Genomic DNA, 230,686 nt, shown 5'->3' on the forward strand with positions numbered 1-230,686 from the left:
GTATCTGATGAGATAATTTATCGTATCCAAAACTGGATGAACAATTATCCCAGAAAAATTCTAGATTACGAAACACCTAAATACCTGTTTCTGAAGTCACTAAAATCCGAAGGATTATTAAGTGAACCATTAAGCTACTATCTCTATTAATTTGGATGTTGTGGCTAACTTGCAATTGAAATTTTCGTATTTTTTAAAAATAATGCTTGATAAATGTAAATTCAACATGCTATAATCAATCTTGTGCTATTAATTAATGGCCCCTTGGTCAAGCGGTTAAGACACCGCCCTTTCACGGCGGTAACACGGGTTCGAATCCCGTAGGGGTCACCATTTAATTTAATACATAAGGTCCCGTGGTGTAGCGGTTAACATGCCTGCCTGTCACGCAGGAGATCGCGGGTTCGATTCCCGTCGGGACCGCTAATTAGTAAGGCAATTGCCTTACTCATTCATATTTAGAAGTTAGACTTTTGTCTAGCTTCTTTTTTTATGTGGAAGGTATAAAATGCGACCTTATAGAAAAAAGTACAAAACAGTGGTAAATTATAGAGTAGGATATTATTGAATTTTACCAGAGAAGAGGGACGCCAATGTCGAGAAAAATCGTTGTTGTAGATGATGAAAAACCGATTGCAGATATATTAGAATTTAACTTGAAAAAAGAAGGCTATGAAGTACATGTTGCTTATGATGGTGATGATGCTGTAGAGCTTATCTATGATGTGCAACCAGATATCGTATTGTTAGATATCATGTTACCTGGTCGTGATGGTATGGAAGTATGTCGTGAGGTGCGTAAGAAATATGATATGCCGATTATTATGTTAACAGCTAAAGACTCTGAAATTGATAAAGTATTAGGTTTAGAGTTAGGCGCTGACGATTATGTGACTAAACCATTCTCAACACGTGAATTGATTGCCCGTGTTAAAGCAAATTTACGTCGTCATTATACACAGGCACAAACTGAAGAAAAAGAAGAGTCGACAGATATCGTTATTAAAGATATTATCGTTTATCCTGAAGCATATTCTATTAAAAAGCGTGGTGTAGATATCGAACTTACGCATCGTGAGTTTGAGCTATTCCATTACTTAGCAAAACATATCGGTCAGGTAATGACGCGTGAACACTTACTGCAAACAGTATGGGGTTACGATTATTTTGGAGATGTGCGTACAGTGGACGTTACAATCCGTCGATTACGTGAAAAAATTGAAGATGATGCAAGCCATCCGGAATATATCGTAACACGTCGTGGTGTAGGATACTTCTTACAAACACAGGAGTAGTGCATAATGAAAACGTTATATAAAAAGCTTCAATCTTTGCACATTAAACTCGTTGTAATCTATGTATTACTTATTATTATCGGTATGCAGATTATTGGGTTATATTTTACGAATAATTTAGAAAAAGAGTTAACGAAAAACTTTGAAACAAATATTAACCAGCAAATAAAATCAATCAACTATGATATAAGAAATATATATAAAGAAAACAAAAAGACACCGAATAGAATACAACGAGAGATTCAGAAAACCGTAGATGAATACGCGTTACGTACAGAAATCGATACGATTCGCTATGTCGATGATTCAGAAGTTATTTTAGCGACAAGTAGCGATTCAAACCGTGAGAGTATTAATCAAAAGATTAATGATAGCCAAATTAAAATGTCTCTTTCTTTAGGTAAAACAAATGATCGTGTAAAATTGCGTGATGATCCAGGTGGTAAAGTACGTGTCTGGATTAAAAATTTCCCGATTAAAGATAACAATAACATTTTAGGTGTTATCCATGTCGAGGAGTCCATTGAACCGGTTTATGCACAACTTATGAAGATTAACAGTATCTTTATTATCGGTACAGGATTGTCTTTATTAATAACAATCATATTGGGATTCTTTATTGCCCGCACCATTACGAAACCAATTTCAGATATGCGTAATCAGGCATTAGAGATGTCAAAAGGTAATTATACAAATCGTGTTAAAGTTTATGGAAACGATGAAATCGGTGAACTTGCTTTAACATTTAATAACTTATCGAAACGTGTGCAGGAAGCACAAGCGAACACTGAAAGTGAGAAACGTCGTCTTGATTCTGTAATTACACACATGTCTGATGGTGTTATTGCGACGGATAGACGTGGACGTGTACGTATTGTAAATGAAATGGCATTAAAGATGCTCGACATGAATAAAGATGAAGTAGAGGGTCGTCACGTATTAGATATTTTAAATATTGAAGAGCATTATTCGTTAGACGAATTACAAGATATCGCTGGCGGTATTGTTATCGACCTTAATGAGAAAGAGCAGTTAATTGTGCGTGCCTCATTCTCTACAATTATTCAGGATACAGGATTTATTACGGGTTACATTGCCGTATTACATGATGTTACTGAACAACACCACGTTGAGAATGAACGTCGTGAATTCGTAGCCAATGTTTCACATGAATTGCGTACGCCGCTAACTTCTATGCGCAGTTATATAGAAGCTTTAGAAGAAGGTGCATGGAAAGACGATGATTTAGCACCCCAATTCTTAAGCGTTACACGAGAAGAGACTGATCGTATGATTCGTCTTGTAAATGACTTACTGCAATTGTCTAAGATGGATAACACAGATGATCATCTTAATAAAGAACTGATTGATTTCAATATGTTCATTCATAAAATTATTAATCGTTTTGAAATGTCTGAAGGTAAAAATGCTACGTTTATTCGTGATATTCCGAAGACGGGTATATTCGTTGAAATTGATCCGGATAAGATGACACAAGTATTTGATAACGTGATTACGAATGCATTGAAATATTCAAAAGGTAAAAAGAAAGTTGAATTCCACGTGAAACAAAATACTTTATTTAATCGTATGACCATTCAAATTAAAGATAATGGTATTGGAATTCCATTGAATAAAGTAGATAAAATCTTTGATCGTTTCTTCCGAGTAGATAAAGCAAGAACGAGAAAAATGGGTGGAACAGGTTTAGGACTAGCCATTAGTAAAGAAATCATTGAGGCACATAATGGACGTATTTGGGCAAATAGTAAGGAAGGTTTCGGGACATCAGTATATATTACACTTCCATGTGAAGTATTAGATGATGGTGATTGGGATGTTTAAGAGTATCTTAAAAGGGATTATTCTGTTAACACTCGTGATATCTAGTATAGTGTTGACCTATAAAATATGGAACTTTAGACCGAACCTTGCCAATATCGAAACGTCTATTACTAAAACAAATACAGCACTTAGTCCAAAAAATGTAGATGATATCAACAGTATCTTTCTACCTTATCAAGTCGTTGTATATTCAGATAATAATATATATGGGTCAACAGATAAGGATATGTTACTTGAATTTGTTAAACGCATTTCAAGTTTAAAAGTTTCAGACATTAGCGATAAAAATCAAGGTATCTCATTTATGTCTAAATCTTTAAAAGATAAATTTGTTATTTTAGATTATGCAGGTGAATTACCTGTTGCCATGTATTTAACAGATATTTTAGAGAATACAGTAAAAGGTGATAGTAACGCGCAATTTAAACGCATTATTATTGATAGTCATAAACAACAAAATATCATTCTTTACATGATGACAAATGATAATCGTATGTTAGAAATTGAAACAAATGGTTCTAGTAAAGCATTTAACACATTATTAAAATCATCTCGTAAATCGATGGAGAGTTATACAGGTGTTATTACAAATGAAAGAACAACTGATGAATTAACAAGTTTATATGTACCGGAAAAGCCGAAACAAACGCAAGCATACAGCTACCTGGCAGATAATATTAATGTAGATGACATTAACAAAGCGGTACTCGGCGATAAAAATAGTATTATTGAACGTTCGGACAACAATCGTTCTAAAACTTACAATTCAAACACAGGTATTGTAAAGATGACGAATAATGAAAACTATAAATTTAATAATTTATCAGAAGTCGATCATGGGAAACCAAATCCGATGAATAACTTGATTAATTCATTTAATTTTATTAGTGAACATCGCGGATTTACGGATGACTATCGTTATTTTGGCGTAAGGCATGCGGATAGTGCAATTAAATATCAAATGTTCTTCAAAGGATACCCGGTATTCAATCGTCGTGATTTATCTGAAATAGATATTATTTGGGGAGACGATAACATTTATGAATATAAACGTGGACTGTATACAACAAGCGTAGCAGTACCAGCAAAGCAAAAAGTTAAACAACTCCCGACAGCTGAAGAAGTACGTTTTGCATTAGCATCGAATAAACATTATCACTTTGAACGTGTATCGAACATGATGATTGGTTATAATATGGAACGCTCAGATGAAGAAACCATTCAATCAACGTTATCATTTAAACCTGCATGGTTTATTAAATATAATGATGAATGGAAAGAGTATGATAATGGGAGGCTGAAATAATGGATTGGAAGCATGCCACATCGTTATTTATCTTTGTATTCCTAATTATCAATATTGCTCTAGGCTTTATCTATCATGAAAAAGTTCAACGCGCAAATATTGTTGAAGATGCTAAATCAGAACGTATTGATTTTGATAAAGAAGGTATCAAGTTACCGGAACTACCTTCTGCGAAGCATGTGATGATGAATATTATGTCAGCAAAGAGTGCTGGATTTACAGAAAACTCAGCTGACTTTGATAAAAAAAGCGATGAATTAAAAACAGTCGTAACTAGTGAAGTAAAACCTAAAATAAAATTATCTAAAATCGAAGAAAGTGCGATAATTAGTGGCTTAAAAGAGTATATCATTACTGAAATAGATAAAGGAAAAGAATATACACTTAGTGGTATAGATAGAAAAAAACATATTCTTTACTTTGATCAAGTATATGGCAAGTACCCGATTCTAAATAATGATAAAGCACAGCTCGCATTTCGATATAATGAGAATAATGAAGTGACATCTTATAAACAAACCTATCTTAAAGATATACAAGAAGGACTAGGAAAGAATAACGAGAAGAAAAAAGTGATTCCAGCGAAAGAAGCAATTGAAGTATTGTACTATCAAACAGCATTAGAACGTGGCGATACAGTGACTTCAGTGAGACTTGGATACTATTCAATCGTGCGAGAAGTACGTGGGCAAGTGTTAAAACCAACATGGCAAATTGCAGTGTTAAAAGCAGATGGCACTTCAAATACGTATTATGTAGATGCTGTGAATCCGGAGCAACCAATTTTGTAAATTAAGTGAGTGATTTTATGATTAATATGTCAGTACTAGCAAGTGGTAGTACAGGAAATGCGATATATGTTGAAAGTGAGAAAGGATCACTTTTAGTAGATGCAGGACTTACAGGCAAGAAAATGGAAGGTTTGTTTGAACAAATCGACCGTAAAATAGAAGATTTAAACGGTATACTTGTGACGCATGAACATATCGATCATATTAAAGGATTAGGTGTGTTAGCAAGAAAGTATAAGTTACCGATATATGCGAACGAGAAAACGTGGGAACGCATTAATCGTGCGGATGGAAAAATACCTGATGATCAGAAATTCATTTTTAATCCATATGAAATTAAGACATTAGCAGGAATGGATATTGAATCATTTAATGTTTCGCATGATGCGGTAGATCCACAGTTCTATATCTTCAATAATAACTATAAAAAGTTAACGGTGATTACAGACACAGGATACGTATCAGACCGCATGAAAGGTATGATACATGGATCAGACTGTTTCGTATTTGAAAGTAACCATGATGTAGATATGCTACGCATGGGACGCTATCCATGGAGTACGAAACAACGTATATTAAGTGATATGGGACACGTATCAAATGAAGATGCAGCGTATGCGATGAGAGATGTGATTACAGGAAGTACGAAACGCATCTATCTATCGCATCTATCACAAGATAACAATATGAAAGACTTAGCGCGTATGAGTGTTGAGCAGGTGCTGAATAAACATGATATAGATACAGTGAATGAAGTGATGATACATGATACAGATAAAGCAGTACCGACGAAAATATATGAAATTTAGTGGTAATATACTAAAATAAATAAAAATATCGAGTAAATAAATTATTAACAAGTGGATAAGTCAGGTTATTCACGAAAAAATGTGTATAACTAGGGATAACTTTGTGGATAAGTACCGATTTATACACAATGTATAAAGATGTCCGGTAAAATGGGCATCTTTTTTATTTTTATACAGAGTAAAATGTTACATTTGCTATTATTAATTATGAAAATATGATTATAATAGGATTGTGAAATGTGTATATGTGAGTAACCTGTGGATAAGTAGGGTAACTTTGTAAAGGAAATGAATAAAAATGAAAATAACGATAATAACTGTGGGTAAATTGAAAGAAAAGTACTGGAAGATGGCAGTGGATGAATATGTGAAGCGACTTGGTGCGTATGCGAAAATGGAATTGATTGAAGTGGCGGATGAGAAAGATTCGGATAATATGAGTGAGAAAGATATTGAGATTGCGAAGAAGAAAGAAGCGGATAGAATACTATCTAAAGTGAAAGATGACAGCTTTGTGTATACGCTGGAGATACTCGGTAAACAACTGGATTCAGTACAACTCTCAAAAGACATCGAACAAAAGATGAATACCGGTAAAAGCCATCTGACCTTTATCATCGGAGGATCAAACGGCCTGCACCAATCCGTTATGGACCGCTCAAACTACGCCCTATCATTCAGTAAGATGACCTTCCCGCATCAGATGATGAAGGTGATACTGCTTGAGCAGGTGTATCGAGGGTTTAGGATTATTAGGGGGGAAAGTTATCATAAATGATGAGATTTTTAATAATGGAGGTCTTGTAAGTGGAAAGTAGAGTACATAAAGAATTACTAGAAACATTTAAGAAACTGACACCCATGGATTTGTCAGAAGAAAAGCTTCCCTCAATCCGAACAGCTAATAAACTGTTAATTCAGCCTTATATTGATGAAGCGATTACTCAGAAAGAATACTTTGCTAAGCATGATGAGGAGGATATACAAGTTAGGTTCAAAGTCTATGCTCCTGTGAACCAAACAGATACATTACCGGTCGTGTTATTTATCCATGGTGGTGGTTATATGTTTGGTTCAGTAGAGGGTAATGATGCTAAGTGTGCACGATATGTAAAAGACGTGAACTGTGTTGTAGTTTCGGTGGATTATCGATTAGCACCAGAGAATCCATATCCTGCAGCAATTGAAGATTGTTATCTAGCACTTCAATGGATTGTTGAAAATAAAGACCAACTTAATGCTGATGTTGATAGACTTGCAGTGGTTGGAGGAAGTACAGGTGGTGGACTAACGGCAGCTTTAACGTTATTAGCAAGAGATCGTAAAGGTCCAAAGATTAAGTTTCAAATGCCGTTATTCCCAATGATTGATGATAGCTGTACCACATATTCAAGCAATGAATTTGATGATAAAAGAGTATGGAGTAAGGAACTGAATCAGTTCGCCTGGTCAATGTATCTGAAAGGTGTTGAAGGAGATACACCGAAGTATGCAGCACCAATGCGTGAAACAGATTTTAGTGATTTACCACCTACATATACGACAGTCGGTTCACTTGATCCGTTTAGAGATGAGACGATGAACTATGTAAGAGTATTAACAGAAGCAGGCGTACTTGTTGAGTTTCATTTATATCCAGGTGGATACCATGAGTTCGAAGCAATGGTTCCTGATTCTGAAATAAGTAAAAGAGCTATATCAGATTCTATTCGAGCCCTTAATGAGGCTTTAAATACAAATTAATATGTAAGGGGGTATTTGAAATGTCGGGATATCTTTGGTTTGTTGTTTTCATACCAATATTTATTGCATTGATAGTCGCATTTAGTAATAAAGATAAAGATCAATAGTTGACTCATTTTGGTTATAACAGGAGATTGAACGATGAACAAATTACTAGAATTAATCATTGGAAGTGAAATCGATTTTGAAGCTATCCAGTTAAAACATAATGATGAATTGATAAATGAATATTCGAGTGAGAATAATCTCTACCTTATAGATAAAGGTATTTATAAGATTTACGAATATCATAAAAATGGTAAGATATCGTTAATACAATACCTTGAATCTGGAGATTTAATAGGTGAATTAGGACTATTAGGTGTGGAAAGTCAGAAGAAAGTCGTTCTATCAAATGGTGAAAGTTCAGTTATAAAAATAAAAGAATCTGACTATATCCATGTTCTTAAAGATGATCCGAATTTCTTAAAATATTTATCTATAAATTTGGCTACTAAGTTATTATCACGTACCCACCATTTCACTGAGATGCAACAATATAAACTGAAACCTCGTTTGTTAAGGCATATTCAAAGAACTCACATAGACGGAGTAGTCGATGAAAATTTTACATATTTATCGCAATACCTTGCAACATCATACAGACATTTAATGTTTACCTTAAAAGAATTAATCGACGAAGATATCATTGAAAAAGTAGATAAAACATATAGAATTAAGTCGTATGAAAAACTGAAAATAGCAATTGAAAAGCATGAAGTATGAGAAATCTCATACCTTATGCTTTTTATATTACCCTATGCTTATCTCAAAGGGGATATATGAAGAAAATAATGATTACTTTAGGAAGAGGAGAATGAGATGTATAAATATGTACTTATTGATCTAGACAATACATTACTTGATTTTAATATTGCAGAAAAAGAAGCGCTTAATAAAGTGTTTTTGAGTGAGCAAATTGAACTTAACGATGATATGATGGATCGCTATAAAAATATTAACGGTAAACTTTGGGCTGAATTAGAGAGCGGAATTATTACACGTAAAGAATTACTTGATACTAGGTTTGAGAAATTTTTTAAGAGTATAGGTATTGAGGCAGATGGTATTGAGAAAGAGATGCTATTTAGAGAAGTATTAAATAATAGCCATGAATTAATCGAGGATGCTGAAGAGCTACTACAATATCTAAAAGCTAAAGGAATCATTACTTGTTCAGCATCTAATGGTGTCTATCATACACAAATGCAGCGTATGAAAGCATCGGGAATATATAAATACTTTGATTATCATTTCATTTCAGAAAAAATCGGATATGAAAAACCAGACGTAAGATTCTTTGAGCATTGTTTTGAGGCATTACGTATTAAAGATAAAGCAGAAGTATTGATGATAGGTGATACGATTTCTTCTGATATAGAAGGATCAAAGAATGCAGGGATTGATAGTTGTTATTTTGGAGATAAAGATGTGAGTGCTACCTATACAATAAGAAATTTAAATGATATGAAAGTTATCCTTTAAAATAGAACGTATAAATATTTTGTCCCCATATTGAAGATTATTTCAATATGGGGATTTTACTATCGAAAACCTGAATTTTAGTATATTGATTAAAAAATCTATTCAATCAAAAGAGAATCATAGTTTAAATCTGGACTTTCAATAATTATAGCTACCATACCTGTATCGCTTCTTGTTTCGTGAACTTCTCCTGCATTAAAAAAGACAGCTTGATTTATAGAAATAGGTATAAAATCAGTCATATTAGTACGTACTTTTCCTTCACCATTTGTAACAATTAATAATTGATTGACTGGTGCTTTATGACTTCCAATTACGCCATTCGAATCTAAATTGGCAATGTTAATCATAACTTTGGAATTAATATTTGTTATACGATTAATATAAAAATCCAGCGAATCAAATTTATCCACTCTTATAGCATTCGCCCTTTTTATATCTAAGATCTTCATAAAATAACTCCCTTACAACATTATATTTTTTGATACGTTTTATCTAATAAAAATTTAGTAGAAATTTCTTGATTTAATTTACATAAAATTAAATTAGACATATGATATAATTGATTGAATATTTTGTCAATAACGTGTTCATCAAATTAAATTTAGAAAGGTGTTTCTATGAAAGTTTTAAATTATACACAGAACTTTGAAGACTCATGGATTCGATGTAGAACCTTATCATTTCTTTACACGCAGTACTACGATGATGTTCTTCAAACAAAACCTAAAATCGATGGTATTGAATTAATTTGTGTAGAAAACAATCAAGTGATTGGATTGCTCGATATCGAAATTAAAAATGCTTATTGTAGCTAGAATAACTATCGAGTAGGATTTATTGTAGAAACTAAAGATGTTAAAAATTGAGAAAGTCTACGTGGCGAAGAAAAAAATCGTATTCGTTCAGCCCAATCATTCTTTGAAACAATGAAAGCTGAGGGAATGGATGTAGAGTTTAAAGCTCAATTTCAGAATGATGATATCATTGAGATGATTGAACAGCTATTTGTTTAATAGTTACTTTAAGAATTTGATTTGAAAAATTTTAAAAAAATAGAAAGCTCTTTTTTATCTAAAAAATAAGATGAGGGCTTTTCTTTTATAGTTATTATCAGTTATATATTGAGGAGTGAAACCGTGAAATATAAATTGATCAGAATAGACAAGAAATTGTATACAAAAAAAAGAAATATTAAAAATGTAAACAAAGAATACATACCATCTGTTTATTTAGAAGCGATAAACAAACAAAAGAGATTTATTAATGATAGCGTTAATGTTTTAAATAATATTCACATACCAAATTTTAATGTTAGTAGAACTGTAACAATGAATTTAGAAACATTAAAATTACCTAAAATGAACTTTGTAACGCCAAACGACATTATCACTGAAACAGTTGCCGAAGTTAATAAGATATTGAATGATAGTATAAAAGTAAAAATAAATCTTATTAATAATATTACCGCAAGTGTTAATCTTGATAAGATAAGAGAAACAGTTAGACAAATAACTGAAAGCTTAAAACAATTCATTGAATATTGCGAGCAGTATAAAATGAGTATGTCTTTAGAATATTTTTCTGATTACTATGATATCTATCTTGAAAAAAATAAAATTACAGATGAAGATATTTATATAACTTTCAAAAAACATTATGTCACTATAAAAGAAAATTTAATTGAAAATGAGTTTTATCATCTTAAGAAATCATATATTAAAAGAATTTTAAGTAATTTTGAAAATAAGCGGTACACTGAAGTTGCTATGCTATCCTTGGCGGTAATTGATTATCTAACCATATATAGAGCATGCAAAGAAAAAAGAGAATCTAAATACAAAAATATACATAACATTTTGAATAAGCATGTCCGTGATAATGAATCGGGTATAGAGGAAATTATTACACAATATACCGTGCTGCTGATTAAAAGTTATTATAGCATTGATAACGACTTAGAAGATCCAAAATATATAAACAGAAATAGATTAATGCATGGCATAATGGATATTGAAACTATTAATAAATTGGATTGTATAAAATTAATATATTTACTAGATGTTTTATCTTCTATGAATATTCATTTTGTAGAATGATAAATATTCAAATTTATAATCGGTGATATTAGAATAAATAAACTGCCTTTCATTATATAGACGGTTAAAAAATTTTAATTAAATCATCTAAAAATGGGATTGTAAATAGCGCTATATAACGTCTTTCTGTTAAAACAGAAATAACGCCAATTACTTTAAATACAAGGATTACAATCATGTACTAGATTCGTTGTTTTAAGAACTCTAAGTCAACCAGTATTAAATGATTAACGATACCTAATGATAATAGTTGTTATTGTCACCATGTGTCGTTTGGTTGTCAGCTTATTGTCGCTTTACTGACGTGTAATAATTTGGGATATTTAGTATACTTTTCCTAATCAATCGGAAAGGAATGAGGTTATGAAAGAAAATAATAATTTTGCCCAATTAAGAAAAGCTAAGGGATGTACACAAGAATGTTTAGCGAAAGAAGCAAACTAAGTGTGCCAACGATTCAAAGGATTGAAAAAGGTGAGGAAAGTAGTTTAGAAAGTATGGGACTTGTTGCTAACGTATTAGGAGTTCCTATAAGCGATTTATTTAGTCAAAATAATGTAGATGATAAAAATAATACGATAATTATTCAGAGGAGCAAATTGAACAAATAAATGAACGTCGTGCAAAGAACAAGTTATTTCTGTTAGTAATTATTATATACAACTTTTTTATGTTATATATTGGAGCACAGCTAGAGAATATTAAGGATGAAAAATATGTTTTGATATTTAGTTTACTATGAGTTGTATTATTTATATATGTCTGGATATTATTGATGTATATAAGAGAATCATATTGGAAAAAGAAATTAGACAAATTAATATCCTTTAACTAAAAATATAGATAATATAGTGGCGTATAATTATTTCCTTGGAAATATAAATATATAGAAGTTCTAAACTATTTTTAGGAGTAATTATATTTAGTGAATTGTAAGGGTTGATTAAGGGATTGTAAAATAAACTGCGAAGCAGAGTCGTACGCACTCTACTTACACAGTTTATTTTACAATCCCGCCAATTATATAAAATTTCATTAGTGAATTGATATAATTGGCTTTTAAATTTTTGTAATAATTATTTTTCTATTTTATCAAGTAATTTTTTCAAATCCTTTATTTCTTCTTCGGTCAATTCTTCAGGTGTACCAAAGTTCATTACAAGATTACTAAGGGTGCCATCGTAAAGTTTATTTAAGAAGGATTTTGTAGAATGTTTTTTATAAATATCTTCATCTATAATCGGTGCATACATGTAGACATTTTGTTTTCTTTTTTTTGATAGAAAATCTTTATCAACAAGTCTTCCGATTAAAGTTCGAATTGTTTTGGGGCTCCATTCATTATCATTAAGTACCAGATCAATAATTTGTTTAGCACTCAATGCCTCATTACTTTTCCAAATAACTTGCATTATTATAAATTCACTAGAAGGTAATTCTTTTATTTTATTCATAGATTTATACATCCTTTTAATAAAAGTGATTTGTTTTGATAATTTTTTCAGAAATCTTTTTAGCTATTTCTCCATTTGCCTCATCATTTTTTTTGATTAATGTTGCAAATACATATGGTTCCTGATCTTGTTCAAAACCACCTACATACCAGCCTTTTATCTCATGTTTATTAATAATAGCAGTACCAGTTTTTCCCCACATCTTATAGTTATTTTTAGAAGTATATAGAGAATTTTTTACTAAATCAGTATATTTTGTTTTAAATAATGAATCGTTGATATAGAATCGCTTCAATATCATAGTTTGTTCTAATGGAGAAATTTTCAAGTTAGATTCTAACCAGTACGGTCTATTTAAAGAAGATTCAATATTGCTATTCCCATAATTTAATTCAGATAAATAATGTGATAAATCTTTCTTATCAGTATAATTATCTAATGTTTCGAAGTACCAATTTACCGAATATCTTAATGCTGTATCGAGGTTTTGATTTCTATTCCATACCTTAAAAGGTGTTTTCTTTCCGTTCCAAAGTAATTTATTTTGATTTATGGATATTGTTTTATTGTTAAGGTGAAAAATACTGCTAATCAGTTTATAAGTTGAATCAGGAGATGTTCTTTCTAACGCTATATTTTGGTTATAGATAAAAAATTTATCTCGTTTAATGTTGTATACAACAATACTTCCTTCATATCCGGAAAAATATTTTTGTAGGTTAACATTCTTATAATTTAATGATTTTAGATTGACATCAGAGTAACTAGAATTTGATATATTCTCATATGCCATCAATGGCTTAATTGTAATGAGTATTAGCAATGTAGAACTTAGAAAAAGAATTCGTACTTTATTAGAAACGGATATATAATCATTTCTACTTATAAAAGCTATTCGTTTTTTTAAAAATTTAGTGGGTGAACCAAAGTTCAATATAAAGTGTTCTTTTTTACTGTTTATAAGACTGATTTTCAATAATGTCATGCCATAGATTTTTCTTTCAGCTTTTGATGAACTTTTAATCACTTCCATGTCACAAGCTGTTTCTAAATCATTTACTACATTTTTCGATATGAAATGAGCAAAAGGATTAAACCAAAAAACAATTTTATTGATAATAAAAAGATAATTTTTAAAAATATCTTTTCTTCGTATATGAGTAATTTCATGTTTAATAATTGCATCAATTTCCCTGCTGTCTAATTTCTTATGTAATTTTGCAGGTATAAATATTGCGTGCTTACCAATCCAGCATGTAAAAGGTGAGGTTGTTTCTTGAGAAATGTATATATTGTAATCATATTTGCAAGAATAATTTAATGATAGCTTAGAATTGTTAACTATTTTTATAAGCTTTAATATCACCATTAAATAGTAAAGAAAGTATATAAAAATACCAATAAACCAAAAGGAATTAACTAACTCTTGAAAATTATAATTTATGTTGGATATTGAAACCGCTAAATCTTTCGTATCTATTTTCTTGATAGGAACTGGAAGTGGATTTAAATTTTTACCGATTGGTTCAATAAGTAATTCTGCATTTTTAAAGGGCGAAAAATTAAATTGTATTAAAGGTATAAATGTACTTAACAGTACAATAACCCAAGGAAATATTTTATAATCTACTCTTTTATATTTATACAGTAATAATTTATACATTTTAGCGAGAGTATAAGATAGTCCACTTATTATTATACTAACAATTATAAAGTTCATTAAACACCTCCAATATAATTATAACATATTTTGACTGATGATTACATTTGTGATATATTACATTTGTAATATATCACAAATGTAATCAAGGAGGTTGTTATGAAAAATAAAGCTTTAGCAATTTTAATTACATGTATTTTCCTTTTAATAGCATATAATTTTGTGAAAAAAGATGAAGTTGATAAAATATTTGATGCTATTGAATTAAGGGATTCGGATTATCTGAATGAGCACGCGACATTCTTATCTAAAAGTCTTTACGACAAAGATCAGAGATATAAAAGAATGGATAAGATTGATGCTTCTCTTGGTATTAAAGAAGTGAAAGTTAGTAATGTACGACTCGTGCAAAAGAAAAAAAATCAACGTCAATATAGTGCGAAATTAAATTTTAGAACTAAATTTGGTAATTTTTCTAGAGAAGGAAACTATTCTTTTGAAAAGGATGAAATAACAAAAAAATGGCTTTTGGATTGGTCACCTGAGGTTATAATACCGGGATTGACTGATAGAAATCAAATCAGTATAGAAACCTTGGAATCTTTCAGAGGAAAAATACTAGACAGAAACGGGATTGATTTAGCGAAAGACGGAATTCATTACGAAGTTGGAATAGATATTAAAAATTTAAATAAAAAAAATAAGAAAAATATTTCAAAATTGTTATCAATAAGTGAATCGACACTAAATAAAAAATTAAAACAAACATGGGTAAAAGAAGGTGTTTTTGTACCTTTAAAATCGTACATAGAATTGGATGATGAACTTAAATTGGGTATCCAAAAATATCATTTGACGGTTAATCAAACAAAAGGTAGGGTTTATCCATTAAGAGAAGCAACAGTACATCTTTTAGGGTATGTTGGAGAAATTAATGCTGAAGAATTAAAGAATAAAAAGTTTAAGGATTATGATGAACACTCAATCGTAGGAAAAAGTGGTATCGAACTACAATATGATAAACAATTGCAAAATGAAGATGGTTACAAAGTTATCATAACTAGTGATGATGCATTAAATAATGATGAAGATGTATTGTTAGAAAAGAAACCAAAAAATGGACAGGACATTATATTAACAATTGATAGCAAAGTACAAAGAAGTATATATGGTCATTTAAAAGAAGATAATGGTTCAGGAGTAGCCATGAATCCTAAAACTGGTGAATTATTAGCTTTAGTTAGTTATCCTGCATATGACCCCTATGAGTTTATGTTCGGCATTTCCGACGAAAACTACAAAAAGATAGTTAATGATAAGAAAGAGCCCCTGTTAAATAAATTTCAGACAACCTCTTCCCCAGGATCTACTCAGAAATTAATAACATCTATCATAGGATTGAATAATGGGACTATAGACGCATCAACTAGCTACAACATAGTAACTAAGGGATGGCAGAGAAATTCTTCATGGGGAGGATATGAAGTTACAAGGTTTGAGGAAGTTAATGGAGATATTGATTTAGGAAAAGCGATAGCACATTCTGATAATATATTTTTTGCAAGAGCTACCCTCGATATGGGTTCCGAAAAATTTATTAAGGGCATGAAAGCTTTAGATATTGGGAAAAATATTCCTTCTGATTATTATTTTCAAAAAGGACAAATTGCAAATCCAGAAAGTTTAAAAAATAATTTTAAAAATGAAATATTACTAGCTGATTCAGGATATGGCCAGGGAGAAATACTTATAAGTCCAGTACAAATATTATCTATTTATAGTGCTTTAATTAATGAAGGTAAAATGATGAAACCTAAATTATTTGAAACAACAAAAGAAGACATTTGGAAAAATCATATTATTTCAAAAGATGACCTAGATATATTAACAAGAAGCATGAGAAAAGTAGTTACTGGGACACATAGATTGGATACAGAAAGAAATTATGCACAGTTTGCTGGAAAAACTGGCACTGCAGAATTGAAAACTTCTAGAGAAGAGGGGTTAGGAGCTCAAATCGGTTGGTTTGTTGGATATGATCAAAATAATCCCAATATGATGTTAGGTATAAGTGTGAAGAATGTAGAGAATAAAGGTATGTCGAGTTATAATGCACAGAAATTTGCAGCCGTAATGGATGATTTATATATGGAGGGACAAATAAAGTATGATCCGAATGTTAAATAAAAAATCAAAGGGATTATGGATAAATATAGCTTGTGTAGTAGGAATAATTATAATATTTCTACTAAAGAAAAATTTAGATTGGTCGTATTTATATCATAGACATGGAAATATACTTTATATCATCTTATCACTATTTGAAAATTTGATTTATAGTATCCCTTTAATAACAGGGATATACAAAGTTTATAAAAAAAATATTCATCCTTTACGCCTAACTTTCATGTATCTTTTTATGTCTATTGGTTTTGTTGTACTCTCTAGATTTATAGCATTAATAACTTTATTAATACAAGATCCAAATTATAGCTTGATTTGGTATTTTCTTATAGTAAGTATCCTCAACTACACTACCATATTATATTTATTAGTATATTTAGTTTATTTAATCATATGTTGTGTTTTAATGATGAGTAATAAAATATTAATGAGAAAAAATCAAATCTAATTAAATGTCTGATTTTTTTAAAAGATAATCAACCAGAAGAAGAAATAAGCTACACGCACGGTGATTTATGTACGCCAAATATTTTGATTAAAGATGGTAATATTTCAGGTTATATTGATTTGGGACGAGGTGGTCTTGGTGATCCTTATCGAGATATAGCACTTTGCTATAGGAACTATTTTTATGATAATCAGAGTAGTGAAGAAGTTATCAAGAGTAAACTCGAATTGCTCTTAGGATTTCAATTAGATATGCAAAAGGTTAAATATTATATTTTAGTGGATGAGCTCTTTTAATGGAGATATAGTTATTAGCAATTAATTTTATTGTTGAAGTTGGTAGCAGTAACGAATAAAAGTAGCACTGAATCAAATCAGTCGCTACTTTTTTATTTTTAGTGAGAAACTAAATAATTTTTTATTTGTTTATAATTCTATTGTCATTTAACCATTTTTTAAAATAATTATAGGCTTCATCATATTCTAAGTTTTCTTTATTAACTTCTAAAATTTTATAACCAAGGTTTTTAATATGTTCATACTTTTTAAGTTGATCATAGTCTATGTCTTGTTCGTCATCTAAATAAAAAATAGATACATTATTTTTTTGATAAATTGTTGCTTCAATATCATAGCCATTATCATAAAATCCAACATGTAAATGATCTAAATTATCTAAACACATATCAATTCACTCCATACCATATGATATTTTTGGATTTTAGTGCAAAGATGGACTTATAAATCTTGACTTCTCATTTTACTTAACTCAGAAGTTCTTTTTTTGCTGTAGTCTTTCTGTGCACTTTCATATTCTAAATATAATAATGCATACGCAATTAATAATAATACTCCTAAAGCCCATAAAGGCCAAACTTCATTGATATATAGATAAGCCGCATATAATGTGCATAAAATAGGTACGACTAGACCTAGAAATTTATACTTTGTTCTGGATAAAAAAAATTGTGAAGCTAATATAGCTGCAAATATTAAAGCATTTATAATATGTTGTGTCATTTTATTGCTCCTTTTCACTGTTATATAGATTAATGATTTTCTTAGCCTCTTCTAAACTTATTTTTTCATCAATAGCCAAAGATTTCACATAGTTTACGAGTCCTGAGTTTTCTTCTTGTGAAGCTAATTCTATTTTTTGGATCAAAGCATTAAGTCTAATCCTTACAGTTGGATATGAAACATCATACATTTTGGCGATGCTTTTTAATGAACCTGATTCTAAAACAAAGTTCTTCATAAATTCAATATCTTCTTTATCTAATTTTAATAACCAGTCTGGTAATTCATTTCTTTCCATCTTGCTCCCCCAATCTTTAAATTCATTCTAAAGCTTATATTAATAAAAATCAATAATTAAACAACAATATTTTTAATAAAATTAAAAAATACTTTAACTTTATTAAAAATTGTTGTAAGCTAATGTCATAATACAAATTATGGAGGTAACATATGTTTAATATTGTTGAATTGATTTTCTTAATTTTAGTTTTATTTGGATTGCAACGCTATTTAGCTTCACGTGATAACAAATTGCTAGGTTTGGTTATACCAGTAATTTTTAACTTATATGTAATCTATAATTTTAAATTCGTACACCAAGATATTGAATACTTATGGTATAGAGCAATAATAGGAAATCTTATCCTACTTGCTGACTATTACTTTGGTCTTCAAAAGAGGAAAGAAAGATATAAAAATGAAATTCAAAAAATGAAGTCAAAAGATATCTAAAATCTTTTAAAAGGAGTAGTATATGAAAAATCTAGAAGTAAGTTGTATTAAGAGAGCCTTTATTATTTATGGCATTATGATGTTAGTGGCCATTGTAACTTTTATTATTTCACTAGTATTTTATCCATCAGAAGAAATATTTAAAGACATAGCCAGTAAGTTACCTTCAAATTCTGCAGAATTAAAAGGACTTGATAAAGTATGGATGTATGTGGTAAATAATGGGTTTACTGTACCGTTGCAAATGTTTATTCTATCTCTAATACCTATTCCATTTCTTTATTTTTTAAATGTAATATCTACTACAATCATTACTGGAATTATATTTGGTTTTGCCATTCATGTGGTTCCTGATTTTGGATGGATATTAGTATTATCGTCTACACCACATACATTGATAGAAATTCTAGCATTTTGTTTTGTTGCAAGCGGACTATGGACATTGAACAAATCAATCGTTAGAAAGGTAAGTAATTTTTTCAGAAAAGAAAAGAGATATGGACTATCTATTTTAGAAGCTATGTATAACTTGATCAGAGTTTATGTATTTATTGCATTACCTTTATTTATCATTGCAGCCTTTGCCGAAACATATTTAACGGATTTCATAGAACATGTACTAAAGTAGACTTAAAACCGCACTCTTAACCGATACGCTGAAAGTTATCATAAATAGAACATATGTTCGTTTATTTATATTATAATGAATTTAATAAAAAATTCATTAGGTGATGATTAATGAAAAACAAGCTAACTATCGTGGCACAAATCCAGAAGTTAAAGGACAAAGGAATATATTTCAATATTATTAACGAAGAAGATGCACAAAACATTCTACTAGATAAAACTTATCTTTTTAAACTATTCTATTTTCGGAAAAGTTTTATGAAAAATATAGATGGCAGCTATAATGTAGAATTTGCTTGCTTATCGGACTTAGCATCCATTGATATGGAAATGAGATATACATTACTACAACTAACATTAGATATAGAGCATTCTTTAAAAGTATTATTAAACAAATATTTAAGTATGATACCAAATGAAGATGGATATAATATAATTGATCAATTTATAGATAAAACAAATATTACTAAGAGAGATATTTTTAAATATAAAATGAATAAAAACGAAGTTTATCCAGAATGGGAAAAGTTTTATCAGAATACGCCATATTGGGTTGCTTTTGAAATTATGAGTTTTTATCATTTTGAAAAATTTGTAACTTTTTATTATGAAACTTCTAAAAATAGAATATTTAAGTTGGCTAGTAATCAGTTAGTGTTAGTGAGGAATATAAGAAATAGTTGTGCACATAATTCTGTAATTAATGTCCCATTATTTGATGATACGAATGTAACGGCAGAATTAAATAGTTATTTCAGTTTGCATAACATTGAGGTACATTTTAAGCAGTCTAAACCATTTATTGATATTGCAACATTGTTGATGATTCATAATAAGTATTGCAATCAATCTATAAAAAATAGAGCTTCTAGTAATCTTCAAAGACTACTACAAAGGTTATCATTAAACAGAGATTATTATGATAGTTATAATTATATAATAAAATATATTGATAGTATTAGTAAGGTAATTAATCACTATATTGAAATAAATACTTGCGAATAGGTGACTTTTCAATTATTATTGAATATAAGGAATAAGGGAAGACCTACCTTGCTGCGTCTAACCACGCGGATAGAGGCGAAAGACATGTCGATTTGACATGTCTTTTTTGTTTATATAAATAAATCTCACTATTAACCAATCTACTGAAGTTTACCATAAATGATGCGGTTAATATCTAGGAAATACCGCAGTCTTGAGAGATGCGCTAATAATTATTATAAGAAATGTTATAATCGAATTAAATAGGACTGAGATGAGGGCATATGATGAGTAGAGCAAAGATGACAATTATTACGAATATGTGCATGATAGAATGACCTGATGATTATATATTAGTTCAGGATCGACAAGGTAAAGCGTGGCCAGGTGTAACATTTCCTGGAGGGCATGTTGAAGTGGGTGAATCCTTTCATGATTCGGTCATTCGTGAAGTTCTGGAGGAAACAGGATTAACTGTTCGAAATCCTAAACTATGTGGTATAAAACAATTTATAACTGAATCAGATGAGAGATATATCGTCCTACTCTATAAAACAACTGACTTTACAGGTGAGTTGCAATCGTCACCAGAAGGAGAGGTATTCTGGATAAAAAAGGATGAATTAAAACATTATAAAGTAAGTAATGACTTTATGGAAATGTACGAAATATTTATCAATCCAGAGCTATCAGAATTTTTTTATGAGCTGAATGAGGATGGAGATCATTGGGATATTAAATTATATTAAGTCATAAAATCTCGAAATAAATAATTAATTGAATAAACTCCCTATTGTCAATTAATGTATTTAAAAGTCAGTAGGGAGTTTTTCATTGAAAGTATGATTACATGTATAACTTTTCTATTAAAACTGATGACATAATAAACTAATGAATAAGGTAAATTCGTAAAACAATATTTAGCAACTAATTTAATAGTCAAAAAAGATAATAGAATATAGAGATGCGAACTAGCAATACAAAACAGACTTTTTAGGGAGTGTGATTTATTTGGATATTTTAGAAACAGACCGTTTAATCCTACGTGAGTTAAGAGAAGATGACAAAGAAAATTTAGCTAAAGTCCTCTCTGATCCTATATCTATGCAATACTATGATCATCCGTTTAATGAGCATGAGGTTGAAGAATGGATTAAGTGGAATATCGAAAATTATGCTACATATAATTGTGGTCTATAACAAAGGTTATGCCTCAGAAGCGGCGAAAGCATGTATGGACTATGCTTTTGATTTTTTAGGATTTGAACAAATATATTCATATTCAACTATAGATAATCTACCTTCTCAAAAGGTAGCTGCAAAAATAGGTATGAAGAAACATAAAATATTTGAAAAGAACGGGTTACAACATATCGTTCAAACAGCATCCAAAGAAAAGGAGAGCATTAAAATGAGTATCGAACAAAAGTTATTTGATGAAGCTAAATCTTTTATTATTAAACGTTTCCCTAAAGGATGGGGAGGTGCTGCAGCGATGTATTCCAAGAAAGGTGAAATTTATATTTCAGTTGCTCCCGAGGTAATTAATGCTTCAACAGAACTATGTATTGAAACAGGAGCGATTTTAGAAGCTCATAAATTTGATGATATTATTACACATAGTATTTGTGTAGTAAGAGATGACGAAAATAGTGAATTTAAAGTGTTAACACCATGCGGTACATGCCAAGAAAGATTACTTTATTGGGGGAACAATGTTAAGGTGGCTGTTACTAATGACAGTGATAATTTAGAATATAAGTCATTAAGAGAGTTACAACCGTTTCACTGGACAAATGCATATCATGATATTGAATTCAAAGAGATCGTATAATAAAATAAAATTTACTGCAAGACTGTTAGAGGTGTACTCATAATGCATTCTTTTAAAATATGGAACAAAATATTCGAAGATAGAGAAATAATTGTAGAAAAAGAAGATTGGAATAAGGAGTATGAAGGTTTACATATTTCAAGTGGGAATTTTAATTTTATAAGTAGATTAGCTAAGAAAACACCTAAGAAACCGGGATATTTCGTTGCAATATGGAAGAAAGATGAAAATCATAAAAATACATCATTCAATAAAAATGATATAGGCGATTACCTCGTAGTTAATATTCTAGATAACAATAATGAGGGACAGTTTGTTTTTCCTGTCAGCGTCTTAATTGAAAAAGGTATTATTCAGTCGGAAAAATCAAAGGGAAAAATGGCTTTTAGAGTCTATCCGCCATGGGTCAAAGATTTGAATAAAACTGCAATGGTTAGTCAGAAATGGCAGACTGAACATTTTTATAAGATGGGTGAATATAAGTTTGATATGTAATATATAGAACAGTAGCGATTTAAAATTTTAATCGCTACTGTTTATTTTAATAGTTTTTAGAAACATTATTCATTAACTTCTCAAAATCCTCTTCATTAATATTCGATTCCGTTAATGTTATTTGATAACCTTCTGGATCTACAATTGTCATTTCCACTGCATTCCACGGCATTTGTTCTAAAGGTGTAATTACATACTTCTCAGATATCGAATTAGCAATTGTTTCGATATCATCAACAAGAACATTAATGAAACAACCATTTCCAATAGTAAAGTCATTAGACAAAATCAGCATGATGTCCTGATATTTTTCTTTTCTTAAATGATTCATTATCACTTCATTATCTTCATTGCGAAACTTGAAAACACTTCTAAATCCTAAAGTATGTTTATACCACTTCTCAGCTTTTTCAATATCTCTCACCAATAATTTATTAAACAATGGCATTTGATAAAATTTCATGTCATCACCTCCATGATTCTATCGTAAGGTATGACGTGACGTTAGAGTAAAGAAGAATTATTTATATACAGATAGCTAGTTAGTCATTATATTTCCTAGGAAATAATGACTATAAAACATTTTATAGCCCTTATTCTGTTGTATTATAAAGATATTAGATAGCACGAAATCTTTAATCAAGTTATGGTTAGTGGGAAGAAGGAGCTGTTGAACATGGATGTAGGCAATCAAATTAGATATTACAGAAAAGAGAACGATTTATCTCAAGCAGAATTAGCAGAAAAGATATTTGTTTCAAGTCAGACCATATCGAATTGGGAGAATGAAAGAAGTTATCCGGATTTACATAATTTGATTGAGCTTGCTTCTTTGTTTAACGTTTCTTTAGACCAACTTGTTAAAGGAGATGTTAAGATGATGAGAAATGCAGTGGATCACAGTAATATGGGTAGGTATGGAAATTTAATGATGCTTTTTACATTATTAAGTGCTGTATCTTTTGGTGCTGCTTTTAAATTTAGTGATGGGTGGTTTGGTTTTCTTGTTCCGCTACTTTTGTGGATGATTTCATTTTATTTTGCCAATAAGATTGAGCGATTGAAGAAGAAGTATGATGTTCAAACATATAAAGAGATATTAGATTATATGGAAAACGGTGAAGTAATACGACATACACCAAGAGATGAGAAGAAATTTAAAAGGGAAAAAATAATAATCGTGACATGTTTTACAGCAGCATTTGGTATTCTAGTGCTTATCAGTATATTTCTATTTCAGTTACTATAATAGATATTTGAATAAACCTCATGATCTTTTCACAATTGAAAAGATTATGAGGTTTTTAATTTTCAAGGATAGGTTATTCATCTAATTTTGTCGTGAGCGATCAAGAGGGTAAATAAATAAATTTTGTAACTTTAATCACTTTACTAACATAACAATGTTATGTTACACTGTTTTCGAGGTGATGATATGGAGGATTTAATATCTAAAAAAGAGTTGCTACAAGTATGTGATATTAGCTACGGTCAGTTATATCGTTGGAAAAGAAAAAAGTTGATTCCTGAAGATTGGTTTATAAGAAAGTCTACTTATACAGGTCAAGAAGCATTTTTTCCTAGAAATAAGATGATTGAGCGTATAGAAATGATAAAAACATTAAAAGATGATCATTCTTTAGATGATTTGTATAGAATGTTTGAAGAGGATTATGAACTAATTGACCAAGAAGACTATAGTAGTAGTTTGTTTGCAGAGCCTTATTGGGAAATTGCAGAATCAATCTTTAACAAACGTAACAATGTTTCGCATAATGAAGTTATGACACTGATGTTTATAGAACTTACCTTAAATTCAGGATATTTTTCCAAAGAAGAAGTATTAGAAAGTGCACAAACATATCACCACAGTGAAGTGAAAGATGTAAATTATTATTTTGTGCGAGCAATGGGAGTGTTCATTCTTGTTTGCGCAAAAGAGATAGTAAATATAAGTGAAAATGCAAAGATTATTTATGAATTAGATGATACAAAAATTCAATTAGCTGTAAAACAAAAATTGAAAAGAGGTAATCATAATGACAACGAATTTAAATATTAATGCAATGACAACGATAACTGCTGGAGAGTATGGCGAAATTAAAGTTACAGGTTTGGGATCAGTAACTGGTGATATTAAAGCTGATTTAATTAAAGTAAGTGGAAAAATGGATGCTGAGGGTGATATTTCAGTTAGAGATTTCAAAGTATCAGGAATGACTAGCATCGAAGGTTCATTAAAAGCTGATACTATGAAAACAAGCGGTAAGGCTAATGTTGAGGGAAGTATAGAAGGTAAAGACGTCCATGTATCTGGTATGTTAGATGTTGAAGGAAATATTACGGGTGAACGATTAAAAGTATCTGGTTATTTAACAGTTGAAGGTGATATCGAAGTTGATCATTTTGAATGTAGTGGAAAAATTGAAAGTGATGGTTTGATAAATGCTGAAACGATTAATATTACGCTTGGGAATAATTGTTCAGCACAAGAAATTGGTGGAAAAGAAATCACTATACTAGATGGAAAGACAACTGATAATAAAGGTTTATTTGCATCATTGTTTACAGAAAATAAAAGTGGAAAGCTGTCTTGTAATTTAATAGAAGGCGATGAAATTCGTTTAGAAAATGTGTTATGCGATGTAGTGAGAGGAAAGAATATTATCATTGGTAAAGGTTGTGTAATAGAAAAAGTTGAATATACAAATACAATAGAAGTCATTGATGATGCAATTATTGATGAACAGATAAAAATATAAATAAAGACAATCACTTCTCAAAATTTGAGAAGTGATTATTATTATAATCTAATAGATTATAGATTAATTTATTTAGTAATAAAATAATTTATGAATAATACCAGTTCGAGATAAAGGAAGATATGAATGAGTGAGTTATTAAATGTTTATTATAAAAATAGAAAATTAAAAGGTGTAGATAGTAGACAGAAAATACATCAACAAGGGGAATGGCACGAAACGTTTCAATGTATATTTACACAAGATGACAATATATTTCTTCAAAAAAGAAGTTCTAATGTTAAAGATTATAAAGGCATGATTGATGTAACAGTTGGAGGACACTTATTAAATAATGAAACAGTCGATAATGGAACGCGTGAGATTGAAGAAGAGATGGGGCTTCAAGTAGGCTTTGAAAGTTTAAGCTTTTTATGTACGCTTCCTGAGGAGATGACTTCAGGTGATATGATCGATAGAGAGTTTATAAATATATATACTCTAGAAGTGTCAGAAGAAGATGTAAGTAGTATTCAGCATGATACAGAAGTAGAATATTTATTAAAGATAAACTTGGAAGATTTCTATAATTTTTGTATAAACAACGCCGAGAATTGCAAAGGATATAAAGTTATTAGCGAGGAAGAGATTACTTTTACAAAAAGTGATTTTCTACCTTACAGCAATGCATACTTTATGTGTATCGGTGCGTTACTATACTATAGGAAGTAAGGAATAAAAAAGGGGTAATTTTATGAAAATTTTAGATTATTCATCAAAATATGAAGATTCATGGATTCGATGTAGAACCTTATCATTTCTTTACACGCAGTATTTTGATGATGTTCTTCAAACAAAACCTAAAATCGATGGTATTGAATTAATTTGTGTAGGAAACAATCAAGTGATTGGATTGCTCGATATCGAAATTAAAAATGCTTATTGTAGCTATGATAAGCATCAAAAAGGTGCAATGATAGAGACAATCGCAGTTCATCCTGATCATCAATCAAAAGGTATTGGCCAAAAATTATTAGAGGTTGCTGAAGAAAGATTGAAATTAGAAGGTATAGATTATTTAGAAGCATGGACTAGAGAAGACGATTCAAGCAATCAATGGTATATAAAAAATGGATTTTCTCAATTCAACTCATATTTTCATGTATTTACAAGTGGAGATATAAAGACTAGCAATCCTCATTTTCACCCGATTTTTACATTTGGACATGTAACAGATAGAAAGCAAATTGATGAAACGGTAGTAGACAGAATTTATGAGTGTAGAGGTTATGTGAAAAAATTATGTATACAGAACTAATAATAAATCTAAGAAAGAGTGTTATATGAAGATACTAATTGCACAACCAAGACAAGAAGAAGAAATAACCCAATTGAGAGATGCTATTACTACTCATCCTGAAGTAGATATTTTTTATTTCCAGAAGGATATATTTCAAATAGCGATAAATTAATGGATGTACAAAAACTAGCTAATGAAAATAATAAAATTATTATAAGTTCCTATAGGAAAAACAATAAAGATGTTGCAGTAGTTATTGATGAGTTTGGGAAAGTAGTATATTCGCGTGATAAGACAGGATCTTCTCCTATCGAAAAGTTAGTCCATCCCTTGCATTTCAAGTTAGGAAAATATAATGTGGGTTATATTTTATGTATGGAAATTCTAAAAGGATATCGCGATTTTAATACTGACATACAACTAGATGAATCGCCTACTTTCTTAATTTAACAATACATCCCCTCAGGGGAGTTGTCCAATTAAGTGTAGACGATTCAAGAATAATAAAGCTAAAGTCTACATATATGAAACGGATACAAGTGGAACTGCATTACTTTTTCCGGATTTGATATTTCAGCATCTGTTGTTTGCAAACTTTTAATATTTTTTATACGAAATTGTCGATTGTTCTTCTTTAACCACAACTTATATTGATTGTGAGTACTTGTAATCTGTACGGGATTTCCTACAATTTCTTCTCCATGATATTTGAATTTGATTGTGTTCTGTTGGTGTATTGCTTCTTGTAAAATAGATAACACTGTCAGAGTGTTTTTTTCTTCGTCTACTACGTGAAACATGTTTATCTGTTCTAAAAGATGCTTTGTATCATGACTATAGAACTTGTAAATAATTGATTTTAATAGTTCGTACATATCACGACTTATTACAGAAGAATGGTTTTTGAGATGCATAATGAGTATTGATAAGATATTACTATCCAGTAATGTATTATGCCTTATTAATCGGTACTCATTTGTCTTATGTTGATACGTAACTTCCATTCTCTGCTGATATTCATCATTATCAAATAGGTAGTTTCTAATATCGTCAATATCGCGTTGTATTGTCCTTTCATCGACTTCTAACTCGTCGGCTAGGTTCATTTTGTTAACTCCTTGATTGTTAAGGAGGCGAGTATATATTGTTAGAAGACGTTGTGCTTTGTTCATGAATCCACCCCTTATCGCTGTACCTTTATTTTATAAAATCGATTAGACACCGTTTGTCATGGATGGAAAAATTCTGTATTGTTTTTACAGATATGGGACGATGAATATTTCGGTTGTTTCTATGCGAAGGTGACAAATCGTTAATAAAAAAATAAAGGTCAGACACATAATATCTAACCTTTAGAGATGACCACTTTCTTTTAGTGAAATGAATGAATCATCTGTAAAGATATATGATCGAGGACATCTATTCCAATCAATTTACCCACTTCATAAAGACGCTTCTTAGCTTCGATATCTTCATATGATGGTTGAGGATCTTATCAAGAGCAAATTATGAAAAAAATGGTTTAAATCAATGTTCTTACTTTAAGTACATGTGTTTAACGTAAATGATAATTAGTTAAATATAAAAAGGTTATCCCAATCAATAGGATAACCTCTTTATACTTTACTTTATGGTTTGGATTCGCCACTTCAAAGAAGAAATGAAATCAGAGCATTGAATGTTCCATTTTCAAACAATATATAAATACCTAGCCCAATGAATACAATTGGTACAATCCAACGTTCATATTTCTCAATTGTTTCCGATATAAAATCGAAGGAAGCTAGACTGTAACTGACATAGCACAAAACTCCAACCATAATTAGAAAGACAATAGTGACAATAAAGATTTCAGACATACTTAAGGTCGTGAAGTACGGTATATAAATGGAAAAGTCATCCGCACTGGAAGCCAATACGATGAAAGTCATCGTCAAAAATAACTGATTAAATTTTCCAGAGGAGAATAAGGATAAAATGCTACTTTCATCTTCATCCTCTTCTCCTTTAATCCATATTTTCACGCCTAGGTAAAGTGGTAAAAGTCCAAGTAGTCCGATAACCCATTGCTGAGGAATTAAATTTACAACCCCCTGTGCAATTAAAAGACTTGCTCCTATCACAATTGCAGTCCCTATATATTGTCCTATCCAAATATGTTTTACCTGACCTTTTTTTATTTGCGAAAACAAAAGAATTAATATGACGAGATAATCAATTCCTGTTGCTACATATACCGCAGTAGCCGTCAGTATCGTCGCGATCATTTTATCATCTCCAATATTTTAGGGATAGGACTTTTCTTCAAAATGAAAAGTCCTTCCGTAAATTGCACACATATAGTACCTATTTATCCTTCACTCTCATCAGTCGCAAACTATTTAATGCTACCAAAATAGTGGCTCCCATATCGGAAAGAATCGCAATCCAAAGGGTTAGCCAGCCTGGAATAACCAATAGTAAGGCAATTATCTTAATTCCGATGGCAAACGTGATGTTCGCTTTGATGATATTTAGCGTTTTCCTGCTAAGTCTTACTGCAAATGGAAGCTTACTTAAATCATCTCCCATTAATGCAATATCAGCTGTCTCGATGGCAGTATCTGTTCCAGCACCGCCCATTGCAATGCCAACAGTGGATGCAGCAAGTGCAGGAGCATCATTGACGCCATCGCCAATCATAGCTACATTACCATGCTCGGCTTTCATTTTTTTAATATAGTCCAACTTATCCTGTGGCATCAATTCGGACTGAATATCAGAAACGCCTACATGAGCACCGATTGCTTCTGCGGTACCTTGATTATCACCTGTCAGCATAATTGTTTGCTTGATTCCTAACTGATGAAGTTTTTGAATCACATTTTTACTTGTTTCGCGGACCTCATCTGCTACAGCAATCACGCCGAGGATTGTTTGGTCCGTTCCAATAATCATGGCCGTTTTCCCTTGGTTTTGTAAAACTTTCACTTTATTTTCAAACTCAAGGCTAAAATCGGAAACATTTAATTCTTTAAAAAGTCTTGGACTGCCAATGTAATAGGTTGTTCCATCTATATTCCCTTGAATGCCCCGACCTGTAATAGAAGTGAAGTCCTCCACTCTAACATCGGAATAAGTAATATTATCTTGCTCTGCTTTCTTCATTATTGCTGAAGCAAGTGGATGTTGTGATCGATATTCTAAAGCTGTAATAATGGAAAACAGCTCTTTTTCTTCCATTTGATCATTTAACACTTTAAAATCTGTTACCACTGGTACACCTTTTGTCAGTGTTCCTGTTTTATCAAATGCGATTGCCTTAATGGCTCCTAATTCCTCTAGATAGACACCGCCTTTAATCAACACACCTTTTTTAGCTGCATTTCCAATTGCCGAGACAATCGAGATTGGAGTAGAAATAACTAATGCACACGGACATCCAACTACAAGTACCGCTAATCCTTGATAAACCCAAGTATCCCAACTTCCACCAAAGAATAAAGGTGGAACGACTGCAACGAGCGCCGCAATAACCATAATGATCGGCGTATAATATTTCGCAAATTTATCTACGAATGCTTGCGCTGGAGCGCGCTCCCCTTGTGCTTCCTCAACCAGATGAATAATCTTGGAGATGGTTGTATCCTCTACGTATTTGGTGATTTTTACTTCAAGTAGTCCCTCTTCGTTAAGCGTACCTGCAAATACTTCATCATCTACCGTTTTGGCAACAGGGACAGATTCTCCTGTTATAGCAGCCTGGTTGACAGCCGACACCCCATTTATAATGATCCCATCCATGGCAATTTTCTCCCCTGGTTTGACGATCATAATATCACCCACGGCGATATCGTCCACATGGATCATTATTTCCTGACCATTCCGCCTAACAAGTGCTTCTTTTGGGGAAATATCCATCAATGAACGAATGGACTGTCTTGCTCTATCCATAGAAAAACGTTCAAGTGCTTCACTGATTGCAAAGAGAATGACAACAATGGATGCCTCTGCCCATTCACCAATGATGGCAGCTCCAATAACTGCAACGGTCATCAGGGTTTTCATGTCGAAATCAAAGCGTATCAAATTTTGAAAACCAACTTTAAATAGTGAATATCCGCCAATTACAATTGAACTTACAAATAACATGGAAGTTACAAGGTTATCTTCTCCATTTACAAATTGAGAAAGGTAACCAAAAGCAATCAGTAATGTGGCAAACAGCAATGTACTGTGTTTTTTATAAAACGGTATTTTCTCTGCTTTAGGAGCCTTAGTGTCTTCTTTGACCGCTTGTATCGATGGATTCGCCAGTTTTTCAGGAATTACCTTAAGATTCTCGAAAGCACCTGCTTTTTCAAGCTCTTCAACCGATGCATTTCCATATACATCAATTTTGGAAGCGCCAAAGTTCACTTTTGCATCCTGAACTCCAGCTAGTTGTTTTACATTTTTTTCAAACTTCCCAGCACAGTTTGCGCAAGAAAATCCCTCCACACGGTAAACATTTTTATCTTCTGTTACCACTGGTTCGACCCGTCTTCTAGCCTTCTCAGGTGCCACTTTAAGATTCTCGAAGGCACCAGCCTTTTCCAGATCTTCAACGGTTGCACTGCCAAAGACATCAATTTTGGAAGCTCCGAAATTGACTTTAGCATCATGCACCCCTGGTAGTTCTTTTACATTTTTTTCAAACTTCCCAGCACAATTCGCACACGAGAAACCCTCCACACGGTAAACCTGTTTATCTTCTGTTAATGTTTTTGTTGAACTATCCAATACTAGCAACCTCCCTTTGATGCAAGAAAGCTTTTTCTACAAGCTGTTTAACATGCTCATCATCTAGTGAATAATAGACTAATTTTCCTTCTTTACGGTATTTTGCTATACCTAAATTTTTCAATAATCTTAAATGATGGGATGCCGTAGCCGTTGAAGATTCAATGATATTAGCTACATCACAAACACATAACTCTCCCTCTAAAGACAAAACATAAGCAATTTTAACTCTTGTATCATCTGATAGAGCCTTAAAAACTTTCACTACATCCATAGGATTCTGTTTAGCAAGGTCTTTTTTAGCCCTGTTTACCTTATCTTCGTGAATACAGGTAACTTCACACATATCTTTTGTCATAATTATCCTCCTTATTCAAATGACTGTTTGTTTGATGATTATAATATATCCCACCATAAACAAATAGTCAAATGATTGTTTGAATGATATATGATTAATATTAAAAAGGATTGGTTTCTAATGTTAGAAACCAATCCTTTCGGAGATTTTCAAGGCTTCTAATTATGAATACATTAAATAACTTGTTTATATAACTTTCATAGAAATGACATATTATTATAAAATTTGTTTAAAAATTATTGTTAAAATTAAATATCAAGGAGGAATCTGAATGAAAAAATATTTAATGCCAGTTTTGATGGGCGTAATCTTTATTTTAACAGGTTGTAGTGATGACTCAGCATCGAACGAATCAAATATTAAAAAAATGGTTTCGGAATTAAGCGCTAGTAATAAAGTAGAATCAGCATCTATAAATGATAAAACACTTATTGTTAAAGATAATGGAGATGAGAATGTCTATAATTTGCCAGACGATGAATTTTTTGTATCTATTGCACCATACATCTCAGATACACATCCTTGTGAATTTCATAGCTTAACAGGTTGTCAGGGAGAGCTGATGAATGAAGAGATGGATGTAAAAATTACAGATGAAGATGGAGAAGTTCACGTTGATGAGAAGTTGACTACCCTTAAGAATGGTTTTTTGGATTTTTGGCTGCCAAGAGATAAAAATTACTCTTTAGAAATTAATTATGATGGAAAAAAAGTTGAATCTAATTTTTCAACTTTTGAGAATGACAGCACCTGTCTGACAGATTTACAGCTTAAATAATATTATTGAATGCAGATTACCCAATGCTATTAAGTGTTGTGGAATCTGCATTTTTAATTCAATGTTAAATCTCAGAGTAGCAGTTAATTTATTTTTACTTAGTTTTTAAATACATGTAGTGGATAGTTTCTGCACATATATTTTTTATAATAAACTTAGTAAATTAACAGCTTGACAAAAAACGATTACAGATGTAAACTTAAGTTAATAAATCGATTACAGTTGTAGTCTTATTATGATATAGGAGGGAAAAAATGAATAAAGAAAGTAATCATAATCATGCTGAGCACGAAGAAAATCATCATAACCATGAGGAGAGCCACGAATCCCATAATCATAGCGGACACGATCATCATGCGCATATGGTGACAGATTTTCGTAATAAATTCTTCATTATCCTGATATTCACAATTCCAATTGTACTTCTATCTCCGATGATTCAAAATTTCATAGGTGTGGATTGGCAATTTACTGAAGATAGTTATATTGTGGCAGCGTTGGCCACGTTCGTTTATTTCTACGGGGGTTGGCCATTCATTAAGGGCGCTTACGATGAATTGAAAAACAAAGAACCAGGCATGATGACATTAATAGCAATGGCGATTTCTGTCGCTTACCTCTATAGTATGGCAGTTGTTTTTGGATTCAATGGGGAAGAAATGTTCTGGGAGTTGGCAACTCTTGTATTAATCATGCTTCTGGGACATTGGATTGAAATGCGATCTATTAACAATGCTTCCAAGGCCCTGGAATCCCTCGCATCATTAATGCCTGATACGGCAAACCGTATCACTGAAAATGGTGAAACAGAAGAAGTTCAGATTGATGATATTAAAGCGGGTGATTTACTATTGGTAAAACCCGGAGAAAAAATGCCGCTGGATGGTAAAATCGTTAAAGGAAAGTCGCAAGTTGATGAATCAATGTTAACGGGTGAATCTGTTCCAGTTGAAAAATCCGTTGATGACGAGGTCATTGGAGGTTCAATAAACAGAGAAGGTTCTCTCACTATTGAAGTAGAGAAACTGATGAATGAATCTTATCTGACACAAGTTATAGATATGGTTAGAGAATCACAACGTACTAAATCGAAAACTCAGGATGTAACTAATAAAGCAGCTAAATGGTTATTCTATATCGCTTTAGCTGCCGGTATTATCACATTTATCGCTTGGATAAGTATTGGAGCAACTATAGATGCTGCTATCATAAGATTGGTAACAGTTTTGGTTATTGCTTGTCCTCATGCTTTAGGTCTGGCAGCACCGTTGGTTATTTCAGTATCTACATCACTTGCTGCAAAGCACGGTTTGTTAATTCGAAAACGTCCACAGTTTGAAAAGGCTCGTAAAATTAACGCTGTGATCTTCGATAAGACGGGTACTTTGACTGAGGGTAAATTTGGTGTTACAGATATACAGACTTTCAATAATATTGACGAAAATATCCTTTTAAGTTATGCAGCAACAATAGAAAATGAATCGGAACACCCTATTGCGAGAGGTATACTCAATGAAGCCAAGTTAAAAGAACTTGAATTGCTTGAAATGTCAAATTTCAATTCAATTACTGGTGTAGGAATTGAAGGGACGATTGATGATAAACAAGTCAAAGTAGTGAGTCCGGGATATGTACGTAAACAAAAAATAGATTTTGACGATAAGAACTTTAATAAATGGTCAGAACAAGGTAAGACGGTAGTTTTTCTTTTGGTAAACGAAGAATTAGCAGGTGCCATTGCACTGGCAGATAAGATTAAGGAAAGTTCTAAGCTGACAATAGAACAGCTGCATAAGAGAAATATTAAAGCTATAATGTTGACCGGAGATAACCAAAAAGTCGCAAATTATGTCGCAGAACAAATTGGGATTGATGAAGTCTATGCTGAAGTAATGCCCAATGAGAAAGCAGATAAAGTGACAGAAATCCAAGAACGTGGTTTGGTTGTTGCAATGACAGGTGACGGAATCAATGACGCACCGGCATTGACTAAAGCAGATGTTGGTATCGCAGTGGGTGCAGGCACAGACATCGCGATGGATAGTGCAGACATCGTTCTCATTGACAGTAATCCGAAAGATATTCTTGCAATTTTCAGCCTGTCCAAAAAAACATATAATAAATTGGTACAGAATCTGATCTGGGCAACCGGATATAACGTGATTGCCCTCCCATTGGCAGCAGGGGTGCTGGCGCCTTGGGGGATAATACTCAGTCCGGCTGTAGGTGCGATTTTGATGAGTCTCAGTACAATCATCGTTGCAATCAATGCACAGTTACTTCATAGATTTGAAGTAGAATAAAATAAATGCCGGCAAATCCTTACTTAAGGATAGTCGGTATTTTAATTCTTTACTGTATGAAATATGAAAGACATCTTAAAAATACTTGAAAAATTTAGAGGTGAAAATATGACCAAAGCAATTGATTCAAATATCACAGATTCCGAATGGGAAGTGATGCGGGTCGTTTGGGCACAAAACAAAACTACGAGTAAAGATATTAGAGATATTATAGAAAATAAAAAGAATTGGAAACCGGCCACGACCAAAACACTTATTGGCAGACTTGTTGATAAAGGTGTATTAAACACAGAAAAGGACGGCAATAAATACATTTATTCAACTGATTTAAAGGAAAGTGATTTTCTTAAAAGTAGGCTTGAACAAACTTTCAATAATATATGTAGTAAAGACGTTGGAAAAATAATTGCAGATTTAATTTCAAAATCAACATTAAGTTTTAGAGACATAGAAGAATTAGAAGAAGTATTAGAAATGAAAAAAAAGAATGCAGTTGACGAAGTGCAATGTAATTGTGTTCCAGGTCAATGTAATTGTGTTCCAGGTCAATGTAACTGTTAATCAGCAGTAGATACAATGAATTAAGTAAGATAATTGATTGGTTAAATAAAAAAATAGAGAAAATATAAAATACCTGACTGGGGTATGATGAAATTATTGTATAGCGTAATCTAATTAAATTTTAAGGAGGAATTTATATGTCAAAAGTAACACTTAATGTAGAAGGAATGTCATGTAGGGCTTGCGTTAATAAAGTTGAGGGAAGTGTCAGTCAATTAAATGGCGTTGAATCAGTCAAAGCTCAAATTCCTGAAGGTAAAGTAGATGTAACATTTAATGACAGTACAATTAATTTGGCAGACATCAAAGGTGCTATTCAAAATACCGGCTACGAAATTAAAGAGGATATTGATAAAGAAGATGGTTCTGCGTGTTCATGCTGCAGCTAGGTAATGACAAAAGATTTTAAGAATTTAGAGTATCATCTTTTTATGTCATATTGATTCTATATAATAATTGTAGAAAGAGACCAAGATAAAAAATCCGGCAAATCTTAATTCAAGATTTGCCGGATTTTTTCTTTGTAATCAGGAATCCATGCTTTTATCCTATATTACTATTCACTAATTTATTCCACAGGTGCCAGTTCACTTTCTGTAACCCACTTATGATTCTGCACTTCTTCTTCAGTATCTGTTGTAACAAAATCTACCATATAGACAGTCGTTTCTTCAGCTGAGTCAATCGTGGCTGTTGCACCATCCATGCCTTTCATGTGATCCGCATCCAAGGTCACTTCAGTGCCGGGCTCCAGTGGTGCTTCTCCTGGACCTTCCAATTCTTCATGGATGACCCATTTATGATCTTCGACAGGGTCTCCACCATTCGTAGGTGTGTATGAGACAGTATAGACAGTCGTGTCAAAAGCACCGGAAATTGTTGCTTCAGCACCATCCATACCTTGCATGTGCTCTGCTTCAATAATTGTCCGACTTCCGACTTCATAAGTTGGATTTTCTGCTTCTTTCAAATCTTCAGGCACTTCACCCGAACTGGACATCTCATCGGCTGAATGTTCCATATGACCTCCGGAATCTGATTCCATGTCCATTTCCTCCTCAGATTTAGACTCTGTTTCAGTGCTTTGGCTTTCTTCATTAGGCTGAGTTTCCCCATTACCACAGGCAGCCATTAAAAATACAGCGAATATGGAAAGAAGTCCTAATAATATTTTGTTTTTTACCATGTATATACCCTCCATTTTATTAGTTATACTGAGAACTTTACCAATAAATTTTGCAGTTTACGTGCAGATTCAATGAAAAATAAATGTATTTAATCAAGAATAATATTACCGACTCGACATATTGGATTTCAATTTAATGGTTTATTAACCGTGGATGATATCTCAGCGCTTCCTTCAAATCTGCATGAAAAATCGATATTTAAATAATAAAATCTATAAAGAGAGTAGCGAATATAATCATGATACCAAGAAAATTAATAATATAATATTATCATCTATATTTTTAGCAGGATGTGGTAAAATCACTCATGTAACTTCGAGTCACCCTTTAAATTTAAAAAATCTTGACGGTCAGGTGTTATACTTAGTCATACATTTTTCAGACTAAAACTTCGTTGCAGCTGCTACTTCTGCTAGATTATTTTATCGAAAGATAGTGGAGATGAAATATGATGGTATTTTGTATGTTGCAATCAATCCGCAGAATGAAGATGAGTTAGCAATCTAGACTATAAATAGAAATAGTTATGTGTCTAATGACGGCTCATAAGAATAGTGGAAGAAAATTTTAGTTGTGGGCAAAGTAAAATAAGCTGAATTATTCATAATAAAAATACTACTTTTCTATATAATATGACTAATGAACAAAATGATAAGATGATATATTACGATTTATACTGTTGCAGAAAACTGAGGAGGCTTTTATGTTCAATAAATTAGCTTTAAAAATCGGACTTTTGTTTTTTCTGGTGATTCTTATTATTGAAATCATGTTATTCTATATCCTATATACAAATCTGGTCGCTGATCGTGTGGAGGAAGTGATGGGGGATTTATTAGCCCGGGGGAATACACACAGAGATGTATTGGAAGAAAACTATACAACCGCGACATTGGAACATGTTGCGATTATGGAGTCAGAATCAGATTTTATTGTGGTGATAACAGATCAGAATGGAGAGATAATCACCAATTCTGATCCGGTTGAACCAGAAATGATAACTGTTATTGAACATACTGATTATGGTGAGATACCACGAGAAGGAGCTATCCTGAAATCAAATTGGTCAGAAGAAAAATATGTCTCTACAGACAGCCCCCTAACTTTTAACGAAACTCATAGCGGGCATGTTTTTATGTTTGCTGAAAGTGATAGCATTGAACGGATTATTGATCATCTCAGCCATAAGTTTTTGCTTGTGGGTCTATTGACTTTACTTCTGACTGTTATAACGGTGTTTATTCTTTCCAGAGTTATTACCCAACCGGTATTGAGGATGAAAAAAGCGACAGAACAATTAAGTAGAGGCAATCATAACGTGGAATTGTATACACATCGAAAAGATGAGCTTGGAGATTTGGCGACTTCGATTACTTTGCTGTCGCAAGATCTGGAACGTTTAAAAAACGAGAGAAATGAATTTTTAGGGAGTATATCGCATGAGCTACGAACACCTTTAACCTATATGAAAGGGTATACGGATATTATTAGCAGAAAAGAAATATCCACGACGGACAGGAATAGATACATTAAAATCATTCAGGAAGAAACAGAGCATTTAGAAGACCTGATAAAAAATCTGTTTGAATTAGCTAAAATCGATCATAATGAATTTGCTATCACAAAAGAGAGGGTAGTATTTAGCGCTTTGATTGAGACGGTTTTAGCACGAATCCGTCCAGCGCTCAATGAAAAAAAGATAGAGCTTTTCTTTCATTGTCCGGACAACTTGGTTATTATGGCAGATCCCGAAAGAATTCAACAAGTTATATTGAATATATTAGATAATGCAATAAAGTATACTCCCGAGAAAGGTCATATCACAATGGAAGTTATTCAAAATAAAAATGAAATTTTAACAACTATTTCAGATACAGGAGAAGGAATCCCAGAAAAAGATATACCCTTTATATTCGATCGACTGTATCGTTCTGAAAAGTCTAGATCTCGGGTAAGCGGAGGGTCTGGTCTCGGGCTGACAATCGCTAAAGAAATTGTGGAGTTGCATGGTGGCGAGATTGGACTAGAAAGTACACTTGGCAAGGGGACTGTTTTCGTCATATCTTTAAAGAAGGAGAATGTAAATGAATAAAGTGCTGTTAATCGATGATGAAGAGAGAATGCTCGAACTGTTGACATTATACTTGAAACCTTACCCTTATTTTTGTCAAAAAGCAGTAGGTGCAAAAGCAGGGCTTAAGTTTGTTAAAGAAGAGAAGTTTGATCTTATTCTACTGGATATCATGATGCCTGAAATGGATGGATGGGAAGTATGCAGAGAAATACGGCAATACTCAGATGTACCTATTATCATGGTGACTGCACGTGAGCAGAAAGAAGATATTGTAAAAGGACTCAAGCTGGGTGCAGATGACTATATAACAAAACCTTTTAATGAAGAAGAATTGGTTGCAAGAATGGATGCATTACTAAGAAGAACAAGACCTGTCAACCGGATTGAAGTCGACAGACTGTTATGGGACGAAGATCAATTTGAACTATCCTATAAAAAACAGCTTGTAAAATTAACACCAAAAGAATTTGCAATCATTGGATTACTCATGAAAAATCCAGGAAGGATATTTTCTAGAGATCAATTGATTGATTTAGTGTGGGGCATGCATTCTGAAACGGAAGGACGTACTGTGGATTCCCATGTTAGAAATATGCGGAAAAAAATTCGGGAAGTCGGCTTTCCTATCGATGATTACTTTCACACGGTGTGGGGCGTGGGCTACAAGTGGATTAGAAAGTAGCTTTCTCATATTATCGACTGCTTAAAAATGTAGATTTTGAGCACATTGCTAAAATTAATTTGAAATATTTTAAAAACTGCACACTAACTGCACAAACCATAGGCATATGTTTTAGAGACTATTATTTCTGAGGTGATGCTAATGAGCGAATATAAAAAAGACAGCTTATCTTTACTGGATTATCTATCTCAAATGGATAATCTGTATGGATAAGCTCTTTTTATTATATGAATTAACAGATACATTAATGACTGTTTTGAAGGGAATTCGGTTTACTCCTCCTTGCAACGATGGTTCTAAGCGAACTCAACTGTTTTTTATAACCTTGTCTAAACTAAGGCGTCTCTTATAAGTATTGTCAAAATCAAGGGCGCTCTTAATTAATAATGCAAATACACCTTAATGTATATTTTCGTTAAAATGCTGGGTACAATCTTAACCGGAAATAAAAGAAGTGGTATGTCCAGAATAAGTTCCGACATACCACTTCTTTCTAAGTGTTGTGCTTAGGCGATTTCTTTACAAGCCTCTGCACATTTGAAGCACGCATCTGCACATTTCTGGCAGTGATCGTGGTCATGTTTTTGACACTCGTTGCCGCATGCTTCGCAGACCTTGGCACATACTGCCGCCAGATCAGAAGAAAATGGTGAATTTCTTGTCAGAGCCTGTTCTAAAAATGCACAGATATCTGCACATTCACGATCCAATCGGATACACTCCGCCATCATTTTTACGTCTTCTTCCCTCAGACAGGCATCGTAACAGTGGTTACAGGCTTCCATACATTCATGTAACGTCTGAATCAGTTGTTGATGTTGTTCATGAGCCATTATAAATCCCTCCTATAGAATTGAATGCACTTACATTAATTGAATACCCATCCATTTCGCATATAAACCGATATGGTAAAACTCCATAGAAACTGCACATAATTTTAATGATGATTGTCCTTCTCCAACTTACTCAATATTGTAATTCGTCTAGAAAAAATCAAGAAATAGTTCCTTTTTTGTTATTAGATTGAAGCTTTGGAGCTTACTCTACTTTAACCTGTCCCATCATCCCATTGTCCTCATGTTCAAGTATGTGACAGTGGAACATATATATGCCTTTATTTTTAAACTGAATGGCAATTTTTACAGTCTCATCCGGGGCAACGGAAAAACTATCTTTCCAGCCTCTTTCGTTCTCAGGTGGTGCTTCTCCATTCCTGGAAAGGATCTTAAATTGAGCACCATGGATGTGGAACGGATGAATCATGCCGCCCATCATGTCAGGTTTATTATAGATTTCCCATACTTCTGTAACACCTTGTTCCTGCGTAAAATCAATTCTTTCAGGATCAAATTTTTTTCCGTTTATCGTTACCATATCCATCATGCCAAAAAGTTCAATTTCTTTTGTTACTGGTAAATTCTTTTCTTCTTCCATAACTGATAAGTCATTCATTTCATCAGGTATATCCATGTTCTTACCTGTTTGATCTGTGATTTCAAAAGGTAAGAGCGTGGCACCATCTTCATTCATTAACGCTATATTTTCATTACCATCGACTTTAGAAAAATCAATGATTATTTCAGCCCGCTCTGAAGGCGTGAGTGTGATTTCTTCCATTGAGACCGGTTCATTTAAAAACCCGCCGTCCGTTGCGACTTGTACAAAAGAATCACCTGTATTTAGTTTAAAGGTGTAATTTCTTGCATTTGATCCATTTAAAAGTCGAAGCCTTACTTTTTCTTTATCTACAGTTAATTTTGGATTCAATGTGCCGTTAATTAATGATGTATCCCCGACTGTGCCATCTTCATTTGCTGTTGCTTTATAATTCAACTGTTTTTCGTCATCAAAGACTCTGTCCTGGAAAATGAGAGGAATATCATTTTCTCCATATTCGCTTGGTAATTCAAGATTTTTTGAATTTTGGTCCTCGATATAAATTAACCCAGCAAGTCCGTTGTACACTTGTTCAGAGGTTTTTCCTTCCGGGTGGGGATGGAACCACAATGTGGCAGCTTCCTGCGTCACTTCAAATTCAATAGTACTCTCTTCGCCTGGCTCTAATACATTATGTGGACCGCCATCGTCATTCCCCGGAACTTCCAATCCATGCCAGTGAAAAGTGGTGTTTTCATCGAGTTCATTGATTAAGTTTATCTTCACAGTATCTCCTTTTTCAAATTGAAGCATGGGACCTAGAAACGAGCCATTATAACCATATGTTTTTGTTTGAACGCCATCAAATATTTCTGTTTCTCCTTTTTGCGCGCGTATTGTATACTCAGTTCCTTTGTTGCTGTCGCTTTTGAGTACAGGGGGGATACTCAGTTCGTTCTCTCCTGTCGAATCAATTAGACTTACCACATCATCATGATCCATATGACCATTACCCATGGAACCATTATTCATTTCTCCTTCACTGGAGGAGCCATTCATATTTTCTTCCATAGAACCTTCATTGTCCTCATTCATGTTCATCTCTTCATTTGAATGCTTTCCATGGTTAGTATCTTCTACAGATGCTTCTTCGTCATTGCTTGTACAAGCTGATAAAACAATGACCATCATCAGAGAAAACAAGCTTATCAATAGTTTCTTTTTTCTCATACTTTACAATCCCTTCTTTCTCCTTTTAATAAAGAACTTGTCATTCCTTTATGTATTAGACTAGATTATAATTTTCGAGAATCCGTGCATAAAATGAGTATTTAATGTGACAAAAACTACATGTAAAATTAAGTTTAAAAAACGATGGATTATTTGACAAAAAACCATATAGATTATCGAGAAAAGTGTAATCATATATTTTTTGATTATAAGTTAGATGATAATATCATTAGGGAATTAATGAACTGTACTAGTCATGATGGTAATTATAATGTTCAGGGTGTGTATTTTTTAGATGAAAATTTAGATTTAGACACAGTTCATTTTGAAAAGTATAGAAAAAGATTTGTGATTGAGATTAAGAATGAACGAGCATTTTATATCAGTATTGGAAGCGATGATTCATATGCATTTAACTTAAATACTAGATAAATGTTATTAAAGGTATTCTCTAAAATATTGATGAGATAATAAGTAATTCGTAAAAAACTTGTTAATTATATTTTATTCGGAATGCTTTACTTGTTATAAAATTTGATATTAAAAATTATAGTAATAAATGAAAAGCACTTGAAAGGTGGTCAATTGATGTGAATCCGAAAGGTATTTATTTTTATAAATTAACCTCACTTTTAACCGATACGCTGAAAGTTATCATAAATGATGAGGTTTTCCTGATGAGACCAACAAAATAAAGAAATTAATAGAAACTGCATATACATAAAAAAGGATCTAAGCAGATGTATGCTTAGATCTTTCTTGTTATTCTTCGATATGTTGTCTAATGAAAATCTCTTTAGTATCGACAGCAAAACTAATACGTGCGCAATAACTAGATGAAGCAATTTCAACACGATTATTTGTAAAGATAAATAATGCGACAACATCATTCTCTTTATCAATAATTGTTAATGCATCGTCACTAGTTAAGACACGATAGTCTCCAGTGATGTCTAAATTTAATTTCCATTCTTTAAAGCTAATTGAATTGTTCATTACAATTCCTCCGTATAAAAATTATTTTCCAAAAACAAAGTGTTAGAGAAATAAATTTTTATAACGTTCATTACACACCTTACCGTCTATTTGAGTATATCCAAATAAATGGTAATACTCAACACTAAATGTAAATTTATAGTTATTTCATTGGTTGATTATACGAGTAATAATAAAATAATAATTGTAGAAGTTAAGAATTGGAGGATTATCAATGCAATCTTATAAAACATATAGTATATGGAATAATTTTTTTAAAGATAGTGATGTTATTATAGAGCAAGACGAATGGAATGAAGATTATGAAGGTATGATTATTTCATGTGAAACATTTAATTTCAAAAGTAGGTTAGCTAAGAAAACGCCTAAAAAACCGGGATACTTCGTTGCAATATGGAAGAAGGATGGACTTAATAAAAATATACCATTAAATGAAAATGATTTAGGAGATTATCTAGTTGTTAATATTTTAGATGATAATCTTGAGGGACAGTTTGTCTTTCCAGTAGGGGTTTTAACTAAAAAAGGTATTATTCAATCTGAAAAATCAAAAGGGAAAATGGCTTTTAGAATCTATCCACCATGGGTCAAAGATTTGAATAAAACTGCGATAGTTACGCAGACATGGCAGAAAGAATACTTTTTTGATATGAATGAATATCATTTCAATAGTAAATAATGTGATGCCCAAAGCAAATTTTGCTTTGGGCATCACATTATATTAATAAATCTTTATTATAAATTTCTTTTTTCAACTCATTTATAAAGTCTACGATATCTTTTGATACATTCTCTGAATCACCATATTTTCTTATAGATAATGAATTATTATTTTGTTCCTCATCACCCACAACAATTGTGTAAGGAATTTTATTTATTTGGCTCTCTCTAATTTTCTTACCTAGCTTTTCGTCTCTGTTATCAAAATTTACTCTGATGTTTTCCTGGGCAAATACTTTTTGAATTTGTTTTACATAGTTAATATTATTTTCAGATACTCCAATAAGATTCACTTGAATTGGTGCCATCCATAATGGAAATGCCCCTTTAAAGTGTTCGATTAATATTCCGAAGAAACGATCAAGTGAACCAAATATTGCTCGATGAATAACTACTGGTCGTTCTTTTTCATTGTTTTCATTTACGTATGTTAAATCGAATTTTTCAGGCATTTGGAAATCAAGTTGCACAGTAGCACATTGATGACTTCTATTTAATGCATCTTTAATATGAATATCAATCTTAGGACCGTAGAAAGCACCGTCACCTTCATTAATACTATAAGTTAGGTTTAAGTTATCTAAAACATATGATAATGATTTTTCAGCTTCTTCCCATAGACTTAATTCTCCTAGATATTTTTCTGGACGAGTCGAAAGTTCTATTGAATATTCAAATCCAAAAATGTTATACAGGTAATCAATGAGCTCTAATACATTTTTAACTTCCTCTTGAATTTGAGATTTCATTACAAAAATATGTGCATCATCTTGACAGAACGTTCTTACTCGAAGTAATCCATTTAAAGCTCCGCTAAACTCATGACGATGTACTTGTCCAAATTCAGCTATTCTAAGTGGTAAATCTTTATAAGATTTTAATTCATTTTTAAATATCAACATATGACCAGGACAATTCATAGGTTTTAATGCAAAATCATTGTCATCAACCTTTGTAAAATACATATTTTCATGATAATGATCCCAATGTCCAGAAGCTTCCCAAAGTCTTTGATTCATCATTAAAGGTGTTTTAACTTCTAGGTATCCTCTTTCTAATTGAATCTCTCTTAAAAACTCTTCCATTTTATTTTTAATGAACTGACCATTTGGTAGATAGAAGGGCATCCCTGGAGCTTCTTCGGAAAACATGAATAGTTTCAGTTGCTTTCCTAGTTTTCTGTGATTTCTTTCATCCGCTTCTTTTAAGAAGTCAAAATAATTATCTAGTTCTTCTTTGGATGCAAACGCTACACCATATATTCGTTGAAGCATCTTATTATTACTATCACCTTTCCAGTAAGCACCTGCAACTTTTGTTAATTTAAAGTGATTTACATATTTAGTACTTGGTACGTGTGGACCTGTACATAAGTCTGTAAATTCACCTTGTTGATATATTGAAAGTTGTTCATCTTTATGGCTTTCTATGATATTCACTTTATAAGAATTATCTTTAAATACATTCTTAGCTTCTTCATAAGATATCTCAGAACGAATGAATGTAAGGTTTTCTTTCTGAATTTTTTTCATTTCTTTTTCTATTTTACTTAAGTCACTCTCGCTGATAGATTGATCTAAGTCTATATCATAATAAAAACCATTTTCAATAACTGGTCCAATAGATAATAGTGCATTTGGATAAATTCTTTTAATTGCTTGGGCTAAAACGTGTGCTGCAGAGTGTCTCATAACTTCAATACCTTCAACTGTATTAATGTTATAGAAACTAAGTTCTGAATCTTGATGGATGGGATAGGTCAAATCAACTAAGGTTCCATTGACGTGGCAAACAATGGCTTCCTTGAATAAAGAATTACTAATCGATTTTGCAACTTCACTTGCTAGAATTCCTTTTGGATATTCCTTTTTACTTCCGTCTGGAAATTTGATACTAATTTGTTGATTTGACATTTAAATCTCTCCCTAAATTTATTTTTTTATAATAAAAAGACTCGTCCCTCAAAAAAAGGGACGAGTCTTCTATTACCCGTGGTTCCACCCAAAATTCCATCATTAATGATGACACTCTAGCATGTTTAACGCACATGAACGTGACATGTTTCCATATCATTTATTGTTAAGGTAGTAATTTTATTATCTAATTTAGGAATCTCTCAGCAATTATTCCCTCTCTGTTAATCGACCAAATAAAATCGTGTCCTTGTATGTAATATTAAATTAAACATATGATATAATTGATTGAATATTTTGTCAACAAATTATTTTTAACTGAAAGTTTTAAAAGGAATTTTTTTTTATTATCTTAGATTGTATAAAGAGTTTTGAAGACACATGGATGCGATGTAGAACCTTATTATTTCTATACACGCAGTATGATGATGTTGTTCAAACAAAATCTAAAATCGATGGAATTGAAGTAATTTGTGTGGAAGATGCAAATAAGGTTTATAAGAATATGATAGAGAAAAATTAGAAGAATAATAGAAGGAAAGAGCTAGAATTAATGAGTTTGAAGAAGCGCTAAAAAGAAATATAAATGATATTACATTTTAAAGAATAGGAGGAGCTTATTAATGTCTTTGACAGGTTATAAAGATAAAATAAGTCGTCGTACAGCATTTAGTTGCTGTTTTTCTTATGATATATTTATACGCTAAAATAATTGTAATATTGTACCATGTTAGAGATATTAAAATTAGAAATAAATGGTTTTAATATGTATAAATAGTTACGGACAAAAAAAGCACCACATTTTGAGAGTTATATTATTAGTTTAATGATTTGAAGAGAGTTCGTAGAGGTATATAAAATCTCAATACATGAATCGTCTAATTTCTTAAATTAACAACACATTTCTTAATGAGAATTGTCCAATTGATTATAGATGATTTATTCTATAAGATATAGACGCAATTATTAAGGTATAATATTTAAAATTTTGTATAGATTATACATCTATAAATAATTAGGAGCTGTTCATATGGTGAAAAAAGTGTTTGTGTCTTATTCATGGACTAGTGAGGAACATGTAAATCGTATTGTAAAAATAGCTGAAAGTCTAAGACAGGATCATGGAATTGATATTATATTGGACTTATGGGACTGTTTGCCGGGACAAGATCTCAATGTATTTATGGAGTCTATGGTACTGGATGAGTCTGTTGATTTCGTTCTTATCATGAGTGATGAAAGATATAAAATTAAAGCGAATAGTAGAGAAGGTGGAGTAGGTACAGAATCAACCATTATCTCTTCTGAAGTCTACAAAGACGCAAAAAGTACTAAATTTATTCCGGTGTATATGGAAAAATTAGATAATGATATTTCTTTACCACAATTTTGTAAAACACGTCGAGCTATTAATATGACAAACGAAGAAGATGATTTTGAAAGCATTGAAGAGATAGCACGTTGGATCAATGGCCAGCCAGTTTATATAAAACCTGCTCTAGGAAATGTTCCAGAATATGATGCTGTTACTACTTCGATTAAGAAGTATGAGCAAAAACTATACGCATCAAAGAGTTATAATTTAGAAGACAACTTAATATCTTATTTTGACATATTAAAAAGTGAACTTTTGAGCTTGGAAGCCAGTGATAATAATGACGTGAATGAAGAAATTATACTTTCGATTAAACCTTATTTAGAAAGTATAAGAAAAGTTTATGATTTTATTTCAGAGAAAAATTTAGATATAAGTTCTTTTCTGATTCCTTTCTATAATGAAATATTAGTACACACTAGTAATGAGAACGAACGTCCTTTATTAAGGTTGTTTCTATATTTCTCATTTTTAGAGGTAGTTCTAGCAACTATTACTAAAGATGATACTTACACATTAAAAAATTTAATTTTAAGTGACTACATATTTCTTGGAAGGAAGAATCATTTTACAGTAATGAGCAACTTTCCTAGAAAATATGCAGAGCATTCATTCTTTGTTAAAGGTAGTAGACAAATAAATGTAAGAAAGTTTTGCGCACAGTTAATTTATGAGGAAAAGAAAAGAGTCAAAATAGAGGATATTGATTTAATATTGAATACGGTATGTGAGGTAAATTCTAGATTCGCTGATGTTTTGCCAAATTGGCATGGAATCTTATTGCTTTTTGATTTTGAAGATTTTTATTCGTGGGATAATAAGGCTCATTATATTGTTGAAAAATTTAAATATAAAGATTTTTATGAGAAGTACAAGTTTTTATTCAACTGTGAAAAAAGTGAACTCATCTCTAAACTTGATAATTGTTTAGAGAGAAGCAGAGGCTCATTTGAATTACCTTTAATAAACAAGGTTTTACCTATTAATGAAATTGCACAATATTAAAGAAGATTCATCTCCAAAAGATTTACTAGCAGGATTGATTGGTATAAGACAAAAAGCTATCAATTGAAAAATACTTATCTAATATTAAAAAAGATTAAATCATACACTCAACATTATTTATGTAAATTCAAAAGTAAAATTTGCACATGATTTAGATATATGTATTACATGAAAAGAAACATGACATCGACCAACTACAATGATATTATGACACCTGAAGAATCAGTAAAATTTTATGAAATGATTTGGGACAAAAGATTTGTTGAATTTATAGATTAAAGAAGAGGTAACCTCATTTTTGTGGTTACCTTTTTGATGTATGATGTTTAATCTTCAGCAGTAAGTTTTAATATCGATCCAAAATGCTGTTGAGCTGTAGTGAATAAAGTAAAAGTAATTAATTCAATAATTTCTTCATTTGTCATTGAATCTTTTAATAACTGAATAGTAGATTCAGGTACATTTTCTTTCATTTTTAAGTACACTTCTATAAAACCAATACAAAGTATAGATTTTTCGTCTTGAAATTTATTAGTAGGTCTACCCTTTGCTTTGCAGTAAAGGCATCCATTTTCTTGCGCAAGTATTCTTCTTAACTCTTCTTTTAATTCTTTGCTCAATGCGCCGTCTTCACTTAATGTGTCTGCTAAGTTATTCCATGGTTCAAGTATAATTTCATTGTGTCCTAATAATTTTTGAAAAGGTGTATCGCCTATCTTACTATAATTTATTAATGCCATATTATCATCTCCTTGAGTTAATAATATACGTGATATAATAAAGAATGAATAAATTAAATAAGGATTTAAAGTATATGGACTTTAATAAAAGAGGTAAATTAAATGAAAGACTTAATAAATGAGAAAATATTAAACATATTAGAAATGAACAGTCGAATTACGATTAATGAGTTAAGTAAACAGGTTAATTTATCTGCTCCTGCAGTAAGAGAGAGGATAAATAAAATGGAGGAGCAAGGAATAATAAAAGATTATACGATTAATATTGATTATAAGAAGTTAGGATATGATGTTGAGATTCTAATTGAAATTATCATTAAAAACAATAGATATAAAGATTTCAAGGAGTTCATATCTGAACAGGATAATGTTGAATTTTGTTATCGTGTATCTGGAGAAGCATGTTTTGTTTTTAAAGTTAGATTAGAAAATATGGAAGCAGTCGAATCATTTATTGATCTCTTACAGCCATATGGACATACCAAAAGCCAGTTTATATTTTCGTCAGTTATATAATATAAATGAATAGAGAAAGGTATAGAATATTGATAAATTAATCGCACTTTAAAACGATACGCTGAAAGTTATCATAAATGATGGGGTTTATTTTTTAATAGATAAATGAGTTATAAAATAGAGTAATATTAATGAAAACATATAAAAGTGATTGAAAATTTAAAAAAGGGGATTTAAAAAATAAGAATAAGGTGAAATAATGAGTAAAGAAGTTTTTCTAAAAATATATCTAGATAAATATCGAAGAAATAAATATACAAATGTAATCAAAGCATTGGCTGAAAAACATAATGAATTGAATGAAAAGATTTTTTTTAATCTTGAGGAAAAATCCAAAGCTTATTTTTCTAAATTAGAGGGAATATATGGTAGTAAATATAATTACGAAGATGTGGATCCAGGTGACGTTTATGAGCAAATGATGGACGAAACATTTGAATATTATGAAATGGAAGTTTTAATGGAACATAATTTAATACTATCTTTAATTAGTACGTTATTCCAAGTGTTTGAGCAGCAGCTTAGGAGTCTACTGTATCAAGAGTTAAATCACACACACAGCGTGGTCAAAACAAAATATAAGTTAAATAAATTTGGTACTAATATGGGAGAGATTCAAGAAATTTTTAAATTACTGGATTATGATCTGAAAGATAGTCCTTATTGGAATGATATTAATGAGTTGAATAAATTAAACAATGCATTTAAGCATGGTCAAGGAAATTCATTTGATAAATTAATTAAACTGAATCCAAAATTAATTAATACTAATAAGTTAGAAGGTGTTTATACTACTAATAATGAAGTAATATTTGATTTAAATGAAGTTAAATTTGATAAATATTCTAATGCTATTATTAATTTTTGGAACGATTTTCCTGAACATTTAACTAATCATGTAAAGATAGATTAGTGGAATAAAGATTCATCCAATTATTTTTGTATATTAATCGGATGAATCTTTACAATTTTCCTTATTGAAAATAAGTTCAATATGGTGGCTTTTCTATTATACATTTTTTAATATTTATCAATAAAATCTTCTGTAGATAATATATCGGAGAAATTGGCTAATGCAGCAATAAATGAATTTTGAACAGCATCTGCTGAAACTTGTTTATTGTCATAGGCAAGATTTTTAGTTGCAGTTGCATCATGTATTAATACTGGATCAAAGCCAAGTTCTTTTGCTGCTCTAGTTGTCGAATCAACACACATGTGTGTCATCATTCCACAAATCACTAATTGATTAATTTTTTTTTAGTAAGTATATCCTGTAAATTAGTTTCATAGAAACTGTTAGGAAATTGTTTTTCGATTGTAGTACTATTTTTAGGTACAGATAAATGTGGATGTATCTCAGCACCATATGTATTTACTTCAAAGAAATCAGCATTCTTTTGATGTTTAATATGTTTAATATAAATAACTTCTTGGTTATTTGATAAGAAATGATTTTCGAGCTTAACTATATTATTGAGCGCTTCATCTGCATTGTTTAAAGGTAATTTCCCGTCTTTAAAATAGTCATTTTGTACATCGATGATAAGTAATGCTTTGTTCATTGTACTCACTCCCTTTTATTTGATAAACATATTATAATTAAATTAATTATATGTAGACATAACTCTGTGAAAGAACTTCTATAAGATTCTTTTCATACTGAAAGGATTTTGCTAATGGATTATACTGATTTAAAAATTTTGAAGATATTAAGAGAAAATAGTAGATTAACTAATAAAGAAATTGGAGAAAAAATTCATATGATCAGTCAAGCTGTAGGTAATAGAATTAATCAATTGATCGAACGAGGTGAAATTTCTAAATTTACAATTATGTAGAGTTATAGGGACACACAATATATTAGAGTTTTTTTAAATGGTAGTTTTTACTCTCAAATAGAATCATTGGTGAAACAGTATGATGAAATAGAAGAATTTCAAAAGGTAAGTGGTCAAGCATGTTACATTTTAAAGAGTGATTTTGATAATGATGAATTAAAAAGATTTATTCAATTTTTATCAAAATATGCAAGGTACACTGTAGAGGTTGTTGTTTGAACTTAAAATATTGAATAGTAAGAAAACAATATAATACTTTTAAGTGACAGTGAAGCAAAGGAGAATTTCTTGATTATAAGCTATATAGCGACAAAACTTATAAAAGGAGACTATGATGGATTTTATAAATAATCATTTTGGTATTACATTGTTGTTAGTCTGTATAGTTTTTGGTGTAATGGTTTTTGGGTTTTGGTGGAAAAGTAAAGGTGACTTAGATAATTTTAAAAAGAACTTAGAAATTTTAAGTATTATATTTGCTTTTATATCTTTTTTATTCACAATATACTTTACTCAAATTTCATATAAAGAAACAAAGGAAAGCAACGAACAAACAAAGAGAGAGTTCGAACATACATTGGATAATGAAAGAGAGGAAAAGTCTAATAATATTAAGATTATAAATTTAAAATTAAGTAATGAAATTGATAGATTATCTGAACAAGTTAATACTCTGACCGAAATAAAAGATATAAATGGTTATTACGATTTAAATAAATTAAATAATCAACATAACGAAATACTTAAAACAATAAGAGACATAAAGAGCCTAGAAATAAAAGAATATTCAAAGACGTACTTTGAAACTTTAAAAGAGATAAAACAAATTGAAAATACTATACAAATTTTTAATGAAAGTATAAATTTGCATAATTATAATCAAGGAATACCTAAAGCAAAATTGATGAAAGGATTAACCCCTTCTACGGACTATCGAATAGACTTAAAAAATAAAATTGATGAGATTAAAGGTCTAGAAGAAAATGTTTATATTTCTGATACCGTCGTAACAAAAGATCATTTTATCTATTTTAGAGATGCAAAAATAGACAATGATAATTTAGAAGTTAAACTAGACGTCAAAGTTAATGATGATGAAACAAAATTTATCAACAGAGAATTTCATAGAGAGTTCTTTGTACTAATAGATGATTTTGATAGAAAGTATAATAATACAGACGATTTAAAAGCAATTGATGTGAATAATCAAGAATACAAACATATAACTTTAAAATTCAAAATAGATGATGATATTAATGACTATAAGTTAATATACTCCGACCAATTAAATCCAGAAAATATGAAGATTAAAGAATATACTTTTATTATAGATAACTAATAATATAATTGAATAATATAGAACTAAAACTGAATTTATTAACTGATATACTGAAAGTTATGACAAAGATGCGATTCTTTTGCTTGAAAATAAAAAATCTCAATCAATCGAAAATATATGAAAAGTATAAAAAAATTAAATATTAAGAAGAATGACGTGATATAATTAAATGAATATTCAATTTATAAGAAACAGTTTAAAATCAAAGGGGTAACATTTATGGATTGAAAAGAGAATCGTATTTTAGCCGCTAAAAATGGAAAAAATCCAATGGTAATAAAAGAATTAAAAGGAAGCTATGTTGTGTTTGGTGATGTACAATTTCTGGAAGGTTATTGTGTATTGCTTCCTAAAAGAGAAGTAAGGTTATTAACTGATCTTACAATAGAAGAACGACAAGATTATTTATTGGATATGAGCTTAGTAGGTGATGCCATGATGAAAGCATTGAATCCTACAAGAGTAAATTATGAGATATTAGGCAATAAAGATCACTTCTTGCATGTACATTTATTTCCTAGATATGAATGGGAAGATGAGTCGGTGAAATATATGCCAGTGTGGGCGTATGATGCTTCCAATTGGTCGAGTGAAGAAACGGCTTACGATCCTGATAAACATGATGAAATTAGAAATAAGATAAAGACCGAACTTGAACAGTTGTATAAAATATAAAACCATAGTCGATATCATCATTTGATATCGACTTTAATTATAATAAACCGCACTCTTAAGAGATACGCTGAGTCGTATCATAAGTGATGCGGTTTTAAAAACGCGACATGAAATAAAGGTATACCTACCTTGTTCTGTCTGATTATAATGATTAATCGAAAGACATGTCATTTTTTGACATGTCTTTTTTAATTTTATAGAGAAATTTTAATTAGAGTTATAACCGAACTGTCGACTTTGCAATGCTTCCTTCCAGTAAGACTCTCTCTGTAGAACCAACTTATCATCAACCTTACCATTGTAGTTCTCAAGTATCGTATACTGAAAATTTTCCTTAACGTAGTCAAAGCCTTTTTCTTCTACCAATGCTACCAACTCTTTATTACCACCATGACCATTAGCTACATAGTTAGACCATCTGGTAAGCAACATCTTACTCATACTCGTTGCTGATCCAACGTACAACTTGCCATTACTTTTATCTGTAATGAGATAAACTGCATTTTGATTTTCAAGGGCAGCAATCCAGTCACGTTTACCACGATGAATAATTGTAGCGAGTTGTTGATAGGATAACTTAACCTTGTCATAACCCGGGAAATCATCACCGTCATATATAGTGGGTAATATCTGTTGAACAACTAATTCTTGGTGTAAGTCTTTGTAAAAGCGCCCTTGAGCCATGAAAGATTTCTTAAATTTGATGATAACTCGTCCATAATATTGTTCGTATTGTGGGAGTTCAACACCTTCATAATTGATACCTTCTAAAACATCTAGCTCTTTAGTCACTTTCTTAATCGTCGTAAGTAACCACGTATCGTATGAAAGTTTGAGTAAACATACGGCTGTTTGACCTACATTAAAATACCTCGATTTGTTTCTCCAAAATAGCCATTGTGTATTCACTTCTTCTGGATTTTGCTTAAATACTTCCATAGGATCAACAAAACCATTTGATTGGTTGAATTTGATTTTCACATGATTTATTTCTTCTTCTGTAAAGCCAAGTAAATCATTGAGTTTTATATGTGACATAATCACTGCTCCTTGCATAATTTAATATTTTTATCATATCAAATGACTATGCATATGAGATAATATTATTGAAAAATTACATTTACTTTAAGGAGCAAATAATTATGGTCAAACGAGGAAAGAATATCAATCTGTATTTAATAGATGGGGATGTTAATGGACGTATCAAATGTACACTTGCTAATTGGACTGGAGTAATATATAAGATTCCACAAACAAAAGTTGAACGTATTTCTAATCGGGAAGAGCTAAAGCAATCAGGCATATATTTTCTTTTTGGATCAAGGGATGATAATGAAAAAGACAGTGTATATATTGGACAAGCAAGCATTAGATCGAATGGTGAAGGACTTTTATATCGAATCAATGAACATAAAAACGATACGACAAAAGATTACTGGACTGAGGCTGTAGCAGTAACAACGTCTAATAATTCATTTGGACCTACAGAAATAAGCTATTTAGAACACAGAATGGTTAATATAGCAAAAGAGAGTAACAGATATGAAGTTAAGAACGGTAATATGCCTAACATAGGTAATGTTACGGAGGAAAAGCAATCTGAACTCGAAGATTTTTTGGATAATGCAAAAATTGTTATGGGCGCATTAGGATATAAAGTGTTTGAGAAAATTATGAATGATGAAGAACGAGATGTTTTAGAGCCTAGTTTTGTATATGAAGTAAAAGGTGTGAGAGCTATGGGGCGTCGTACTTCAGAAGGTTTTGTATTGTTAAAAGGAAGCCGACTATCACCTAGTATTAGTGAGGTTGGTGGTGATAAAGTCAGGATACAACGAGAAAAATATACTGATGATATAGATATGAATAACTATGTGATAAATGATATCTTGTTTAAGAGTCCATCGGGTGCGGCTAAATTTGTTAGTGGTAATAGTGTCAATGGAAATATTAGTTGGAGAACATCTGATGGAAGAACATTAGGTGAAATAATTAAATTTATATAATGAGAAAAAATATTAATGGTAGACTTAGAGCAAAAATATGGGAAAGAGCCGCTGTAAACCATTATTTTCGAAAGGGGAAATTAGAGATGAAAGCCGGTGTACATAAAATACCTAAACCACGTGGATATAAAAGGAGGTAAATATGAAAAAAAAATTTAGCATTGGTGATGTATTGGTTGAAGAATTACCAAGAAACAAATATGGTTGTATGGTTATTTTAGACTATAATGATGGTATCTATAAAGTATTGATATCTGAGTTTATAGATGAAGAAATTCCGGATTTAAGTGATAAAAGAATTATAACCCCCGCAATAGATAGTTCAGGGACATGTGACTTACCTTATATAAAAAAAGGAGATAAATTTAGTCAAAAACTTGAGAAATATAAATTAATCGGTAATATACGAAATTTGAATAATATACCTGATAGAACTAATTATCCCTTTGGTGAAATAAGCACTTTACCCGTATATTATAACTGGTTGTCTAAAGAATCACCTAAAGAATATCATACAATATTGGAAAGAAATAAATTTGAATTGTTGACTTTTAAAAACTATGAATATAAATATATGAGTGAACATCTATTTTGGAGTTTAATTGAAACAAATTTGGTTGATAAAGAGTCTTACCAGATGTTAGTATCAAAATTGAGTAAATTAAGTAAAACAGAGATTATTGAATTTCATAATACTCTTGCTAACATGATTGAAAATCTATCTGTTTTAAAAGTGTATGATCCCGTAGTAGAAAATGATGATTACTTATCTGAAGATGCAATTTTATATACTAAGTGTTATGTTGTCTCAAGAGGAGAATTATATTATAAAAAGGTTCTAGAATCAGGAATTCTAGATTTAAGTGATGATAATCATGATTTTGAGGAATTACTTTATGTAGCAGAAGAAGCTCTAGAACTTCGAGGAGTTCAGATTGATTATGATAAAATGAAAGATATAGAATAAAATACAAAATGCCAATTCTCATCATCTGAGAATTGGCATAATTTAATTTTTAAAAATAACCTCAATCTTAACCGATACGCTGAGTCGTACCATAAATAATTAATCTTTGATTTGATGCTATTGATTGTAGTCTAATATTGCCATTAATGTTGAAAATAAGCAAAAGGACAGTGGCTGAATCGATTACTGCTTTAAGGAAGGGACTTATGGAGTTATAGCTAAAAATCATTATGGCGATAAGGAGAAAACACTATGAACTTGAATCAGTTACCGTTGAAGAATAAAAATATATTTATAACGGGTGTGAGTACAACACGTGGTATTGGATATGTTGTTGCTTTAGAATGTGCTAAACAAGGAGCATCAATTTTTATCCAATATTTTAAGAGTAGTGAAGCACCAGAGGATTTTCAGAAAGTTTGTACTGGGATTAAGCAAAACATTATTGAAGGAGCAAAGTTCAATTATATTCATGTCAATTTTGAAAATGATTCGTTCGTGGATGAAATTGAATTATTTATGCGACAAAATGGGACAATGGATTATATTATTTGTAATCATGCGCTTTCAGGTTATGACGGTTATTTACTAGAAACTACATCTGAGAATTTAGATAAGCATTGGCAAATTAATACGAAATCTAGTATCTTACTGTCCAAGTTATTTGTTGAACAGCATGATCAAAAAAATAGAGGTAAAATTATTTTCATGACTTCTGGTCAAGCCCTAGGTCCTATGCCTAATGAAATAAGCTATGCATTATCCAAAGGAGCTTTAAAAGAAATAGTTAAATCTTTAGCACATGATTTAGCGAATAAAAATATTACTGTGAATGCGATTAATCCAGGTGTAACTAATACCGGATATTTAGATGAATATGACTTAAGCGAATGGGTTGAGAATAATTTTCCATTTGGAAGATTAAGTGACCCTCAAGATACAGCTAATTTGATTACGTTCTTATTATCTGATAAAGGTTCATGGATAACCGGCCAAATTATAAATAGTGAGGGTGGATTTGTAAGATAAGTAGCAATGAACTTGAGCAGTTGTATAATATTTAAAAGCAAAGTCGGTATCATCATTTTGATATCGACTTTATTTATTATTAACCGCACTCTTAACCGATACGCTGAAGCGTACCACAAGTGATGCGTTTTTTTATTATTACATACACATGATAAGAGACCTCTCTATAATTATAGGGAGGTCTCTTTGTCTATTTTCTGAATCTTATTATTCTAAATTCGCATGATTATTCTGCATAGTTTCTTCGTCAACATTTAGTGCTTCTTGAATCGTTAACACGACACTGTCTAAATAGATTTGACTGCTCTGCTCAAAGAGACTGCCTAAAGGTTGTTTTGAACCTTCTGCATCGTATTTTGTACCAGCAGGTAATACGATGGTTAAGTCTGCAATATCAGCAATGGGTGATTCATTTTTTGTTGATAATAATAATACATATGCTTCATTATCTTTCGCTGTTTGTGCGAGCAATTTTAAATGAGCTGTAGATCCTGAACCTGATGCTATAACAAAGACATCATTTTTCTGGATTGATGGTGTAGTTGTTTCACCTACGACATATGCCTTTTTGCCTAATTGGTTTAGTCTCATGGCAAAGCTCTTAATGACGAGACCTGAACGGCCTTTACCAGCTACAAATATTGATGATGCATTCATAAGCTTTTTTGAAAATTTTTCTGAATTTGTTTCATCAACATGTGATAATGTCTGCTTTATTTCATTTAAAATTAATTCAAAATGATTAAGCATGTGCATCAACGATTTCACGACATTTTTTAGCAGCAGCTTTTGGATCATCAGCATTTGCGATACCGCCACCTACGATGATTAGGTCAGGTTTTTCGGCTGCTACTGTTTCGATTGTATCAGGTTTAATACCTCCAGCTACAGCTACTTTAGAATTTGAAATCACTGATTTCACAGTACGTAAACTTTCTAAAGGTGATACTCCTTCAGCTTGTAAATCATAGCCAGTGTGAACTGCGATATAATCAGCACCCATTTTGTCTAATTCAGCTGCACGCTGTTCTAAATTTTGAACTGCGATCATATCAACTAATAGTTCTTTACCGTGTTTGTGTGCTTCTTCAATAGCGCTTTTAATTGAAGCATCTTCAGCCACTCCTAAGATTGTTACGATATCAGCACCAAACTTTATAGCTTGGCTGACTTCATATCCAGCAGCATCCATAATTTTTAAGTCTGCTAATACTTGTGTGTTATTAACTGATTTACTCATATGTTCAACGGCAGACAGCCCTTCGTTTATAACGATAGGTGTTCCAATTTCTACGATATCAATATATTCTTCTACTTCTTGAGCTAACTTTGCTGCCTCTACTTGATCTAATAAATCGATTGCTAATTGTAATTTCATAATAATTTCTCCTATCTATCTTTTATGTTCCCATTATGGTATTATTTAAACAAAAAAACAATACTGACATTTTAGTCACTATAAATAAGTGGAGGGTTTAAATTGTTAATTGAATATAATAATAAAGAATTTTATACATCGAAAGATTTGGCGCTATCTGTAATTGGTGGTAGGTGGAAAATCGCAATCATCTATCATCTTTTACATGATGATAGATTAAGATTAAGTGAATTACAAAACAAATTGCCGGACATCAATCAACGTATGTTAATCAGACAACTTCGCGAGCTGGAACAAGACAAAATCATTGAAAGAACAGTGTACCCAGTAGTGCCACCTAAGGTAGATTACAAATTGACAGAAATAGGATTAAAACTTGATAATGTTGTTTCTTCAATTTGCAATTGGGGTGATGAGTTTTTAGAAATAATTAATAGTGATAATGGCGATAATTCAAATGAAAAATAAGAAAGGTTAAATCAATAAGAATTACAAATTACTCAACCGCTATATGGATATTTATTTTAAAGGGACTTCAAGGTTAAGAGGTTTTTATAACGCTAAGTAAGGGTATAAATTACATGCAAGTATCATACAAGTATCATATAAAGGGGAGTATTGTATATGAAGGCAGTGACATTTCAAGGCAAGAAGAAAATGAAAATGAAAAAAGTTCCAGATCCAAAGATAATTGAGCCAACTGATGCAATTATTAAGATTACCGCTTCAGGTATATGTGGATCGGATTTACATTTATATCATCAAGGCGATATGTTTATGGATAAAGATTTTGTTATTGGGCATGAACCGATGGGAATTGTTGAAGAAGTCGGTAAAGACGTTAAAAAACTAAAAAAAGGTGATCGTGTAGTAATTCCGTTTAATATAGGTTGTGGTGACTGTTTCTACTGTAATAATCAAATGGAATCGCAATGTGATCATTCTAATGAAGAACCTGCCAACTGGAAGATGGATAACGGTGCATTATTTGGTTTTGGGAAGATGCACGGAAATTTCTGGGGTGGACAAGCTGAATATTTAAGAGTTCCTCATGCTGATTTTTCTTCATTTGTTGTGCCCGATAGTGATTTAAAAGATGAACAAGTATTATTTTTATCTGATGTAGTGCCTACTGCTTACTGGAGTGTCGAACATGCAGGTGTAAAAGCAGGGGATACTGTTATCGTTTTAGGATGCGGTCCTATTGGATTAATGGCACAAAAATTTGCAAAGTTAAAAGGTGCCGCTCGTGTTATAGCAATAGATAATGTCGAACATCGACTAGAGCATGCCAAAAAATATAATGGTGCGGAAGTTTATAATTTCGATAAAGAAAAAGAAATAGGTAAACTATTAAAAGAACAAACAAGTGGCGGTGCCGATGTGGTTATCGATTGTGTTGGATTTGATGGATCGCAATCAAGCCCAGAACCAAAACTTTCAAAAAAATCTCAACAGAGAGGAACAATTAGTCCAATTATTACTGCTGCTGAATCAGTTCGTAAATTTGGTACGATTCAACTTACAGGAATTTATGGTACCCCGGCTGATAATTTCCCGATTGACTTAATATTTAATCGCAATGTTCGTGTAACTACCGGTCAAGCACCAGTCATTCATTTAATGCCTAAATTATATGAAATGATTAAAGATGAAGTATTTGATCCGACTGAAATCATCACGCATACTTTCCCGCTAGAAAAAGCGAATGAAGCTTATAAAGTTTTTGATAAAAAGCGTGATAATAATATTAAGGTTGTATTTAAGCCGGAATAATTATTTAGAAGGTTTTTTCAAATTAAGTGTGTAAGTTATTCAAGATATTTTATAACGCTATCCTTAATTTGATTATGTAAAGAAAGCTGATGCAAGACCATAGACCAGTTTGGAATGAAACCAGTTAATCAATTTTTCAAGTTCTTTTGTTCTTATGAATCGAAGTTTTAAGAGCGCATTCTCATTTGGGAATACGCCTTTTTGTTACCTTTACTTCTAACTTACTGGGAGCAGAAACAATAGAGGAATTAGAGCAACTTGAGAAAGTTGCTTTTTATATTGCAGAAGGCTTACTAGAAGAAGAAGGATTTGAGTTTTTATTTCCTTTAACTATAAAATCAATAAAATTACTTCATAAAAAGTTGTTTGGCAGAATATACAGTTTTGCCGGCGATAAAGTCAATCAACAAAGTAATTCTTGTAACATTGATACAAGAATGGGCTTAGGAAATAAGTTATCAGGTATAATTATTGAAGATGATAAGATTATTGAAATTATCAGTTGAAATTTTATAAAACAGTAGAGGAGATATGTTATGCACTGGAAAGAAAATAGAATTCTATCAGCGAAGAATGGTACGAATCCGATGGTAATAAAAGAATTAAAAGGTAGTTACGTAGTTTTTGGAGATGTTCAGTTTCTTCCAGGATATTGTGTATTACTTCCTAAAAGAGAGGTAAGATTATTAAATGATCTTACTTTAGATGAACGACAAGATTACTTATTAGACATGAGCTTAGTTGGTGATGCTATGATAAAAGCACTTAACCCGACAAGAGTTAATTATGAAATATTAGGTAACAAAGATCATTTTCTTCATGCACATTTGTTTCCGAGATATGAATGGGAAGATGAATCTGTTAGGTATATGCCAGTGTGGGCGTATGATGCATCTAATTGGTCGAATGATGAAACGGCTTACGATCCTGATAAACATGATGAAATTAGAAAACAGATAGAGGTTGAATTAAAGAAAATATATAGTGATGAATAGATAAATAAATTGAACTATTCGAAAAAAACGGATAGTTCGATTTTATTTATAAACATCTTTCCTATGCCCAACATGTAGATTAGTGATAACAAAGACATCATTATCCACATATGAAATAATGCGATAATCTCCAACTCTAAAGCGGACATAGTTTCTTAGTTCCCCTTTTAAAGATTTTCCAGGTGAGGTTGGAAAGTCTACATCCATTAAATGCTTTTGTATCCAATTTAATATTTGTTTTTGAACGGCTTTATCTAATTTTTTAAAATCTTTTTCAAATGATGAAGCAAATACAACTTTATATTTAGCCATATAATTTCAACATTTCTTCTAAAGTTTTCACTTTCTTTGCATCTTGTTCCCATAACTCAAAGTTACGATCAGCCATCATAATATCATAGTCATCTTCAAGTTTCTCCATAATTGCTGAGCGAATAAATTCCGCTTTAGAAATACCTTTTTTTGTGACATATGCTTCCAGCGCTTCGTTAATCTGATCATCTAATCTAAATGAAAGGGGTGCTGACATTTCTTACGCCTCCTTGTAGTGATAATTAACTACAATTTATCATGTATTAAATATAGACTCAATAAATTTGTATCTAATTATTTTTACTCACAGTATAAAATAAATATTTGAGAATAGAGGCGAAAGACATGTCATTTCGGCATGTCTTTTTGTTTATTATGAATTAACCGCACTCTCTACCGATACACTGAAGCATACCGCACGGAACGTACGTTCTATTTATGGTATAATAGTGCAAAGATTAAATTGGAGTGATTCGATGAAACCGATAAAGATTATTGGAGCGAAGCAGAATAATTTAAAAGATATATCGCTCGAGATTCCAAAACATCAACTGACGGTATTCACTGGTCGTTCGGGTTCTGGTAAGTCGTCTTTAGTATTCAACACGATTGCTGCTGAGAGCGAACGTCTATTGAATGAAACATATAGTACTTATATACAGAATCAACTCAGTCATTATGATAAACCACATGTGGATCGCATTGAAAATCTACCGGTCTCTATGGTAATAGGGCAGGATAGAATTGGTGGGAATTCAAGGTCAACTGTAGGAACAATTTCAGATATTTATTCTGGGGTAAGATTATTATGGTCGCGCATTGGTAAACCATTTGTAGGATATTCTATGGACTTTTCTTTTAATAATACGAATGGTATGTGCAAAACGTGTGATGGCCTAGGTTATGTAGAGGATATTGATTTAAATGAGTTATTACATTTCGATCGTTCATTAAATGAGGATGCAATCAACTTTCCTTCATTTTCTCCTGATTCGTGGCGAGGTAAAAGATATTTATACTCTGGTTTATTCGATAATGATAAGAAACTGAAAGATTATTCTAAAGAAGAAATGAACACATTTCTTTACCAGGAGCCGATTAAAATAAAAAACCCGCCATCAAACTGGCCGAAGACTGCTAAATTTGAAGGTTTAATTTATCGATTCAGAAGATCATTTCTAATCAACGATACATATGAAAAGAAGAAATTTATTAAAGATGTGAATCGTATTGTGACGGAACAAAAATGTCCGGTTTGCCACGGTAAGCGTCTGAATGACAAGATATTAAGTTGTAAAATAGAGGGCTTAAATATTGCTGAGTTTTGCGAACTAACGGTAGATGATGAGATTAAGTTTTTGAATAACATTGATGATGATAAAGCACAGTATATTATTGAACCTTTAGTTAAACAATTAGAAGCTTTAAAGCGTATTGGTTTAGGCTATTTAACATTAAGTCGGGAAACGACTACTTTATCAGGGGGAGAGTCTCAAAGAATTAAGTTAATTCGTCATTTAAATAGTCCACTTACAGATTTAGTTTATATTATTGATGAACCGAGTGTTGGCCTACATCCTGAAGATATTGAAAATATTAATCAAATTATGCTTTCCATTCGTGATAAAGGTAATACGATACTTGTTGTTGAGCATGATCCTGATGTCATTAAGATTGCAGATTATTGCGTTGATATCGGACCAGGAAGCGGCAAGCATGGAGGAGAGATTATATTTACCGGGAAATATAATGAATTGCTTAAAGTTAATAGTGCAACAGGTAAGGCGCTATCCCAACCACATACCTTTAAAGAGAAGGTAAGGGTATCAAACGAAATCTTAGAATTAAAACATATTACGAAGAACAACTTGAAAGATGTATCAGTCAATATTCCTAAGCATGTGTTAACTGCAGTCACAGGTGTTGCAGGTTCAGGTAAAAGTACGTTAATACAAACAGGACTTCGCGCAAGAGAAGATGTCATTTATATCGATCAGAAACCAGTACATGCGACAAATCGTTCCAATTTACTTACCTACCTCAATGTCTTTGATGATATTAGAGCATACTATAGCAAAGAGACAGGACTCAAAAAAGGGATGTTCAGTTATAACTCTGAAGGAGCATGTCCAAACTGTAATGGTAAAGGTGTTATAAAGACAGAGCTTGCATTCATGTCAGACTTTGTTCAACAATGCGAAGTATGCCATGGTAAACGCTATCGTCCAGAAGTACTTGAGGCAAAAGTTAAAGGATATTCTATCGCAGACATGTTGGAGCTTTCTGTAGAAGAGGCAATCGATTTCTTTCCAATAGAAAGCGTTAATCAAGTGTTGAAAAGTGTTAAGCGTACAGGACTTGACTATATGACTTTAGGACAGTCATTAGATACCCTGTCAGGTGGGGAAAGTCAACGTGTGAAACTTAGTCGATATATTAATGAGGGTGTAAAAGATAAGATATTTATTTTTGATGAACCTACAACAGGTTTACATGAAGCGGATATTGATAACTTAAAAAGTATCTTTGATTATTTAATTGATGAAAATAATACGGTGATTGTAATAGAACATAATTTAACAATGATGACTTATGCAGATTGGATGATTGACATTGGACCTCGTGCAGGACTAGATGGAGGTAAAATACTTTATAGTGGGATACCTAAAGAAATTATCTATGAAGAAAAATCATTAACAGGTAAGCATTTAAAGAGATATATAGCGATGAATAAATAATAAATCGAACTATCCGGAAAAACCGAATAGTTCGATTTCTTTATAAATATCTTTTCTGTGTCCAAATAGAAGAAATACAAGCCATAATGTATGTATTATTTGTTTGGATATTATTCGATAATTAATACAAAAGTGCCTAAATTTAGGGTAATTAATAACTAAAGGAGAGGATTTTATGAAAGATAAAGCACTTTATATCATCCAGACCATCGAAAGATTAGCAAAAACTTCAAAAGGTGGTAAGCGTGCGCATACGAAAGGGTTCAATTATTCTGGAGAAGTTAAACTGAATGTTGAAGGACTAAAGCTTTTTGGTCAGTATCACAAAGCGCATGTTAGATTATCGGATGCTTTAACAAATAAAAATCATATAACAAAGTTAGTACCGTTAAAAGGTATGGCGATTCGTTTCGAAGGGTCTAATCCTATCGATTTAGTATTAGTGACATTTCCTTATTTTCCGTGGACTAAGGCCGACTCAATATATAAACTTGCACAGTATAGCAATGCAATTCATGATGCAGATAACGTAGGTGTTAAGCTTAATTTATTCAGATATTTAATGAAGATTGAAGGATTTCATAAAGATTTGAAGAAATTTATTTTCAACCAACCTATCCTACCAACATTTAAACAGAAGGCGTATTACAATCTACATTACTTTAAAACTATTGATAATCAGTTTATTAGATTTAGAACAACGTTAAAAGATGAAACGATTATTTTACAAGCAGAGATTCATCAACAACCCCATCCTATCTCTGAATTACCGAACGATTATCAATTGATTGATATAGGAACGATTCAACTTAAAGAAGCCACTAAAGAAAATATAGAAGTGTTTGATTTATATCAAACAGGTTCAAATTTAACTCCGTTAGCTGATGATGAGATTATTCAATTAAGATCAGAAATGTATACAATTTCACATCAGAGAAGAATTGCAGAAGGTATTGATTATGATAATGTTATACCTTTGGATAAGCTGGATTAAGAAACAGATGATTTGAATTTGAATGTGTTATTTATTGAAAGAAGCGAAATACGATATATAATCGTATTTCGCTTCTTTTAAATGAGAGAATAAATAGTCATAAAATTAAGTAAGTGAAAAACATTAATACTTACAAATCACACCACGTACTGTGTGTTTACCAGAAGATAGACGTTTCTTTCCCTGAATACCGAAATACTCTTCTATTGTTACGTTATTATACTTGATACGCGCTGCATGTGTACGTCCTACATATCTAATATGCCAAGGTTCATACATAAATCCTGTGATTTGTTCTTTACCTTTTAGATATCGGATAATAAATCCGTATTTATGAGCATTTTTCTGAAGATATTTTGAGGCAGCAGTATATTCAAACGTAGTTGTTAGCGTCGCATAATTTGTGCCATCTTTAATATCCATGGCAAGTCCTAATTGATGTTCACTCGTACCAGGTCTTGCTGAAATACGGTTTGCATACGTTTGTCCGTAAGATGCAACATAACTATTGTAAAGATATTGCTGTGTTGCATACGATCTATAGCCATATGCTCCGGTTTGACCGACGATTTCAAGATTGATACCTTGTTTTCTAGCATCTGCTTTCATCTTGTTGTACCACTTAATCATCGTTTTATTGGCACCTGGATTATATTTTCGTGACATATAGTATTGTTTATTCGCTATAGGTATACCATTGATTTTAGATATTGTCTTATTACTGACATGAATAGTACAACTTTTATTGTTAGCGGCATGTGTCTCATGTAATGGGAATGTTGTAGCGACGATTAAACCAGCCAAGCTCAATTTAGCAAATGCATTCATTTGAAGTCTCCTTGTATAATGTCCTTGTTATATTATACTATGCTTTTTATGTCCCGCAATACGTCTGATACACTCTGTCAGTCGGAGGAGCTGGACTTAAATACTGTGCCTCATGATAATCATCAAAAGGATGACTCAATGCGTCAAGTAATTGATGTAACTTCGTATAATCCTGAGCAAGTGTAGCATCACTCAGTGCTTCTTCTACAAGGTGATTTCTTGGAATTACTGAAGGATTGACGGATTGCATTAAACTAAATGCATCGGTTGTAGTATCTTGCTGAATAATATCTTCCCATCGTTTATACCAGGCTTGAACATCATCGTGTTTAAAGCATACTTCTTCTTTAAATGTGTGAGTCGCTAAACTTCTGAAAGTCTTCGTAAAGTCGAGTTCATATTTCTCTAATAATGCCAGTAAATCAATCACGAGTTGGAAGTCTTGTTGTTGAATGTTCTCAATGCCAATCTTTTGACCAAAGCGTTTCATATAATGAGAAACATATAAATCCTGAAACGTACCAAGTGCAGTTTCTGCATATTGTATTGCTTGTGTTTCATCATCATCAATTAATGGAATAAGCGTTTCAGCAAAGCGTGTTAAGTTCCAAAGTGCGATACTAGGCTGATTATCGTAAGCATACCTACCATATTGATCGATTGAGCTAAATACAGTAGATGGATGATATGTGTCCATAAAAGCACAAGGACCATAATCTATTGTTTCACCACTAATCGTCATATTATCCGTGTTCATTACACCATGGATAAATGCAATTGATTGCCATTTTGCGATAAGAGAAGCTTGCCTTTCAATCACTTTATTAAGTAAAGAAAGATATGGATTATAATCATTCTGTATTTCCGGATAATGACGTGATATCGCGTAATCTGCTAATTGTTTAATATTATCTTTATTCTCAGTGCGCACTGCATATTCAAATGTGCCGACGCGTAAATTACTTTGAGCTATACGAACAAGTACAGCACCTGGTAAAGATGTTTCACGGTAAACATTGTCTCCGGTAAGGGATACTGCAAGACTTCTTGTAGTAGGAATATTTAATTGATACATCGCTTCACTAATAATATATTCTCTAAGCATCGGACCAATAGCAGCACGCCCATCGCCTGAACGAGAAAAGATTGTACGACCAGAACCTTTTAACTGTATATCATAACGCTTATTATCTTCTGTCAAATGTTCACCAAGTACATGTGCACGCCCATCTCCAAGCATTGTGAAATGACCAAATTGATGTCCGGCATATGCATGTGCAGCAGGTAGACTTCCAGGCAGTATCTCTTTTCCTGATAAGTATTCAGGATGATCCTGAATGGATACATCTATATTAAGTTGTTCTGCTAATTTTGTATTAAATATAACAACTTTAGGCTGAGCAGGTTTGTCGGGCTGACCAATTTCATAAAAGTCATCACATAACTTTAAATATGAGTTGTCGAAACGAAGATTAAACATGTGAACCTCCTTGAAAGGATATTGTAGTTTCATCTTAACATTAAGATGGATGAGATATAGCAAGTTTGCTTGTTAGAATGCCAATATATTTAAAATATTAGATTGATTTGCAAGATTGTAATTTATATAATGAAAAAGAAAATTACATAAATTTACTGGAGGATCAAAAAATGAAAAAAACTTTAGTAGTTACCTTAACAGGTGCAATATTATTAAGTACAGCATTTAGTTTGGAAAATGCAGAAGCTGCAACAACGAAGAAACTTGATGAGAAATCAAAAATTGCACTGGCTTATTTTACAAAAGATATTGGGACATATTCATTTACAAGAAAAGAAGTTGTTACAGGAAAATTCGTTACATATGGTCCAACTGGGATTTCTAAACATTACAGCAAAAATTTCGATGTATTTAATAGTGGAAAGATAGAAGGCGCACCAAAGAATATGCGTTTTTATAGCACCAAGATTTCAAAAGGAAACTTTGCAACAATTATTGGTGTCAGTGATAGTACAATTGTTATAGGTGGTACACAATCACTTATTGATTATAAAACATTAGTTAAAGGCGGAAAAAAATATAGTATGAAAAATTATTTGAAATATCAATCTTCTAAAGATTTTAAAACGATTGTTAAAAAAATGAGAATTGTGAAGTCACCATACTAAAAAAAAGAATTAAAATCATTGAATAAAATTTCTAATGATTTATTTTACCATTGAGAGGAACATTATGAATGTTGCTCTTTTTTTATTATTAAAATTTATAATAAATATTTTTTCTTGAAAAACGTTGCTATAATAAATAGTGAAATAAAGTGTTTAATGTATAGTATACAAATATAGAAAAAATTAAAAATAAAAAAATGAAAACCTTTACAAAATAAAAAAATAGAATTATAATTTAATTGGTTATAACCAGTAGGGGAGTTTGCTATGAAATCACAAGTACAATTATATTTACAGATTGCAGAGAAAATAAGAAATAATATTGATAATGGTGAATTACAGGTAGGTGATAAACTTCCATCAGAAAGAAAGCTTTGTGAATTATATGATGTGAGTCGAATTACAATTAGACAAGCTCTTGATTTACTTGAAGATGAACGTATTATTCAACGTAAACAAGGCATTGGTACTTATGTGTTACCGTCTCAATATAATCAAATTTTAAACAATTTATATAGTTTCAGTGACGAAATTATAAAAAAAGGCGACAAGCCTTCTACAAAAATGCTGGATATACAGTTAGTAAGGGTAAACGACTATATTCATAAAAGAACAGGGTTAATGCTCAATGCCCATGTCTTCAAACTAACACGTTTAAGGCTTGCAAATGATAAGCCGTTAGTACTTGAATATAGCTATATTCCACAATCTTTAGCGCCAGATCTGGATAAGTTTAACTTTAATAAGGTATCTTTATACAAAACATTATCCAATGAATATCAAATACAAATTGATAGTGCGCATGAAACGTTAGAAGCAACGATTTTAACGAAAGAAGAAGCGGAATTACTCAATAAGAAACCAAAGCATATTGCAATGTACATACAGCGTTACGCATATTCAAAAGGACAAATTGTTGAATATACACGTAGTTTAGTTGTAGGTGATGAGTATAAATATACTGTAGAGCTCTTATAAGCTCTATATTTTTTAAACCAAGTGGTTATAACATTATTACCTATGGAGGAGAAAGCAATGAATTTACATGATACACATACGTACAAAGAAATTAAACAACAACCTTTGGTGTGGCAAAAAACAGTCGAATTGGTAGATGAGAAAAAGGATAGCTTTAATGACTTCATTGAAGGTATTAAAGCTCAGGGCAAAGCGGTTAAGATTTTATTTACGGGTGCAGGATCATCTGCTTATGTTGGTGATACATTGAGAACGTTGTATCTGTCAGATAGATTTCATGATTTTGAAGTTGAATCAGTAGCAACAACTGATTTTGTTACCAATCCTGAGAATTATTTAAATCCTGATAAATCAATTATAGTAGTCTCATTTGCACGTTCTGGTAATAGTCCGGAAACGAAAGGTTCGGTAGAACTTGCTGATCAATTATCTGACAATGTTTATCACGTATTTATTACAAATAACAAGGATGGTTATTTAGCGAAATATACAGGTGAGAAGGCATTTAAAGTAATTCTTCCAGAAGAAACGAATGATAAATCATTAGCAATGACTTCTAGTTTCTCAACAATGTTGCTTACTGCGTATCTACTCTTTATCGGTGATGTTTCATCTACTTTTACATCGAATGCAGAAGAGAAGTTTGCTGACATTGAAGCATTTGCAAAACATGTTAGTGAAAAAGAATTTAAAAAGGTATTTTATGTTGGTAGTAAAGAAAATGGAGCAATCACGAGAGAAACAAGTTTAAAATTAAATGAACTTTCAGCAGGAAAAATTGAGATTGCGCGTGAAACGACGCTAGGTTTCAGACATGGTCCAAAAGCTGGATTAAAGGATGGTTCTTTATTTATTCTGCTTGCTCATAATGAACCTTATATTAAGCAATACGAAGTGGATTTAGTAAAAGAAGTGAGTAACAGTGAAAAGAATTATGAAGTATTGGTATTAGATGAAGATCATAATGATATCGGTCAAGTTATCAGTCAGTTTAAAGGTATAGAACGCGCTTTAATCTATTTAACTTTCGGTCAACTATTTGCAACTTATACATCAGTGAAAAATGGTTTGAATCCAGATAATCCTTCACCGGATGGTTTTATTAACAGAGTGGTTAAAGGTGTAGAAATTTATCCGTATGAGCAAGGTAAATAATGATTCTTGTACATTCATTTAATAGTTCTATAGACATTACGTATCAAATTGACCACTTAAATATAGGACAAGTGCATAGACCGAATACAGTTATTAAAAATGCTGGTGGTAAAGGAATTAACGTTGCAAAAGTACTTAATCAGCTTAAAGAAAATGTATTACTTATGGGTTATATCGCTGGTAATAATGGTAAGACAATAAAAACTAAATTAGAAGATATTACATTATCTAATGAATTTATTGAAACTGACGGAGAATCAAGAATTTGTATTGCGATAAATGATGGTCTACATCAGACAGAGATTTTAGAATCTGGACCGTTAATAAAAAAAGTTTACCAGAAAGAATATATCCACAAACTAAAACGAAAGCAACATTGCAATGTACAAGTTATAAGCGGTAGTACTCCGATTCTAGAAGATGCTACGCCTTTAGAGCATACGCATACAATTCTTAATAGCATTGAGTCAAATTACAATATTGTTGATGTAAGAGCATCAGAATTACAACAGTTATTGCAATACGATGAAGTGCACTGTATAAAGCCTAATGAAACAGAGTTTGATGAGTTAATTGGCTTTACATGCGAACATTTGGAACAAAGAATTGACGTGTTAAAGCATGATCCTTTATTTCAAAACAAGGATGTATTTTTAACGCTCGGTGGAAACGGTGCATTGATTAAAAGAAATAATCATTTATATCGCGCGCATATACCTAATATGCAAATAGTTAATCCTGTAGGTTCAGGAGATAGTACAGTAGCAGGTATAGCATATGGGATAGAAAATTTATTTGCTGACGAAATGATGATTAAATTTGCTATGGCATGTGGTATTTCCAACGCGATGAATGAGCAGACAGGTTATATCAGTTTATCTCAAATCAATGAATTAATAGATAAGATAAAGGTGGAGAAAATATAATGACAAAAGATTTAAGTAAATTATTAGATGATAAAGGCATCTTTGCAGCAGTTGCTGTGGATCAACGTGGCGCATTAAGAAAATTATTAGGAGAAAAAGGTACAGATGAGAATTTAGCAATCTATAAAGAATTGGTAGCTGAAACATTATCACCGCATGGTTCAGCAATCTTACTTGATCCTGAATACGGCTTTACAGCAGCAGGTAAGAAATCAAGCCAAGCTGGTTTAATCATGGCATACGAACAAACAGGTTATGAAAAGCTTGGACCAGGAAGATTTCCGAGACTTGTACAGGATTGCTCAGTAAAAAATCTTGTTGAACGTGGTGCAGACGCTATTAAATTATTGATATACGTAGATGTAGACGAATCAGATGATATCAATAAAGTAAAGGAAGCATTTGTTGAACGTGTAGGTAGTGAGTGTGTTGCAGAGAATGTTCCTTTATTGCTTGAGATTTTAGTCTATGATGATCAAATCGGCGATGAAAAAGGAAAAGATTTTGCGAAAGTACGTCCACGTAAAGTGATCGAAGCAATGAAGAAATATAGTGATAGCAGATTTAATGTAGATGTATTAAAAGTAGAAGTTCCTGTAAACATGAATTATGTTGAAGGTTATGGTGATGATTTTGTTTATACAAAAGAAGAAGCAGCAGCGTTCTTTAAGGAACAAACAGCAGCAACACATCTTCCATTTGTGTATTTAAGTGGAGGTGTTTCACCAGAGTTATTCAATGAAACGCTTATCTTTGCAAATGAAAGTGGTTCTAAATTTAACGGTATTCTTTGTGGAAGAGCAACATGGAAAGCTGGTACAGAGGTATTTTTAAATGAAGGACAAGATGCTGCAAAATCTTGGCTATTAAGCAAAGGATTAGAGAATTTAAATAATTTAAATGAAGTCAATCTTAAAAATGCCACACCATTAGTATAAAAGGATGTGAAATCATGAGTAGGTTTAAAGTTGAAGAAACATTCAAGCTTGATGGGCAGCCGTTTCATCTATTGTCAGGAGCAATCCATTACTTTAGAAGTGTCAGAGAAGATTGGGAACATAAACTATATAATTTAAAGGCGCTTGGCTTTAATACAGTTGAAACATATGTCCCATGGAATTGGCATGAATTAAGAGAAGGACAATTTGATTTCTCGGGCAATAAAGATTTAAAACATTTTATTGAACTCGCGCAGTCGATTGGTCTATATGTGATTGTACGCCCTTCTCCATTCATTTGTGCAGAATGGGAATTTGGCGGATTGCCTGCCTGGCTTTTGAAAGATAAAAATATGAAAATACGTACTTCAGATCCTGTTTATCTGGAAAAAGTGAATAATTATTATAAGGCTTTATTTAAAATTTTAACGCCATTACAAGTGGATAATGGTGGGCCGATACTTATGTTTCAAATTGAAAATGAATATGGTTCTTTTTATGAAGATAAAAAATATTTAAAAGCATTGAAAGATATGATGATTGCCAATGGTGTAACTGTACCTTTATTTACTTCGGACGGGGCATGGAAGCAGTGTCTAGATGCTGGGCATTTAGTTGAAGAAGGTGTACTACCTACTGGTAATTTTGGTTCGAGAACAGATCAGCACTTTGATAATTTAGAAGCATTTATGAAAAAGCATAATAAACAATGGCCAATCGTATGCATGGAATTCTGGGATGGATGGTTCAATCGTTGGGGAGATAAAATTATTAAACGTGATAAAACTGACTTAGCTGAACAAGTTAAGATTGCGGTTGAACGTGGTCATGTCAATTTATATATGTTCCATGGCGGTACAAACTTCGGATTCTTTAATGGCTGTTCAGCACGTGGTACGGTAGATCTACCTCAAATTACTTCGTATGACTATGATGCGCCGTTAGATGAAGCAGGTAATCCTACAGCTAAATATTTTGAACTTCAGAAAATGCTGAAAGAAACTTTAACGAATATAGAACAACAAGACCCAATTACACATCCATCTATTGCAGTAACTGATATTCGTCTTAAGGATAAAGTAAGTCTGCATAATGTACTAGATGATATTTCAACGATTACTGAAAGTTTATATCCACAATCATTTGAAGCATTAGATCATCCATATGGATATGTATTATATCGAACAGAAGTAAAACGCTCGATAGATGAGGAGAAATTTAAAATAATTGATGCACGTGATAGGGTCCAGTTATTTTTAAATCATCAACTGAAATATACAGCTTATCAACAAGAAATTGGTGAAGAATTCACGTTGCCGTTAGAGGAACATAATCAAATTGATGTATTAGTAGAAAATATGGGCCGTGTCAATTATGGCTATAAATTATTTGCAAGTACACAGTATAAAGGATTAGGCCAGGGATTGATGATGGATTTACACTTTGTCAACCATTGGAAACAATATGCGATTGATTTTGATCGTATACAAAAGATTGATTATACTCGTGGTTTTGTTGATAACACACCAGCATTTTATCGCTATGAATTTAATTTAGATGAAATTGCTGATACGTATCTGGATATGAGTGATTTCGGAAAAGGTATTGCATTTATCAACGGTTTTAATCTAGGACGTTACTGGGAAAAAGGACCGATTGTATCTTTATATATTTCTAAATCGTTATTAAAACATGGTAAAAATGAAATTGTTGTGTTCGATACAGAAGGAAAATATGCAGAAATATTAAGCACAAGAACAGCACATAAAAATATATTACTAGAAAAGGAATGATTTAAATGACAATTATTGCAAATCGTATTGATGGACGACTCATACATGGACAAGTAGCAAACTTATGGAGTACTAAGTTAAATATTACACGTTTCATGGTAATTGATGATGAAGTAGCACAAAGTGATATCGATAAAAGCGGCTTAAAGTTAGCAACGCCTGCAGGTATTAAATTATCAGTACTTCCTGTAGAAAAAGCTGCAAATAATATTTTAGCTGGAAAATATGATTCACAACGATTAATGATTATCGCTAAAAAACCTGATCGTTTCTTAAGATTAATTGAATATGGTGTACCGATTGACATACTGAATGTTGGTAATATGTCACAAACATCAGAAACGAAATCAATTACAAAGTCAATTAACGTTACCGATGAGGATGTTGAAGTATTTAAACAGTTAAATGAAAAAGGTGTAAAAATAGTGAATCAAATGGTTCCTAATGATAGCGTCAATGATTTTATGGCATTATTAAAAAACTGATTAAGTAATAAGAAAAAATAAAAAATATAAACAGAGGTGAAATATTATGGAGATTTTATGGTGGCAAATAGCATTATTATCTTTATACGCTGGTTATCAAATTCTAGATGAGTTACAAATTTATTCATCATTAAGCCAACCTGTTTTTGCAGGATTAATTTCAGGATTAATTATGGGAGATATCAAGACAGGTTTAATTATTGGTGGTAGTATGCAACTTACAATTTTAGGGGTTGGAACATTTGGTGGAGCAAGCCGTATCGATGCAAACTCAGGTACAATTCTTGCAGTAGCCTTCTCATCAGCATTAGGGATGAGTCCTCAACAAGCACTTGCAACATTAGCAGTGCCAGTAGCAAGTTTAATGATTCAAACAGATATTTTAGCACGTTTTGCCAACACGTTCTTTGCACACCGAGTAGATGCTAAAATTGAACAAATGGATTATAAAGGTATCGAACGTAACTTCTTACTTGGTATGGTACCTTGGTCTTTATCACGTATGATTCCGGTTTTCTTAGCACTTGCATTTGGAGGTAAGCTAGTAAAAGCTGTGGTTAATTATTTGAATACAGATTTAAAATGGCTTGGAGATGGTTTAACAGTGGCGGGTGCTGTATTACCAGCAGTCGGATTTGCGATCCTGTTACGTTATTTACCTGTAAGAAAGCACTTACCACATTTTATTATCGGATTTGTACTTGCAGCAATCTTTGTAACAATCTTTGATGGTATTAGTGGACTTAGTGGTGCCGTAAGCGGATTAGACAAAAACTTTGTTAATGCCTCAACAAACTTACCAATGCTTGCTATTGCATTAATAGGTCTTGCATTTGCAATCATGGAATATAAAAAATCAATTGAAGTTAAACCGAAACTTGCAGGAACAACAACTTCTGCGAATGTAATTGAGGAAGGAGAGATTGAAGATGACGAACTCTAATGAAAAAGCAACACCAGTAGTGCATAAACCTTATGAATTAACTAAAAAAGACTTTAATCAAATTAACCGTCGTTCATTATTAACATTTCAATTAGGATGGAACTATGAAAGAATGCAGGGTTCAGGTTATCTTTATACAATTCTTCCTCAACTAAGAAAAATGTATGGTGATGATACACCTGAATTGAAAGAAATGATGAAAACACATGCACAGTTCTTTAATACGAGTAACTTCTTCAATACAACAATTACTGGTATCGATCTAGCTATTGAAAGTAAAGAAGGGTATCAATCTAAAGACTCAGTTGCAGGTTTAAAAACTGGATTAATGGGACCATTTGCCGCTGTCGGTGACTCAATCTTCGGTTCTTTAGTGCCAACAATCTTTGGGGCTTTAGCAGCAAATATGGCAGTAAACGGAAATCCGATTGGTGCATTCATTTGGCTATTTGCTCAAATTTTAATCATGGTCTTCCGTTGGAAACAGTTAGAATATGCATATAAAGAAGGTATTTCATTAGTAACAACAATGCAACATAGATTAGAAGCATTAACCAATGCAGCAACGATGCTCGGAGTATTCATGGTAGGGGCACTTGTCGCAACGATGGTAAGAGTGAAGTTCGTATGGGCTCCTAAAATAGGTGATTTAACAATCAACGTTCAAAATAATATTGATATGATTTTACCACGTTTAGTACCATTACTTATTGTATTAGGTGTGTACTGGTTATTAGGCCGTAAAAATATGAACTCAACGCGTGCTATCTTTATAGTATTAATTGTTTCAGTTATATTATCAGCATTAGGTGTATTAGGCAAAATGTAAGGAAGTGAACAGAATGGAGAAATTAATTTTAGTAAGTCATGGTGGCTTTTCAAAAGGATTAAAAGAAAGCACTGAAATGATACTCGGGCCACAGGATTATCTCTATGCAGTATCATTAAATCCAGAATATGGTGAAGAAGAATTTATCAGTAAGTTTGATGAAGCACGTAAAGAAGCAGATTCAGTTGTTGTCTTTGCGGATCTTCTAGGTGGCACACCTTGTAATGCAGTCTCAAAACTTATCATGCAAGGTGAGGATATTGAATTATACGCAGGAATGAGTCTTCCTATGGTGATTACTTATATTAATGGTAGAATGATAGGAGAAAAAGCAAATATTATCGAGAAATCAAAAGAATATGTCGTTCATGTAAATGAAATGCTTGCTTCTTTTGATGAAGATGAATAGGAAAGAGATGATTTCATGCGTTATGTCATTAGAAGTAAAAATATCTTTACTGAAGACGGAATAATAAATGGATATGTTGTAATTAATGATGAAAAAATTGAAGACATTCAACATGGAGACTATACTGGTGAACTATTATTGCACGATTATATGAATGCATTTGTATTGCCTGGATTTATTGATATCCATATTCATGGTGGTTACGGTGAAGACGCGATGGATGCATCATATGAAGGATTATTGCACTTATCGAAATCGTTGCTTAGTGAAGGAACAACGTCGTTCCTTCCTACAACGATGACACAGTCAAATGAAAATATTATGCAAGCGCTCGCGAATATCAGTCGTGTTTATGAAGAAGATTATGAAGGAGCAGAAATTTTAGGTATACACTTAGAAGGACCGTTTATTTCTGAAAAAAAAATAGGTGCACAAAATCCTGAATATGTTCAAAAACCTGATAGTTCGCAACTTAAAATATTTCAGACGCACGCAAATAACCTTATAAAAATTGTGACCTTTGCACCTGAAAAAGAAGGAGCAGAATCACTGGTAGAAAGCTTTCCTGAAATTATATTTTCGATCGGTCATTCAGCAGCAACATATGAACAAGCAGAACATGCAGTAAAGATAGGTGCAAAGCATATTACACATCTATACAATGGCAGCTCAGGATTTATGCACCGTGAACCAGGTGTTGTGGGTATGGCGTTAACCAATGATCAAATCCATACAGAAATGATTGTTGATGGATTACATGCACATCCAGCAAGTGCCAAGCTTGCGATAACAGCAAAAGGTAATGATAAATTTTATTTAATTACAGATGCAATGAGAGCTAAAGGGAAGCCTGATGGTATTTATGACTTAGGTGGACAGCAAGTTACTGTAAAAGACGGTGTTGCAAGAATCGATACTGGATCTTTAGCGGGTAGCGTGTTGAAAATGAACCAAGGTTTAAAAAATTTGATTCACTTTAGTGGTAAGGATTTAGAAGCGCTTTGGCGAGTAACGAGTTTGAATCAGGCAATCGCTTTGAAAGTAGATGACAAAAAAGGTTCCATTAAGATTGGAAAAGATGCAGACATTGCTATTTTAAATAATGATTTTGATGTGATATCTACGATTAAATCAGGTAAACGATATGAATTTTAATGTAGGTTGGTTATCCAGCCTACAATTTTTAAACTAATAATTATCTGAAAATTCAAACTTTGGAGGTGCAATATGAAAAAGTTATTATATTTTTTATTGCTTAGTATGATATTGATGGGATGTAGTAACTCAAAAGAGGTGGATAGTGATGCCTTAAGGTTACAATCAGGAAGTGATTTGGCAACGCTAGATTCAGGACTTGCTGTTGACGCATTTGCTTTTGAAATATTGAATGCAACACAAGAAGGATTATATAGATTAAACAAGAATGAAAAGGCGGAGCCTGCAATGGCACTAGAAGATCCTAAAGTTTCAAAAGATGGTAAAGTCTATACAATTAAATTAAGAAAAAATAATAAATGGAGTAATGGAAAACCTGTGACAGCAAATGACTTTGTATATGCATGGCAACGCGTAGTTAATCCTGAAACAGCTTCAGAATATGCATATATTATGTACGATGTGAAGAATGCAAAAGCGATAAATGAAGGTAAGATGAAACCGGACAGTTTGGGCATTCAAGCAGTGGACGATTATACATTAAAAATAGAATTAGAACAGGCAGTACCTTATTTTAAAGAATTATTGACATTTGGAACATTTCTACCTGTGTCTAAAGAATTTGTAGAAAAACAGGGTGAAAAATATGGAACGACAGTAAAAAATGCATTATTTAGCGGACCATTTATATTGAAAGAATGGAAAATTGAAAACAAATTAAAGTTAGTTAAGAATAAAAATTATTGGGATCACAAAAAAGTTAAATTAAAAGAGATTAATTATAAAGTCATTAAAGACGAACAGACAGCATTAAATTTATTTGAAACAAATAAATTAGATGCAGTAACGATTAGTTCAGAAAAAGTTGATAAGTATAAAACAGATAAGGCTTTCAGTACAAGATTAGACTCAGCATTATTCTACATGCAGTTTAATTTAAAAAATAGATACCTAAGCAATCAAAACTTAAGGATAGCATTGTCCCAAGCTATGGATAAAGAGAAGTACGTTAAAACTTTATTAAATAATGGCTCTGTTCCTGCTGATAAACTTACACCGAATAAAGTGTTTACGGATAGCAATAATAAAGATTTCAATGACGGAGTAGAGGCACCATATTCATTTAATTTAAAAGCAGCACAATCATCTTTAAGTAAAGCGAAGAAAGAGCTTAATACTGATAATATTCAATTGACTTTGTTAACTTTTGATCAGGAAAATGCAAAAACAGATGCGGAATATTTTAAAGAACAAATTGAAAAGAATTTACCAGGTGTAACAATTAAAATTAAACAACAGCCATCTAAGCAGAAAATAGCGTTAACTAAAAAAGGAGAATACGACATCGCATATACCGGATGGGGTCCAGATTATCCAGATCCAATGACATTTCTAGATTTATTTGTTTCGGATACAACTGCTAAAGAAACGGGCTATAATAATCCACAGTTTGATGAATATATTTTGCAAAGTAAAACGGATTTAGTTACACAACCGGATGTGAGATGGACAACGATGCAAAAAGCCGAAAATCTCTTCTTAAGAGACGCTGTAATTCTACCACTTTATCAAAGAGGGACAGCTAGACTTACAAATCCTCAATTAAAAAATAGAATCATCCACTTCGTAGGAACTACAGAATATAAAGAAGCATATATTAAGAAATAGGTGATAATTAATGTTAAAGGCAATATTGATTGGTGCGGGTGACAGAGGTTATATTTATGCGAAAGAGTTGTTAAAGTATCCTCATAAAGTAAAGATTGTTGCAGTTGCAGAGCCGAATGAATTGAGAGCAGATAAAATTAAAGTACTATGTCCAGATGTGCTTCACTATGAAAATTGGGTGACATTACTGGAAGATAATATTGATGCAGATATCGCACTAATTTGTACACAAGATAAAGAACATTTTCAGCCTGTAATTCAAGCATTACAACGCTATCATGTACTGCTTGAAAAACCGATGAGTCCAAATGCTGCAGAATGCCTTGAAATGGTAGAACAAGCAAAGACAAACAATAAAGTCTTGTCAGTTTGTCATGTACTCAGATATACCCCTTTCTGGACAAATATTAAACAACTAATTGATCAGGATAAAATTGGTGATATCATCTCGATTCAACTGAATGAAAATGTTGAAATTATGCATATGTCACATAGCTTTGTGAGAGGAAACTGGAATAACGACAAAACTTCCAGTCCTATGATATTAGCTAAATCGTGTCATGATATGGATATCATTAATTATATCCTGCAGTCAGAAGTAGAACGTATTTCTTCTTTCGGTAATCTGATGTACTTTAAAGAAAATTATAAACCTGAAGGTGCTCCAATAAGATGTTTAGAAGGCTGTCCATACGAACAAACCTGTATATTCCATGCGGGGAATTATTATTTAGGAAAAGGGCGTGGCTGGGCGAGAAAGTTTACTGACGTAGATACTGATGAAGCGATAATTGAAAAGCTGAATACTACCGATTATGGTAAATGTGTTTTCCAAAGTGATAATAATGTTGTTGATCATCAAGTCGTTAATATGCAATGTGAGAATGGAGCGACTGTGACATTCAGTATGTGTGGATTTACGAGAGAACAAACTAGAATCGTTCAAATTATGGGTACAAAAGGTGAAATTAGAGGTAATATGGATGAGAATAAAATAAGTACTTATACGTATTTGAATGAACAGGAAGAAGTTATTTTATTACCCGAGGCATATGGACATAGCGGAGGCGATAGTGGCATTATTCGTGACTTTTTACATACTATTGATTCCAATACAGAGTCGAAGTCCTCTGCTGAAAAATCGATGAAAAGTCACATGATGGCATTTGCTGCAGAAGCTTCTAGAAAAAGAGGTGGCGAGCCGATTGTTTTATCCAGCTTTATTAGTAATTTAGCATAAAAAAGTGATGGCTGTGCCATCACTTTTTTGTGTATTAAAGTTGTAACAGGAATCTTTTAAATTCATCTAAATGTTTAAAGACACCTGCATCCTGAAGTATCTCAGCAAATTTATGGCCTAATGCTCTGTCAACATATTGATCGATGTCTTCATCACTTATATCGAAAGTTGATACCCACTCTTGATGAATAGGATTATAAGGTAATGCATTGTTCTTCAAGTGTGCTTTAATATCCTGAATATCTTGTTTTAAACGTGCAGGTAATACTGCTAAACCCATTACTTCTATCAGCCCGATATTTTCTTTTTTAATATGGTGATGTTTCTGATGTGGATGGAAGATACCTAATGGATATTGTTCTGTTGTACGATTGTTTCTTAATACAAGATCGAGTTCATAATTTCCATCCTTAAATCTGGCAATAGGTGTAATTGTATTATGAGGTTGATCAGTTTCGGCAATCAACCCAATACTCTCATCTGTATACTGTTGCCACTGTGTAAGGATATGCGTTGCAGCTGCAATGATTTCCTCTTTATTATTACTCGTTAGTCTGATGACAGATAGCGGCCATTTAAGAATATCAAATGATACATCTGCAAATTGTGGTAGATGGAAGTCATAAATAGATGGTGCATCATCCATCGCAAATTTATAGCGTCCTGCCTGATAATGGTCATGTGTCAGCATGGATCCTCCCACAATCGGTAAATCGGCATTTGAGCCTATAAAATAATGAGGGAATTGTTCAACAAATTCAATTAATCGTATAAAAGTGTTCTTATTTATAATCATTGGCGAGTGTTCTTTATTTAAAATGATGGCATGTTCGTTATAATATGCGTACGGTGAATATTGAAAATACCATGGTTCTTGATTAAGATTTAGTTCAACAATGCGATGATTACTTCTAGCCGGATAGTTGATACGTCCGGCATATCCTTCGTTTTCAACGCATAACATACATTTTGGGTAATGTTTTGAGTGTTGTGCAGCCTCTAGTTTTTTTAACTTTTTGATTTCTTCTGGATCTTTTTCGGGTTTTGATAAGTTAATGGTAATATCTAAGTCACCATATGCTGTCGGTGTCTTATAGTGAATATTATTTTTAATACGTTCACTTTGTATATAGTTACTGACTGTACTTAAATTAAAGAAGTAATCTGTTGCGGCTATAGGACTTCGGTTATATTGTTGATAGAATTGCGTCTCGATGACAGAAGGAACGGAGATAAATGTATCCATAATTTGTGCAGATAATATTTCTTTAAAATCAAAAATATCTTCAATTTTTTGTTCTGCAACGAGTAAAGTAATAATATCATCCAATAGTTCAGGTATACTTTTAGATAACTCAGTTGTATTGTTATCAGCTGGTTCTAATCCACATAGATATGAGACTTTATTTTTATAGTAAATAAAATCTCTTTCATTTAATGATAACTTTGTCATAACTTCATGAATTAAAGTATTAATCTTTATTTCAAGTGACATTATTCTTCCCATCCTTTCGGATTATTAGAATGCCATTTCCATGCATCTTGTATGATAGTTTCGATATTTGTACGTTGTGGTAGCCAACCTAAGACTTCTTTTGCTTTCTCTGAAGCGGCAATCAATGTACTAGGATCTCCTTCTCTTCGTGGTCCTATAACTCGTTTAATCGATCTTTGTGTTACTTTTTCTGCGGTATCAATAATTTCATTAACTGAAAATCCATTGTTACTGCCAAGATTAAATACCTCGTTGTCTCCACCATCTAATAAATATTGGAGTGCTTTAATATGAGCATCTACTAAATCTTCAACATGGACATAATCTCTAATACATGTGCCATCTTTAGTAGGATAATCATCACCAAAAATAGTGATGTAATCACGTTGTCCTAATGCTGTTTGTAATACAATTGGAATAAGATGTGTTTCAGGTGAATGATCTTCTCCGATGAGACCTTCTCTATGAGCACCAGCAACATTAAAATATCTTAATGCGACATATTTTAAATCCGTTGCATTTGCATTCCAGCGAATCATCTTTTCCATGATTAACTTAGATTCACCATATGGATTTGTTGGTAAAGTATCATCGTCTTCAGAGATAGGGATGCGTTTAGGTTCACCATAAGTAGCAGCAGTTGAACTAAAGATAAGATAGTTTACTTGAAATTGATTCATCGTTTCTAATAAGATTTGCGCACCATATACATTGTTATTAAAATATTTCATGGGGTCTGTTACAGATTCACCTACAAGTGAAAATGCTGCAAAATGCATAACGGCATCAATGTGTTCCTTTTCGAAGACGTGTGATAAAAATGCTTTATCTCTTATATCTCCTTCATAAAAATGTGCTTGAGCATGAATTGCCTGTTTATGTCCGGTCACTAAATTATCGACAACTGTCACATCATATCCTTGCGTGATTAATTGATGTACAGCATGTGAACCAATATACCCAGCACCACCTAATACTAAAATTCTCATTGCAACTCTCCTCCTATTAATTGTTTTGGACCGTCACCAATCTCGACAGGATAGAATGATGGCTCATAGCCGATGATATTTTTATAATGTGTGGCAAGTACAGACTTAAATGTTTCGACTTCTTGTTTATCTACTAGAGCAATTGCACAACCTCCGAATCCAGCACCAGTCATTCTTACCCCGCATACATATGGGAGTTTATTAGCCTCATTGTATATTGTATCTAGCTCTTGACCAGTCACCTCATAGTCATCTCTTAAAGATAGATGAGAATCATTCATTAACTTTCCGAAGGTTTCAATATCGTCGTGTATTAGCGCATCATAAGCTGACTTTGTACGACTATTTTCATAAACAACATGTCTTGCACGTCGTAAGAGTGTTGTATCAGTAATATGGTGTGCAATCTTATCGAAAGTTTCTGGCGATAAATCTGTTAATTGTTCGATATCGATATGTTCCTGTAGCTGTTTTAGAGCAGTTTCGCATTCTTTGCGACGTTCATTATATTTTGAATCTGAAAGTTCTCTACGTTTATTACTATTGATAATAACAAGTTGATATTTTTTTAAGTCTAATGGGGTATGATGATATTTTAAATCATCTGTGTTTAATAATATTGCGTGATTTGATTTCCCCATACCAATTGCAAATTGATCCATAATACCGCTATTTAAACCTATAAATTGATTCTCAACTTGCTGTCCAATTTTTATTAAATCCAGCATGTTTAAATTTAGATTATAATAATCATTTAATATTTTTCCGATGAGAAGCTCCAGTGAAGCCGATGAAGATAAACCTGCGCCATTAGGGATATTACCAGAAACTAATATATCTAATCCTTGTGAGAATGGAATATGATAAGCTTCTTTTATAATATGCATTACGCCCTTCACATAGTTCGACCATCCATTGTTTTTGTTATAGAATAATGTTGAATCATTAAAGGTGTAGACACCTTCGCTTTCGAAATTTAAAGAATATAGATTGAAGTCTGCCGTATTGTTTTTACGGACTAATCCATAAGTGCCAAGTGAGATTGCAGCTGGTAGCACATAGCCGCCATTATAATCAAGGTGTTCTCCGATGAGATTAATTCTTCCTGGAGAAAAATAGGTAGCTTCACTAGGTTGATGAAAAATGTCTTCAAAGCGTTTCTCTAATGTAGTCATATAAAATCCATCCTTTCAATGCATTTAAAAATCATGTATATTTAAAGTATAAAACTTAGTTAATTAATTTAATTAAGTATATCATTTTTTATATTATTTGCATAGCAGGAGGATTCATATGAAATGTAATAAATTATATTTTGATGCTTATCAAGGTAAAGAAGTACATCGATATATCATAACGACAAATGATCTCGTGTTCGAGTTTCTCGATTTTGGAGCACGAATTCATAAAATCTATCAGAAGTTATCTCCTCAATCAAATATTGTGTTGTCCTTTAATTCAATTCAGAGCTATTTAGAAAGTGCAACGTATGCCGGTGCCACTACAGGACGAGTTGCAGGAAGAATCAAGAATGGAACGTTTAATTTGAACGACAAACAATATCATCTAGATATTAATAACCCACCTCACCATTTACATGGAGGAGAAAAAGGGATGGATAAAATGATATACAAAACAGACATTATAAATAATGAAAATAGTGTTGCACTTAATTTCACTGCGACATTGTATGAAGAAGATGATTATTATCCGGGTAATATTGATGTAACTATTCGCCATACTGTAGATATCAACAATACCTGGACCATCGAATATTTTGCTAAGTCATCAGAAGATACGATATTTAATCCAACAAATCACGTGTATTTTAATTTAAATCAAAATTTTGAACAGAAGATTTATAATCATGAACTGAAAATTTCTGGTTCAAAGTATTGTGAAATTGATAGCAATGGACTGCCGACGGGCAATATTTTAAAAAAAGAAACTTTCAATTTTAATAAAAAGAAGGATTTAATAAAAGGATTTATGTGTGAAGGTAATGGTAGTAAAATAGTAGGTGGCTATGACCATCCCTTTCTATTGGATGGTGGGAAAAAACTAGAGTTAAGCGTTCCGTCACAAAATCTAGCAATCGAAGCGGATACAGATAGGGATTGTGTGATTATCTATACTGCAAATGGATTGGATTATCAAACTGAATCTTTTCATTATCAACCACATTGTGCAGTTGCAATAGAATTTCAGCAAATTCCTGATGCGATTAATAATCAATTGAGTAATATTGTATTAAAGAAAGATGAGCCATTTTATAGCAAGTCTCGTTATACCATTAAAAGGAGGGAATGAATTGGATAAAACTGGATTTAAAAATATGAAAGAAAAAAATCGGATACTCGTATTAAATAGTATACGTAATAAAAATAATCATTCTCGGGCAAGTATTGCTAAACAAACAAAACTAACACCTCCGACAGTCAGTACGATTGTAAAAAATTTAATAGAAGAAGGTCTAGTGTATGAAGAGGATGAATTGGGTGATTCATCAGGTGGAAGAAAACCTAAAATATTGAGCATCAATTGGGAACGATATAATATTGTTGGAATTGATGTATCATTTAAAGCGATTAAAGGGATATTGAGTAATATGAATGGTGATGTACTTCATCATTATGAAGTGAAATATACAGTAGAAAATAATGACCAGTTCTTAGAGATGTTGTTACATGTTACTAAACACTTGATGCAAAAAAGTGAAAAAACGGTGTATGGTATCGGTGTGGCAATGCATGGAGTGGTCGATAGAACAAAAGGGAATGCCGTTTACGCACCAAATTTAAAGTTAACAGATATTCCGATAAAGTCATTTCTTGAGCAGCACTTTGATGTTGGAGTGATAGTAGATAATGATGTGAGATGTATGTTATTAAACGAAGTTTGGTTTAATAAAATGGAAGATAAAAACATCGTACTCATTAACTTAGGACATGGTGTAGGTGGAGCTATCATGCTTGATGGTAAGATATTACAAGGTATCAATGGGTTCGCTGGTGAAGTTGGCCATATGATATTAGAACCTCATGGTCAGTTGTGTCGATGTGGTAATTCAGGTTGTTTAGAAACATTAATCTCGGGAGAGGCAATAAAGAGTTCGGGCATCAATCATGGTATCATAAATAATGAACATACTGCCCTTGATGTATACAACCTTGCATTGGGAGATAATGAAACTGCAATCGCTATACTTCAACAAATTGGATTTTATATAGGACAAGCTATTGTTAATATATTTCATATTATAAATCCCGAACGTGTGATATTAACTGGCGGCGTTTCAAATGCATATCACTTTTTTGAGAATAATATGAAAGAAGTAATGTCTAAGAGCATCATGTTAAATATGTCTCAATTAAAAATAGATACTACAAATAATAAAGATGGTGCTGCAAGAGGCGCCTGTGCTTTAGTAATTGAAACATTATTTAAAGTTGAATAAAATATGTGAAGATAGTAGAAAGAGGCTGGCAACTGCTGTGCCGCCGTTTAAGCTGTTAAACAGAAGAGGGCTAAGACTTATGTCTCCCCTTCTTTTTGTTTTATATGATATACACTGAATAACATACTATATCATTGATTTAATATAGAGACCGTCTATTGCACTCCATTCAGCATAAATAATATTTTTAACATCTTTATGCCCCTTTTCTTCTAACAATTGGAGTAACCATGCTTCGTTTTTATTGAGCTTATCTAATTCTTTTTTTAGAATGACACCATTATTGATCAATAAATAATCGATAGATGATTCTTTTGGTGAAATTGATAAATCAGAATTGTTTGGTGTTTCATATTGATTGTATTTCTGAACGCTTACTTGCCCGCCAGGCTCGAGAATCATATATTTAACTTCTTTTAAAGTGAATATGTTTTGTATTCTTAACAAAGATCTTAACTGTTACATTTCTATTTTATTTCTTTTCATCTCTTTCACATTGATAACGCCATCAGTGATTAAATAAGCAGGAGTTCCTTTAAAAAATGTACGGATATGTTGTGATTTAGACGTAAGTAAATCGACAATATAAATAATTGCGCCCCAACAACAAATCGCAAATAATATTTGAAGTATTGTAATCTTTCTGTCATATAAGCTCTCTTCAAGAATACCGCCAAATACAACGCTATAAATAATATCAAAAGGTGTAACCTGTGATAATTCTTTCTTACCAAAAAAACAATTGATTTTTCAAAGGACGAAATACATCAATTTATTGACTTTGAAATCACTTTAAAAGAAGAAAAGAAAAATAATATCCCTCACAAATTACTTCAAGATAAAAATATCGCGCTTATCTTTGAAAAACCTTCTACGAGAACGAGAGCTGCTTTTAGTGTTGCAGCAAGTGATTTAGGTGCACACATTGACTACTATGGAAAGAACGAATTACATTTAGACAAGAAAGAGACAATACAGGATACTGTGAAAGTTCTGGGACGCATGTATGATGGAATAGAATTTAGAGGACATCAACACGATGATGTAGAATTGTTAGCTGAATATGCAAGTGTACCTGTATGGAATGGACTAACTAATCAATGGCATCCAACACAAATGATCGCGGACTTTATGACAATGAAGGAAAACTTCGGAAAGATTGAAGGAAAAACTTTAACTTATATTGGTGATGGACGTAATAATGCAATTGTCTTTGAACAAGCAGAGAATAGATTACATTCTATTAAGTCGATTATGGCATTAACGTTAGGTGATTTACAGGTTTCATAGGATGATTAGTCTATAATATCAAACATAATATAATAAATAATGATGTACCCTTAAAAGTATACATTTAAATTTAAAAGTATATATGGTATACTTTTTATATCTAAGAGAGAAAGTAAGATAAATTAAGGGGAGATTTTGATGAAAAATATTATATTTGTTTGTGGCAGTTTAAGAAAAGGATCTTATAATCGCATTTATATGGAGACAATGATGCAACATGTGCCAGAAGACTGGAATATAAAAGAAGTTTCTTTTAAAGATGTGCCGGTTTATAACTTTGATCTTGAAGGGGATAATGAGCCGCAAGCTGTTACAACATTTAGAGATGCACTAAGTGAAGCGGATGGCATAATTATTGTTACACCAGAATATAATACCGGTGTACCTGGTCCACTTAAAAATGCAATAGACTGGGCTTCGCGTGTGAAAAATAAAGGTGACAGATCACCACTTGTTAATCGTCCATTTGCAGTGGCAGGATGTTCACCTGGCGCAACAGGTTCAGCCTTATCACAGGCACAATTAAGACAGACATTAACAGCAATGAACGCGCATATTATGCCAGGACCAAAATTAATCATTGGCAAAGTTCATGAACTAATTACACCTGAAGGAAAGATAGAAGATCAGCGTTCAATTAGTTATATGGAACGTTTCTTGAATGCATTTGATGAATATATTGAAAAAGTAAATCCATAAAAACATGATCAGATTGTATAAGACTCCCATAATGGTGAATCTTTTTTCATGTGAAACAATGATAATTACACAGTTAAGAATTATTTAAGAATTTATTAATTTTTACTTAATGGTACTTTTAACCAATACCTTTTAAGATGAGAGATGTAAAGAAAATACATTAAAGGAGAGGTTATTATGAGTAAAAAAGTAAATCATGTTATAGCAAGTGTAGCATTATTAGGTGTATTAGTGAGTGGACAAGGTGTAGCACAAGCTGCGACATCTACTAGTGAGCAACAACCAGCAATGAATGAAATGTCTAAGTCTTTGGACAAAGATATGATGCAGGATGACATGAAGAAAGACGACATGATGCAGGATGACATGAAAAAAGACGGCATGATGCAGGATGACATGAAGAAAGACGGCATGAAGAAAGACGACATGATGCAGGATGACATGAAGAAAGACGGTATGATGCAGGATGACATGAAGAAAGACGGCATGATGCAGGACGACATGAAGAAAGACGACATGATGCAGGATGACATGAAGAAAGACGGCATGATGCAAAATGGCATGATGAAAGATGACATGAAGAAAGACGGCATGATGAAAAGTGAAATGAAGATGCTTCCGGATACTGGTGAAGAAAATCATACAAATATTATTTTAACAGCTGGCATGCTTATTTTAGGTGCAGCATTAAGTATATTAGGTTTCAAAAGAAAAAATGCCTAAAGAACATTAACAAATAAGATATATGACATTTCAACAAAAAAGAGAATGGGACAATTCCCATTCTCATTATTTTTTTATTGCATTGAAGCTAAACGTTGATATTCTGCTTGGGTAAGTCCAGATGATTGAGTAGTTTGTGGTTGGTTATATTCATAAAAAAAAGCTAATCTTTGGTATGAAGATTGCGTTAATGAAGATGCTTCAGATTCATTCGCAAATAAACCACTAGATCCCAATAAAATCGAACTTGCAACTAAAATTTTACCGATCTTTTTCATTTGGATAACCCCTCATATTAGTATAATTATTATATAACAATATACTTTTTATACTAAACATGTTTATTAATTTTTTGTTTTAATTATTAAAAGATGTTGGCTAAAATAGTAATATATTGGAAAACTGAGATTTAAATAAGTTGAAATTTAAATGAAAGGAGGGGAAGCATATGGTGAAAATCCTTGTTGTAGATGATGAAAAAGAAATCAGAGATATATGTAAAACTTATTTTGAATTTGAAGGATATGAAGTTGTAACGGCAATCGATGGAGCGGAAGCCCTAATATTGCTGGATCATTCAATCGATGTAATGATTTTAGACATTATGATGCCAGGTATGGATGGTTATGAGTTTGTACATCAAGCTAAGATGCGCGGATTTAATATGCCTTATCTTTATTTAACTGCTAAAGTTAACGAAAATGATACGATATATGGTTTGACTTTAGGGGCTGAAGATTATATTAAGAAGCCGTTCAGTCCGCGAGAACTTGTTTTACGTACGAAAAAGATAATTAATCGTAATACAAAAGTGTCTGATGTAGCATCTATTTTGACTTTCGGCAACTTAGTGTTAAACGATAAACATAAAGCAGCTTATGTCGATGGTGAAGACTTATTGTTGCGTCAAAAAGAGTATGAATTACTGCATTATCTTGCTTTAAATGTAGATGCTGCAATCGCTAAAAGTGAGTTGTTAAATCATGTCTGGGGTTATGAATATTATGAAGATATGAATACTTTAAATGTACATATTCATAGAATTCGAGAGAAATTAGACCAACATGGTTATAAAGCATATTGTATTCAAACTGTGTGGGGGCTAGGTTATAAATTTGAAAGGGGTGATGTCATTGACAATTAAACAACAACTATTAATTGCTTCTATCGGAGCGATTAGTTTAACATCACTCCTATTATTCATCAGCTACAAATTCATGTGGTTTGATGGTCCGACGATTATTTTATTAACGATTTGTTCCGTTTTATCTAGTATCGTGACGATGCTATTTGCAATTTTATTTTCTGTCCCAACGATTAATAAAATCAATATATTAAATAATAAAACAAAGAAAATTGCTGCAGGTGAGTATCATATTGTCGGTCCACAGATTAATTCTCCGAAAGAGTTAAAGTCTTTAAATGATTCTTTCGATTTAATGGCTGTAGAAATCAGACAGCAAATGGAACAGATTCAAATGGAAGAGCGAGAAAAAGTAATGATGATTGAGAACTTTGCGCATGATTTGAAGACGCCACTTGCAAGTATTAAATCATATTCAGAAGGCTTAAAAGATGGTGTTATTTATAGAGATGGTGAAAAAGATAAGGCGTACGATGTACTTATCATGCAATCAGATCGATTATCGCAAATGTTCGATGAATTAAATCAAGTAATGTCTTTAAATGTGAGTAAGGTAGAAAACGTGACGATTAAAATTGATCAGCTACTTATGTTGCTGTTGGATAATTATACACCTAAAATGAAAAAAGAGAATCGAGCATTTCATGTCCACCTTGATAATGTTCAACCATTCCAGCAAAATCAAATCGCACTTGAGAGAATTCTATCTAATTTTATTAGCAATGCGATAAAATTTTCTAATGATGATATTTGGATAGAAGTATTGAATGACGGCGATCAAGTAATAATTGCTGTTAAAGATAAAGGTATTGGTATATCCTCAGATCATTTAGAACGTATATTTGAAAGGACATATCGCGTAGAACAATCGCGAAATAAATTGACGGGTGGTTCGGGATTAGGTTTATATATTGCGAAGACACTGGCAAAACAAATTCATTGTAGGATTGAAGTTGAGAGCAATGTAGGTTCGGGCACAGCATTTAAATTAATCATCAGTAAGCAATAATGTTTAGCAAAAGTAGATTATTAATAATGACTAACTAAATAATAATAAAAAGACTCATAAAAATAAATCCAATGCATCAGTGAATGCATTGGATTATTTTTATAATTATAAACGGAGTTAGTTAATAGGTGATGGTTACTCTATTTTGAACTGATAATGATAGAATCGATTGCCGGGCCGTCTAATACGTTACCATATCGATCAAAGCGTGAACCATCATGTGGACAATCCCATGATTGCTCAGCATCGTTGTATGATAGAAGATGACCTGAATAGCTACATGTAGCTTTTAGGCGATATTCTTTACCATTTTCTTTATAGATTGAAATGAGTTGTCCATCTTCCCTTGTAATCGTTGTTTGTTCATTAGGATTTGAAAATGCTGTAATATCTTTTAATGACATCGTTTCTGACTTTGCTGTATTTATTATTTCAGTGAGTTTACCTTTAATATTTTCTTTCAGTGATAATTTGCGGTGTGGATCTAGTAGATCCTGATATGGATTGTCTTTACCTGCGATGAGATCAGGTAACACTAAACTTGTTAGGGCAGAGAATAACATACCAAATTTATTAAATCCTGTAGCAATATAAATATTATCTGTATATCGACCAATATAAGGTACTAAATCTTCTGTGTTAACATCTTGAGCTGACCAGCGACCAGTTACATCTGTAGTATGGAACATATCTTTAGCGATATTCTCAAGTGCTTCATATGATTCCTTAGGATGTGCTTTTCCTCCGGCCAGATGATTTGCACCAGCTAAGATAACTTCTACGCCATCCTCTTTATGGAAATGTCTGATGGATACCATAGGCTCATCGACATACTGGAACATTCCGAATGGCAATTCCTGAGTATTCTTTATCGATATGATATATGCACGTTCAACTTGCAATTGTTTGAAATGTTCGCCGTGAATGATAGCTGGATAAAGCGTTGTCACCACAGCTTTATCAAAGGAAACTTTAACATTTGTGTCCGTAAGCAGATGATTTTCCTCAATATTTTTTACAGGCGATTGTTCATAGAACTCAACACCTAAATTACGACATACTTCAATCATTTTACTTAAGAATTTCAAAGGATTGTACTGTGCCTGATCAGTGATTTCCAAAGCACCCGTCGTTTTAAATGGCATACCTTGATCCCCTTCAAGATATTGACTCGGAATACCGATTTGACGATGCGCCTCGAGTTCGTCCTTCAGAAATTCTTCCATTTCGCCAGCAGTAAGTAAGAAATTAGACATATCCTCAAAGTCAGCTTCAATTTGATATTCTTCTTTCAAAGCACGCATCAATGATAATGCATCTTTTTGAGATTGATAATATTTTTTCGTCTTCTCAAGACCGTGTTCTTTAATCAACTGTTGATATGGTGCAAAGTGTTGCACCGTGAGTTTAGCCGTTGTATGTGCTGTAGTGCCTTCTAATACTTTACGTGCCTCTATAACTGTGACTTTCTTACCTTGTTTAGCAAGTTGATAAGCGGTAAGTATACCTGCCATTCCTGCCCCGACAATTGCAACTTCTGTCGTTAAATCATTAGTTAATACCGGAAAATCTAGTAGTGTTACTGAATTACGCCAATATGGTTGGTTTTCATTTTTCATTTTTTAATCCCCCTTAGGTTTACAAGATTTCATATAATCCTTATACCCACATATTTTTAAAATAAATTGAGATACAGTAAATTGTAATGCTTTACATTTAAATTTATATCTGATATATTATTTATATCGAATATAAATAATATATCAAAAACTATTATATACTTATTTTAAGGAGTGAATTTCATGAATATTAAAGGTATACATCACATCACTGCAATTGTTGGTCATCCACAGGAAAATGTTGACTTCTATGAAGGCATATTAGGTTTACGTCTCGTTAAGAAGACAGTTAACTTTGATGATCCGGGTACTTATCATCTATATTTTGGAACAGAAGGTGGTATTCCAGGATCAATCATTACTTTCTTCCCATGGCCAGGTGCTCAAAAAGGAAAAATTGGCAGTGGCCAAGTAGGTGTAACAAGCTACGCTATACCTAAAGGAGCTTATGATTTCTGGAAAGAACGTTTAACTTCATTTGATATTGAAGTAAAAGAAGAAGAACGTTTCGGGGAAAAATATTTAACATTTGAAGATGTTCATGGATTAAAACTTGAAATCGTTGAACGTGAAAAAGGGGAAAATAATCCATTTCAACATGATCAAATTAAACCGGAATATGCTATTAAAGGGTTTGCTGGTGCGGTATTATATTCTTCTCAAGTGGCAGCAACAGAGAAAGTATTATTAGATGAATTTGGACTTGTAAAAATTGACGAAGATGATACTTACTTCAGATATGAAGCTGAAGGAGATATCGGTAACATTATTGATATTAAAAAAGTATCTGAAGCACGCGGTTCTATGGGTGTTGGTACGGTACATCATATCGCATGGCGTACAAAAGATGATGCTGAACAGTTAGAATGGCGTCAGCAACTAACGGATCATGGCTATTTTGTAACGGATGTTAAGGATAGAAATTATTTCAATGCAATCTACTTCCGTGAGCCTGGTGAAATACTATTTGAAATTGCAACAGATCCTCCAGGATTTGCACATGACGAAACATACGAAACGATGGGTGAAGCGCTTAAATTACCTGAGCAATATGAACCGTATAGAAGTAAAATTGAAGAAGCATTAATACCTATCCAATCTACTTTGAAAAAATAAAGTGAATGAAAAAATGAGTGAAATAAGAAGTATTAGAAAGAAATATAGAAGTAAAGTTCAATAGAAATAATATATCTTAATTATAAGAACTACATTATCTTAATAGATATATTGAAAAGAGGCGAGACAATGCATATCAATCCAGAAAAACAGAAAGAAAGAGATAACTATAAATTGATGATTGGCTCGATTATACCTAGACCAATCGCCTTCATTACATCAAAGTCAGAAGAAGGTATAGTGAACGCTGCACCGTTCAGTTATTTCAATATTGTAACGAGTAATCCTCCGATGATTTCAGTATCTATTCAGAGAAAAGACGGTGTATCAAAAGATACAGCACGTAATATTCTAAATGATAAACAGTTTGTCGTTCATATTGTATCGAAATCGATTGTTGAAGAGATGAATAAGACGGCTGCAAATCTTGCTTATAATGAGTCTGAATTAGATATGACAAGCCTTACACTTGAAGATAGTCAAGTCGTTGATGTGCCAACAATTAAAGAAGCTAAAATTGCAATGGAATGTACTTTGGAACATCATGTAACTTTAGGTAAGGATGATAGTGCGGTTGATCATATTATCGGCAAGATTGTTAACTTCAATATAGAAGACGAATTAGTTGATAACTTTAGAATAAACGCAGAAAAGTTAGAGCCTATCAGTCGATTAGCTGGACAAAACTATAGCGAACTTGGACGAATCTTTGAACTGGAAAGACCACAATAAGAATAAAATATCAATTAGAAACTTTATAATATTTATTAAAAAGCTGAACATTCAGGAGAATGTTCAGCTTTCTTTAATTATAGCTCTATAGATTTATTGATTGAAGTATCGCTACCAGTATCGTTAGAAACTAATGATTTAATACCTTCTACAACAGTTTTAACTTTATCATCTGTTGCCCAGTATTCAGCTGAATCTGGTACAACTTTAATAAGCACTACATTTGGATCATCATGTGATGTACTTAAGAATAGTTCGATTCCTTTACTCCAATATTCTTTTTTCTTTGCATCATCATTTATAATTTCAGCATGTCCTGCGATGGAAACATAACCTTTTTTCGTAAATGCTAAATTCACACGATTATCTTTTTTTATTTCTTCAGTTTTCTCCGTAAGTGTTGTTAAGAACCAGATGTTACCTTGATCATCTACATCCTGATAACTCATCGGTCTAGATACTAATTTATCCTGGTGGATTGTTGTTAACATTGCAATATCGTTCTTTTCGATTAATTCAAATAACTTATCATAAGATTGCTTGTTGCTCATACTTAATCCCTCCATATCATTGATAGTATTATAATACCCTGTTGATGGGAGATTATGCATTTTTATGATTGATGAGCATATATTATGAATGTATTTTAAATAGATTCATATTGTAAATAGATATTATTGCGAAGTATTAATATTTTGAATTAACATCTTTACTTGCTCATTAATGACATCATCTTGAAACCATCCATCTTCACGCTGAAGACGTTTATTGTAACTAATAAGTAATTGCCATTCATCCTTTAGCTCTGCCCCCATAATACTTAAGTGTCTATTGAGTGCTTCAACAGCATGCTTCCCAATAGGTGAATGAATAACAAATGCGACTGGTTTTTGCATGAGTGTAGATTCTGATAACATCCATTCTAAAGCATTTTTAAGAATAGCAGGAACGCCACCCATATATTCAGGACTGACAATGATCAAAAAATCAGCTGCTTTAATTTTATTTCTCATTTGATTGACGATTTCATAGTGCTCCTGATACTCAGTTTGAGGGTTAAATAATGGTAATTCTTTTACTTCATGAATGACATCAAATGTATGACCTGAGCTAGTAAGCTCACTACCAATTTTCTCGAGTACATTCAAATTTGTTGAATTTGGATAAGGATTTCCGCTAATGCCAACAATTTTCATGGGTTTATCTCCTATATTTTTTATTTATTGTATTGAAATAGTATTGTAAAACAACCTTTTTATCAAGCAATCAATACTTTTAATATTACAATCGATACTTTACTGATATAATCAACAAAGTTGAAACGGACACTGCTCTCATATATAATTTGCTCATATTATATTATTAGAAATTAAGGAGAAAAACATGGCTGTATTACCAACACATAAAGAAGCTTTATCAAATAAACAAGTAGAAAAGATAGATAACTATATAAAATTTCAAGACGAAAAAGAAATTAAACATTTAACGATAGATTATCTGAATGAATTAATAGCGCACTATATGTTAAAAGTTCCTTTTGAGAATATTAACGTTCAAAATAAAGAGGAAATCAATTTAACACTCGATGGACTTTACGATAAAATCATCGCAAATCATCGTGGTGGTTACTGTTATGAAATGAATACATTTTTCAGACATTATTTGCAGAAAAAAGGTTTTGTTGCCTTTAATACATCAGCAACGATTGTTACACCAAAAGGAAGAAGTCGCGAAGGTTCCCATATGACAACTATCGTAGAAATCGATCATTTAAGCTATATTGCTGATGTTGGCTTCGGAGATTTACCGATGAAAGCTATTCCAATTGGTACTCACGAACATTTTGAAACTGTTACGGATATTAATGGAACATTCCGTGCCATTCAGATGAACAATCAAATTTTCGTACAAAAGCTTGTTGACGGGGAATACAAAACGAAATATGAAGCAAGTATTCATGCACAGGAATTACAGGATTTTAAAGACAATATAGAATATAATCAATACAATCCGGAATCTATTTTTGTTAAGCAGTTGTTAATTACAATGCCAAATCCTGATGGACGTAAAACCATGACGCATCGTCAAATGACAATAACAGATCACGGAGAAAAAACAACAACTCCCGTGAATAAAGATAATTATCGTAAGCTTTTGGAAGAAAACTTTGGGTTAAATATAGATATTAAACGAATTGATGAACAGTAAAAAATGCCTCGGTTGCGATTGCAACCGAGGCGTTATTTCATTATTAATCTAAATCTCTCGTATTTAAGCGTATATTTTTAAGATTTAATCGACTTAAGTAAGCGAAGTATAGCAAGCAACCGGCAACGATTCCAATTATAGCAATAATTGTGATAGCTGTATTAATCGGAATATTGCCTTCAAAATCGAATATTGATTCTCTTAATGCTTTAATAACATAAGTCATCGGTGAATATGTGTGTAATGTCTGGAAGAATTTATTAGTTAACTGTATCGGGAAAGTCCCTTCACTTGAACCAAGCTGTAAGATTAATAAAATAATCGCCAGGAATTTTCCGATGTTGCCGAATGCTGCTACCAAAAATGATACGATCAGTACTGCAGCAATAGACCAAACGATTAAAGTAAGTGTGAAGTATCCACGATTGGCAATTTCAATATCTATTACGTACTGTGTAAATAAAGATAAGAATAAACCTTGTAACAAGCCGTGTGTAACCATTAAGCCAAGTTTGTTTAGCCACCAGTTAACAGCGCTCTTTGATTCCCCTACGCGTTTATCGACTGGATAAATTGTAACAAATGCTATGGCCCCTATATATAGACTTAAACTTAGTACATAAGGTGCGAAACTTTGTCCATAGTTTTCTACCTTTGTGACATTGTGTTCAACTGTAGTGACTGGATCACTAATCGTCATCGCATTTTCTTTACTAAAAGACAAATTGTCAGTTTGCTTTAATGATTTATCGATATTTTGAGTGATTTGATTTGTATTTTCAGCGAGTTTATTTAATCCACCGGTGATTTGATTCGAACCTGTGATCAATTGATTAAACTGTTCATTTTGTAATGGTGGTAATGCGGCTTGTGTTTTAGCAAGACCACTATCAACTTGTTTAGAACTATTTGCTAAATCAAGCTCAGCTTTTTCCATCTTTTTTAAACCAGTAGCAAGCTCTTGAGATTGACCACGCATATCTTTGATTGAACCGAATATTTTCTTTAAATAAAGTTCACGCAAAGATAATGAAATATTATCTTTAACTGCTTGAATACTCTTATCACCAATACTTTGTCCCGAATAACTATAACCCGGGTTTGTTTGAACGTGCATTTCCATATGTTTAGGATTTGGATTGAGCATTGTAGAAGCATCATCTGAAAAGTTTTTAGGGAACTCGATGACTGCAAAGTAATCTCCTTTTTCAATACCATTTTTAGCTTTTTTTGAATCGATGAATTCCCATTTGAAATCATCATTTTCTTTGAGTTTATCGATTACTCGATTCCCAAGATTCTCTTCTTTGCCTTGAATCTTAGCGCCTTCATCATTGTTAACGATGGCAATGGGAAGATCCTGTGTTTGACCGTAAGGATCCCACATAGAGTAGATGAATACGGCACTATAAATGATTGGTAAGAATAAAATAACAATAAGCGATAGAAATAAGACAGGGTGTTTCCTTAAAGCATGAAAGTCTTTAAACACGTTTGTTTTCTCCTTTTAATTATATTAGTAAAGTAAAAATATTATTTTATAACAGTAATAATAGCATAAATATTTAAATACATTTTACTAGTATAATATATGTAAAATTACAATACAAGTGATTTGTTCTAAAGAATTTAAAAAAATTATCTATTATTCAACACAAAAAATAATAAAATTAGACAACGCTAAAACTTTAGATTATACAAAAATGAAATGGGTATGATGAAAATAATATTAAATTTAAGAAGCGGGGGGTTTGTTATGCATAACGGGAAATTATATTGGCCGGAAACTTATGTAAAGAAAAACTATCTGGATGAAACCGAATCGCATTATGATGTGGTGATTATTGGTGGTGGAATGAGCGGGGCATTGACAGCATTTAAAGTTGCACAGGCAGGACATCATACATTACTCATTGATAAAGGTGAAATAGGGAGCGCGAGTAGTGCAGCCAACACTGGGTTAATGCAATATATGAGTGATAAATTGTTGCATGAATGTGTAAAAGACTTTGGAGCGCTTGAAGCCTATCACTTTTATAAAGCAAGTAAAGAAGGTCTGGAGGATATCGAAGCGATTTCGAAATTATTAGACGCGCGCGTAAATTTTATTAAACGTGACAGTCTATTTATCGCTTCTACTAAACGTGATAAGAAAGTCATTAAAGATGAATATGAGGCATTGAAACACTTTGATTTCCCGGTAGATTACGTTAATCCTGAGCAACTTGAAGAAACATATGGAATTAAGAAATACAATGCACTTATTACGCATGAAGATGCAGAAATCAATCCTTATGTATTTGTGAATGAAGTCGTGAAATACGCACATAGTAACTTCCATTTAGATGTTCTTGAAAATACTGAGTTAGTGAAATATGAGAAGAAGGAAGAACAACTACTATGTCAGTTAAATGATAGAGTAATTACGGCTAATAAACTAATTATGACAACAGGATATGCGAAAAATAAAATAACGAAACGTTATATTCATCGTGAAGAATTTGTCGCAAGTTATGCAGTTGTGACGCAACCGATTGATGAAAATCATTTCTGGAAAGATAAAGTGATGATCTGGGAATCTGCAAGGCCCTATTTATACATAAGACATGTCCCGGGAAATAGAGTGTTAATTGGTGGATTGGATGAGAAGACAGATAAGATACCTAATGAAAAACATATTCAAAAACAAGGTCAACGATTAATTAAAGCGTTTAATAAACTGTATCCGGACATTGAATTAGCAGTAGAGTATGCATATGGTGCAAGATTTGGTGAAACAAAGGATGGGAAACCATTTATCGGTAAGATAGAAGAAGATGCTGAAGTATATGGATTATACGGATATGGTGGCAATGGAACAGTTTACTCCTCATTTGGTAGCAAACTACTGCTGGATATGATCGAAGGGAAGTACAATCCGTTATCTGAGATTTTTAAGCTGAAGCGATAGTCAAGAGTGAATTGAATAAAGTGAGACAAAATGATAGGGATCTATCAATATAAAAACATTAATTCCAGCAAATCTTTATTGCTTTATTTTTCGGGTATATAGTAAGTATTAAATTTTCTAAGGAGGAATTACAAATGAGTAACAATCCATTAAATAAGTATTTTAACGAAAAATATGAAGAGCAACCACAGGCGTATCCAGGTATTCAAAGTAAGATGACACCTGTTCCTGATTGTGGTGAAGAGAGTTATAAAGGTGCTGAGAAGTTAGTTGGTAAGAAAGCACTAGTTACAGGTGGAGATTCTGGTATAGGTCGTGCTGCTGCTATTAGTTATGCTAAAGAAGGCGCAGATGTTGCAGTTAACTATCATCCAGATGAACAGTCTGATGCTGAAGAGGTTAAACAAGTTATCGAAGCAGTCGGTCAGAAATGTGTGTTAATTCCTGGTGATCTTCGTGATAAGCAATTTGCTAAAGATATGGTAGATAAAGCTCACGAAGCGCTTGGTGGATTAGATATATTAGTATTGAACGCTGGTATGCAGCAATATGAATATGATATTGAAAACTTAGATGAAGCGCAATTACGTGACACTTTTGAAGTGAACGTGTTCTCTGGTGTCTTCTCAATTCAAGCTGCATTGAAATATTTACAACCTGGTGCAAGTATTATTTTGACAAGTTCTATCCAGGGTGTTAAACCAAGTCCACATTTATTAGACTATGCAATGACGAAGAGCTGTAATATTTCATTGACGAAAGCATTAGCAGCACAGCTTGGTCCTAAAGGCATCCGTGTCAACGCTGTAGCACCTGGTCCAGTTTGGACACCGCTTCAAATTTGTGGTGGTCAACCGCAAGAGAAAATTCCTGAATTCGGTAAGAAAGAACCGTTACAACGTGCTGGTCAACCTGTAGAACTTGCTGATGTATACGTGTTACTTGCGAGTGATAATGCAAGCTTTATTACAGGTCAAGTGTATGGTGTAACTGGTGGTTCTCCAATTAATTAATATATTTATTAAATTTATTAAAATTAACGACTTATTTGTATATAGATATGAAAAGACATGCCAGCCGGCATGTCTTTTCATTATGGTTTTTATTGTTGTATTTACTATTTCGTTCGTGAATTCGGTAAAGTCAATGCCATGATCCAATCATAAATAAGATTAATACTATATTGAATAATCATCTTGTAGAATATTTAGACGTTAAATAAGCTGAAATTGGAATCATAATACCATTAATGAGCATAAATATTGTCGTCAACCTTCCACTTGTAAACGGACACTATTCTCATTTATAATAATCACATCAGTAATATTTGTCAATAAAATGATTTTTGGAGGTGACGTATGAAGCAACGAAGTGATGCCATGCATAATAAAAAACGTATACTGGAAACAGCAAATCGTTTATTTAGTGCAAATAGTGTCAGTGAAGTGGCGATGAAGCAAATTGCTACGGATTGTGGTATTGGACAGGGCACTTTATATCGACATTTTAGTAGTAAAGCAGAGATTTGCCAAGCTTTAATGGATGAAGCGTTAGAGGAGATGTTTGTAGAGATTAAACAGATTCAACAAACGCAGTTATCAGATTCTGAAAAGGTGAAGGAAATCCTTCATTCATTTGTTACATTAATAAGTGATAATCGGGAGAAGTTAGAGGAAATGAAAACTGAAGGCAGTAAGCGTAAAGTTATGATGGACTTACATTTCTATCCGCAACTTAAAGCTGCTTTATTAAATTTAGTTGAAGCATTGAATATTGTAAAAGATGCAGATTTCCATACAGATATTATGTTAAATTCATTTTCGAAAAACGTATTTGAACACCATTGTATTGAAAAAAACGTTCAACCTAAAACATTTGCAGATAGAATTCACTACATATTTATTGAAAGATTAATGGAATAATTTAAATACGAATCTAATAATAATAACGGAAAAAGATGATAGACTTTAAAAAAACAGCACTTGTATTAATCGATTAACAAAAAGGAATATTAGTATGGATATAATCAATACTTTATTACAGATATGATGAGTGCGCCTAGAGCAGATTTACATCAATTTCCGATTGATAATGTATTTCCTGTAATGGGTCAAACGATGACAACAGAAGCATTTTTAGATTTAGTGAAGTAACAAAAAAGACGTCTACGTAAGTGTAGGCGTCTTTCATCTATTAGTCAGTAGTTACTGATAATTCAATATTAATGCTTTCTTTTAAAGCTTTTGAGTAAGGACAGAAATTGTGTGCTTTTTCAATGAATGATTCGGCAGTTGCTTGATCTAAACCTTCAATGCGTACTTCTAATTCAGCAGCTAACTTAAAGCCACCATCAGATTCATCTGAAACTAACTTTGCAGTACCTCTTACTTCAGGGTCGATATCAGTATGACCGGCTTTTTTTAATAGTAATGTTAAAGCACTGTTAAAGCATGCTGCATAACCTGCTGCAAATAATTGTTCAGGATTTGATTCAGTTGTTCCTTTACCGCCTAATGCTTTTGGTGATTCGATGTCTAAATAGAAAGTGTTATCTTCACTAAACACCTTACCGTTACGACCACCTTTACTAATCACTGTTGTTTCATATAATACTTTATCCATTCTAAAGACTCCTTTTCAATTTATTAATCGTGCGCGATTGATAAAAATAATATTAAACTTTATAATCTTTGAAGTCAAATAATAAACTTATTAAAATAAAAAATCGTGAACGATTGGAGGATAAGATGAATAATCGATGGAATAATTTATCAAAGCAACTATGCTTTTCATACTATAATGTGAATAGATTGTTTAATCAGTTTTATAAATCGTCATTAAAATCATTTAATCTGACTTATACACAATACTTAGTGTTAGTCAGTTTATGGGAGAAACCGAGTCAAACTTTAAATGAATTAGGAAAAGAGTTGGATCTAGCAAGTAATACATTAACACCACTGCTTAAACGTTTAGAAGACAAGGGATATGTGATGAGATTACGCCCGGAGAAAGATAAACGTCAGTTAATCGTGCAGTTAACAGAAGAGGGTCGTACGCTACAAAAGAAAGTTGAAAGACATCTGTTAACATGTTTCTCAACGATTGAAGGATTGACAGAAGAGAGAGCAAGTGAATTGATAGCAGAAAACAATCGTTTGATAGAGGCGATTCAAAAGAGTAGTCTTAAATGAATATTTTAAATGAATATCTTAATATAGATGAGATATTTTAAGATGATATAATGAAGATAAATATGATGAGGAGGTCTGGTTATGTTAAAAGAACAGCTGGATGACGTATTTGTAAAAAACGATGAAGGTTATTTTGATGAAGATAAAGTCAGTGCGAAATTTTATAGCATCATTAAACAATTATCGGGAGAAGAAGCATATCAGTTAATCGACGAAGCGATTAATTATTTATTGCATTCAACAGATACTGAAGTTATTGCATATATGCTGGAATTTATCTCAAGCCTATATGGTATTGCCGGAACAAACGAACTGACAGATTTACATGAAATGAAAGCTTCCGTCATTGATCGTCAAGTAGAAATCTATGGTAATCAGTTTACGCATAATGTATTAAATAATTTAAAACGAGAATTAGGCACTGCGACGTAAGAGGTCGTTCATATATTGTCTATATTGAAAATGTATATAAAGTAATTTTTTTAATTATATAATCGGAATGTCATTGTAGACATTATAAGGTGGACAAAATGGATAGAGTAAATAAAAAACAAAGTTCCTCAATTAAAAAATTTAAGACAAAGGACTTCGTTAAGTTTGTAACAAAGATGAATCCTAAAAAGAGAGTATTTATGATAGGTATGTTTTTTACGCTATTAACGAGTGGTGCAGCGCTTATAGTTCCTCAGCTTACAAAGAATTTAGTTGATGGTAGCAGATTAACTCAGATGAATATGTCATTGCTTTTTACTTTGATTCTGGCATTTGTTGCTCAGCTTGGATTTGGAGCATTAGGTAGCTATTTATTACGCTTTAGTGGTGAACATACTGTAAAGTCATTACGTGAACAACTGTGGGATCATCTGCTTACATTGCCGGTTAAGTATTATGATGATCATAAATCAGGAGAAACGAGTTCAAGATTAGTCAATGATACGACTGTCATTAATGAATTGATGACCTCACATTTCCCTAACTTTATTTCTGGGGGAATTCAGTTGATTGGCTCGATGATTATTTTATTCATCATGGACTGGAAGATGGCAGGATTAATGTTCTTAGCCGTACCAGTAATCGGGCTGATTATGGTACCAATCGGGAGAATGATGTCTAAAATCGGTCGTCAGTTACAAACAGCGACTGCAGCTTTTAATGCAGATGCCAGTGAGAAATTATCAGAAATTCGTTTAATTAAATCGAGCAATGGTGAACAATATGAGAAACAATCTGGAAGAAATCTCATTATGAATGTATTTAAGTTAGGAATTAAAGATGCAAAGATTGAAGCGGTCTTACAACCGATTATGATGACTGCGATGATTGGATTATTTGTTGTGGTATTAGGATATGGTGCAGTACGTGTACAAGATGGTAGTTTAACGAGCGGACAGTTCGTAGCGTTCTTGCTTTATCTATTTAATATAATGATGCCAGTTGGAAGTTTTGCGACATTCTTCTCTCAATTACAAAAAGCAATGGGAGCGACAGAACGTGTTGTACAGTTAATGAATATGCCATCAGAAGCAATTGATAAAGGGATGACAAAAGATGTTTCAGGTGAAACAATTATGTTTAACAACGTTTCTTTCCAATACGAAGAAGATCGTCCAATCTTGAAAAACGTTTCGTTTGAAGCGAAAGAAAATACCGTCGTGGCGTTTGTCGGACCAAGTGGTGGTGGGAAATCTACTATCTTCTCATTACTAGAACGTTTCTATCATCCGAGTAACGGTGAGATTAAGATTGGTAACACCAATATTAATGATGTACAACTGCATTCATGGCGCAGTCAAATAGGATTTGTATCTCAAGACAGTGCAGTGTTTGCAGGTACAATTCGAGAAAATTTACAGTATGGATTAGATCGAAATTTATCAGATGATGAGTTATGGAATGGATTATCTTTAGCGTATGCAGCATCATTCGTAAAAGATTTCCCGGAACAATTAGATACTGAAATTGGAGAACGTGGTGTGAAATTATCTGGCGGACAGAAACAAAGAATTGCGATTGCACGTGCATTCTTGCGTGATCCACAAATCTTAATGCTGGATGAAGCAACAGCATCACTTGATTCACAATCAGAAGAACAAGTTCAGCGCGCATTAAATCAATTGATGGAAGGACGCACTACACTCGTTATTGCGCACCGTTTATCAACCATTGTTGATGCTGATAATATTTACTTTGTTGAAAAAGGTATGATTACAGGATCTGGCACGCATCAGGAATTAATTGCAACACACGCATTATATCGAGATTATGTGAAAGAGCAGATAGTGAGTTAATGATTTAGATGATGTTATAATCTAGTAGAAAATAAGTACGATACTTTATAGATGTATAAAGGAGATAATAAAGATGCCATCATTTACAGATTTACATTGGACAAGAGCACCTAAAGATTATGAAATTACAGATGAAAGTATTGTGATTAAAACAGAACCTAATACAGATTTATGGCAAAGGACGTATTATGGGTTCCGAAATGACAATGCTCCTGTATTACAAATGACAACGACAGAAACTTATTTCTCGTTTACAGTAAGAACAGATTTTAATACGAAACGTCGTTTTGATCAATGTGGTGTAGTGATATATTTAGATAGTGACAATTGGTTAAAAGCATCTATTGAATATGAGAATGATACGTTTCAGCGTTTAGGTAGTGTTGTCACAAATAATGGTTATTCTGACTGGTCATCATTTGATATTACTAGTGACATAACGTCTATGTGGTACAGACTGAGCCGCCGCGAGAGTGATTACTGTATTGAGTATTCTGAAGATGGTAAAGATTTTAAACAGATGAGAATTTGTCATTTGAATGAAGGGCATGGAGAAATTCAGTTTGGTATTTATGCTTGTTCTCCTGAAGCATCATCATTTGTCGCAGAATTTACTCATATGAACGTAGGTCCTTGTCAGTGGGAACCACATGTATAGTAAGTACTAAAAACACGAAGTTCATTACTTCGTGTTTTTTTAAATATTTTAAAAATTCAATTCATTTCACTGTTTTATAATGCTATAATATAAAACTATATTATTTATTCTTTTAATAATAGAACAAAAAATTATTTTATTGCTCTGGAGGGATCCCCATTAATACAAAAACGAAACTTTCATTAAAAGAAAATATCTTTATCGGTTCTATGCTTTTCGGTTTATTCTTCGGAGCAGGTAACTTAATCTTCCCGATTCATTCAGGACAGATGAGTGGGGCAAATGTCTTCATTACGAACATTGGTTTTTTAATCACCGCAATTGGATTACCTTTCTTAGGTATTATTGCTATTGGTGTGTCTAAAACGAATGGTTTATTTGATATTGCTTCACGTGTGAATAAAACATATGCGTATATATTTACAATTGCACTTTATTTAGTAATCGGTCCATTGTTTGCTTTACCGCGTCTTGCAACAGTGCCATTCGAAGTAGCATTCACACCATTTATTGCTAAAGAAAATGTTCGTCTTTATTTATTTATTTTTAGTCTGTTATTCTTTAGTATCGCGTGGTTCTTTGCAAGAAGACCATCTAAAATATTAGATTATATCGGTAAATTTCTAAATCCTTTATTCTTGTTATTATTAGGTGTATTGTTTATTCTTGCGTTCGTAAAACCGATGGGTGGCATAGATGCACCAATTCAGCCGGAATATAAAGATGATGCTTTACTTAAAGGATTTATTGATGGATACAATACATTAGATGCTTTAGCATCACTTGCTTTCGGTATTATTATCGTAACAACGATTAAGAAGCTAGGTATTACAAATCCTTCTGATATCGCAAAGGAAACAGTGAAGTCAGGTTTCTTAAGCATTTTACTTATGGGTGTAATTTATACATTACTCGCACTACTCGGTACAATGAGTTTAGGTCAGTTTAAAGTAAGTGAGAATGGTGGTATAGCGTTAGCACAAATCGCGCAGTATTACCTGGGCAATTACGGTATTATTTTACTGTCATTAATTATTATCGTAGCTTGTTTAAAGACAGCAATCGGCTTAATAACAGCTTTCTCTGAAACATTTTCTGAGTTATTCCCGAAACGTAGCTATATCATGTTTGCTACGGTAGTAAGTATTGTTTCATTTATACTGGCAAACGTCGGTTTAACTAAGATTATTGAGTATTCGATACCCGTCTTGATGTTTTTATATCCACTTGCGATTACATTAATACTGTTAACTTTAATCAGTGGTTCTTTCAATGATTCAAAAATTGTCTATCAATGGACGACTTTTGTCACGATGATTGCAGCGATTATTGACGGTATAAAAGCAAGTCCTGCATTTCTTTCAAAATCTGCTTTTGGAGAAAGTGTAGCTACTTTCGGAGAGAAATTCTTACCATTCTCTGCCATCGGTATGGGGTGGGTATTGCCTGCATTGATTGGTTTTGCAATAGGATTTATTTTGTATAAAATGCGTAAACCTGTTAAACTGTAATCAAATATAAAAGGAGGCATCAATATTTAGAGATGATCATTCGATAATGAAAACTGAGCAAATTGAATTGCACAACGTTTGAATTATCAGGATGAGTCTGTCTATTTATTGTATGTCTATCGTTCATAGGCTTATTTTGTGTATCCCAAACGTTGTGCGGGATACTTTTTTATGAGGTGAGTTTATGAGATTAAATAAAACAGAGATTTATGCAGGGGAAAAATTATTGTTCAAAGATTTACACTTTGAAATAGAAGCAGGTAAGCATATTGCTTTACTTGGAAACAATGGCATCGGCAAGACGACAATACTGAATACATTGATAGCGCAAGATGAAGAAATTGGACTGCTGGAACAACAACTTAAACAGTCGGACGTATCTGAATTAACGGTAATCGAGTATATAATGCAAGGACGACCAGAATTATATCAGTTGAAAATAAATTTAGACACAGATATGAATGCAATGAGTGATTACCTGGAACAGGATGGTTATACATTTGAATCTGAGATTATTACGATGATGCATAAGTTTAATTTATCTGAAAGTGATGCTGAAAGGAAAGTAGTAACGCTGTCAGGTGGAGAGCAAACAAAAATATCTTTAATACGTTTGATGCTATCAGGGAAGACAAAGTTTATCTTTGATGAACCAACGAACCATATTGATGATGAAACGAAAGATTGGCTCGTAAACTGGATGAAACACAATGATTTTACGATTCTATATGCTAGTCATGACAGAGCGTTTATTAATCAAACAGCAGATTATATATTGGAGTTAACACGTGATGGATTAAGGAAGTTTCATATGACATATGAACAATATAAATCACAGATTGATCTAGAAGAGAAGACGAACGCAGCACGCGTTGAAAAAGAACAAAAAGAAAAGAAACGTATGAAGCAAATGATTCAGGAAATGCGTGAATGGCATCATGAAATGAATCATAAAGCGAGTGTACGAGATTTCGGGGAGCAGAAAAAGCTTGCCAAAATGGCAAAAAGGATGAAGGCTCGAGAATCGAGATTGAATCATGAAATGGCAAACTTTGAAGGTAAAGTAGAAAAAGCAGTGCGTACAGAATATGATATTGAAGCGAGTGAAATCAATAATAAATACGTATTGCAATGCATAGATGTAAGTCATGCATTTGATGAACCATTATTTAACCATGTTACTTTTTCATTAGAACGAGGGGAAATCGTTCAAATTAAAGGAAAGAATGGTTCAGGAAAATCAACGTTACTCAAATTGATTACCGGAGAAATACCGATACAACATGGAGAGATAAGAATGCCACCCACACTTGAAATAGGATATTTTTCTCAGAAACTTGATAATTTAATATCAAGTCATACCGTTCTGGAAGAAATAACAGCACTTGAAATTGACGTAACTCAGGCACGCACGATACTAGCAGCATTCAGATTTGATGCATCACGTATGGATGATCTCGTTCAAAATTTGTCTATGGGAGAGCAGTGTAGGCTATCATTTGTAAAACTCTATTTCTCAAAAGCACATCTACTTGTGCTCGACGAGCCGACAAATTATTTCGATATTGAAATGCAGGACATTATCGGTAATCTGCTTAAACAATATAAAGGAACAGTGCTCTTTGTCAGTCATGATGCATATTTTAGTGAAATGATTAAGACGCGTACATTAACGCTGCACGATAAACACGTAGTAGACTCAAAAACGACTATTGATGAAACAATTAATGCGGAAGAACTTACAAAACAACTTAAGCATATAGATAATTTAGAAAACAAATAATTTATAATTGATAACGCTTACAAAAATACTCGTGTATTATACAATGTAGATAAGATAAAAGTGTAGAGTGAGGTGTAAGTATGCGTAACGAACAAAAGTTATTACTTCCTGTGTCTGTGTTAGCAATACTTTTATTTATGGGTATCGTTTGGCTGAAGATGCCGCATGATGAACAAGATAAACAGGAAGTGAAGACAGAACATATTACTTCAGTTGAGAAAGGATTATATGATTCGGCAGAAGATGCGCAGAAGGCAATGGTGAAAAATATTATAAAGACAGATGATGTTGTTTCTGCTATTTATACACCAAATAAAGCATGGAAGACACAGTTCTATGTGATTCAAGTATCTTATCACAAAGATAAATCAACATATTCGGGGTTTGCATTTGCAGTGCCGGAAGGAAATCAATATCGATTAGTACTGGGTGACGTTAACATTAAGACATATGACGGCATGCAACCGAAAAAAGATACGATGAAGGTAGGTAAAGATACAGTTCAAATGTATGTAGGAAATCCGTTAAGTAATCCTTTTGAAGACAGTATTCGACACTCGTTTGTTGAAGATCAGGTAGAAGTAGCGTATCAGGTGCAATAGAAAATGCCGAAGCGGAATCGCTTCGGCATTATTTATGATAAGTTTGTTTCTATTGTTGTACGCTTAGATTCCAGATATTCCGGTAATACAAGAGGAATAGTATCAAAATCTAAACTTTCTTTATTCGGTTGAGGTGGTTTTGTTCCATCCATCGTAGCGACTTCGAATAATATGTTGTTTGGATCTCTATAATAGATAGATTGGAAGAACTCACGATTTTTAATGTGAGAGTTCATGATATTTCTCTGTTCTAAACTGTTTTCTAACACCTGTAACGCTTCGATATCTTCAGATGATAAAGCTAGATGGTGAATTGAACCGATACCAGAGATACTATCACGAGATACGTCATCATGAATAATGTGTAACTCATGGCGGTCCTTTTTCTTATGATTGCTCATGATGGTTACTTTATTCTTTGAATCAAAGAAGTCGATTGTCTCTATTGTTTCAAAATCGAAATAGTGTTTAATTTCCTTGATTGTAGCCTGGTCATAACGTGTACGTAGATGGACAGAATCAAGGGCAATAATACGATGTTCTTCTGGGATTTCTGTATGTTCTGGAACAACATAGTCAGTGATATCCTCTTCTGAGTGCATCACGGCTAAACCAAGATTCGTATTATCAGGACCTTCAAATCTTAATATGTCACGACCAGCATATTGCTCTAAGCCATAATGACAAATATCAAAATTATCGAATCGCTTCATAAAAAATTCAAGCGAACTTTTAGATTGAACTTTGAACATTAAACGTTCAATATCATTTGTTCCAAACTGCTTGTCAACGCCTTCAGTAATTTCGAAGATCGTCACTTCGGTACCTGGACGTCCGGTCTTATCACCGAAGAATAAGTGATACATATTATTGTCATCTTGATTGACAGTCTTCATAAGTAAATCCAGACCAAGTACTTCTCTATAGAACTCAAAAGACTTTCGTGCATTGCGGTTAACGATGGAAACGTGGTGGATAATTGTCATAGAACCATTCCTATCTGTATGTTTGATATTACTTATTATGTACTGTGAGCATAAAGTGTTGCAAATTTTTTGGATTGGTAGTATATTAAATGTACCAAGTATAATAATTATATCTTATGTAAAGAAAACAGTATGAAATATTAAAGAAGATATAATTACAAATCAGAACAGGAGTGAATCAAATGAACGAAATGAATCAATTAACAGGAATCCACCATGTAACAGCAATTACAAGTAGCGCCGAGAAAATCTATGACTTTTTCAATGATATTTTAGGTTTAAGATTAGTAAAGAAAACAGTAAACCAGGACGATATTAATACGTACCATTTATTCTTTGCAGATGACGAAGGTAATGCCGGAACTGATATGACATTCTTTGATTTCAAAGGTATTTCAAAAGGACAACACGGTACAAATGAAATTGCTAGAACTTCATTTAGAGTACCGAATGATAAAGCGGTAGAATATTTCTTAGATCGCTTTGAATCATTTAATGTAAAACATGATGGTATTCAGGAAATGTTCGGTAAAAAGATTTTACCTTTTGAAGATTTCGATGGTCAGTTATATCAAATTATCTCTGATGAGCATGATAATGGTGTAGCACCTGGTGTCGCATGGAAAAATGGGCCGGTACCTGAAGAATTCGGTATTTACGGATTAGGACCAGTGTTTATTACAGTAAATCAATTTACGGCATTTAAATCAGCATTTGAAGCGGTATATTTATTTAAAGAAACTCAATCAGAAGGTAATTATCACTTATTTGAAACCGGAGAAGGCGGTAATGGTGCATCGGTAATTATTGTAGATGACACTACAAGTCAAACAGCTTATCAAGGTTTCGGAACAGTGCATCACGTAGCTTTCCGTGTACCAGATGAAGAAACACTTAGAGCATGGATTGAACGATTAGATTCATTTAACTTACCAAACTCTGGTTATGTTGATCGATTCTTCTTTAAATCACTTTATGCTAGACTTGCTATGCCGATTCTATTTGAAATCGCAACTGACGGTCCTGGATTTATGGGTGATGAACCTTATGAAACATTAGGTGAGAAATTATCATTGCCTCCATTCTTAGAAGGACAACGTGAATATATCGAATCACAAGTGCGCCATATCGATACAGTAAGAAGTAAATAGTAATAATTGAAACAGAAAGATAAAATATAGAATATAAGATATAAAAGATAAAAAAATAAGAGATAAAAGACAAAGAAATAAGAAACATATGCAATACATTATTCGAATAAGCGTTTAGGAGGTGCGTCATGAATTACTTTTATCAGAAGAATGATTCAAAGGAATTAGTTGTTTTATTTCATGGGACGGGTGGCAATGAGTATCAATTATTAGGAATAGCAGGCGAACTATTTCCTGGTGCTGATGTATTAAGCTTTGAAGGTGATAGTGGCAGTGCAATGAGCAGACGATTCTTCCCGCCTTTAGTGAATGGTGAGATGGATCGTAATGCATATAATGATGCAGTCAGTCGTGTAACAGAAGTCATGAATGAACTAAATTTAGACTATGATAAAATAACTTTCTTAGGTTATTCTAATGGTGCTAACTTTATTATAGGATTCTTAGAGAATGCTATTGAGATAGATATGGCAGTATTAATGCACCCTTCAGACTTAAAGTATGACGTATCGAATGCTAAACGTGATACGAAAGTAATTATAACGGCGGGTGCGAACGACTATATGGTATCACCCGGACAAGCTAAAGCATTAGAAATGCAGTTTAAATCATCATTCGATGATGTGAACTTTATGTTGTTTGATGGCGGCCATGAAATAACAGAAAAAGAGATTCAGGAATTGAAATCAGTTATATAAGCAAGTAGACATTTTAGGTAGATATTTTAGAATAAATAAAATAACAAAATAAAAATGAGATGCGGTGCGTATCTCATTTTTTTTCTATTTTGTATTAAATTTCACATCATCTTTATGATTAAAGTCATAGAAAGAATAGGGAATGTAAAATAAACTGTGTAAGTAGAGTGCGTACGACTCTGCTTCGCAGTTTATTTTATATTCCCGAATTCAACAGAAGTTGATTTCCTCTTTTCAATTTATTTCACTTTATAATGCTTATTTCTCTGTCTTTCTATGTCTTAATTAACGATATAATCTGGTTGTTCATTATTCAGTTTCTTGTATACATTTTGTGTAACGATATCGGCCATCATATCACGCGCTTCAAATGTTGCGTTTCCGATATGTGGTGTGATGACTACATTGTCTAATTTTTTTAGTTTTTCATTGATTTCAGGTTCGAATTCAAATACATCTAAAGCTGCACCTTCAATGACTTTCGCTTCCAATGCATCAGCAAGCGCTGCTTCATGAACGACAGGTCCACGTGATGCGTTGATTAAATATGCAGTCGGTTTCATCATTTCGATTTGTGCTTTATCAATCATGTGCTTCATGGATGGATTATAGCTTGCGTTAATTGTAATAAAGTCAGAGTGCTGTAGTAATTCTTCAAGTGAAACATATTTTGCGCCAGTATCTTTTTCACGGTCCTTATGACGGTTTGGTCCTGTATAGAGAATGTTCATATCGAAACCTTTCGCACGGCGTGCCACAGCTTGTCCGATTTCTCCTAGACCAATAATACCAATTGTCTTACCTGAAACTTCACGGCCACGGAAAAATAAAGGCGCCCAACCGTTAAATCCTGTTGTACGGCATACTTTGTCTCCTTCAACCACACGTCTTGCTGCAGCAAGTAGTATAGCAAATGTCAGATCTGCTGTTGCATTTGTTGAAGCTTTCGGCGTATTAGTAACGTCGATGTCTTTTGTACGTGCATATTCACTATCAATATTGTTAAATCCAGCGCCATAGTTGGCGATGATTTTTAAATTTGGTGCTGCATCTATGACATCTTTATCTACATTAGTAGAAAGTAAACTGATCAATGCATCTCTATCCGCAATGCGTTTAATAAGTTCATCTTTAGTTATTAATTTATCTCCTTTGAATACATTAACGTCGTCGAAATTTTCTTTTAAGAACTTTAGACCTTTTTCTGGTATTTCACCGGCTACTAAAACTTTCATTGAATTTCCTCCTCATTTTATATGATTCGTATATGTATATCTTAACAAAAATGATATGTCGTTTGCACATAATGGAAATAGAATCGTTATACCTATAAGAAATGTATTTTGATTACTATTGTTCACAATGGGTAATGTAAATAATATGTAGAAATAATAGAAAAGAAAGGAATGTGAACGACTTGTCAAAACTTAAAGCAAATCATGCACTTGTCCAAGCGCTTAAACATTGGGAGATTGACCATGTATATGGTATACCTGGTGATACGATAGATACTGTAATAGATGCATTAAAAGGCGCTGAAGATGAGATTAAATTTTATAATGTACGTCACGAAGAAGTGGCTTCTCTTGCAGCAGCAAGTTATACGAAATTAACAGGTAAAATTGCGGTATCTGTTGCTATTGGTGGACCTGGAGCAATTCATTTGTTAAATGGTATGTACGATGCAAAAATGGATAATATTCCCCAACTTGTTCTGGTTGGTCAAGCCGACACTGATGTACTTGGAACAAAGTTCTTCCAGGAACTTGATTTAACAGCAATGTTTGCTGATGTTGCTGTGTATAATAAACAACTCGATCAGGCGGAAAATGTATTTGAAGTTGTCAATGAAGCAATCCAAACAGCTTATGATAAAAAAGGTGTCGCAGTACTTTCGATTCCAGGGAATTTATTAAGCACTAAAATAGAAGATCATACAGACAAAACGCCTATTAAAACACCAGAACAAACTTTTGAGATTGATCAGACAAAAATTACGGAAGCAATAAAACTGATTGAACAAAGTAAGCATCCAGTAGTGCTTGCCGGAACAGGTACGAAACATGCCAAAGAATTACTTGTACAGTTTATTGAGCATGCACAATTACCTTCTATCGTAACTTTGCCTGCCAAAGGATTAATTCCTGATACCCATCCGAATATGTTAGGGAACTTAGGGAAAATCGGTACGAAACCTGCATTTGAAGCAAGTAAAGAAGCGGACTTATTAATTATGATTGGTACAAACTTTCCGTATGTAGATTATCTGCCGGACGAAGATGTACCATGTATTCAAATAGATAATAACCCGGAAAATATCGGCTCACGTCATAAAGTGACTGTTCCATTGATTGGTGATTCAAAAGAGATACTTCAATTATTAATTGAAAAATTACCAGCGATAAAAGAAAGACCATTCTTAGAAGCATGTAAAGAAAATATGGTCGAATGGAATAAATGGCTTGATGAAGATAGAGTTAACAATAGTATGCCGTTACGCCCAGAACGTATCATGGCAGAAATTGATAAGATTGCAGATGAAGATGCAGTATTCTCAATTGATGTAGGAACATCTACAGTATGGGGAACGAGATATTTAAGACTTGACCATAATAATCGTTTCTTAACATCACCCTGGTTAGGAACAATGGGCTGTGCTCTACCAGGAGCAATTGCAAGTAAGATTGCTTACCCTGATCGTCAGGCAATTGCAATTACAGGTGACGGAGCTATGGCGATGGTAATGCAGGATTTTGCTACAGCTGTATATCATAATTTACCGATGATAATCGTTGTTTTAAATAATAAACAATTATCATTTATTAAATATGAACAACAAGCAGCTGGTGAATTAGAGTACGCGATTGATTTTGGAGATATTGACTTCGCTAAATTTGCAGAAAGTTGTGGCGGAGTAGGTATTACTGTTACAAAACCAGAAGAACTTGCAGGTGCCTTTAGACATGCAAAAGATGTGAACAAACCAGTAATTATTAATGCGTATGTAGACCCAGATGCAGCACCACTTCCTGGACAAATTGTGTGGGATGAAGCGTTAGGATATGCTAAATTTGAGTTACGTTCATTATTAGAGGAAAATAAATTTGAAAAGATGCCACCTTTAAAAACAATTATGAGAAGATTCTTTTAATCTTTTGTATAATAAAATTTATCAGGACAATCAACAAAAGTTGATTGTCTTTCTTTATAAAAGAAGCAAAGGAGTAGGACATTGAACAAAACACAATTAATAACACAACTTAATATGCAGCCTCATCCGGAAGGTGGGTATTACTATGAAACTTATCGATCAAACGAAGCAACTGCTGATGGTAGAGCACTATATACAAGCATCTATTTTCTTTTAGAAGCAGGAAACATCTCGCACTTTCATCGTATTGATTCTGATGAATTATGGTATTACCATGGAGGGGATTCTCTTACTGTCCATATGATACATCCCGATGGTAAGTATGAAGCAGTTAAGTTAGGATTAGACGTAATGAATGGTGAAGTACCACAATTTTTAGTACCGAAACATACCATCTTTGCATCAAGCGTTGAAGAGGATAATGCATGGAGTTTCGTTGGATGTATGGTATCACCTGGTTTTACATTTGAGGGTTTTGAATTATTTACGAAAGATGAATTAAAGCAAGTTTATCCGCATTTAGAAGATGTAATTGAGAAATACGCACTAACAACAATAGAGGAGCAATAAAATGAAATTAATAAAATTATTACTGAAAACGTTACTAGGATTAGGATTTTTTGCAGCAGGTGTACTTCATTTCTTAAGGGAGCCTAACTTTACGAAAATCGTACCGAGCTATATACCATTCAAAAAAGAAATCGTCTATATTTCTGGAGTAATGGAGATAATAATGGGTGTTTACTTGATTATCAAAAAACCAAGTGAAGTTGCAAAAAATTTGATTAATACATTTTTATTAGGTGTATTCCCAGCGAACATCTATATGGCAAGAAAAGAAATACCTTTAGGTGATAAACAGCTATCTAAGAGTGCTTTATATGGGAGATTACCTTTGCAATTCGTATTGATGAAATTGATAAGAATTTTATAAAATTCTTATAAAAATAATTCTCGTATTTAGTTTAGATTATATGGTGATTGCTATACATATTGATAATATTTGTTTGTATGTATTAAATTTTGGGTATAAATTTATTAACTCAAATAAAGGAGCTGAATATGATGAACAAATATATAAAACAATCTTCAGCACTTGTTCTAGGTGCATCATTACTATTAGGTGCTTGTGGCAATGAAGATGATAAATCAGTTGATTATAGCGAAGTAAAGACGGATGCGACTCAGGCGATTGAAACTGCACAAAAAGAAGTTAAAGGTGATCTTGAAAGTATCTCTTTTGACTATGATGATAAAGAGAAAAAGTGGGCATATGATGTTAATTTAAGAGATGGAAATGAATCTCATGAAGTGACAGTTGATGCTGTAAGTAATAAAGTACTTAAAAAAGAATCAGAAAAAGAAAATGATAAAGAAACGACAATCAATTATAAAGATGTAACGCCAGTTGAAGATATCATTGAAGTTGCTAAGAAAGAGTACAACGGAGATGTGAAAGAATGGAGTTTAGATGAAGATGACGGCGTAGTAAAATATGACGTAGAACTCGCTAAAGATGGAAAATCAAAAGAATTTGAAATAGATGCTAAAACTAAAGAAATCATCAAATAGATGCTTAATCATAATATAGAAAAAGCTACAATTCGATAAGAATTGTAGCTTTTTCTGTTTAGACTAATCGGATAAGTAACATATAGTACAGCGTTCCTACAGCGATAGATAAAAGCATATTACGTTTCCATGAATGTAAAACAATAATCAAAGTAATTGCAAGTATTGCAGGAATATTGGCAGAAGGTAAACTCCATTTAATATCCTTTAATGCATATACAACAAGTAATCCAAAAACAGCGGGAGGTAATACACGACCTAAATATTCAATAAGCTCAGGTAATGGTTTATCTCCTTTAAAGATGATGAATGGTAAGAAGCGGGTTAACATTGTAGCGATAGTAACCGAAAAGATAATAATCAGCTGTTCTGCTATCGTCATATGCGCTCACCAACTCTCGTCAAAGGACGTTTAAAGACAATGAAAATGATTAGCATAATAAGCATAGTAGGGAGTACAAAGTAAGTCTTACCAAATATTAATAGACAGAAAATAGAAATGATTATACCGAGCGTTGAAAAGCGTCTTCCACCTTTGAACCATTGTTCAAGAAAAATAACTAAAAAGAGTGCTGTCATTACAAATTCTAAACCTTCCAAATCAACAGTGATGAAGCTCCCGATAACACTTCCTATAAATGAACCGGTTCCCCAGTACAATTGATTCAAAAGTGTCACGTATGTCATCACTAATCCCTTATCCGCATTTCCAGGTATTGAAAGTGTTTGGTTAATTACAAAAGTTTCATCGCACATGCCAAATATTAAATACCATTTCTTCTTTCCGGTACCTTTAAATTGATTAAGCATCGAAATTCCATAGAATAAATGTCTGGCATTAATCATAAGTGCAAGGATAAAAGCGCTGAGTGGATTAAAGATACCAAGAAGCATCGTTGCAGTTACGAATTCCATTGATCCTGCGAAAATACAAGCACTCATCAGGACAGCCATCCATAAAGGATGTCCTAAAGAATGCATATAAATCCCGAAAGTCATTCCGAGAAAGATAAATCCAGTTAAAATTGGAATGGTAGGAGGAAAAGCAATTTTTAACGCTAACAGATGTCTATTATTTATCATTCAATCAACTCCGTGAAATATATTATGAATTATCTTACATGAATAAATAATTTCTCACAATTATATTTGTTTGAATATTAAAAAAAGTAGCCGGAATGATCCAACTACTTAACAAGTATTATTTATATTGCATATTTCTTCTTGCTCATCAGTAAAATGAGTTCAATAATTGCAATTATTATGAGTGAGAAGCCAAATAGAGGCATTAATAGTCCCATTAGGATAAGTAATATTACGAAGAACCAAGTATGTTTCATATAAGGCTGCGCTTTAGGTGTTGATAGTTTACCTTTTTGTCTGCGCATCAAATAAATTTTAATTCCGAAGAATGTAAGAGTTAGTAATCCGACGATAAATAATAAATTAATTATTTTATTTGTTAAGCCAAATAAATTACCTTCATGTAACGGGATACCTACCGCAATAAATTTAGCAAGCGGACCATAGTCATCGAAATCATAAATCGCAAGTTTCATACCTGAATACTGATCTAAATGAATAGTACGTTCTTCTAAGGGGCTAGCGTCTAAACCAGTAACACCGGTACCAGCGGCTTTTGATAATACATAAGTTCCCTTGTCATCCATCGGTACAGTGATGCTATACGGTTTTTTAAATCCTTCTTCTTTAGCGAGCTCATTAATATGAGTAATTGGTAACCTATTACCATCATGAGACTTAGAATCTGTATGTTCACCACGCGTTGCCCAAGCAATCTCGTTATTAGATACTGGCGGTGTCTTCACAGACTCAGGATAACCTACAAGTGAGTGATTTACTGCAAAGTCATAAATTTTTGCACCCATAAATCCTGACCAGGGTAAACCAGTTAACACAATTAGTAACAAAGGAATACTTAAAATTGTACCGAGCATTGCATGGAACTTCGCTTGATTTTTACGTTTAATTTTAGAGGTGCTGTTTGTAATATATTTACGGAAAAAAGTCATGAACAATCCTGTAATGATTAAGAATATTGCCCAGCAGCTTGCAAGCTCCACTAAATAATTAATAAAGGTATTACCAGTTAATAGATTTGAGTGCATTTCACGAGAGAAATTTGAAAATAATTTAGAAGGTTCTATTTCACCTTTCACTTGATTATGATGATCCAGATAGACAACTTTAGAAGCATCATCTGGTCCCATTATAGATACACGTGTGTTGTAATCGTCTTTTAGGAAACTAATCTTCATAACATGATATCCAGGATGACTTTTGAGTATGTCATCGATACCATCATTAAGGGATTGTTCTGGTTTGTTTGTCTGTTCAAACAATAAATCGTGATTTAATTTGTTCTCTACTTCTGGATAGAATAAATACATGATGCCTGAAATACTTAAAGTAATGAGTAGCGGTGTAATGAAAATCGCTGCATAGAAATGCCATCTCCAGAACACATTATTAAAATACTTTTTCACAAACTTTCCTCCATATTTTCACAAGTTAAAATAAATATTAGCATAAAAGACATATGAAAAATTCACAAGGGTGTGAAAATAATAAGTCAGATATATGAATATTTTGTGTATGAGTAATTTTTGGATAATTACTTAATAACTTCCATTATCATTTGGCCACATTTAATTTTATAATGAACTTTCTTATTAGAAAATTGTTTGTTGTTTATAATACAGAGCAAGGCTTCTATTACACCTTGATGAGTAACTAGAAGTACATTGCTAGAATTATGATGTTTTAAGAGGAAATTTTTATACCATTTACAAATTCTTTCGTAAAATTGAGAAGGGCTTTCACCTTGTGGATAAGATTCTTCCCATTCTAATGTATTCCAAAAGAGACCTGGAAAACTCTCTAATGCTACATCATTGTCCATCCCAGCTAAAAGACCATTATTTACTTCACGTAAACAATCATCTAAAATTATTTCTGTTGAAAATAGTAGTCGATTTCGAATGATATTTGCTGTTTGAACTGTTCTTTGAAGATCACTTGCTATAATAAAATCGAATTCAATGTCTTTTATTTTTTGTGATAGTGATTCTACTTCATTTACACCTTCTTCAGTCAATGGTTCTTGTGACCAACCACCTCTTTTGTTAAGCGTATCCTGCCCATGTCTTACAAGGTAAAGTCTCATGCATTACTCTCCCAACTTTGTTTTCTAATCTCGTAAAATTGCTGAACTAATTTATGTTCGTTGTTTATATCAAGCGTACTAAATCTTCGTTTACTTAATCGTTTATCTAACATTGTAAAAGCTCGGATGAGCTCATGAGAATGTTGCAATGCTTCTTCTACAGAGAGTAAAAAATAATCGAAGAAGTCTTCTAAATGATAAACAGCATATTTCCCTTCTGCTTCTACTGCATCTCTAATTGTTTTTTCAAATAAATCTATTTTCTTATCATCCCAATTAAATGGTTGATATTCCTTCCCGACACCTTGCTTTTCTAACTCAAATGATTTTAAAGCAAACTGGATATTATCTGCTGTAAATATTTCTTGTTTATCGAATGTTATAGTCATTCGCGCTTCTTCGTCGTGAGAATTTCTATAAACAATACGATTGATTGAAATACGATTTTTTAGTGAATCATAAATAAAGTCTGCAATAAGTTGTTTTCTTTTTGTCTATCTCAATTTATCACCTAAATTCTTTTTTTATGGTTCAATATTATATTAAGTGGTTATATATTTCAATTATCTGTAAAATGACATTTATTTATTATATATATTAAATTTTTTAAATAAGGGAAATAAAATATATTATTGAATGGTATTAATAAAGAGTTTAATGGCTGCTATATGTTTCCTTTACATCTATTTTCGACTGTGAGAAAATACTATCGAACAAAAGTATTATCTAGTCTTAGTACTAGGTTATAATAAGAAAGAAGGAACATAGATGATTAAGGTAGTTATTCCTGGTGGTTCAAGGCCAGAGATATTAGAAGTGATAACAAAAGCGAAACAATTATATAAAGATGTTGTATCATTTTTTGTATTTGATACAGAAGAGAATATTGATTCAAATGATGTGTGGATTTATGAGCAATGTGAAACTGAGGAAGATTCTGTTAAACGTGCGGTAGAAATGGCGGCAACTGGAGATGCACAGATACTCATGAAAGGGATGGTTCAAACACGTACGGTATTAAAAGAATTACTTCAAAAAGAACATGATCTTCGTAATCAATCAGTGTTATCTCATGTGGCGCTTGTTGATTTACCGGGAAATAATAGACAATTATTATTAACAGATGCTGCAATGAATATCACACCAACTACTGAACAGTTAAAACAAATTGCTGATAATGCGATTGATGTAGCGCATCGCATAGGTATAACGAAACCAAAGGTCGCTATGATTAGTTCTGCAGAGACATTTAATCCGAAGATGCCATCTTCAGTATTAGCAAGTGAGGTCGTTTCATTATTTAAAGGTAGTGAAAATACGCTAGTAGCTGGTCCTATTTCTTTTGATTTAGCTACTTCTAAGGAAGCTGCAGAACATAAAGGATATGACGGCGTTATACATGGCGATGCAGATATCTTAGTAGTACCTACAATTGATGTTGGTAATGTATTGTATAAAGCTTTCTCAGTAATAGGGAATGCTGTTATTGGAGGTACAATTGTTGGTGCAAAAGTACCGATTGTACTTACTTCACGCAGTGATTCTCCAGAAAGTAAATTGTACGCTCTAGACTTTGCAGTACGACAAGTGAGGAACATATAATGGATGGAAAATATATATTAGTCATTAATCCAGGTTCAACTTCTAGTAAGGTTGCTCTATATTGTAGTGATAATTGTGTGGACGAAAGTATTTTTAGATATACGGTTGAAGAGATTGGAAAGTATGATACAGTAATGGATCAAATTGAGATGCGAGAAGAGCGTTTACGCACTTTCTTAACGTCTCATAATATTTATCCAGGTGATTTAGCAGCAGTTGTTGCCCGTGGTGGACTGATGAAGTCGATTATTGGAGGCACGTATTTGGTGAATGAAGAGATGGTGAATGATCTTCGTTCTGGTACATATGGTATGCATGCTTCAAATTTAGGAGCAATCATCGCTAATGATATTGCACGTGATTACGGTGTGAAAGCATATACAGTGGATCCGGTTGTAGTGGATGAATTTGAAGATCTTGCACGCATTTCAGGATTTAAAGGAATTGAGCGTCGAAGTGTATTTCATGCATTGAATCAAAAGGCTGTAGCACGTAAGGTGTTATCTGAAGAGGGTATGGATTATTTTAATGCTAATGTGATTGTTACCCATATCGGTGGCGGTATTTCAATTGGTGCACATCAGTCAGGACGAGTTATTGATTGTGTAAATGCATTTGATGGCGAAGGACCTTATTCTCCCGAGCGTACTGGACAACTACCATTAATAAATTTTGCGAAGCTCATTATTGAAGAAAAGTTAAATATTTCACAAGTGAAATCAATACTAGCTGGAGAAGGTGGTATGAAGTCTTATTTAGGTGAAATTGATATTCAAACGATTGAACAAAAAGCTTTAAACGGAGATAAGGAAGCAAAGCTTTATTTTGATGGCATGTGTTATCAGATTGCTAAAGGTATTGCTGAAATGGCAGCGGTATTGAAAGGTGATGTAGATTATATCATTTTAACAGGTGGTGTGAGTCATTCCCAATATGTTGTTGATAACATAAAATCACATGTTGAGTGGATTTCTGAAGTAAAAGTAATGCCTGGCGAAGAAGAATTACTAGCTTTATACGAAGGTGTAATGCGTGTGTTGAAAGGTGAAGAAACAGCCTTAACATATTAATTATTGCAATGAAGACATAATTTAAGACTTTCATATAAGTCTGATGATATAATTTCTTCAGCAAGACTTATTTTGGGAGGTACGATATGAATATTTATATTTCAGATAAAGCACTGCAATGGTTCAAAGACGAAGTTGGTTTAGAAGCAGGACAGGCAGTTAAATTCTATGCTAAAATTTATGGATCAAGCAAGATTCAGGAGAGTCACTCTTTAGCATTTACAGTAGATCCGGATTACGATAAAGCAATTGCAAAAGTTGAAGCAGATGGCATTATTTTCTACGTTAACGAAATGGATGAGTGGTTTTTCAAAGATTACGATTTATATATTGAATATGATGAAAAATTACAAGAGGTGGCTTACGATTATAAAAAATAAAAGGAAATAATCTATTTAAAAATAATTTTTTTAAAAAAGTTTAAAGCGTTAAAGCACGTGGGTGTAAGGGTTTTCCCTTGCACCCTTTTCACGTTCTCCTAAAGTTAATAAATAGTACTTCTAATTTTCTGAAATTATAGTATAATTTCAGAATAGTAAAGAATGTTTTTATATTTAAAAAACAAAAGGGGATAGAAAAAATGGAAGACAATCATTTAAAGAGAGGTCTTAGTTCAAGACAAGTCCAAATGATCGCATTAGGTGGTACCATTGGGGTAGGTTTATTCATGGGTGCATCAAGTACGATTAAATGGACTGGACCATCAGCAATTTTAGCTTATTTAGTTGCTGGATTATTTTTATTTTTAGTAATGCGTGCGATGGGGGAATTAGTTTATTTATTCCCTACAACTGGATCATTTGCTGATTATGCTTCAACATACTTACACCCGGTGTTTGGTTATGTTACAGCTTGGGCGAATATATTCCAGTGGGTTGTAGTAGGTATGAGTGAAGTAATTGCGGTTGGACAATATATGCAATATTGGTGGCCGGAATTACCTACATGGATTCCAGGTATTATCGTAATTATAACTTTAGCATTAGCGAATATGGCTTCTGTTAAAGCATTTGGTGAGTTTGAATTCTGGTTTGCAATGATTAAGATTGTAACGATTATATTAATGATCGTAGCAGGTTTAGGTATTATATTATTTGGATTTGGTAACAATGGTAATCCTATTGGATTGGGTAACTTAACAGAGCATGGTGGATTCTTCCCTAAAGGTATCGTAGGATTCTTCTTTGCATTATCAATGGTAGTTGGTTCTTACCAGGGGGTAGAATTAATCGGTATTACTGCTGGTGAAACAAAAGATCCACAGAAAAACGTAGTAAAAGCAGTTAATGGTATTATTTGGCGTATTTTAATCTTCTACATTGGTGCAATCTTTGTGATCGTAACTGTTTATCCTTGGGATGAATTAGGTAACGTAGGTAGCCCGTTCGTAGCGACATTTGCTAAAGTTGGTATTACAGCAGCAGCAGCAATCATTAACTTTGTAGTTATTACAGCAGCAATGTCTGGTTGTAACTCAGGTATCTTCAGTTCAAGTCGTATGATCTATACATTAGCAAACGAAGGTAAAATGCCTCGTGCATTTGCAAAAGTTATGAAAAATGGTGTACCGGTTTATGCGGTACTTATGATTTCAATTGGTATCTTCATCGGAGTAATCTTAAATGTGGTATTACCGATGTATATTGATGGAGCAGCAAATATATTCGTTTATGTTTATAGTGCATCTATCTTACCAGGTATGATTCCTTGGTTTATGATTTTATTCAGTCATTTACAATACAGAAAACAAAGACCTGATTTAGCTGAAAATCATCCATTTAAGATGCCATTTGCACCATTCTCAAACTACATTACAATCGCTTTCTTAGTAATGGTATTAATCGGAATGTTAATTAATGATGAAACACGTGTATCAGTTATTATTGGTATCATCTTCTTATCAGCTATGGCAGGTGTATACTTCTTAAGAGGGTTCCAAAAATTAGATGAAGGTCGTAACTTCTTAGATAAATAATTAAGAACAACAAATTAATAAATTTTAAACCGTTCGTTTTAGCTCATGCTAAAATGAACGGTTTTTTTGTTGTAACAGAGATATTACATACATATCGAATATTTATTAAAAAATATATTAGAATCTTAAAATATTATTAAAGTAAATTATGATATATTTTATCAAATTTAAATAATATTTTATTTATATCATACACTCTATTATTTTTTTAATATAACACTTTATTTAATTAAAGATATTCAGATAATTTAAAACCTTTAAAATACATTGATTTTAAAGGTTTTAATAATATTAGTGATAAAAATCACATTTAAATAATTATATGTGTATAACAGAAATTAAATAAATAAAAGCTTTAAAGCGGTGAAGTATAGTAGTAACAAGACTGTTCTAATTCCGAAATGAAAATTAAAACATAATTATACATAATAAAATATAAATATACAAAATCTATTCATATTTTGTTCATTGTATCCGTTTTCAAAAATGATATGATTAATTTGTGAAAAAGACAACAAACTCTTTTGATGGCCATTGAAAGGTGATGAATGTCGAAATTCAAAGCATAAAAATTAATCTTAAATAAAGGAGAAATAATCAATGGATATTATTATTGGCGTAGGAACATTATTAGTTGTACTTATTTGCATGTCGTTATTTTTAAATTTTGCACCGTATGGTAAAGAAGGTCTTCAAGCACTCTCCGGAGCTGCATGTTCAACATTTCTGCCACAAGCATTTCTAAGTTATGCTATTGGAGGAGTGTTTGATATTCCTTTCTTTGTACAAGTTGGAGACACACTTGGTGGACTTGGCGGTTTAGCAGTTGGAATTTTAACATGTATTAAATTAGGGATTTCACCAGTATATGCTTTAATCGTAGGTTTATCATTATTAAAAGTAAAGTTATTACCAGCATTTATTGCTGCGTATGCAATTAGCTTCTTAATCAAGCAAATAGAAAAACGTGTACCGGAAGGTTTAGACTTAATTGTTGTCATCTTAGTAGCACCTGCATTAACTACATTAATTGCTTTAGCAATTCAACCTTCTGTTATTGCGGTATTAACTCAAATTGGATCAGCAATCACTGCAGTAGGTGATGCAAATCCTTATGTATTGGCAATTGTTCTTGGAGCTATTATTCCTGTAGTAGGCATGACACCGTTAAGCTCTATGGTATTAACAAGTCTATTAGGATTAGTTGGTACACCGATGGCTATAGGTGCCCTATGTTGCACTGGTAACTCATTTGCAAACTTTGTATTATTTAAAAAGTTAGGTTATGGCACTAAAGCAACACCATTTGCTGTAGCGATTGAACCATTAACACAAATTGATATTATTGCAGAAAAACCAGTTCAGCTTTATGGATCTAATGCAATTATTGGTATGGTAAATGCTTGTATTATCACAGCGTTTGGTTTAGTTATCAACGTTACTGGAATGGCGACACCGATTGCAGGATTTATTGTAGCTTTCGGATTTAACGATACTGTTCCTGTTCTACTTTGTGGATTAGCAGTAGCATTCTCAAGTATCGTTCTAGCTTGGTTATTTGCAACATTCTTTAAAAATCATGATATTTCAGTATCTGTAAAGATGCCTGCTTTAAAAAGAACTACAAAACAAAATGCTTAGCAAATAAATATATCACAAGGTTAAAAAATAAATTGTTAAAATATTAGGAGGAATTAATGATGGCAAGAACATCAGATTATAAAAGTGCTTTCGATATTATTGGCCCAATAATGATTGGTCCTTCAAGTTCACACACAGCAGGTGCCGTTAGAATCGGATTAGCATCTAGACAAATTTTAGGAGTGGAACCTGTGAAAGTGAGTATCTCATATTATGAATCTTTTGCAGAAACACATCTAGGACATGGAACAGATTTAGCATTAATCGCCGGGATTTTAAATTTCCCAACTGAAGATCCACGAGTAAAAGATTCTATAGATATCGCTAAGGAAAAAGGTATTCAAATTGAATTTATTGAAGAAAAAGGACCAAGTAAAGGTGAACATCCTAACACAGCGCTTGTTAGATTAGACAGTGAACATAAACATATTGAAGTATGTGGAAACTCTATAGGTGGCGGTACTATTAAATTGAGAAGTATTCATATCAATGGAGCCTGTGCACTTCTCAACCATACTTTACCAATACTTGTTTTGTATGGAGAGCAACCGGTAGGAGAATTTAATAGATGTATTAATGATCTTGCAGAAAGTGGTTTACAAATCAACGAGGAAATTAAATCACAAAAAAATAACAAATATATTGTAGCTTTACATTTACACAAACCGATTAAACCAGCATTATTGCAAAATATTAAAGAGAAATATCCACAAATAGAATTTTCAAATCTAGTATAGATTTAGAAAGAATATTATTGATTTAAGTAAAATGGGGAGGAACTAAAATGTATAACTCAATTAAAGAAATTATAGATACTGCAACACAAACTGGTAAATCATTTGCTGAAATGATGACAGAGATGGAGATGGAAACGTCTGATATGACGTATGAAGAAGTGAGAAACAAAATGAAAGAAAATCTTAAAGTAATGAAGGCTGCTGTTCTACGTGGCTCCTCGGGAGAGGGGGTGAAATCTGTAACAGGTCTAACTGGACAAGATGCAATTAGAATGAAAAAATATCGTGAACAAAATGAACCTTTATCCGGTAGCGATGTTGCAAAAGCATTGCAGTATGCTATTGCTACAAATGAAGTGAATGCTGCAATGGGTTTAATATGTGCAACGCCTACTGCAGGGTCATCTGGAACAATACCTGGTGTATTATTTTCTGTTGAAGACAAATTAAATTTAAATGAAGAACAGGAAATAGATTTCTTACTGACAACATCATTATTCGGTATTGTAATTGCCAATAATGCATGTGTTGCCGGTGCAATGGGTGGATGTCAGGCAGAAGTAGGTAGTGCTTCAGCAATAGCAGCAGCTGCAGCAGTAGCGATAAAAGGTGGAAAACCTGAACAATCTTCACATGCATTAGCACATGCTTTAGGAAATCTACTTGGTCTTGTATGTGATCCAGTCGCAGGTTTAGTAGAAATACCATGTGTTATGAGAAACACAATTGGAGCAGGTAATGCACTGATTGCTGCTGATTTAGCTTTGGCTGGTATTGAGTGTAAAATTCCTGCAGATGAAGTAATCGAAGCAATGAACAAAGTTGGCCGTAGTCTTCCTGCAGAATTACGAGAAACAGGCTTAGGAGGACTTGCTGGAACTCCAGCAGGTGAAGAAATGAAGGCAAGAATATTTGGTGCCAAAAATCCTGTGTTTAATTAATCCAGATTTTTTAATTAATCATGATATTTGGAATGACGATGTAACTGGATATAGTAATAAAGGATTGTAAAAATTAGTGTGACAAGAAAAGATTTTGCGAAGAGATCAGCGGTAGATCCTTTCGTTAATAAAGTCATATCGATAACTGAAATGATAATAAAACAAACAATTGAAATTAGAACACGTATTAGATAGTATTTCACATCAACTCACCACTTTCCAAGCTTTAACCTATTATATAAAACGCTTATATCAAAGTAAATAACTATAATGATAAGTTTAGATGTAAGGTCAAAATTACTAAAATTGCATTCTACAATTAGAATGCAATTTTTTATTTTATAAAATTCCATATAAAAAGTGTACAATGTTTCTATTTATTAGAAATGGGAATAAGCAATTTGTATGTAAATATAATATAGGGGGCACTACAATGACTAATGAAAAAGATAAGCAATTAGAAGCATTTCGTAGAGACCATTCTGGCGATACACCGTTAACGACAAACCAAGGTTTAAAAATGGCAGAAGATGAATTTTCATTAAAAGCTGGGGAACGTGGCCCGACTTTATTAGAAGATTTTCATTTCAGAGAAAAGATGACACATTTTGACCATGAACGTATTCCTGAAAGAATTGTACATGCACGTGGATATGGGGCACATGGTGAATTTGAATTATATGAAGATTTAAGTGAATATACAAAAGCTAAATTTTTAACAGATACAAGTAAGAAGACACCTGTATTTGTTCGTTTCTCTACTGTACAAGGTTCAAAGGGTTCTAACGATACTGTACGTGATGCGCGTGGATTTGCAACTAAATTCTATACTGAAGAAGGTAACTATGATTTAGTAGGTAACAATATTCCGGTATTCTTTATTCAGGATGCCATTAAATTCCCAGATTTAGTTCATGCAGTTAAACCAGAACCACATAATGAAATTCCTCAAGGTGGAACAGCTCACGATACATTCTGGGATTTCTTTGCACAAAATCCAGAGTCAACACATATGACAATGTGGACAATGAGTGACCGTGGTATCCCGAAAAGTTTCCGTACGATGGAAGGTTTTGGAGTGCATACTTTCCGTTTAGTAAATGCAGAAGGGAAGTCACACTTCGTTAAATTCCACTGGAAACCATTGCTTGGAACACATTCATTAGTTTGGGATGAAGCTCAAATTATCGCTGGTAAAAACTCAGATTATAACCGTGAAGACTTATATGAAGCCATCGATAAAGGCGATTATCCCGAGTGGGAATTAGGGCTTCAAATTCTTCCTGAAGAAGATGAGTTTAAATTTGATTTTGATATATTAGATCCAACAAAATTATGGCCAGAAGAAGAAGTGCCAGTAAAACGCGTTGGTAAAATGACTTTAAATCGCAATGTAGATAATGTCTTTGCAGAAACAGAGCAAGTTGCATTCCATCCTGGTCATCTTGTACCTGGTATTGACTTCAGTAATGATCCATTATTACAAGGACGTTTATTCTCATATACAGACACGCAATTATCACGTTTAGGTGGACCAAATTTCCATCAGTTACCAATTAACAGGCCAGTATGTCCATTTGCTAACAATCAACGTGATGGTATGCATCAAACATTTGTCCATAAAGGCCAAACTGCTTACCATAACAATGCGATAAATAATAACAATCCACACACAACACCAGCTGAAGAAGGTGGATTTGAACATTATCATGAAAAAATCGATGCTCATAAAGTGCGTGCTAGAAGTGAGAGCTTTAAAGAACATTATTCACAAGCGAAAATGTTCTATAACAGTTTAAGTAAACCAGAAAAAGAACATTTACGTGATGCGTTTGCTTTCGAATTAGGTAAATGTAAACATGACTTTGTTAAAGAAAATGCAGTTGCCAATATTAATAAAGTCGATAAAGATTTAGCGACTCAAATTGCTGAAAAAATTGGTGTTGATGCGCCTACTACAGATGAAGAAGTTAAATCAGATAAAAAATCTCCAGCATTAAGCATGGAAAATACAGTTAAAAAATTAGATACTTTGTCTGTTGCATTATTAGTAACTGAACAATCGGATGAAGCTAAAATCAAAAAACTATTAACGACACTGGCTGACAATAAAGTAAATTATAAATTAGTGAGCGAGAAAGCATTTAAATTAGGTGAATTGAAAGTGTCTGAAACATTTGATACAGTACATTCTACGTTATTCGACGGTCTTATTGTATTAGATGTTAAAACACCATTATTACCACCAGTAAAAGATTTCATTGAAGCAGCTAACCGTCACTTTAAAACAATCGGTTATGATGCATCTGTTGCTAAAGCATTAGAAGAAACAGCTGTAGATGTAGCTCAACCAGGTATTGTTGAAATGAGTGATGATGCAAATAAATATTTAGAAGCGCTTGTTGTACAAAGACATTGGGATAGAAAATTATAATAAATATTTGAAAATGAATGAAAAAATAAAATGATTAATCAAGTTACTTTTAAAGCCTGTGAATTCACAGGCTTTTTTGATATTCGATAATCCAATATGTACATTACGGTTCATGTATAATAGATTTAAAGTATCTATATATTTGCTATGACTTACTATTATTGGGAGGATGTATGACTGACTTAATTAATCATTTACAAACATTAGATTTCATGAATCATGCATGTATCGTTTCAAATATGAATCAGCAAAAAGAAATTATCACTTATTTTGAGGGAAGGGATGTATGGATAGAAACTTTTAATACACCTTTTCATGAACGTTTAACAGTTAGAGAACAATTGAAATTTTATATGAGATGGTTCGATGCAACATTTAATATAGATGAGGTTTTACGACAGTTTATGTTAATAGAATATAGCAATGTGAAAGTAAAGAAATTAGAATATGATGAATTTGTGTTATTGAAAGTAGCTTTGGCATATGTACAGGATAATAAGCTTATCATTTTTAAAGATATATTACATAATTTAAAAGTTGAAACCGTTGATACAATCTTAAATGTACTCTCACAATTTAATACAGAGCATAAAGTTCTACATATACTTTCATATTTAGACCATGGATTATTATTATCAAATGAAATTTATCAGGTAAAAAAATCACAGCTAAAACGCTTAGAAGTATATGAAGATAGAGAAGAAGCGAAAGAGGCAGCTGATTCAATTGAAAAAGGACAATCTGCTCAGATATTTAATAATCGCGATATGCTGGATAGTGTGATAAATAAGAGCAGTGAAGAAAATATTAATGACACATATGATGAAAAGAAAATAAATAATAAAGAAAATGATAAAGTCAGAAGAAATATTAATGAAACACAAAATATTTCCCAAGAAATAAATTCAAATTTTTCCCGTAGTAACGTATTTAGAATAACTGTTAAAACGGAAGATAAGACATTATTTATTAATCCTGAAGACATCGACTATATTGAGGGAGCAGAAGGTAAGGTAAATATTCATTTTAATAATGAATCATTTAAAGCAGATTATACTTTGAATGAACTTGAAGAAAAATTAAAAGTGTATGGCTTCTATAGATGCCATCGTTCTTATATTATCAATCTACAGAAAGTAACAGAGATGATAACATGGTCGAAGAATTCATATTCGATTAAAATAGATGGTTTGGAAAATACATTCGTACCATTATCACGTAACAAAGTGAAAGAAATTCAAGGATATTTTAATAGTCATACGGTACAGTTCACGGAAATTTAAGTACATTTAACGTGTATTTTATAGTGAGAATTCCTAGTCTCTAATACAATTTGGGTAACAAATTGATTGGAGGCTATTTTTATGACACTTATACAAATGAATGATGTAGTTAAGTTGTACGACAGTAAAAGAGCAGTTGATCATTTATCTTTAAACATTAAGCAAGGTGAGATTTTTGGATTGCTTGGGCCGAGCGGTTCAGGGAAGACAACGACGATTAAAATGCTAACAGGAGAAACATCTATTACAGAAGGAAGTGTTCAAGTATTTCATTATAAAGATAAAACACTTCAAACAGCAGAGTATAGAGAACAAATAGGAATTCTATCTGATAACAGTGCACTATATGAAAGGTTAACAGTATTTGATAATTTAAAAATGTTTGCAGGACTTTATAAGCAGCCTGTAAATAGGATCGATGAAGTACTTTCATTTGTACAATTAGAAAATGAGAAGAAAACAGTGGTTAAAAAGTTATCGAAAGGGATGCGTCAAAGAATATTGCTTGCAAAAGCTCTAATACATCAACCTAAACTATTATTCCTAGATGAACCAACTTCAGCTCTAGACCCAAATACGACAAGACATATTCATAAAGGTTTATTAAAATTAAAGGAAAGTGGAACAACTATATTCTTAACAACACATGATATGGATGAAGCGGAAAGTTTATGTGATCGCATTGCGTTAATTAATAACGGAAAACTGATTGCACTGGATACACCAGATAATTTGAGGTATCAACATTCAGATCAGACAATTACCGTGGAAATGAATGATTTAGAGAAGAAAAGAGTGCATAAAGAAGATGTAATGCAAATTACGGAATTACTCAATACGAAACAAGTGAAACGTATTTATACAAATGAACCGACATTAGGCGAAGTATTTATTAAAGTGACTGGAAAGGAGCTTGTTTAAGATGAAGATGAACAGAGTAATGGCAATTGCAGAGAAAGATTTCAAAGAATTTATGAGAAATATGATGTTACTAACGATGCCGATATTGCCTATTGCTATGTCTTTAATATTTAGTAAAACTCCTTTACAAGAAGAGGAGGGTAAAAGTTTAGTAATATTAATGATTGCAATTTGTTTAGGAGCAGTATTGACTGGAACAATAATGACAATGATAGCTGAAGAAAAAGAGAAGAATACCTTAAGAGGACTTGTTAATTCACCTGCATCGATGATGGATATTCTTATAGGAAAAAGTTTAGTGGTGAGTTTCTTTACTATAATTACGATTTTTATAAGCTTGATAATTATAGATGTCGATGTACTTACAAATGGAAAAATGATTATAGGATTTATTCTATTATTCTTATTTTTCCTATTTATAGGGATTGCAATAGGATTAGCAGTTAAGAATGTATCTGAAACCAGTGTATACTATTTACCAGTACTATTTTTATTTGCCATGGCACCGACTTTCTCTAATATGGGGTTTGATAAAGATAATTTCTTAGTGAAACTCAATAGCTATAGTCCTACTGCACAATATGACTTATTGGCTCAAAATGGTGATATAAAACATATTATTATCATTGGGATTTGGACATTTATTTCGTTTATTATCACAGCATTTTTGTTTAAGAAAAACTCAATCGATTAAAAAAGAGAGCCACTCGGCTCTCTTTTATAATATATCCATCATCATCTTAATCGCTGCGATGATTATTGAAGTAGTCAGTATATATCTTAATACTATTTGATTTGTTTTTTTAGATACTTTCGTGCCAATTGGAGCAAATATTAAACTGGCGATAATTAACGGTAGTGCATGCTCCATATCAACACTGCCTGTTAAGAATTTCGTAAAGAATGTACCAATTGATGATACGAAAGCAACGATGATACTATTAGCGACAACAACTCTAAAGGGGACTTTAAAGAATGTAAGCAGGATCGGTACGATTAAGAATGCTCCCCCGGCACCTACAATACCAGATAATATTCCTATTATTGTCGCTACCAGAAATAATGCTATTTTATTATACGTTGTCTTCGCATCGTTAGTTTTCACCTTAATAAACATAAGGATGACAGCCAAAACAGCAAGAAATGTATAAACAATATTGATGATACTTTCATCAAATATTGAAGCGATATAAGCTCCGCTAATACTTCCTGAAAGGATACCAATACTCATCGGTATAATAATAGATATATTAAGGTTTTCGTTCTTTCTTTGGCTGATGCTCCCACTTAATGTACTAAAGAATACCTGTGCGGCAGTAAGACCAGCTGCTGTTGCTGGAGTCATATCGATATTGAATAGTGGTGGTATAAATAGTAGCATCGGATACATAATAATTGCACCACCAATACCGATGAGTCCCGAAAGAAAAGCACCGAGCGCTCCAATGATAGCAAATAATATGAATGCCATTATAATGCTTCCCAATCTAACATTCCACCATCAACATTCGTTGTTGCAATGCCTAATCCACTTAAATACTGACAAGCCTGTCCACTTCGGTTACCGGATCTGCAAATGATATGATAATGTTCTTCTTTTTTGAACTGATCGGTATTTTCTACTAATACAGATAGGGGTATATTAACTGCTTCTGGAATATGATTATCCTCATACTCATAAACTTCTCTCACATCGATGAGATTGATTTCTTTTTGATTTAATAATGATTGTAATGTTTCGACATTAATTGTTTGATAGTTTGTCATTTTAATTACCTACTTTTTATTAGAAGATCAACAGCTTGTTTTACAAGTTCATCTGTATCTTCATTATTTTTAACGCTTTCTTTGACACATTCAGTTAAATTCTCACTGACAATAACACCGATTAAGCGTTCAATCCCGCTACGAGATGCGCTGAGCTGCGTAACAACATCTCTGCAATCTTTTCCTTCTTCCATCATTTTAATAACACCATTTAATTGGCCTTGTATACGTTTAAGTCTGTTCATCGCACTTTTATCGTACTCCATCATATAACCTCTTTCTATTTTGTAATGTAATGTAATGTTTATTACTATATACCTAACGGGGTATTTTTGTCAATTTAAAAATAGGGGATAGGGTATTTGACATGTTGATATATATGGTTTAATATACCCCTATAGGTATTTAAATTGAGGAGGAACAATAAATGAATAAAAAGATAGTAATCGTTGGTGGCGTAGCAGGTGGGGCGTCTTTAGCAGCACGTTTAAGAAGATTAAATGAACAAGATGAAATTACTTTAATTGAGCGAGGTAGTTACGTTTCTTTTGCTAATTGTGGCTTGCCATATCATATCGGTGAAGAAATAAAAGATAGAAGTAAATTGTTAATTCAGACCCCAGAACTAATGGAAAGCAGAATGAATATTAATGTCATGACAGATATGAATGTTGTTGTAATTAATAGAGAAGGCAAAACAATTACAATTGAGGCGGATGGACAACGTAGTGAGATTGCATACGACGTTTTAGTACTTTCAACTGGGGCTAAACCTATTCAAGTACCAATTGAAGGAGCAAATCTTAAACATGTATTTTCTTTAAGAAATATTCCGGACATGGATAAAATTATTGCATATATTAAAGAAAATAATGTGAAGTCAACGGCAGTCGTTGGAGGAGGATTCATTGGTTTAGAGATGGCTGAAAACTTGAAAACATTAGACTTAGATGTTGCTTTATTTGAGTTAGGTGATCAAGTAATGCCTGGTATTGATATGGATATGGCGGTGGAACTTCATAATCATATGATCAGTAAAGGTGTGGACTTACGATTAAAGCAATCGATTAAGAAGATAAATGACCATACAGTTGAATCGAGTAACGGTGACGTTGTGAATGCAGATATGGTAATTATGGCCATAGGGGTATTACCGGAATCGACATTAGCAGAAGAAGCAGGATTAGATTTAGGTGTGAAGAAAGCGATTAAGACAAATGAAGTATTCCAAACTTCCGATGCATCGATTTATGCCATTGGTGATGTTGCAGAAGTAACGCATGCGATTAGTGAACAAGATATTCACATTCCACTTGCATGGATTGCTAATCGACAAGGCAGATTGCTTGCTGATCATTTAAATGGCAAGCAAGTTGAAAAATTCAATCCGATTGGTACAGCTATTGCTAAAGTGTTTGATTTAAATGTTGCAAGTACAGGTTTAAATGAGAAGGTTTTAAAAACTTTAGGAAAACAATATCATGTTATTCATGTGTCTGGTCAATCTAATGCAAGTTATTATCCTGGTGCAACGCCGATGACAATCAAAGTAATATTTTCTCCTGAAGGAAAGATTTACGGAGCGCAGATTGTCGGACGAAAAGGTGTAGATAAACGTATTGATCTAATTGCCAGTGCAATTACATTTGGTCAGAAAGTTACAGATTTACAGCGTATTGAAATTGCATATGCTCCACCTTTCTCATCTGCAAAAGATCCGGTGAATATGGCGGGATATATTGCACAAAATGTATTAGAAGATGACATGAAATTGATGCAGGTGAGTGAAATTGATGATACTGAACATCAGGTTATCGATGTAAGAGAACCTATTGAATATGAAATGGGACATATTAAAGATGCTAAAAATATACCTTTAGGTGAGCTAAGAACACGTTTGTCAGAAATTGATAAGGAAATGCCGGTTGTTATCTATTGTCAGGTTGGACAACGTGGATATAATGCAGCTCGTATCTTAAAAAATGAAGGATTCGATGTTATTAATTTAGATGGTGGTTACAAATTATATAAACAGAATTACTTATCGCAACCACAAAATACATCAAACTCATCTCTAATTAAGGATGAGGCGAATATAAATAATAATGAAGAAAAGATAAACATTACAGAACAAAGTGGAGAGGTAGAACATATGACGTTAAGAGCAGATAGAAAGTTTGTAGAAGCAAGTGGCTTACAATGTCCAGGTCCAATCCTTAAGGTAAAAGAAAACTTAGATCAAATGCAAGATGGCGAACAATTAGAAATCCACGTTACAGATTTCGGTTTCTGTCAGGATATCGAATCATGGGCTAAAGTGACAGGTAATACGGTTGTTAAGAATGAAACTGAAGGAAATAAAGTCATTGCAGTTATTCAAAAAGGTCAAAGTTTACCTGTAAATGTGATGAACGATAGTAATGGGCACCAATTAGTTGAAACAAAGAATGGTGCGACAATGGTTGTATTTAGCGGTGATTTAGATAAAGCTTTAGCTTCATTTATTATCGCAACAGGTGCTGCTTCTATGGGGAAAGAAGTGACGATGTTCTTTACATTCTGGGGTCTAAATGTCATCAAACGTCCCGGTATTAAAATTGAGAAACAAGGTTTAGATAAAATGTTTAGTCAGATGATGCCGAAACATGCTGGTAAACTACCTATTTCTAAAATGAATATGGGTGGCATGGGGTCTAGAATGATTAAGCATGTTATGAATAAGAAGAAAGTAGATTCTTTAGAAGTGATGATAGAAAAAGCACAAAGTATGGGTATCAAGATGGTAGCTTGTACTATGAGTATGGATATTATGGCTGTTTCACGTGAAGAGTTAATTGAAGGCGTTGAATATGGTGGTGTAGCAACATACTTAGGTGATACTGAAAAAGCAAACTTAAACTTATTTATCTAATTGATAATGGAGGTAAAACAATGTATTTTAAATCATTTTTTAATCAGCAATTAGCACAAATGTCTTATTTAGTAGGTTGTCAAAAGACAGGAGAAGCTATTATTATTGATCCGCTGAGAGATCTTAAGCCTTATATTGAAGCTGCAGAGCAAGAAGGACTGACAATTATTAAAGTTACGGAAACGCATATTCACGCAGACTTTGCATCTGGATTAAGAGAAGCGAATGAAACATTGAATGCTAAAGCATTTGTCTCTGTATTAGGTGGAGAAGACTGGACATATAAAAATATTAATGGAGAGTACGAATTACTTAAAGAAGATGATATTATCAACGTCGGTAATGTAAAACTTAAAGTCATCCACACACCAGGACATACGCCTGAAAGTATTAGTTTTCTGCTATATGATAATGCGTCAGACGTACCGATGGGACTATTTACAGGAGACTTTATCTTTGTAGGAGACGTTGGTCGTCCGGATTTACTGGAAGAAGCAGCAGGGATAAAAGATACTACAGAAATAGGCGCAAAAGCAATGTTTAATTCACTTAAAAAGATGGATGAATTACCGGATTATATTCAAATCTGGCCGGGACATGGCGCAGGCAGTGCTTGTGGTAAGTCACTTGGTGCAGTACCTGTAACAACATTAGGATATGAACGTGAAAAGAGTTGGGCATTCCAGATTAAAGATGAAGCAACTTTTGTTAAAACGTTAACAAGTGAGCAACCTGAACCACCGTATTATTTTAAAGAAATGAAACATATAAATCGTGATGGTGTAGCATTAATAGATAATGCAATTGTACCACCACTACAAAATTTATATGACGGTGTAAAGATTATTGATTTAAGAGCGAAAGAGATATTCTTAGATAATCTAAGTGACGGAATTAACGTGCCATATAACAGCAAGTTTTTAGGATTTGTAGGATGGTATCTCGATTATGAAGCACCTATTCAGTTAATTGGTTCATTTGAAGATGTTCAAAATGCAGCAAATGATTTAAAATTAATAGGTTTTGATAATGTGATAGGCTACGTTAAAAATGTGACTGGTGGATCAATGCAACAAATTGAACCACAACATTTCAAATCAATCGATCAAACACAAATTAATATTTTGGATGTACGTAACAATCAGGAATGGCAAGAATCACATTTTGATAATGCAAAACATGTACATTTTGGTAAATTAGAAAAAGAGGAAATACCATTTAAAAAAGATGAAAGAATTTATGTTCATTGTCAATCAGGTGTCAGAAGTGCGATAGCAGTGAGTGTGTTACATCGATTAGGATATAACGATATTATTAATATTAAAGGTGGATATAGCGCTGTTAAACAGTATAATAGATGATTTTTATAATATTGACTTTAATTGTATTGTAGTTAAAAATATGAATTAATTCATACAAATAAAGAGGGATATTATGCATAAAGATTTTGTGACAGACGAAGAAATTCATGCAATGGGTGTGCCTTTTGAATTACTATCTGCCTGGATGACCAATGGTTTAATTCAGGTCGCTTATCAGGCAAACCATGTCCGCTATTTCTGGACAAAAGAGGTTAACCAACTCAAACAGCAATTTAATATAAAATAAAACAGAAACAGCAGCATCTTTAAAATAAGATGCTGCTGTTTTTTAAATATTGTACATCATATTTTTCAGCAAGTTGTTTAAGTAAAGTATGAAGTTCTGTTTCGTTACTATCAAAGTCTTTAATAAAAGTTTGATATAGTACTTTCTCATCATCAGTAGCAATTTTTTTGAAATATCCCCACATATGTTGATAGCTATTTAATTTTGAACCTCTTGTTGGTGTCATTTCATATGTTTTGCGAATAACCTGTTCTAATAGCGATATATCATCCAGTTGTTCACGCATCAGTTGACGAATAAAGTTATATTGATTCTGGTTATAGTACATCACTTTATACTTTTCTTTTCGCCACAGCTTTTCAACTGCTTTCTTTCCTTCTTTATTCACCATACAACTGCTCCAGAGCTAACTGAACAGTAGGATATTTAAATGTATATCCGGCCTGCAATAGATGATCAGGTAATACGCTTTGTCCTTTTGTAACCATTACGGATTGCTCTCCTAGTACAATGTCCATTACTTTGTTGGGTACTTTCGTCCAGTGTGGTCGGTGTATCACATGCGCAATTGTTGTTCCGAGTTGTTGCTGAGTTATCGGCTGAGGGGAAGTCATATTAAATATCCCTGTTAATTGTTTATCATAAATAAAAAGTATGCCTTCTGCAAGGTCATCGATATGAATCCAGCTGTATGGCTGTTGTCCATCACCAATATTACCACCTGCAAAGCATTGATAAGGCTTTATCATCAAAGGTAATGCCCCACCTTGGTTAGAAAAAACGACCCCAAATCTGCAAATTGCTGTATCTACACCTAATGCTTCAACTTTGTGAGCAGATTGTTCCCAGAGATAAATAGTCTTTGATAAGAAATCAAATGGTTTGAATGTATCTGCTTCATCATATGTTAATGATTTAGAAGCTGGATAGTAACCTACAGCACTCGCTGAAATAAAAAAAGGTTTCTTATTAAGTGATTTAAATAATGGAATAAGCTTTTCGGTGCTTTCAACGCGGCTTTTTATAATGGTTTCTTTATATTCTTTCGTCCATCTGTTATTCAAAGATGCACCTGCCAGATTAATTACAAGATCGAGGTGTTGAATATTCTGATACCAATCGTCTTGTTCCCAGTTGATATATGTGATGTCATTTGAATTTTGTTTGGCGCTTCTCGTTGTAATATAGATATGTGCATGCTCATATTTACGTTGAATGGTGTTTATAAGTGCTGATCCAACTAGTCCAGTACCACCTGTAATTAAAATATTCATAGGTAACCTCCATATGTATTGGTATTTTATACTATTATATCCGTATTCTATTATTTATTCATTGGAAATGATTATTTATTAATTTATTAACCCTGTATATCAACGTTTTATGAAATTCATTTAATTAAATATTCAGAATAATAAATAAATACTATTGCAACATGTAATATGTGACTATATAATGAAAAAGTAAGTATTTTTCGTTAATACATTAAAGGGGTGTAGTTATGGAAGGTATTGTGAGTTTTCTAAATGAAATTGTGTGGAGTAAACCGTTAGTGTATGGGTTGTTAATTACAGGGATTTCATTTTCATTAATGATGAAGTTCTTTCAAGTCAGACATTTAAAAGAGATGATTCGACTAATGTTCCAAGGGGAGAAGTCGCCTACAGGGATTTCTAGTTTCCAAGCAATTGCTTTATCGCTTGCTGGGCGTGTAGGGACGGGTAACATAGTTGGTGTTTCAACAGCGATCTATATCGGTGGTCCAGGAGCAGTATTCTGGATGTGGATGACAGCATTTTTAGGTGCGAGTTCAGCGTTTATTGAGTCTACGCTAGCGCAAATTTATAAACGTGAAATTAATGGGGAGTATCGCGGTGGACCTGCTTACTATATAGAAGCAGGTATGAAAGGTGGATTTGCAAAAGGGTACGCTGCATTGTTTGCGCTACTTGCAATTATTTCTACAGCGTTACTTTTACCGGGTATTCAGTCGAATGCGATTGCAAGCTCTATGAAGAATGCTTTTGGGATTGATGGATGGATTATCGGTGTTGTCCTCGCTATAATATTAGCTTTAATTATTTTTGGTGGTGTACGCTGGATAGCATCTGTAGCGACGGCAGTTGTACCTTTTATGGCAATCTTATATATTTTATTAGCAGTTGTGATTATTGTTCTAAATATTGATAAGGTTCCTGGTTTATTTGCATTAATATTCAAGTCAGCATTTAATATGGAATCGGCATTTGGTGGAATTCTAGGTGCGATGATTGAAATCGGAGTAAAACGTGGTCTTTATTCAAATGAAGCAGGACAAGGTACAGGTCCGCATCCTGCAGCAGCTGCAGAAGTTTCACATCCTGCTAAACAAGGATTAGTTCAGGCCTTCTCTGTATATGTCGATACATTATTTGTTTGTACAGCAACAGCGTTAATTATTTTATTATCAGGAACGTTCAATACGACAGATGGTACGATGAAAGGTGATATGCCAAATTTAATTAAAGATGGTGGTATATACGCAGTTAATGCAGATGGCGTGAAAGACTACTCAGGAACTGCAATGTATGTTCAGGCGGGTATTGATAAAGCATTCCATGGAAGTGGCTATCAGTTTGATCCGGCATATTCAGGCATTGGTTCATATTTCGTAGCAATTGCGTTATTCTTCTTTGCGTTTACGACGATATTAGCATATGCATATATCGCAGAAACAAATGTATCTTATTTAACGAAGAATAGTAGCGTGTCTTTGAATAAGTTTTTAATAAACGTTGCACGTTTAATTATTGTTGGCGCTACATTCTATGGTGCGATTAAAACAGCGGATGTTGCATGGGCAATGGGGGATCTTGGTGTAGGATTAATGGCGTGGTGTAACATTATCGCAATCTGGATTCTTCATAAACCAGCATTACGTGCATTGAAAGATTTTGAAAGACAAAAGAAAGAAAAAGGGTCAGGACGCTATGCAGTGTATCATCCAGATCCAAATGAATTACCGAACGCGACATTCTGGTTAGAGGATTATCCTGAACGTTTAAGAAAAGAACACTTTGATGAAAAAGCACATTAAGCATTAAAGACAGCCAACGCTGTCTTTTTTGTGCTTAATATTCAGAGAGGAGTGACACGCTATTGAGTAAAATATTTGTAAATGGAGTTAAAATAATATTAGTATTGCTTAATTTTTTTCTGTTGAGTGCCTTTATTTTACTTTTTAATCAGAATTTTAAATTTGATTTATCTCATTTTTTTGAGGCTTTCCCCCAATTTATTAAACAGTTAATGCATATCGATACAGTCACTTTTAAGACACCAGGTAGTTACATAGAACATCCGTTTTTATCTTTTATCATTAGACCATGGCGAAATTCAATGCTTATTTTATTTTTAAGTATAATGCTCGGTACTATTTTAAGTATATTATGTGTTGTTATAGCTAAAAGATTTAAGTTAATTGATTACATAATGAAGCGATTCGTAAAAATTTTAGGTTATTTACCGGATATCTTCTATATTCCTTGTGTCATCATCTTTATTATCTTTTTTTATCAGCAAACAGATATATTAATAATGGAAGTAGCAAGTTACGGGGAACAGGAAGCGATTGTATTTCCTGCGATCATGCTATCTGTAATTCCATTTGTCCAGCTATATAAAATTTTGGATCAGGTGATTACTGAGGAACTGGATAAAGATTATGTAGTACTCGCACGCGCAAAAGGACTCAATGATTTTGAAATTCTGCGCAAGCATGTCTTGTCAAATGTATGGATAACATTTTACATCAATTTTAAACAAGTCGTCTGGATGACACTATCCAGTCTATTAATTATGGAAGTCATATTAGGTTATTTTGGCGCTACACAGTTCTTATATTATTATCACGCCCCAATAATGTTGATGACGATTTTGGTACTGATGTTTGTTCCGATATATATCGCGTTATTTATCATTCAGAAACTCGTTGAATTTAGAACGGGGGTGAAGTTATGAGGAAGTTATTTAAGATATGGCTGTCATTGATTATTCTCATCTTACCTTTTATAACTAGTGTCTTTTACTTTGATATGCTTCAGAACAAAGTAAAAGTATATAAATTTAACGTGATGACAAGTGAAATAAAAAATCCAGTGCCACCTGGCGTTGTCAATTGGTTCGGTACTGATCGCTTCGGCGCTTCAATATTTATGGAGAGCTGGCATGGATACCGCATCACATTTATCTTTGTTATTGGTATTGTTCTTATTTCATTTATCATTGCTGTTATTCTTGGAAGTTATCTCGCTTTTCGTAAAGGAACGGCAGATATTGTTACAGATGGATTTTTGAATGCATATTATTTTATACCGCAGGCAATCGTTACATATATGTTGTTATTTCCAGTGCTGACAGCAATAAAAGGTAAGTTCAGCTATGATATGCCGTTTAGAATAGGGTATATGTTAGTCGTGATTGCACTTGTGATGGTACCAACGACAATGGTAGTCGTTAGAGATCAGGTGAAACAAATATTGAATACAGAATACATGGATGCTGCAACCGTAATTGGTGCCAGCAAGACACAAAAATTAATACGTCATGTTTATCCCAATATTAAGAATAGATTATTGATTATCTTTGTCCGCATGTTATATCAAGCATTAATGGTACTCAGCCATATTTCATTTTTCCGTATTTTCTTTGGAGGAACGAAGACATGCGATGGTTTTGAAGCATGTTTAGGCAATGATTTTACACTTATTATGCCGGAGCTTACGACATTATTAGGGTTTCATATGACAGAGTTGTATTCTTCATGGTGGACATTTATGGTACCTTGTACATTTGTCGTGTTGATTTTAATAGCAATCCAAATGTTGGCCGATGCACTTGAAACAGAATATAAATCTATGTAAAAAGCAGGATATTAATTATCCTGCCTTAAAAAATGCAATATATCTGTATAAAGTTTTTCTTTATCCTTACTTACTGTCATTAAATGGCCGGCATTAGCATAATGATCAATAAATTTTTTGGACTGAATACTGTTGTAAATAAATTGAGCGCTGTCATGATAGCTCATATCATCCCGATCTCCATAAAGTATGATTGTTGAACTATTGATTTTACTTAAGTTGTTCATTATATCTTTAATATAATCAACAAACTTACTGGCACCTGTGTAATTATCGATAAGGTGATAATTTGATTCAGGAAAAGGCTCAGAAGAAATGACTTTGTGCATTCTCGGTGCAAATTGTTTCAAACGGTATTTTATACCTTCAGGATCTTTTTTCATCGGAACACTCATCACGATAATTTGATTAACATCGTATTTTTCTGCGAGCTTAAGTGAAAATAGACCGCCTAAAGAGACACCAATTAAAGAGATATTATTATATTGCCCCCTTAATTTTAAAAAGCTATCTTCAACTGTTTGCCACCAGTTATCGATATCATATTTCACAAAATCCTGGATAGGCAATCCGTGCCCTGGATAGGATGGGATAAGCACCGTGTATCCTTGCTCGTGTAGATAGTAGCCCAGTTGTTTAACGTCTCTAACTGTCCCAGTAAATGTATGAAGAAGAAGTATCGCGTGTTCATTTCCTTCTAAAAATATGGGATCTGGATTTTTTACTTTTATCATTGGAGTACCTCCGTAGTAATCAGTATAATAAATGTAATATTCATTATACTACGAGTAAAAGGGAGATGGAAAAATGACGTTTGAAGAAGTAATGGCAGAACTTGAATCTCTTGGCAAAGAACGTATGAAGAAAATATATATGGGCAATGGCGCAAAAGAACCTTTATTCGGTGTAGCAACGGGTGCAATGAAGCCAATGCGTAAAATAATCAAGAAAGATCAGGAGCTTGCAGATAAGCTATATGCGACTGGTAACTATGATGCAATGTATTTCGCAGGTGTAATTGCAGATCCCAATGCTATGACAGAAGAAGATTATGAGCGATGGATTGATGGCGCATACTTTTATATGTTATCTGATTATGTTGTAGCAGTAACGCTCTCAGAAGCAGATATTGCGCAGCAAATTGCGGATAAATGGATTGATTCTGGAGAGGATTTAAAGATGAGTGCCGGCTGGAACTGCTATAGCTGGTTACTTGGACATAAGAAAGATGATACGATTGATACCGAAAAGTTAAGTAAGATGCTAGATCGCGCTGAGAAAGAAATTCATACTGTTCCTGATAGAACGAAAGTAGGGATAGGTAACTTTATTCAATGTGTAGCAATTTCATATGTAGATTTACATGATAAAGCAACAGCAGTTGCAAAGTCAGTTGGTGTCGTACCATTTAATCGAGAGCACAAACCAACTGGCGAAGTGAAACCATTAGAGACGATTGAGAAAGCGATTGAGAAAAATAGGATTGGTTTCAAACGTAAATATGTACGCTGTTAGTATTTACAGAATATAATAAATTGATATAATGAACTTAATAGGTGACAATTAATTTTGTTGGCAACTTGCAGCGCCTTCCATTTGGAAGGTGCTATTTTTTTGGAGGATAAATATGAATAAGAATCTATTAATACTGGCAATGCTTACATTTCTTGCAGGTCTTACCGAGCTAGTGGTCTCAGGTATATTGCCTTATATTGCGAAAGATTATCATGTATCAATTCCGATGGCAGGTAATTTGATAACAATTTTTGCGTTATTTTTTGCGCTTGCAGGACCGATATTGATGTCGTCAACAGCAGCGTTCAATAGAAAAAAGTTACTGATTGGTTTCATCATATTATTTATTTTTGGGAATGTAATGAGTGCGTTAAGCATAAGTTTTACGATGCTACTAATATCCAGGGTTATTCTTGCGATATGTGTTTCAATGTTAATTGGCCTCGGTTTATCATTATCGGTCAATGTAGTTTCTCAAAGTTTTCAAACGAAAGCCATTAGTATAATAATGATGAGTATAAGTGGTTCACTCGTGTTAGGAATTCCACTCGGTATATTAATTACAGAACGATTCAATTGGCAGATGATCTTTTTGTTTGCGGCCACTCTATCTTTAATTATTTTAATTTTAGTAATTTTATTTTTTCCGAGTATTCCAGGAAAAGAAGCGACGTCATTTTTTAGTCAGTGGGGCGCTTTGAAAGATCATCGAATACTATTTACACATATGCAATCGTTCTTATTTTTTGTGGGTCAAAGCATTTTGTATATGTATTTAACCCCTTATTTTAATCAGTTAGGCTTACAAGCATCTATGGTAAGTCTGCTGTATCTACTGTACGGTGTAAGTGGGATAGTCGGAAGTGGTTTAGGAAGTATATTTATAGAAAAACTAGGTGTTAAAAAGACATTAACGATGTTAATGACAGTTTATATCTTTGTTTTACTTGCTTTTATTGTGACGCAGTATAATGTATGGACGTTAAGTATCAATGTCATGTTGTTAGGCCTAACTGGATGGTCGATGAATGCACCGACACAAATGCGCTTAATTCAAATTTCAGATACAAATGCAGGTTTTAATCAAACATTTAGTACGTCATCTACACAATTTGGAATGGCACTCGGAGCAGCAATAGGAGGTCTTATCATTGCCTGGCATTTACCATACAATGCTTTAATGATTGTGGGGAGTATATTTATTGTTTTAGCCTTGCTATCCATTAAATATTCGTATAAAGCCGTTGATTAATATATCAACGGTTATTTTATTTTAAAAATTGACAATATTCTGACAAATAAATAAAATGAAACTTGGGAGGAATTTTTACACGACATAAAGGGGAGATGATTTCATGAATCAACAGGATTATAACAAAATTGCAGCATCGAAAGATTTCAATGATTTAGTTGTAGCGAGAAAAACGTTTATTTTTCCAATTACATTGTTCTTTATCGTTGCGACATTGCTCTTTCCGATTCTGACAGGTTATACGACAATTTTGAATAATATTGCTTTCTGGAATATTTCATGGGCATGGATTTATGCATTCTTATTATTTGTGATGGTCTGGACATTAGTTACAATTTATATGCGTAAAGCGAAGCAGTTCGATGCCGCAAGTGAGCGAATCATTAATGAGTATAAAAGGGGGTCTCGCTCATGAATATGACAGTCATTATCATGTTCTTATTTTTTGTAAGTTTAACGCTACTTATTACATATTTTGCTTCAAAAAGAACGAATTCTGCTGAAGATTTTTATACAGCGGGTGGAGGTTTAACAGGCTGGCAAAATGGTTTAGCGATTGCAGGAGATTATTTATCGGCAGCATCATTTCTAGGTATTGCGGGAGCTATCGCACTTTGGGGATTCGATGGCTTCTTCTATAGTATTGGCTATTTAACGGCATATTTAATCGTATTATACATCGTTGCTGAACCATTAAGAAATTTAGGGAAATATACTTTAGCAGACATGATCGCAGCACGTTTTGAATTAAAAAAAGTGCGTGCGATGGCTGCAGTTTCATCAATCACGATAGTAATATTCTATATGTTAGCACAGCTTGTTGGTGCAGGTGCATTAATTCAACTGTTATTTAATATTCCATATACTTGGGCGGTTATTATTGTTGGCATTATGATGACGGTTTATGTATTGTTTGGCGGGATGACAGCAACAAGCTGGGTTCAAATGGTTAAAGCGATTCTTCTAATGGTTGGAACGCTCCTCATTTCTTTTCTAGTATTAAAACACTTTAACTTCAGCATTGCTGAAATGTTTGGTCAGATGAAAAATATTAAATCAGCTGACTTTAAAGGAGAATATATTAATCCAGGTTCCCAAGGTAAATCACCCCTTGATAATATTTCGCTGATTATTGCCCTGTTATTTGGAACGGCAGGTTTACCACATATATTAATGCGTTTCTTTACAGTGAGTGATGCTAAAACAGCAAGAAGCTCTGTAATGTGGGCAACTTGGATTATCGGTATTTTTTATATTTTAACGATATTTTTAGGTTTTGGTGCTGCTAGTCTTTTATCTCGTGAAGAAATTATAAAAGCGAATCCTGCTGGAAATATGGCTGCACCGTTACTTGCAGATAAACTTGGTGGAGATTTGCTCATGTCATTTGTCTGTGCTGTAGCATTTGCAACGATTTTAGCAGTTGTTGCAGGTCTTGTGTTATCAGGAGCTTCTGCATTTGCACATGATATTTATGGTGAGATTATTAAGAAGGGTAACATTAGTGAGAAAGAACAAATGAGTGCAGCAAAGATTGCCTCATTAGCAGTTTCTATTCTTTCGATTGTATTAGCGTTATTTGCACAAAATATGAACGTTGCTTTCTTAGTATCATTGGCATTCTGTGTAGCAGCGAGTGCAAACTTACCGGTAATTGTTTATACGATATTCTGGAAGAGATTTAATACGCAAGGTGCTATAGCAGGGATCGTTGTAGGACTTTTGACATCAATTATATTGGTGATTTTAAGTCCGAATGTTATGAACCCGGCAGGAACAGGTTTTATAAATATGGATCCTATTTTCCCGCTTGCTAATCCTGCGATTATTTCTGTTCCAGCAGGTTTTATTGCAGCATTCCTAGGTACATTTTTAGGTAAGGCAGATACAGAAGAGAAATTTAAGGAAGTTCAAGTCAAGTCAGTGACGGGTATCGCAACTTCAGAAGTTACACATTAAAAAAAATAAGAAATTCTCCCATAATAATAAACCAAAGACGTTAATATGTCTTTGGTTTATTTTGTTTATATTTGTCTTTCTTTTACCATCTTTCCGCCTTCTAAACGATAAAGATGATCAGCATATTTAAAAATACGATCATCGTGAGTGATGATGATACACGCACTTTGTTGTGCTTTTACACGTTCACGGATCGCTTCAATGACTTGTGTTGCACGCTCAAAGTCAAGACTTGCTGTAGGTTCGTCAGCAAGTATTAATGAAGGGTCATTCATGAAGGCACGTGCAATGGCAACACGTTGTTTTTCTCCACCTGATAAATTTTTAGGATATTGTTTTGTACGATGTCCAAGACCGAAAGTGTTGAGTAATTCATCAGCACGTTTGCTCGCTTTTTTCTTCTCCATTTTATTTTCAAGCGCTACGTGCATCAATTGTTCTTTCACTTTTAAGAATGGAACAAGATGTGAGGCTTGAAAGATAAAGCCTATTTCACTTAAACGAAGTTGTGTAAGTTCATGCTGTTTCAATGTAGTTATTGATCGATTATCAATCAGTACATCACCTCGCGTTGGTTTAAGTAATGCACCAATAATCGTGAGTAATGTACTTTTCCCAGAACCAGATGGTCCATATAGACATACGATTTCACCTGGTGCGACTTCAAAATTAATATCTTTTAATACTGTTACTTCAGTATCACCTTGTTTAAATGATTTTGTAAGATGTTTCACGTGAATCATATTATTCTCCTCCTATTGCTTCTATTGGATCAATCTTAAGCACCTTGATGATAGATAACATTACACCAATAAACGATACAAATAAGAACAGTCCAGCTAGAATCATAATAAGATTATTATTTAGATAAAATGGCATGCCTGGTGGCATAAAGTTATTGATGGCTGTAATAATAACGATAGCTAATGACACACTAAAAATTACTATAATAAATACTTCCTGAATCAGTTTAAATATAAGTTTTTTATGACTTGTTCCAATTGCTTTTAAAATGCCGTATTCAGTTGTCTTTTGAATCGTAATAATGTAGAAGAATACAGTAATGACGATGGCAGAGATTAAAAATAAGAAAAATACCATTAAATTTAAAGGCATCTGTTCAGCTTCATAACTAGGGATAGCTTTCATCGCATCTTCTGGTGTTATGATTTTGGAATGTTTTAAATTTTGTTTTAAATCTTTAATTGAAACATTGTCTAATACATGCTGATTAATGATTGCTGTGTTGATTGCTTCATGAGGTACAACTTTGTTATAAGTTGCTTGATTAACAAGACCAACAGGCATATGTGAATACATTTGAAATTTTTCAAAGTCTGAAATATGTAAATTTTCTTTGCTATCTACAATATTTAGTTTATCTTTTAAGTCATACGACTTATTAAGATGAACATCTAGAGCAACATCGCCATCTTTTGGCAATGCATGTAATTTAGAAATAGTAGTCAGTAAAAATTTATCGTTGTTTTGAATTTTAATCGGTTGCATCTGAACTAAAGGAATATTAAAATCTTTTAAAACTTTTACATCTTCTTTATCAAGTGGAGCGTTGAGCAAATTGTTATCTGCATCTTCTGAAACGACAAAATACTTACCATCCATATGTTCTATAAACGAAATATTATCTTTTCCTAAACCTTGTGCTAAACTTGAAACAAATAATACCAGAAATGCTAATAGAAATATGATTGCTGCAATCAATACATATTTCATTTTGTAATACGTAATTTCTTTAAGTGCTAAATTCATAATGATCACCTTTCTCGTTTTGTTGATAGTGTTATCATAAACAATCAATATGAACAGAATATGAACAAAGGAGTATATTGGATGAAAAATAAAATTTTAATTGTAGATGATGAACAAAGTATTAGAAATCAAGTAGTGGAAGGATTTATAAAACATCATTATGAAGTATATAGCGCAGATAGTGGAGAGGCTGCTCTTAAAGTTTTGGAAAATGAGAAGATAGATTTGTGTGTAGTTGATATTATGATGCCCGGAATGAACGGATTTGAATTATGTGAAACGATAAAAGAGAGTTTTCAACTGCCGGTTATTATGCTTACAGCACGTGATGCGTTGGGTGATAAACGCATCGCATTTGAAGCGGGTAGTGATGACTATGTTACAAAGCCTTTTGAATTTGACGAATTACTTTTTAGAGCGAATGCAATCTTGAAACGCTATAACTTAGATATCACATCAATTAAAATAGGAAATGTGGAACTAGACCAGGATACATATGAACTCCATATACATCAGGACACACTTTATTTGCCACGTAAAGAATTTGAACTACTGTATTATTTAGTTAAACATCAACCTAATATCGCTACGCGTGAACAATTAATTGAAGCAATTTGGGGGCTTGATTTTGAGGGAGATGAACGTACCGTGGATGTTCATATTAAACGTATAAGGAAGCGATTAGAAAATTATGATACGCAAATGGAAATCGTAACAGTACGTGGTGTAGGGTATAAGGTGCATCATGTTTAAACATTTATCTACAAGGTTTATTGTTACAACGCTTCATGTCATGCTCATTAGTGCAGTAATTGCTTTTGTCATTTCTAATATGTATTATCACGTCATATTGAAAGAACAAAATGATGCAAGGGTGACGCAAGTATTATTATCTCAAAAAAAATATATTGAAAAACACCCTGAAATAAAACCACAGGCATTTTTTGCGCAACTTGGAAATTTAAATTTTCAAGTACTTGCGATTAATAATAACGGTATGAAAGAAAATTATGGCACAAAATTTAGATTAGATAACCTCAAATTAGATACGATTAAAATGGAACGAGATGGTGTTTATCACGGTATTAAAAATCGCCCATTCAATCTATTCATCACTGGATTTTTTGATAATGAATCAAGAAATACAGTAGGCACGAAAATGCAGATCAATCATCAGCAATATACAGTGTTTATTAGACCGGATGTTGGTGAAAGTATGCATGAATTCCGATCATTTTTAGCAGTATTATTGCTTTTAACGATTGTCATATCAATATTACTCGTCTTTATTTCATCAAAATATATTGTGCACCCGGTAATCGAACTAAAAAAAGCCGCGCAACGTATTGGTGAACAAAGTGGTTACCAAACAACGGTTAATCGTAAAGATGAATTAGGAGTTCTTGCTGAAGAAATGAATGAGATGAGTAAGAAGATAAAGCAACATGAGGAAATTAATCAGCGCTTTGTGGCAAATGTAAGTCATGAAATACAATCTCCAATTACAAATTTAATCGGACAAATAAAAAAATTGAAAGAAACACAAGATTTGAGTTTACTTAATCAGATTGAACATCAATCATTACGTTTAAGTGGTCTGACGAAGCAGTTATTACTTTTAGCCTCAATTGAGCAGAATAAAATATCATTAACGAAACAAAACTTTAATTTTAAAATGCTTATTCAGGAAGTTATTCGAGATAATATGTACACTATTAATCAGAAAGATATATTTTTGAGTACCACGCTAGAAGATGTATATGTCCTGGGAAATAGAGATTTATGCTATCAAATGATTACTAATTTATTATCGAATGCGATTAAATATAGCCCGAATGACAGTGAAATTCATATTGAATTGAAAGAAGAACAGAATAATAAACAATTCATTATTGAAGATCATGGTTATGGGATGACTGATGAGACGAGAAAAATGATTTTTGAGCGTTTCTATAAGTCGAATGTAAACGAAGATAATGTCACTTCAAATGGTCTAGGCATGGCAATCGTTAAAGTAATTTTAGATGTACATGACTTTACTATCGATATTGAGAGTGAAATAGATATGGGAACAACGATGAAAATCAAACTTTAAAAAGCATAATAAGTGATTAACTAGCTTAAATTAACAAATAAATAATCAGAATTATTTTTTGGATTGATTTAGGTTTATAGGTTCGTTTTGTGCTATCAGATATAATTAGGAGTATATAGTAAATTATACTCCTGGAGGTTATTATGAAATACTGTAAAAATTGTGGGCATGAATTAAAACCAAATCATAAAGTCTGTACGAACTGTGGTACAAAAGTTGAACAAAAAGAAGACCGAATTGTGACGCCGATTCAAAATTATGAAAAAACACAAAAAACATTTACAGATCAATACACAAATGTATCACAGCAGCCAAAAGTTCAAAGACAACCGATGTCAAAAAAGACGATAATTTTATTCAGTACAGTATTAGGATTTATTGCTTTATTAGCTCTGGCTTATTTTATACTTGGACAGCAATTTTCTTACAATAATTCTGTCACTGCTATTACAAATGCAATTCAAAAAGATGATGCCAAACAATTATCGGATCTTTTAAAAAGTGGAGATGCTTACCTTTCTGAAGAAGAAGCTAAAGCTTATATTGCATACAATAAAGCGAAGGGTATTGATTTAAAGACAAGCCTATTAGAAGCGAAAAAAGAAATTGATAATAACGAAAGTGGTACATCTATTACACATGACTCAGGTGAAGTAATGAATGTAGCAAAAGACGGTAAAAAGTATGGCATATTTGATAAATATAGCTTCAAAGTTCCTCAGAAAGAAATCTATTTATCACCCGGTTCAGATGGAATTTTGAATTATAAAGTTAATGATAAATCTGTTGCAATTGAAACAACGATGTATGAGCAAGTTAAATTAGGTAACTTTGTTTTAGGAGATTATCAATTTGATGCTCAAAAAGAAATAGAAGATGAAAAGATTAATGGAGAACTAGTTATTAATATGAGTGAATCCGATGTTGCAGTTGAAAAATTTGATGAAGATAAGATTGCGGAGTTTCAGGAACGTTCCCAAGAAAGACAAGAATTGGTGCAGGAAGAACAAGAAGAGCGTAGAACAATAGATACGCGTTCAAAAGATTTTCTGGATACATATATGTCTAAAGATAGAACAGATGGCTATAACGATATTGAAATTGGGATGGATAAAACAGAAGTTGAACAATTATTAGGTGATGAATCAGATTTAGTAGATCCTGATAATGACAACTTATTGAAATATGGGAATATGGGTATTGAATATAAAGATGATAAAGTAGAACAAATCTATATTATCCCGAATCCTTACGATGTTGCAACGAAAGATGAAGCAGAGGAAGCGTGGCAACCGAATGACTGGAATGGGGAGATGAATGGAGATTCCGTCCAGGTTATAGATAATGATAGAAAAGGAAATAATTTTGCAATACTTATTGTTTATGACGACGATGATAATATCAAATATATATTCCAGCAGAAACAAACAAAAGATGATCCATGGGTAGAATAACATACTATTAATTATAAATACCCGTAGCACACTTAAACGTGCTACGGGTATTTGTTTACGCGAAATATCTTATGCCTCATATTTAAATATGTTTCTTGTAATCCATTTCTCGATTTCAATCAGGATAAAAACAGCAGTTCCGATACCTAACGGAATCATCCATTGTGAAAATGTTAGTGGAGCAGTTTTTAATATCGTATTAAAAAATGGCACATACGTAATGAGTAATTGTAATGTGAAGAGTAAACCAGAGACGATAAATGCGACTTTATTCTTAAAGAAATCTTGATTAATTGCAAATTGATTTAAGTGTCTGCAATTAAATAGATGGAAGATTAAAGCAAATACTAGTGATTGCAATGTGATTGTATTCAGTACAGTTTTATGTAGACCAAGATGACTTAAATACATATTTGCAAGAAGTATTCCACCAGCTACAATGACTGATACGAGTAGTATTCTAAATAAGAAATAATGACTTAGTAACGGTGTAGATTTATGTCTTGGCTTTCTGTTCATTGCACCTGGTTCGAGAGGTTCAAATGCAAGTGCAAAAGATATGGTAATCGCTGTTACCATGTTCACCCAAAGTACCTGGACAGGAGTAAGTGGTATGGATATGCCAAATAGAATCGCTGCTAAAATGAGTAGTCCTTGAGAACCGTTTGTCGGTAAAATGAATAGTATTGTTTTCTTCAGGTTATCATAGACACGACGTCCTTCGCGTACCGCATCTACAATTGTTTCAAAGTTATCGTCAACCAGTATCATACGCGCGGCATCTTTAGATACTTCAGTTCCTTTAATGCCCATTGCAACACCGATATCAGCACGTTTTAATGCTGGTGCATCGTTAACACCATCACCGGTCATCGATGTTATTTCGTCATGTTTTTGCAATGCTTTTACGAGTTGTAATTTATTCTCGGGACTTGTTCTTGCAAACACATCGTATTCAATCGCGGCTTCGTATAATGCGTCTTCATTCATATTATCGAGTTCGCGACCTTCAATGGCCTTAGTACCATCACCGATTCCGAGTTGTTTCCCAATTGCCATTGCAGTTTCTTTATGGTCACCTGTAATCATTTTTACGGCAATTCCGGCTTTTTGACATTCTTTTACTGCTTTTATTGAAGATTCACGTGGAGGATCTATAATCCCTACTAACCCAAGCAAGGTGATGCCACTTTGTAAATCGTCATGTGAGAGTGTGGTTGTGTCACGAGGCACATCTTTATATCCTGCTGCAATTAATCGTTTACCTTCTTTAGCGATTACACTTAATTTATCTTCCCAGACCTGTCTATCATCAGAATTGGTAAATACACGATCGAATATTCTGTCAGGTGCTCCTTTGATATAAATGCGTTTCTTGCCCTGATCTTCGACGAGATATGCCATATATTTATAAAGTGAATCAAATGGGATTTTATCGATTGCCTGTAAGTTTGGAATTTCTAAATTAGTTTTATGTACGAGTGTCATTAAGCAGCCTTCAGTGGGCTCACCGGTAATTTGAAAATGACCATTTTCATCTTGTGAGAGACGTGCTTCATTGACTGTTTTAACGCATGTTAAGAACTGGTATAATTCTTGTTCTGTTTCTGGTGTTTCAGTATGTTTGGGTATAATTTCTCCGATTGGTTCATAACCTGTGCCCGTAACTTCATAACGATTATGCATTAAATCAATTGAAGTTACAGTCATTTCGTTTTTGGTAAGCGTACCAGTTTTATCGGTGCAAATCACTGAAACTGAACCTAAAGTTTCCACTGAAGGTAAGTTCTTTACGATGGCATTATTCTTTGCCATCGACTGAACACCAAGTGCTAAAATAATTGAAATGACAGCAGGTAATCCCTCCGGTATAGCGCCAACTGCAAGTGCGATAACAGATAAGAGTAGTTCGCCTGCTGGATAATTGTTATAAAACAAACCAAATAAATAAATTGCGATAGAAATTACAACGATACCAATACTCACTGATTTACCGAACTGACCGGTTTGTTGCATCAATGGGGTTGTCATCTGTTCTGTGTCAGTCATTGCCTGATTAATCTTACCAAGTTCAGTGTCTTTTCCGATTGCAACAACGACACCGATTCCAGAACCTGAAGTAATAGATGAGCTTGAATAAGCCATATTTTTTCTATCACCGAGTACAGCATCTTCTGTGATTTTACGTATATTTTTTTGGACGGGTACAGATTCACCGGTTAAAGCAGACTCTTCAATCTTTAAATTATTCGCTTCTATTAACCGTAAGTCTGCAGGTATCTTCTCACCGGATGATAAAATAACGATATCTCCGATTGTCAATTGTTCGCCTGGAATAGTTTGACTACGACCATCACGAATTACTACGGCCTCACTCGTCATCATTTTACGAATACTTTCTAATGCTTTTTCAGCACGCGATTCCTGTACATAACCAATGATTGCATTAATAACTGCAACAAGAATGATAACCGACATATCAAGAAAGTGTCCTAAAAATCCTGTAATCGCTGCAGCAACTAGTAATACATATATTAAAATATCGTTAAAGTGGCCGAAAAACTTAATGATTTTAGGCTTCTCTCGCTTTGCTGGAAGTGCATTTAGACCATAAGTTGACTGGTTTGCTTCGACTTGTTCATGGGACAAACCGCTATTTATTGAGGTGTTAAACGCATGAAGTGTGTCATCGATAGAGCGTTGATGCCATTTTTCATTTTTCATAACGAACATTCCTTTGCGTATAGTATTACTCTTATCGTAACGCAAATAATTAAGTAATTCTAACGAAAGGAATGTATATAAAAGGAATTAACACAATGTTTAAAATTTTGTAAATTTTTAACATTATCACTTACTTTTGTCTGTGCTAAGTATCGTTACAAAGGCATTGAAGAATGAATCAGCAAAAGGTTTCCATCGCTGTATTACTAAATCACTAGAATTATCATGAGCGTAGTAATTTTTAGGGAATGAAATTGTTAGCCCTTTTTTACAATCACGAATATATTCCGTATGCAGCGTATTAGGTGCATACTCTAAATGGCCATTAATATAAATATCTTTATTATCTTTTGATATTAATAAATCTGCACCAAATTCAGGATGAGTGCTGATTATGGTTAAGTCAGTCTTATCTTTAATATCTTGTATCAGAAAATTTGTATAGCGTGATTGGGGTATATAGTAGCTTTGAAAATTATTTGTTAAAGGATGATCCACCAGAACATTATAAGTATATATACCAAACAATTTCTTATTACCTTTAAAAGTGAATTTCTCAATATTGTAATAGTGATGTAACGCAAATTGTGCTGCCCAGCAAATAAACAACCGTGTATGTTGTTGCGCTTTAGACCAATCTATGATGCTTTTAAGTTCTTCATAATAATAAACAGATGCAAAAGGAAGATGCTCTACAGGTGCTCCTGTTACGATTAACGCATCATAATCGTATCGTTGAGCTTGTTCGAAATTTATATAATGTTGCTTAGCATAATTTCTTTTTTCAGTATTTGTTTGATGTGTCTCTAAATATAAAAAATCAATCATAGCTGTTTTAAAATGATGTTTAAACTGCAGTTCCGTTTCGAATTGATTTGGCATTAAATTAACGATTAGAATACGAGGAACAACCAATTAAATCACACTTAATCCTTGTTCCAGGTCTGCGATGATATCATCGATATGTTCAATGCCAATAGAAATTCGAATCGTTTCTGGACTTACACCTGCTGCGAGTTGTTCAGCTTCTGTAAGTTGTGCATGTGTAGTAGAAGCGGGATGAATGATAAGCGATTTTGCATCTCCAACATTTGCAAGTAAAGAGAAGAGCTCAAGTGATTCGATAAACTTCTTACCAGCTTCACGTCCACCTTTAACTCCGAACGTAAAGATAGAACCTGCACCTTTCGGTAAGTATTTTTCTTGCAATGTTTTGTATGGACTGTCTGGTGTATCTGCATATTTAATCCAGGCAACCTTATCGTGATTTGAAAGAAACGCGATTACTTTTTGTGTATTTTCCACGTGACGCTCTACACGAAGCGAAAGTGTTTCTAATCCTTGGGTTAATAAAAATGAATTGAACGGTGAAATTGCTGCACCAGTATCTCTGAGTAGTGTTGTGCGTATCTTAAAGGCATAGGCAGCTTCACCAAAAGCTTCGGTAAAAATGAGATTATGATAGCTTGGATCAGGTTCGGATAAGTTTGCAAACTTACCATTATCCCAGTCAAAATTACCACTATCAATAATGACGCCACCAATTGAAGTACCATGTCCTCCTATAAATTTCGTTGCGGAATGTACGACAATATCTGCACCAAACTCAATTGGACGACACAGATAGGGAGAAGCAAAAGTATTATCGACGATTAAAGGAATACCATGATTGTGTGCAATGTTTGCAAGCGCTTCAATATCTTCAACATTTCCTTCAGGATTACCGATAGTTTCTACAAAAATAGCTTTTGTATTATCTTTTAATGCCTCTTTTACATGTTCTAAATTTGTCGTATCCACGAGTGTTGCTTCAATACCGAATTTCTTAAATGTATGTTCGAATAAAGTGTGTGTTCCACCATATAAGTTTGTAGTCGCTACGATGTGGTCACCGCTGTTCGCAATCGTTTGTATCGCATAAGTAATGGCAGCCATTCCTGATGCGACAGCGACACCTGCTACACCACCTTCAAGTTCAGCAACACGTGTCTCAAAAGCAGCTGTTGTAGGATTTGTAAGTCTTGAATAGATGTTACCTAATTCTTTTAAACCGAAGAGATTTGCAGCATGTTCCGTATCGTTGAATGTAAATGATGTTGTTTGATAAATCGGAAGTGCACGTGCATTTGTTTCCTTGTCGATAACTTGTCCTGCATGAACTTGCAGAGTTTCAAATTTGTACTGATTTGTCATAATGAATTCCTCCTGGCATTAAATTGTATTCCACACTAAATTTAATAAGAGGAGCAAAAAAATGAGTCTACCTCAAAGAAGTAGACTCATAAGCTCATCTTTCAGGTTATACCTGCTGGAATTAGCACCTAATTGAATAGGTTGCTGGGTTTCATAGGGCCAGTCCCTCCACCACTCTGGATAAGTAATATTTAGTTGTAAGAATTAAACATAATTCTAAAACGATTATTCTGAATTGTCAAATATTTATTTTGAAATTTTTTGTTAGTTATTTTTTAATTTATTGATATATTCCTCTAGTTTCTCTTGATTTTCTTGTGAAATTTCAGGAAACTCAGGTTTTAATCGCTTTATTGTATCTATCATAACTTCTGTAACGATACGTCTTGTATGCCATTCATCATCTGCAGGTAAAATGAACCACGGACTATGTTCAGTAGATGTAGCTTCTAACATTTCAGAGAATATTTTTTGATAGTCATCCCAATACTCACGTTCTTTTACGTCATTGAATGAAAATTCCCAGTTCTTATCTTTATTAGTCATTCGCTCAAGTAAACGATCACGTTGCTCATCTTTAGACATGTTGAAGAAGAATTTAATCACTTCAAATCCATTTTCGGTTAAATAACGTTCATAATCATTGATTTGACGGTATCGTGTTTTCCAAATTGATTCATCTACTTCATTATTTGGCGTTTCATGTTCTTCAACAGAATCATGTATTCTTGGCGCAAGTACATCTTCATAGTATGAGCGATTAAAAATTCCAATTTGCCCACGCTCAGGCAGCCCTTCATGATAACGCCATAAATAGTCATGTTTAAGTTCTGTGTCATTCGGCTTACCAAAAGAAGTAGTCTTTAATCCCTGTGCACTTAGATTAGAGAAGATATAACTGATAACTTCATCTTTTCCGGCGGCATCTAGCGCCTGCAGCACAACGATGATACCATTTTTTTCAGCAGCATGTAATTTTAGGTGGAGCTCTTCAAGTTTTTCTGTTAAATCAGGTATGATATCGTTTTTTATTTTATCGTTATTTTGTTTTTCATTTTCTGTTGATTTATAATTATTAAAATCAAATTTAGTATTGGGTGTTACTTTATATTGATTAATGTCCATATAAACCCTCCATATCTTTTTTGAATGTTTTCCCTGATAAATATACAAATAAACAGTATTTACATCTATTTGTTATAATTTAATAATAATCCTTATGAAATAAGATGATTTTTGAGAGGAAGAGAGAACTTTATGAAACTTATTCGATATACACAAAACTACGAAGATTTACTATTACAATTTGAGTTAACTGAAGAACAATTAAAGTTTGTGAAAAGTCCGGAAGTAAACATCAGTGTGGCAAAAGAGGATACTAATCGCACACCAATTTTTGGGTTAAATGACGAGGGAATACCTGTTGTATTTTTTGTGTTACATGAACATAGTGAATTTGAAAGCAAATTTGAAGTGGATAACAGTATATACATAAGATCTTTTGCGACTGATTATCGACACTTAAGAAATGGTTATGCAAAACAAGCGTTAATTGCTTTACCGGAATTTATTATGAGTCATTTTCCGCATATAAAATATATAACGTTACTTGTGGATGTACCCAATACGGTTGCACACGACATGTATTTAAAACTTGGATTTGAACAAGGTAATCAAATAGAGGGTGAAAGATATCCGGCTTATTGCATGATCAAAAAAATATAAAAAATGCGTGAAGTATACACTTCACGCAAATAAAAAGTTATTTAGTTTCTGATGACATCGTCTCTTCTACCGTTTAAGTATGCATAGACTAATCCGATGAATAAACCACCACCGATGTAGTTACCGATATATGCGTAGAAGATATTTTTAAGCACATCGATCCAAGATAATGCATCGATATTGTAGAACATCATTCCGGCAAACAATCCTGCATTGTAAACAACGTGTTCGTAAGCCATAAATACAAAGATAACTACTCCGATACCGATAAAGAATACTTTAGCTAATACTTCCTTACATTGTAACGAAATATAAATACCGATATTGATAAAGAAGTTAGCGAATATCCCTTTAATTAGAATTGCATGCCAACTTGATGCTATTGTTTTTGCATCTACTGTTTTCGTTAATGCTGCTACCATTTCAGGTGTCATAACTTTAGTGCCTGTCATCATTCCAAATAAGATAAATCCACCAATAATATTTCCCAGGAAACATAACGTAAATATTTTTATAATTTTACCCATTGTGATTGTTTTGAAATAATAACCCACTGTAAAGAACATAAAGTTACTTGTTAATAATTCAGAATTAGTAAGTACGATCATTACGAGTGCGATACTGAATGCAATTGCCCCTACTAAATTGATAAGCCCTGCATTTTCAGTTGAAGCAAATTGTGTCTTAGCTGCAAGTTGAAGCACTGCCATAATAGCTAGTAAAAAACCTGACATAATCGCTTTTAACATATAGCGCCCAGGGGTCTTATCTGCCATCACTTCTTTCATTGCTACTTGGTTTAATACGTTTTCAATGTTACCTTTCGAAGCATAAGTATCTTCGATAGTTTTAGCTGGAATTTCAATAGCCATTGTAGAGCCTCCTGTTGAACAAAATTTTATGAATAAACATGAATGTGATAAATACAATATTATTATATCTGTTACTGAGTAACGTGTATATAGTTAATTTGTGAAAAGGTGAACATTATACTAAATCAAGCATCATTATATAGTCGGTCTGTGCTTCATCGCCCATTTGAAAGACATGAGAATCGATATGTTTAAAGCCGATTTTTTTATAAAAATCTAATGCATTATGGTTATGTTCCCATACACCCAGCCATATTTTTTTGATGTTTTGATCTTGTGCACGTGATACTGCCTTTTCATATAAATGTTTACCAATACCTTGTTTTTGAAAAGTTTTGTCGACATAAATTCGCTCAATTTCGAGTGAATTATCCGTTATATTTTCTGTTTGAGCAGCATTGGTATTAATTTTTAAGTAACCAGCAACTTGTTCTTTGATTAAAGCAAAATAAAATTCTGAATGTGGATCATTAAGCTGAGTCATCATCTTTTCTTTAGTGAAAGATGTCTTTAAGTAATGATCGATAACTTCATCCTTATTATCCGGTCTGAAAGTATCATCGAATGTTTTTTTGCTTATATTGATTAGAGTATTGAGATCGTTTTCTGTAACTTTGCGTATTACAATTTTATTCATAAAGCGAGCTCCTTTAGTCAATTTGTTAATCCACATTATGAGCTTAAATGAATGTTTATGCAATCAATATTTGTATAGTAATATGTTGATGAAATAAAATTTCGAGTTGACAAAATTTAGTTTCGCGAGTACTGTAAAAATAACAAATCAAATAAGCGCACTAGGGGTGTTTTATTAAAAACTGAGATAAGGCTGTAGCCTTAGACCCTTTGAACCTGATCTAGATGATACTAGCGTAGGGAAGTGTATAGTCACAGTATAAGTGTGGCTATTTTTCCGTACGCAGTCTTCTTTATAGAAGGATGCGTATTTTTTATGGAGGAATGAAAATGAACAGACATAGTCAGGGTTTGAAGTTGTCAGAAATTTTAGTGACAGTATTAGTAGCAGTATTATTTGCGGTAGCGTACAATTTTGTCTGGTTACCTTATGAGGCGATGAAACCACTGGGGCTACATTTTGAACAGTTAATATATGGTGTTTGGTTTATGGCTGCAGTTGTGGCTTATTTAATTGTTCCAAAAGCAGGAATTGCATTACTGGCTGAGTTTGCAGCAGGTGCAGGAGAGACAATTGTAATGGGGAAATTTGATATTCCAACGTTTGTTTTTGCATTTTTACAAGGTTTGGCATGTGAATTTGTATTTATGTTATTCAAATATCAATCACGTAGCATGATGGTGTGTATATTAGCGGGTGTTGCAGCTGCAATTATAAGTCTGCCAGTTGAGTATTTCTATGGATATATGTCTGAAGTAGCAGGATGGAACGTGCTGCTTTATATTATAATGCGTTTGATTAGTGGCGCATTAGTAACCGGGGTGTTGTCATATTTAATTGTTAAAGCATTGGATCAGACTGGTGTAACGAAGCTATTCAGAACGTCAACTCAATCAGATTACGATAGTTTATAGATGATGTTATCTGTTAGAAATTTAAGATTGAAATATCCCGGTGAAGCAGAAAAGATATTTGACGGTATCGATATTACGATAGCAGAGAAAGAAAAAGTATTATTGCTCGGACCTTCAGGTTCTGGAAAGAGCACATTGTTGAACGTACTAAGTGGCATCGTCCCGGAGTTGATAGATTTACCCATGAAATATGATGTATTAGAACGTGATATGAATGCTAGTGTTATATTTCAGGATCCAGACAGTCAATTTTGTATGCCGAAAGTCTATGAAGAACTGGCTTTTATTCTGGAAAATCAAAATGTTGATAAATTGCAAATGAATCACTTGATTAATGATGTTTTGATTAAAGTAGGACTGGATGTTGAACCCTCACAACAAATCAATCAACTCAGTGGTGGTATGAAACAGAAACTCGCAATTGCAGGGTCATTGCTGCAGAATGCTGATACGTGGTTTTTAGATGAACCTACAGCGATGCTCGATAGCGATGCTACAAAGCATTTATGGGAATTGATGATCGAATTATGGCAGGATAAGACAGTGCTTATCGTAGAACATAAAGTTGAGCATATCTGGCGATACGTTGATCGTATTATTCTGATTGATGCTGATGGGAAGTTAGTTACACAAGGCACACCACAAATTATTCTTGCACAACATGAAGACTTATTGAATCAGTATGGTGTATGGCATCCTAATACATATAAGTGTGCACCAAAACCATTGCATTATGAGCATATGTCTAATGAATTTGAACTCGTGTTAAAAGATGTGGCAGTAAAACGTAAAGAAAAGACGTTGTATCATATTGATAAACTTGTCGTTAGCAGTCATGAATGGATTGCGATTACTGGAAAGAACGGAACAGGAAAAACAACGTTATTAGAATCTTTGATGCAGCTTATCCCGTATAAAGGTTTGATGCAATACGATGATAAAACTTTGAAGAAAGTAAAAGATGCAGCGCGTAATATGTACCTCGTCTATCAAAATCCTGAACTGCAATTTATTCAAGGTAGTGTATACGATGAAATATTCTTTAACTTTCAATTTTTAGATAAAAGCCGAGCTGGGGAACGTACATCGAATTTATTAAAGCAATTAAATCTGTACCATCTAAAAGATCGTCATCCTTTTGAACTTTCCATGGGACAAAAGAGAAGATTAAGTGTTGCGACTGCATTGAGTACAAAAGCTGATATTGTGTTACTAGATGAACCAACATTTGGGCTGGATAGTCATAATACGTTCGAACTTATTGAATTATTTAAAGCGCGTGTGCAATCTGGTCAGACGATTATTATGGTGACGCATGATGACGAAATCATAAAGCGATACCCTTCTACCGTGTTACGCATTCAGGATGGGATACTTTCTGAAGTGAGGAGGGGTGATGATGTACGAACAGTTTAAGGTATATCATACATTTATGGATCATGTGAATGTGATAACGAAGTTGACATTAGGGGTTTTACTATTTGCACTTGTCATATTCATTCATCATTTTGACTGGATGCTCTATCTAGCGATTATTATGTTTATCTTTATGATAGGGGTTAGTGGTGTGCGTTTGAAACTTATTATGGCTTTTGTAAGTGTAATGATGTTATTTAGTTTCACTTCGTCATTATTTATGATTTTCTATGGTGACGGCAGTACTACGCTATTTCAATGGGGCATCGTGCATATTACAGAAGAAAGTTTATATAGAGGAATACATTTATCACTTAGAACAATTACAGTCAGTTTCTTTGGTTTAAGTATTGCGTTTACAAGTGAAATTGTAAAAGTATTCTATAGTTTGATGCAACATTTAAAGGTGAAACCTAAATATGCCTATGCCTTTATGGCAGCAATCCGTATGGTGCCGATGATGTTTGAGTCATTCTTCCAATTACGCAATGCTTTGAAAATGCGTTATCACGTTATAGATTCGAGTCAATACAGAGGATTGAATCGCATAAAGCATTTGATTATCCCGCTATTAAGTCAAAATATTAGACGTGCACATCGTCTGTCTGTTGCAATGGAGAAAAAAGGATTCCATAATGGTACTAGAACTTACTATTACCATGTGCCATTTAGCTATCGGGATATTTTATTGATAGTTATCTTTTTAATAATGGTTGTAAGTGCTTATTTATTGGCAATGTATTTTCCGATAACGCATATGACGGACGTACGTTAAATAGATTTGTTTGACGCGTAATCAATATACTGATAGAATAATCAGTAATCTTAAACAAGTGAGGTAATTAGAATGAAGACTTTTGTACAGAACAGTACAAAATTAAATATGTGGTGGCAGCTGTCATAACTTATATTTATGCCCGTCATAGATATAAGTGTCTATGGCGGCTTCATTCGCGTTACTTGAGGCCGGTTGCGTATGCATAAGGTCTCTTTTTTGAGGTCGATGCATATGCATTGGCCTCTTTTTTGTTTAAAAAATTATATGAAGTGAGGGATTACACATGGAAAAAAGATCTGTTTGGGGATCGAAAATTGGATTTATTTTAGCAAGTGCAGGTTCGGCGATAGGGCTTGGTGCGATGTGGAAATTCCCGTATGTCATGGCTGATAATGGTGGTGCAGCGTTTTTAGTATTGTTCATGGTATTCACATTATTTATAGGTATGCCGTTATTATTAGCAGAATTCGTAATAGGTAAACACGGAAAGACATATAGCACAGAAGTGTTCGGAAAAATTACTGGTAACAAATATTATAATCTAATCGGTCATCTCGGTAATGTTGGTGTTTTCTTCTTACTAAGTTTTTATAGTGTAATTGGTGGATGGATTTTACTTTATATGATGAGGACTGTTTATGTAATAGTTACAAATCAGCACACGAAGAATTATGAAACATTATTTGACCAACTGATTAGTAACCCGATATATGCAGTACTTGGCGCTGCATTATTTATTTTTCTTACTGCGATAATTGTTTCCCGTGGTATTCAGGATGGGATTGAAAAAGCTTCAAAAATCATGATGCCTATGTTGTTTATCGCATTTATTGTGATTATCATTCGTTCTTTAACGCTTCCAAATGCAATGGATGGCGTTGTATATTTTCTGAAACCTGATTTTAATGCACTGAATGCAGAAGGAGTACTTTTTGCTTTAGGTCAATCATTCTTTTCGCTTTCAGTAGGGTTTGGTGGCATGTTAACATATGCATCGTATTTAGATAAGAAGACGGACATTGTCCAATCTGCCTTTTCTGTTGTAGGCTTAAATATACTGGTTACGATATTAGCAGGATTAGCAATATTTCCTGCGACTGCTTCACTAGGTATTGATAATGCACAAGGACCGGGTTTATTGTTTATCGTATTACCGTATGTGTTCGATCAGTTGCCGTTCGGTAGTATTTTCTATCTTATATTTTTATCGCTATTCTTTTTTGCAACCATTACATCGTCTATTTCATTAATAGAAATTAATGTTTCGAACGCAATTAAGTACGAACAAAAGAAACGTAAAAAATATGTATATTTTATTGCATTACTATTATTTATTTTATGTGTACCTTCTGCTTTATCGAACGGTACTTTAAGTCAGATGAAATTTTTAGCAGGAACATTCTTTGATAATATGGATTATTTAGTTTCGAACATTATGTTACCGATTGGGGCATTATGTTATGCGTTATTTGCGGGATACAAACTAGATGGTGCAATTGCAAAGCAGGAATTAATGGATAATAAATATAGAGGTTTATTTAAAATTTGGGTTTTCTTGCTACGCTATGTTATTCCGCTTGTTATACTGGCTGTATTTATTACTTTGATGATAAAGTAAATGAGAATAAGTTGCTGTAATTGATATTGTAAAAAGTAATTTTATGCACTCCAATTACAGTAACTATTTTTATTTAAAAAAATATTAAATAATACGTCAAATATTTTTCACAATTTTAAAGTTTGAGTTGGTTGACTTAAAACGAGCATCATGTAATAATAAGTTTTGTAGAGATTAGAATTATTCTAATCTAGAGACTATCTAAAAGTACTTAATTAAATTCTCAGGAGGAATTACACATGTCATTAATTAACAAAGAAATCTTACCATTCACTGCGAATGCTTATGATCCAAAATCAGATTCATTCGTTGAAGTATCAAACGAATCAATGAAAGGTAGCTGGAATATCGTATGCTTCTACCCAGCAGATTTCACTTTCGTTTGTCCAACTGAATTAGAAGATTTACAAGATCAATATGAAACGTTACAAGGTTTAGGAGTTAACGTATATTCTGTATCATGTGATACGCACTTTACACACAAAGCATGGCACGATCATTCAGAAGCAATCAGTAAAATTGAATACACAATGATCGGTGACCCATCTCACGTTATTGCTAACAACTTTGATGTATTAGATGAAGAAGCAGGTCTTGCACAACGTGCGACATTCTTAATCGATCCAGATGGAGTTGTTCAAACAATGGAGATCAACAATGATGGAATTGGTCGTGACGCTTCAGTATTAGTAGACAAAGTTAAAGCTGCTCAATACGTAGCTAGCCATGACGGTGAAGTTTGTCCTGCAAAATGGAAAGAAAGCGGCGAAACTTTAACACCTGGTTTAGATTTAGTTGGTAAAATCTAATTTAATCAACAATAAATAAATATTAAAAGGCTGCCACAACGCAAATTTTTGCGTTGTGGTATCTATTGCAATAAAATATAGAAATTTATCCTTTAAAGGAGGAAATGTAATGTTAAACGATACATTAAAGCAACAATTAGCTCAATATTTAGAGTTAATGGAAGGCGACGTTGTAATTACAGCGAGTGCTGGAGATGATAAAACAAGTAAAGATATGATGGACTTACTCACTCAAATCAAAGAGATGTCTTCACGTATCACTTTAAAAGAAGCATCTTTGAAACGTACACCGAGCTTCACATTGGCACGTCCTGATGAAGAAGCACGTATTACATTTGCCGGTGTACCACTTGGACACGAGTTCACTTCTCTAGTCTTAGCTTTATTACAAGTAAGTGGTCGAGCACCTAAAGCAGATCAATCTGTAATTGATCAAATTAAAAAGTTAGAAGGACCTTTTAATTTTGAGACATTCATCAGCTTAACTTGTACGAAATGTCCAGATGTTGTACAAGCTTTAAATATGATGGCGGTATTAAATCCAAATATTACACATACAATGATTGATGGTGCAGCATTTAGAGAAGAATCTAAAGATATTATGGCTGTTCCTACAATGTTCTTAGATGGTGAAGAATTTGGTAGCGGTAAAGCAACTGTTGAAGAGATTATCGGTAAACTTGGTGGTGGAGCAGATGCTTCTGAATTTGATACGAAAGAAACATTTGATGTATTAGTAATCGGTGGCGGACCTGCAAGTGGTAGTGCAGCAATTTATGCAGCACGTAAAGGTTTACGTACTGGTATTGTAGCTGAACGTATCGGTGGTCAAGTTAATGATACTGCTGGTATTGAAAACTTTATTACAGTAAAAGAAACGACTGGACCAGAATTCTCGCAAAACTTAAAAGAACATATTAACAGTTATGATATCGATGTAATGAATGCTGTTCGTGTTGAAAAGTTAGAAAAAATTGATGATTTAGTACATGTTACTTTAGAGAATGGCGGTAAACTAACATCTAAAACATTGATTATCGGAACAGGTGCAAAATGGCGTAACATGAACGTGCCAGGAGAAGCTGAATATCAAACAAAAGGTGTGGCATATTGTCCGCACTGTGATGGTCCATTATTTGAAGGTAAACGTGTTGCAGTTGTAGGCGGCGGTAACTCAGGTGTTGAAGCAGCAATTGATTTAGCAGGTATTGTTAAACATGTTACATTACTAGAGTTTGGTGAAGAATTACGCGCAGATAAAGTACTACAAGATCGTTTAGCATCATTAAATAATGCTGAGATTATTAAATCAGCTGCAACAAAAGAATTAACTGGAGATGCTACGTTAAAAGCATTGACATACGTTGATCGCAATACAAATGAAGAACATACGCTTGATCTAGAAGGTGTATTTGTTCAAATCGGTTTAGTGCCAAGCACTGAATTTGTTGGAGACCTAGTTGCTAGAAATAACCGCGGTGAAATTATCGTTGATAAAGATGGTGCTACAAATGTACCAGGAATTTTTGCTGCAGGTGACTGTACAGATCAAACATATAAACAAATCATAATTTCTATGGGATCAGGTGCAACAGCAGCATTAAGTGCATTTGATTATTTAATCAGAAATTAATTAAATGACTGATATAAGTTAAAAGACATATTACGTTATGACGTAGTATGTCTTTTTTTATATGGTAAAATATACATAATAATTCTAGGAGGCAAATAATGAAGAAATCATTTTTAATATTTATTGTCTGTACATTACTTAGTGGCTGTGGAAATCAAGAGAAAGAACAAGGAAGGTCACAGGAAAAAGTAATACTTACTGTCTCAGCGGCAGCAAGTTTAAAAAATACATTAAATGATATCGAAAAATCTTATGAAGCCGAACACAAGCATGTTGATATTAAATTTAATTATGGTGCGTCTGGTGCATTAGCGCAACAGATAATGTCCGGTGCTCCGGTTGATATATTCTTTTCAGCTGCACAAGATAAAGTTGATGATTTAGTAAAAAATAAAACTGTAGATAAAGAGGATACAAAGTCTTTACTGAAAAATCATCTCGTGCTTATAACAGAAGAGAAACTAACATCTCTTGATGATTTACAACAAGAAAAGATAAAAAAAATTGCATTAGGCAACCCGGAATTAGTACCTGCGGGCGAATATGGTAAACAAGCCTTAGAAAACAAAAAACTATATCAAAAAGTCAAATCAAAATTAGTATTAACGAAGGACGTACGTCATGTATTGACCTATGTAGAAACCGGTAATACTGAAGCAGGTATCGTATACACATCAGACCTCAAATCAACAAATAAAATAAAGCATACACTCAAAATTCAAGATGATTTACATAAACCGATAACATATCCAATTGCTAAAATAAAAGACACTAAACATAAGAAAGAAACTGAGGAACTTTATCAGTATTTACAGAATGCTCAAAGTAAAAAAGTGTATCAAAAATATGGTTTTGATATTAATGGAAAGGAGTAGCGATGCTGCTTCTTTTTTAAAAACAAAGAACAATTATATAATGAAAATTCATTAAATATAATTTCCCTAAATAAATAGATATTGTTTATAATAAAGAAGTATTGGAGGAAATCGTATGACGGAATTATCGACAGAACAAAAATTAGAAAAATTTTTTAATAAAACTTCACAGTGGCACGATGCTTATCAATTGTTAAGATCGATTATAAGAGAATTTGATCTTGAAGAAGAGTATAAATGGATGCATCCTTGTTATACTTTGAAAGATAAAAATGTGTTACTGATACATGGCTTTAAATCATATGTCGCTATATTATTTCATAAAGGAGTAATGCTTGAAGATAAATACAATCTTTTAATTCAGCAAACTGAACATGTTCAAGTTGACCGCCAGCTACGCTTTTCGTCAGTAGAGGAGATAGAAGAAAAAGCAGATATGATACGTTTTTATATTGAAGAAGCAATTCGAGTAGAGAAATCGGGCATAAAACCTCCTAAAAAAGAACATGGACTATTAGAAATTCCTATCGAATTAGAAGAAGCATTTAAAGAGAACGATCGTTTAAGAGAAGCGTTTTATAAATTAACACCTGGTCGCCAACGTGCGTACGTCATTGAAATTAATAAAGCGAAACGCAGCGAAACAAAAAGGAATCGTATAGAAAAGTATGCTGAGAAAATTTATCAGGGAAAAGGATTATTAGAACGATAACAAATAATAATGTCATGTGCTTTAAAAATTTAATGTTATAATATGTTAAAGAAAATATTTGTATTTTAACAATACTTGGTGAATGTATACTTGCATTCATTACCATACAAAAATATAATGAATTAAACAGCTTGGAAAGTCTAGAACAAAACTACTATATAAAGGATAATGAACATGGCTAAATTTAACTTTATCCCAATAATTTTGGGTGCAAACATACATGCGTATGCTGCAGCAGCAAGTTTTCATAAAGATTATAAGAAAAAGTCAGTTATCGTGGCAGCTGACTATTTATCGTTCACAAAATTTTCTAGTCTTATTAGTGATTATTATATCGATAAAATGATTTATGATGACAAAGTTTTCATCGAAACATTTGAGCGTATTGCAAAGAAATATCGTAAGAAAAATCGTAAACTATTGCTTGTCGCAACGACAGATGAATATGTTAAGATGCTAATTAAACATGAAGCAAAATTGAGAGAAGATTTTACCTTTAATTTTCCGACACAAGATTTATTTAACCAATTATATTATAAGAAACATTTCTATGAGACGGTTGCTTCATACGGTATTGATATTCCTACGACATACCACTTTAATTTAGCTACCATCGAAACATTTAATGAACCCATTAGATTCCCGGCAATTATTAAAGTTGATGATGGCACAGCGTACTTTAATTTAAAGTTTAAAGGGAAACAGAAAATTTATGTCCTTGATGATTACAATGGAATTAATGAGACGATTGAATTACTTCATAATAATGGCTATCGTGAGGATATTATTATTCAGGAATTTATTGAAGGAAGCGATCAGGACTTGTGGGACATCGTTTATTACGGTGATTCAAATGGAAAAGCGCAAGTGATTACATTAGCACAAGTATTGTTACAAGAACCTGCAATGACAGCTATCGGTAATTATACAGCACTCATTTCAAGATATGATAAAGATTTGATGGATAAAGTGATTAAGATGATGGAAGGTATGCATTATACCGGATTTGCTAACTTTGATTTAAAATATGATCATCGAGATGGTAAATACAAGTTTTTTGAGGTTAATCTACGTGCCGGCCGTTCAAGTTCATACATCAAAGAAACAGGATATTCAATTGCGAGATGTTATGTAGAAGATTTAATTTTAAATCAATCTCATCCGGTGAAATATTTAGATACAACACATTTATTTACGGTAGTACCTAAAGATATTATATTAAAATACGTAAAACAAAAATCATTACGTAAAGAAATTAAACAACTTATTCAAAAACATCAATATTATAATCCGCTATTTTATGCAAAAGATCGTTCAGTAAAACGTAAAGCTTATCTTTTGATGAGAAATGCCAAGTATCATCTGAAGTATAAAAATAGTGAGTGGTATAAAGAACAGAAATAATCACTTTATAGTGGTTATTTTTTTATTTGTCGTTTAATTTTTTATCTTATTATCTGTTTATATTATACCTATACCTTTATATCTTTATATCTTTATATCTTTATATCTTTATATCTTTATATAAACTCAAATGATTGCTATAGACATTATAAAAATATATTCCATGTTAAAATGTTATCGTATGAAAATAAAAATAAGTCAGGTGAGCATAAGTGTATCATTATTATAAATCGCTAATATATGTTGATATCGATAAGATTAATGTTTCGAAAGGCATCATTCAATTCATATTGATGCTAATACCTATGATATATGGCTATTTCATTGGTAATTTATCCTTAGGATTGTTGATATCACTTGGAACATTATCTAATATCTATGTATTTGGCGGAACTTTACAATCTAAAATAAAAACTGTAACGATTGCCACTTTAACATTAGCTTTTGCAATGGCTCTCGGTACGCTTACGGCTGGTAATATGGTGCTATTCGGCTTTTTACTATTTGGTTTTACAGTAATACCGTATTACGTGTGTAATGCCCTTGAAATTAAAGGTCCTAGTTCTACTTTCTTTTTAGTGGCTTATGGACTATCGTCAATTATGCCACATGCACCAGAATTATTTTTAAATCGAGCGGTGCTGGTTATAATAGGTGGTCTAATTACAATTGTAGTTATTTCAATACATAGTAAGTTATTTGATAGAAATTATGAACGTGAAATTGTAATTAGTGATTATCATATGCTTCAAAAGTTATTAAAAGCATTCAATGATAACGCAGCTTTTAATGAAGCACATACGACAGCAGTGCGCTCCTTAATGGCATCCAATGATGCGCTTTATGCAGCGCGTCCTGCTTTCAGTAAAGATGGTGGAGAATATGAACGTACTTTATTATTACATCACTTGGCTGAAGGGATTTATTCAGAAATATTAGATCTACATTTAAAGAATATTCGTCCTATGCCAGGTATTCTAATAGAAATGATGAATTATATCGTTGATATGGTAACAGATGATAAGACTACCAAACCAAGCTGGAATAAAGCAGTTAAACTTTCAGAAGAATTTAGAAATTTGGAAAACAATTTGTATAAAGTAGAAGAAATTCTTTTTGCTCCGGTCGAACAGATTAACTATAAAAGTGAAAATAGTCGTCCTCATTTCATGCGTAGATTATTATCAAATATCACACCAGAATCAAGTGTGTTTATGATGACAATAAAATATGCTGTGATAATGGGGATAGCCATATTTATAGCATTATTATTTCATATCGATCGTCCGTACTGGGTGGCTTTGACTGTACATTCAGTACTAATCGGTAATACAACTGTTACAAGTCTGCAACGCGCTGGTGCCAGATTTATCGGTACACTTTTAGGAATCATTGTGGCAGCTATAATAATCAGTATAAATCCTGATTTACTTATTGTAGCAATTATTATTGCTATAGCTGGAGGTATCAATGAAGTTTTTGTTGGATCAAATTATGCACTCGCAATGATTTCAATAACAACACAAGTGTTGCTTATGTCAGGTATCGCAGCTGGGCATATTTCATATTCTTTTGCATATTTAAGGATAATAGATGTTGTTATAGGGGTCATCATTGCAGTTCTTGGTGTGCTAATTCTTGGTAGAACAACTGCAAGTGAAAAGCTTCCGAAGTTCATTGCAGATTTAATTCGCGTAGAGGCAGCAACTTTCCATTATCTTTTTTCACAGAATCATTATGCAATACGAAATCGTTATCAAGATATGTTTAAACTTTATTTAAATGTCGCGAATGTCAGAATGACTTATACAAATGCATATGGTGAAATTTCTAATAATAAACAACAGGTGCTACATTATTATCCAGCCATTCACTTATTAGAACAAATTAATTTTTCTTTACAGCGTGTTATCAAAGATGACGCTCAGTTTGTAATAGATAATGAAATGATGGGACAATATTTACTTGCTTTTGAAAATTGCGCGAAATACTTTGAACGAGGTAGTAACCATTCACTTATTGATTTAAAGCCACTAGAGAGGTATCATCAAATTCATTATGCATTAATAGACTTACAGGATTTTAAAGTTAAATGAAGGGTTTAATATATTGCTTCACTTCTTTTTCTTTACAATAATGAAACAGAAAATTTATGGTATTTGTATAAAACAATCGCTAAACTATGAGTAATACATATCATAAGGAGCAACGAATGAAGAAAGATCTTAAACTATTATTGTCGTTACCCATTTTTAGCTGGGCACTCTATGATTTCAGTAATACAATTTTTAGTGCAAATATCGTGACATTGTTTTTCCCACAATTTGTAACAGAACAGTTTGGCGTTGATCCTGTAACTGAGCAGGTATCATCAACCTGGATTGCTTATTCAGCAAGTGTAGCAGCATTGCTTCTCATTGTATTAAGTCCGATTTACGGCGTGTATATTGATAGAACGCAAAAGAAGAAGCAATGGGTTATCATCTTCACTTTAGTAGTGTTTATTTGTACTTTTCTGATGGGCTATATTTATGAAGCGGATATTAAACAACAGATGTTCGGCATTCCAGTTTCATTTTTGCTGATTATTATCTTATTTACGATTGCGAAATTTATGTATAATTCGAGTCTTGTATTTTACGATGCAATGATGAGTAGCTTAGCACCAAAAGAAGATCATTCAGTATTATCTGGGTTTGGAGTAGCGCTAGGTTACATGGGAACACTATTTGGCGTGCTTACGATAATGGCTTTAGTAGGTACTGAAGATGCTGGAAAAACGTTTATTCCAACTGCTATTTTATTTTTAGTATTTAGCATACCTATTTTTATCTTTGGTAAAGACGGCAATAAAAAGACTGTGAAACAACATGTATCTCAATCAAGCTTAACATCAGGCTATAAAGAAGTATTAGAAACTTTTAAGCTCGCTAAGAACGAACCAGCTATTTACGTATTCTTAATTGTTTATTTCTTCTTAAATGATGCATTGGCGACTGCGATAAGTATGATGCAACCGTATGCAACTACAGTAGTAGGGTTTACTTCGAGTGAATTTATTAAAATATTTATGATAGCAACGATTTTCAGTGTAATAGGTGCCTTTGTGTTTGGATACATTGCTAAAAGAATAGGTTCTTTAAAAGCGTTGCATTATGTCGCGCTAGTATTGATGATTGCGCTTATTATTGCAAGTATTCCTTTACCTAAGTCGGCATTTTATATTTGTGCGATTCTTTTCGGGATTGCAATGGGTTCTATCTGGGTTATCTCTAGAACGCTTATCATAGAACTCTCACCGGAAGCTCACGAAGGACAATTCTTTGGTTTATTCTCAATGAGTGGTAAATTATCTGCAGTTTTTGGACCTTTTGTTTATGGAACGATTACTCTACTATTAAAAGATTATGGACCGTTAGCAAGTCGTGTTGCAATTCTATCTTTATTTGTGATGGCGCTGGGTGCGTATCTGTTACATTTCAAAGTGATTCGTTTAAGTAATAATGAAAATCAAAGCATATAGAATAATATTTAATCTTTCACTGTAATATGTTTATTCAAAGTGTTTTTTACATTATTTCATTACTAAGTAAACTGATTTTCATAAATAATATTATTTATGGTTAATTTTATGAAAAGTATTCCGTAATGATTTCTATTTTGATATGATGAAATTGAGCGAGATATTAAATACTAACGTGGAGGATATGGTATGAAAAAGTCAAAAGGGTTGATCTTAGGAATCATAGCAGCACTTGTATTATTAGTCGGTGGCGGGGGCGCAGCGGCGTATTACTTTTTAACGAACACACCGAAAAATGCGTATCTTTTAAGTGAAAAAGAATCAATGGAGTCGTTGCAAGATTATTTCAATGAGCGTTTTGAAAATGAAACAAAATTCCAAGAGAAAATGCAGGATGATAATTATGCAGTAAATATGAAGTTAGGTGCAGATATTCCGGAAGCATTTGTATCACAAATGGGTATTTCAAAATCAGTAATTGATTCATCAAATATCGTATTTGATGTAGCACATAATAGTAAAGATAAATTATCAAATTTAAGCATCACACCTACGATTGCTGATAATAAACTTGGTGAGTTTGCGTGGCAGGCAGATAACAAAAATCAATACCTTTCTGCCCCAGTGTTAAATGATGTATTAAGCGTTCCAAATGATAAAATTATTGAAACGATTGAAAAAATATCTGGAGATCCAACTTCAGTTGAAGATATGACAAATGATTCTTTAAATCTGAACAACCTTTTAGGTGGCGCACAACTTTCTCAAGAAGATATGAACAAAATCATCGAGCGATACAGTAAAACATTTGCTGATAATGTAGAAGATAATCAATTTAAAAAAGATAAAGAAAAAGTTAAAATCTTTGATGAAGAGAAGGATTTAGAGAAGTTAACAATGACGTTACAACCAAAAGATACAAAGAAAATCATCGTTGCAATGTTAGAACAAGCAAAAGATGACAAAGAATTAAAAGATTTATTTACAAAACAAGCACAAGGTGTAGACTACGATAAAGAGTTAGATAAAGCACTAAAAGAAGTGAAGGATCAAAAAGAATCTGAGTTTCCAAAAGTAATCTCAACAATCTTTGTTGATGGTAAACAAATTATGAAACGCAATCTGGTGATGACAAGTAATGAAGAAGAAGTTAAATTAGAGGCTTTAACAAAAGTTGATGACAATTTAAAAATAGATGTTAAAGGTTCTGCTAAAGATGCTCCAGATGCATTCGTGTTAACAGGGGATTCAACTAAAAAAGATGAAAATTATAAAGATGATTACAAAATTGTCATTAATCAAGATGGTGCAAGAGAAATATCATTTGTAAATGATTCTAAAACAGATGGCGATAAACGTACTGACAAAGGAACAATCGATTTATCTCAATTAGCTGGGCAGGATTTAAAATTAAATTATACAAATGATTTAGTAACAGATATCGGCAACAATGAACAAAAGCAAAAAGCAGAATTTACTGTAAATGTTCAAAATGAACCGGTTAAATTGATGATTGATGGTGTGACAAAATTAAAACAAGATGTTAAAGTGAAGTCTGACGGTGCTAAAGACTTAAGCACAATGTCTGATAGTGACCTACAACAATTGCAGGATGACATCAGCGAGAACTTTAATAAAATTTTTGAAGACGTTTCTAAAGATTTAAATTAATAAAATTAATGGTTATTGATTAAAAATAAGGGGTGATAAATGTGAAACTACAACTGTTCAGCATTTATCACTCTTTTCTTATGAAAAAGTGGTATTTACTGGTCTATATATTAGTATTGTTTTTTGTATTGTTTGCGACACTTATAGGATTATCTGTGATGAAAAGTCAGGAAGACGATAAGTTTTCGATTGGATTAGTAGATGAAGATCAATCTAGAGAAACGAAGTTGATATTAGATGCAATTGGCGATGGAAAGAGTATGGGTAACGATATTGAACTGAAGCATTTTGATGCGACTAAGGCTAATAATGAATTAAAGCAACATCATTTAGATGGTTATTTCGTGTTCGATCAAGGAATGACTGAGGCATTTTACGAGCAAGGCGCATTACCGATTTCTGTTTACACATACGATAAAACATCGCTTGAGAGTATTATCATCTATCAGTTAACGGATTCTGTATATAGCCGTTTGATGCTTTCTATCGGTGGCGCTGAAGCGTATAAAGCGTTATATCCTGAGTCAAGTGATGATGCGATGTTAATGATGATGACGGATATGCTTTTTACGGGTCTGAATCGTAATGGTGCATTTGATGAACAACCGGTTAAACTTTACGATAACTATCAGTATTATACTATTTCAGTTTATTTTATCAGTGTTTATGTATTGTTTTTATCACTGTTTAATATTTTGAAGATGAATCAGGCGCATGCTTTGAAGGAACGTCTATCAATGTTTCATTTTTCGTATGAAAAACTAACATTGACACGCGGGTTAATAAGTTTATGGTATACACTTTTATTTTCTGCAGTAGTATTGTATGTTTTATTAAAATACTTAGATGTATCTTTTGAAAGTTATAACCTAATGCCGCTTTTAATTATTTTATTCCTATACCTCATAATGATATTTGTGGTGATGATGCTTATTGAACTCGTTAATAATGAATCGTTTCAATTGATTCTTAAAGTAATGATAACGGGTCTTATCATTCTTTTTTCCGGAGCAACAATTCCTTCGATATATTTTAAGGATGTATTAGGCGGTATATTGTATCATCAACCGTTTAGTCATATTTTTAATAAAGTACTGGAATTGATATTGAATAACTATTTTATAAAGACTCCGGTTCTTTTCTACTGGATATGTATTATATTGATAAGTCTATTGATATTACAACTGATAAGGAGGTATAGACGATGAAATCTATCTTATACCTCGTAGTGCAAAAACAATGGAAATCATATTTATTATTGTCGTTGCTAATTGCTGGTATGCTACTCACTTGTTTTATATTGCAGCAAAAAATGAATGCAGTGTTTAAAATGCCGATCGCTGTGCAGGATTTAGATCATTCTCAATCATCAGAGGCGTTGATTGCCATGCTTAAAAACAATCATGATATGACTGTTAAAATAATTGGTGATGAAGAAAGTTTTATAGAAGATCATGTGAAAACTAAAGAAGCGGTGTTAAGTTTATCAATTCCTGAAGGTTTTAATGAAGCATTAAAGCAACAATCTTTAAGAGATACGATTATACTTTATTATCGTGATGATTTTATTGGGGCTATTGCCCAGGAAATAGTAAGTAAAACATTATTTGAAGCTCAGATTCCTTATATCGTGAAATATCATATTGATAAAGGGAAACAAGTAAATATTGAAGAAGTTAAGAAGATGTATTATCAGAAAACACCGGAAAGTCGTATGAAACAAATTGCAGTTTCAAAATCACAAGATGAATCAATTGCTTTAAGTACAATATTCGCGCTTATTTTATTTGTATCATCTATACAAGTGATACTTCATTATCATTTGAAGCAGGACGCAGCACTTGAACGCATGTATATGTTTGACAAGACAAAGTTTTATTTACATATAACGTATATCATGGTTCACGTTTTCATAATCATGTTATCAATTATCTTTGCAGCATTGTTCATGAATCAAATGATGAGTATAAAGTTTTATTTTGTATGCTTGTTATTCACACTTATTTATGAATTCGTATTAAGTTTATTACTCTTTAAAGTCAATACAACAAGTCATCGTCTATTTATGACGACTACTTTCACATTGATGATTGTGACCGTCTATATGCTGTTATCGATAGGAGGAAGTATATGATAGAAGTTAAAAACTTAACTAAGCGATATGGGAAAAAAGAAATCTTTGAACAGTTGAACACAACTTTTGAAGATAGGGCTGTAACAATCCTGTTAGGTGAGAATGGCGCTGGGAAATCAACATTGTTACGAATGATTGCAAAGCTGGAAACGCAAGATGCGGGAGAAATTATTTATTTCGGTGAGGACCTAAGTCATAAATCTTTAAAGAACCGTTTAGGCTACATTCCTCAGGACATCGCATTATTTGAACATTTATCTGTGCAAGATAATATTAAGTTTTTTAAAGGGCTGTATACATCTCCTATTGATGATAATTTACTAAATACTTATAAAGATGCTTTAAATATTCGCGAAGATAAGGCGAAAGTTCAATCACTATCTGGAGGGACGAAACGTAAGGTGAACATGTTAATCGGCTTACTTGGAAATCCAGATATAATTATTTTGGATGAACCTACTGTTGGTATTGATTTGAAATCGAGATATGACATTCATCGACTGATTAATCAGCTGAAACAAAGTAAACTCATTATTTTAACGACGCATCACTTAGATGAAGTTGAGGCGATTGGAGATAATATAAAATTAATTGGCAAAGATCCATTTTATAAACAGGTACTGACTGATAAAGACTGGACATTTGAAGATATGCTACAATTGAAATAAATGAATATGGAGGAAGTTATGCATAAATTTGAACTGTTCTTTGACAAACTAACAAACATCAATCATCTCGGTAAAATTCAGGATTTATTTGAATGGATTGAGACAAATTTTCCGGAATTACAACGTGAATATAAATGGAATACACCGATGTATTCAGATCACGGCACGTTTATATTGGGTGTCAGTACAGCAAAAGCGCATATTTCAATAGCACCGGAAAATCAAACGATGGCGCATTTTAAAGATAAGATAGCAGAAGCTGGATACGATCAAACTGCAGGTCTTTTCAAAGTAAAGTGGGACCAGGAAATCGATTATGAATTATTGAAAGAGATAATTGAATACAATATAGAAGATAAAAAGGAAGTTACAACTTTCTGGAGAAAATAATAAATTTGAAACCGAGGAATATTACCTCGGATTTTTTTAGCTTAAAAATTAACATTTTAGTTGACTAATTTGCAAATTATAATATAATAAATATATCAAGTATAAAAATTAAACTAAAAAACACACAAAAGAGGAGTTATTACACATGACTAAAGTATTATACATTACAGGACATCCTAATGATGAAACAGTTTCTTTCTCAATGGCTACAGGGAAAGCGTTTATTGAAAGCTACAAAGCTGCAAATCCAGATCACGAAGTTAAACATATTGATTTATATGAAACGTTTATCCCATTAATTGATAAAGAAGTATTTGCTGGTTGGGGTAAATTACAATCAGGTGAAGCTTTCGAAACATTAACTGAAACTGAGCAACAAAAAGTAGCACGTTTAAATGAATTAAGTGACGAATTTGCTGCGGCAGACAAATATGTATTCGTTACGCCAATGTGGAACTTATCATTCCCGGCAATCGTTAAAGCTTATATTGATGCAGTAGCAGTAGCTGGAAAAGCATTCAAATACACTGCTGAAGGTCCAGTTGGATTACTTACAGATAAGAAAGCGGTTATCGTTCAAGCACGTGGTGGTTACTATTCAGAAGGTCCAGCAGCAAACTTCGAAATGGGTAACCGTTACTTACAAACAATTTTAGGTTTCTTCGGTATTCCAAGCGTTGAAGAAATTATCATTGAAGGTCATAACGCACAGCCAGAACAAGCAGAATCAATCAAAGCTGCTGCAATTGAAAAAGCTGAAAGTTTAGCAAAAACTTTCTAAATATAAATGAAATTTTAATAATAATGAATAAATTACGGCCATCGATTCCTTTGAATCGATGGTTTTTTTAATTTTATTAATTAATTTATATTTATAAATATTATTTTAGCTTTTAATTGCAATTAAGGTGTTAATTATTTTGAAAATAATTCAATAAATTATCAAAATAACTAAAATTAACGGTATTTGAGTGTTATTCCACATTCAATTTATGGATGGTATAATTACATTAAGGATAAAAACGCTATTAATAATATATATTACCAATTAAGAGGTGAGTCAATGAGGACAATAGAACTCTATTTGAAGTTGAAGTCATTACAACAAAGTTTACCTGAAATTTATGAGGATGATTACAAACAAAGTATTGCACGAGCGATAATATTTACAAATGGATCAATCGATGAAGTCGAATTCTTAACAAGTGCCGACAAGATGGATATTATTTCTGTTTATCAGCAGTTAAAAAATGAACAATTTGATTTTAATGTTTCTAACGAACAAAAAGCGATGAATTATGTTAATAATCTCAACGGAGATACGAAAACAAAATCTCGTTCTTTTAAACGAACTGAAATGATAAATTTTGTAAAAGAAAAGTTGATAAAGTCGCATTCTGATATTGAATTTATACATTTGAAATATAACGTTCTGACTTGCAAGTTAAACAATCGGACGTACACAGTATATGTCAGTACATCAAGAGATTATGAGTTTCTTAATACTACAGAAGAAATTAATCCAAAACGTGTATCTGCCTGGCACAAAGGCAATGATGAAATATTTTCAAGTTATGATTATTATGCAATGTGTGTAAAAATTGATTCGAAGTCTGAATATGTCACTGAACAATCAAATGGCATTGAAGGTATTTTTATGAATCAGCAGGAATTAAATACGTGGTTAAATGAAAAAGAGAAGAATCAAAGTGGCATGATTAACTGTTATGTACATTACCATCAACCCAAATCGAACAGAGAAATTATTGAGGTAATAGACGCACGTGAACGTCCACAATTAAATTTAAGACATTTGTTAGATAATACATTTAAATTATAAAGATTAGAGGGAATCCAATGAAAATTTGTAGAAATTGTGGCGCAGAAGTAAAAGATCACGTTAAAGTATGTACGAATTGTGGAACGAAGTTTCCGGAAGATGCTGTCGAGGAGAGACGTGTGCCTAGTGATGAGAAATTAGTTTATGAAAGAAAGCAGAAGCAGCCTGTAGAAAAACCAGTTAAAAAAAGTAAAGGGAAGTCAATATTACCTTTACTAATCGGATTACTTGCTTTACTTGCATTACTATTTGGTTTATATAAATTCTTTGAACATAAATTTTCACCAGTTAATCAATCTGAAGAAATAAAACAGGCATTAATAGATAAAGATTATAATAAATTATCATCTATATTAAGTGTAGGAGATAAGAATTTATCAGAGAGTGAAGCAGAAGCCTTTGCTCATTATATTGCCGCAAGTGGTAATACAGAAAAGTTTGGAGAAAAACTTGTTACTACGACAGAAGAAATGATCGATAATAAACAGCCTGACAGTATGGTCAGTGTAGGTGGTAAAGATGCAGTACAAATTACATCAGACAAAAAGAAATTTGGTATCTTTAAAAACTTCTCTTTTAAAGTTCCGGAAGTACCGATTTATTTAACCGGAAAAGATGGTAAAAAGATTGTGATCAAAGTGAATGGTGAGGAGCAGGACTATACACCGACATTAGATTCAAGAGAAAGATTAGGAAATTTTCCGCTTGGCAACTATGAATTAGACGCAACAAAAACTGCGATAAATGGTGAAGTTCAAGGTAAACTGCTGATCAATATGTCAGAAAGTGATGATGCTCAAGAAAGTTTTGATGTGGCTTATATCAAAACAAATGTTGAAATTCCAGAAGCTGTAGATAAAGATTCAGTGATGGTCTATGTTAATAATGAAGAAATGGATTTTGATGTGAACGGTGACAATGTATTTGGTCCATTTTTAGCTGGAAAAAAACTGAAGATTTATGCTGAAGGAGAAGCGGGCAACCAAACATTAGTCACAAATAAAGAAATTGAAACGCCATCAGCATCTAGTGACAATCCAGCGGATATTGATTTAATATTTGATACGAGTGAACTTACACAAGAACATGCAAAAGAAACGATTATCGTCAGAACGTCAGATGAAGAAGATGCATCAGAACAAATTACTGTAACAAGAGAGAACGTTCAAAGTTTAGCTGAAGCATGGAGTGGTGTAGGTTTTGATTATGATCGTTATGAATATAGAACGCCAGTTTATGAAGATGGTAAATATGGCTTTGGTATATTCGATGAAAATGGAGAGATTGTCGGTTCGTTTGATGTATATAAAGATGGTACGATAATAGAATATGATGAAGATGGCGAAATTATCAGAAATGGTAATATTAATGATTAAACGTCATTGCTACAGTCCTTTTATTTAAAATATTAGGGCTGTAGTTTTTTTTAGTTTAATTGAAAATATGACAAAATTAAACATATTACAACATAATTTGGGTTGTAAATTTATAGAAATAATTGTATTATTAATAAAGTATTTCATTTATGTTACGTTTATGTTAAAAAAGGTGGTCCGTTTTACAATGAATAAACAATACTTTCCTGGTTTAGACGGCATGCGTGCAATTGCAGTGATTGCGATTATCATATTTCATCTTAATCCGAAATGGTTGCCAGGAGGATTTTTAGGTGTAGATACATTTTTTATTATCTCAGGATATTTGATTACCACATTGCTAATTAAAGAATACGAAACGAATCAATCTATCAACTTAGCTCATTTCTGGTATAAACGTATTAAACGTCTATTACCTCCAGTTTTGTTTATGATGTTTATCGTCATACAGTATATTATCTTCTTTGATCGAGCATTGTTATTTCAAGTAAAAAAAGATATGTATGCTGCGTTATTATACGTTTCAAATTGGTGGTACATTTTTGATGGTCTGGATTATTTTCAGAGCCTCGAACCGCGTCCATTGAAACATTTGTGGTCACTTGCTATCGAAGAGCAATTTTATCTCTTATTCCCCTTCATTTTATTAATGTTATTTAAAACGATTAAGAAAAAATCTAATATATTTATTGTATTTTTTATAGTGTCATTAGTTTCAATGTCAATAATGTGGATGATGTATGATCCTTCAAAGAGCATATCTCGTATATATTTTGGTACTGATACTCGTCTTCAGACATTATTATTAGGAGCAATGCTGGCACTGATATGGCCGGCATATAAATTGAAGAAAAATCCACCAAAAGTAATCGTTTGGGTTATCGAAATGATAGGATTAGTTGGCGCAATCTTTTTAGTACGATCATTCTTTCTGTTTACAGAGCATAGTGCATCAGTATTTCAAGGTGGCTTATACATCTTAGGAATATTCACTTTGTTATTTATTATGTCTAGTGTTCATCCTGATACATGGATGTCGAAATTTTTAAGCTTACCTGTATTAACATGGATTGGTCGATATTCATATAGTTTGTATTTATGGCACTACCCTATTATCGTGTTGATGCAATCTCATTTTATACAGGGACAGATATCATGGTATGTACATGTGATTTCTATCATTCTTACAATGATTATGGCGATATTCAGTTATCAATTGATTGAACAGCCATTTAGAAAAAAAGGATTAAAAGCTTTTGTAGATGTGAAATCATTAAAAGCATTTATAACATTATTGCTAAGTTTATATTTACTGGTTTCAACACCTTATCTAATTAAAACAGTGAAAGCAGAGTCGCCAAATAATGAAAAGATTGTAGTTACACAAACAAAATCAATTGCACCAGCTATAAAACGCATCTCACCTTTGCAAATTGAAGATGCGTCCAAACCATCTACTGAAATTGCTAAAGTCTATCCGTATGCGCCTCTTTTTATAGGAGATTCAGTGCTAGTAGACATTGATTATCAAATTAGAAATGTGTTTCCAAATGCTACGATAGATGGTGAAGTCGGACGTAATATTTATAAAGCCATTCCTGTGGCAGATAAATATACAGATTTTAATAGAAAAGATGCCGTTGTTGTTCTCTATTTAGGTACAAATGGTGATTTTGAGGATATCCAGATGAATACGATACTTAAAAAGTTTGATAAAGCGCAAGTATTTTTAGTCACTGCCCGTGTTCCGAAAGATTATGAAGCACATGTTAATGCAGAGATGTATCGCTTTTCAAAAAAATATAAAAATATACACATTATAGATTGGTATAAAGTTTCACAGGGACATCCGGAATATTTTGCGCCAGATGGTATTCACCTTGAGTACCCAGGTATAAAAGCGATGGTTAAAGTGGTTACAGATGAAATTATAAAGGTTGTCGAAAAATAGATATATCATAAGGATAGGGAAACCTATCCTTTTTATTTTGATTATGGTTATAATGTGGATGAATAAGGAGGATGCTCATGTTAGAATTATTTATTTTATTACTTGAACGTGTGGGATTAATTATACTTGTAGCCTATATATTAATGAACATATCCCATTTTAAAATGGTGATGAGCGAACGCGAAAAATTATCTTCACAAATACAGTTAATTATCATCTTTGGTCTATTTGCTGTTGTCTCTAACTTTACGGGTGTTGAGATACGAGATAATCATGTAGTATCCAGCCAAATATTCAGAACGATTTCTGATGATGCCGCAATTGCCAATACACGCGTATTAACGATTAGTGTTGCAGGGCTTGTAGGTGGTCCGATTGTCGGTTTTACTGTAGGAATCGTATCTGGAATTTCCAGATATTTAATTGGAGGTGTTGATGCATATACATACGTTATATCTTCAATTATTATCGGCTTAGTCTCCGGTTATTTTGGGCATAGAGCGAGAAAGAACGATCAATATCCTACGATTGTTCAGGGGATGATTATTGGAATTGTTATGGAACTCATTCAAATGATATGTATTATCAGCTTTGCTTCAAATTTTGATAATGCTCTGGATTTAGTATCATTTATTATTTTACCGATGACACTCATTAACAGTTTAGGTACTGCAATATTTTTATCTATTATTATTTCAACATTACAACAAGAACAGCATATGAAAGCTGTACAGACACATGAAGTATTAAATCTAGCCAATCAAACTTTACCTTATTTCAGATTAGGATTAAATGAATCAAGTGCAACCGAAGCGGCTCAAATTATTAAAGATTTGATGAAAGTGTCTGCCGTTTCAATCACAAATAAAACGGATATATTAGCGCATGTTGGAGCAGCAAGCGATCATCACGTTCCGAAAAAGAAAATTATTACAGACCTTTCAAAAGAGGTCATACGCTCAGGTGAGATAAAAGAAGCACATACAACAGAAGAAATTGGTTGTACGCATCCAGGTTGTCCGTTAGAAGGTGCCATTGTTATTCCGTTATACGTTAATCAGGAAGTGGTAGGCACTTTGAAACTATATTTTACGGATAGTAAAAAGCTTACATACGTAGAACGTCGTTTGGCTGAAGGTTTAGCGGATATCTTTTCTAGTCAAATTGAATTAGGTGAAATTGAAATGCAAAGTAAGCTGTTAAAAGATGCTGAAATTAAATCTTTGCAGGCTCAAGTTAATCCACACTTCTTCTTTAATGCGATGAATACAATTTCAGCGCTTATACGGGTAGACAGTGAAAAAGCGCGTGAATTATTATTGAATTTGAGCAATTTTTTCAGATCTAATTTGCAAGGTGCAAGACAAAATACCATTACGATAGAAAAAGAAATTCAGCAGGTAGAAGCTTATTTATCTTTAGAGCAGGCGAGATTTCCAAATCGCTTCAATATTCATTTCGATGTAGCAGAAGATTGTGTCAATGCACAAGTACCGCCATTTATCATTCAGATACTTGTGGAAAATGCGATTAAGCACGCTTTTCATAATCGTAAAACAGGTAATAATATCGATGTCGTCGTAAGAAAAGATATCGATGAAATTGAAATTTCTGTAGAAGATAATGGAAATGGTATACCAAAAGATAAACGCGATAAAATAGGAATTATTGAAGTAAACTCTATATCCGGTACCGGTAGTGCACTGGAAAATTTAAATAAACGTTTAGTGGGACTATATAATCGTGATGCGAAATTGAAATTTATTACTGGAGCGCATGGGACTAAATTTTATACGCATATCCCTTATGAAAGAGAGGAGTTATTATAATGAAAATATTAGTCGTTGATGATGAACCGTTAGCACGCAATGAATTGATGTATCTCATCAATAAGATCGATAACAGTCACGATATAGAAGAAGCAGATTCTGTTGAAGAAACGTTAACAGCTCTACTTACAGATACTTATGACTTATTATTTTTAGATATTAATCTCATCAATGAAAGCGGACTTGATTTAGCACAGAAGATTAATAGAATGAAAACGCCACCATTAATTGTATTTGCAACAGCACATGATACTTTTGCGGTGAAAGCATTTGAATTAAATGCACTCGATTATGTATTAAAGCCTTTCGAAATGAAAAGAATAGAAGTTGCGCTTGAAAAAGCCCGAAGTAGAGTGGAAAAAGATCAAACAGAAGGAACGAAACAGTCCACGGCAACGCTTTCGATTCAGATAGACGATAAAATATATGTAATTAATACGCATGATATTATTGCATTATACGTTGAAGAAGGCAGATTACATATCATCACTTTAAAAAATGAATATACGATTAATGAACCGCTCAGTGCTTTTGAGAAAAAAATGCCTGAAGATATCTTTATACGTATACATCGTTCAAGTATTATTAATAAAAACCACATAAAATCAGCAGAACAATGGTTTAATAACACATATCAGGTAAAGTTAACAAAAGATGTGAAACTACAAGTATCCAGATCATATATTAAGCAGTTTAAACATGAGATAGGGCTAAAATAATTTTAGCCTTATCTTTTTGCATTTCAACTATCGATTTTTGCATTTCAACATGAAAACGTTTTATTTACTATTTTTCGTTATATGATGAACTCAAGATAAATATCGGGAGGTCATTACAATGACAAACAATAAAACGTATAACTTTTTTCATCAAGCTATCGTGATATCAGTAATTTTACTTATTTCTAAGATTATCGAATCATTTATGCCGATACCGATGCCTGCATCAGTAATTGGACTCGTATTATTATTTATATGCTTATGCACAGGCATTGTTAAATTAGGACAAGTAGAACGTGTAGGTACAGCATTAACGGATAACATCGGATTATTATTCGTTCCTGCAGGTATTTCGGTTGTGAAATCACTCGGTCTTATCAGTGAGCATCCATTTTTAATCATCGGATTAATCTTCATTTCAACATTATTATTATTATTATGTACAGGATTCTTCTCGCAAATGATTGTTATGACAACTGAACGTAAAGAGAAATCAACTGTAAAAAATGAAAAAGAAGTAAAAAATTATCGTAAAGCTGAGGTGCGTTAATCATGACAATGTTAGATCACTTAGGAGTGAATACAGTATACTTTGGGATATTACTTACAATCGTACCATTTGTTATTGGACAAATATTATTTAAAAAATCAAATGGCTTCTTCTTATTTGCACCATTGTTTGTAGGAATGGTCTTTGGTATTGTATTTCTAGCGATTACCGGCATTGATTTTGATACGTACAACAAAGGTGGAAGTATTATTAGTTTCTTCTTAGAACCAGCTACAATTTGTTTTGCCATTCCGTTATACAAAAAACGTGATGTATTACAAAAATATTGGTTACATATTATTGGCGGCATTGCGTTAGGAACAACGGGCGCTATCTTTGGTATATATGGTGTAGCGAAGTTATTCGGATTTGGTAAAGAAATTATTGCTTCTATGTTACCTCAGGCAGCTACAACTGCAATCGCCTTACCAGTTTCAGATGGTATCGGTGGTATTCCGGAATTAACATCACTCGCTGTAATCTTAAATGCTGTGATCATCTATGCATTAGGTAATAAGATGCTCCGCTTCTTCAGAATTAGTAATCCAATTGCAAGAGGTCTTGCTTTAGGAACGAGTGGTCATGCATTAGGCGTATCTGCTGCTACAGAATTAGGTGAAACAGAAACTTCAATGGCAAGTATCGCTCTAGTAATTGTAGGTGTAATTGTTGTAGTGATTATCCCGATACTTATACCAATCTTGCTCGGTGTTTAAAAATAAAGTTAAAAGTAAATAACGAAATGACGAAGTACAAAGTCCAGATGAGATATATCAATCTTATCTGGATTTTTTATTTGAATATTATTTTTTGAGCAGCATTTTTTAATGTTACATAAATATATGTTATTATTTTTATGTAACATAGGAGGAGACATGATTAAATCCCAACCAATAAAAACGACCCATGAAATTCACATGATGAAGACTTATTTATTGAATGAGCGTGCAAGAGATTATCTATTGTTTGTACTAGGTATCAATATACCTGTGAAATTACAAGTACTATTAGAATTAAAGTGTGGTGATCTTGTTTTTAAAGATGGTTGTTATCAATTTATCGTTAACGACTATACCATCTATTTAAACAAAGAAGATAGCAGTATTCTAAAGCGATTTGTTGCAACAAAGTCACCTGATGACTATATCTTTGAATCGATGAAGACGAAATCTCCGTTAACAAGGCAACAGTTTCATAGAATATTAAGTGCGGCATCAACTACAATAGGTTGTAAACATTCAATCGGTCCTCAGGCATTAAAGAAAACATTTGCATATCATGCGTATCACCAAGGCATTCACATATTTGATTTGATGCATATTTTAGGTCACAATACTAAGTCAGAAACATATCGATTTATTGATGTTAATCCACCAGATCACAAAACAATCCAAATAAATTTGTAAAGGATGTGAACGATGCTATTTAATATTATTTTACTCGGTGTTTGTATGATATTGTTCATACAATTATTTCAGAAGCATTTAGCAAAACCATTCACTGCAATTGTCGCTTTACTATATCCCGTTATTGCGATGATTCTTATGATGATAACACCAAAGCATACAGCAAATACGTTATCATGGATACCTGAAGCGGGACTTATGTTCTCATTAAAAATTGATGCTGTGTCCTACTTTTTCTTTGTAGTCATTTCAATGATCAGTATCCTTGTTCTCTTTTATAGTATTTTTTATATGAAAAAATATGCGAGACATACATATTTTTATAGTAGTCTAATCCTTTTTATTATTGCGATGTACGGCGTAGTTCTAGCAAATAATACGATTATATTGTATTTTTTCTGGGAACTAACGAGCGTAGCTTCATTTCTGCTTATTTCATTTCACTTTACTAAAAAAACATCTTATATGGGTGCTTTAAAATCATTTGTTATTACCATCTTAGGTGGAAGCCTAATGCTTGTTGGCCTGTTAATCTTAAATCATATTGCTGGTACTGCACAGATTGATGACATATTAACTCAAACTGAACTTACCAATCATCCATTATTTATCATGAGTATGACATTAATTTTTATGGGTGCTTTTAGTAAATCTGCACAATTTCCTTTCCATATTTGGCTACCTGACGCAATGGAGGCACCGACACCAGTCAGTGCATTGCTGCATTCGGCAACAATGGTCAAAGCAGGAATATATTTATTAATCAAATTGCTACCTGTTTATAGTGGTAATCATATGCTTACAGGAGTGATCATTTCAGTTGGTATTTTGACGATGTTTATCGGAAGTTTTATTGCTATTTCAAAGCATGATATGAAAGCCTTGCTGGCATACTCGACAATTAGTCAGCTAGGTATGATGGTTGTACTCATAGGCGTGATTGCATTACCCCATACGGTGATTTCAGAAGGAGTGAGAGGTACAGCGTACAGCGCTTTAATACTTCTTATATTAAGTCATGCCTGTTATAAAGCAACGCTCTTTATGGGCACAGGTATTATAGATTTAGCAACAGGTACACGTGATATGAATCAATTGTCTGGCCTGAGACAGCAATTACCTATTGTATTTGCTACGATGCTTATTTCAGCTGTCTCGATGGCAGGATTACCTTTTTTAAGTGGTTTCTTATCTAAAGAGCTGTTTATCACAGCATTATATGAAATCAACGATGTACATTTGAGTTTACTTATATTATTAATCATCGCTATTCTGGGGAGTATAGGTACTTTTATTTATTCTTTCGTATTAATAATCAGACCATTTATGGGTAAGCAATCAATAAAGGTAAAAGCACAACAACCACTCATATATATGAGCAGTATTATTTTAACGTTCGCAACCATTTCTATTTTCTTTATTCCAAACATTATCCAGCATCATTTGATACAACCCATTGCACAAGAGCAATCAGCATTAAAGCTTAAGCATATTACTGCTTGGCATGGCTTTACACCGCCATTATTTATAACGATGTTCATTTTCGCTGCTGGTTTAATAGTTTTATATACTGGCGTATATCGTAAAATTTACGATAAGTTTAACGATGTGTCATTAAACAAAGTGTACGACTTTATAGGTAGAACAAAAGATAACGTCTCAACTAAGATTTTATCATTGGTAATGAGAGGGACTTTAAATGTTTATGCGTTATACGTATATCTCTTTATTATCATCTTAATATTACCTAACTTATTAATGACTATGGATATAAAATGGTCGATGAAATATGAAATTACTATATTTACGATGATTATCGGATTAATTATGATTATTAGCGCATTAGGCTTATTAGTTGTGAAAAGCAGAATGACAGCGGTAGTGCTCACTGGATTGGTAGGCTATGGTATATCCATATTATTTATGGAACTTAAAGCACCTGATCTAGCATTAACACAACTTGTTATCGAAACAATTACAACGGTGTTGTTCTTAGCATGTTTCTATCATTTACCGAATTTAAAGAAAGAAACATCTTCATTGATATATAAAGTATTTAGACATGGTATAGCTTTCTCCATTGCTACCATCATCTTTTTAATCATGATTCGAAGCAATCAAATGGATTCATTTGCGACTATCTCTACTTACTATAATAATAGTTACCAGTTAGTAGGTGCAAAAAATGTCGTTAATGCAATCTTAGGTGATTTCCGTGCGTTTGATACGATGCTCGAAGGTGTTGTTATTATGATTGTAGGATTTGGAATATATACAATATTAAAGAAAGGAGCTACACATGAGGGAAAATGATTTGTTACTTGAGAGTATTTCTAAAATAGTAATAGTAATTATATTAACATTCGGCTTCTATATCTTTTTCAATGGACATAATGCACCAGGTGGTGGTTTCATTGGAGGCTTGGTCTTTAGTTCGGCATTTATATTAATGTTTCTGACGTTTGATGCTAAACGGATAAGAAAATTACTTCCATTCGAATTTCATAAACTCATCTCGATTGGTATTATTATTTCATTATTTGTTATGGTTGCACCTATATTCTTTGGACATGCATTTTTAAATCATGAAGATATATACATTCACTTACCATTATTGAACGAAGTTCATTTATCAAGCGTTACATTATTTGAATTTGGCATATTATTAACGGTTGTCGGAGTGATAATGACGATATTATTATCGATTAGTGGTGATATTAAATGACGATACTTACAATTATTACTGCAACCTTAGTATATGTTGGTGTAAATCTTGTGTTATCTAAAAATTTAATACGTGTTGTATTAGGGACAAGCATATTAAGCCATGCAGCACATTTATATTTAATATCAATGTCATTTCCAGGGACGGATTTACCTTTTGTAGAAAAGAATAACCCAGATGTAGATGCATTGCCACAAGCTTTAATCTTAACAGCTATTGTCATTAGTTTTGCCACAACCGCATTGTTGTTAGTTTTAGTATATAGAAACTATCAAATGAATAAAGATAATCAAGTTGATAGTTTAGGAGGTACAGATGAGTAATTTATTGATTGTACCTGTATTGATTCCTATATTATTGGGTGTATTTACGTATTTAAAGGACAAAAGAATATATACCATTGCTATTGCTACATTATCTATAAGTTTAATTACTACTATTGTCTTAGCTTATTCATCTATAAAAAAACCTATTATTTTAAGTTTAGGTGGTTATAGTGCACCATACGGCATCCAGCTTTATGGGGATTTTATGAGTTTGTTGTTCGTTATTGTGAGTATCGTTGTAGTGATTGTTGTGCTATATTTCCAATATATTAACCAACTCAAAGATTTAACAGTACCTTTTATTTTATTTATTCTTGCTGGTGTAAATGGTTCTTTCTTAACTGCGGATATCTTTAATCTATTTGTAATGTTTGAAGTCATGTTACTGTCATCGTTTATATTAATTGTTGTCGGTAAGAAAAAATATCAGTTTAAGGCGAGTATTACGTACGTTGTATTAAATTTAATTGGTTCATGGGTATTTCTGATTGGAATAGGCATTTTGTATCGCGTATATGGTACATTAAATTTCGCTCATTTAGGAATGCGAATGCAGGAAGCTGGATTTGTTCCTGAGCATGCCGTCATCGTATTATTATTTGTCGTAGTATTCAGTTTAAAATCAGCATTATTTGTATTCATATGGTTGCCGAGATCTTATAGTGTGTTGTCTTACGAAATTGGTGCAGTCTTTGCGGCGCTATTAACTAAGGTAGGCGTCTATGCGATGATAAGAACAACGACAGTAATCTTTGTACCATATCAATCCATGTTATCATCGATTATTTTGTATATGGCTACTGCTACAGTCATTATCGGTATGTTAGGCGTTATTAAATATAAAGAAATTAAATTGATGTTTTGTTATCAGATTATTTTATCTATAGGAATCATCTATTATGGTATTTCTACATTTAGTCAAAAAGGTATAGATGGTGCAGTGATGTATACGTTAAATGATATGTTGGTGAAATCATGTTTATTTCTTTTAGCAGGTCTCATCGTAAAAAGATTTGGCCTTATCAATATGAAATATAAACAAGGATTATTTTATCATGCTAAAGCTACCGCCATTATTGTGCTATTTTTTGTATTTGCGATAGGAGGAATGCCGTTTACAGGAGGATTTCCAGGGAAATTATTGATACTGCAAGCTGGTATGGATGCGCATCCACTAGGTTATGCAATAGTAATGGTTATTGGGACTTTCGTAGCAATGTTTGCAATGATGCGTATGTTTATCACATTGTTCTTTGGAGAAGAGGATCGATCTTGTGTTCAGCTGATCGATGCACAAAGACATGCATTAAATAAACCATATAGTAAGAAGTTGACTGTCATTGGCGTGGTTTTAGTCATCACATGTATGATTTCTATTTTTGCTGCACCATTACAACAACATTTATCAGCAATTCATTACGATCGATATATAGAAAATGTCATGATGGGAGGATAAGATTATCGCACAGATTGTATTAAATTTATTTATTGCTATGATTTGGGTGCTTATGGTTGATGAAGATCAAATCTATTTATCGACGTTTATAAAAGGATATTTAATCGGTATTATAATTCTCTACATCATACATCGCTTTTTCGGATATCAGTTTTATTTATGGAAGTTAATGATTTTATTAAAGCTTGTTTTGATCTTCAACTATGAACTGATGAGCTCAAGTCTTTCAATGATGTATCACATCTTATTTATTCCGCATAAGATTGCTCCGGGGGTTGTCACATATAATACATCAATGAAGAAGAACTGGGAAATTACAAGTTTAATGATGCTGATTATATTAACACCAGGTTCAGTAGTGCTTCGTTTATCACATGATAATAAGAAATTATTTATTCATACATTACATGCGACACCATCAGAAAATATGAAATTATTAAAATCTATTAAACGCTATGAACGCGTTATTAAGGAGGTAGGAGAAACATGAGTATGATACTGATTCAAGCTGCACTCGTAATATATGGTATTGCTATAATGATAGTGTTATATCGTGTTATTGCTGGACCTTCCTTACCGGATAGAATAGTAGCTTTCGATAGTATTGGTGCGATGGTCATGTCAAGTGTTAGTATTATATGTTTAATCATGGATACGACGCTATTCTTAGAAGCGATTTTAATTATTGGTGTATTGTCGTTTATCAGTACAATCGCAACATCAAGATTTATCGAGCGAGGTGTTATCTTTGAACGTAAACGATAGCATCAATCTCACTCTTTCGATTGTTATTTTTGTAGGTAGTATTATGGCACTTATTAGCGCAATAGGCATATTGATATTTAAAGATGTTTATACACGAAGTCATGCAGCGACAAAAAGCTCCACAGTTGCTGTATTACTTACGTTAATCGGTGTTTTCGTTTATTTTATCGTCAATGATGGTTATGTGAGCTTTCGGTTGTTGCTCGGTATATTTTTCTTATATTTAACAAGTCCTGTCGCTGGACATCTCATTACACGTGCTGCGTATAATAGTGGTGTAGAGATGAAAGTCGAAGGTTCAAAAGGTAAGCATTTAAATGATTTGCTGCCTACTCAAAAGAAAACTTCTAAGGACAACGCGTTATTAAAAGATAAATAATGGAGTGACATGTGTGACGATTCAATCAATGTTATTTAACACATTTATAAAGGTAATGGATCAATATAAAGATATTTTTAATCAGAAACCTGAAGGGATTCGAGCTACAAAAGATGTTGTCTATAGCAATCGTAAACAGAATGCCACGCTGAATATTTATTATCCATATCATCGGAAGGAACGTTATCCAATCATTGTTAATATTCATGGTGGGGGATATGTTTATTCTACAAAAGAAACATATGAAGCATATTGCATGACTCTCGCGTCGCATGGCTTTGCTGTAATAAGCTATGATTATGACTTAGCACCAAAGCTGAAATATCCTACACCAATTGTCCAGCTTAATGAATGTATGCACTGGTTACATGAAAACTATGAACAGTACAATTTAGATATTAACCAGTTATTTATGATAGGAGATTCAGCGGGTGCTCAAATTATGGCACAGTATGTAACGATACTTACTAATCCTGAATATCACCAACTTTTTCAGATGAAGTTGCCACAAGTCAAAGTGTCAGGTATTGTGATTAACTGTGGTTTCTTTAATGCAATCGATATAGCGATTGCAAAGAAAAAGTCATTTACACGCTTTATGGTGAGAGGATTAATGGAAGATTATGTTGGTAAAGATTTTCACATGAAACAAAGCGAAATTAACTGTGAACCATTTATCAATAAACGATTTCCGCCAACTTTCGTAGCGAGTAGTGTAAACGATTTACTTGTGGGTAAAGCTCCGGATATACTCATTGATTTAAGAAGAAGTGGTATTAAAACAATATACAGAGAGTATGGTAAAGGTGACTTTTTTGCACAACATAACTTTCAAATGGATATTAGAAGATCGAATGCGAAGCAATGTACTTTGGATGAGATGAAATTTTTTAAAAGTATAATAGATGAACACAAAAGCACACTGTAAATGAATACAGTGTGCTTTTGTGTTTTAATGATTGCGTGCAAAGTTTCCGTGAACTTCGGTTGTTTCATAAACATTGATAAAACAATTTTCATCGTGAGTTTTAGCGATTTTGATCACATTAGGTAATTCATAACGTGTAAGCACCATTGTAATCATGTGTTTTTTATCGTTAGAATAACCGCCATAAACATCTGTCACTGTTATACCACGATAGATCTCATCAATCAGTCCTTGTCTAACACCTTCATAGTTTGAAGTGATAATATTAACGGTTAGTTTAATATTAGATGTAAAAATTGTATCAACAGCCTTGCCGGTAATATATATTGAAAGCAAAGTCATCAATGCGAGGTTCCAATCAAATAAGAAACCTGAACAAATAATAATAATGCCATTAAGAATCGTCATAATGAGACCGATAGATATATTGCTATTTTGACTGATAATCATCGCAACGATATCCATGCCGCCTGTAGTACCAGAATATTTTAGGATGATACCAACACCGATACCGACGATTACACCCCCAAAAATCACATTTACAAAAAGTTCGTTTGCGATGCTTTCTGTTGGAATGACAGTAAGGAAAAATGAAACAACAATTACACTAAGTATTGTATTGTACATTACAGATTTATTTAGTTTCATAAATCCAAGTATCAATAAAGGCAGGTTTAATAGAAGATTTAATAGACCTGCATCGACATGCAATAATTTATTTAATAATAAAGCAAGTCCACCGATACCACTGCTCAATACATCATTAGGTAATAAGAAGACATTAAACGCAAATGCAATAAGAAACGATCCTACTATTGTAATGAATGTCTTGAATAATAAGTTATCCTGATAATTCATTTGAAAAACTCCTTTAATCATGTAAAGCCATTATATCAACAATATTTTAAAAATAATAGTGTGCTTATTCTACTAAGTTACTCGCCTGACTTCGAGCATAGAATCCTTTCTTAATCGGTTCAAATCTAGGTTTCATTGCTAAACCGAACGCAAAAATAATGGCTGTTATCAAATATAAAAATCCAAGTTTTGACCATGCCAGTTCAGGAGTAATACCACCTACAGCTTCTCTCAGTAAGTCTACAGCGTAAGTAAATGGCAGGAATGGATGTATACGCTGGAAGAACAATGGTGTAACTTGAACAGGGAATGTGCCACCCCCACCGGCAATTTGTAATACCATAATAATAATGGCAACTGCTTTACCGATATTACCAAGTAAACTTACAAGCGTATAGACGATAACGGTAAAAGCAAGTCCAACGAGAATGGCAAATATCACATTATAGATAGGGTGTTTAGCATACGCATCTAAAATAAACAAGTTCCCAAGTACGACGATTGTTGCCTGGGCGATACTGATTAGAAGGAATAAAATCATTCGGCCAAGATATATTTCACGCAAACTAAACTTGTCTTTAATCGCCGGATCTTTTAATTCTGTAGTCAGTAAGTTACCACATAGTAACGCTCCTACCCAAAGTGCTAACGCTGTATAGAACGGTGCACTAGCAGAGCCATAATTAGGTATTGGAAATACTTGAGTTTCATCAAGTTGAATAGGTTTAGCAAAATAATCAGATTGATTTTTCATATCATTTTTCAGCAAGCTCACAAGCTTATTTAAAGTATCTTTATGATCAAAACTTCTTAGTTTTTTAGCAGATTTTTGTATATCTTTTTCAATAGCAGGTAACTCATCACGTGCAAATTGAGCGAGCTCATGAATACCATCTTGCGCACCTGGAAGATTGTTCTTTAATAATTTTGATGTATTATCATATTTATTTAACACTCTAGGTAAGTCGTTTTCAGCAAAGTTACTAAGACGTTCCAGGTCGCTCAATACACTTGGTAAATCAGATTGTACAAAATTGCTGGCCTGACCAATTTTGGATTTGAATAACGGATAATTTGTCTGTGCTGTGTGATTAATTTGTTTAAAGCGTTGTTCCAGAGATGGAAGTTGTTGATTAATTTGATTCAATGTTGTGTTCGCTTCACTCGTAATGCGTGATGCTTCATTTAATATCCCGTCGACCTTATTAGCAAACGACTGAGCAGTGTTTAATTTTTGTGCAATCGAATCCAGGTCACCACTTAAGTTTGATAGTCCTTGCTCAAAAATATCTGACATTGTGGTGCTAGAGAACGTACTCAAATCTTTTAGTGCAGTTTGTGCTGAATTAATCGCTTCCTGATTGATATTAACAGCTTGATTTGACTTAGATTGTGATATAGCATTTGAAATTGTTTTATTGAGTGCATCGAGTGACTGGTTAACGTTACTCAATTCATTTGAAATCGAAGTGGTATTAAATCCTAAATCATTAACGTCATTCATAATACGAATTAATTCATTATTGAAACGAATCGCTTGATTAATATTATCCTGATATACTCTTAAATTTTTTGTCAGTGTCTCAGTTGCTCCTGGCTTTTGTGCTGCAAGTTCATTCAATTGATCTAACATTTCCAGTGTTGTATTTGCTTGTTCGCCGGTTAATGTTGAGAGTGCGCCAAGTCCGTTTTGAAGTGCGGTGTGAGCAGGTTTAATATCGACCGTACTTAACTTTTCTTGTCCTTTTTTATTAATTTCCTGAGCTGTATTAATCTTATTATGGACTTTAGGCATAGCATTTTGGGATTGATTTAATACCTGTTGTGCTTTAGTGGTAGCTTCAATACCTTGTTGGACCGCATTATTAATTTCCGGAAATTTTTGTTCAATTGTATTCGCTCTCTGTAAAGCATTTTCAATGCGCGGCAAATTATTATTAAGCTTAACGATCATTTGACCTAATGCATTTATATCTGATGCGTGCTGATTTGCTGCAATAATTTTGTCAGCACCACCATTCAGTTTGTCACGATATTGATTTAAACTGTAGAATTCATCAGCATATTTTGAAATATCACCTTGATGTTCATCGATTTTAATCACAGCTTTTCTAAATCTTTCGATATCTGGAAGTGCACGTTCAGCATCGAATACTGCATTCTCAATTTTATGATAAAGTGGAATCTGTTCTTCTATTTTGATACCTGCACGATTACTTTCCTGTAATAGTGCTTTTGTGGCAGCGTCTACAAACTTTTCGTTTAATGATTCTGTAATGGCTGTAGCTCCTGCTTTGGTCATTTTAGGTGCAATCGCATTAATTTTTTGATTCACTTTATAATCGATATGAGCACGTTTTGGTTTTTTATGAAATATACTTGTCATATCTTTAGAGAAGTCTTTTGGAATGTGAATAATCGCGTAATATTCACCCATACGCAATTTGTGATTGGCATCTTTCAAATTATCTTTAAACTGCCAGTTAAATTTATCGTTTTGACGTAGAGATTTTACAAGTTGGTTACCAACATTGACTTCTTTTCCTTTTACTTCGGCACCGGTGTCACGATTGATGACTGCCACTTGGAGATACTTCGTATTGGAATATGGATCCCATGATGACTTCAAATTAAACCATGCATAAAATGATGGCAAGATTGATAATCCGATGAGTAAGATGATGAAACTGGGAGTACGTTTAATATTTTTTAAATCATGTAAGAATAGTTGATATGCGTTTTTCATTTGAACCCTTCTTTATACTAATATAATAATTTTATAAATTAACATAAGTTTCTTAGAAATATATTTAAAACGAGTATATATCAATATAACAAATAGGGTAAAAAGATACAACAAAAAAGACATATAAAAATATGTCTTTTTATGTTTGCGCATGCTTGATTAAATCTTCTATAACTGCGGTAGCTTCTTCACTTGAATAGACATTAAATACAATAATACGACCGTTACTGAGTAGATGTATCTTACGTTCCCGAAAAGAAAGTAATTTAAAATGTTCATTTTGATGAATAATATATTCGTTAATCGTGTTAAACAGATTAGAAGATACATGCGTTTGATATTTTCCGCGACACATCTTAGTAACAAAGGATAAAGATTGTTTAAGTGCAGGATAATCTTTATTCATACATGTAGGACATGCAGGATTATGTATGGCATCAATATTTCTACTTTTAAATATCATTTTTTCACAATCTATTGTTGTAAGTTTTCCTGAAAAATGACCATGACTGATATAATGCATTACTTCTGAAACTTGAATGCTTGCAACGAGGTGAGCAGTTTGTGGCATGATGCCTGAAGTAGCACAATCTTGTCCGGTAGTAGGTTCATTAGGCAGAATACATCTCAAGCATGGTTGATTTTCTATACCATAAACAGTGCCATTTACATTTAGACACGCCCCATATATCCATGGCATATTATGTTTATGGCACGCATCATTAATGATATAACGCGTTGCAAAATTATCAGTACCATCAATGACGAGCAATGGTTTATATCTTTCAATAATGGATTCGATATTGTTTACTGTCACTTCTTCAGATATCGTAGTCACTTTTACATTGCTATTTATACGGTTGATGTGTGACGCTAATGCGTCAACTTTTAAAGAATAAGCAGTGCTATCAGCTTCATCAAAAAGACTTTGACGATGTAGATTACTAAGTGACACAACATCCATATCACAAATTACTAGATGTCCTGCACCGCTTCTGGCAAGCATTTCACTTACTGTACTTCCCAAAGCGCCGCCTCCAATAATAAGGAATGTGCTGCTGCTTAATTTATCTTGGGCTGCTTGTCCGAATCCAGGTGATTTGATTTGTCGATCAAATCGTTCGCTCATAGAAACTCAAGACCTTCCATAGGACTTGATGCTTGGGCAGTATATTTCTTAGGGATGCGTCCCGCTTCAAATCCTAGTTGACCAGCCTGTACGGCATATTTCATTGCTTCAGCCATCTTAATCGGGTCTTTTGCATTTGAGACTGCTGTATTGAGTAACACTGCATCTGCACCGAGCTCCATCGCAAAACTAGCGTCTTTAGGTGAACCGATACCTGCATCAACGATAACAGGGACGTTAACCGCATCGATAATATATTTTAGATTTAATGGATCATTGATACCAAGGCCAGTTCCAATCGGTGCACCAAGTGGCATAATAGCATGACAACCTAATGCTTCTAATTTTTTTGCAAGGACGACATCACAAGGGATGTATGGACATACGATATATCCTTTTTCTAAAAGCATTTCACATGCTTTATATGTTTCGATACTATCTGGTAGAAGCGTTGTATCATCACCGATAATTTCAACTTTAATCATGTCACACATACCTGCAATACGTGCAATTTCTGCAATCTTTACCGCTTCTTCAGCTGTTTTAGCGCCAGCTGTGTTAGGGAAGGTGATGTATTTATCTAAATCTACAGACTCTAATGGATTAGGGAGTGATTTATCATATAAACTCATGCGTCGTACTGCAAAAGTTAAAGCATTCGTTTCACTGATTTCAACTGCTTGTTTTTGTGTTTCGCCATCTTTAAACTTACCAGTTCCTAAGATTAAACGAGAAGATAATTCCAAGGGTCCTATTTTTAACATATTAGCCGCCTCCAACGAATTCTAGTAATTCTAATTTTTGTTCGGGTTTTAAAGTGATAGATTGCCATTTAGATTGTTCGATGGGAACATCATCCACAAGCGCTACGATCCTCTTTTTATCACTTGTAAAAGTTGCGAGTAAGTCAGATAAATTTGTCTTGTCTGTTTCAAAAGGCTCATCGTTAATGTATATTTTCATAAATTTCTCCTATCTTAAAATCGTTTTGAAATTGTTGATACAGTTCACCGTCTTGTTCAAAGATCATTTGACGCATAAATTCTCCGGTAATACGTGATAATAAGATACCATTACGGTAGTGTCCTGTTGCCACAAATAATCCTTCATCTAATTGATCGAGGACAGGTCGATGCAACGTGCTATCTGGCCTAAAACCACAATCAATGCTGACGAGGGTGCTTTCTCGTAATATCGGGATGAGTTTAAACGTTTCTTCAAGTAACCACTTTATACCTTCTGCACTCGCTTGTTGATTTGTATCAAGTGAAGTTGTCGCACCAATTAAATAATGATTGTCTGATTTAGGGACAATATAATGTCCGTTCGTCTGGAATAGTGTCTCTTTTAAATGAAGATCAGGATGATGTAACGTCAGTACCTCTCCCTTCACACCTTGCATCGGAAAGTCTATATCAAGCATATTAAGTAATGGTTCGCTTTTACATCCTGCAGCAATAATGACTTTTTCTGAGATGATGGTTTTATCGCTTATTGATAAGTGATATTTATCATTTACATAGTTAATGGACTTGACGAAATCTGAAATATGAGGAATATCTTGATTTGCTTGCTGTATAACGGTTAAATATTTACCGGCATTGACTTGACCATCTGTAGGAATCCACATTGCCTGTTCAAACACATTACTGATTGAACCATTCGCGTAAGAAGATAACGCTTTTGAAGCAATCCATTCAAATTGTTCATGTTTTGAATTTAGAAAATCGTATTGAGTCTTTAATTTCTCTTCATCTCCAGGTGAAGCAATTTTAAGCAATCCATGTTGTTGTAAGTCAATAGATGATCCAGTCAAGTTTTCCAGTTCCTGAATATGATCAGGCATCATTTGCTGACCAAGCATAGAGAGTCTGTATAAAGGACTATCTTCAGTAAATTCATTTTGTGCCCCGAGCATACCGCCAGCAGCGTGTGTTGCTTTATAACCATGTGCATCATCTATGATTGCAATATTATCTGTATGGTCTTTGAGTGCGTACACAATATTTTCTCCGATAATTCCTCCGCCTATTACAACGATGTCGTACGTAGTAACCACTCCTTTTTTACAGAAATAAATTCTTGTTTATTAGTAAATAACCTGATACCTGCAAAACCTGAAAATTTAGTGTTTAACTGTCTTATTGTGTTGATGTTGATGCCGCCTAATGCGATAACAGGGATATCGACATGAGTGACTGCATCAATTTGAGCTGTGGCTCTAGTTGGTAAATCAGGTTTGGACGGTGTAGGGAAGACATGACCAAATAAAATAAATGATAGATTAAGCGATTCAGCGTGTTTGGCTGATGCCAAAGAATGAACGCTTTGACTGACTTGTATTTCTGGATAATCATTTCTAAAGACATCTATTTCAGAATTACTTTCTTTAAAGTGAATTCTCGTTAAATGACATGCAAATAAAATATTTGGATTGTTATGCACGATAATTTTATCTTTAGGAATTCTTGTTATCAGCTGATTTATGAAATGAATGATCTCTTTTTCTGCTGCATCAAACCTTAAAATAACGCCATCTATTTCATCATGAACCTGGATGATTTGATTGAGAACGGTGATAGAAGGTTTTGACGATGTAATCATGATAAACACACGTTTCACCTCGAAAAAACACCCACTAACTAAAATAAGCTAGTGGGTGTTGGAATTAGTATAATTAAAAACACTAAAATTCAATCACGCTTCCCTACGTTGGTTCTAACCAAGTCAGGTTCAAAGAGTCGGAAATCATTTCCTCTCAGCCCGGTTGTGGGCACCCCTAGCAAATATTTAATTCTGTATTAAGCCTACCACTAGTTAGAGTGAATTTCAATCATCTCAAATTCATGATAAAATAAATTAACGATAAAATGGGGTGTAAAAGGATGAATGAAGAAGAGAAGTTATCTTTATTAATTGATGAACGTACAGAACTTATTCAAAATGAGACGGTGTATGACAAAGCAGAAATTGAACAAAATCATACGGATTCTGTAGAGGTGGTGCTTGAACCAGCGATACAACAGGAACGTATGTCTTCTGAAGAAATTTTAAGAGAAATTGCAGAAGAAGAAGAACTTGAAGAAGAATACGCGCAAGCAGTTGAAGAAGTGAAATTATTTAAATATATTGTCCATACGATCAAATTTCATGAAGGAGATACAATTACAATCCATCAACTGCGCAATATATGTGCACATAGTGAAGCTGAATTATTACCAGATGATTTAGATGAACAATTAAATGATTATATTGAAGCGGGATATATCAGAATTAATGATGACAAAATATATATCACATTCTTAGGTGAGCATGTAAATACTCTGTTATAAGTGTTTATTACATCAAACAAGCAAGAGTGGAACAATTTAGTTCCACTCTTGCTTGTTAGTCAGAGATTAATCTTTCAGTAAAAATGCTTCTTCGTCTCGTGAATGAATTTCATTAACGATAATCAAACTTCTAAAATAATCGATAATTTGAGTGGAGAACCCTTCGTTCTCCATTTGTGCTTTAATCTTAGCGACAACTTGACGCATAATATCATGATCACGTGTGAGTTGTTGAACTTTATCATGTAGTTCAGGATTATTATTTTCCGCTTCTGTGTAGAAACCATCTGCTTCTTCCTCAGCATCCGCGTGACTTATGACACGTGATTCCCAGAAATCTACAAGCGCGATTACTTCTTGAATCACTTCTTCTTCCGTACCGTTTTGATATGTTCTGATCAATTCATCTGTCATATTCACAGCAAGGCCTAAACCTGTATCGTGAATTTGTTTATGTGCATGTAGTTGTCTTAGTGATGGTCCGACTGGCATACAATCATCTCCGTTCAGTATATTTATCACTATTGTATTATAGAAAATATAATAAAAAGACTAGGGGATTCCCTAGTCTTATATTATTCAGATACGTAGTGATTATTAATGTTGATGACTTTGTCCACGTTTACTTGTAACAAAACCAATCACTAAGATTGAAAGTAATACCCCCCAGAAGATCAGTTGCCATTGTAATGAATGAGGGAAGTCATGAGGTAATACATGAATCGATTCATGTGCTAATACAAGCACGACAAGTTTGATACCAATCCAGCCTACAATCGCAAATGCTGCAGCTTCAAGTCCAGGATATGTTTCCAGGATTTTAATGAAATATGTTGCGGCAAATCGCATTAACACAACGCCAAGCATACCTCCGATAAACATTACCGTAAACTGTCCGGCATTAAGGCCCATAAAGTCAGGTCCGACGTGTGGTAAAGTAATTGCTATTGCAATTGCAGCAAGCATTGAGTCGATTGCGAAGGCGATATCTGCAAATTCGATTTTTAGAACTGTCATCCAGAAACTGCTACCTTTAGCTGCTTCTTCTTCAGCGATATTTGGTATATTAGGATCATCAACATGATTTTTCTTCTTAAAGTACGCATATAAACTTTTTGCTGACATGAAGAGTAAGTAAGCTGCTCCTGCTGCTTGTATCCACCAATACTTTGCAAGAACTGTTATAAAGAATAACGCGATTAATCTAAATGCAAATGCACCTACTAAACCGTAAAATAGTGCTTTCTTTCTTTGTTCTTCCGGCAAATGTTTTGCCATTACAGCCATGACGATGGCATTATCTGCTGCAAGTAACCCTTCTAATAAAACTAATACGATTACTACCCATGCATACGCCATTAAAATACTTGGATCCACTATAATTCCTCCTTAATTTTAATGAATATAAAAAGACCCATGCCAAATATATTGGCAAAGGTCTCACTGAACAGTAATTGTTCCATAACGCCGGAAGTTCCAAAACTTCGTAATGACGACGTTATGCTTAGGGTCTCCCCTTGAGCTACTCCCCTTCGACATAAGTCTTAGGATATTCATTTGTTGATTTATTCAAATTATGAATAAATATCATTAAAATCATCTTAACACAGAAATGTGTAAATAGCTATAATTTTATTTTTTATAAATAGTAATGGATGATATTTTAATGCTGTTATAAATACTAAAGATTTAAAAATGAAGCATATAAATATTTAGTTTTTCTTTCTGCGATAGAGCCAGATAATGCCTCCGATAATGATAACCGCCATTAAAATATAAAACACATTAGAATAAAGATCGAAATAGTGGAGTACAACTTCCCAGTTCTGACCTAACACCATACCAAGATATATTAAGACTGCATTCCAGATGAGTGTCCCGACTGTCGTATACAAAACGAATGGAACGATAGACATTTGACTCAAACCAGCAGGGATGGAAATTAAACTGCGAATCAAGGGAACAAATCGGCATAAAAATACTGCGGTATAGCCGTATTTGTGAAACCATTTATTTGCACTTTGTAAATCATGAATATCAAGTCGTAATATAAAGCCGTATTTATCTACAATTTTTTCAATTCTTCTAAGACCAAGTATATGTCCAGCATAATAAAGAATAATAGCGCCGATTACTGCTCCAAGTGTTGAAGAGATGAGCATTCCTATAAATGTGAGTTTTGGAGACTGGTCAACCATAAAACCGCCAAATGTTAGAATTACTTCTGATGGGATAGGAGGAAAAACATTTTCAAGTAATATTAAAAAAAATACACCAAAGTATCCGAACTGTTCCATAACTTTCATAATCCATTCTTGCATATCGTCACTCCAATAGTTTTAGTAAATACTATTTTAACGTAATGTAATATATAAATTCAAAATAAATGATAATTTTAAGCATAGTATTTAGATTTTTATTACAATTCATAATGATTATCAGGGGCTTTAAAGGGTATAAACAAATAAATAAAGAAGTTTTAGGAGTGACATGATGAACAAGTTTAGACAAATTACAGCATCTGAATTATTCCCAACTGAACAATTAGGACCAGAGATTTATGGTACTGTACAATTTCAAGTCGGAGAGACATCTGAATTTAGTGGTGCATATATTACAACGAATGAAAGATTATTTATGAATGTCGATATGGGTGAGAAAGTTTATGAGCGTGTTGTAGGTTATAATGAAATGAATGATGCATCTATAACTGATGAAGGTGTGTTATTAGATTTTCATATGGGTGGTATCCCGATGACGAATATTACAAAAGGTGATGCACAGGAATTTGTGAACTTTGTAAATCAGCAAATTGAAAAAGTGAAAGAAAGACAGGATAACGTTTCAGAATAATAGTTTAAAAGACCTTGATACTTACGTATCAAGGTGCTTTTAGTATAAAGAAAAAAGTATTTAAAAATATGTTTAAAGATTATTCTACGATTTCTAAAGCAATTTCCATCATTTTTGTGAATGAAGTTTGACGTTCTTCGGGTGTAGTTTCTTCATGTGTTAATAAGTGATCACTTACTGTAAATATTCCTAATGCCTTCACATCTCCGCCAGCGTAAGCTGCATTCATATAAAGGCCAGCAGATTCCATTTCAACAGCTAAAATACCCATTGAACGCCATTTATCAGTAGCTTCTTTGTTAGCATTGTAGAAAATATCTGATGATAATACGTTACCAACGTGGTTTGGAACACCTTTTTCATCAGCTAATTGTTTCGCACGCGCTAATAAACTGTAATCAGCGATTGGCGCAAAGTGTCCTGGCAACCCATATTGTGCTACATAATTTGAATCAGTTGATGCACCTTGAGCGATGATTACATCATATACATTAATACCTTCCTGCATTGCGCCACATGAACCTACGCGAATTAAGTTTTTAACACCGAAAGTATGAATTAATTCATATGAATAGATACCGATTGATGGGATGCCCATTCCTGTTCCCATAACTGAAATCTTTTTCCCTTTATACGTTCCTGTATAACCAAACATGTTACGTACTTCATTAAATTGAACGACATCTTCTAAATATGTTTCAGCGATAAACTTTGCGCGTAAAGGATCTCCTGGTAAAAGAATAGTTTCTGCGATTGGATTGTTTTCCGGTTTAATATGTGGTGTTGATTTAGACATAATGTAAGTCTCCTTTAATATATAGTATTAACTTTAGTCTACAGAGTAATAGATTTTATTTCAAGTCGCAGCGTGATAACAAAAAGCAATATAAAGTAATTATGTTATAAAAACTAATTTTTAACTATAGATTTTATGAATAGAACTATAATAAAAATTATTTTGTGAATATATTCACAAGATGATATATTAATGGTGTAGGAGATATTAAAAATATTGATTATGAAACAATAAATTTAAAATAAAAGAATGGGGAGGTCATTTTCATGACAGAAGTTCAGCAAAAACTCACAGCTAGATCGTTTTTATTCAAAGTTTTAAATGGTGTTGCGTTAGGAATCGTCGTTGGTTTAATTCCAAACGCAATTCTAGGGGAATTATTTAAGTATTTAATGCAGTTTCATCCGTTTTTCGGCACATTGTTAAATGTAGTTGTTGGTATTCAGTTTACTGTCCCTGTAATTGTGGGTGTACTGATTGCGATGCAGTTTAAATTAAATCCATTACAAACTGTAATTGTCGGAACAGCAGCATTCGTTGGTAGTGGTGCTGCAGTATTCCAGGATAAAGTGTGGATGTTAGTAGGTATAGGTGACTTAATCAATACGATGTTAACAGCATCAATTTCAGTCTTAATTATTTTATGGATTAAAGATAGATTAGGTTCATTGAATATCATCTTATTACCGATTATCGCCGGTGGATTAGCAGGACTCATCGGTATATTATCATTGCCATATGTTAAATTAATTACAAGTACTTTAGGACAGTTGGTCAATAGTTTTACAAATCTACAACCTGTATTAATGTGTGTGCTTATCGCTATTGTATTCAGTATTTTAATCATTTCTCCAATATCTACAGTAGCGATTGCGATGGCTATAGGTATTTCAGGTATGGCGTCAGGTGCCGCGAATTTAGGTGTGGCAGCTGCAGCGACAATGCTTGTTATTGGCTCTCTTAAAGTAAATAAATCTGGTATTACATTAGCGATATTAATGGGTGCAATGAAAATGATGATGCCAAACTTAATTAAATATCCAATCATCATCTTACCTATAGCAGTTACAGCTGCAATGAGTGGATTGGCTGGTGCCATATTCAATATTCAGGGCACTCCGGCTTCAGCAGGTTTTGGTTACTCTGGATTAGTTGGTCCGATTAATGCATTGAAGTTTATGGATGGAAATATAGGATTAAATTTAGGTATACTTGCATTAGCTTATATTGTAATTCCTGTTATTACAGGATTAATCGTGAATACTTTATGCCTTAAATTTAAAATATATAGTCCTGAAGTGTTCAAATTCCAATCTGGAGAATAGGGAGTGGATTGATGCATGAAAATATTAATGTATGGTACTAGAGAAGATGAAAAAGAAGCAGCCTTAGCATGGGCACAAAAAGAAAATGTTAAAGTAACTTTTAATGATGGCCCATTAACAATGGAAACGGTAGATTTATTAGATGGTTACGATGCTGTGACAACGAGTCAGACAGCGCAATTTGATGATAGATTATATGAAATAGTAGCAAATAAAGGGATTAAACAAATTGCACAACGTTCAGCAGGATTCGATATGTTTGATTTAGATTTAGCCACACAACATGGATTAATCATTTCGAATGTACCAAGCTATTCACCCAATGCAATTGCAGAATATGCAGTAACCGCAGCGATGAATATTATCAGAAATACTGAAAAGATCCAGCGTAAAGTAAGAGAGCATGACTTTACATGGAATAAAACGATTATTAGTAAAGAAATGCGTTCAATGACGGTAGCAATTATCGGTACAGGTCGAATTGGTAGTATTACAGGACGAATTCTTAAAGGTTTTGGAGCGAAGGTGATTGGTTATGATCTGTATCCAAATGAAGATGCTAAAGCATTTTTAACATATACAGATACTTTGGAAGAAGCGGTACGTCAGGCAGATTTAATTTCTATTCATATGCCACTTACAAAAGATAATACGTATATGTTCAACGCAGATTTATTCGCTAAAATGAAAGACGGAGTCTATATCGTCAATACTGCACGTGGTGGTATTGTCGATACTAAAGCGTTACTTGATGCATTAAATTCAGGCAAAGTGGCAGCTGCTGCATTAGATACTTATGAAAATGAAGCGCCATACTTCCCAAAAGATTTCAGAGATAAAGAAATTGAAGATAAAGTATTGTTGGAGTTAATCGCACGTGAAGATGTACAAGTATCTCAGCATATTGCATTTTACACTGAAACAGCAGTTATGAATTTAGTTGAAGGTGGTTTATATTCAGCGAAAGAAGTTGTAGAAACCGGCAGCTGTGAGAATAGAGTTAATTAATATAATTTAAAAATGAAAGAGACAAAATTTTGTCTCTTTCATTTTTTTTTGAATTTTTATGATTTATATGTTAAAGTACTTTCAATATTTCTTAAGAGAAAAACTATCTTCTAAGTAACTGCGTCGTCATCATCAACAGGAAAGAAAGTATAATCATAATCACAACCCATCCCCAGGCAAGTGTCATATCATTATTATCAATAGCGACATAGATTGCTGTTGGCATTGTTTCGGTGATGCCTGGAATATTACCTGCAAATATAAGCGTGGCTCCAAATTCACCGATTGCTCTGGCAAAGGATAATAATACACCTGTTAATAAAGCAGGCTTAGCAAGCGGTAAGATGATATTTGAGTAAATCTGTCTTTTTCTTGCGCCGTCTACAACTGCAGCATTGATAATTGTTTGAGGTACTTGTTCGATTCCAATTTTAAGTGACTGATACATGAGTGGCAGTGCGACGAGTGTTGATGCAAGAATAGCAGCATATATTGTAAATATTATTGGCTGATTGAAGAGTTGTTCGATGAAACTTCCTACTATACTTTTCTTTCCAAATATTATTAATAATATAAACCCGACGACTGTGGGAGGTAAAACCATAGGTAACATAATGAGAGATTCTAAAATAGATTTCCCTGGAAATGATTTGGTACCTATAAAATAATGCAGCGATATACCGATGATAAGACTAAGGAATGTTGCAACTGTAGCGACTTTTAATGAAATGAGAATTGGCGATAAAAATGTATCGCTAGTAATAAGTTGTTGCATTGCTACCCTCCTTATCTTTTCTTCCGGTTAAAGATTTAAGCTTATTATAGCACTATATATGTTTCATGATAATAACACGAGGAGGATAAATATATGAATAGTAAAATTGGAATAGTAGGATTAGGACATGTAGGCTCACAAGTATTAACAGAAGTCATTCAACTCGGAATATTTCGAGAAATTGTAGGTATTGATATTATTGAACATCTTTCTGACGGAGAAGCACTAGACCATCAACATACCCGTTCATTATATAGTACAAATAATGTGAATATAAAAGGTGGCAGCATTACAGATTTAAACGATGCAGATGTGATTATTATTGCAGCTGGAGAAAGTATTCAACAAGGATCAGAAGCACCAGATCGAACGCTATTAACTGAAGCAAGTACACGCGTTATCCGTAATGTTATGGGGCAAATTACTAAAGTTACAAAAGATGCGATTATTATTATTATTACTAACCCGCTCGATACAATACTGTATATTGCTCAAACTGAGTTTGATTATCCAAAAGAAAAAATCTTTGGGACAGGTACAACTTTAGATTCAGCAAGGCTACGCAGTGTTATTGGTGATTATTATAATGTCGATACTAAAAGCGTGCAGGCTAATATGTTAGGTGAACATGGAATGACTGCTTTTCCTGCTTTTTCTAAGATTACGATTGATGGTATTCCAATAAGTGAATATACACAAATCGTAGGCAAAGAATTAATAAATGAAGATGAAATAAAGGATTACGTTGTGCAGGTAGCGAATGATGTACTTAACTATAAAGGGTACACGAATGCAGGAATTGCAAAAGTAGCTGCAACGTTAGCAAAAGCAGTAATTCTTGATGAAAGAAGTGTATTTCCGGTTTGTACAGTAATTGACAAAGAATATGGTTACAGTGGAGATGTCGCCTTCAGTATACCATCAATAATAGGTAAAGATGGTGTGGTACAAAAGTTAGAAGTTGTGTTAAATGAAAAAGAATTAAAATTACTGCATGATTCTGCTTCATATATTAAAGAAATTATTGCAAAAGCACAAAAGGTAAAATAGCTATTAAAACATTATTAGAGAGACGAAAGTCTCTCTTTTTATGTGAACAATATATTTGATTATTCATGGAATTTGCTATTTAATTACAGATAAGAAGAGACAGGCGGCGATGATAATGAATAGATTAATACTTAATATTAAACCAAAGACACAGTGGTTTCCGCATTTTTATCTATTAGGATGTGAAGCAGTAGCAGTGTCGATGGGATTAAGATACAAAGGTGTTAAATTATCTGCAAGAAAGATTTTAGCTGAAATTCCGAAACATAAAACAAATCCTTTTAAAGGCTATGTTGGACCGAAACGCTTCATCAAAACGGACCGGCATCAAACTGTCTTTCCGAACGTGATGGTGGATTATTTAAAACCCTATTATACAGCGCAAGATAGTACGGGAAAATCAATGGCAGAATTAGAACAAGCAATTTTGAATAATCACTCTGTCGTACTTTATGCCACACATTTTAAAGTTGAGCCCATTTTGAGAGAATTTAAAGTTGAAGGACGAATGCTGGAATTCGTATCTAATATACATATTACGTTACTTGTAGGTATGGATGATAAATACTATTATATGATTGATCCATTATGGGCAAAATTTGGATGGATTAAACTTCCGGCACTTTTTCCGATGAAGCAACAATTAATAAAAGTGAAAAGAAAGACATTAGAGAAAAGATACGAGAATGCAGGCCGAATGAGTATTATTATTTGAGGTGAGTGAAGTGGAAGAAACATTGTTTTTAGAGACAGAATTAGAAAGAAAATGGCGTGATCTATTTCATCAGAATAGAGAATGGATTGAGAAGAGTGCGCGAGATGCAGATCTTTATGCTGAACTCAATCATAAATTGATAGACTGGCTCATTGCACACGATTATCACAAATTAACACTTCCGGTAGAACATGGTGGTATGGGTGCTAATATTAAAGAACTGATTTATATACAAGCACAACTCGCGCAGCTCGATGAATCAACGGCATTATCGATTGGATGGCATCTCGGTATTGTAGGTGAAGTGTTTGAAGGTGATTTATGGCCAGAAACAATGATAACTGAATTTATTGATGATATTCATAAAGGTGCCATAACGAATCGCATAGTGTCAGAAAGTGAAATGGGTAGTCCGACAAGAGGTGGTAAACCAAGTACGAATGCGCAACTCATCGATGATAAATACGTGATAAACGGTACGAAAACATTCGCCTCTATGAGTGAGCGACTTACACACTTTATTGTAGGTGCTTTTAATCCTGAACTTAAAGCGATGTGCTTTTATTATGTACCGAGTCATTTAGAAGGTATTGAAATTGTGAATACTTGGGATATGGTGGGCATGCGGGCGACAGCGAGTCACGATATTATATTTAATAATGTTACGATACCAAAAAATTATTTGCTGGAAGTAAACCGCGAACGTCGACCGAATGCATGGTTAATGCATATTCCTGCTATTTATCTCGGTATGGCAGAGCGCGCTGTAGATGAAGCGGTAAACTTTAGCAAGCACTATCAACCCAATTCTATCGATACTTCTATTTCTGAAATTCCACATATTCAGGATAAAATAGCGAAAATGGAAATATTAAATATGCAATCACGTCACTTTATCTATCATGCATGTGATATGCATAGAGCAGGTAAAACAAATGATTTAGGAGAAACATTTGGTCTTGCGAAATATATTGTCGTCAATAATGGTCTACAAGTAATTGATTTAAGTATGCGTATTTTCGGTGCGAAAAGCTTAGAGCAAACACGTGTTATGGAACGATTATATCGCTCAATGCGCGCTGGTCTTCATAATCCACCGATGGATGATGCTGTAGAAAGAATGATAGTGAATAAAATATTGCGTAAACCATAGACTTGGATGTCCAAGTCTATTCTTTTTGTGTAAAATTGATATATTTTAATTTGAAAATAACATTTGATTAATTTCTGAAAGCATTTATAATTAAATGGTATTGATAATCAATCTCAATTAGGAGGATGGAAAATGAAAAAGTTTTTAGCGTTATTAATCGCATGCATTATGGTTCTTGCAGCATGTGGTGGTACGGGTGATAAAAAAGAAACAAAAGATACTTCAGGGAAATCAGAAATGGTAGATTTCAAATTAGATAATGGTAAGACAATCAAGATTCCGAAACAACCGAAACGAATTGTAGTAATGGGCGCAAGTTATGTCGGAAATCTATTGGATTTAGGTGTTAAACCAGTAGGTGCTGATCAGTATGCATTCCAATCAGACATTTTAAAACCTAAATTAAAAGATGTAGAAAAATTAAATGCGGGTGAAATTGAAAAAATTATTAAATTGAAACCTGACTTAATCTTAACGTTCGATACAGATAAAGATAATTCAAAATATGCTAAAATTGCACCAACAATTCCTTTTACATATACTAAGCATGGTTATCTAGATGTGCATGAATTATTAGGTAAAATTGTCGGTAAAGAAAAAGAAGCAAAAGCTTTTGTGGATCAATGGAAAGAAGAAACGAAAAAAGATGGTGAAGAGATAAAGAAACATTTAGGAGACGATAAAACGTATTCTATCTTCCAGTTCTTCCAAAAAGAAATATATGTATACGGAGATAACTGGGGTCGTGGATCAGAAATTATTTATCAGGCTTTTGATTTAAACATGCAGGATAAAATTACGAAAGATGTTAAACCTACAGGCTGGAAAAAAGTTTCTGCTGAAAGTTTAGGCGATTACGCAGGCGATATCGTACTTGTATCTAGTGATACAGGCAAAATTTCAAATACAGTAACTGAGTCTAAAGTGTGGAAAAACATGGATGCTGTAAAAAATAATAAAGTCGTACAGTATGATGCGGAAGATTTCTGGTTCAATGATCCAATTTCTTTAGAGCACCAAAGAAAAGTATTAAAAGAAGCATTGTTAAAATTAGAAAAATAAATTATTTCAAGCTGAGACTGATGTCTCAGTTTTTTTATATACAATTGTAAACTTATTATTTATTTAGGTTAACACTATTGCTATAATAAGATTATTCTGTCAGAAAAGAGGAAGATTATGAAAACAAAAGATTTGGTCATTGTCGGCATGTTTACCGCATTAATTGCTGTTTTAGGCTTATTACCACCAATAAGTATACCAGGTATTCCAGTACCATTTACATTTCAGAATTTAGGTTTTATTTTAGCGGGTTGTTTACTGGGTAGTCGATTAGGAGGGTTATCTGTTCTTATCTTTACAATCTTAGTAGCTATTGGACTACCAGTATTGTCAGGAGGACGTGGTGGTTTTGCTTTATTTTTTGGTCCGACGGGAGGTTACATTCTTTCGTTCACACTGATTGCGTTTATAATCGGACTATTTGTTGAACGTATGAAGTCTCCAAAAGTGTGGCAAGTGTTCCTGATTAACGCATTAATTGGCGCATTTTTATGTAATTTAATGGGTGGTACGTTTATGGCATTTAATTTAAAGCAGGATTTATTCACTGCGCTTAAATCAGTGATGGTTTTTATCCCTGGCGATTGTATAAAAGCACTGATTGCAGCAATACTTGCTGTAAAGTTACGTAATAACCCATCTATTCAAAAAAGTTTACGCATAAATTAATATGCGTAAACTTTTTTTCCTGTATAGAAAAGGAAATATTACATTATACATGTTAATATGATGATAATCATATACATATTTACGTTTTTCCTATGATTTAAGAAATATATATAAGAGAGTGGGAAATATCTTGGAAACGATAGTAATGCGCTTTTCTCGTAAAGATGTGGAAATAATGAATGGAAAAGACTTCAGAGTGCCTGATGTGTTGTTGATAAAACCATGGTATATTTCAAAATACCATCAAGAAAGAAAAAGTTGTCAACATATTAAACAGTTGATTACACAAAACCAACTAGAAGCAGAAAAAACGTATGCTGTAAAAATTAAGCTGATAGATCAGAGAACAATTAAATATGTGGATCAATATACATATGAATTAAATTATTATTTTGAAGATGTATTGAAAGCAACGGTGATATCAACTTACATAGAAGAGGTGTCTCATGCAGTTTCAAATCACATTGGATGAATTAAAACAATATTGGTCAGTAGTTACAGATGATTTAGGAGATATGATAATAGAAAAGAAAGTGCCTGGCAATTTAGTGATGCATAAAGTAATGACATTACTCAATGTTCCTGAAGTGATTTCTAACCAGGCAACATTCAAAAATGAGGTGTTCGTAGACGAACGACTATTCCTGGATCTATTTCAGGCGAACGACATGATTGAATATAAAGTGACATATGGAAGACAGCTAAAGTTAGCGGGTACGATACAATTAAAATAAAGTAGAGGACTTAATGATTAAATCCTCTACTTTATTTATTCAGTTATTATTCTTTCAGGATGACTGTAAACATTAAATGTATCATTTCGTACAAAACCTACAGCAGTAATATTTAAGTCTTCAGCAAGTCCTATTGCTAAATCAGTAGGAGCAGATTTACTCAATATTATACCGACCCCAATTTTAGAAGCTTTTATTAAAATTTCTGAAGATATTCTGCCAGAAAAGATGAGTATTTTATCTTTAATTGAGATGTTATTTAATATACAGTGTCCGTACAGTTTGTCGAGTGCATTATGGCGACCGATATCATTGCGGTGTAAGTAGAAATCTTGTCCATCACTGAGTGCAGCATTGTGTAGGCCGCCAGTCACTTTAAAATCTGCACTTTGACTTTGCATCGTATGCATCAAATGAAAAATTTCATCAGGTTTGATTGAACGTGTTGTCGTAGCAACTTTTGACGTTTTCATATCATTGACAAAATAAAACTGGCGACTTTTACCGCAACACGAACTGATCATACGCTTCGTAAACTGGCTTTGCGTTGTATTTACTTCATGCGTTAATTCTATATGACATAATCCTTTAGAATCATCAAGATGAAAATTTTTTATATCACTATATTTTCTGATGACACCTTCTGATGCTAAAAATCCTATTGTAAGTTCTCTTAAATATTTCGGTGTACATACAATTGTTGCGAATTCTTCTTTATTCACATACAACGTTAGTGGAAATTCATTCGCTATTGTATCCTCAATATTTATAAGCTTTCCATCTATATATTTCATCATTTTTCTATGTTGATATACTTCATGACTCATTCAATCAACTCCCATATACATATTATATTACAGTACATTTAAAAATTATATGCTGTAATAGACTTGTTCCTGCAATTGTTTGTCCTAGGGATTACCCTACACACTTAGGGAAATCCCCAATAGAAATCAATTGTGAAAGGTTTCATAATCTATGATAAGAGGGCAAAACTGCAATTAAAGGAGTGTTATGAATGGCAATTGGTACGGGATTACGTTTTTTTAAACCTACAGAAAGATTTAATGGCAATTGGTCAGTTTTAGAAGAGAAGAGTCGTGAATGGGAGAAGATGTACCGTCAACGATGGAGTCATGATAAAGTCGTACGTACGACGCATGGGGTAAACTGTACAGGATCATGTTCATGGAAAGTATTCGTTAAGAACGGCATTATCACTTGGGAAAATCAACAAATCGATTATCCTTCATGTGGTCCTGATATGCCTGAATTTGAACCGCGTGGGTGTCCACGTGGAGCATCATTCTCATGGTATGAATATTCTCCATTACGTATTAAGTTTCCATATGTACGTGGTGTATTATGGCGCCTTTGGCAACAAGCTTTAGAAGAACACGGAGACCCTGTTCGCGCCTGGCAATCAATCGTTGAAGACCCTGAGAAAGCACGTAGCTACAAACAAGCACGTGGTATGGGTGGACATGTACGTGTTAATTGGCGAGAAGTCACACAACTAATTGCTGCACAATTAATCTATACGATTAAGAAATATGGTCCAGACCGTATTGCTGGATTTACACCAATTCCAGCAATGAGTATGATCAGTTACGCAGCTGGAGCACGTTTCATCTCATTATTAGGCGGAGAAATGTTATCGTTCTATGACTGGTATGCTGATTTACCACCAGCATCACCACAAATTTGGGGTGAACAAACAGACGTACCAGAATCAAGTGACTGGTATAACGCGGGTTATATTATTATGTGGGGTTCTAACGTACCATTAACGCGTACACCGGATGCTCATTTTATGACAGAAGTACGTTATAAAGGTACGAAAGTAGTTTCTGTCGCACCTGACTATGCTGAAAACGTTAAATTTGCAGATAACTGGTTAGCGCCAAACCCTGGTACAGATGCAGCGCTGGCACAAGCAATGACGCACGTTATTTTAGATGAGTTCTATGAACAAAGGCAAGAACCGATGTTCATTAACTATGCAAAACAATATACAGATATGCCGTTCTTAATCATGTTAGATGAACATGAAGATACATTAAAAGCAGGTCGATTCTTACGTTCAAGTGACTTAGGTGACACAAGTGAACATAGTGAATGGAAACCTGTGGTATTCGATGATATTTCTAAACAAATCGTTGTACCGAATGGAACAATGGGACAACGTTGGGAAAAAGATGTAAAATGGAATATCAAATTAGAAACAGCTGACGGTACAAAAATTGATCCAGCAATGACAATTAAAGAAAAAGAACATGAAGTTGTTGAAATTGTGTTCCCATTCTTTGATAATGCAGGCAACGGAACATTCAAACGCCCGATTGCTGCAAAGAAAGTAACATTAGCAAATGGAGAAACGAAATATGTAGCTACAATTTATGATTTAATGTTATCTCAATACGGTGTAAATCGCTTTAACACAGCTTTAGAAGCTAAAGGTTATGATGATAAAGATTCAATCTACACACCAGCATGGCAAGAAGCTGTTGCCGGCGTTAAACCTTCAGTCGTTGTTCAAATAGCACGTGAATTTGCACAAAATGCAATTGATACGGGTGGACGTTCAATGATAATTATGGGTGCTGGTATTAACCACTGGTTTAACTCGGATACGATTTATCGTTCAGTATTAAATTTAGTAACGCTTTGTGCAACACAAGGTGTAAATGGTGGGGGATGGGCGCATTACGTAGGACAAGAAAAATGTCGTCCGATTGAAGGTTGGTCGACTATTGCATTCGCAAAAGATTGGCAAGCCCCACCGCGTCTACAAAATGCAACGAGCTGGTTCTACTTTGCAACAGACCAATGGAAATATGAAGAAGCGGGTGTAGATACGCTAACATCACCACTTGCTGAAAACGTGAAGTTTAAACATCCAGCAGATTATAATGTATTAGCAGCCCGTTTAGGTTGGTTACCATCATATCCACAGTTTGATAAAAATAGTTTATTATTCGGTGAAGACGCACGTGATGCGGGTAACTTTACGAATGAAGAAGTATTGAAACGCGCTGTTGATTCTGTGAAATCTCGTGAAACGAAATTTGCAGTAGAAGATCCTGATGCGAAACAAAACCATCCAAAAACGTTATTCGTATGGCGTTCAAACTTAATTTCAAGTTCAGCGAAAGGTCAAGAGTACTTTATGAAACATTTATTAGGTACGAAGCATGGCTTACTTGCTGAACCGAATGAACGTGAGAAACCTGAAGAAATCACTTGGAGAGAAGATACAGAAGGTAAATTAGATTTACTTGTAGCACTTGATTTCCGTATGACAACAACACCATTATATGCTGATGTCGTATTACCAGCTGCAACATGGTACGAAAAACATGATTTATCTTCAACAGATATGCATCCATTTGTCCATCCATTTAATCCAGCGGTTGATCCACTTTGGGAATCTAGAAGTGACTGGGATATTTATAAATCAATCGCAAAGACATTCTCTGAAATGTCAGAACGTCATTTACCAGGTACATTTAAAGATGTCGTTACTGCACCACTTGCGCATGACTCTCAACAAGAGATTTCCACACCAATGGGTATCGTTCGTGATTGGACGAAAGGTGAAGTTGAGCCAATTCCAGGTAAGACAATGCCAGGATTTGCAGTCGTAGATAGAACATATACAGATGTTTACGATAAATATATTTCAGTTGGACCATTACTTGAAAACGGTAAAGTCGGTGCTCACGGTGTCGCATTCAGCGTTAAAGAGCAGTACGATGAATTACGTTCTATGGTAGGAACGTATGAAGATGGTACAGTGAAGAATGGTAAACCAAGAATTGATACAGCAAAACGTGTCGCAGATGTTATCTTAAATGTATCTTCAGCAACGAATGGTCAAGTTTCTCAAAAATCATACGTAGACTTGGAAGAACAAACGGGTATGAAATTAAAAGATATTTCAGCAGAACGTGCAGCAGAAAAAATCACGTTTGCAAATATTACTGCACAACCGCGTGAAGTAATTCCGACAGCAGTATTCCCGGGTTCAAACAAACTGGGTCGTCGTTATTCACCATTTACAACAAATATTGAAAGATTAGTACCTTTTAGAACGTTAACTGGACGTCAAAGTTACTACATCGATCATGAAGTATTCCAGCAACTTGGAGAAGCTTTACCAGTATACAAACCGACATTGCCTCCAATGGTATTCGGTACAAAAGATAAACAAATTAAAGGTGGCGTAGATAGCTTAGTATTACGTTACTTAACACCACACGGTAAGTGGAATATTCACTCAACATACCAAGATAATCTTCATATGTTAACGTTATTCCGCGGTGGTCCAACAGTTTGGATCAACAACGAAGATGCAGCAAGTCATAACATCAACGATAATGATTGGTTAGAAGTTTACAACAGAAATGGTTTAGTGACAGCACGTGCAGTTGTATCACATCGCATGCCACGTGGCACGATGTTTATGTATCACGCACAAGATAAACATATTCAAACACCAGGTTCTGAAATTACAGATACACGTGGTGGTTCACACAATGCGCCAACACGTATTCACTTAAAGCCAACACAACTTGTTGGTGGTTACGCTCAAATTAGTTACGGATTCAACTACTACGGACCAATCGGAAATCAACGTGACGTTTATGTTGCTGTTCGTAAGATGAAGGAGGTTGATTGGCTTGAAGATTAAAGCTCAAGTTGCAATGGTAATGAATTTAGATAAATGTATCGGTTGTCATACATGTAGTGTTACGTGTAAAACAACGTGGACAAACCGTCCCGGTGCTGAATATATGTGGTTTAATAACGTTGAAACGAAACCGGGTATCGGTTATCCGAAACGTTGGGAAGATCAGGAGCAATATAAAGGTGGTTGGCAATTAAGCAAGAAAGGAAAGTTAGAGCTGAAATCAGGCTCTAAACTTTCTAAAATTGCTTTAGGTAAAATCTTCTACAACCCAGATATGCCTGAAATGAAAGATTACTATGAGCCATGGACATACAACTATGCAGATTTAACAAATGCAAAAGAGAAAAAACATTCTCCAGTTGCACGTGCTGAATCATTAGTTACAGGTAAGAAAATGGACTTAGAATGGGGACCAAACTGGGAAGATGATTTAGCTGGTGCACACATTACTGGACCAACTGACCCTAACATTGAAAAAATTGAAGAAGAAATCAAATTCAATTTTGAACAAACATTTATGATGTACTTACCACGACTTTGTGAACATTGTTTAAATCCAGCTTGTGTGGCAAGTTGTCCAAGTGGTGCGATGTACAAACGCGATGAAGATGGTATCGTTCTTGTTGACCAAGATGCTTGTCGTGGATGGCGTTATTGTATGACAGGTTGCCCGTACAAAAAGGTTTACTTCAACTGGAAAACGAATAAAGCTGAAAAATGTACATTCTGTTTCCCACGTGTTGAAGCAGGATTGCCTACTGTATGTTCAGAAACTTGTACAGGTCGTATGCGTTATTTAGGCGTGTTATTATACGATGCAGATAAAGTACTAGAAGCAGCTTCTGTAACCGATGAGAAAGATTTATATCAATCACAATTAGATTTATTCTTAGATCCACATGATCCAGAAATCATTGCTCAAGCAGAACGCGATGGTATTAGTATGGAGTGGATTGAAGCAGCACAAAACTCACCAGTGTATAAACTTGCAATTGAGTATAAATTAGCATTCCCATTACATCCTGAGTACCGTACACTACCAATGGTTTGGTACTGTCCACCACTTAGCCCAATCATGAACTACTTCGAAGGGAAAGATTCAATTAAGAATCCAGATATGATTTTCCCTGCAATCGAAGAAATGCGTTTACCAATTCAATATTTAGCGAATATGCTGACAGCAGGAGATGCTGAAACAGTGAAGCGCGCATTACAAAAAATGGCCATGATGCGTAGTTATATGAGAGCAATTTCAAGCGGTAAAGATTTCGATGAATCACGCTTAGACCGTGTTGGTTTAACAGCACAACAAGTAAAAGCAATGTATCGCTTACTTGCAATTGCTAAACATGAAGATCGTTTCGTCGTTCCAACATCACATAAAGAAGGTTATGTAAATACGTATAGCGCTCAAGGTGGCGAAGGTTATACAAGTGACAACTTCGGAGCAGATTGTGATGGTTGTGGACCAGTACCAGCTGGTAAATCAGGAAAAGAAGTGTATGAAGATAACTTCTACGGAGGCATTTGGCGTGATTGATTTAAATAAATTATACGAGTATAAAAAGTCATTCGGATTTTTTAGCCACCAGCTCGTTTATCCTGAAAAATTAAACTTTCATCCCAGAGAATTTGAAGGTGTGTTTGATAACAATCATCCAGCTTATGAAGCAGTAAACCAATACTGGAAAGATATGCATGAAATTAGTCTGTCAGAAATACAGGAAGTCTATACGTCTACATTCGATTTTGAGAAGAAGACGACACTATATATGACATTCGTGAAGTTCGAAGACAAAAAAGAGCGCGGACAAATGCTCGCACGATTAAAAGTATTATATGAAATGTTCGGTTTAGAAATGCCGTCATCTGAGCTATCGGATTTCTTACCATTAATGTGTGAATTTATCTATGCAGCTGAATGGCGTGGTGATGATCGTGCTGAAGAAAGTATGCAACTTGTACTAATGGTCATTGAAGACGGTACGTATAATTTACTAAATGCGTTAGAGCAAATTCAAAGTCCATACTACAATTTAATCCTTGCTATTCGTGAAACTTGTAAAGCGTGTCTATCAGTAGACGAAAAAGAGGTGACATCACATGCTTAGTCAATTACTATGGGTAATCTTTCCGTACGCATGTATTGCTATATTTATCATCGGTCATATTTTCCGATTTAAGTATGATCAGTTCTCCTGGACTGCAAAATCAAGTGAGTTTGTAGAAAAGAAACAATTGATGTGGGGTAGTATTCTATTTCACTTAGGTATTATTCCCGTTATTATGGGACATATTGTCGGACTTGGCATTCCTGCAAACTGGTTAAGAGCAATTGGTATAAATGATCATATCTATCATATCGGAGCGGTATACATTGGAAGTATTTTTGGTATTGTAACGTTAATCGGTATGTTATTATTAACAGCAAGACGTATCACGAATCAAAATGTAAGACATTTAAGTTCTGCTTCAGACATATTAGTAAACTTATTGTTATTGTTGATTGTATTCTTAGGTTGCTATTCAACAATTGTAACAAATGCTACTACGCCAGATTTTGATTATCGTGCGACTATTTCAGAATGGTTTAGAGGCTTGTTAATTCTTAGACCTCAGGCAGAATTTATGTTAAATGTGCCACTAGCATTCAAACTGCATGTCATCTCTGGATTCTTAATTACAGCATTATGGCCATTTACGCGTTTAGTTCATGTTTGGAGTGTACCAGTCAACTACGTTGGGCGTAGCCATATCATTTATCGTAAACATAAATAATATTGGGAGGGTAAGCATGGATACAATTATGATGCATAATTATCAAGAGAAAGTTGATCAATTAAGGGATAAATTAAATGTAGATTTTGTTGGACTTGCGATGCCCTCTGATTTAATCTCGCAAACAGATATTCATTGGACGTTTGTATCAGGCGCTACAAATGAACGTTACAAAAGAATAGAACTCCAAAAGGGGAAAGGAATAGCCGGATTTGTTCTCAAATCCGGCCGTTCTTGGATTGAATTAGATGTATCTACTAGTAGTATCGCAACACATATATTTGACTTCCCGATTGTTCGCTTTGAATCACTTACAAATTTTATGGCATTGCCACTTTGGAAATACAATAAAGTTGCAGCTGTCTTACTCATGGGCAATAGGGAGAACAAGCCTTTTGATTTAGCAATTTATGATGAAACTAACAGGGAACTAGATAAAGGATTGGGTGCTTTCTACCGTAAGGATGTGATCAATAGTGCCACTTAACTCTAACCACTATAATGACACATTATTAGAAGAATTAATTAAAAGTTATTATAATGATACTGATGAATTGATTATTTTCATTAATGCAAATAATACAATTTTAACGATGAATGATGCTGCAAAGCGTGTGCTAAATTATGCATCAAATCTCGACGCATTGTTAGAGAGCTTTTGTTCAACTTGTATGGGGTATACGAATGAGCATGCACTCATGACTTGTATGAATTGTTTTATAAAAGTTAATCAAGATAGGCAGTCTTTTCAACTTTTCTTAAAGAATGAGAACGGTGAGCCTGTGGCATATTCAGCTGCTTACGTCGTATTAAATAATACACCGCAAGTGAAAGTATTAACGCTTCAAAACGTATCACCGCAATTAAGAACGCAAGAAATGTTGCATCAAAAGACAATCACAAAAAAGATTATCAATGCACAGGAGAATGAAAGAAAGAGGATTTCTCGTGAATTACATGATAGTGTTATTCAGGAAATGCTAAACGTCGTTGTAGATTTAAGATTAATTAAATATAAAACTGATGAAGAATTAGACAAACATGTGCAACTGATTGAAGGTTCTATGTCACGACTGATGAATGATATTAGAAATTTATCAGTTGAACTTAGACCTTCTTCACTTGATGATTTAGGTCTTGTTGCAGCTTTTCGTTCTCATTTCAAACAACTTGAAAAAAATTATGGATTAGAAGTATTGTTTGCTACGAATTTAAATTCAGAGCGTTTTTCGAGTGAAATTGAAACAGCAGTTTATCGTATTATGCAAGAAGCGATTTTAAATGCTCTAAAGTATGCAAATGTTGATGAAGTTCACGTATTAGTTCAAAAAGAAAAGGAAGAACTTATCCTGGAAATCAGTGATAATGGAGATGGATTTGAAATTGGAGCAACACCAAAAGGGTCTGGATTAGGCTTATTTGGTATGCAGGAAAGAGCTGAAATAGTAGGTGGCTCTGTAATTATTAACAGTGAGAAAGGTAAGGGAACATTTATTACACTCACCATCCCACTGTAGGGGGATTAACATGAAGATAGTAATCGCGGACGATCATGCGGTTGTTAGGACAGGATTTTCGATGATTCTAAATTATCAGGAAGACATGGAAGTAGTAGCAACAGCTGCAGATGGACTAGAAGCTTTTCAAGTCGTTGCAACACATAAACCAGACGTCTTAATTATGGATTTGAGTATGCCGCCAGGTGAATCTGGATTAATTGCGACAGGTAAGATTAAAGATGCTTTTCCAGATACGAAAATATTAATCCTGACGATGTATGATGATGATGAATATTTATTCCATGTACTGAAGAATGGTGCGAATGGATACATATTAAAGAACGCACCAGATGAAGAATTAGTGCAGGCAGTTAAGACTGTCTATTCTGGTGATACATATATCGATCCGAAAATGGCAACATCGCTAGTGCATGAATTGATTCATCACGATAGTGAGTATTCAGCAAAAAATGATCATCTTAAAATATTGTCAAAGAGAGAATTAGAAATTTTACCGCTAATTGCAAAAGGTTATGGGAATAAAGAAATTGCAGAAATGCTCTTTGTATCTGTGAAAACAGTTGAAGCACATAAAGCTAGAATTATGGACAAGTTACAGTTGAAATCAAAGCCTGAACTTGTTGAATATGCATTGAAAAAGAAATTATTAGACTTTTAGGACGTGGTAATATGCAACAGTTCCAATCAAAGATGAAAGCTTTACGCGTATTAGAAAATGAACATATGCTGATTAGAAGTTTAATGCATGAATGGTTTAGTGAAATGCAGATGATTAAGACATGTGCACCACTTGCACGATTCGAACATGTGAATAATATCCGTAAACTCATCACAGCATTTATTCCAGTGCTCGTAAAGCATCAGGAGAAAGAATCAAGATTCTTTTTCCCGATACTAGGGAGTTATATTGGTACAGATCAAGGACCGATTATTACGATTGAAGCAGAACACGATGAAATGATGCAATACTTTGATCATTTTTTAGAAGTGACGAAAGTTATGAATTACGAAGTAGATGACATACCTTTAATTATGCAGGATTTGAATGAAGGTTATGAAATTTGTATGGTTCATATGTATAAAGAGGAAAATGTACTGTTTCCGATGGCTGAGAAAGTCTTTAAGATTAAGGATGAAGCGTTGTTATTAGAAGTAGTGAATACGAAGATTATTTAAAATAACCAAACAATATGTGTTAATCCATATTGTTTGGTTATTTTTTATTTTATATAGGGAAACTTCCCTCACTATAGGGGAAATCCCCAATTATATAAGAACATAAAAAATCTTAAAATAAGTTTGTATAAAAAATCACAAACTTATGAAAAGGGTGAATCGTATGAACAAAGCATCGGGTAAAGTGCAGTTAACGTTACAAACATTCAGTTTACTTGCTGGATTTATGGCATGGACAATTATCGCACCATTACTACCATTTATGTCTCAAGATTTTGCAATTCCTGAAAGTCAAAAAGCAATTATTTTAGCAATTCCAGTAATCTTAGGATCAGTCTTACGTATCCCGTTAGGTTATTATGCAAACTTAATTGGTGCACGTAAAGTATTTTTAGGCGCATTTATTTTCTTATTAATTCCAGTGTTCTTACTTAGTATGGCGCAATCAACAATAATGTTAATGATTGCTGGTCTATTCTTAGGGGTGGGTGGAGCAATCTTCTCTGTTGGGGTTACAAGTGTTCCCAAATACTTCCCTAAAGAAAAACATGGTTTAGCAAATGGTATATACGGTATGGGTAATATCGGTACTGCCATTTCAGCATTCTTTGCACCACCTATTGCAAATGCAATCGGATGGAGTAACACTGTTAAATCATATTTAATCATTATGGCGTTATTTGCATTATTAAACTTCCTATTCGGTGATAAAGACGAACCTAAAGTGAAACAACCATTAATGGATCAAATTAAAGGTGTATTACCTGAATATAAACTTTATTTACTGAGTTTTTGGTACTTCATTACATTTGGTGCATTCGTAGCATTCGGTTTATTCTTACCAAACTTCTTAGTAAATAATTTCGGTATAGATAAAGTTGATGCTGGGATGCGTACAGGTACATTTATTGTCTTAGCAACATTATTACGTCCTATCGGTGGTATTTTAGGAGATAAATTGCGTGCGATGGATGTATTAAAATTTGTATTTGTTGGATTAATTATTGGTGCGGTAATGTTATCAATCAACCATCAAATCTTCTTCTTTACAGCAGGCTGTTTAATTATCTCAGCTTGTGCTGGTTTAGGTAATGGACTAATCTTTAAATTAGCACCTACATACTACTCTAAAGAAGCAGGTATCGTTAATGGTATCGTTTCAATGATGGGTGGTTTAGGTGGATTCTTCCCACCACTTGTTATTGCTGCATGTGCTGCAAACTTTGGTACAAACAAGCCAGCATTCGCATTCCTTGCAGTCTTTGGTATAATTGCCTTAATAACAATGTTCTGGATGGATAGAAAAGAAGGTAGAAAGTAAAGAACTGAGGGATAGTCATGACAAGGTACGATAGACAAATTAAATTTTATGGCATTGGTGATAGTGGTCACCATTTAATTGAGGATGCAACTGTAGGGATTATTGGATGTGGTGCATTAGGAACGCATTTAGCTGAATCCATTGCAAGGAGTGGCGTCAAAAAAATTGTTATCGTCGATCGTGACTATGTTGAAGTTTCGAATTTGCAAAGACAATCACTTTTTAAAGAATCAGATGCTAAGCTAAGCACGCCAAAAGTTGTAGCATGTGAAAGAGAATTAAAGGCTATACGCAGTGATTTGGAACTTGAAACATATATTGCACATTGTGATACGTCGCTTCTTGAAGCGGCGTTTTTGCAATGTGATTGTTTATTAGATGCAACTGATAACTTTGAGACGAGGCAAGTGATTAATGACTTTAGTTATAAATATAATATACCGTGGATATATGGTGCATGCGTAGAGTCAACTTATGTTGCCTGTCCGTTTATACCTGGTGTCACGCCTTGCTTTAATTGTGTAATGGGTATACTTCCTGTAATGAATAGAACGTGCGACACAGTCGGTATTATTGAGCCTGCAGTAAGTTTAGCAACAAGCTATCAAATGATGTACTGTCTAAAAATATTAAGCAAGACGCCATTTGACGCTAAACTTGTATTTGGTGACGTATGGCAGATGGATCATACGGCATTAAAGTTTTCTAGAATGTTTGATGAAAGTTGTGCAACGTGTGGTAGGCAACCGACGTACCCATATTTGCAATTCAAGCAAACTGAGACTATGCTTTGCGGCAGAGACACCGTTCAATTTACAACACTAAAGTTTAATGAAGAAGAGTTGAAACAACATCTGGAAAACAATAAGATTCAGTACGCCGTCAGTCCATACTTCATAAGATTTAAATTTGAGGGGCATCCTATGATATGGTTTAAAGGAGGCAGATTATTAATTCATGAAGTGAAGACAGTCAATGAAGCTAAAAA

Annotated in this window: 235 protein-coding genes, 2 tRNA genes, 7 pseudogenes and 3 riboswitches (1 of these 247 cut by a window edge); of the genes and pseudogenes, 173 read left to right on the forward strand and 71 right to left on the reverse strand. The window is 33.2% G+C overall.

All coding sequences use genetic code 11. From position 1 onward, the window contains the following. From BFS35_RS14295 to BFS35_RS05450, 12 genes and pseudogenes are all read left to right on the forward strand, one after another. Positions 1-150: pseudogene (locus tag BFS35_RS14295) on the forward strand (IS30 family transposase); the annotation flags it as partial. Between the two features lie 108 nt (positions 151-258). Next, a tRNA-Glu gene (locus BFS35_RS05400) sits at positions 259-333 on the forward strand. Between the two features lie 17 nt (positions 334-350). Then, positions 351-423 (forward strand) — tRNA-Asp (locus BFS35_RS05405). A gap of 170 nt (positions 424-593) precedes the next feature. Next, complete coding sequence (gene yycF / locus BFS35_RS05410) at positions 594-1,295, forward strand: response regulator YycF (protein WP_099579572.1); 702 nt, start codon at positions 594-596, stop codon at positions 1,293-1,295. Positions 1,296-1,301: 6 nt separating this feature from the next. Further along, positions 1,302-3,140 carry a cell wall metabolism sensor histidine kinase WalK gene (gene walK / locus BFS35_RS05415; RefSeq protein ID WP_099579570.1) on the forward strand — a complete coding sequence of 613 codons (1,839 nt, stop codon included), beginning with the start codon at positions 1,302-1,304 and terminating at the stop codon, positions 3,138-3,140. Then, the gene (locus BFS35_RS05420) at positions 3,133-4,446 is read left to right on the forward strand and encodes a YycH family regulatory protein (RefSeq protein WP_158554261.1); all 1,314 of its coding nucleotides are present in this window, start codon (positions 3,133-3,135) and stop codon (positions 4,444-4,446) included. Before walK ends, BFS35_RS05420 begins: the two co-directional genes overlap by 8 nt. Then, positions 4,446-5,237, forward strand: a complete 792-nt coding sequence (locus BFS35_RS05425) for a two-component system regulatory protein YycI (RefSeq protein WP_099579566.1) — start codon at positions 4,446-4,448, stop codon at positions 5,235-5,237. The genes BFS35_RS05420 and BFS35_RS05425 overlap by 1 nt, the downstream gene beginning before the upstream one ends. Positions 5,238-5,254: 17 nt before the next feature. After that, complete coding sequence (locus BFS35_RS05430) at positions 5,255-6,046, forward strand: MBL fold metallo-hydrolase (RefSeq protein WP_205757147.1); 792 nt, start codon at positions 5,255-5,257, stop codon at positions 6,044-6,046. Positions 6,047-6,344: 298 nt separating this feature from the next. Then, positions 6,345-6,824, forward strand: coding sequence for a 23S rRNA (pseudouridine(1915)-N(3))-methyltransferase RlmH (gene rlmH / locus BFS35_RS05435; protein WP_096077733.1), 480 nt, complete (start codon positions 6,345-6,347; stop codon positions 6,822-6,824). 29 nt (positions 6,825-6,853) lie between these two features. Then, on the forward strand, positions 6,854-7,789 hold the full coding sequence (locus BFS35_RS05440; protein WP_099579564.1) for an alpha/beta hydrolase: 936 nt from the start codon (positions 6,854-6,856) through the stop codon (positions 7,787-7,789). 141 nt (positions 7,790-7,930) lie between these two features. Next, positions 7,931-8,554, forward strand: coding sequence for a cyclic nucleotide-binding domain-containing protein (locus tag BFS35_RS05445; protein ID WP_099579562.1), 624 nt, complete (start codon positions 7,931-7,933; stop codon positions 8,552-8,554). Positions 8,555-8,650: 96 nt separating this feature from the next. After that, the gene (locus BFS35_RS05450; RefSeq protein WP_099579560.1) at positions 8,651-9,313 is read left to right on the forward strand and encodes a YjjG family noncanonical pyrimidine nucleotidase; all 663 of its coding nucleotides are present in this window, start codon (positions 8,651-8,653) and stop codon (positions 9,311-9,313) included. A gap of 98 nt (positions 9,314-9,411) precedes the next feature. Here BFS35_RS05450 and BFS35_RS05455 read toward each other — a convergent pair whose 3' ends face one another. Then, positions 9,412-9,765: a cupin domain-containing protein gene (locus tag BFS35_RS05455; protein WP_099579558.1), complete on the reverse strand. Its 354-nt coding sequence runs from the start codon at positions 9,763-9,765 to the stop codon at positions 9,412-9,414. Positions 9,766-10,452: 687 nt separating this feature from the next. Between BFS35_RS05455 and BFS35_RS05465 the strand changes: the two genes are divergently transcribed. Together BFS35_RS05465 and BFS35_RS05470 are read left to right on the forward strand one after the other, a co-directional pair. Next, positions 10,453-11,412, forward strand: coding sequence for a hypothetical protein (locus BFS35_RS05465; RefSeq protein WP_099579554.1), 960 nt, complete (start codon positions 10,453-10,455; stop codon positions 11,410-11,412). A gap of 419 nt (positions 11,413-11,831) precedes the next feature. After that, positions 11,832-12,023, forward strand: a complete 192-nt coding sequence (locus BFS35_RS05470) for a helix-turn-helix domain-containing protein (protein WP_099579552.1) — start codon at positions 11,832-11,834, stop codon at positions 12,021-12,023. Positions 12,024-12,488: 465 nt separating this feature from the next. Here BFS35_RS05470 and BFS35_RS05475 read toward each other — a convergent pair whose 3' ends face one another. Both BFS35_RS05475 and BFS35_RS05480 read right to left on the reverse strand, forming a co-directional pair. Continuing rightward, the gene (locus BFS35_RS05475; RefSeq protein ID WP_158554262.1) at positions 12,489-12,866 is read right to left on the reverse strand and encodes a BlaI/MecI/CopY family transcriptional regulator; all 378 of its coding nucleotides are present in this window, start codon (positions 12,864-12,866) and stop codon (positions 12,489-12,491) included. Between the two features lie 16 nt (positions 12,867-12,882). Further along, the gene (locus tag BFS35_RS05480) at positions 12,883-14,586 is read right to left on the reverse strand and encodes a M56 family metallopeptidase (protein ID WP_099579548.1); all 1,704 of its coding nucleotides are present in this window, start codon (positions 14,584-14,586) and stop codon (positions 12,883-12,885) included. A 99-nt stretch (positions 14,587-14,685) separates the two neighbouring features. Here BFS35_RS05480 and mecB point away from each other — a divergent pair, with 99 nt between their 5' ends. Both mecB and BFS35_RS14270 read left to right on the forward strand, forming a co-directional pair. Next, the gene (gene mecB, locus BFS35_RS05485) at positions 14,686-16,713 is read left to right on the forward strand and encodes a PBP2a family beta-lactam-resistant peptidoglycan transpeptidase MecB (protein WP_099579547.1); all 2,028 of its coding nucleotides are present in this window, start codon (positions 14,686-14,688) and stop codon (positions 16,711-16,713) included. A 456-nt stretch (positions 16,714-17,169) separates the two neighbouring features. Continuing rightward, on the forward strand, positions 17,170-17,454 hold the full coding sequence (locus BFS35_RS14270) for a phosphotransferase (protein WP_407943225.1): 285 nt from the start codon (positions 17,170-17,172) through the stop codon (positions 17,452-17,454). Positions 17,455-17,575: 121 nt separating this feature from the next. Here the strand turns inward: BFS35_RS14270 and BFS35_RS05500 are convergent, their stop codons facing one another. Genes BFS35_RS05500 through BFS35_RS05510 form a run of 3 tightly spaced genes read right to left on the reverse strand, consistent with a single transcriptional unit; the run spans position 17,576 to position 18,475 of the window. Then, positions 17,576-17,842 carry a DUF3986 family protein gene (locus tag BFS35_RS05500; RefSeq protein ID WP_099579541.1) on the reverse strand — a complete coding sequence of 89 codons (267 nt, stop codon included), beginning with the start codon at positions 17,840-17,842 and terminating at the stop codon, positions 17,576-17,578. Positions 17,843-17,895: 53 nt separating this feature from the next. Beyond that, positions 17,896-18,177, reverse strand: a complete 282-nt coding sequence (locus BFS35_RS05505; protein ID WP_099579539.1) for a hypothetical protein — start codon at positions 18,175-18,177, stop codon at positions 17,896-17,898. A gap of 1 nt (position 18,178) precedes the next feature. Then, positions 18,179-18,475, reverse strand: a complete 297-nt coding sequence (locus BFS35_RS05510; protein WP_099579537.1) for a DUF2089 family protein — start codon at positions 18,473-18,475, stop codon at positions 18,179-18,181. 152 nt (positions 18,476-18,627) lie between these two features. On the opposite strand from BFS35_RS05510, the gene BFS35_RS05515 reads away from it, so the two are divergent. The 7 genes from BFS35_RS05515 (at position 18,628) to BFS35_RS05545 (ending at position 22,849) form a co-directional block, all read left to right on the forward strand. Then, a complete protein-coding gene (locus tag BFS35_RS05515) occupies positions 18,628-18,909 on the forward strand; it encodes a hypothetical protein (RefSeq protein WP_099579536.1) in 282 nt (93 codons plus the stop codon). A 22-nt stretch (positions 18,910-18,931) separates the two neighbouring features. Beyond that, entirely contained in the window at positions 18,932-19,537 is a 606-nt protein-coding gene (locus tag BFS35_RS05520) for a stage II sporulation protein M (protein ID WP_099579534.1), read from the forward strand. Positions 19,538-19,647: 110 nt separating this feature from the next. After that, the gene (locus BFS35_RS05525) at positions 19,648-20,541 is read left to right on the forward strand and encodes an Abi family protein (RefSeq protein WP_099579532.1); all 894 of its coding nucleotides are present in this window, start codon (positions 19,648-19,650) and stop codon (positions 20,539-20,541) included. Positions 20,542-20,870: 329 nt separating this feature from the next. Continuing rightward, positions 20,871-21,269 (forward strand): 8-oxo-dGTP diphosphatase, encoded by a 399-nt coding sequence (locus BFS35_RS05530; protein WP_240628411.1) that lies wholly within the window; start codon positions 20,871-20,873, stop codon positions 21,267-21,269. Positions 21,270-21,531: 262 nt separating this feature from the next. Then, positions 21,532-21,720, forward strand: a complete 189-nt coding sequence (locus tag BFS35_RS05535; protein ID WP_331466710.1) for a GNAT family N-acetyltransferase — start codon at positions 21,532-21,534, stop codon at positions 21,718-21,720. A gap of 211 nt (positions 21,721-21,931) precedes the next feature. After that, positions 21,932-22,354 carry a cytidine deaminase gene (locus tag BFS35_RS05540; RefSeq protein ID WP_099579609.1) on the forward strand — a complete coding sequence of 141 codons (423 nt, stop codon included), beginning with the start codon at positions 21,932-21,934 and terminating at the stop codon, positions 22,352-22,354. Between the two features lie 42 nt (positions 22,355-22,396). Next, entirely contained in the window at positions 22,397-22,849 is a 453-nt protein-coding gene (locus BFS35_RS05545) for a MepB family protein (RefSeq protein WP_099579530.1), read from the forward strand. Positions 22,850-22,895: 46 nt separating this feature from the next. Here BFS35_RS05545 and BFS35_RS05550 read toward each other — a convergent pair whose 3' ends face one another. Further along, positions 22,896-23,312 carry a VOC family protein gene (locus BFS35_RS05550; protein WP_099579529.1) on the reverse strand — a complete coding sequence of 139 codons (417 nt, stop codon included), beginning with the start codon at positions 23,310-23,312 and terminating at the stop codon, positions 22,896-22,898. Between the two features lie 213 nt (positions 23,313-23,525). Between BFS35_RS05550 and BFS35_RS05555 the strand changes: the two genes are divergently transcribed. From BFS35_RS05555 to BFS35_RS05580, 7 genes are all read left to right on the forward strand, one after another. Beyond that, complete coding sequence (locus BFS35_RS05555) at positions 23,526-24,098, forward strand: helix-turn-helix domain-containing protein (RefSeq protein WP_099579527.1); 573 nt, start codon at positions 23,526-23,528, stop codon at positions 24,096-24,098. Between the two features lie 186 nt (positions 24,099-24,284). Next, the gene (locus tag BFS35_RS05560) at positions 24,285-24,911 is read left to right on the forward strand and encodes a DUF4004 family protein (protein WP_158554263.1); all 627 of its coding nucleotides are present in this window, start codon (positions 24,285-24,287) and stop codon (positions 24,909-24,911) included. Next, positions 24,889-25,611 carry a polymer-forming cytoskeletal protein gene (locus BFS35_RS05565; protein ID WP_099579524.1) on the forward strand — a complete coding sequence of 241 codons (723 nt, stop codon included), beginning with the start codon at positions 24,889-24,891 and terminating at the stop codon, positions 25,609-25,611. The genes BFS35_RS05560 and BFS35_RS05565 overlap by 23 nt, the downstream gene beginning before the upstream one ends. Before the next feature lie 126 nt (positions 25,612-25,737). After that, a complete protein-coding gene (locus tag BFS35_RS05570; RefSeq protein ID WP_099579522.1) occupies positions 25,738-26,322 on the forward strand; it encodes an NUDIX hydrolase in 585 nt (194 codons plus the stop codon). A 22-nt stretch (positions 26,323-26,344) separates the two neighbouring features. Further along, a complete protein-coding gene (locus tag BFS35_RS05575; RefSeq protein WP_099579520.1) occupies positions 26,345-26,908 on the forward strand; it encodes a GNAT family N-acetyltransferase in 564 nt (187 codons plus the stop codon). A 25-nt stretch (positions 26,909-26,933) separates the two neighbouring features. After that, complete coding sequence (locus BFS35_RS14115; protein WP_275068221.1) at positions 26,934-27,062, forward strand: hypothetical protein; 129 nt, start codon at positions 26,934-26,936, stop codon at positions 27,060-27,062. Next, entirely contained in the window at positions 27,062-27,340 is a 279-nt protein-coding gene (locus tag BFS35_RS05580; protein ID WP_099579518.1) for a hypothetical protein, read from the forward strand. The genes BFS35_RS14115 and BFS35_RS05580 overlap by 1 nt, the downstream gene beginning before the upstream one ends. A gap of 59 nt (positions 27,341-27,399) precedes the next feature. Here the strand turns inward: BFS35_RS05580 and BFS35_RS05585 are convergent, their stop codons facing one another. The 5 genes from BFS35_RS05585 to BFS35_RS05605 form a co-directional block, all read right to left on the reverse strand. Beyond that, positions 27,400-28,062 carry a helix-turn-helix transcriptional regulator gene (locus BFS35_RS05585; RefSeq protein ID WP_099579516.1) on the reverse strand — a complete coding sequence of 221 codons (663 nt, stop codon included), beginning with the start codon at positions 28,060-28,062 and terminating at the stop codon, positions 27,400-27,402. Between the two features lie 200 nt (positions 28,063-28,262). Continuing rightward, on the reverse strand, positions 28,263-28,358 hold the full coding sequence (locus BFS35_RS05590; RefSeq protein ID WP_407943226.1) for a hypothetical protein: 96 nt from the start codon (positions 28,356-28,358) through the stop codon (positions 28,263-28,265). 181 nt (positions 28,359-28,539) lie between these two features. Further along, on the reverse strand, positions 28,540-29,157 hold the full coding sequence (locus tag BFS35_RS05595; RefSeq protein WP_099579514.1) for a CadD family cadmium resistance transporter: 618 nt from the start codon (positions 29,155-29,157) through the stop codon (positions 28,540-28,542). A gap of 79 nt (positions 29,158-29,236) precedes the next feature. Next, positions 29,237-31,651, reverse strand: a complete 2,415-nt coding sequence (locus BFS35_RS05600) for a cadmium-translocating P-type ATPase CadA (RefSeq protein WP_099579512.1) — start codon at positions 31,649-31,651, stop codon at positions 29,237-29,239. Beyond that, positions 31,644-32,009, reverse strand: a complete 366-nt coding sequence (locus BFS35_RS05605) for an ArsR/SmtB family transcription factor (protein WP_099579510.1) — start codon at positions 32,007-32,009, stop codon at positions 31,644-31,646. The genes BFS35_RS05600 and BFS35_RS05605 overlap by 8 nt, the downstream gene beginning before the upstream one ends. A 271-nt stretch (positions 32,010-32,280) precedes the next feature. Between BFS35_RS05605 and BFS35_RS05610 the strand changes: the two genes are divergently transcribed. The 4 genes from BFS35_RS05610 to BFS35_RS05625 all read left to right on the forward strand — a co-directional run bounded on the left by BFS35_RS05610 (position 32,281) and on the right by BFS35_RS05625 (position 36,040). Further along, a complete protein-coding gene (locus BFS35_RS05610) occupies positions 32,281-32,787 on the forward strand; it encodes a CueP family metal-binding protein (protein ID WP_099579508.1) in 507 nt (168 codons plus the stop codon). Between the two features lie 254 nt (positions 32,788-33,041). After that, the gene (locus BFS35_RS05615; RefSeq protein WP_099579506.1) at positions 33,042-35,090 is read left to right on the forward strand and encodes a copper-translocating P-type ATPase; all 2,049 of its coding nucleotides are present in this window, start codon (positions 33,042-33,044) and stop codon (positions 35,088-35,090) included. A 108-nt stretch (positions 35,091-35,198) separates the two neighbouring features. Then, positions 35,199-35,651, forward strand: coding sequence for a CopY/TcrY family copper transport repressor (locus BFS35_RS05620; RefSeq protein WP_099579504.1), 453 nt, complete (start codon positions 35,199-35,201; stop codon positions 35,649-35,651). A gap of 137 nt (positions 35,652-35,788) precedes the next feature. Continuing rightward, positions 35,789-36,040 carry a copper ion binding protein gene (locus BFS35_RS05625; protein WP_099579502.1) on the forward strand — a complete coding sequence of 84 codons (252 nt, stop codon included), beginning with the start codon at positions 35,789-35,791 and terminating at the stop codon, positions 36,038-36,040. A 179-nt stretch (positions 36,041-36,219) separates the two neighbouring features. Here BFS35_RS05625 and BFS35_RS05630 read toward each other — a convergent pair whose 3' ends face one another. Further along, the gene (locus tag BFS35_RS05630) at positions 36,220-36,837 is read right to left on the reverse strand and encodes a YdhK family protein (RefSeq protein ID WP_099579500.1); all 618 of its coding nucleotides are present in this window, start codon (positions 36,835-36,837) and stop codon (positions 36,220-36,222) included. A gap of 704 nt (positions 36,838-37,541) precedes the next feature. On the opposite strand from BFS35_RS05630, the gene BFS35_RS05635 reads away from it, so the two are divergent. Continuing rightward, the gene (locus BFS35_RS05635; RefSeq protein WP_099579498.1) at positions 37,542-38,930 is read left to right on the forward strand and encodes a sensor histidine kinase; all 1,389 of its coding nucleotides are present in this window, start codon (positions 37,542-37,544) and stop codon (positions 38,928-38,930) included. Beyond that, positions 38,923-39,594: a response regulator transcription factor gene (locus BFS35_RS05640; RefSeq protein ID WP_205757148.1), complete on the forward strand. Its 672-nt coding sequence runs from the start codon at positions 38,923-38,925 to the stop codon at positions 39,592-39,594. Before BFS35_RS05635 ends, BFS35_RS05640 begins: the two co-directional genes overlap by 8 nt. 506 nt (positions 39,595-40,100) lie before the next feature. Here BFS35_RS05640 and BFS35_RS05645 read toward each other — a convergent pair. Both BFS35_RS05645 and BFS35_RS05650 read right to left on the reverse strand, forming a co-directional pair. After that, positions 40,101-40,427, reverse strand: coding sequence for a four-helix bundle copper-binding protein (locus tag BFS35_RS05645; RefSeq protein WP_020006663.1), 327 nt, complete (start codon positions 40,425-40,427; stop codon positions 40,101-40,103). 205 nt (positions 40,428-40,632) lie between these two features. Beyond that, positions 40,633-42,201 carry a multicopper oxidase family protein gene (locus BFS35_RS05650; protein WP_099579496.1) on the reverse strand — a complete coding sequence of 523 codons (1,569 nt, stop codon included), beginning with the start codon at positions 42,199-42,201 and terminating at the stop codon, positions 40,633-40,635. 240 nt (positions 42,202-42,441) lie between these two features. On the opposite strand from BFS35_RS05650, the gene BFS35_RS05655 reads away from it, so the two are divergent. After that, a complete protein-coding gene (locus BFS35_RS05655) occupies positions 42,442-42,633 on the forward strand; it encodes a hypothetical protein (protein WP_147329907.1) in 192 nt (63 codons plus the stop codon). 330 nt (positions 42,634-42,963) lie between these two features. Here the strand turns inward: BFS35_RS05655 and BFS35_RS05660 are convergent, their stop codons facing one another. Continuing rightward, positions 42,964-43,197, reverse strand: coding sequence for a hypothetical protein (locus tag BFS35_RS05660; RefSeq protein WP_099579492.1), 234 nt, complete (start codon positions 43,195-43,197; stop codon positions 42,964-42,966). 214 nt (positions 43,198-43,411) lie between these two features. Here BFS35_RS05660 and BFS35_RS05665 point away from each other — a divergent pair, with 214 nt between their 5' ends. Beyond that, positions 43,412-43,876 (forward strand): MepB family protein, encoded by a 465-nt coding sequence (locus BFS35_RS05665; protein WP_099579490.1) that lies wholly within the window; start codon positions 43,412-43,414, stop codon positions 43,874-43,876. A 37-nt stretch (positions 43,877-43,913) separates the two neighbouring features. On the opposite strand, the gene thrS is transcribed toward BFS35_RS05665, so the two are convergent. After that, positions 43,914-45,830: a threonine--tRNA ligase gene (gene thrS / locus BFS35_RS05670; RefSeq protein ID WP_099579488.1), complete on the reverse strand. Its 1,917-nt coding sequence runs from the start codon at positions 45,828-45,830 to the stop codon at positions 43,914-43,916. Between the two features lie 1,030 nt (positions 45,831-46,860). On the opposite strand from thrS, the gene BFS35_RS13990 reads away from it, so the two are divergent. Beyond that, entirely contained in the window at positions 46,861-48,210 is a 1,350-nt protein-coding gene (locus BFS35_RS13990; protein WP_240628390.1) for an SEFIR domain-containing protein, read from the forward strand. A gap of 326 nt (positions 48,211-48,536) precedes the next feature. On the opposite strand, the gene BFS35_RS05680 is transcribed toward BFS35_RS13990, so the two are convergent. Then, positions 48,537-48,950, reverse strand: a complete 414-nt coding sequence (locus tag BFS35_RS05680) for a carboxymuconolactone decarboxylase family protein (RefSeq protein WP_099579486.1) — start codon at positions 48,948-48,950, stop codon at positions 48,537-48,539. Between the two features lie 102 nt (positions 48,951-49,052). Between BFS35_RS05680 and BFS35_RS05685 the strand changes: the two genes are divergently transcribed. Both BFS35_RS05685 and BFS35_RS05690 read left to right on the forward strand, forming a co-directional pair. Beyond that, a complete protein-coding gene (locus tag BFS35_RS05685; RefSeq protein WP_099579484.1) occupies positions 49,053-49,466 on the forward strand; it encodes an Lrp/AsnC family transcriptional regulator in 414 nt (137 codons plus the stop codon). Positions 49,467-49,665: 199 nt separating this feature from the next. Beyond that, the gene (locus BFS35_RS05690; RefSeq protein WP_099579482.1) at positions 49,666-50,379 is read left to right on the forward strand and encodes a hypothetical protein; all 714 of its coding nucleotides are present in this window, start codon (positions 49,666-49,668) and stop codon (positions 50,377-50,379) included. 107 nt (positions 50,380-50,486) lie between these two features. On the opposite strand, the pseudogene BFS35_RS14275 reads toward BFS35_RS05690, so the two are convergent. Then, positions 50,487-51,031 (reverse strand): annotated as a pseudogene (locus tag BFS35_RS14275) (cysteine hydrolase family protein). Positions 51,032-51,145: 114 nt separating this feature from the next. Between BFS35_RS14275 and BFS35_RS13950 the strand changes: the two are divergent. The 4 genes from BFS35_RS13950 to BFS35_RS05710 all read left to right on the forward strand — a co-directional run bounded on the left by BFS35_RS13950 (position 51,146) and on the right by BFS35_RS05710 (position 53,321). Beyond that, the gene (locus tag BFS35_RS13950) at positions 51,146-51,307 is read left to right on the forward strand and encodes a winged helix-turn-helix transcriptional regulator (protein WP_205757149.1); all 162 of its coding nucleotides are present in this window, start codon (positions 51,146-51,148) and stop codon (positions 51,305-51,307) included. Between the two features lie 21 nt (positions 51,308-51,328). Further along, complete coding sequence (locus BFS35_RS14215; protein ID WP_331466722.1) at positions 51,329-51,526, forward strand: Lrp/AsnC ligand binding domain-containing protein; 198 nt, start codon at positions 51,329-51,331, stop codon at positions 51,524-51,526. Between the two features lie 115 nt (positions 51,527-51,641). Continuing rightward, the gene (locus BFS35_RS05705; RefSeq protein ID WP_099579480.1) at positions 51,642-52,646 is read left to right on the forward strand and encodes a Got1/Sft2-like family vesicle transport protein; all 1,005 of its coding nucleotides are present in this window, start codon (positions 51,642-51,644) and stop codon (positions 52,644-52,646) included. A 270-nt stretch (positions 52,647-52,916) separates the two neighbouring features. Beyond that, positions 52,917-53,321, forward strand: a complete 405-nt coding sequence (locus BFS35_RS05710; protein WP_099579478.1) for an HIT family protein — start codon at positions 52,917-52,919, stop codon at positions 53,319-53,321. Between the two features lie 207 nt (positions 53,322-53,528). On the opposite strand, the gene BFS35_RS05715 is transcribed toward BFS35_RS05710, so the two are convergent. Further along, the gene (locus BFS35_RS05715) at positions 53,529-54,359 is read right to left on the reverse strand and encodes a GIY-YIG nuclease family protein (RefSeq protein WP_205757150.1); all 831 of its coding nucleotides are present in this window, start codon (positions 54,357-54,359) and stop codon (positions 53,529-53,531) included. A gap of 104 nt (positions 54,360-54,463) precedes the next feature. Between BFS35_RS05715 and BFS35_RS05720 the strand changes: the two genes are divergently transcribed. From BFS35_RS05720 to BFS35_RS05730, 3 genes are all read left to right on the forward strand, one after another. Beyond that, positions 54,464-55,327: a GIY-YIG nuclease family protein gene (locus tag BFS35_RS05720; protein WP_099579475.1), complete on the forward strand. Its 864-nt coding sequence runs from the start codon at positions 54,464-54,466 to the stop codon at positions 55,325-55,327. A gap of 142 nt (positions 55,328-55,469) precedes the next feature. Beyond that, positions 55,470-56,294 carry a DUF4240 domain-containing protein gene (locus tag BFS35_RS05725; protein WP_099579473.1) on the forward strand — a complete coding sequence of 275 codons (825 nt, stop codon included), beginning with the start codon at positions 55,470-55,472 and terminating at the stop codon, positions 56,292-56,294. Positions 56,295-56,546: 252 nt separating this feature from the next. Continuing rightward, positions 56,547-57,323 (forward strand): SDR family oxidoreductase, encoded by a 777-nt coding sequence (locus BFS35_RS05730; protein WP_099579471.1) that lies wholly within the window; start codon positions 56,547-56,549, stop codon positions 57,321-57,323. Positions 57,324-57,530: 207 nt separating this feature from the next. On the opposite strand, the gene hxlB is transcribed toward BFS35_RS05730, so the two are convergent. Together hxlB and hxlA are read right to left on the reverse strand one after the other, a co-directional pair. Beyond that, on the reverse strand, positions 57,531-58,079 hold the full coding sequence (gene hxlB, locus BFS35_RS05735; protein ID WP_099579469.1) for a 6-phospho-3-hexuloisomerase: 549 nt from the start codon (positions 58,077-58,079) through the stop codon (positions 57,531-57,533). Continuing rightward, positions 58,066-58,701: a 3-hexulose-6-phosphate synthase gene (gene hxlA, locus BFS35_RS05740; protein WP_099482777.1), complete on the reverse strand. Its 636-nt coding sequence runs from the start codon at positions 58,699-58,701 to the stop codon at positions 58,066-58,068. The genes hxlB and hxlA overlap by 14 nt, the downstream gene beginning before the upstream one ends. 102 nt (positions 58,702-58,803) lie before the next feature. Between hxlA and BFS35_RS05745 the strand changes: the two genes are divergently transcribed. Continuing rightward, positions 58,804-59,169: a winged helix-turn-helix transcriptional regulator gene (locus tag BFS35_RS05745; RefSeq protein WP_099579467.1), complete on the forward strand. Its 366-nt coding sequence runs from the start codon at positions 58,804-58,806 to the stop codon at positions 59,167-59,169. A 156-nt stretch (positions 59,170-59,325) separates the two neighbouring features. Continuing rightward, a complete protein-coding gene (locus tag BFS35_RS05750; RefSeq protein WP_099579465.1) occupies positions 59,326-60,477 on the forward strand; it encodes an alcohol dehydrogenase catalytic domain-containing protein in 1,152 nt (383 codons plus the stop codon). Positions 60,478-60,512: 35 nt separating this feature from the next. Here the strand turns inward: BFS35_RS05750 and BFS35_RS14300 are convergent. After that, positions 60,513-60,681: pseudogene (locus BFS35_RS14300) on the reverse strand (IS256 family transposase); the annotation flags it as partial. Here BFS35_RS14300 and BFS35_RS05755 point away from each other — a divergent pair. Next, a complete protein-coding gene (locus BFS35_RS05755) occupies positions 60,663-60,983 on the forward strand; it encodes a hypothetical protein (RefSeq protein ID WP_099579463.1) in 321 nt (106 codons plus the stop codon). The pseudogene BFS35_RS14300 and the gene BFS35_RS05755 sit on opposite strands and share 19 nt — an antisense overlap. A 30-nt stretch (positions 60,984-61,013) precedes the next feature. Further along, positions 61,014-61,472 (forward strand): HIT family protein, encoded by a 459-nt coding sequence (locus BFS35_RS05760; protein WP_099579461.1) that lies wholly within the window; start codon positions 61,014-61,016, stop codon positions 61,470-61,472. Between the two features lie 42 nt (positions 61,473-61,514). On the opposite strand, the gene BFS35_RS05765 is transcribed toward BFS35_RS05760, so the two are convergent. After that, positions 61,515-61,784, reverse strand: a complete 270-nt coding sequence (locus tag BFS35_RS05765; RefSeq protein ID WP_099579458.1) for a type II toxin-antitoxin system RelE family toxin — start codon at positions 61,782-61,784, stop codon at positions 61,515-61,517. Then, positions 61,777-62,001: a type II toxin-antitoxin system RelB family antitoxin gene (relB, locus tag BFS35_RS05770; RefSeq protein WP_099579456.1), complete on the reverse strand. Its 225-nt coding sequence runs from the start codon at positions 61,999-62,001 to the stop codon at positions 61,777-61,779. The genes BFS35_RS05765 and relB overlap by 8 nt, the downstream gene beginning before the upstream one ends. A 259-nt stretch (positions 62,002-62,260) precedes the next feature. On the opposite strand from relB, the gene BFS35_RS05775 reads away from it, so the two are divergent. Next, the gene (locus BFS35_RS05775) at positions 62,261-64,522 is read left to right on the forward strand and encodes an ATP-binding cassette domain-containing protein (RefSeq protein ID WP_099579454.1); all 2,262 of its coding nucleotides are present in this window, start codon (positions 62,261-62,263) and stop codon (positions 64,520-64,522) included. Positions 64,523-64,697: 175 nt separating this feature from the next. Beyond that, a complete protein-coding gene (locus BFS35_RS05780; RefSeq protein ID WP_099579452.1) occupies positions 64,698-65,516 on the forward strand; it encodes a catalase family protein in 819 nt (272 codons plus the stop codon). Between the two features lie 123 nt (positions 65,517-65,639). On the opposite strand, the gene BFS35_RS05785 is transcribed toward BFS35_RS05780, so the two are convergent. Both BFS35_RS05785 and BFS35_RS05790 read right to left on the reverse strand, forming a co-directional pair. Next, positions 65,640-66,344 carry a M15 family metallopeptidase gene (locus tag BFS35_RS05785; RefSeq protein ID WP_099579450.1) on the reverse strand — a complete coding sequence of 235 codons (705 nt, stop codon included), beginning with the start codon at positions 66,342-66,344 and terminating at the stop codon, positions 65,640-65,642. 46 nt (positions 66,345-66,390) lie between these two features. Then, on the reverse strand, positions 66,391-67,824 hold the full coding sequence (locus BFS35_RS05790; RefSeq protein ID WP_240628392.1) for a protein adenylyltransferase SelO: 1,434 nt from the start codon (positions 67,822-67,824) through the stop codon (positions 66,391-66,393). A gap of 170 nt (positions 67,825-67,994) precedes the next feature. Between BFS35_RS05790 and BFS35_RS05795 the strand changes: the two genes are divergently transcribed. From BFS35_RS05795 to BFS35_RS05855, 13 genes are all read left to right on the forward strand, one after another. Further along, positions 67,995-68,492: a hypothetical protein gene (locus BFS35_RS05795; protein WP_099579446.1), complete on the forward strand. Its 498-nt coding sequence runs from the start codon at positions 67,995-67,997 to the stop codon at positions 68,490-68,492. A gap of 267 nt (positions 68,493-68,759) precedes the next feature. Beyond that, entirely contained in the window at positions 68,760-69,470 is a 711-nt protein-coding gene (locus BFS35_RS05800; protein ID WP_099579444.1) for a GntR family transcriptional regulator, read from the forward strand. A gap of 57 nt (positions 69,471-69,527) precedes the next feature. Further along, positions 69,528-70,625, forward strand: coding sequence for an SIS domain-containing protein (locus tag BFS35_RS05805; RefSeq protein WP_099579442.1), 1,098 nt, complete (start codon positions 69,528-69,530; stop codon positions 70,623-70,625). Continuing rightward, positions 70,625-71,551 carry a 1-phosphofructokinase family hexose kinase gene (locus BFS35_RS05810; protein ID WP_099579440.1) on the forward strand — a complete coding sequence of 309 codons (927 nt, stop codon included), beginning with the start codon at positions 70,625-70,627 and terminating at the stop codon, positions 71,549-71,551. Before BFS35_RS05805 ends, BFS35_RS05810 begins: the two co-directional genes overlap by 1 nt. Next, complete coding sequence (locus tag BFS35_RS05815; RefSeq protein WP_099579438.1) at positions 71,551-72,489, forward strand: tagatose 1,6-diphosphate aldolase; 939 nt, start codon at positions 71,551-71,553, stop codon at positions 72,487-72,489. The genes BFS35_RS05810 and BFS35_RS05815 overlap by 1 nt, the downstream gene beginning before the upstream one ends. A 14-nt stretch (positions 72,490-72,503) precedes the next feature. Continuing rightward, positions 72,504-74,282 (forward strand): glycoside hydrolase family 35 protein, encoded by a 1,779-nt coding sequence (locus BFS35_RS05820; RefSeq protein ID WP_099579436.1) that lies wholly within the window; start codon positions 72,504-72,506, stop codon positions 74,280-74,282. Positions 74,283-74,287: 5 nt separating this feature from the next. Beyond that, a complete protein-coding gene (locus tag BFS35_RS05825; RefSeq protein WP_099579434.1) occupies positions 74,288-74,767 on the forward strand; it encodes a PTS sugar transporter subunit IIB in 480 nt (159 codons plus the stop codon). Positions 74,768-74,813: 46 nt separating this feature from the next. Beyond that, positions 74,814-75,710: a PTS mannose/fructose/sorbose/N-acetylgalactosamine transporter subunit IIC gene (locus tag BFS35_RS05830; RefSeq protein WP_099579432.1), complete on the forward strand. Its 897-nt coding sequence runs from the start codon at positions 74,814-74,816 to the stop codon at positions 75,708-75,710. Then, positions 75,697-76,539, forward strand: coding sequence for a PTS system mannose/fructose/sorbose family transporter subunit IID (locus tag BFS35_RS05835; protein WP_099579430.1), 843 nt, complete (start codon positions 75,697-75,699; stop codon positions 76,537-76,539). The genes BFS35_RS05830 and BFS35_RS05835 overlap by 14 nt, the downstream gene beginning before the upstream one ends. A 13-nt stretch (positions 76,540-76,552) precedes the next feature. Continuing rightward, a complete protein-coding gene (locus BFS35_RS05840) occupies positions 76,553-76,948 on the forward strand; it encodes a PTS sugar transporter subunit IIA (protein WP_099579428.1) in 396 nt (131 codons plus the stop codon). A 15-nt stretch (positions 76,949-76,963) separates the two neighbouring features. Next, entirely contained in the window at positions 76,964-78,103 is a 1,140-nt protein-coding gene (gene nagA / locus BFS35_RS05845) for an N-acetylglucosamine-6-phosphate deacetylase (protein WP_099579426.1), read from the forward strand. A 72-nt stretch (positions 78,104-78,175) separates the two neighbouring features. Continuing rightward, complete coding sequence (locus BFS35_RS05850; protein WP_099579424.1) at positions 78,176-79,771, forward strand: peptide ABC transporter substrate-binding protein; 1,596 nt, start codon at positions 78,176-78,178, stop codon at positions 79,769-79,771. A 10-nt stretch (positions 79,772-79,781) separates the two neighbouring features. Then, positions 79,782-81,011, forward strand: coding sequence for a Gfo/Idh/MocA family protein (locus tag BFS35_RS05855; RefSeq protein WP_099579422.1), 1,230 nt, complete (start codon positions 79,782-79,784; stop codon positions 81,009-81,011). A 34-nt stretch (positions 81,012-81,045) separates the two neighbouring features. Here the strand turns inward: BFS35_RS05855 and BFS35_RS05860 are convergent, their stop codons facing one another. The 3 genes from BFS35_RS05860 to BFS35_RS05870 are packed head-to-tail and all read right to left on the reverse strand — an operon-like array spanning position 81,046 to position 84,670. Then, a complete protein-coding gene (locus BFS35_RS05860) occupies positions 81,046-82,506 on the reverse strand; it encodes a UDP-glucose--hexose-1-phosphate uridylyltransferase (RefSeq protein WP_240628393.1) in 1,461 nt (486 codons plus the stop codon). After that, positions 82,506-83,495, reverse strand: coding sequence for a UDP-glucose 4-epimerase GalE (gene galE / locus BFS35_RS05865; RefSeq protein WP_099579418.1), 990 nt, complete (start codon positions 83,493-83,495; stop codon positions 82,506-82,508). Before galE ends, BFS35_RS05860 begins: the two co-directional genes overlap by 1 nt. After that, positions 83,492-84,670 (reverse strand): galactokinase, encoded by a 1,179-nt coding sequence (locus BFS35_RS05870; protein WP_099579416.1) that lies wholly within the window; start codon positions 84,668-84,670, stop codon positions 83,492-83,494. Before BFS35_RS05870 ends, galE begins: the two co-directional genes overlap by 4 nt. A 118-nt stretch (positions 84,671-84,788) precedes the next feature. On the opposite strand from BFS35_RS05870, the gene BFS35_RS05875 reads away from it, so the two are divergent. Together BFS35_RS05875 and BFS35_RS05880 are read left to right on the forward strand one after the other, a co-directional pair. Continuing rightward, the gene (locus BFS35_RS05875; protein WP_099579414.1) at positions 84,789-85,805 is read left to right on the forward strand and encodes an aldose epimerase family protein; all 1,017 of its coding nucleotides are present in this window, start codon (positions 84,789-84,791) and stop codon (positions 85,803-85,805) included. Position 85,806: 1 nt separating this feature from the next. Beyond that, positions 85,807-86,952: an ROK family transcriptional regulator gene (locus tag BFS35_RS05880; RefSeq protein ID WP_158554264.1), complete on the forward strand. Its 1,146-nt coding sequence runs from the start codon at positions 85,807-85,809 to the stop codon at positions 86,950-86,952. Positions 86,953-87,078: 126 nt separating this feature from the next. On the opposite strand, the pseudogene BFS35_RS14220 reads toward BFS35_RS05880, so the two are convergent. Next, positions 87,079-87,699, reverse strand: a pseudogene (locus BFS35_RS14220) (DUF421 domain-containing protein). Between BFS35_RS14220 and BFS35_RS05890 the strand changes: the two are divergent. From BFS35_RS05890 to BFS35_RS05900, 3 genes and pseudogenes are all read left to right on the forward strand, one after another. After that, a pseudogene (locus BFS35_RS05890) lies at positions 87,694-88,155 on the forward strand (ornithine carbamoyltransferase); the annotation flags it as partial. The pseudogenes BFS35_RS14220 and BFS35_RS05890 sit on opposite strands and share 6 nt — an antisense overlap. Before the next feature lie 225 nt (positions 88,156-88,380). Beyond that, on the forward strand, positions 88,381-88,941 hold the full coding sequence (locus tag BFS35_RS05895) for an NADPH-dependent FMN reductase (RefSeq protein WP_099579405.1): 561 nt from the start codon (positions 88,381-88,383) through the stop codon (positions 88,939-88,941). 177 nt (positions 88,942-89,118) lie between these two features. Beyond that, positions 89,119-89,664, forward strand: coding sequence for an LPXTG cell wall anchor domain-containing protein (locus tag BFS35_RS05900; RefSeq protein WP_099579403.1), 546 nt, complete (start codon positions 89,119-89,121; stop codon positions 89,662-89,664). 74 nt (positions 89,665-89,738) lie between these two features. Here the strand turns inward: BFS35_RS05900 and BFS35_RS05905 are convergent, their stop codons facing one another. Next, positions 89,739-89,942 carry a hypothetical protein gene (locus BFS35_RS05905; protein ID WP_099579401.1) on the reverse strand — a complete coding sequence of 68 codons (204 nt, stop codon included), beginning with the start codon at positions 89,940-89,942 and terminating at the stop codon, positions 89,739-89,741. A gap of 170 nt (positions 89,943-90,112) precedes the next feature. On the opposite strand from BFS35_RS05905, the gene BFS35_RS05910 reads away from it, so the two are divergent. Next, positions 90,113-90,808 carry a response regulator transcription factor gene (locus BFS35_RS05910; protein WP_099579399.1) on the forward strand — a complete coding sequence of 232 codons (696 nt, stop codon included), beginning with the start codon at positions 90,113-90,115 and terminating at the stop codon, positions 90,806-90,808. Then, positions 90,798-91,817, forward strand: a complete 1,020-nt coding sequence (locus BFS35_RS05915; RefSeq protein WP_099579397.1) for a sensor histidine kinase — start codon at positions 90,798-90,800, stop codon at positions 91,815-91,817. Before BFS35_RS05910 ends, BFS35_RS05915 begins: the two co-directional genes overlap by 11 nt. A gap of 140 nt (positions 91,818-91,957) precedes the next feature. On the opposite strand, the gene BFS35_RS05920 is transcribed toward BFS35_RS05915, so the two are convergent. Then, positions 91,958-93,436: an FAD-dependent oxidoreductase gene (locus tag BFS35_RS05920; protein ID WP_099579394.1), complete on the reverse strand. Its 1,479-nt coding sequence runs from the start codon at positions 93,434-93,436 to the stop codon at positions 91,958-91,960. 183 nt (positions 93,437-93,619) lie between these two features. Between BFS35_RS05920 and BFS35_RS05925 the strand changes: the two genes are divergently transcribed. Both BFS35_RS05925 and BFS35_RS05930 read left to right on the forward strand, forming a co-directional pair. Beyond that, a complete protein-coding gene (locus tag BFS35_RS05925; protein WP_099579392.1) occupies positions 93,620-94,552 on the forward strand; it encodes a ring-cleaving dioxygenase in 933 nt (310 codons plus the stop codon). Positions 94,553-94,681: 129 nt separating this feature from the next. Continuing rightward, positions 94,682-95,284 (forward strand): flavin reductase family protein, encoded by a 603-nt coding sequence (locus BFS35_RS05930; RefSeq protein WP_099579390.1) that lies wholly within the window; start codon positions 94,682-94,684, stop codon positions 95,282-95,284. Between the two features lie 77 nt (positions 95,285-95,361). Here the strand turns inward: BFS35_RS05930 and BFS35_RS05935 are convergent, their stop codons facing one another. Both BFS35_RS05935 and BFS35_RS05940 read right to left on the reverse strand, forming a co-directional pair. Beyond that, on the reverse strand, positions 95,362-95,835 hold the full coding sequence (locus tag BFS35_RS05935) for a pyridoxamine 5'-phosphate oxidase family protein (RefSeq protein WP_158554265.1): 474 nt from the start codon (positions 95,833-95,835) through the stop codon (positions 95,362-95,364). Between the two features lie 123 nt (positions 95,836-95,958). Beyond that, positions 95,959-96,480 (reverse strand): NADPH-dependent FMN reductase, encoded by a 522-nt coding sequence (locus BFS35_RS05940; protein ID WP_099579386.1) that lies wholly within the window; start codon positions 96,478-96,480, stop codon positions 95,959-95,961. Positions 96,481-96,667: 187 nt separating this feature from the next. Here BFS35_RS05940 and BFS35_RS05945 point away from each other — a divergent pair, with 187 nt between their 5' ends. Next, the gene (locus tag BFS35_RS05945; RefSeq protein WP_099579384.1) at positions 96,668-97,492 is read left to right on the forward strand and encodes an arylamine N-acetyltransferase family protein; all 825 of its coding nucleotides are present in this window, start codon (positions 96,668-96,670) and stop codon (positions 97,490-97,492) included. Between the two features lie 43 nt (positions 97,493-97,535). Here BFS35_RS05945 and BFS35_RS05950 read toward each other — a convergent pair whose 3' ends face one another. Then, positions 97,536-98,984 carry a YhgE/Pip family protein gene (locus BFS35_RS05950; RefSeq protein WP_099579382.1) on the reverse strand — a complete coding sequence of 483 codons (1,449 nt, stop codon included), beginning with the start codon at positions 98,982-98,984 and terminating at the stop codon, positions 97,536-97,538. Positions 98,985-99,248: 264 nt separating this feature from the next. Between BFS35_RS05950 and BFS35_RS05955 the strand changes: the two genes are divergently transcribed. From BFS35_RS05955 to BFS35_RS14225, 4 genes and pseudogenes are all read left to right on the forward strand, one after another. Next, positions 99,249-100,442 carry an NAD(P)/FAD-dependent oxidoreductase gene (locus BFS35_RS05955; RefSeq protein ID WP_158554266.1) on the forward strand — a complete coding sequence of 398 codons (1,194 nt, stop codon included), beginning with the start codon at positions 99,249-99,251 and terminating at the stop codon, positions 100,440-100,442. 134 nt (positions 100,443-100,576) lie between these two features. Beyond that, complete coding sequence (locus BFS35_RS05960; protein WP_099579378.1) at positions 100,577-101,455, forward strand: SDR family oxidoreductase; 879 nt, start codon at positions 100,577-100,579, stop codon at positions 101,453-101,455. A gap of 345 nt (positions 101,456-101,800) precedes the next feature. Continuing rightward, on the forward strand, positions 101,801-102,364 hold the full coding sequence (locus BFS35_RS05965; protein WP_099579376.1) for a TetR/AcrR family transcriptional regulator: 564 nt from the start codon (positions 101,801-101,803) through the stop codon (positions 102,362-102,364). Between the two features lie 99 nt (positions 102,365-102,463). After that, positions 102,464-102,595: pseudogene (locus BFS35_RS14225) on the forward strand (isochorismatase family protein); the annotation flags it as partial. A 40-nt stretch (positions 102,596-102,635) separates the two neighbouring features. Here the strand turns inward: BFS35_RS14225 and BFS35_RS05975 are convergent. Further along, complete coding sequence (locus BFS35_RS05975; RefSeq protein WP_099579374.1) at positions 102,636-103,064, reverse strand: organic hydroperoxide resistance protein; 429 nt, start codon at positions 103,062-103,064, stop codon at positions 102,636-102,638. A gap of 125 nt (positions 103,065-103,189) precedes the next feature. Between BFS35_RS05975 and BFS35_RS05980 the strand changes: the two genes are divergently transcribed. From BFS35_RS05980 to BFS35_RS06010, 7 genes are all read left to right on the forward strand, one after another. Continuing rightward, positions 103,190-103,636: a MarR family winged helix-turn-helix transcriptional regulator gene (locus BFS35_RS05980; RefSeq protein ID WP_099579372.1), complete on the forward strand. Its 447-nt coding sequence runs from the start codon at positions 103,190-103,192 to the stop codon at positions 103,634-103,636. Positions 103,637-103,717: 81 nt separating this feature from the next. Beyond that, a complete protein-coding gene (locus tag BFS35_RS05985; RefSeq protein ID WP_099579368.1) occupies positions 103,718-104,068 on the forward strand; it encodes a hypothetical protein in 351 nt (116 codons plus the stop codon). Between the two features lie 98 nt (positions 104,069-104,166). After that, the gene (locus tag BFS35_RS05990; protein ID WP_099579366.1) at positions 104,167-105,924 is read left to right on the forward strand and encodes an ABC transporter ATP-binding protein; all 1,758 of its coding nucleotides are present in this window, start codon (positions 104,167-104,169) and stop codon (positions 105,922-105,924) included. A 73-nt stretch (positions 105,925-105,997) separates the two neighbouring features. After that, a complete protein-coding gene (locus BFS35_RS05995; protein WP_099579364.1) occupies positions 105,998-106,582 on the forward strand; it encodes a DUF1349 domain-containing protein in 585 nt (194 codons plus the stop codon). Between the two features lie 152 nt (positions 106,583-106,734). Then, positions 106,735-108,093: a branched-chain amino acid transport system II carrier protein gene (gene brnQ, locus BFS35_RS06000; protein WP_099579362.1), complete on the forward strand. Its 1,359-nt coding sequence runs from the start codon at positions 106,735-106,737 to the stop codon at positions 108,091-108,093. Between the two features lie 184 nt (positions 108,094-108,277). Next, positions 108,278-109,876 (forward strand): ribosomal protection-like ABC-F family protein, encoded by a 1,599-nt coding sequence (gene abc-f / locus BFS35_RS06005; protein WP_099579360.1) that lies wholly within the window; start codon positions 108,278-108,280, stop codon positions 109,874-109,876. An 80-nt stretch (positions 109,877-109,956) separates the two neighbouring features. Continuing rightward, positions 109,957-110,478 (forward strand): hypothetical protein, encoded by a 522-nt coding sequence (locus tag BFS35_RS06010; RefSeq protein ID WP_099579358.1) that lies wholly within the window; start codon positions 109,957-109,959, stop codon positions 110,476-110,478. 32 nt (positions 110,479-110,510) lie between these two features. Here the strand turns inward: BFS35_RS06010 and BFS35_RS06015 are convergent, their stop codons facing one another. Continuing rightward, positions 110,511-111,464, reverse strand: coding sequence for a VOC family protein (locus tag BFS35_RS06015; RefSeq protein WP_099579356.1), 954 nt, complete (start codon positions 111,462-111,464; stop codon positions 110,511-110,513). Positions 111,465-111,655: 191 nt separating this feature from the next. On the opposite strand from BFS35_RS06015, the gene BFS35_RS06020 reads away from it, so the two are divergent. Both BFS35_RS06020 and BFS35_RS06025 read left to right on the forward strand, forming a co-directional pair. After that, complete coding sequence (locus tag BFS35_RS06020; protein WP_099579603.1) at positions 111,656-112,615, forward strand: ring-cleaving dioxygenase; 960 nt, start codon at positions 111,656-111,658, stop codon at positions 112,613-112,615. A 128-nt stretch (positions 112,616-112,743) separates the two neighbouring features. Continuing rightward, positions 112,744-113,313 (forward strand): alpha/beta hydrolase, encoded by a 570-nt coding sequence (locus BFS35_RS06025; RefSeq protein ID WP_099579354.1) that lies wholly within the window; start codon positions 112,744-112,746, stop codon positions 113,311-113,313. A 281-nt stretch (positions 113,314-113,594) separates the two neighbouring features. Here the strand turns inward: BFS35_RS06025 and BFS35_RS06030 are convergent, their stop codons facing one another. Beyond that, entirely contained in the window at positions 113,595-114,548 is a 954-nt protein-coding gene (locus BFS35_RS06030; RefSeq protein ID WP_099579352.1) for an NAD(P)-dependent oxidoreductase, read from the reverse strand. Between the two features lie 182 nt (positions 114,549-114,730). Here BFS35_RS06030 and BFS35_RS06035 point away from each other — a divergent pair, with 182 nt between their 5' ends. The 4 genes from BFS35_RS06035 (at position 114,731) to BFS35_RS06050 (ending at position 118,036) form a co-directional block, all read left to right on the forward strand. Beyond that, positions 114,731-116,464 (forward strand): pyruvate oxidase, encoded by a 1,734-nt coding sequence (locus tag BFS35_RS06035; RefSeq protein ID WP_099579350.1) that lies wholly within the window; start codon positions 114,731-114,733, stop codon positions 116,462-116,464. Between the two features lie 81 nt (positions 116,465-116,545). Further along, positions 116,546-117,034, forward strand: coding sequence for a cupin domain-containing protein (locus BFS35_RS06040; protein WP_099579348.1), 489 nt, complete (start codon positions 116,546-116,548; stop codon positions 117,032-117,034). A gap of 1 nt (position 117,035) precedes the next feature. Continuing rightward, the gene (locus BFS35_RS06045; RefSeq protein ID WP_205757151.1) at positions 117,036-117,398 is read left to right on the forward strand and encodes a DoxX family protein; all 363 of its coding nucleotides are present in this window, start codon (positions 117,036-117,038) and stop codon (positions 117,396-117,398) included. Positions 117,399-117,526: 128 nt separating this feature from the next. Then, entirely contained in the window at positions 117,527-118,036 is a 510-nt protein-coding gene (locus tag BFS35_RS06050) for a PepSY domain-containing protein (protein WP_099579346.1), read from the forward strand. A 58-nt stretch (positions 118,037-118,094) separates the two neighbouring features. On the opposite strand, the gene BFS35_RS06055 is transcribed toward BFS35_RS06050, so the two are convergent. From BFS35_RS06055 to BFS35_RS06075, 5 genes and pseudogenes are all read right to left on the reverse strand, one after another. Next, complete coding sequence (locus BFS35_RS06055; protein ID WP_099579344.1) at positions 118,095-118,418, reverse strand: branched-chain amino acid transporter permease; 324 nt, start codon at positions 118,416-118,418, stop codon at positions 118,095-118,097. After that, positions 118,415-119,119: an AzlC family ABC transporter permease gene (locus BFS35_RS06060; protein WP_099579342.1), complete on the reverse strand. Its 705-nt coding sequence runs from the start codon at positions 119,117-119,119 to the stop codon at positions 118,415-118,417. The genes BFS35_RS06055 and BFS35_RS06060 overlap by 4 nt, the downstream gene beginning before the upstream one ends. Positions 119,120-119,241: 122 nt before the next feature. Then, positions 119,242-120,543, reverse strand: a complete 1,302-nt coding sequence (locus tag BFS35_RS06065; RefSeq protein WP_099579340.1) for a PepSY-associated TM helix domain-containing protein — start codon at positions 120,541-120,543, stop codon at positions 119,242-119,244. Positions 120,544-120,671: 128 nt separating this feature from the next. After that, on the reverse strand, positions 120,672-121,223 hold the full coding sequence (locus BFS35_RS06070; protein WP_099579338.1) for a histidine phosphatase family protein: 552 nt from the start codon (positions 121,221-121,223) through the stop codon (positions 120,672-120,674). Continuing rightward, positions 121,220-121,702: pseudogene (locus BFS35_RS06075) on the reverse strand (SF0329 family protein); the annotation flags it as partial. The gene BFS35_RS06070 and the pseudogene BFS35_RS06075, both read right to left, overlap by 4 nt. A gap of 289 nt (positions 121,703-121,991) precedes the next feature. Between BFS35_RS06075 and BFS35_RS06080 the strand changes: the two are divergent. The 11 genes from BFS35_RS06080 to BFS35_RS06130 all read left to right on the forward strand — a co-directional run bounded on the left by BFS35_RS06080 (position 121,992) and on the right by BFS35_RS06130 (position 134,521). Then, complete coding sequence (locus BFS35_RS06080; protein ID WP_099579334.1) at positions 121,992-122,825, forward strand: phosphate acyltransferase; 834 nt, start codon at positions 121,992-121,994, stop codon at positions 122,823-122,825. After that, positions 122,825-123,895 carry a butyrate kinase gene (buk, locus tag BFS35_RS06085; RefSeq protein WP_099579332.1) on the forward strand — a complete coding sequence of 357 codons (1,071 nt, stop codon included), beginning with the start codon at positions 122,825-122,827 and terminating at the stop codon, positions 123,893-123,895. The genes BFS35_RS06080 and buk overlap by 1 nt, the downstream gene beginning before the upstream one ends. Before the next feature lie 86 nt (positions 123,896-123,981). Further along, positions 123,982-124,275, forward strand: a complete 294-nt coding sequence (locus BFS35_RS06090) for a HesB/YadR/YfhF family protein (protein WP_099579330.1) — start codon at positions 123,982-123,984, stop codon at positions 124,273-124,275. A gap of 200 nt (positions 124,276-124,475) precedes the next feature. Beyond that, positions 124,476-125,870 carry an amino acid permease gene (locus tag BFS35_RS06095; protein WP_099579328.1) on the forward strand — a complete coding sequence of 465 codons (1,395 nt, stop codon included), beginning with the start codon at positions 124,476-124,478 and terminating at the stop codon, positions 125,868-125,870. Positions 125,871-126,470: 600 nt separating this feature from the next. After that, a complete protein-coding gene (locus BFS35_RS06100; RefSeq protein ID WP_099579327.1) occupies positions 126,471-127,511 on the forward strand; it encodes a PTS sugar transporter subunit IIC in 1,041 nt (346 codons plus the stop codon). A gap of 59 nt (positions 127,512-127,570) precedes the next feature. Then, on the forward strand, positions 127,571-128,248 hold the full coding sequence (gene sdaAB, locus BFS35_RS06105) for an L-serine ammonia-lyase, iron-sulfur-dependent subunit beta (RefSeq protein WP_099579325.1): 678 nt from the start codon (positions 127,571-127,573) through the stop codon (positions 128,246-128,248). Positions 128,249-128,295: 47 nt separating this feature from the next. Beyond that, positions 128,296-129,189 carry an L-serine ammonia-lyase, iron-sulfur-dependent, subunit alpha gene (gene sdaAA, locus BFS35_RS06110; protein WP_099579323.1) on the forward strand — a complete coding sequence of 298 codons (894 nt, stop codon included), beginning with the start codon at positions 128,296-128,298 and terminating at the stop codon, positions 129,187-129,189. Between the two features lie 433 nt (positions 129,190-129,622). After that, positions 129,623-131,623, forward strand: coding sequence for a catalase (locus BFS35_RS06115; protein ID WP_099579321.1), 2,001 nt, complete (start codon positions 129,623-129,625; stop codon positions 131,621-131,623). Positions 131,624-131,796: 173 nt separating this feature from the next. After that, positions 131,797-132,906: a LytTR family transcriptional regulator DNA-binding domain-containing protein gene (locus BFS35_RS06120; protein ID WP_099579319.1), complete on the forward strand. Its 1,110-nt coding sequence runs from the start codon at positions 131,797-131,799 to the stop codon at positions 132,904-132,906. 81 nt (positions 132,907-132,987) lie between these two features. Then, on the forward strand, positions 132,988-133,827 hold the full coding sequence (locus tag BFS35_RS06125; protein ID WP_099579317.1) for an ABC transporter ATP-binding protein: 840 nt from the start codon (positions 132,988-132,990) through the stop codon (positions 133,825-133,827). 1 nt (position 133,828) lies between these two features. Further along, complete coding sequence (locus BFS35_RS06130; protein ID WP_099579315.1) at positions 133,829-134,521, forward strand: ABC transporter permease subunit; 693 nt, start codon at positions 133,829-133,831, stop codon at positions 134,519-134,521. A gap of 24 nt (positions 134,522-134,545) precedes the next feature. Here BFS35_RS06130 and BFS35_RS06135 read toward each other — a convergent pair whose 3' ends face one another. Genes BFS35_RS06135 through BFS35_RS06145 form a run of 3 tightly spaced genes read right to left on the reverse strand, consistent with a single transcriptional unit; the run spans position 134,546 to position 135,860 of the window. Beyond that, entirely contained in the window at positions 134,546-135,298 is a 753-nt protein-coding gene (locus BFS35_RS06135) for a sulfite exporter TauE/SafE family protein (RefSeq protein WP_099579314.1), read from the reverse strand. After that, positions 135,298-135,594 carry a rhodanese-like domain-containing protein gene (locus tag BFS35_RS06140; RefSeq protein ID WP_099579312.1) on the reverse strand — a complete coding sequence of 99 codons (297 nt, stop codon included), beginning with the start codon at positions 135,592-135,594 and terminating at the stop codon, positions 135,298-135,300. The genes BFS35_RS06135 and BFS35_RS06140 overlap by 1 nt, the downstream gene beginning before the upstream one ends. A gap of 5 nt (positions 135,595-135,599) precedes the next feature. Then, a complete protein-coding gene (locus tag BFS35_RS06145) occupies positions 135,600-135,860 on the reverse strand; it encodes a metal-sensitive transcriptional regulator (RefSeq protein ID WP_099579310.1) in 261 nt (86 codons plus the stop codon). Positions 135,861-136,021: 161 nt separating this feature from the next. Here BFS35_RS06145 and BFS35_RS06150 point away from each other — a divergent pair, with 161 nt between their 5' ends. The 3 genes from BFS35_RS06150 (at position 136,022) to BFS35_RS13805 (ending at position 140,113) form a co-directional block, all read left to right on the forward strand. Further along, the gene (locus BFS35_RS06150; RefSeq protein ID WP_099579308.1) at positions 136,022-138,505 is read left to right on the forward strand and encodes a DsrE/DsrF/DrsH-like family protein; all 2,484 of its coding nucleotides are present in this window, start codon (positions 136,022-136,024) and stop codon (positions 138,503-138,505) included. 20 nt (positions 138,506-138,525) lie between these two features. Continuing rightward, positions 138,526-139,866, forward strand: a complete 1,341-nt coding sequence (locus BFS35_RS06155; RefSeq protein WP_099579306.1) for an MBL fold metallo-hydrolase — start codon at positions 138,526-138,528, stop codon at positions 139,864-139,866. A gap of 73 nt (positions 139,867-139,939) precedes the next feature. Continuing rightward, complete coding sequence (locus BFS35_RS13805; RefSeq protein WP_158554267.1) at positions 139,940-140,113, forward strand: hypothetical protein; 174 nt, start codon at positions 139,940-139,942, stop codon at positions 140,111-140,113. A 19-nt stretch (positions 140,114-140,132) separates the two neighbouring features. On the opposite strand, the gene BFS35_RS06160 is transcribed toward BFS35_RS13805, so the two are convergent. Together BFS35_RS06160 and BFS35_RS06165 are read right to left on the reverse strand one after the other, a co-directional pair. Next, on the reverse strand, positions 140,133-140,504 hold the full coding sequence (locus tag BFS35_RS06160) for a DUF1722 domain-containing protein (protein ID WP_099579304.1): 372 nt from the start codon (positions 140,502-140,504) through the stop codon (positions 140,133-140,135). Further along, a complete protein-coding gene (locus BFS35_RS06165; RefSeq protein WP_099579302.1) occupies positions 140,494-141,387 on the reverse strand; it encodes a TIGR01777 family oxidoreductase in 894 nt (297 codons plus the stop codon). Before BFS35_RS06165 ends, BFS35_RS06160 begins: the two co-directional genes overlap by 11 nt. Before the next feature lie 227 nt (positions 141,388-141,614). Between BFS35_RS06165 and BFS35_RS06170 the strand changes: the two genes are divergently transcribed. The 3 genes from BFS35_RS06170 (at position 141,615) to BFS35_RS06180 (ending at position 145,014) form a co-directional block, all read left to right on the forward strand. After that, positions 141,615-143,189: an alanine/glycine:cation symporter family protein gene (locus BFS35_RS06170; protein WP_099579300.1), complete on the forward strand. Its 1,575-nt coding sequence runs from the start codon at positions 141,615-141,617 to the stop codon at positions 143,187-143,189. Between the two features lie 62 nt (positions 143,190-143,251). After that, entirely contained in the window at positions 143,252-144,112 is an 861-nt protein-coding gene (locus BFS35_RS06175) for an ABC transporter permease subunit (protein ID WP_099579298.1), read from the forward strand. Continuing rightward, positions 144,109-145,014: an ABC transporter permease subunit gene (locus tag BFS35_RS06180; protein ID WP_099579296.1), complete on the forward strand. Its 906-nt coding sequence runs from the start codon at positions 144,109-144,111 to the stop codon at positions 145,012-145,014. Before BFS35_RS06175 ends, BFS35_RS06180 begins: the two co-directional genes overlap by 4 nt. Before the next feature lie 11 nt (positions 145,015-145,025). Here BFS35_RS06180 and BFS35_RS06185 read toward each other — a convergent pair whose 3' ends face one another. Next, complete coding sequence (locus BFS35_RS06185) at positions 145,026-145,748, reverse strand: alpha/beta hydrolase (RefSeq protein ID WP_099579294.1); 723 nt, start codon at positions 145,746-145,748, stop codon at positions 145,026-145,028. Positions 145,749-145,821: 73 nt separating this feature from the next. Between BFS35_RS06185 and BFS35_RS06190 the strand changes: the two genes are divergently transcribed. The 4 genes from BFS35_RS06190 (at position 145,822) to BFS35_RS06205 (ending at position 149,740) form a co-directional block, all read left to right on the forward strand. Next, positions 145,822-146,529 (forward strand): DNA alkylation repair protein, encoded by a 708-nt coding sequence (locus BFS35_RS06190; RefSeq protein ID WP_099579292.1) that lies wholly within the window; start codon positions 145,822-145,824, stop codon positions 146,527-146,529. A 112-nt stretch (positions 146,530-146,641) separates the two neighbouring features. Next, complete coding sequence (locus BFS35_RS06195) at positions 146,642-147,781, forward strand: MFS transporter (RefSeq protein WP_099579290.1); 1,140 nt, start codon at positions 146,642-146,644, stop codon at positions 147,779-147,781. 103 nt (positions 147,782-147,884) lie between these two features. Then, positions 147,885-148,196: a DUF485 domain-containing protein gene (locus BFS35_RS06200; protein WP_099579288.1), complete on the forward strand. Its 312-nt coding sequence runs from the start codon at positions 147,885-147,887 to the stop codon at positions 148,194-148,196. Continuing rightward, positions 148,193-149,740, forward strand: coding sequence for a solute symporter family protein (locus BFS35_RS06205; RefSeq protein WP_099579286.1), 1,548 nt, complete (start codon positions 148,193-148,195; stop codon positions 149,738-149,740). Before BFS35_RS06200 ends, BFS35_RS06205 begins: the two co-directional genes overlap by 4 nt. A 65-nt stretch (positions 149,741-149,805) precedes the next feature. Here BFS35_RS06205 and BFS35_RS06210 read toward each other — a convergent pair whose 3' ends face one another. Next, positions 149,806-150,483: an ABC transporter ATP-binding protein gene (locus BFS35_RS06210; protein ID WP_099579284.1), complete on the reverse strand. Its 678-nt coding sequence runs from the start codon at positions 150,481-150,483 to the stop codon at positions 149,806-149,808. Position 150,484: 1 nt separating this feature from the next. Further along, positions 150,485-151,510 carry an ABC transporter permease gene (locus BFS35_RS06215; protein WP_099579282.1) on the reverse strand — a complete coding sequence of 342 codons (1,026 nt, stop codon included), beginning with the start codon at positions 151,508-151,510 and terminating at the stop codon, positions 150,485-150,487. A gap of 81 nt (positions 151,511-151,591) precedes the next feature. Between BFS35_RS06215 and BFS35_RS06220 the strand changes: the two genes are divergently transcribed. The 3 genes from BFS35_RS06220 (at position 151,592) to BFS35_RS06230 (ending at position 155,059) form a co-directional block, all read left to right on the forward strand. Next, positions 151,592-152,263 (forward strand): response regulator transcription factor, encoded by a 672-nt coding sequence (locus BFS35_RS06220; protein ID WP_099579280.1) that lies wholly within the window; start codon positions 151,592-151,594, stop codon positions 152,261-152,263. After that, complete coding sequence (locus tag BFS35_RS06225; protein WP_099579278.1) at positions 152,256-153,605, forward strand: sensor histidine kinase; 1,350 nt, start codon at positions 152,256-152,258, stop codon at positions 153,603-153,605. The genes BFS35_RS06220 and BFS35_RS06225 overlap by 8 nt, the downstream gene beginning before the upstream one ends. Positions 153,606-153,748: 143 nt before the next feature. Continuing rightward, the gene (locus BFS35_RS06230) at positions 153,749-155,059 is read left to right on the forward strand and encodes a TcaA second domain-containing protein (RefSeq protein ID WP_099579275.1); all 1,311 of its coding nucleotides are present in this window, start codon (positions 153,749-153,751) and stop codon (positions 155,057-155,059) included. 69 nt (positions 155,060-155,128) lie between these two features. On the opposite strand, the gene BFS35_RS06235 is transcribed toward BFS35_RS06230, so the two are convergent. From BFS35_RS06235 to BFS35_RS06250, 4 genes are all read right to left on the reverse strand, one after another. Then, positions 155,129-157,783, reverse strand: a complete 2,655-nt coding sequence (locus BFS35_RS06235; RefSeq protein ID WP_099579273.1) for a cation-transporting P-type ATPase — start codon at positions 157,781-157,783, stop codon at positions 155,129-155,131. A 126-nt stretch (positions 157,784-157,909) separates the two neighbouring features. Further along, positions 157,910-158,698: a homoserine O-acetyltransferase/O-succinyltransferase family protein gene (locus BFS35_RS06240; RefSeq protein WP_099579271.1), complete on the reverse strand. Its 789-nt coding sequence runs from the start codon at positions 158,696-158,698 to the stop codon at positions 157,910-157,912. Continuing rightward, positions 158,699-159,976, reverse strand: coding sequence for an O-acetylhomoserine aminocarboxypropyltransferase/cysteine synthase family protein (locus BFS35_RS06245; protein WP_099579269.1), 1,278 nt, complete (start codon positions 159,974-159,976; stop codon positions 158,699-158,701). Positions 159,977-160,067: 91 nt separating this feature from the next. Continuing rightward, positions 160,068-160,163: riboswitch (SAM riboswitch) on the reverse strand. A 77-nt stretch (positions 160,164-160,240) separates the two neighbouring features. Then, a complete protein-coding gene (locus BFS35_RS06250) occupies positions 160,241-161,101 on the reverse strand; it encodes a PPK2 family polyphosphate kinase (protein WP_099579267.1) in 861 nt (286 codons plus the stop codon). 132 nt (positions 161,102-161,233) lie between these two features. Here BFS35_RS06250 and BFS35_RS06255 point away from each other — a divergent pair, with 132 nt between their 5' ends. Then, entirely contained in the window at positions 161,234-161,701 is a 468-nt protein-coding gene (locus BFS35_RS06255; protein WP_099579265.1) for a GNAT family N-acetyltransferase, read from the forward strand. A 41-nt stretch (positions 161,702-161,742) separates the two neighbouring features. Here the strand turns inward: BFS35_RS06255 and BFS35_RS06260 are convergent, their stop codons facing one another. Beyond that, on the reverse strand, positions 161,743-162,573 hold the full coding sequence (locus BFS35_RS06260) for a formate/nitrite transporter family protein (protein WP_099579263.1): 831 nt from the start codon (positions 162,571-162,573) through the stop codon (positions 161,743-161,745). A gap of 115 nt (positions 162,574-162,688) precedes the next feature. Further along, complete coding sequence (locus BFS35_RS06265) at positions 162,689-163,210, reverse strand: GNAT family N-acetyltransferase (RefSeq protein ID WP_099579261.1); 522 nt, start codon at positions 163,208-163,210, stop codon at positions 162,689-162,691. A gap of 152 nt (positions 163,211-163,362) precedes the next feature. Continuing rightward, positions 163,363-163,469: riboswitch (TPP riboswitch) on the forward strand. Between the two features lie 70 nt (positions 163,470-163,539). On the opposite strand from BFS35_RS06265, the gene BFS35_RS06270 reads away from it, so the two are divergent. The 33 genes from BFS35_RS06270 (at position 163,540) to BFS35_RS06430 (ending at position 198,005) form a co-directional block, all read left to right on the forward strand. Then, a complete protein-coding gene (locus BFS35_RS06270; protein ID WP_099579259.1) occupies positions 163,540-164,124 on the forward strand; it encodes an ECF transporter S component in 585 nt (194 codons plus the stop codon). A gap of 3 nt (positions 164,125-164,127) precedes the next feature. After that, on the forward strand, positions 164,128-165,540 hold the full coding sequence (locus BFS35_RS06275; protein ID WP_099579599.1) for an ABC transporter ATP-binding protein: 1,413 nt from the start codon (positions 164,128-164,130) through the stop codon (positions 165,538-165,540). After that, positions 165,524-166,315, forward strand: coding sequence for an energy-coupling factor transporter transmembrane component T family protein (locus BFS35_RS06280; RefSeq protein WP_099579257.1), 792 nt, complete (start codon positions 165,524-165,526; stop codon positions 166,313-166,315). Before BFS35_RS06275 ends, BFS35_RS06280 begins: the two co-directional genes overlap by 17 nt. Positions 166,316-166,601: 286 nt before the next feature. Continuing rightward, positions 166,602-167,936 carry a sodium-dependent transporter gene (locus BFS35_RS06285; protein ID WP_099579256.1) on the forward strand — a complete coding sequence of 445 codons (1,335 nt, stop codon included), beginning with the start codon at positions 166,602-166,604 and terminating at the stop codon, positions 167,934-167,936. 239 nt (positions 167,937-168,175) lie between these two features. Then, complete coding sequence (gene ahpC, locus BFS35_RS06290) at positions 168,176-168,745, forward strand: alkyl hydroperoxide reductase subunit C (protein WP_099579254.1); 570 nt, start codon at positions 168,176-168,178, stop codon at positions 168,743-168,745. Positions 168,746-168,854: 109 nt separating this feature from the next. Then, positions 168,855-170,378, forward strand: a complete 1,524-nt coding sequence (ahpF, locus tag BFS35_RS06295) for an alkyl hydroperoxide reductase subunit F (protein WP_099579252.1) — start codon at positions 168,855-168,857, stop codon at positions 170,376-170,378. A gap of 98 nt (positions 170,379-170,476) precedes the next feature. Further along, complete coding sequence (gene modA / locus BFS35_RS06300) at positions 170,477-171,253, forward strand: molybdate ABC transporter substrate-binding protein (protein ID WP_099579250.1); 777 nt, start codon at positions 170,477-170,479, stop codon at positions 171,251-171,253. Between the two features lie 115 nt (positions 171,254-171,368). Then, positions 171,369-171,965, forward strand: a complete 597-nt coding sequence (locus BFS35_RS06305) for a YdeI/OmpD-associated family protein (protein ID WP_099579249.1) — start codon at positions 171,369-171,371, stop codon at positions 171,963-171,965. A 174-nt stretch (positions 171,966-172,139) separates the two neighbouring features. Beyond that, entirely contained in the window at positions 172,140-173,369 is a 1,230-nt protein-coding gene (locus BFS35_RS06310) for a carboxylate--amine ligase (protein WP_240628397.1), read from the forward strand. 212 nt (positions 173,370-173,581) lie between these two features. Beyond that, on the forward strand, positions 173,582-175,465 hold the full coding sequence (locus tag BFS35_RS06315; protein WP_099579245.1) for an FUSC family protein: 1,884 nt from the start codon (positions 173,582-173,584) through the stop codon (positions 175,463-175,465). A 116-nt stretch (positions 175,466-175,581) separates the two neighbouring features. Next, positions 175,582-176,892 carry an MFS transporter gene (locus BFS35_RS06320; protein ID WP_099579243.1) on the forward strand — a complete coding sequence of 437 codons (1,311 nt, stop codon included), beginning with the start codon at positions 175,582-175,584 and terminating at the stop codon, positions 176,890-176,892. A 189-nt stretch (positions 176,893-177,081) separates the two neighbouring features. Next, positions 177,082-178,563, forward strand: coding sequence for a Rossmann-fold NAD(P)-binding domain-containing protein (locus BFS35_RS06325; protein ID WP_099579241.1), 1,482 nt, complete (start codon positions 177,082-177,084; stop codon positions 178,561-178,563). 41 nt (positions 178,564-178,604) lie between these two features. Next, positions 178,605-179,771 carry an ABC transporter permease gene (locus BFS35_RS06330; protein ID WP_099579239.1) on the forward strand — a complete coding sequence of 389 codons (1,167 nt, stop codon included), beginning with the start codon at positions 178,605-178,607 and terminating at the stop codon, positions 179,769-179,771. Beyond that, positions 179,768-180,697, forward strand: coding sequence for an ABC transporter permease (locus tag BFS35_RS06335; RefSeq protein WP_099579237.1), 930 nt, complete (start codon positions 179,768-179,770; stop codon positions 180,695-180,697). The genes BFS35_RS06330 and BFS35_RS06335 overlap by 4 nt, the downstream gene beginning before the upstream one ends. Continuing rightward, positions 180,694-181,365 (forward strand): ABC transporter ATP-binding protein, encoded by a 672-nt coding sequence (locus BFS35_RS06340; RefSeq protein ID WP_099579235.1) that lies wholly within the window; start codon positions 180,694-180,696, stop codon positions 181,363-181,365. The genes BFS35_RS06335 and BFS35_RS06340 overlap by 4 nt, the downstream gene beginning before the upstream one ends. 18 nt (positions 181,366-181,383) lie before the next feature. Beyond that, positions 181,384-181,755 (forward strand): iron chaperone, encoded by a 372-nt coding sequence (locus BFS35_RS06345; protein WP_099579233.1) that lies wholly within the window; start codon positions 181,384-181,386, stop codon positions 181,753-181,755. A 145-nt stretch (positions 181,756-181,900) separates the two neighbouring features. Next, positions 181,901-182,536 carry an FMN-dependent NADH-azoreductase gene (locus BFS35_RS06350; protein ID WP_099579231.1) on the forward strand — a complete coding sequence of 212 codons (636 nt, stop codon included), beginning with the start codon at positions 181,901-181,903 and terminating at the stop codon, positions 182,534-182,536. A 282-nt stretch (positions 182,537-182,818) separates the two neighbouring features. Next, positions 182,819-183,595 carry a hypothetical protein gene (locus BFS35_RS06355; protein WP_099579229.1) on the forward strand — a complete coding sequence of 259 codons (777 nt, stop codon included), beginning with the start codon at positions 182,819-182,821 and terminating at the stop codon, positions 183,593-183,595. 17 nt (positions 183,596-183,612) lie between these two features. Beyond that, positions 183,613-184,971: a TcaA second domain-containing protein gene (locus BFS35_RS06360; RefSeq protein ID WP_099579227.1), complete on the forward strand. Its 1,359-nt coding sequence runs from the start codon at positions 183,613-183,615 to the stop codon at positions 184,969-184,971. Between the two features lie 187 nt (positions 184,972-185,158). After that, entirely contained in the window at positions 185,159-186,922 is a 1,764-nt protein-coding gene (locus tag BFS35_RS06365; protein ID WP_099579225.1) for an acyltransferase family protein, read from the forward strand. A gap of 77 nt (positions 186,923-186,999) precedes the next feature. After that, entirely contained in the window at positions 187,000-188,751 is a 1,752-nt protein-coding gene (locus tag BFS35_RS06370) for a sensor histidine kinase (protein WP_099579223.1), read from the forward strand. Beyond that, entirely contained in the window at positions 188,751-189,470 is a 720-nt protein-coding gene (locus tag BFS35_RS06375) for a LytTR family transcriptional regulator DNA-binding domain-containing protein (RefSeq protein ID WP_099579221.1), read from the forward strand. The genes BFS35_RS06370 and BFS35_RS06375 overlap by 1 nt, the downstream gene beginning before the upstream one ends. A 118-nt stretch (positions 189,471-189,588) precedes the next feature. Further along, complete coding sequence (lrgA, locus tag BFS35_RS06380; protein WP_099579219.1) at positions 189,589-190,020, forward strand: antiholin-like murein hydrolase modulator LrgA; 432 nt, start codon at positions 189,589-189,591, stop codon at positions 190,018-190,020. A gap of 8 nt (positions 190,021-190,028) precedes the next feature. Next, positions 190,029-190,736: an antiholin-like protein LrgB gene (gene lrgB / locus BFS35_RS06385; RefSeq protein WP_099579597.1), complete on the forward strand. Its 708-nt coding sequence runs from the start codon at positions 190,029-190,031 to the stop codon at positions 190,734-190,736. Between the two features lie 159 nt (positions 190,737-190,895). Next, a complete protein-coding gene (locus tag BFS35_RS06390) occupies positions 190,896-191,426 on the forward strand; it encodes a tyrosine-type recombinase/integrase (RefSeq protein ID WP_158554268.1) in 531 nt (176 codons plus the stop codon). A gap of 12 nt (positions 191,427-191,438) precedes the next feature. Beyond that, a complete protein-coding gene (mbhE, locus tag BFS35_RS06395; RefSeq protein WP_099579215.1) occupies positions 191,439-193,739 on the forward strand; it encodes a hydrogen gas-evolving membrane-bound hydrogenase subunit E in 2,301 nt (766 codons plus the stop codon). After that, complete coding sequence (locus BFS35_RS06400; RefSeq protein WP_099579213.1) at positions 193,726-194,151, forward strand: monovalent cation/H+ antiporter subunit B; 426 nt, start codon at positions 193,726-193,728, stop codon at positions 194,149-194,151. Before mbhE ends, BFS35_RS06400 begins: the two co-directional genes overlap by 14 nt. After that, a complete protein-coding gene (locus BFS35_RS06405; RefSeq protein ID WP_099579211.1) occupies positions 194,148-194,474 on the forward strand; it encodes an NADH-quinone oxidoreductase subunit K in 327 nt (108 codons plus the stop codon). The genes BFS35_RS06400 and BFS35_RS06405 overlap by 4 nt, the downstream gene beginning before the upstream one ends. Then, positions 194,467-195,933, forward strand: coding sequence for a proton-conducting transporter transmembrane domain-containing protein (locus BFS35_RS06410; RefSeq protein WP_099579209.1), 1,467 nt, complete (start codon positions 194,467-194,469; stop codon positions 195,931-195,933). The genes BFS35_RS06405 and BFS35_RS06410 overlap by 8 nt, the downstream gene beginning before the upstream one ends. Before the next feature lie 13 nt (positions 195,934-195,946). Next, a complete protein-coding gene (locus BFS35_RS06415) occupies positions 195,947-196,423 on the forward strand; it encodes a Na+/H+ antiporter subunit E (RefSeq protein WP_275068223.1) in 477 nt (158 codons plus the stop codon). Further along, a complete protein-coding gene (locus tag BFS35_RS06420; RefSeq protein WP_099579205.1) occupies positions 196,420-196,698 on the forward strand; it encodes a monovalent cation/H+ antiporter complex subunit F in 279 nt (92 codons plus the stop codon). Before BFS35_RS06415 ends, BFS35_RS06420 begins: the two co-directional genes overlap by 4 nt. A gap of 43 nt (positions 196,699-196,741) precedes the next feature. Then, positions 196,742-197,077 (forward strand): monovalent cation/H(+) antiporter subunit G, encoded by a 336-nt coding sequence (gene mnhG, locus BFS35_RS06425; RefSeq protein ID WP_240628401.1) that lies wholly within the window; start codon positions 196,742-196,744, stop codon positions 197,075-197,077. Between the two features lie 13 nt (positions 197,078-197,090). Further along, positions 197,091-198,005 carry an alpha/beta hydrolase gene (locus BFS35_RS06430; RefSeq protein ID WP_099579201.1) on the forward strand — a complete coding sequence of 305 codons (915 nt, stop codon included), beginning with the start codon at positions 197,091-197,093 and terminating at the stop codon, positions 198,003-198,005. 24 nt (positions 198,006-198,029) lie between these two features. Here BFS35_RS06430 and BFS35_RS06435 read toward each other — a convergent pair whose 3' ends face one another. From BFS35_RS06435 to BFS35_RS06465, 7 genes are all read right to left on the reverse strand, one after another. Beyond that, positions 198,030-198,863 (reverse strand): YitT family protein, encoded by an 834-nt coding sequence (locus tag BFS35_RS06435; RefSeq protein WP_099579199.1) that lies wholly within the window; start codon positions 198,861-198,863, stop codon positions 198,030-198,032. 64 nt (positions 198,864-198,927) lie between these two features. After that, a complete protein-coding gene (locus tag BFS35_RS06440) occupies positions 198,928-201,609 on the reverse strand; it encodes a YhgE/Pip domain-containing protein (RefSeq protein WP_099579197.1) in 2,682 nt (893 codons plus the stop codon). Positions 201,610-201,748: 139 nt separating this feature from the next. Beyond that, positions 201,749-202,738, reverse strand: a complete 990-nt coding sequence (locus BFS35_RS06445; protein WP_099579195.1) for a HesA/MoeB/ThiF family protein — start codon at positions 202,736-202,738, stop codon at positions 201,749-201,751. Next, positions 202,735-203,502 (reverse strand): thiazole synthase, encoded by a 768-nt coding sequence (locus BFS35_RS06450; protein WP_099579193.1) that lies wholly within the window; start codon positions 203,500-203,502, stop codon positions 202,735-202,737. The genes BFS35_RS06445 and BFS35_RS06450 overlap by 4 nt, the downstream gene beginning before the upstream one ends. 1 nt (position 203,503) lies before the next feature. Beyond that, positions 203,504-203,701, reverse strand: a complete 198-nt coding sequence (thiS, locus tag BFS35_RS06455; protein ID WP_096077580.1) for a sulfur carrier protein ThiS — start codon at positions 203,699-203,701, stop codon at positions 203,504-203,506. Further along, on the reverse strand, positions 203,685-204,740 hold the full coding sequence (locus tag BFS35_RS06460; RefSeq protein ID WP_240628403.1) for an NAD(P)/FAD-dependent oxidoreductase: 1,056 nt from the start codon (positions 204,738-204,740) through the stop codon (positions 203,685-203,687). The genes thiS and BFS35_RS06460 overlap by 17 nt, the downstream gene beginning before the upstream one ends. A 29-nt stretch (positions 204,741-204,769) precedes the next feature. Beyond that, positions 204,770-205,342, reverse strand: a complete 573-nt coding sequence (locus BFS35_RS06465; RefSeq protein WP_147329909.1) for a thiamine phosphate synthase — start codon at positions 205,340-205,342, stop codon at positions 204,770-204,772. 83 nt (positions 205,343-205,425) lie between these two features. Further along, positions 205,426-205,529, reverse strand: a riboswitch (TPP riboswitch). Between the two features lie 94 nt (positions 205,530-205,623). On the opposite strand from BFS35_RS06465, the gene BFS35_RS06470 reads away from it, so the two are divergent. Further along, positions 205,624-206,070, forward strand: a complete 447-nt coding sequence (locus BFS35_RS06470; RefSeq protein ID WP_099579187.1) for a hypothetical protein — start codon at positions 205,624-205,626, stop codon at positions 206,068-206,070. Between the two features lie 66 nt (positions 206,071-206,136). On the opposite strand, the gene BFS35_RS06475 is transcribed toward BFS35_RS06470, so the two are convergent. From BFS35_RS06475 to BFS35_RS06485, 3 genes are all read right to left on the reverse strand, one after another. Then, entirely contained in the window at positions 206,137-206,562 is a 426-nt protein-coding gene (locus tag BFS35_RS06475) for a hypothetical protein (protein WP_099579185.1), read from the reverse strand. Between the two features lie 105 nt (positions 206,563-206,667). Then, on the reverse strand, positions 206,668-207,447 hold the full coding sequence (locus BFS35_RS06480) for a TerC family protein (RefSeq protein ID WP_099579183.1): 780 nt from the start codon (positions 207,445-207,447) through the stop codon (positions 206,668-206,670). Between the two features lie 335 nt (positions 207,448-207,782). Continuing rightward, positions 207,783-208,391 (reverse strand): DedA family protein, encoded by a 609-nt coding sequence (locus tag BFS35_RS06485; RefSeq protein WP_099579182.1) that lies wholly within the window; start codon positions 208,389-208,391, stop codon positions 207,783-207,785. 172 nt (positions 208,392-208,563) lie between these two features. Here BFS35_RS06485 and BFS35_RS06490 point away from each other — a divergent pair, with 172 nt between their 5' ends. Continuing rightward, a complete protein-coding gene (locus BFS35_RS06490) occupies positions 208,564-208,923 on the forward strand; it encodes a hypothetical protein (protein WP_099579180.1) in 360 nt (119 codons plus the stop codon). Between the two features lie 79 nt (positions 208,924-209,002). On the opposite strand, the gene deoD is transcribed toward BFS35_RS06490, so the two are convergent. After that, complete coding sequence (gene deoD, locus BFS35_RS06495) at positions 209,003-209,719, reverse strand: purine-nucleoside phosphorylase (RefSeq protein ID WP_096077572.1); 717 nt, start codon at positions 209,717-209,719, stop codon at positions 209,003-209,005. Between the two features lie 266 nt (positions 209,720-209,985). Between deoD and BFS35_RS06500 the strand changes: the two genes are divergently transcribed. Next, positions 209,986-211,044, forward strand: coding sequence for a PTS sugar transporter subunit IIC (locus BFS35_RS06500; protein WP_117945969.1), 1,059 nt, complete (start codon positions 209,986-209,988; stop codon positions 211,042-211,044). A 15-nt stretch (positions 211,045-211,059) separates the two neighbouring features. Then, complete coding sequence (locus tag BFS35_RS06505) at positions 211,060-212,052, forward strand: D-2-hydroxyacid dehydrogenase (RefSeq protein ID WP_117945972.1); 993 nt, start codon at positions 211,060-211,062, stop codon at positions 212,050-212,052. Between the two features lie 103 nt (positions 212,053-212,155). On the opposite strand, the gene modB is transcribed toward BFS35_RS06505, so the two are convergent. Further along, the gene (modB, locus tag BFS35_RS06510; RefSeq protein ID WP_099579178.1) at positions 212,156-212,827 is read right to left on the reverse strand and encodes a molybdate ABC transporter permease subunit; all 672 of its coding nucleotides are present in this window, start codon (positions 212,825-212,827) and stop codon (positions 212,156-212,158) included. Positions 212,828-212,920: 93 nt separating this feature from the next. On the opposite strand from modB, the gene BFS35_RS06515 reads away from it, so the two are divergent. From BFS35_RS06515 to BFS35_RS06545, 7 genes are all read left to right on the forward strand, one after another. Continuing rightward, the gene (locus BFS35_RS06515) at positions 212,921-213,877 is read left to right on the forward strand and encodes a lactate/malate family dehydrogenase (protein WP_099579176.1); all 957 of its coding nucleotides are present in this window, start codon (positions 212,921-212,923) and stop codon (positions 213,875-213,877) included. A 115-nt stretch (positions 213,878-213,992) separates the two neighbouring features. Then, on the forward strand, positions 213,993-214,592 hold the full coding sequence (locus BFS35_RS06520; protein ID WP_158554270.1) for a C39 family peptidase: 600 nt from the start codon (positions 213,993-213,995) through the stop codon (positions 214,590-214,592). Positions 214,593-214,602: 10 nt separating this feature from the next. Further along, entirely contained in the window at positions 214,603-215,745 is a 1,143-nt protein-coding gene (locus BFS35_RS06525; RefSeq protein ID WP_099579171.1) for an acyl-CoA dehydrogenase family protein, read from the forward strand. Between the two features lie 132 nt (positions 215,746-215,877). After that, positions 215,878-216,807: an ABC transporter substrate-binding protein gene (locus BFS35_RS06530; protein WP_099579169.1), complete on the forward strand. Its 930-nt coding sequence runs from the start codon at positions 215,878-215,880 to the stop codon at positions 216,805-216,807. 117 nt (positions 216,808-216,924) lie between these two features. Then, positions 216,925-217,476, forward strand: coding sequence for a biotin transporter BioY (locus BFS35_RS06535; protein ID WP_099579167.1), 552 nt, complete (start codon positions 216,925-216,927; stop codon positions 217,474-217,476). Positions 217,477-217,606: 130 nt separating this feature from the next. Further along, positions 217,607-217,948: a hypothetical protein gene (locus tag BFS35_RS06540; RefSeq protein ID WP_099579165.1), complete on the forward strand. Its 342-nt coding sequence runs from the start codon at positions 217,607-217,609 to the stop codon at positions 217,946-217,948. Beyond that, positions 217,923-218,210, forward strand: a complete 288-nt coding sequence (locus BFS35_RS06545; protein ID WP_099579163.1) for a hypothetical protein — start codon at positions 217,923-217,925, stop codon at positions 218,208-218,210. Before BFS35_RS06540 ends, BFS35_RS06545 begins: the two co-directional genes overlap by 26 nt. 35 nt (positions 218,211-218,245) lie before the next feature. Here BFS35_RS06545 and fdhD read toward each other — a convergent pair whose 3' ends face one another. Further along, positions 218,246-219,037 carry a formate dehydrogenase accessory sulfurtransferase FdhD gene (gene fdhD, locus BFS35_RS06550; protein WP_099579161.1) on the reverse strand — a complete coding sequence of 264 codons (792 nt, stop codon included), beginning with the start codon at positions 219,035-219,037 and terminating at the stop codon, positions 218,246-218,248. Positions 219,038-219,228: 191 nt separating this feature from the next. Here fdhD and BFS35_RS06555 point away from each other — a divergent pair, with 191 nt between their 5' ends. The 10 genes from BFS35_RS06555 to BFS35_RS06600 all read left to right on the forward strand — a co-directional run. Further along, positions 219,229-222,903 carry a nitrate reductase subunit alpha gene (locus BFS35_RS06555; protein ID WP_407943223.1) on the forward strand — a complete coding sequence of 1,225 codons (3,675 nt, stop codon included), beginning with the start codon at positions 219,229-219,231 and terminating at the stop codon, positions 222,901-222,903. After that, positions 222,893-224,443: a nitrate reductase subunit beta gene (narH, locus tag BFS35_RS06560; protein WP_099579159.1), complete on the forward strand. Its 1,551-nt coding sequence runs from the start codon at positions 222,893-222,895 to the stop codon at positions 224,441-224,443. Before BFS35_RS06555 ends, narH begins: the two co-directional genes overlap by 11 nt. Continuing rightward, on the forward strand, positions 224,436-225,014 hold the full coding sequence (gene narJ / locus BFS35_RS06565; RefSeq protein WP_099579157.1) for a nitrate reductase molybdenum cofactor assembly chaperone: 579 nt from the start codon (positions 224,436-224,438) through the stop codon (positions 225,012-225,014). The genes narH and narJ overlap by 8 nt, the downstream gene beginning before the upstream one ends. Next, entirely contained in the window at positions 225,007-225,681 is a 675-nt protein-coding gene (gene narI, locus BFS35_RS06570) for a respiratory nitrate reductase subunit gamma (RefSeq protein ID WP_099579155.1), read from the forward strand. The genes narJ and narI overlap by 8 nt, the downstream gene beginning before the upstream one ends. Positions 225,682-225,697: 16 nt before the next feature. After that, positions 225,698-226,168 (forward strand): GAF domain-containing protein, encoded by a 471-nt coding sequence (locus BFS35_RS06575; protein ID WP_099579153.1) that lies wholly within the window; start codon positions 225,698-225,700, stop codon positions 226,166-226,168. After that, positions 226,158-227,198, forward strand: coding sequence for a sensor histidine kinase (locus tag BFS35_RS06580; RefSeq protein WP_099579151.1), 1,041 nt, complete (start codon positions 226,158-226,160; stop codon positions 227,196-227,198). Before BFS35_RS06575 ends, BFS35_RS06580 begins: the two co-directional genes overlap by 11 nt. Positions 227,199-227,208: 10 nt before the next feature. Beyond that, entirely contained in the window at positions 227,209-227,859 is a 651-nt protein-coding gene (nreC, locus tag BFS35_RS06585) for a nitrate respiration regulation response regulator NreC (RefSeq protein ID WP_099579149.1), read from the forward strand. Positions 227,860-227,870: 11 nt separating this feature from the next. Then, positions 227,871-228,377: a hemerythrin domain-containing protein gene (locus tag BFS35_RS06590; protein WP_099579147.1), complete on the forward strand. Its 507-nt coding sequence runs from the start codon at positions 227,871-227,873 to the stop codon at positions 228,375-228,377. A 163-nt stretch (positions 228,378-228,540) separates the two neighbouring features. Next, positions 228,541-229,698: a nitrate/nitrite transporter gene (locus BFS35_RS06595; RefSeq protein WP_099579145.1), complete on the forward strand. Its 1,158-nt coding sequence runs from the start codon at positions 228,541-228,543 to the stop codon at positions 229,696-229,698. Positions 229,699-229,715: 17 nt separating this feature from the next. Further along, positions 229,716-230,686: the 5' portion of a ThiF family adenylyltransferase gene (locus tag BFS35_RS06600; protein WP_099579143.1), read on the forward strand. The gene runs 25 nt beyond the window's last position; the window shows 971 of its 996 coding nt (coding positions 1-971); its start codon is at positions 229,716-229,718; the stop codon falls past the right edge of the window.

The organism is Macrococcoides goetzii (assembly GCF_002742385.2).
Lineage (GTDB): Bacteria > Bacillota > Bacilli > Staphylococcales > Staphylococcaceae > Macrococcoides > Macrococcoides goetzii.

Bases quoted from the DNA above. Each gene is read 5' to 3' on its own strand.
- yycF (WP_099579572.1), top strand. From the start codon at position 594: ATGTCGAGAAAAATCGTTGTTGTAGATGATGAAAAACCGATTGCAGAT.
- walK (WP_099579570.1), top strand. From the start codon at position 1,302: ATGAAAACGTTATATAAAAAGCTTCAATCTTTGCACATTAAACTCGTT.
- BFS35_RS05420 (WP_158554261.1), top strand. From the start codon at position 3,133: ATGTTTAAGAGTATCTTAAAAGGGATTATTCTGTTAACACTCGTGATA.
- BFS35_RS05425 (WP_099579566.1), top strand. From the start codon at position 4,446: ATGGATTGGAAGCATGCCACATCGTTATTTATCTTTGTATTCCTAATT.
- BFS35_RS05430 (WP_205757147.1), top strand. From the start codon at position 5,255: ATGATTAATATGTCAGTACTAGCAAGTGGTAGTACAGGAAATGCGATA.
- rlmH (WP_096077733.1), top strand. From the start codon at position 6,345: ATGAAAATAACGATAATAACTGTGGGTAAATTGAAAGAAAAGTACTGG.
- BFS35_RS05445 (WP_099579562.1), top strand. From the start codon at position 7,931: ATGAACAAATTACTAGAATTAATCATTGGAAGTGAAATCGATTTTGAA.
- BFS35_RS05450 (WP_099579560.1), top strand. From the start codon at position 8,651: ATGTATAAATATGTACTTATTGATCTAGACAATACATTACTTGATTTT.
- BFS35_RS05455 (WP_099579558.1), bottom strand. From the start codon at position 9,765: ATGAAGATCTTAGATATAAAAAGGGCGAATGCTATAAGAGTGGATAAA.
- BFS35_RS05470 (WP_099579552.1), top strand. From the start codon at position 11,832: ATGTTTAGCGAAAGAAGCAAACTAAGTGTGCCAACGATTCAAAGGATT.
- BFS35_RS05475 (WP_158554262.1), bottom strand. From the start codon at position 12,866: ATGAATAAAATAAAAGAATTACCTTCTAGTGAATTTATAATAATGCAA.
- BFS35_RS05480 (WP_099579548.1), bottom strand. From the start codon at position 14,586: ATGAACTTTATAATTGTTAGTATAATAATAAGTGGACTATCTTATACT.
- mecB (WP_099579547.1), top strand. From the start codon at position 14,686: ATGAAAAATAAAGCTTTAGCAATTTTAATTACATGTATTTTCCTTTTA.
- BFS35_RS05500 (WP_099579541.1), bottom strand. From the start codon at position 17,842: ATGTGTTTAGATAATTTAGATCATTTACATGTTGGATTTTATGATAAT.
- BFS35_RS05505 (WP_099579539.1), bottom strand. From the start codon at position 18,177: ATGACACAACATATTATAAATGCTTTAATATTTGCAGCTATATTAGCT.
- BFS35_RS05510 (WP_099579537.1), bottom strand. From the start codon at position 18,475: ATGGAAAGAAATGAATTACCAGACTGGTTATTAAAATTAGATAAAGAA.
- BFS35_RS05515 (WP_099579536.1), top strand. From the start codon at position 18,628: ATGTTTAATATTGTTGAATTGATTTTCTTAATTTTAGTTTTATTTGGA.
- BFS35_RS05520 (WP_099579534.1), top strand. From the start codon at position 18,932: ATGAAAAATCTAGAAGTAAGTTGTATTAAGAGAGCCTTTATTATTTAT.
- BFS35_RS05525 (WP_099579532.1), top strand. From the start codon at position 19,648: ATGAAAAACAAGCTAACTATCGTGGCACAAATCCAGAAGTTAAAGGAC.
- BFS35_RS05540 (WP_099579609.1), top strand. From the start codon at position 21,932: ATGAGTATCGAACAAAAGTTATTTGATGAAGCTAAATCTTTTATTATT.
- BFS35_RS05545 (WP_099579530.1), top strand. From the start codon at position 22,397: ATGCATTCTTTTAAAATATGGAACAAAATATTCGAAGATAGAGAAATA.
- BFS35_RS05550 (WP_099579529.1), bottom strand. From the start codon at position 23,312: ATGAAATTTTATCAAATGCCATTGTTTAATAAATTATTGGTGAGAGAT.
- BFS35_RS05555 (WP_099579527.1), top strand. From the start codon at position 23,526: ATGGATGTAGGCAATCAAATTAGATATTACAGAAAAGAGAACGATTTA.
- BFS35_RS05560 (WP_158554263.1), top strand. From the start codon at position 24,285: ATGGAGGATTTAATATCTAAAAAAGAGTTGCTACAAGTATGTGATATT.
- BFS35_RS05565 (WP_099579524.1), top strand. From the start codon at position 24,889: ATGACAACGAATTTAAATATTAATGCAATGACAACGATAACTGCTGGA.
- BFS35_RS05570 (WP_099579522.1), top strand. From the start codon at position 25,738: ATGAGTGAGTTATTAAATGTTTATTATAAAAATAGAAAATTAAAAGGT.
- BFS35_RS05575 (WP_099579520.1), top strand. From the start codon at position 26,345: ATGAAAATTTTAGATTATTCATCAAAATATGAAGATTCATGGATTCGA.
- BFS35_RS14115 (WP_275068221.1), top strand. From the start codon at position 26,934: ATGAAGATACTAATTGCACAACCAAGACAAGAAGAAGAAATAACCCAA.
- BFS35_RS05580 (WP_099579518.1), top strand. From the start codon at position 27,062: ATGGATGTACAAAAACTAGCTAATGAAAATAATAAAATTATTATAAGT.
- BFS35_RS05585 (WP_099579516.1), bottom strand. From the start codon at position 28,062: ATGAACAAAGCACAACGTCTTCTAACAATATATACTCGCCTCCTTAAC.
- BFS35_RS05595 (WP_099579514.1), bottom strand. From the start codon at position 29,157: ATGATCGCGACGATACTGACGGCTACTGCGGTATATGTAGCAACAGGA.
- BFS35_RS05605 (WP_099579510.1), bottom strand. From the start codon at position 32,009: ATGACAAAAGATATGTGTGAAGTTACCTGTATTCACGAAGATAAGGTA.
- BFS35_RS05610 (WP_099579508.1), top strand. From the start codon at position 32,281: ATGAAAAAATATTTAATGCCAGTTTTGATGGGCGTAATCTTTATTTTA.
- BFS35_RS05615 (WP_099579506.1), top strand. From the start codon at position 33,042: ATGAATAAAGAAAGTAATCATAATCATGCTGAGCACGAAGAAAATCAT.
- BFS35_RS05620 (WP_099579504.1), top strand. From the start codon at position 35,199: ATGACCAAAGCAATTGATTCAAATATCACAGATTCCGAATGGGAAGTG.
- BFS35_RS05625 (WP_099579502.1), top strand. From the start codon at position 35,789: ATGTCAAAAGTAACACTTAATGTAGAAGGAATGTCATGTAGGGCTTGC.
- BFS35_RS05630 (WP_099579500.1), bottom strand. From the start codon at position 36,837: ATGGTAAAAAACAAAATATTATTAGGACTTCTTTCCATATTCGCTGTA.
- BFS35_RS05635 (WP_099579498.1), top strand. From the start codon at position 37,542: ATGTTCAATAAATTAGCTTTAAAAATCGGACTTTTGTTTTTTCTGGTG.
- BFS35_RS05640 (WP_205757148.1), top strand. From the start codon at position 38,923: ATGAATAAAGTGCTGTTAATCGATGATGAAGAGAGAATGCTCGAACTG.
- BFS35_RS05645 (WP_020006663.1), bottom strand. From the start codon at position 40,427: ATGGCTCATGAACAACATCAACAACTGATTCAGACGTTACATGAATGT.
- BFS35_RS05650 (WP_099579496.1), bottom strand. From the start codon at position 42,201: ATGAGAAAAAAGAAACTATTGATAAGCTTGTTTTCTCTGATGATGGTC.
- BFS35_RS05655 (WP_147329907.1), top strand. From the start codon at position 42,442: ATGAACTGTACTAGTCATGATGGTAATTATAATGTTCAGGGTGTGTAT.
- BFS35_RS05660 (WP_099579492.1), bottom strand. From the start codon at position 43,197: ATGAACAATTCAATTAGCTTTAAAGAATGGAAATTAAATTTAGACATC.
- BFS35_RS05665 (WP_099579490.1), top strand. From the start codon at position 43,412: ATGCAATCTTATAAAACATATAGTATATGGAATAATTTTTTTAAAGAT.
- thrS (WP_099579488.1), bottom strand. From the start codon at position 45,830: ATGTCAAATCAACAAATTAGTATCAAATTTCCAGACGGAAGTAAAAAG.
- BFS35_RS13990 (WP_240628390.1), top strand. From the start codon at position 46,861: ATGGTGAAAAAAGTGTTTGTGTCTTATTCATGGACTAGTGAGGAACAT.
- BFS35_RS05680 (WP_099579486.1), bottom strand. From the start codon at position 48,950: ATGGCATTAATAAATTATAGTAAGATAGGCGATACACCTTTTCAAAAA.
- BFS35_RS05685 (WP_099579484.1), top strand. From the start codon at position 49,053: ATGAAAGACTTAATAAATGAGAAAATATTAAACATATTAGAAATGAAC.
- BFS35_RS05690 (WP_099579482.1), top strand. From the start codon at position 49,666: ATGAGTAAAGAAGTTTTTCTAAAAATATATCTAGATAAATATCGAAGA.
- BFS35_RS13950 (WP_205757149.1), top strand. From the start codon at position 51,146: ATGGATTATACTGATTTAAAAATTTTGAAGATATTAAGAGAAAATAGT.
- BFS35_RS05705 (WP_099579480.1), top strand. From the start codon at position 51,642: ATGGATTTTATAAATAATCATTTTGGTATTACATTGTTGTTAGTCTGT.
- BFS35_RS05710 (WP_099579478.1), top strand. From the start codon at position 52,917: ATGGTAATAAAAGAATTAAAAGGAAGCTATGTTGTGTTTGGTGATGTA.
- BFS35_RS05715 (WP_205757150.1), bottom strand. From the start codon at position 54,359: ATGTCACATATAAAACTCAATGATTTACTTGGCTTTACAGAAGAAGAA.
- BFS35_RS05720 (WP_099579475.1), top strand. From the start codon at position 54,464: ATGGTCAAACGAGGAAAGAATATCAATCTGTATTTAATAGATGGGGAT.
- BFS35_RS05725 (WP_099579473.1), top strand. From the start codon at position 55,470: ATGAAAAAAAAATTTAGCATTGGTGATGTATTGGTTGAAGAATTACCA.
- BFS35_RS05730 (WP_099579471.1), top strand. From the start codon at position 56,547: ATGAACTTGAATCAGTTACCGTTGAAGAATAAAAATATATTTATAACG.
- hxlB (WP_099579469.1), bottom strand. From the start codon at position 58,079: ATGCACATGCTTAATCATTTTGAATTAATTTTAAATGAAATAAAGCAG.
- hxlA (WP_099482777.1), bottom strand. From the start codon at position 58,701: ATGAAATTACAATTAGCAATCGATTTATTAGATCAAGTAGAGGCAGCA.
- BFS35_RS05750 (WP_099579465.1), top strand. From the start codon at position 59,326: ATGAAGGCAGTGACATTTCAAGGCAAGAAGAAAATGAAAATGAAAAAA.
- BFS35_RS05760 (WP_099579461.1), top strand. From the start codon at position 61,014: ATGCACTGGAAAGAAAATAGAATTCTATCAGCGAAGAATGGTACGAAT.
- BFS35_RS05765 (WP_099579458.1), bottom strand. From the start codon at position 61,784: ATGGCTAAATATAAAGTTGTATTTGCTTCATCATTTGAAAAAGATTTT.
- relB (WP_099579456.1), bottom strand. From the start codon at position 62,001: ATGTCAGCACCCCTTTCATTTAGATTAGATGATCAGATTAACGAAGCG.
- BFS35_RS05775 (WP_099579454.1), top strand. From the start codon at position 62,261: ATGAAACCGATAAAGATTATTGGAGCGAAGCAGAATAATTTAAAAGAT.
- BFS35_RS05780 (WP_099579452.1), top strand. From the start codon at position 64,698: ATGAAAGATAAAGCACTTTATATCATCCAGACCATCGAAAGATTAGCA.
- BFS35_RS05785 (WP_099579450.1), bottom strand. From the start codon at position 66,344: ATGAATGCATTTGCTAAATTGAGCTTGGCTGGTTTAATCGTCGCTACA.
- BFS35_RS05790 (WP_240628392.1), bottom strand. From the start codon at position 67,824: ATGTTTAATCTTCGTTTCGACAACTCATATTTAAAGTTATGTGATGAC.
- BFS35_RS05795 (WP_099579446.1), top strand. From the start codon at position 67,995: ATGAAAAAAACTTTAGTAGTTACCTTAACAGGTGCAATATTATTAAGT.
- BFS35_RS05800 (WP_099579444.1), top strand. From the start codon at position 68,760: ATGAAATCACAAGTACAATTATATTTACAGATTGCAGAGAAAATAAGA.
- BFS35_RS05805 (WP_099579442.1), top strand. From the start codon at position 69,528: ATGAATTTACATGATACACATACGTACAAAGAAATTAAACAACAACCT.
- BFS35_RS05810 (WP_099579440.1), top strand. From the start codon at position 70,625: ATGATTCTTGTACATTCATTTAATAGTTCTATAGACATTACGTATCAA.
- BFS35_RS05815 (WP_099579438.1), top strand. From the start codon at position 71,551: ATGACAAAAGATTTAAGTAAATTATTAGATGATAAAGGCATCTTTGCA.
- BFS35_RS05820 (WP_099579436.1), top strand. From the start codon at position 72,504: ATGAGTAGGTTTAAAGTTGAAGAAACATTCAAGCTTGATGGGCAGCCG.
- BFS35_RS05825 (WP_099579434.1), top strand. From the start codon at position 74,288: ATGACAATTATTGCAAATCGTATTGATGGACGACTCATACATGGACAA.
- BFS35_RS05830 (WP_099579432.1), top strand. From the start codon at position 74,814: ATGGAGATTTTATGGTGGCAAATAGCATTATTATCTTTATACGCTGGT.
- BFS35_RS05835 (WP_099579430.1), top strand. From the start codon at position 75,697: ATGACGAACTCTAATGAAAAAGCAACACCAGTAGTGCATAAACCTTAT.
- BFS35_RS05840 (WP_099579428.1), top strand. From the start codon at position 76,553: ATGGAGAAATTAATTTTAGTAAGTCATGGTGGCTTTTCAAAAGGATTA.
- nagA (WP_099579426.1), top strand. From the start codon at position 76,964: ATGCGTTATGTCATTAGAAGTAAAAATATCTTTACTGAAGACGGAATA.
- BFS35_RS05850 (WP_099579424.1), top strand. From the start codon at position 78,176: ATGAAAAAGTTATTATATTTTTTATTGCTTAGTATGATATTGATGGGA.
- BFS35_RS05855 (WP_099579422.1), top strand. From the start codon at position 79,782: ATGTTAAAGGCAATATTGATTGGTGCGGGTGACAGAGGTTATATTTAT.
- BFS35_RS05860 (WP_240628393.1), bottom strand. From the start codon at position 82,506: ATGTCACTTGAAATAAAGATTAATACTTTAATTCATGAAGTTATGACA.
- galE (WP_099579418.1), bottom strand. From the start codon at position 83,495: ATGAGAATTTTAGTATTAGGTGGTGCTGGGTATATTGGTTCACATGCT.
- BFS35_RS05870 (WP_099579416.1), bottom strand. From the start codon at position 84,670: ATGACTACATTAGAGAAACGCTTTGAAGACATTTTTCATCAACCTAGT.
- BFS35_RS05875 (WP_099579414.1), top strand. From the start codon at position 84,789: ATGAAATGTAATAAATTATATTTTGATGCTTATCAAGGTAAAGAAGTA.
- BFS35_RS05895 (WP_099579405.1), top strand. From the start codon at position 88,381: ATGAAAAATATTATATTTGTTTGTGGCAGTTTAAGAAAAGGATCTTAT.
- BFS35_RS05900 (WP_099579403.1), top strand. From the start codon at position 89,119: ATGAGTAAAAAAGTAAATCATGTTATAGCAAGTGTAGCATTATTAGGT.
- BFS35_RS05905 (WP_099579401.1), bottom strand. From the start codon at position 89,942: ATGAAAAAGATCGGTAAAATTTTAGTTGCAAGTTCGATTTTATTGGGA.
- BFS35_RS05910 (WP_099579399.1), top strand. From the start codon at position 90,113: ATGGTGAAAATCCTTGTTGTAGATGATGAAAAAGAAATCAGAGATATA.
- BFS35_RS05920 (WP_099579394.1), bottom strand. From the start codon at position 93,436: ATGAAAAATGAAAACCAACCATATTGGCGTAATTCAGTAACACTACTA.
- BFS35_RS05925 (WP_099579392.1), top strand. From the start codon at position 93,620: ATGAATATTAAAGGTATACATCACATCACTGCAATTGTTGGTCATCCA.
- BFS35_RS05930 (WP_099579390.1), top strand. From the start codon at position 94,682: ATGCATATCAATCCAGAAAAACAGAAAGAAAGAGATAACTATAAATTG.
- BFS35_RS05935 (WP_158554265.1), bottom strand. From the start codon at position 95,835: ATGAGCAACAAGCAATCTTATGATAAGTTATTTGAATTAATCGAAAAG.
- BFS35_RS05940 (WP_099579386.1), bottom strand. From the start codon at position 96,480: ATGAAAATTGTTGGCATTAGCGGAAATCCTTATCCAAATTCAACAAAT.
- BFS35_RS05945 (WP_099579384.1), top strand. From the start codon at position 96,668: ATGGCTGTATTACCAACACATAAAGAAGCTTTATCAAATAAACAAGTA.
- BFS35_RS05955 (WP_158554266.1), top strand. From the start codon at position 99,249: ATGCATAACGGGAAATTATATTGGCCGGAAACTTATGTAAAGAAAAAC.
- BFS35_RS05960 (WP_099579378.1), top strand. From the start codon at position 100,577: ATGAGTAACAATCCATTAAATAAGTATTTTAACGAAAAATATGAAGAG.
- BFS35_RS05965 (WP_099579376.1), top strand. From the start codon at position 101,801: ATGAAGCAACGAAGTGATGCCATGCATAATAAAAAACGTATACTGGAA.
- BFS35_RS05975 (WP_099579374.1), bottom strand. From the start codon at position 103,064: ATGGATAAAGTATTATATGAAACAACAGTGATTAGTAAAGGTGGTCGT.
- BFS35_RS05980 (WP_099579372.1), top strand. From the start codon at position 103,190: ATGAATAATCGATGGAATAATTTATCAAAGCAACTATGCTTTTCATAC.
- BFS35_RS05985 (WP_099579368.1), top strand. From the start codon at position 103,718: ATGTTAAAAGAACAGCTGGATGACGTATTTGTAAAAAACGATGAAGGT.
- BFS35_RS05990 (WP_099579366.1), top strand. From the start codon at position 104,167: ATGGATAGAGTAAATAAAAAACAAAGTTCCTCAATTAAAAAATTTAAG.
- BFS35_RS05995 (WP_099579364.1), top strand. From the start codon at position 105,998: ATGCCATCATTTACAGATTTACATTGGACAAGAGCACCTAAAGATTAT.
- abc-f (WP_099579360.1), top strand. From the start codon at position 108,278: ATGAGATTAAATAAAACAGAGATTTATGCAGGGGAAAAATTATTGTTC.
- BFS35_RS06010 (WP_099579358.1), top strand. From the start codon at position 109,957: ATGCGTAACGAACAAAAGTTATTACTTCCTGTGTCTGTGTTAGCAATA.
- BFS35_RS06015 (WP_099579356.1), bottom strand. From the start codon at position 111,464: ATGACAATTATCCACCACGTTTCCATCGTTAACCGCAATGCACGAAAG.
- BFS35_RS06020 (WP_099579603.1), top strand. From the start codon at position 111,656: ATGAATCAATTAACAGGAATCCACCATGTAACAGCAATTACAAGTAGC.
- BFS35_RS06025 (WP_099579354.1), top strand. From the start codon at position 112,744: ATGAATTACTTTTATCAGAAGAATGATTCAAAGGAATTAGTTGTTTTA.
- BFS35_RS06030 (WP_099579352.1), bottom strand. From the start codon at position 114,548: ATGAAAGTTTTAGTAGCCGGTGAAATACCAGAAAAAGGTCTAAAGTTC.
- BFS35_RS06045 (WP_205757151.1), top strand. From the start codon at position 117,036: ATGAAATTAATAAAATTATTACTGAAAACGTTACTAGGATTAGGATTT.
- BFS35_RS06050 (WP_099579346.1), top strand. From the start codon at position 117,527: ATGATGAACAAATATATAAAACAATCTTCAGCACTTGTTCTAGGTGCA.
- BFS35_RS06055 (WP_099579344.1), bottom strand. From the start codon at position 118,418: ATGACGATAGCAGAACAGCTGATTATTATCTTTTCGGTTACTATCGCT.
- BFS35_RS06060 (WP_099579342.1), bottom strand. From the start codon at position 119,119: ATGATAAATAATAGACATCTGTTAGCGTTAAAAATTGCTTTTCCTCCT.
- BFS35_RS06070 (WP_099579338.1), bottom strand. From the start codon at position 121,223: ATGAGACTTTACCTTGTAAGACATGGGCAGGATACGCTTAACAAAAGA.
- BFS35_RS06080 (WP_099579334.1), top strand. From the start codon at position 121,992: ATGATTAAGGTAGTTATTCCTGGTGGTTCAAGGCCAGAGATATTAGAA.
- buk (WP_099579332.1), top strand. From the start codon at position 122,825: ATGGATGGAAAATATATATTAGTCATTAATCCAGGTTCAACTTCTAGT.
- BFS35_RS06090 (WP_099579330.1), top strand. From the start codon at position 123,982: ATGAATATTTATATTTCAGATAAAGCACTGCAATGGTTCAAAGACGAA.
- BFS35_RS06095 (WP_099579328.1), top strand. From the start codon at position 124,476: ATGGAAGACAATCATTTAAAGAGAGGTCTTAGTTCAAGACAAGTCCAA.
- BFS35_RS06100 (WP_099579327.1), top strand. From the start codon at position 126,471: ATGGATATTATTATTGGCGTAGGAACATTATTAGTTGTACTTATTTGC.
- sdaAB (WP_099579325.1), top strand. From the start codon at position 127,571: ATGGCAAGAACATCAGATTATAAAAGTGCTTTCGATATTATTGGCCCA.
- sdaAA (WP_099579323.1), top strand. From the start codon at position 128,296: ATGTATAACTCAATTAAAGAAATTATAGATACTGCAACACAAACTGGT.
- BFS35_RS06115 (WP_099579321.1), top strand. From the start codon at position 129,623: ATGACTAATGAAAAAGATAAGCAATTAGAAGCATTTCGTAGAGACCAT.
- BFS35_RS06120 (WP_099579319.1), top strand. From the start codon at position 131,797: ATGACTGACTTAATTAATCATTTACAAACATTAGATTTCATGAATCAT.
- BFS35_RS06125 (WP_099579317.1), top strand. From the start codon at position 132,988: ATGACACTTATACAAATGAATGATGTAGTTAAGTTGTACGACAGTAAA.
- BFS35_RS06130 (WP_099579315.1), top strand. From the start codon at position 133,829: ATGAAGATGAACAGAGTAATGGCAATTGCAGAGAAAGATTTCAAAGAA.
- BFS35_RS06135 (WP_099579314.1), bottom strand. From the start codon at position 135,298: ATGGCATTCATATTATTTGCTATCATTGGAGCGCTCGGTGCTTTTCTT.
- BFS35_RS06140 (WP_099579312.1), bottom strand. From the start codon at position 135,594: ATGACAAACTATCAAACAATTAATGTCGAAACATTACAATCATTATTA.
- BFS35_RS06145 (WP_099579310.1), bottom strand. From the start codon at position 135,860: ATGGAGTACGATAAAAGTGCGATGAACAGACTTAAACGTATACAAGGC.
- BFS35_RS06150 (WP_099579308.1), top strand. From the start codon at position 136,022: ATGAATAAAAAGATAGTAATCGTTGGTGGCGTAGCAGGTGGGGCGTCT.
- BFS35_RS06155 (WP_099579306.1), top strand. From the start codon at position 138,526: ATGTATTTTAAATCATTTTTTAATCAGCAATTAGCACAAATGTCTTAT.
- BFS35_RS13805 (WP_158554267.1), top strand. From the start codon at position 139,940: ATGCATAAAGATTTTGTGACAGACGAAGAAATTCATGCAATGGGTGTG.
- BFS35_RS06160 (WP_099579304.1), bottom strand. From the start codon at position 140,504: ATGGTGAATAAAGAAGGAAAGAAAGCAGTTGAAAAGCTGTGGCGAAAA.
- BFS35_RS06165 (WP_099579302.1), bottom strand. From the start codon at position 141,387: ATGAATATTTTAATTACAGGTGGTACTGGACTAGTTGGATCAGCACTT.
- BFS35_RS06170 (WP_099579300.1), top strand. From the start codon at position 141,615: ATGGAAGGTATTGTGAGTTTTCTAAATGAAATTGTGTGGAGTAAACCG.
- BFS35_RS06180 (WP_099579296.1), top strand. From the start codon at position 144,109: ATGAGGAAGTTATTTAAGATATGGCTGTCATTGATTATTCTCATCTTA.
- BFS35_RS06185 (WP_099579294.1), bottom strand. From the start codon at position 145,748: ATGATAAAAGTAAAAAATCCAGATCCCATATTTTTAGAAGGAAATGAA.
- BFS35_RS06190 (WP_099579292.1), top strand. From the start codon at position 145,822: ATGACGTTTGAAGAAGTAATGGCAGAACTTGAATCTCTTGGCAAAGAA.
- BFS35_RS06195 (WP_099579290.1), top strand. From the start codon at position 146,642: ATGAATAAGAATCTATTAATACTGGCAATGCTTACATTTCTTGCAGGT.
- BFS35_RS06200 (WP_099579288.1), top strand. From the start codon at position 147,885: ATGAATCAACAGGATTATAACAAAATTGCAGCATCGAAAGATTTCAAT.
- BFS35_RS06205 (WP_099579286.1), top strand. From the start codon at position 148,193: ATGAATATGACAGTCATTATCATGTTCTTATTTTTTGTAAGTTTAACG.
- BFS35_RS06210 (WP_099579284.1), bottom strand. From the start codon at position 150,483: ATGATTCACGTGAAACATCTTACAAAATCATTTAAACAAGGTGATACT.
- BFS35_RS06215 (WP_099579282.1), bottom strand. From the start codon at position 151,510: ATGAATTTAGCACTTAAAGAAATTACGTATTACAAAATGAAATATGTA.
- BFS35_RS06220 (WP_099579280.1), top strand. From the start codon at position 151,592: ATGAAAAATAAAATTTTAATTGTAGATGATGAACAAAGTATTAGAAAT.
- BFS35_RS06225 (WP_099579278.1), top strand. From the start codon at position 152,256: ATGTTTAAACATTTATCTACAAGGTTTATTGTTACAACGCTTCATGTC.
- BFS35_RS06230 (WP_099579275.1), top strand. From the start codon at position 153,749: ATGAAATACTGTAAAAATTGTGGGCATGAATTAAAACCAAATCATAAA.
- BFS35_RS06235 (WP_099579273.1), bottom strand. From the start codon at position 157,783: ATGAAAAATGAAAAATGGCATCAACGCTCTATCGATGACACACTTCAT.
- BFS35_RS06245 (WP_099579269.1), bottom strand. From the start codon at position 159,976: ATGACAAATCAGTACAAATTTGAAACTCTGCAAGTTCATGCAGGACAA.
- BFS35_RS06250 (WP_099579267.1), bottom strand. From the start codon at position 161,101: ATGGACATTAATCAATATAAAGTAACACCCAATACTAAATTTGATTTT.
- BFS35_RS06255 (WP_099579265.1), top strand. From the start codon at position 161,234: ATGAAACTTATTCGATATACACAAAACTACGAAGATTTACTATTACAA.
- BFS35_RS06260 (WP_099579263.1), bottom strand. From the start codon at position 162,573: ATGGCTATTGAAATTCCAGCTAAAACTATCGAAGATACTTATGCTTCG.
- BFS35_RS06265 (WP_099579261.1), bottom strand. From the start codon at position 163,210: ATGAATAAAATTGTAATACGCAAAGTTACAGAAAACGATCTCAATACT.
- BFS35_RS06270 (WP_099579259.1), top strand. From the start codon at position 163,540: ATGAACAGACATAGTCAGGGTTTGAAGTTGTCAGAAATTTTAGTGACA.
- BFS35_RS06275 (WP_099579599.1), top strand. From the start codon at position 164,128: ATGTTATCTGTTAGAAATTTAAGATTGAAATATCCCGGTGAAGCAGAA.
- BFS35_RS06280 (WP_099579257.1), top strand. From the start codon at position 165,524: ATGTACGAACAGTTTAAGGTATATCATACATTTATGGATCATGTGAAT.
- BFS35_RS06285 (WP_099579256.1), top strand. From the start codon at position 166,602: ATGGAAAAAAGATCTGTTTGGGGATCGAAAATTGGATTTATTTTAGCA.
- ahpC (WP_099579254.1), top strand. From the start codon at position 168,176: ATGTCATTAATTAACAAAGAAATCTTACCATTCACTGCGAATGCTTAT.
- ahpF (WP_099579252.1), top strand. From the start codon at position 168,855: ATGTTAAACGATACATTAAAGCAACAATTAGCTCAATATTTAGAGTTA.
- modA (WP_099579250.1), top strand. From the start codon at position 170,477: ATGAAGAAATCATTTTTAATATTTATTGTCTGTACATTACTTAGTGGC.
- BFS35_RS06305 (WP_099579249.1), top strand. From the start codon at position 171,369: ATGACGGAATTATCGACAGAACAAAAATTAGAAAAATTTTTTAATAAA.
- BFS35_RS06310 (WP_240628397.1), top strand. From the start codon at position 172,140: ATGGCTAAATTTAACTTTATCCCAATAATTTTGGGTGCAAACATACAT.
- BFS35_RS06320 (WP_099579243.1), top strand. From the start codon at position 175,582: ATGAAGAAAGATCTTAAACTATTATTGTCGTTACCCATTTTTAGCTGG.
- BFS35_RS06325 (WP_099579241.1), top strand. From the start codon at position 177,082: ATGAAAAAGTCAAAAGGGTTGATCTTAGGAATCATAGCAGCACTTGTA.
- BFS35_RS06335 (WP_099579237.1), top strand. From the start codon at position 179,768: ATGAAATCTATCTTATACCTCGTAGTGCAAAAACAATGGAAATCATAT.
- BFS35_RS06340 (WP_099579235.1), top strand. From the start codon at position 180,694: ATGATAGAAGTTAAAAACTTAACTAAGCGATATGGGAAAAAAGAAATC.
- BFS35_RS06345 (WP_099579233.1), top strand. From the start codon at position 181,384: ATGCATAAATTTGAACTGTTCTTTGACAAACTAACAAACATCAATCAT.
- BFS35_RS06350 (WP_099579231.1), top strand. From the start codon at position 181,901: ATGACTAAAGTATTATACATTACAGGACATCCTAATGATGAAACAGTT.
- BFS35_RS06355 (WP_099579229.1), top strand. From the start codon at position 182,819: ATGAGGACAATAGAACTCTATTTGAAGTTGAAGTCATTACAACAAAGT.
- BFS35_RS06360 (WP_099579227.1), top strand. From the start codon at position 183,613: ATGAAAATTTGTAGAAATTGTGGCGCAGAAGTAAAAGATCACGTTAAA.
- BFS35_RS06365 (WP_099579225.1), top strand. From the start codon at position 185,159: ATGAATAAACAATACTTTCCTGGTTTAGACGGCATGCGTGCAATTGCA.
- BFS35_RS06370 (WP_099579223.1), top strand. From the start codon at position 187,000: ATGTTAGAATTATTTATTTTATTACTTGAACGTGTGGGATTAATTATA.
- BFS35_RS06375 (WP_099579221.1), top strand. From the start codon at position 188,751: ATGAAAATATTAGTCGTTGATGATGAACCGTTAGCACGCAATGAATTG.
- lrgA (WP_099579219.1), top strand. From the start codon at position 189,589: ATGACAAACAATAAAACGTATAACTTTTTTCATCAAGCTATCGTGATA.
- lrgB (WP_099579597.1), top strand. From the start codon at position 190,029: ATGTTAGATCACTTAGGAGTGAATACAGTATACTTTGGGATATTACTT.
- BFS35_RS06390 (WP_158554268.1), top strand. From the start codon at position 190,896: ATGATTAAATCCCAACCAATAAAAACGACCCATGAAATTCACATGATG.
- mbhE (WP_099579215.1), top strand. From the start codon at position 191,439: ATGCTATTTAATATTATTTTACTCGGTGTTTGTATGATATTGTTCATA.
- BFS35_RS06400 (WP_099579213.1), top strand. From the start codon at position 193,726: ATGAGGGAAAATGATTTGTTACTTGAGAGTATTTCTAAAATAGTAATA.
- BFS35_RS06405 (WP_099579211.1), top strand. From the start codon at position 194,148: ATGACGATACTTACAATTATTACTGCAACCTTAGTATATGTTGGTGTA.
- BFS35_RS06410 (WP_099579209.1), top strand. From the start codon at position 194,467: ATGAGTAATTTATTGATTGTACCTGTATTGATTCCTATATTATTGGGT.
- BFS35_RS06420 (WP_099579205.1), top strand. From the start codon at position 196,420: ATGAGTATGATACTGATTCAAGCTGCACTCGTAATATATGGTATTGCT.
- mnhG (WP_240628401.1), top strand. From the start codon at position 196,742: ATGGCACTTATTAGCGCAATAGGCATATTGATATTTAAAGATGTTTAT.
- BFS35_RS06435 (WP_099579199.1), bottom strand. From the start codon at position 198,863: ATGAATTATCAGGATAACTTATTATTCAAGACATTCATTACAATAGTA.
- BFS35_RS06440 (WP_099579197.1), bottom strand. From the start codon at position 201,609: ATGAAAAACGCATATCAACTATTCTTACATGATTTAAAAAATATTAAA.
- BFS35_RS06445 (WP_099579195.1), bottom strand. From the start codon at position 202,738: ATGAGCGAACGATTTGATCGACAAATCAAATCACCTGGATTCGGACAA.
- BFS35_RS06450 (WP_099579193.1), bottom strand. From the start codon at position 203,502: ATGTTAAAAATAGGACCCTTGGAATTATCTTCTCGTTTAATCTTAGGA.
- thiS (WP_096077580.1), bottom strand. From the start codon at position 203,701: ATGAAAATATACATTAACGATGAGCCTTTTGAAACAGACAAGACAAAT.
- BFS35_RS06465 (WP_147329909.1), bottom strand. From the start codon at position 205,342: ATGATTACATCGTCAAAACCTTCTATCACCGTTCTCAATCAAATCATC.
- BFS35_RS06470 (WP_099579187.1), top strand. From the start codon at position 205,624: ATGAATGAAGAAGAGAAGTTATCTTTATTAATTGATGAACGTACAGAA.
- BFS35_RS06475 (WP_099579185.1), bottom strand. From the start codon at position 206,562: ATGCCAGTCGGACCATCACTAAGACAACTACATGCACATAAACAAATT.
- BFS35_RS06485 (WP_099579182.1), bottom strand. From the start codon at position 208,391: ATGCAAGAATGGATTATGAAAGTTATGGAACAGTTCGGATACTTTGGT.
- BFS35_RS06490 (WP_099579180.1), top strand. From the start codon at position 208,564: ATGAACAAGTTTAGACAAATTACAGCATCTGAATTATTCCCAACTGAA.
- deoD (WP_096077572.1), bottom strand. From the start codon at position 209,719: ATGTCTAAATCAACACCACATATTAAACCGGAAAACAATCCAATCGCA.
- BFS35_RS06500 (WP_117945969.1), top strand. From the start codon at position 209,986: ATGACAGAAGTTCAGCAAAAACTCACAGCTAGATCGTTTTTATTCAAA.
- BFS35_RS06505 (WP_117945972.1), top strand. From the start codon at position 211,060: ATGAAAATATTAATGTATGGTACTAGAGAAGATGAAAAAGAAGCAGCC.
- modB (WP_099579178.1), bottom strand. From the start codon at position 212,827: ATGCAACAACTTATTACTAGCGATACATTTTTATCGCCAATTCTCATT.
- BFS35_RS06515 (WP_099579176.1), top strand. From the start codon at position 212,921: ATGAATAGTAAAATTGGAATAGTAGGATTAGGACATGTAGGCTCACAA.
- BFS35_RS06520 (WP_158554270.1), top strand. From the start codon at position 213,993: ATGAATAGATTAATACTTAATATTAAACCAAAGACACAGTGGTTTCCG.
- BFS35_RS06530 (WP_099579169.1), top strand. From the start codon at position 215,878: ATGAAAAAGTTTTTAGCGTTATTAATCGCATGCATTATGGTTCTTGCA.
- BFS35_RS06535 (WP_099579167.1), top strand. From the start codon at position 216,925: ATGAAAACAAAAGATTTGGTCATTGTCGGCATGTTTACCGCATTAATT.
- BFS35_RS06545 (WP_099579163.1), top strand. From the start codon at position 217,923: ATGCAGTTTCAAATCACATTGGATGAATTAAAACAATATTGGTCAGTA.
- fdhD (WP_099579161.1), bottom strand. From the start codon at position 219,037: ATGAGTCATGAAGTATATCAACATAGAAAAATGATGAAATATATAGAT.
- BFS35_RS06555 (WP_407943223.1), top strand. From the start codon at position 219,229: ATGGCAATTGGTACGGGATTACGTTTTTTTAAACCTACAGAAAGATTT.
- narI (WP_099579155.1), top strand. From the start codon at position 225,007: ATGCTTAGTCAATTACTATGGGTAATCTTTCCGTACGCATGTATTGCT.
- BFS35_RS06575 (WP_099579153.1), top strand. From the start codon at position 225,698: ATGGATACAATTATGATGCATAATTATCAAGAGAAAGTTGATCAATTA.
- nreC (WP_099579149.1), top strand. From the start codon at position 227,209: ATGAAGATAGTAATCGCGGACGATCATGCGGTTGTTAGGACAGGATTT.
- BFS35_RS06590 (WP_099579147.1), top strand. From the start codon at position 227,871: ATGCAACAGTTCCAATCAAAGATGAAAGCTTTACGCGTATTAGAAAAT.
- BFS35_RS06595 (WP_099579145.1), top strand. From the start codon at position 228,541: ATGAACAAAGCATCGGGTAAAGTGCAGTTAACGTTACAAACATTCAGT.